The following is a 224431-nucleotide window of genomic DNA, read 5'->3' as shown; positions in this document are numbered from 1 at the left end:
GCTCGACGGCACGACGGCCTCGCAGCGCTGGCCCGGCTGGCGGCTCGACGACACGATGAGTGTGGCGTTCGAGCGCGAGGCGGGGGTGCTACGGGTCGAGCGGATTCTGGCGTGCTGGCGCGAGCGGGTGGCGCAGAGCGCTAACGTCACGCTCACTACTGATGCGCCGGTGGTCACGCTCGAGCCGCAACCCGGTGGCGGCTATGTGGCGCGCTGCGCCGACGGCCGCCGCTTCGGCGCCGAGCGGGTGCTGCTCGCCGCCGGCCAGCACGTGGCGCCGTTGATGGCCGGGCTGGGAATCGAGCTGCCGCTGACGCGGGTACGCAAGACGTTTGCCTGGTTCGAGGCGGATGCCCGCTACACCAGCGCCGATTTCGCTGGTTTCAGCCTCACCGACGACGAACTGGGCGTCTATTACGGCTTCCCCGATATCGACGGCGCCGGCTTCAAGATCGGCCGCCACGATGCCGGTCAGCCGCTGCAGCCAGGGGAGCCGATGGCCGCTTTCGGCGAGCATCCCGATGACATCCCGGAACTCCAAAGGGTGATCGACCGCTATCTGCCTGGCGTCGGCGCAATGAAGCATGGCGCGGTGTGCCAGTACATCCGCACGTCGGACGAGCACTTCCTGATCGACGAGCCGCGACCGGGTCTGATCGTCGCCGGCGGCTTTTCGGGTCACGGCTTCAAGTTCGCCAGCGCGATGGGTGAGTCGCTGGGTCAGTGGCTCGAATCGGGGCGGGCCTCGCCCGCGCTCGGCGCCTTCGGTCTCGCGCGCTTTGGCTAGCGGCACGATGTTCGTGCCGCCACTCCTGTCATGAGGTAACTGCGATGAGCGATCCATGCTCCATGATCGATGCCGACGAGAAACGCCATCTCGAGCGCGCGATCGCGCTGGCCGAGGCGGCGCTCGAGGCCGGCGACGAGCCCTTCGGCAGCGTGCTGGTCGGTGCCGACGGCCGTGTGCTCGCCGAGGCGCGCAACCGCATCAACACCGCCGAGGCGACCCGCCACCCGGAGTTCGCGCTCGCCCGCTGGGCCGCCGACAACTTCGACCCGGCAACGAGAGCGTCGGCGACGGTCTACACCTCCGGCGAACACTGCCCGATGTGCGCCGCCGCCCACGGCTGGGCCGGACTCGGGCGCATCGTCTATGCCAGTTCGGCGGCGCAGCTCACCCGGTGGCTCGCCGAGTTCGGCGTCGATCCGGCGCCGGTCGCGATGCTCTCGATTCGTGACGTCATGCCGGGGGCCGAGGTGACGGGACCGATCGAGGGATTCGATGCGCGGGTGTACGCATTGCACCGCCGCTGCCACCTGGGCCGATGACGACGCTGGCGATGACGAATCAGCGATGACGGCGAACGCCGGACGATGACGAACCGTCACGAACCGCTCCCTTTCCAGCGCCTGCTGCACGCGGATTGGAGTGTGTCACCGGGTAAGCGCTGGGCGGTGCAGGCGCGTCGCGACGGCGGGCGCTGGGTGGTTTCTCCCGCCTGGCAGCTCGACGATTCGGCGGCCTGGCTGGCGACGCTGTTCGACCCCGGCGAGGCGACGCTGGCCGGGTTCGATTTCTGTCTGGGCGTCCCCGAGGCGTGGGCGAATCGGGCGGGCGTCGAACACTTCACGACGTGGCTCGACCGGCTGGGGCAGGGCGCCTGGCCCGAGTTCTTCGACGTCGCGGAGACGGCGGCGGAGATTTCGCTGCGCCGTCCTTTCTATCCCCGAGTGTCGCGCAAGGGCGTGACCCGGGATGCACTGGTCGCCGCGCTCGGCGTTGCCGACTTCGACGCCCTGCGGCGCGAGGGCGAGCGTCGCGTGCCGGGGCGGCTTCCCTCACCGCTGTTCTGGACTCTCGGCGCGAATCAGGTCGGTAAGGCGACGCTCGCCGGCTGGCGCGACGTGATCCTGCCGGCGCGGCGCCGCGGGGCCAGGCTGTGGCCCTTCGACGGTGAACTCGCCGCGCTTGCCCGCTCGGGCATGCCGGTGCTCTGCGAGACCTGGCCGACTCTCGCCGCGGATCGTCTGGGCGTGGCCTTGCGCCACGCTCAGAGCAAGCGCCGGCAGGCAGATCGCCAGTCTCGCGCCCAGCGGCTACTGACCTGTCACGCAGAGCGCGGAATCGACGTGCACTTCACGCCGGCGGCGCGGGCGCAGATTGGTCGAGGTTTCGGCACTACCGCCGCAGGGGAGGACGCCTTCGACGCCATGCTCGGCCTGCTCGCCATGATCGATCAGGTCGAGGCGTTCGCGGTCCCTAACCTGGGCGTGGCGCAGCGAGAGCGGGAGGGCTGGACTCTGGGCCTGTGAGCTCTCGAGTGGGGCTGTCGTCAAACTGTCACCGTCGTCGCGTTAGCGTTTCCTGGTCTCGAGGTAGGGCGTTCGAAGAACGCTTTCAGGGAATGTGTTCAGCAAAAACAAGGCGACGAACAGCTCATGAAACTGACGACTCCGCTTCTCGCAGGTTTGCTCGGCGCGGCCTTCGCGCTACCCGCCACGGCCGATTTCCAGCTCAGCGACCGTTACACTGATGACGACGGCGATCTGGTCGCCGATGTTCCCATCGACGAGTCCGAATGGCTCGACCCGGACACGCTGATCTTCTCCTACACCCCGGTGGAGGACCCGGCAGTCTACGCCGACGTCTGGTCGGAATTTCTCGACCACATGGCCGAGGTGACCGGTAAAGAGGTGCAGTTCTTCCCGGTGCAGTCCAACGCCGCCCAGATCGAGGCGATGCGTGCCGGACGCCTGCACGTCGCCGGCTTCAACACCGGCTCCAACCCGCTGGCCGTCGCCTGTGCGGGCTTTCGCCCCTTCGCCATGATGGCTGCCGACGACGGCTCCTTCGGCTACGAGATGGAGATCATCACCTACCCGGATTCGGGTATCGAGTCGGTCGAGGATCTCGAAGGCAAGGAACTCGCGTTCACCTCCGAGACCTCCAACTCCGGCTTCAAGGCGCCGTCGGCGATCCTCAAGTCCGACTTCGGCATGGAAGCGGGAACCGATTTCGAGCCGGTCTTCTCCGGCGCTCACGACACCTCGATTCTCGGCGTGGCCAACCACGACTACCCGGCGGCTGCCATCGCCAACTCGGTCCTCTCACGCATGCTCGACCGCGATGTGATCAGCGAGGATCAGATCGAGTCGATCTACGAGTCTCAGACTTTTCCCACCACCGGCTATGGCACCGTTTACAACCTCAAGCCGGAACTCCAGGAGAAGATTCGCCAGGCGTTCTTCGACTTCGACTGGAGCGGTACCGGCCTCGAGGAGGAGTTCGCCAATTCCGGCGAGAGCCAGTTCATCGAGATCGACTTCCAGGACGACTGGGAGGTCATCCGCAAGATCGATCAGGCCAACGGCGTCAGCTACAGCTGTAACTGATCGGACCGTCGGTGCGGCGCGCGGTCGGATGCCGGGCGCCGCGACTCGCTGACAGACGGAAGCGGAACAGGCATCGAGCGGACGGCAGCGCGCCGTCCGCTCGACGTCTGCGTTGCGCGTCCGAGGAAACCTCATGCTTCAGATAGACGCCCTTTCCAAGACTTACCGCGCCGGCGATCGGGCGCTGAGCGATATATCGCTGAGCGTGCCTCAGGGACAGATCGTTGGACTCGTCGGCCCGTCGGGTGCGGGGAAATCGACGCTGATTCGCTGTATCAACCGGCTGGTGGAGCCGAGCACCGGACGCATCCTGCTGGGGGATATCGACCTGGCCGGACTCGGCAAGAGCGACCTGCGCCGTCAGCGTCGGCGTATCGGGATGATCTTCCAGGAGTACGCACTGGTCGAGCGGCTCACGGTGATGGAGAACGTACTCTCCGGCCGGCTCGGCTACGTGCCGTTCTGGCGCAGCTGCCTGCGGCGTTTCGAGCCGCATGACGTTCGCCGCGCCTATGCGCTGCTCGACCGCGTGGGGCTGCTGGCCCACGCCGACAAGCGCGCCGATGCGCTCTCCGGCGGCCAGCGTCAGCGCGTGGGGATCGCCCGTGCCCTGGCGCAGGAGCCGGAGCTCTTGCTGGTGGACGAGCCGACGGCGAGCCTCGATCCCAAGACCAGCCGGCAGATCATGCGCCTGCTCACCGAGATCTGCGCCGAACGGGCGCTGCCCGCCATCGTCAATATTCACGACGTGCCGCTGGCGTGTCAGTTCGTGCATCGCGTGGTCGGGCTGAGCGGCGGCAAAATGGTGTTCGACGGCGACCCCGCGACGCTCGACGAGGCGGCGCTCTCCACCATCTACGGCGCCGACGACTGGCAGGCCATGCGCCAGGAGAGCCAAGACGATGAAGTGATTGAGAGCGATGCCCGGCCGATGAGGGTGGGGGCATGAGCGAGGCGACCTACGCCGACACCTGGCGCCGGCCGCCGCAGATCGTCAAGCGTCGCGCCTGGCGCTGGGCGCTGGCGATCGGCACGGTGATCTATCTCGCGCTGGCTCTCAGCACCATCGAGGTCGACTGGCAGCGGGTCGTCGTCGGCCTCGAACGCGGCCAGCGTTTCGCCGCCGGTTTTCTGCAGCCGGACTTCCTCAGTCGCTGGGACGACATTGCTCGCGGCCTGGTCGAGAGTCTCACCATGACGCTCACCTCGACCGTGGTGGGGATTCTGATATCCGTGCCCATCGGCATCGGCGCGGCGCGCAACCTGACGCCGGCGCCGGTCTATCTGGTCTGTCGCGCCGTCATTGCGGTGAGCCGCTCGCTGCAGGAGATCATCATCGCGATCTTTCTGGTGGCGATGTTCGGCTTCGGCCCCTTTGCCGGCTTTCTGACCCTGTCGTTCGCCACCATCGGCTTTCTCGCCAAGCTGCTCGCTGACGACATCGAGGAGATCGACGAGCGCCAGGCGGAAGCGATTCGCGCCACCGGGGCCTCCTGGTGGCAGCTGATCGACTACGCGATCCAGCCGCAGGTGATGCCGCGGCTGATCGGGCTGTCGCTCTACCGGCTCGACATCAATTTCCGCGAGAGTTCGGTCATCGGCATCGTGGGCGCCGGCGGGATCGGCGCGACGCTCAACACCGCAATCGATCGCTACGAGTACGACAGCGCCGGGGCGATCCTGCTGCTGATCATCGTCATCGTGATGCTCTCGGAGTACGCCTCCGGCTACGTGAGGAAGTTCCTGCAATGAGCGAGATCACTCACTACCGCGAGGTCTGGGCGCCGCGACCACCGCGGACGCGTCTGCTGATCTGGTTCGCCTGGCTGCTGCTGGTGGCGCTGTTCGTCTACTGCTGGCAGGTGATGACCGAGAACACCATCTGGGCATTCGTCAGCGACGCACCTCGCCAGGCGATGGATATAGGCAGTCGCATGGTCCCGCCGCGCTGGAGCTATCTGCCGGAGCTGCTCGAGCCGCTGTGGGACACCCTCAACATCGCCACGCTGGGAACGCTCGGCGGTATCGTCATGGCGGTGCCGGTGGCGTTTCTCGCCGCGCGCAATACCACGCCCTCGACACGCTTTCTTCGCCCGGTGGCGCTGTTCGTGATCGTCGCCTCGCGCTCGATCAACTCGCTGATCTGGGCACTGTTGCTGGTGGCGATCATCGGCCCGGGGCTGCTCGCCGGTATCGTCGCCATCGCCCTGCGCTCCATCGGCTTCGTCGGCAAGCTGCTCTACGAGGCGATCGAGGAGATCGATACCCGGCAGGTCGAGGCGGTCTCCGCCACCGGCGCAAGCGCGATGCAGGTGCTCAACTACGCCATCGTGCCGCAGGTCGTGCCGACCTTCATCGCCATCGGCGTCTTTCGCTGGGACATCAACATTCGCGAGAGCACGATCCTGGGGCTCGTCGGCGCCGGCGGTATCGGCTTGAAGCTGCAGGCCTCGATCAACGTGCTCGCCTGGCCGCAGGTGACGATGATCCTGCTGCTGATTCTGGGCACGGTGGTGGTCAGCGAGTGGGTGTCGGCGAAGCTGCGTCGCGCAGTGATCTAGCCAAGGGCGCCCGCCAAAGGTAAGCGCCGGGCGTCATCGCGGATAGGCGACGGGAAAGCGCGCTGGCGTCTGCCTAGACGCCAGCGGGTCGCGTAGACTGAGCGGCTTTGCCCGTCCGCGAGAATGCCATGCGTCTGACCCCCTTCGATGCGCTCCTCTGCCCCCTCGATGCGCTGCCGCTTCGCCGTGAAGGCAGCGCCTGGCGCTGCGACGCCGGTCACGGCTTCGATATCGCAAGCCAGGGGCACGTCCACCTGCTGCCGGTACAGCACAAGCGCTCCCGCGACCCCGGCGACAGCAAGGCGATGGTCGCCGCCCGCGAGCGATTCCTGAATGCCGGACACTACCGGGCACTGGCCGATGCCATCGCCGAGACCGTGCTGGCGGACGCACCATCCGCGCGCCCGCTGGCGTGTCTCGATGCCGGCTGCGGGGAGGGCTACTACCTGCGGCGTCTCGCTGCCAGAGCCGACGAACGGGGCGTGGCGCTGTCGCTGATGGGGCTGGACATCTCCAAGTGGGCGGTCCAGCGGGCGGCTCGTCAGGAGAGCGTCTGGCTGCGTGATTCGGTAGCTGAAAACGACAGTGCCCATGGCGGTAGCACCTGGGTGGTGGCGAGCAACGCCAAGCTGCCGGTCGCCGATGCCACCCTCGATCGCGTGCTCTGCCTGTTCGGCTTTCCCGTCGATGCTGAATTCGCCCGCGTCCTCGAGCCCGGCGGGCGACTGCTGCTGGCGGAGGTGGGGCCGGATCACCTGCGCGAGCTGCGCGAGATCATCTACCCGAGTGTGAAAGCGCCGAGCGAGCGGGGGCCGGAGCGCCATCCCGCTTTCCGCGAGGAAGCGCAAACGGCGGTGCGGCATACGCTCACCCTCGACAGCGCCGAGGCGATCGCCGACCTGCTGACCATGACCCCGCATCTCTACCGCGCCAGCGCCGAAGGGCGGGCCCGCGCCGAAGCGCTGACGACGCTGTCGGTGACCGTCGACGTGCGCCTGACGACGCTCGTCCGCACGTGAGACGGGCGTTCGCCCATGACAACGCCGAGGGGCCGATGACGCCGCCCGTTCACGTCCGGCTCACGGCACCATCGACGGCATCATGCGGTAGTAGAGGTTGAACAGAATCCAGATCGTGCCGCCGACCATGATCGCAAGGATGAGCACGGTGAAGAGGATCAGCTGCAGATCCTCGCGGGTGTTGCGCGACAGCGTGATGTGCAGGAAGAAGCGAAAGTGCACCACGATCTGGATCAGAGCGCAGACGCCGATGACCCAGTAGAGCGTCGCGGTCGCGATGGGCGTGAACACGGCCAAGCCGAACGGGATCAGCGTCAGTACCGCCGCCAGCCCGAAGCCCCATAAGTAGGTCTTGAGTTCCTGAGCCTTTTCTCGGGCTTCCTCGTCGCTGAGCTGTCGATGACTCATGCGGTTCCCCCCAGATAGACCAGCGAGAAGATGCCGACCCAGACCACGTCGAGAAAGTGCCACAGGATTGCCAGGCGCATGAGACCGGTCTTGGTCGGGGTGTCGAGCCCGTGAACGGCGATCTGGCCGAGCAGGGCGATCAGCCAGATCGACGCGCCGGTCACGTGGAGCCCGTGGAGCGGTACCAGCGCGAAGAATGCCGAGAGAAAGCCGCTGCGGCTCGGCACGCCGCCTTCGCTGAACATCTTGTGAAAGTCGTAGAGCTCGTGGGCGAGAAAGGCGAGGCCCAGCAGCAGGGTAATGATTAGCCAGGCGACCAGTACCTTGCGGTCGGTCCGGTACTTGAGCGCGAGCGACGCCATGCCGAAGGTGAAACTGCTCACCAGCAGCAGTGTGGTTTCGATGAACGCACTCTTGAGCTCGAACAGCTCACTCGGCCCGGGCCCGCCGGCGGTGCCGCCGAGCATGGTCACGTAGGTCGCGAAGAGCAGGCCGAAGAGGATCAGGTCGCTCATCATGAAGACCCAGAAGCCGAAGACCAGCTCTTCGCTCGCCTCGTGGGCTTCGCCGTGAGCATGCCCGAGGTTCAGACCCGGGTGTTTGACGGTGGTCGAACTCATTGAACGGCTCCCTCGATGGGCGAGGCGGGCAGGCCGCGATTGGCCCGGGTCTGCTCATCGGCGCGGGTGATCGGCGTGAGCGAGTCGAGCGTCGCGATCCACGCTTCATGCTCGCGGCGAACCTCGGCGGCGGGGATCACCCGGGTGGCGTTGCGCACGAAGCCGCGGGCGATCAGCGCGACGAGCGAGACAGCACCCGCAGCGACGACGAGCCACCACTGATACCAGGTCAGGCCGAACGCCATCAGGAAGCCGGCGATGCCGATGATCGGGCCCATCGCGCTGCTCGCGGGCATCTCGATATCGCCGTACGCGTCGGGGCGGGGGTGCGCGCCGCCACCCGTCTCTTTCTGTCGCATGTAGGCGTCCCGGCTGTGCACCTCGGGAATGACCGGGAAGTTGTACGCCGGCGGCGGCGAGGCGATCGACCACTCGAGGCTCCGGCCGTCCCATGGGTCGCCACCGGGCACGCGGTTGGCGTGGCGGTCGCGCACGCTCACCCAGAGCTGGATCAGCAGGAACAGCATGGCGAAGAGAATCACCACGGCGCCCACCATCGCTGCCATCGTCCACGGCAGATAGGCAGGCTCGAAGAACGCCGCCGAGCGCCGCGGCATGCCGAGAATCCCCAGCGCGTAGAGCGGGAAGAAGGCGAGCATGAAACCCACGATCCAACCGATCGCCGCGCGTCGGCCCCAGCGCTCTTCCAGCCGAAAGCCGAACGCCTTGGGAAACCAGAGGTTGGTGCCGGCGAGCATGCCGAACAGCAGCCCCGGGATCAGCATGTTGTGAAAGTGCGCGACCAGAAACAGCGTGTTGTGGATCTGATAGTCGACGCTCGGCACGGCCAGGATGATGCCGGTCAACCCGCCGAGCACGAACAGCAAAATGAAGCCCACGGCGTAGATCATGGGGACCGAGAAACGGATGCGTCCGCGGAACATCGTCAGCATCCAGTCGTAGATCTTCACCCCGGTGGGGATGCCGATCAGCATCGTGGCGATGCCGAAGATGGCGTTGACGTGGGCGCTCTGGCCCATGGTGAAGAAGTGGTGCAGCCACACCGTGAACGAGAGTACCGCGATCGCCATCGTCGCGATCACCAGCGCCCCGTAGCCGTAGAGCTTCTTGCCGGAGAAGGTCGAGAAGACCTCCGAGAAGATGCCGAACGCCGGCAGGATCAGGATGTAGACCTCGGGGTGGCCGAACGCCCAGAACAGGTTGATGTAGTTCATCATGTTGCCGCCGAGATCCACGGTGAAGAAGTGGAAGTCGAGATAGCGGTCGAGCGCGAGCAGGGCGGTCGCGACCGTCAGCGGCGGCATGCCGAAAATCATCAGAATCGAGGTGCAAAGCGCCGTCCAGGTGAACAGCGGCAGCCGGAACCATTGCATGCCGGGCGCCCGGCGCTTGTAGATGGTCACCGCGAAGTTGATTCCGGTCAGCGTCGAGGAGAGAGTCGATAGCGTGACCGCCCAGATCCAGTAGTCGACGCCGGCGCCGGGGTTGGTCGCGCTTTCGGTGAACGAGGGGTAGCCGCTCCAGCCGCCGGTGGAGAAGGGTGCCAGGATCAGCGAGACCATGACGATCGCCGCGCCGGCGGCGGTGAGCCCGAGACTGATCGAGTTCATCACCGGGAACGACAGGTCGCGCGCGCCGATCTGCAGCGGCATGACGTAGTTGATGATGCCGGTCAGAAACGGCATCGCCATGAAGAACACCATGATGGTGCCGTGGGTGGTGAACAGCTGCCCGAAGTGCTCGGCGGTGAGAAAGCCGCCGTCCAGCCCCACGGCCTGCTGGAGCCGCATGAATACGGCTTCGATGACGGCGCGGGCGAGCATCACCAGCGCGATCATGATGAACATGATGCCGATCTTCTTGTGATCGGGGCTGGTCAGCCACTCTCGCCACAGCCAGCGCCAGCGTTTCGTCCAGGTCAAGAATACGACGGCCGCGAGAGCGCCGAGCAGCACCATGGCTCCCGCCCCCGAGGCGATGACGGCGTTGACGACGTTCGGAGTGGTGGGATGCTGGAGTGCGTCCCAGAAGGGCAGGGCGCTGGCGTCGAGGCGCCCAAGCAGCCAGGAGGTCTCTTCGCTCATGATTGGCGGCTCCCCGTGGTGGCGGCCTGGGTGTTGCGGCGCTCGTGCCGCCGCTCGTCGCGATTCGTTGGCTCGTCTTGATCGGTGCCCGTCTCGGGCGGGCCGTCTTCACCGTCGCGCGCGTTCCAGTTCGGCGACTCGTGGGCGACGACGGCGTCGAAGAAGCCGGCAGGCAACGCCGAGAAGGCGAGCGTGGCGATCTCGCCGCGCTCGGCCACGGCCGTCTCGGGGGCCAGCCGTTGGCGCAGTCTGGCGGCGGTACCGCGTTCGTCGAGCGCGCGGTAGGCATCGGCATCCAGCGGCACGCCGTCCTGGCGGGTGCGATCGACGAAGCGCTGGAAAGCCGCCGGTGCCACGGCCTGCGTCACGAATCGCTGCTGGTGAAAGCCCGTGCCGTTGTACTGCATGTTCTTGCCGATGAAAGTGCCCGTCTCATCCGCCTGCAGATGCAGCTTCGTCGTCATGCGGTTCATGACGTCGATCTGGCTACCCAGCGCGGGAATGAAAAAACCCTGCATGACGCTGGCGGAGGTCAGTTCGAACGACACGGGCCGTCCCGCCGGGATGACGAGCCGATTGACGCTGGCGATGCCCTGTTCCGGATAGACGAACAGCCACTTCCAGTCGAAGCCGATCACCTGCACCTCGAGCGGCGGCGTGTCGCTTGTCAGCGGTTTGTAGGGATCGAGCGCCAGCGTGCTGCGCCAGGCCGTGATCGCCAGCACGATGACGACCAAGACCGGTACGCCCCAGATGACGAGATCCGCGAGTTTCGAAAAGCCCCATTGGGGGCGGTAGGCGGCCTGGCGGCCATAGCGGTAGCGAACGAGAATCCAGGGGGTCAGCACCAGAACCGGCAGTACCACGGTCGAGGTAACCGCGATGACGAGCCAGAACTGGTGACGCTGCGCCGCCGCGACGGGCCCCTGAGGATCGAGAAAGGTGAGATGGGCGTCGCTACAGCCGGCGAGCGCGAACACGGCCAGGAGCCCAAAGGCGCGAACGCCGACGCTAGCCGTCGAATGAAGGGATGACGTGGACAAGATGACCTCTGTGAAACGTCCCGGTTTCCGCATGCAAGAAGGCAAACCGGCGCGACGCGCGTCGCTCGGATCGACTGAGGGTGTGCGGTCAGGGCAGTTACTATAGAACGCTCTGACGAAGTTGCCAGCGGGTCGACAAGGCATGGCAATGCGCCTTGGAAATGGCGTCCGAGCGATGAAATCTCGCCATTGTTTCCATGGTTAGAAACTATCAGAAGCTGCGCCTTGAAAGTCGGAGGCTATCTGTTTCCCGCGTCTTCAGCGGCGTGCAGCGCGGTCGCCCCGTTCGATCCCCATACGTGCGTCTAGGCCAATGCGTCGCGGGCGGCCCAAGTGGCATTAGCCATGGTAGACAGTGACCCCTGTTTCTATCTATACCTTGTGCTGCCCTGTCGTTGATCACCGGCCGAGAAACGTTGTGTGTAGGCAGGATATGGCGATCATGCTGCGAACCTGACAGCCGGCCCGGCTTTTCGCGGCACCGTTTACGGGATGGCCATGGAGTTACCCATGTGATGCGCCATGCATCACATCGATGAACAGGGAGAGATCACCGTGAGCAGCGATAACCAAAAGCCGACAACGACGGACGCCGGGGTTCCGGTTTCCAGTCAGGAATATTCCCTCTCGGTCGGTCCGGACGGCCCGATCGTCCTGCACGACCACTACCTGATGGAGCAGATGGCGGCTTTCAATCGGGAAATGATCCCCGACCGCCAGCCGCACGCCAAGGGCAGCGGCGCTTTCGGTCACTTCGAGGTGACTCACGACGTCAGCCAGTTCACGAAGGCGGACTTCCTCCAGCCGGGCAAGAAGACCGAGATGGTCGCGCGCTTTTCGACCGTCGCCGGCGAGTCCGGTAGCCCGGACACCTGGCGCGACCCGCGTGGCTTCTCGCTGAAGTTCTACACCGAGGAAGGCAACTTCGACATGGTGGGTAACAACACCCCCGTGTTCTTCGTGCGCGACCCGATGAAGTTCCAGCACTTCATCCATTCGCAGAAGCGTCGTGCCGATAACGGCCTGCGCGACCATGACATGCAGTGGGATTTCTGGACGCTGTCGCCGGAGTCGGCGCACCAGGTGACCTGGCTGATGGGTGATCGTGGCGTGCCTGCCACCTGGCGCCACATGAACGGCTACTCGAGCCATACCTACATGTGGGTCAACGCCCAAGGCGAGCGTTTCTGGGTCAAGTATCACTTCAAGACCGACCAGGGCATCAAGTGCATGACTCAGGAGCAGGCGGATCAGATGGCGGGGTCGGATGCCGATTACCACCGTCGCGACCTGTTCAACGCCATCCAGCGCGGCGACTACCCGACCTGGACGCTCCACGTCCAGATCATGCCGTTCGAAGATGCCAAGACGTATCGCATCAACCCGTTCGACCTGACCAAGATCTGGCCACACAGCGACTATCCGCTGCACGAAGTCGGCAAGATGACGCTGGACCGTAACCCCACCGATTTCCATACCGAGATCGAGCAGGCGGCATTCGAGCCCAACAACTCCGTGCCGGGTACCGGCTTCTCGCCGGACAAGATGCTGCTGGCGCGAACCATCTCCTACGCCGATGCCCACCGGGCGCGTCTGGGGATCAACTACAAGCACATCCCGGTCAATTCGCCGAAGAGCCCGGTCCACAGCTACAGCAAGGGCGGCCGGATGCGGATTCACAATTCGACCGACCCGGTCTACGCGCCCAACAGCAAGGGCGGGGCGACACCGGATTCCGCGCGCTATCCGGAAGACGCGACCTGGCAGGCCGATGGCGAATTCGTCCGCGCCGCCTACACGCTGCGTCCGGACGACGGCGACTTCAATCAGGCCAACGATCTGGTCAACAAGGTGATGGACGATGCCGCTCGCGATCGCCTCGTCAACAACATCGTCGGCCACGTCGCTGGTGGCGTCGAAGAGCCGGTACTGTCGCGCGTCTTCGAGTACTGGAAGAACGTCGACGAGACCATCGGTCGTCGCGTCGAAGAGGGCGTCAAGGCCAAGCGTAACGAGCAGTGATCAGCGGCCAGTACCGCGATATCTGATGCAGTAACGCAAAACGGCTCGCTGAAAAGCGAGCCGTTTTTTTGGCGAGTCTGGCGGCGGCCCCGACACAGCGGGTAGCGCGCGAGCGGAGGATTAGAACTCGCTCCACTCTTCAGCGTCGGCCGTCTCCCGCTTGGCGGGCGTGCGCGGCGTGGGGACGCTCGTCATCGGTGCGGGTGCGGGTGCGGGTGCGGGTGCGAGCGCGGATCGACTCGACGCCGTCGCGTTCGCCCTGGTGGGTGTCGAAGTCTCGAAGTTTCTGAAGAAACCGATCTCGCGAGCCAGGCTCTCGGCCTGGGTCTGCAGATGGCTCGTCACGGTCGTGGACTCCTCGACCAGGCTCGCGTTCTGCTGCGTCACGCTGTCCATCTCGCCCACGGCAAGATTGATCTGCTGAATGCCGGCGGACTGCTCACGGCTGGCGGTCGCGATCTCCGAAACCAGCGAGGTGACTTTCTCGACGCTGGAGACGATTTCGGTCAGCGTCTCGCCGGAGCGCTGGACCAGCTCGGAGCCTTTGCGCACCCGCTCGGCGCTTTCCGAGACCAGCTGCTTGATCTCGCCGGCGGCATTGGCGCTGCGGCTGGCGAGCTGACGCACTTCCTGGGCGACGACGGCGAAACCGCGGCCCTGCTCGCCGGCGCGCGCCGCTTCGACTGACGCATTGAGGGCGAGCAGATTGGTCTGAAAGGCGATCTCGTCGATCATGCCGATGATGTTGGAAATCCGCTTGCTGGAGCTGTCGATCTCCTGCATGGCGGTGATCGCCTCGCCGACCACGGCACCGCCTTCCTGAGCGCTGCTGCTGACCGCTCCCGCCAACTGGTCCGCTTCACTGGCGTTATCCGCATTCTGCTTGACCGTATTGGTGATCTCCTCGAGGGCCGAGGCCGTCTGCTGCAGGCTCGCCGCCTGCTCCTGAGTGCGCTGGCTGAGGTTTTCGTTGCTGGCGGCCAGCTCGTTGGAGACCGACTCGACGCTCTTGGCGTTGCGTGCGACTTCGCCGATCACGCCGGTGAGGCGGTCGCGCATGGCGATCATGGCACCGAGCAGCGTACCGAATTCGTCGCGGTAGACGTTGGAGACGCGGGAACCGAGATCCCCCGCAGCGAGCGACTGCGAGAACGCCGTCGCTTCGCTCAGCGGCCGCAGGATGCCGCGTGCCAGCCATACGCCGATGGCGATGGCGAGCAGAATGCCGATGAGGAGAACGGCCGTCGTCAGGTTGCGAGTCAGTTCGTAGGCCGTGACGCTGGATTCGTAGGCGTCGTGGACCGAATCGCGGGCACCGCGATAAAGCGTCGTCACCAGCTCATAGATCTGCGTATAAGCTGCGTTGATCTGCTCTTCACTTGCCCGGCCCGAGTCCAATAGCGCGCGCAGATCGTTCAAGCTCGCCAGATACGCCCCGGCGGTCTCACGCTCCGAGTCACTATCGACCATCGCCGGGTAGTAACGGTTCCACGCTTCGTCGGTGCGTGCCCGATTGGCCTCCACTTCGGCGCGCTGTTCAGGCGTGAGCGGTTCGTCGCCAGCGGCGGCCAGAATGGTGCGGTTGTCGCCGATGGTCGCACGCACCGTCGAAAGATCGATCATCGTCGCCAGCTCACGCTCGACGATCTGCTCCATCGCGCCTTGCGTCGCGCGGTTGCTCATGATGCCTTCGAGGCCGATACCGGCCATCAGCAGGATCATGAAGCCCAGACTCAGGAAGAGCTTGGTTTTGACACTGCGTCCGCGACGCCCCTCAACGCACAATCTCATCGATGCCATCCCCATTTCCCCAGCCAGTCATGGCTCGTTATCGCCTCCGAGACTCGAAAGACGTTCTGATCTGGGTTATCGGCATGACAAAAGTCGGCTTGACAAACGGCCTTGAAAACTAATTAAAATTTATCCCGGATGCGATGTGCTACCGACGGTTGCCGTCGGCAGTCATTTCCGTCGTCAGGTCGTACCATTGCCGCGCGACTTGATCTGCTCCTTCAAAGGGCCCGGCACCTGCTTGATGATCAGCCGGTCGTGGGTATCGTCGTACTCGATGCTGTTGCCCAGTAGATGAGAGTCGAAGCTGATCGACACGCCGCTGGCACGTCCGGTGAAGCGCTTGAACTGCTGCAGCGTTCGCTTGTCCGGCGGAATCTCTTCGGCGAGGCCGTAGTCCTGATTGCGGATGTAGTCGTAGAACGCCTTGGGCTGGGTCTCGTCGACCAGCTCCGACAGCTCGTCCAGAGTGATGGCCTCGCCGTTCTTGGCCTGGGCGTTGGCGTAGTCGACCAGCGTATCGGTCTTCTTGCGGCTGGCTTCCTCGGAAAGGTCCTCCTGCTCGACGTAGTCGCTGAACGCCTTGAGCAGAGTGCGCGTCTCGGCGCTGGCATCGACGCCCTCGCGACACCCCAGCGTTTCGGCAAAGGCGGTGCTCGCTTTCTTGCCGCCCCGATCCTGGACGTGGGCGATGTACTGTCGCGACTGACCGTGCTGCCACTGGGTGAGGTCGATCCGCGCGGCGAGCATCAGCTGGCCCAGGTTGAGCTGCGGCGCGGCGACCACGTTCAGCGCAGCGTCGATGGCATAGCCCTCGCGCTGGTGGAGCAGCGCCAGCGTCAGAAACTCCGCCTCGCCCTGGCGCGAATGGACGAACCACCAGTGGCCGCCGGTGGAGAGATGATCATCGATCACCGGCAGCAGCGCGTTGGCCGCCCAGGCGGTGAAATCGGTGAAGTCGAGCTCGCCCTGGCGATAGCGTTCGAGCTCGAGTGCAAAGCGCGAGCCGGCCGAGGGCGTCTCGACCGCCGAATCGATCTCGGCGTCCTCGGTATCGGACGAGGCGTCGGCGCCCTCGTCGGCGTCGGCGCTGGCGAAATGCCCCCATGCCTTGGGTTTCTGATGAAAGCTGGCGTTGAAGCTTGCGAGCAGCGCGGCGGCGGCATCGGTGTCACCGCTGGCGTGACCGAGGGCCAGCGCGGCGGGCTGATCGTTACCGGCTTTGTCGACGCGATGGGCGCAGGCGTTGAGGATCGGCATGGAGCGACTCCGCGGACGAAAGAAACGACGACGCGCCCGGCTGGCCGAACGCGTCGAAAGAGAAGGGCGTGGCGTGGGTGACTAGGGGCGCAGACGGTAGCCGGTACGAAAGATCCAGCTCACGACCGCCAGGCTCACGGCGAGGAAGACGCCGACCATCGCCACGCTGGCGACGATGTTGACGTCGCTGATGCCGTAGAAGCTCCAGCGAAAGCCGCTCACCAGATACACCACCGGGTTGGCCAGGGTCACGGTCTGCCAGAAGGGCGGCAGCATGTCGATGGCGTAGAAGCTGCCGCCGAGAAAGGTCAGCGGCGTGATGATCAGAAGCGGCACGAGCTGGAGCTTCTCGAAGCTGTCCGCCCAGATGCCGATGATGAAGCCGAGCAGGCTGAAGGTCACCGCCGTCAGCAGCAGAAACAGCAGCATCATGAACGGATGCAGGATGTGCAGGTCGACGAAGAAGGTCGCGGTCGCCAGGATCAGCAGGCCGAGCACGGCGGATTTCGTCGCCGCCGCCCCGACGTAACCCAGCACGATCTCGAAGTACGATATCGGCGCCGACAGCACCTCGTAGATGGTGCCGGTGAACTTGGGAAAGAAGATGCCGAAGGAGGCGTTCGAGACGCTCTGCGTCAGCAGCATCAGCATGATCAGCCCCGGCACGATGAAAGCGCCGTAGCTGACCCCTTCGACCTCCTGGATGCGCGAGCCGATGGCAGCGCCGAAGACGACGAAATAGAGCGACGTGGAGATGACCGGCGACACCAGACTCTGGAGCAGGGTGCGACCGGCGCGGGCCATCTCGAAGCAGTAGATGGCACGAACGGCTTGCAGGTTCATTAGCGCTCCTTGACCAGGTCGACGAAGATCTCTTCCAGCGAACTCTGCTTGGTCTGCAGGTCCTTGAAGCGAATCCCGGTGGCTTCGATATCGTTGAGTAGCGTGCTGATCGAGACGCGGGGCTCGCTCGATTCGCTCGGACCGTCCATCTCGCTCGGACCGCCCATCTCGCTCGGACCGCCCATCTCGCTCGGACCGCCCATCTCGCTGGCGTCGTAGGTGTACACGAGCACGTTGCCGTCCTCGGCAAGCGTCAGCGGGTAGTGCGCAAGTGCCGGCGGCACGCTCGCCAGCGGTTTCTGCAGCTGCAGGGTCAGCTGCTTGCTGCCGAGCTGGCGCATCAGGGCGGCTTTCTCCCGGACCAGCACGATCTCGCCGCGGTTGATCACCCCGATGCGATCGGCCATCTCCTCGGCTTCCTCGATGTAGTGCGTGGTGAGGATGATCGTCACCCCGCGCTCTCTGAGCTTGCGCACGACCTCCCACATGTCGCGGCGCAGTTCGACGTCGACGCCGGCAGTGGGCTCGTCGAGAAACAGGATCTCCGGCTCGTGGGCCAGCGCCTTGGCGATGAGTACGCGGCGCTTCATGCCCCCGGAAAGCGTGATCAGCTTGTTCTTGCGCTTGTCCCACAGCGAGAGCGACTTGAGCACGTCCTCGATGTGCGAGCGCTTGGCCTTGTGGCCGAACAGCCCGCGACTGAAACTCACCGTGTTCCAGACGGTCTCGAAGGCGTCGCTGGTCAGCTCCTGCGGCACCAGGCCGATCTTGGCGCGAGCCGCGCGATAGTCGGTGACGTTGTCGTGGCCGTCGATCAGCACGCGGCCTTCGGTGGCGTTGACCAGTCCGCAGATGATGCTGATCAACGTGGTCTTGCCGGCCCCGTTGGGACCGAGCAGGGCGAAGATCTCTCCGCGCTGGATTTCGAGATCGACGCGCTTGAGCGCCTCGAAACCGGAGTCGTAGCGCTTGGCCAGACCCTGGATTTCGATGACGGAAGAAGCGGACGACGTCTCGACGCGAGGCTGTGACTCGCTGGCATTTGGCGTCTGATGACTCATGAAAGCCCTGCTTCGTGACGACTTGAGGGCGCTCATTGTAGGCGAAAACGCAAGCTGACTGTGACCGCCGGTCGCTTAGTCGCGAATCCGGGCGCAAGCCATCCGGTTGAGCTATAGGGATAGAGAGGGCGATCGGGTTGGAGAGGAGGATCGGGATAGAGAAAACGATTCCAACGATACGGGCGCGCCGGGCGCGCCATACCAGGAGACCGACACATGACTTCGATCACTGCATGGCGACGCTTCGCGCTCGGGCTGGCCGTCGCCACTCTGACCGTCGGCGGGTTGACCGCCTGTACCACGACATCGACCGGGGACCGCCAGAGTAACGTCGAGCAGCGCCAGCAGCTCGACCAGGACATCCAGCAGACGCTGTCGCGCCTTTACCGCTCGGTGCCGCAAGCGCGTTCGATGGCCAACGAGGCGCAAGGCATTCTGGTGTTCCCGGGCGTACTCGGCGCCAGCTTCATCGTCGGGGCGAGTCACGGCGATGGCGGGCTTCTGATGGACGGCACCAAGGCGGGCTATTACACCACCACCAGTGGCTCGATCGGCTTCCAGGCCGGTGCGCAGTCCCAGGCGATCGTCTATCTACTGATGACCGAGCGCGCCCTCAATCGCGTGCGTAGCGACAACGGCTGGTCGGTCGGGGCCAGCGCCGGCGTCGCGGTCGCGGACATCGGTGCCAACGGCCAGATCACCAACGACACCGCCAACCAGGAGGTCGTCGCCTTCGTGATGAACAATCAGGGCATCCAGGGTGGTGTCTCGCTCAACGGCGCCAAGATCACCAAGGTCCGGCCGTGATCGACGGCTGACATCCGGCCGGGTGAGGGGCGAGACGCAAGAACCCACCGCCAGGGTGGGTTCTTGCCTTGGGGCCGCAAAACGACTCGCGTACCGTCCGGTGCCGCGGGGCGACCGACTGGCGCTCAAGCCTCTTCGGGCAGTTCCGCGTTGTGGTAGACGTTCTGCACGTCATCGACATCGTTGAGCATGCCGATGAACTTCTGGAACTGCGCCACGTCATCGCCTTCGATGGCCGTGGTCGTCTGCGGTAGAAACTGGATCTCGTCGGCCTCGAAGTCCAGCTCGCCGAAGGTGTCGATCAGTGCCTGCTTCGCCTTGGCGTATTCGGTGTGCGGGGCGAAGACGGTGATCCGGCCCGCTTCGTTCTCGATGTCGGTGACGTCGACGTCGGCTTCCATCAGCGCCTCCAGCACGGCCTCCTCGTCCTCACCGGCGAAAGCGAAGATGGCGCAGTGGTCGAACATGTGGCTGACGGTGCCCTGGGTGCCGATCTTCGCCTTGTTCTTGGTGAAACAGCCGCGAACGTCGCCGTAGGTACGATTCGGGTTGTCGGTCAGGCACTCGACGATGACCATGCAGTTGCCCGGGCCGAAGCCTTCGTAACGGGCGGGGGAGAAGTCCTCGCCGCCGGCGCCACGCGCCTTGTCCAATGCCTTGTCGATGACGTGAGAAGGCACCTGATCCTTCTTGGCCTTCTCGATCAGCCCGCGCAGCGTGAGGTTGCCGGAAGGATCGGTACCGCCCGACTTGGCGCAGACGTAGATCTCGCGCCCGTACTTGCTGTAGACCTTGGTCTTGGCGTCGGCCGTCTTGGCCATCGATTCCTTGCGGTTCTGAAAAGCCCTACCCATTGTCACACCCTGTTCGGTTGTCAACGACGGCGGCGATTTTACGCAACTTTGCAGCGGTGTTGCAGGTTAATTTGTCCGATGGGACAGCACCTTCGTCCAATGCGCCCCGGCCGATGATCGCCACCGGCGTCGATCCAACCCCGCGCCGGCACGCAAGCTTTGTTATCCTGCCGGCCGATGACGCCCCCGGGCGCCAACCCGTCAGCGACCGCCACGGCGGCGCGCTTCGACCCTTCGGGAGTTTTTGTGTGAATGACCGTTCGTCCCCCGCCGAGCCGGAACCTGCCATGAATCGCGAGGGCTTCGACACCCTGGCTCTGCCCGCCGAACTGCTGGAGGGGCTTTCGCTGCTCGAGTACACGGCGATGACGCCGATCCAGGCGGCGACGCTACCGGCCATGCTCGACGGTCGCGACGTGCTCGGTCAGGGCCAGACCGGCTCCGGCAAGACCGCCGCCTTTGGCCTGGGGCTGCTCGCGGCGCTCGACGTGGGCTGCTTCGACGTGCAGGCGCTGGTGCTCTGTCCGACGCGGGAGCTCGCCGATCAGGTCGCCGAGGAGCTCCGCCGTCTGGCGCGACGGCTGGCCAATCTCAAGGTGCTCACGCTCTGCGGCGGGGCGCCGATCGGGCCGCAATCGAATTCGCTGGCCCACGGTGCCCATGTCATCGTGGGGACGCCCGGGCGCATCGAGGAGCACGTGCGCAAGGGCACGCTGTCGCTCGAGGCGCTGAAGGTGCTGGTGCTCGACGAGGCGGACCGGATGCTCGACATGGGCTTTCAGGCCGCGCTGGAAGCCATCGTCGCGGCGACGCCGCGGGATCGCCAGACGCTGATGTTCAGCGCCACCTACGGCGACAACGTGCGTCCCGTGGCCGAGCGCCTGCTGACGAACCCGTTAGCGGTCGAGATCGCATCGACCCACGATGACAGCAGCATTCGCCAGCACTTTCACGAAGTCGCCGACGAGCCCGCGCGGCTCAAGGCGTTGCGTCAGCTGCTGCTCTATCACCGCCCGGCGACCAGCGTGGTGTTCTGCAACACGCGCCGCGAGACCCAGGAGGTCGCCGAGGCGCTATCCGATATGGGCTTCAGCGCCGCGGCGATTCACGGCGATCTCGAGCAGCGCGAGCGGGATCGCACACTGATTCGTTTCGCCAACCAGAGTCTCTCGGTGCTCGTCGCCACCGACGTCGCCGCCCGCGGTCTCGACATCGACGCGTTGGACGCCGTGTTCAACTACCAGATCGCCCGCGAGCTGGAGGTCCACGTGCACCGTATCGGCCGCACCGGGCGAGCGGGCGGCAGCGGCGTGGCGTGTACGCTGGTCACGGCCGCCGAGCGTTATCGCCTCGAGCGGCTCGAGGCCTTTCTCGAGCAGACCCTCGAGCTCGAGCCGCTGCCGGCGAGCCCCAAAGGGGCAGCGCCGTTCATCGCGCCTCGGGTCACGCTGGAGCTCGACGCCGGCAAGAAGCAGAAGGTGCGCCCCGGTGACATCCTGGGCGCGCTGACCACGGGCGACGACGCCCGCGCGCTCAACGGCGACCAGGTGGGCAAGATCAAGGTCATGGCGCGCAACGCCTTCGTCGCCGTCGACCGCGACGTCGCCAAGCAGGCGCTCGCCACGCTCAACGCCGGCACGCTCAAGGGCCGGCGCTGTCGTGCGCGCCGCGTCGACGAATCCGTATGACAGCGCGAACCGGGAAACGCGAGGAGACGCCAAGCGCATGAAAGTGCCCAGACGACTGCAGCCGCTGATGGACGATGGACTGATCGATGAAGTGGTCGGCCAGTTGATGAGCGGCAAGGAAGCTCAGGTGTTCGTGGTTCGCTGCGCCGAGGAGCTGCGCTGCGCCAAGGTCTTCAAGGAGGCCAAGAGCCGCAGCTTCAAGCAGGCGGCGACCTACCAGGAGGGGCGCAAGGTACGCAACAGCCGCCGCGCCCGCGCCATGTCGAAGAAGACCCGCTACGGCCAGCGCGAGCAGGAGTCCGCCTGGCTCAACGCCGAGGTGGACGCGCTCTACCGGCTGGCCGAGGCGGGCGTGCGCGTCCCCATCCCCCACGGCTTCGTCGACGGCGTGCTACTGATGGAGCGCATCAGCGACGCCGACGGTGACGTCGCGCCGCGTCTCGACGACATCGAACTCGATGCCGCTACCGCCGTCGACTACCACCAGCGGTTGATCAATGAAGTCGTGCGCATGCTTTGCGCCGGGCTGATCCACGGCGACCTTTCCGAGTTCAACATCCTCGTCGGTGCCGACGGCCCGGTGGTGATCGACCTGCCTCAGGCGGTCGATGCCGCCGGCAACAACAACGCGCCCTGGATGCTGGTGCGCGACGTCGACCGCCTGCGAGCCTTCTTCGGGCGGATCGCCCCGGAGATCCTCGGAACCGACTACGGCAAGGAGATCTGGGCGCTGTACGAGGCGGGCCAGCTGCATCCCGACGTGGCGCTGACGGGGCGCTATACGGCCGATAGCACGCTCGTCGACGTCGATGACGTGATGCGCTCGATCGACGACGCCCGCGAAGAGGCCGCCGAGCGTGATGCCAGGCAGCAGGACGACGAAGAGGATTGGTAGCCGGCGGTGCATCGCGTCAATGAGGTGGCCGGTCAGCACGGCCGCGCCGGTCGATAGTGGAATTGGGCGAAAAAATCGGGTGAGCGAAGACGGGTTGGACGACGGGTGTGAGCGTCTACACTGGTAGCCCTGTAAGCCCAGCGGGGGCGCGCCGGTCATTCGTGCGCCTCCCGACACCGTCAAGGAGTCTCTTCATGCAAGTCGTCAATCTTCGATCGTCCGGTGGCCTGGATCAGCTCACGCTCAATCAGGTCGATGAGCCCGGCGAGCCCGGCCCGGGCGAGATCCGCGTGCGCGTTCACGCCAGCTCCCTCAACTTCCACGACTACCTGGTGGCCAGCGGCACATCGCCTACCGAAGAGAACCGTATCCCGATGTCCGACGGCGCCGGCGTCGTCGAAGCCGTGGGGCAGGGGGTTCAAGAGTTCGCCGTGGGGGATTCGGTCGTCTCGACGTTCTTCCCGCACTGGCTCGACGGCCCGGCGCGCGTGGCCGACTTCAAGACCGTGCCGGGTGACGGCGTCGACGGCTACGCCCGCGAGCAGGTGGTACGGCCGGTCGAGTGGTTCACCCATGCGCCCAAGGGCTATACCCACGCCGAAGCGGCGACGCTCACCACCGCCGGGCTGACGGCCTGGCGCGCGCTGATCGTCGATGGCGGCCTCAAGGCCGGCGATACCGTGCTGACGCTCGGCACCGGCGGCGTCTCGATCTTCGCGGTGCAGATCGCCAAGGCGATGGGCGCCCGCGTCATCGCGACCTCCTCGTCCAACGACAAGCTCGCCCGGCTGCGCGAGCTCGGCGCCGACGAGACCATCAACTATCGCGAAGAGCCTGAGTGGGGCAAACGGGTCAAGGCATTGACCAACGGCGAAGGGGCGGATCACGTCATCGAAGTCGGTGGGCCGGGCACGCTGCCGCAGTCCATCGAGGCGGTGGCGATCGCCGGGCACATCTCGCTGATCGGCGTGCTCACCGGTACCGCCGGGGACGTGCCGACCGCCAAGCTGATGGCCAAACAGGCAAGGCTCCAGGGCCTGATCGTCGGCAGCCGTCGCGACCAGATCGAGATGATCCGCGCGCTCGAGGTGACCGGTCTCAAGCCGATTCTCGATCGTTCCTTTGGATTGGCCGAGATCGCGGATGCCTTCCGCCATCAGGAGTCGGGTCAGCACTTCGGCAAGATCTGCCTCGAGTTCTAAGGTGCACTCGACCCGTGATCGGGCAGTTGTCCGGTCACGGGTGCAAGCCAGATAGTCAAAAACGCCGCCGGGNNCCCGGCGGCGTTTTTCGTTGGCCTGCGACAGACGACGGCTCAGCGACGCGAGGCGGGCCGCAGGTCGTAGTCGAAGTACTCTTGCATGAGCGTCTCGAAGGTGCCGTCGGCGTAGACCGCGTCGAGGGCGCGATCGAACGACTGCGCCAGTTCCTTGTTTCGCGGATGCACGGCGATCGCGTTGCCGCGGCCGAAAATCGACTCCGGCTGATCGATGCGCGGGCCGACCTGCTCGTACTCGCTATCCGAGGCGCCGAGTGCCAGCGCGTCGAGCGCCACCGGGTAGTTGAGAAAGGCCAGGTCGAGTCGCTGAGATTCGAGATCCAGCGCCACGTCCGCCGCCGTGGCGTAGCGGCGAACTTCCAGGGTGTCGGCGTAGCGCTCGGTGATGAAGGCGTCCTGTGTCGTACCGCGCTGCACACCGACCGAACGACCTTCGAGGGATGCCGAATCGTCGAGGTCGATCTCGCTACCCTTGCGCGCTACCCAGACCTTGGGCGACATCGCGTAGGGCTTGGTAAAGCGCACCTGACGCTCGCGAGCCGGCGTGATTCGCATCGACGACAGGATCGCATCGTACTTGTGCGCGAGCAGCCCTGGAATGATGCCGTCCCATCCCTGCACGACCCACTCGCACTCGAGTTCGGCACGCTGGCAGAGTTCTTCGCCCAGATCGATCTCGAAACCCTCGAGATCCCCGGCGGCGTTGCGGTATTCGAAGGGCGGGTAGGGCACGTCGACGGCGATGCGCACGTGGCGCGTGTCGTCAGCGTGAGCCGTAGAGAATGCGGTGCCACCCACGGCGGCAAGGGAGAGCGCGAGCGCCGTGGCGGAAAGAGAGCGTGGTTTCAACACGGTTGTCCTTGGTCTTGTGTTTCGAATCTCCAGCGACATCGGCACCGGAGCGGCTCCAGCATGGCGCGGATCACGGTAGGAGGGAAGTGGCTCGCGAGCCGCCCTCGGCGAGTGACGAAGCGACGGCCGTCGCCAGGGCATGTAGACTGGGAGCCGCCCGGCTGGCGCGACGCCGGCCCGACAATCGCGGGATCTTCAAGCTCCGACCGTTCGAGACATTTGCCCCATGCCAACGCACTCCGATCGACGTTTCTCCACGCCCCCGGCTCCAACGAGCGCCCGTGCGCCCTGGCAGCGCTGCCAGTGGCTCGCCCTGGTCTGTCTCTGCCTCGTGCTCTCGGGCTGCGGTATCAACGATATTCCGACCCTCGACGAGAAGGTGAAGTCCGCCTGGTCGCAGGTGGAGAACCAGTACCAGCGCCGGGCCGACCTGATCCCCAACCTGGTCGAGACGGTAAAAGGCTATGCAAGCCAAGAGCGCGAGACGCTGACGGCAGTGACGGAAGCCCGCGCCAAGGCGACCTCGATCCAGGTCGACGCGGACACGCTCAACGATCCCCAGCAGATGCAGCGGTTCGAACAGGCGCAGCGCCAGCTCACCGGTGCACTTAGCCGCTTGATGGCAGTCTCCGAGCGCTATCCGGATCTCAAGTCGAATCAGAACTTCCTCGCCCTGCAGTCGCAGCTCGAAGGCACCGAGAATCGCATCTCTGTGGCGCGACGCGACTTCATCAACGCCGTCGAGGCCTACAACACCGAGATTCGTACCTTCCCCGGCAAGATCTGGCACAGCCTGATGTATAGCGATCTGCCGATCCGAGAAAACTTCGAGGCCACGGCAGCAAATGCCGATCAGGCCCCGCAGGTCGAATTCTGATGCGATTCACGGCTTTTCAACGTCGCCACGTCGCGCTCCTCGTCGGTCTGTGGCTTGCGCTGTTCACCGTCGTCGCGCAGGCCGCGCCGACGTTTCCGGAACTGACCGGGCGCGTGGTGGACGACGCAGAGCTGCTCGATGCCGCAACCGAATCCCGTCTCACCGACACGCTCACCGCCCATGAACAGGCGACCGGTGAGCAGGTCGTGGTGGTGACGCTGCCGGACCTGCAGGGCGAGCCCATCGAGGATTACGGCTATCAGCTCGGGCGTGCCTGGGGCATCGGTCAGGAGGGCGAGGACAACGGCGCGCTGCTGATCGTCGCCGTCGACGAGCGAGCCGTGCGGATCGAGGTCGGTTACGGTCTCGAGGGTCGCCTCACCGACGCGCAGTCCTCGCTCATCATCAATCAGATCATCACGCCGGCCTTTCGCGAGGGAGACTTCGCCGAGGGCATCGTCGACGGCACCGACGCGATCGTCCAGGTGCTTGGCGGCGATCCGCTGGCCCAGCCCGAGCGCCAGCCCGAGACGGCGAGAGAGGGGTCGAACCTCGGCGGTGCCGGCATCTGGTTCTCGATCCTGTTCTTCATCGTCATGATCATCGTTCGCAGCGGCGGCGGCGGCGGCGGCGGTAAAGGCGGTCGTCGCCGACGCGGACGCGGCATGCTCGGCGGCGCGATGATGGGCGGTGCGCTCGGCGGCGGTTTCGGCGGATCGGGCGGCGGCCTCGGTGGCGGTGGTTTCAGCGGCGGCGGCGGCGGCTTCGGCGGTGGCGGCGCTTCCGGCGGGTGGTAACGGCGGTGACTCAACAAGGACGAAGCGGCATGGCATTACTCAAAGAGAGCGAGCGGCGCGAAGTGGGCGACGCGATCGCCCGCGTGGAGCGCGATACGGACGCCGAGATCGTGACGGTGCTCGCCGCGCGAGCGGACGACTACGCCTACATTCCGCTGCTCTGGGCGGGGCTGGTGGCGCTGATCGTGCCGGGCGCGGTGGCCGTGGTCGCCAGCTGGATCGACCCGGCGACGGCGCAGTGGGTCGGCGGCTGGATGCTGCTGCTGTGGCAGTGGCTCACCTTCGTGATACTTGGCATCGTCTTCCGGCTGCCTGCGGTCACGCAGCGGCTGATCCCGCGCCACGTGCGGTTCTGGCGCGCCTCCAACCTGGCCCGACGCCAGTTCCTCGAGCAGAACCTGCATCACACCGAGGCGGAGACCGGCGTACTGATCTTCGTCTCGGAAGCGGAGCGCTACGTGGAGATTCTGGTCGACCGGGGTATCTCCAGCCGGCTGGAGAATGACGTCTGGGAACGCATCGTCGCCGATTTCACCCAGAAGGTTCGCGAGGGCCGTACCCAGCAGGGCTTTCTCGACTGCGTGGCGGCGTGCGGCGAACTGCTCAAGACCCACGTGCCTGTTACCCATGAGCGAAACGAGCTGCCCAACCGCCTCGTCGTACTGGAGTGACGGCGGCATGACCTGCCGGGGCGCGGTCTAGACGGGTCGCCGGGCCGGCATACAGATATCGGCCCGACAAACGACAGCGCCACCCTTTTCGAGGGTGGCGCTGTGGTATTCGGGCCGGGCGACAAAAGCGCCCTCGGCTCAGGCGTTACCGCTGGCGGCACCGCCGTTGCCGCTGCGACCTCGGCCACCGCGAGAGCGGCGCCGGCGCGGTGCGCCGCTTTCGTCACGACGATTGCCCTCGTTGCCGGGGGCACGGTTGCCGCGGTTGTCGTCGTCACGGTTCGACGCCGAGCTGCTCCCGCCACCGTTGCCACGGCCGCCGCCATTGCCACGGCCGCCACCGTTACCGCCGTTACCACCGCCGCCGCGGCGCTGACCGCTACCGCCGCCACCTCGGCGCTGGGCGGGACGCGGGGCACGGCCCTCGTTCTCGTCGACTTTGGGGCCCCCACCGGGAGTTGGCTCGAAGCCTTCGATGATCTGGCTCTCGAGACGCTGGCTGATCAGCCGCTCGATCCCGGCCAGCTCCTTCTTCTCGTCGACGCTCACCAGCGAGACGGCCTGACCGCTGGCGCCGGCACGGCCGGTACGGCCAATACGGTGGACATAGTCTTCGGCGACGTTGGGCAGCTCGAAGTTGACCACCTGCGGCAGCTGGTCGATATCCAGACCGCGGGCGGCGATGTCGGTCGCCACCAGGGCGCGAACATCACCGCTCTTGAACTCCGCCAGCGCCTTGGTGCGCGCGTTCTGGCTCTTGTTGCCGTGAATCGCCGCGGCCTCGATGCCCTGGCCTTCGAGATACTTGGTCAGCCGATTGGCGCCGTGCTTGGTGCGAGTGAAGACCAGCACCTGCTGCCACTGATGCGTCTGGATCAGATGCGAGAGCAGGGCGGGCTTGCGGCTCTTGTCGACCGGATGCACCCACTGGGTGACCGTGGTCGCGGCGGTGTTTCGCGGGGTGACCGAGACCTCCACCGGATCGTTGACCAGGCCGCGGGCGAGGCTTCGGATCTCGTTGGAGAAGGTCGCCGAAAAGAGCAGGTTCTGACGCTGCTTGGGCAGCACCGCCAGAATCTTTCGGATGTCGTGGATGAAGCCCATGTCGAGCATGCGGTCGGCTTCGTCGAGCACCAGCACTTCAAGCTGATCGAAGCGCACGGCCTTCTGCTGGTAGAGGTCCATCAGACGACCGGGCGTTGCCACCAGAATGTCGACGCCGCTCTTGAGCTTGGCGATCTGCGGGTTGATCTTGACGCCCCCGAAGACCACGGCGCTGTTGAGCGGCAGATGCTGGCCGTAGGTCTCCACGCTCTCGGCGACCTGGGCGGCGAGTTCGCGCGTGGGGGTCAGGATCAGTGCCCGAACGGGACGTGCGCCGCGGGGCGTCTCGCCCTGGGATAGACGGTGCAGAATGGGCAGGGTGAAACCTGCGGTCTTGCCGGTGCCGGTTTGGGCGGCGGCCATCACGTCGCGACCTTCGAGCACGGCGGGAATCGCCTGCTCCTGGATCGGGGACGGCGTGTCGTAGCCCTGTTCGGCCACGGCTTTCAATAACGGGGCGCTAAGGCCCAGCGAGTCAAAACGCATTCGGAATTCTCTAGGTCGCGGCAGAGGCGAAGCGAAGCGGCTACGCGCTGCCGGAAGTTGCCAAGGCTGGCGGGTGCGCCGAAGTGGCGCCGAGTCGGAGGGTCGTCATCTCTATGCGCTTCGCGTGACGACGGCCAGACGGGTAAAAACAGTGGGCGGCAGCTTAACGCATGTGCTTCGTCACGGCTATCTTGCTGATGGGCCGCTCTCTATTCGCGTCGCCGTCGCGACATCGAACAGCCCAATCCCGCTTTCAGGACCCCCCCAGGAGAGACATCATGCATCGAAGCCGTCTGGCCGCCCTCGTCATCGATAGCCAGGTCAACGATACCCAAACCGCCGTCGACTTTTGGGCGGCGGCGCTCGGCTGGCCCTGTCGAGAGCGCGACGGCGAGTACGGCCACCTCGATACCCCGGCCGACCAGCCCGACGTGCTGGTGCAGCGGGTCGCGCATGAAAGCCGCGTGCATCTGGACATCGAGACCGACGACATCGACGCCGAAGTCGCAAGGCTCGCCGCCATCGGCGCGACGGTGGTCGAGCGCTTTCCGCGCTGGGTGGTGATGCAGGCGCCTACCGGGCATCGCTTCTGTGTCGTGCATCCGCAGCGCCGTGATTTCGAGACGGCATCCGATATCAACCGCTGGCCGTAATGCGTATCGTGCCTGCCGGGGCGCCGTCTTGATTGACGCGCTCAGCTTTCGATGACTCCGGTCTTCGATTCGCCTGGCTCGCGACGTGAAAGAGACGCGATGCGCTTAACCTAGGAGCGATAACGGTGTGTGAACTACTCGGCATGAGCGCGAACGCCCCGGTGGATTTGCGCTTCAGCTGGCGCGGCTTTCGCCGTCGCGGCGGAGGCAACGGCCCGCATCGCGACGGCTTCGGCATCGGCGTCTATCGGGACGACGGCTATCACGACTTCCACGACCTCGCTTCGGCGGTCGATTCGCCCTTGGCGGATTTCCTGGCGACGACGCCCGTGCCCGCAACGACGCTGCTGGGGCATATCCGCCAGGCCAACGAGGGCAGCGTCGAGATGCAGAACACCTACCCGTTCACCCGAGAAATGAATGGCCGTCTCTGGGGCTACGTGATGCAGGGGCAGCTCGAGAACTTCGAAGCGCTCTCGCTCTCGGGGCGCTTCACGCCCCAGGGCAGCACCGACGGCGAGCACGCCTTCTGCTGGCTGCTCGACCGGCTCGCCGAGGTCGACATCGACGACCCGGCGACGGTGAACGCCGAGCTCGATATCTGCGGCAAGCGACTGGCCGAGATGGGCGTTTTCAACGTGCTGCTCAGCGACGGTGTGATGCTATACGCCTACGCCAGCAAGCCGATGCACTGGCTCACTCGGCGTGCGCCGTTTGGCGTCGCCGTCTCCGTCGACAGCGGCGAGCGCCTGGATCTCGCCGAGCACTGCGCCGCTACCACCGTGCAGACGCTGATCGCGACGCAGCCGCTGACCCACGAGCCGGGCTGGCAGCCGATGCCGGCCAACCGGGCGATGGCGTTTCGCGGTGGTGAGCGTCTGACGTTCGAGGCGCTCGACCCTCTCATCCCTGCCTGAAAGAGCCGCCGAGAGACTCGATTCGCCTGCCCGCGTCCAGCCCGGCGAGGATTGAACGCCGGCTGTCATCTGGCTACCGTCTTTTCGTCATGGGCCGTGAAGCACACTGCGTACCGACGGCGAGACGCGCCATGCGACCGGCAGACCGGCGCCGTTCGGCTCTCGTCGTACGCCCCCGCTGGACCACTCCTGGAGGAGATCATCATGGTGTCGAATCGTTCCTGCCTTACCCTCGCTCAAGAAGCGACCCGTACGTCATCGCGGCTCGTGCTGGCCGCTGCCATCGGCCTGGGCGGGTCGGTCGCGAGCGCCTGGGCTCAGGACGTGGCAGAACAACCCAGGGGCTCGACGCTCTGTACCAAGCTGCCGGTTCCGTGTGATGCGGTGATCGCCCATCGCGGCGCCTCTTTCGAGGCGCCGGAGTCCACGATGCCGGCCTATCTGCTCGCGCGTGAGCTGGGCGCCGACTATCTCGAGCTCGATCTCCAGCGGACGAAAGACGGCGAACTCATCGCCTTTCACGACGATACGCTCGGGCGCAACACCGACGTCGCCGAGGTCTTCCCCGAGCGGGCCAAGGCGCCGGTGTCGGCCTTCACGCTGGCTGAGCTCAAACGCCTCGACGCCGGTAGCTGGTTCAACGAGGCCTACCCCGCACGCGCTCGGGACAGCTACGCCGGGCTTGAGATTCTCACGCTCGACGAGGTCATCGATATCGCCGAGGGTGGCGACAATCGGCCCGGGCTCTACATCGAGACCAAGGTGCCGGAGCAGTTCCCGGGTATCGAAGCGGATCTTCGTGCCGCGCTCGAGGCGCGCGGCTGGGCGGGTGAGTCGACGACGTCACGCGAAGGGGCCACCGACGGTGCCGTCGCCGTTGCCGACGGGCCGGGGCGAGTGATCATGCAGACCTTCTCGCGTCAGAGCCTGCAGGCGCTGGAGACGACGCTTCCGAGCGTGCCTCGCGTGCTGCTGCTATGGCTCGGCGAAGGAGGGATCGATGCCGCCGCCGCCGATCCCCAGGCCGACACCGAGAGTACGGCCGACTACTACGCGCGCCAGCAGGTCGCCTCGAGCGAGGCCTATGCCGAGTGGATCGACTTCGCTAAGGCGCACGGTGCCATCGGCGTCGGCCCCTCGACGGTGCAGCAGGAACACGACGGCGCCTTCAGCAGCCAGTTCAGCTACGCCGATCTCGCCGAGCCGTGGATGATCGGCATGGCCCATGACGAAGGGCTGCTGGTCCACCCCTACACCGTCGACGAGCCGGTGGATTTCGCGCGCTATCGTGAGCGCGGTGTCGACGGTTTCTTCACCAATCGGCCGGCGGCGCTGCTCGAGTTCTACGATCGTCCCGCGGGCGATCCGGCGGACATGCTCGAGCGGCTGGGCTACTAAGTCGGCCTCCTTGGGCGAGCCTTCAGCCAACAGAACAGCCCGTTGCCTCCGACGACCCTTTTTTCGATATCCTTTTCGCTCGCCCCCAGGGCGAGCGTTTTCATTGAGCTGGAGATTCACCGTGACCGAACGTCCACAAGCGACGCCCAACGTGCAGGTAGACAACGACCGCGTTCGCGTGACCGAATGGCGCTTTGCCCCCGGCGCCGAAAGCGGCTGGCACGAGCAAGAGAACGACTACGTGGTGGTCCCCCAGACCACCGGTAAACTGGAGCTCGAGACCCTCGACGGGCATACCTTCTCGACGCTGGAGGCCGGCGTCTCCTACTACCGGGACAAGGGCGCGGAGCACAACGTGGTCAACGCCAACGATTTCGAGTTCGTCTTCGTCGAGATCGAGATGAAGTAGCGCTGGTCGGGCTCGACGACCCAGATGCCGGCCGTCGGCTTCGATGACTGGCAATCGGATCACAACAACAAGGAGTGAGAACGTTCGATGTCGGACGAGAGAATGCAGGGCGTCTGCCGATGGCTCGCCGACCAGCAGGCGGCGATGGTCGCCTGTCTGGAAACGCTGGTGAATATCGATTCCAACAGCCACGACAAGGCCGGTAACGATGCGGTGGCGGACGCGATCGTCGGCTGGCTGGCGGCGGACGGTATCGAGGTGCGGCGAACGTCGCGGCCGGACTCGGGAGACATTCTCGAAGCGCGCCTCGAGGGTGACGGCAGCGACGCCGCCGGCGGGCACGTGCTGATGATGGGGCACCGCGACACGGTCTTTCCCACCGGTACGGTGGGGAAGCGCGGCTATAGCCAGCAGGGCGATACCGCCTTCGGCCCCGGCGTCGCCGACATGAAGGGGGGGCTGGTGCTGAATCTCTTCGTGCTGCGCGCGTTGAAAAGATTCGAGCCGCTGCCGTTTCCGGTACGCGTGCTGTTCACCGCCGACGAGGAGATCGGCTCGCGTGACGGTACGGCGTTCATTCGCGAGGCGGCGACAGGCGCGAGAGCCGTGCTCAACGCCGAGCCGGGTCGAGTCAGCGGCAATGTGGTGACGGGACGCAAGGGCGGCGCAGCGTTTCTGATCGAAGTCGAGGGACGCGCTGCCCACGCCGGCGTCAGCCACGCCGACGGCGCCAGTGCCATCGAGGCGCTGGCGCGCAAGATCGTCAAGCTGCATGCGCTGACGGACTACGAGGTGGGCGTGACCACCAACGTTGGCGTGATCGAGGGTGGCGTATCGCGCAACACGATCGCCCCATCGGCGAGCGCGCAGCTCGATACCCGCTTCGTCACCAATGTCCAGCGCGAGGCGCTCCTGTCGGCGATCGAGGCGATCGTCGCCGAGGAGGAGGTGCCCGGCACGCGGGCGACGCTGACACAGGTCTCCGGTTTTCTCCCCATGGAGCCGGCCATGAGCGAGGCGCTCTTTGCGCGATATCAGGCGCAGGCAAACGCGCTCGGTTTCGAGATCGGCGGCGAGTTCACCGGCGGCTGTTCGGATGCCGGGACCACCGCGAGCCTGGGTATTCCGACCCTGTGCGGTACCGGTCCGGTGGGCGCCAAAATGCACACCGAAGCGGAGTATTGCCGTCTCGATACCTTCGTGCCGCGGGCGCAGGCGGTCGCGCTGACCATTCTGGATCTGGCCGACGCGCACTGAGACGCAAGCACTGGCGTTGCCGAACGCTACGTGGCTCCCCCCGCGTTCGGCGGGCGCACCCTGGGGCTAATCGCGTGTGGCGAAGCGGTCGGTGGCGCGGACGAGGGCGCGCTGGATATCGGGTTCGCTGAAGGCGTGCCCCGCGCCCTCGATGATCTCGAGTTCCGCCTCTGGCCATGCCTGCTTGAGGTCCCAGGCGTTGCGCAGCGGACAGACCATGTCGTAGCGACCGTGGATGATGACGCCGGGAATGCCGGAGAGTCGTGATGCCTGGCGCAGCAGCTGATCGTCGGACTCGAGAAACCCCTTGTGGGTGAAGTAGTGGTTCTCGATGCGGGCAAAGGCCAGCGCAAAGCGAGCGTCGGCATGCGAGGCGGATGCATCCACCGGCGTCAGCCGCGAGGTCTCGCCCTCCCAGACGCTCCAGTGGCGTGCCGCCTCCAGTTGACGGTCGGGGTCGTCGCCGTTGAGTCGCTCGTGGAAGGCGGTGATGACATCGTCATGACGCGCGGATGGCAGTATCTCCACCAGCCTCGCCCATTTCTCCGGGAAGACGTTGCGCGCCCCGTCCTTGTAGAACCAGTCGAGCTCCCGCTGACGCATGGTGAAGATGCCGCGCAGCACGAGTTCGCTGACGCGTTCGGGGTGGGTTTCGGCGTAGGCGAGCGCCAGCGTGGAGCCCCAAGAGCCGCCAAAGACCTGCCACCGGTCCGCACCGATCATCTCGCGCAGCCTCTCCATGTCGGCGATCAGATCCCAGGTGGTGTTGTTCTCCAGGCTCGCGTGCGGCGTGGATCGACCGCAGCCGCGCTGGTCGAACAGCAGCACGTCGTAGCGCTCGGGGTCGAACAGCCGACGATGAACGGGACCACAGCCGCCGCCGGGGCCGCCGTGAAGGAATACCACCGGTTTACCCGTCGGGTTGCCGCAGCGCTCCCAATAGATGCGGTGACCCTCCGGTGTCTGGAGATGGCCGGACTCCCGCGGCTCGATCGGTGGATAGAGCGGTGAGTCGTCGGCGGTGGATGTGTCGACTGACATGATTGGCCTTATGCAGTGAATGAAAGGGCGAAACGCAGTGAATGAAGTGCCGGACGTAACGGCGATGATGTCGTCACACGGCTCTGCTACCATCTCGACACTTTGACCCAAAGGCGCGGCGTGACTCCAGCGCGATCTGCCGCCGGGTCCTCCGATCCGAACGAGAGCGGTCGCCGACGGCCGCGACAGGACGTCATGAAAACTCGCGATACCGGCTTTCGCCACCTGTTCTACTCCACCGGCTATTCATTGAAGGGGCTGGTCGCCGCGTTCCGCAACGAAACCGCGTTTCGACAGGAACTTGCGGTTTGCGCCGTGCTCGTCCCCTTTGCCTGGTGGATCGGCAAGAACCCCGTCGAATGGCTGGTACTGGTGGGCAGCTGCGTGTTCGTGCTGATCGTCGAGCTGCTCAACAGTGCCGTCGAGACGGTGGTCGACCGCATCGGGCCGGAGCATCACGAGCTCTCCGGGCGCGCCAAGGACATCGGCTCGGCGGCGGTCATGCTGGCGCTGGGGATGGCGGCGACCACCTGGGGGCTTCTCGCCTGGGACAAGTTCTTCGGCTGAGTGAGTCGCTCGCCCCTCATTGCCGGTCTCGACGCCTGCGCTCACCGACCGCGAGGCGTTTCAGCCGAGATCTTCCGGCCGGTCGACGTCGCGCCGAATGCTCGGCGTGTCGACCGGCACCCAGTGACACGCTGCGCGATGACGCGTCACGATCTCGCGGGCGCCTTCACCCTCGGTGAGCGTTGCCAGTTCTGCCCAGAACCCGCGGCCGAACAGTACCGGATGCCCGCCGCCGCTGCCGTGATGCGGCATGACGATCCGTTCGGAACGGGCCGCCGCGTTCAGCCGTCGGCACAGGTTGGCCTCCAGCCACGGCATGTCGGCGAGCACGACCGACGCGGCGATCGCCGGCTCGTCGCGCTCGCACAGGTGTCGAAAGGCATCGCCCAGCGTGCCCCCCAGCCCCCGCGCCGCACTCGGCGCTTCGAGGCATTCGACCGGCGCCTTGTCGTTGACGATGTGTTCGATCTCGAGCGACGCCAGCGTCTCCCCCGGGCGTACCAGTACGTAGATCTTGCGATAGGCCGGCGCGATGGCGGCCAGCGTCGTCTCGAGCAGCGTGCGCCCGTCCCCCAGGCGATGGCGACGCTTGTCGGCGCCGAAGCGCTCCCCGCGGCCGGCGGCCATCACCAGCGCGATGGCGTCATGCGAAACGTCAGAGAGCATGGCGCGACTTGCCCCGGCGTACGCGAAGCACGTCGGCAACCACGGCCAGTGCGATCTCCGCCGGCGTCTTGCTGTCCAGGTCCAGCCCGATCGGCATGTGAATGCGTTCGATGGCCGCCGCCTCCAGGCCACCCGAGCGTGCCAGACGTTCGGCACGCTTGGCGGAGGTCCGCTTGGAACCCATCACACCGACGTAGAAGGCCGGCGTGCGCACGGCTTCGATCACCGCCAGATCGTCGATGCGCGGATCGTGGGTCAGTGCCACGACGGCGGTCGCCGCGTGACAGGCGCCGGAGGCGATGAACAGCGACGGCAGCGCGGACTGGACTTCGACCCCTTCGACGTGGAAGTCGCGTCGCATGTCATCACGTGGGTCGCAGACGATCACCTCGAAGCCGAGCGCGCGGGCGAACTCGGCGCAGAAGTGCGATACCGGCGAGATGCCGGCGATGATCAGGCGCAGGGCGGGGCCGACCCGCAGTTTGACGATGTCGCCGTCGCGCTCGACCCGGGGGCCGTTTTCGCCGGCCTCGACGAAGCGTTTGCGCTGGCGCTCCAGGTCGATGTGACGCAGCAGTGAGCGCTGACCGAGCAGCGTGGCATGGAGCACTTCCAGGTGGGTCAGCGTCTCGGCGCTGGGTTCGAGACGTTCGACCAGTACATCGAGAATACCGCCGCAGGGTAGCGATACCTGCGGCGATTCGTCGGCGCCGTCGCCGTAGCGGATGACGTCGAACGCCTGCGTGAAGTGCCCCTTGGCGACTCGTTCGAGAAAATCTTCCTCGATGCAGCCGCCCGACAGCGAGCCGACGCAAGTGCCATCGGCCTTGGCGACGAGCATCGAGCCGGGTTCGCGAGGCGAGGAGCCGAAGGTGGCGAGAACGCTGCACAGCCAGACGGTCTCGCCGTCGTTGGCCCACGCCAGTGCGGCGTCGAGAACCTGTAGATCCAGATGCTGCATGAAGACTCGTTCCTTGAGTGAAAAGATCGTAAGCCGAAAGGCTGGTTTTTAACGTCGGGCATCTAACAACGTTCGATTGCCTGAGTATAATTCGGGAGATGTCGCCGATCTCTTACAAAAAATCGGGTGGCGTCGTGAGTTTGGCTGACAGCTCCTCTCCCGCAAACGCTCTATGCTCAGTAATACATCGGCGAGATTAGCGTGAGAGTGGCCGGCTGTGGTGTCGCGACCTGATCGGCATTCAACCGGTTTTCCGGTTGTCGCATACTGAAGGGGCGGTGCGAAATACCGCTTGATACGGTGTCGCCTGAGGTAGGTCACGAGCTTTCGTCATCGCCGTCGCGCGTTACCCAAACGGAGCTTTCACGCAATGTCTTATCGATATCCAGTCGCCGAGCGTTCCGTCGATCCGAGCTCGTTCTACGGGCGACTCGAGGATGTCGCGTTCAGTGACGGTGTTCCCTTCACCGATCAGGTCGGGCATCTGCTGCGTCGGGCCTACCAGCGTCATACGGCGCTTTTCCAGCAGCAGAGCTCGGACTCGCAGCTCACGCCGATCCAGTTCGTCGCGTTGAGTGCCTTGGAGGAGCGCGGCGCAAGCTCTCTCACCGAACTGGTCAAGGCAACCTCGATCGACCCGGCGACGATTCGCGGCGTCATCAAACGCATGCAGACCCGCGGCTGGATCGAGACGACCTCCGATCCCTGCGATCAGCGCAAGGTGATCGTCGGGTTGACCGCGGCGGGGCGTGCGCTGCTCCAGAAGATGGTGCCGCGCGCCCAGCGGGTCACGGCGATGACGATGAAAGGGCTTAACGTTGCCGAGCGCGTCGCGCTGATCCATCTGCTCGAGAAGATGACGGAGGCCGACGACGAGACGTATGAGGGAAAGCCCGCGCCGCGCATCGCGCACCTCGATGATGTGAGTCGCTACTAACGCCGATCACGCGACGATTCTCCCATCGTTGCGAAGCTGGCGTGTCGAACGGCACGCCAATCCCACTCCTGCAGGTGACATTTCCTTCTCGGCCCGGCACTCTCTTGCGGCGGCGTGAGCTTCTCGCCGACATCCCGATCTTTGGAGCACGAGAGGAACGTCGATGAACGCACGCCATTACCAATGGGCCGTCTGGGCGGTGGTAGGACTCTGCTACGTCGTCCCCTATGGACCCCTGACGGGCATTGCCCACTGGTACGGCAGCTTCCTCTTCTGGGGGGTGGCCGGGGTGGCGATCATCGCCCTCAACGTGCTGATGACTGCCGATTTCGACGACCGATTCGAGGAGTGACCGATGTCGCTGAGTCTCATCTGGGCGGCGGTCGGTGTCTATCTCCTGCTCGGCCTCGCCATCGCTTTTCTGTCGCGCTCGGACAGCACCAACGGCGCGCGGGTGGACATGTCGGGATTCTTCCTCGGCAACCGCCAGATGAACGGCTTCGTCTCCGCGCTGAGCTACAGCGCCACCACCTATAGTGCCTTCATGATGGTCGGCCTGGCCGGGTTGACCTACGCCGGTGGCGTCGGCGCGTTCGGTTTCGAGATCGTCTATTTCGCCGGCGTCTCGTTGGTGGCGATCTTCGGCCCCAAATTCTGGGCCGTGGGCAAGCGGTTCGGCTATGTCACGCCCAGCGAGATGCTGGGCCACCGCTATGCCGATCGCCGGGTCGCCATCGCCACCGCGCTGGCGAGCTGTCTATTCTTGATCCCGTATGCCGCGGTGCAGCTGGCCGGCGTCGGCTACCTGCTCGCCGGGATGAGCGGCGGGGCGATCACGTTCACCACGGGGGTGGTGGTCGCCGCGATCCTGGCGATCCTGTTTTCGTTCATTGCCGGGATTCGCTCGGTGATGTGGACCGATTCGCTGCAGGCGCTGTTCATGATCGTGGCGTCCACGCTGGTCGCGCTGCTGGTGGTGGAGTCGCTCGGCGGGTTCGCTGCGCTCTTCGATACGCTGGCCACCGAGCACCCGGAGGCGCTGACCGTGCCCGGCTCGGGACTTTTCAGCCTGACCACCTTTCTCGGCCTCACTCTTCCCTGGTTCTTCTTCAGCCTCTCCAACCCGCAGGTCAGCCAACGGCTGTTCATGCCGGCCTCGCTCAGATCGATGCGCCAGATGCTGATCGGCTTTCTGGTCTTCGGCTTCGTCTACACCCTGGTGTCGGTGCTGTGGGGGTTCTCGGCGCTGGTGGCGTTTCCGGGGCTTGTGCAGTCGGATCTGGCGACGCCCACGCTGCTGGCCTCCGAGCATGTGCCGCCGATACTCGGCGTGATCGTGATGGTGGGTATCCTCGCCGCCGCCGTCTCGACCATCGACTCGATCATGCTCACGCTCTCCTCGATGGTCTCGCGGGACGTCTACGCCAACCTCTCGCCGACGGCGAGCGAGGCGCGCCAGCTCCGGGTGGGCAAGTGGGTGCTGCCGGTGATCGCCCTGCTCGCGCTGATGTTCGCCGAACTCCAGCTCGACCTGATCGCGGTGCTCTCCGTTGCCGCCTCCACCGGGCTCGTCGTGGTCGTCCCGCCGATCATCGGGGCGTTCTACTGGCGTCGGGGAACGGCCGTCGGCGCGCTGGCGAGCATCATTGGCGGCGGTGCAGCGGTGATCGCGCTCTACGCGACCGGCATCAAGCCGCTGGGCCTGCCGCCGGGCATCTGGGCGCTACCGGTGGCGCTGGTGCTGTACGTCGCCGCGAGCCTCGTCACGAGAGCGCCCGAGACGCGTACCCGCGAGTTCCTGGCCGCAGCGGGACGCTAGGCGCCGGGCTAGCGGAGACGAGACGCCTTGGCCGATGGTGCCTGGGTGGGCGACGATCGGGCGTGGCGAAGGGCCAGCGCGAGCAGCACGAGTACCGGCAGTGCCAGCAGCAGGTTGACGACCTGCCAGCCCAGCCACGACTGGAGCGGCCCGGCCATCAGCGCCGCAATCGCGGCCAGCGAGAAGACGCTGAAGTCATTGATCGCCTGCAGTCGCGGCGCCTCGATGGCGCCGTGCAGCGTCGTCAGCCAGGCGCTCGCCGCCAGAAACGTGAAGTTCCAACCCAGCCCCAGCAGAACGAGCCCGGCGATAAACCCGACGAGTGCCGGCGCGAGCAGCGAACAACCCAGGCTCATCAGCAGGCAGAGCGCGCCTGCGGCGATCATCCGCGGATGACCGAGGCGTCGAATCAAGCGTCCGGTGACGAAGGAGGGCGCGAACATCGCCAGCATGTGCCACTGAATGACATCGGCGACGTGTCCGAAGTCGTGGCGTGCCGCCGTCATCGCCAGCGGCGTCGCCGTCATTGCCAGGTTCATGACGCTGTAACCCAGCGCGGCGCAGAGCACGGCGGCGACCAGTGCCGGCCGGCGCCGAACCGCGCCCGGCGGGCGTGAAGGTTGGGTAGCGGTCAGGCCGCGGGTAACACTGCCCGGCAGCCGTAGACGCAGCAGAATCAAAAGCGCCAGTCCGTAAAGCGCTGCGAGACCGGCGAAAGCGCCCAGAAACTCGGTGGCGAACAGATCGCGAAGGTGGCGAGCCAGCCAGGGGCCGGCGAAGGCGGCGATGACGCCGCCGGCCATGACCCAGCTCAGCGCGCTATCGCGCTGCTCCGGCCCCACCACGTCCACCGCCGCGAAGCGATAGAGCATGCCGGTAGCGATGCTCGCCCCGATCCCCAGCGTGCCGATGACGAAGCCGATGAAAGACGCCTCGAGCAGGGCCAGTCCGCACAGGCCCACCCCCGCCAGACCGATTAGATTGCCGATGACGAAGGCTCGCTTGCGCCCCCATCTCGCCGTCAAATAGCCGGCAGGTAGTGTCGCGGCGGTCAAACCGGCCAGCTGTGTCGCGACGGGCAGGGTGGAGAGAATGGGTGACGGCGCAAGCCAGGCGCCGACCAGTGGGCTCACCGCGATCAGCAGCACGCTACCGGTGGTCAGCAGCGCCTGACACAGCGCCAGCCCCCAGACCGTGGGAGGAAGCGAGGTCCTGGACTTCGCTGTCACGAGACGTCCCCATGCGCCACGTCGCCGTGACCGAAGCGGGCGCGATAGACGCTGGGCGGCAGCCCGTAGCGTGCTGGCTTGCCCTCGCGATCGGCCGTGGCAAAGACCTGCCAGGGGCCGCTGGCATCGAGCAGCTGGCAGCCGGGATAGATGAATAGATCCACGGTGTGGGGCATGGCGCGATCCTCTGTGGCGTTCGCCGAGTCTGGCGCCCGCTGGCGGTGTCGGCAATGTCCCTGACCCCACCGAAAGCGACCTGGGTGACGCTTGCACGATCGTCCGCTACTCGACTCAATCTTTCGTCTAATAAATGCCGATTCAGGCGGTTTTACGTTTCACACCGCGCGACCCGGTCTTTATCATTCCTCTGACCGATAACAGGCTAATTAAAGTTTAGACAGGAAGTCATATGCGTAATGTGGGGCAGGGATGCGGGAACGAGAGTGGCCGGGAATGGCCGAAACGTCGGGTCGCGCCGTGGCTGATGCTGGGCGTCGTTGCGGTTACCGGTAGCGCTCATGCCGAGGAGCCGTTCTCCGCCGATGGCAAATATCTTTTCGGTAACTGGAACGGCACGCGGCCGGCACTCCACGACGCGGGTATCGATTTCGACTTCAACTACGTCGGCGAGTCGGCGACGCTACTCGACGGCGGCTATCACGACAGCCATGTCACCAAGTACGCCGATCAGTTCACCGCCGGCGCGCAGTTCGATCTCGACCGCCTCGCCGACATTCCGGATGCGGTCTTCCAGGTCACGCTGACCAATCGCAACGGACACACGACCAATGATCGCATGAGCGACCCCGATGCCATCGTCGGCGGCTCCAACGTGCAGGAAGTGCAGGGCCGCGGTCCGGTGACACGCATCACCCAACTCTGGTACCAGCAGCGGTTTTTCGATGAACGTCTGGCGGTCAAGCTCGGCCGCATTCCCTTCGGCGACGACTTCGCGGTCTTCGACAACCACTTCCAGAACCTCGCGCTCGGCAGCAATCAGCCCGGCAACTGGGGCAACAACATCTACAACTGGCCGATCTCGCAGTGGGCGGCGGTGGTTCGTGCCGATTTCGCGCCCGACTGGTACGCCCAGGTCGGCGCCTTCGACATCAACGACAGCAATCTGGAGAACGATGGCTTCGACCTGCGCACCAGCGGTAGCGAAGGCACACTCTATCCGATGGAGCTCGGCTTCACGCCCAAGCTGAACGGCCTGCCGGGCGCCTACAAGCTCGGCTACTACTACAACAACGTCGAGAATCGCGCCTACGGCCCCCGCGACGCCGACAGCACCAACGACACCAGCAGCGGCCTCTTCTACGTGGTGGAGCAGCAGGTGACACGGCGTGGCGGCGATGCCGAACGCGGCCTGACACTGTTCAGCATGGGCAATGTCAACCACGGCGATACGGCAGGAATCGATCGTTACTTCGCCGTCGGCGCGATGTACGAAGGCCCGTTCGACGCCCGCCCGCAGGACGATCTCGGTGTTGGCCTTGCCTATCTGCACGTCAATGACGACGTTAACGACTATGTCGACTACTACAACGCCACGCCCGCCGGTTCGCTGACGCCGCTGCCGAATCAGGGCCACGAGTACGATGCGGAGTTCTACTACAGCGTCAACCTGACGCCCTATCTCACCGTGCGCCCCAACCTGCAGTACGTCGTCGATCCTTCCGCGGTGGACGACGTCGACGACGCCTGGGTGGCGGGGACGACGCTACAGGTCTTCTTCTAGCCGAACCGCCTGAATTGCCGAACGCTCACGACACCCCCCGACCGCGATGCGGCCAGGGGGTGTCGGCGTTCGGGACGTCACCCAACGATGAGCGGGGTTATGCAGGGGTAGGCCCGAGGCCGTGATCCTTGGGCTTGCGGATCACCATGAAGTAGAAGAACACCAGCGTCAGCGCGATGAAGAAGAGACTGTCGGGACTGGTCAAGAAGATCAGCGGGTTGCCGTCGTTGATCGAGAGCGAGCGGCGACAGTACTCCTCCAGGCTCGGGCCGAGCACGAAGCCCAGCAGCAGGCAGACGATGGGATACTTCTGGCGGCGCAGAAAGTAGGCGAGCACGCCGAAGACCAGCGCCAGCGCCATCTGGAAAGTCGAGTAGGTCGCCACGTAGCTGCCCACCAGGGCGACGATCGCGATGCTCGAGTAGAGCACGTCGCGGCGGATCGACACGATCTTGAGAAAGTAGGGGCCGAGCAGGTAGAGCGTCAGCGGAATCAGTATCAGGGCGCTGACGAACAGCGAGGCGAACATCGGCGCGATCAGATCGAGCTGCTGCGTCATGAACTGCGGCCCGGGCTGGAGCCCATTGATGACCAGGACGCCGAGGACGATGGCGGTGGTCGGGTCGCCCGGAATGCCGAAGGTCAGCATGGGAACGAAGGCGCCCCCGCACATCGAGTTGTTGGCACACTCGGCGGCGGCGATGCCCTCCGGATTGCCCTTGCCGTAGCGCTCGGGATGTTTCGACGAACGCATCGACTCGGCGTAGGAGACGAAGGCGGCCATCGAGCCGCCGGCGCCCGGCAGGATACCCACCGCGTAACCGATCACCGCGCTTTTCAGGTAGCGCACGAACCCGATTTCGCGGATCTCGGCGAGCGGCGGGACGAAGTCGCGGCGGCGCACCGGGGCGGCCTTGATCATGCCCGGGTCGACGGTGCGCGTGCTGCGGCTGTCCGCCTGGATCAGAAGCTCGCTGATGGCGAAGGTGCCGATGATCAGCGGCATCATGTCGATGCCCTGGACCAGCGTGCTGGTGCCGAAGGTGAAGCGCGCCAGCGGCTGGACCACATCGATACCGATGGTGGCGATCATCACGCCCAGGAGCGTAGCGATCATGCCCTTGGTGACCGAGCCGCGCTGGGAAATGATGATCACGATCAGGGCGAAGGCGATCAGCGAGAACTTGCCCGGGGTGCGGATGAGCAGGGCGACGTCCGCCGCCAGCGGTGCCACCACCATCAGCAGCAGCGCCCCCACCGAGCCACCGATCATCGAGCCGAGTGCCGCGTGACCCAGCGCCTTGGCGCCTTCGCCGCGCTGCTGCATCGGATAGCCCTCCAGCGCCGTCATCATCGATGAAGGGGCGCCGGGAATGTTGATCGTGGTGGCGGTGATGCTGCCGCTGCACATGCCGGCCATGAAGATACTGGCGCAGGCGACCAGCGCCGTGGTGACGTCGAGGCTGTAGGTCAGCGGCAGCAGCAGCGCGATCGCGAGTACCGAAGTAAGCCCCGGCACGGCGCCGAAGAAGGTGCCGATGAGAAAGCCCCCGATCATGTAGAGCAGGGTTTCGGGGTTGGCGAGGGCGGCGAAGCCGCCCATCAGGCCGGAAAGGGTATCCATGATCACTGGCTCCAGAGCGTAGGCAGTCGAACCTGGAAGACGACCTCGAACAGCAGGTAGCCGGCGAGCGTGATGGCCACCGTGGCGACCAGCTTCGACACCCACTGCTGTCGCAGGCCGCCGCTGAAGAGCCCGGTCAGCAGCAGTACGTAGACGAAAGTGGCGACGAAATAGCCGATCAGATCGAATGCCAGCAGATAGCCCGCCGTCAGCACGATGACCCCGATCGCCCCCGGCGTGAGGCCAACGTAGCGCCTGGCGACCGGCGCATCGTCCCGGCCTTCTTCCCCGGCCTGCGTCGAAGCGGCAGCGGCGGGTTCGGGGGCTTCGGGTCTGGCGCGCAGCGCGCTGACCATGGCGACGACGAGGGCGATCAGCACCACGATCGCCGTGGCGATGGGAAAGAACGAGGCCGTCATGTTGCCGCCACGCATGGGCGGGCCGAGCTCGAGAGCGGAGATCAGATAGATCAGGGTGACGACCGCGAGGATCGCCGGCAGCACGAACTCGCCGTCGAGCAGGCGGGATCGGAGAGCGTGTCTCGAGGGCATGGTGGCGTATCTCCGAAGCGCGCCCCGGGCCGAGCGGATGGCCGGCACGAGGCGATGGTGGAATCTCGGGGGAGCCGAGGGGTTGGGCGCGGCGACCCCGGCGCGGGGATCGCCGCTGGCACGACGGTTACTTCTCGAGCACGCCCTGTTCGACCAGATCGTCCATGGTGGTGAAGAGCTGCTGCTGGGTCTCGTTCGCCCACTCGGTCACGTCGCCGGCGCCGAGCCAGGCCGGCGTGACGCCGATCTGCTCCAGCCACTGCTGGAACTCGTCGCTTTCATAAGCCTCGTGATAGGTGCTTTCGAGGGTCTCGACGACGTCGTCCGGCGTGCGCGCCGGCGCGACCAGCACGATGAAGCTACCCATTTCGAGATCGATGCCGGTGTCGGTTTCGGTGACCGGCGGCACGTCGGGGAAGCCCTCGTTCTGCGTGTCGGTGAATTCCACCAGACCGCGGGCCTGGCCGGATTCGATCAGCGGCGCGAGGTCGCCGAGACTCGTCACCACGGCGTCGACCTCGCCGTTGAGCAGCGCCTCTTTCTGCGTCGCCGCGCTGTTGTCGTAGGAGACGATCTTGAACTCGGTGCCGGTGAGTTCCTGGAGCTGCAGCATGGTGAGGTGGGTTCGCGCACCCATGTTCTGCACGCCGACGCGGATGCTGCCGGGATTCTCCTTGGCGGCGGCGATCAGCTCCTCGAACGTCTCGAAGGGCGCACTCTCGGAGACCGTGATCGCGTCCGCTTCGCTGGTAATACGCGCGATCATGCGCATCTTGTCCATGGTGAAACCGGGCAGCATGTTCTTCCACGGGATGGTGATGATGCTGTCGTAGGTGATCGCCGCGATGGTCTGGCCGTCCGGACGCGCCTTCATCAGCTGCAGCAGACCCGTCGCCGTCATCCCGCCCTCGACGTTCTCGACGTACATCGAGACCGGCAGCGACTCCTCGGCGATGTTGGAGATCTTGCGCACGATGGCGTCCGTGCCGCCCCCGGCGGCGGCGGGCACGATCACCCTGACGTCGCGTTCCGGGTAGTCGGCCTGAACGGCGCCGGCGGAGAGAGCGGTCAGTGCGGTGAGTCCGAGACAGAGCGTCTTGAGTGTCATGAGGCGTTCCCCGTGGCTGGATTGCGGTCGTGGTTCGTGGTTCGTGATTCGGCTCGACGCCTCAAAGCGGCGAGAAGGAGACGGAGCGCAGCAGCTTGTTCTCCTGGTACTGCACGTTGCCGGCCTCCGCGCTCTTGCGGCGATAGGCGATCCAGTCGGGGTCTTTCTCCATGTCGCCGCGCTTTTGCTCGCGCTCGGCGGCGCTGGCGTAGCCCCAGAGATGCACCACCTGATTCTGCGGTCCGGTCTCGACGGTGAAGTAGCCGATCGGCTCGCCGAGATGGCGTCGCTGGATCGGCAGGCCTTCGCGTTCGTAGAGTTCGAGAAAGGCGTTCAGCCTTCCGGGCACCATGGTGTAAGTGCGCTGGTCAACGATCATGCGGCGTCTCCAGGTTGTGAGTCGGCGAAGGATTCGACCATCGGCGCCGCCGTCGGGATTAACGACGGCGTGATTCGCGAGCGTGTGACGCAGGTATACCCGGTCATTTTGTAGGATGTAATACAACCTTGGTGGCAAGCCGGCGTTTCGCCGCGACTTCGCGGCATTTCGCCTCGATTTCCTGCATTGGCCCGATTTGGCGCATTCGCTATGCTGGCCCACCGAACCCTGTCATTCCCGCTTTCGCCATGGAGTTCCCGATGCCGCCACCCGAGTCGCACGATCTCGACGCTGAATGGTTCGCCGAGCCGGCGTTTCCCGACGAGCTGGGCGAGGCGCGCGAGGCGGCCGAGCGGCGCCTGCGAGAGGCGATCGCCTCCTGCGAAGAGGAAGCCACCGTCGCCGCCTGGCGTGAGCTGGGTGACGACAGGCGCCAGGCCCTGCTACGAACGGTGGTGCTGTCGGATTTCGCCCTCGAGACGCTGACCCACGACCCGACGCGACTGCTCGCGCTGCGCGACAGCGGCGAGCTGGATGCCGCGCCGAGCCGGGAGGCACTCGAAGCCGCCCTCGCCGAGTCGCTCGACGGCGAGGAAGACGAGGCGGGGCTTCACGCGGCGCTGCGCCGATTCCGTCAGACGCGGATGCTGGGCATCGTCTGGCGCGACCTTGACGGCGGCGGCATGTGGCAGACGGCGGCGGCGGTGTCGGCACTCGCGGAGGTGTGCGTCGAAGGCGCGCTGGTCTGGCTCGAGCGCCATTTCGCCAAGCGTTGGGGGACGCCGCAGCCGCGGGAGAGCGGCGAGGCGCAGCGGCTGGTGGTGCTCGGCATGGGCAAGCTCGGCGCCGGCGAGCTCAACCTCTCCTCGGATATCGATCTGATCTTCGCCTTCCCCGAGAAGGGCACGAGCCAGGGCGGCGAGCGTCAGTACGACCACCAGCAGTACTTCACCAAGCTGGGCCAGAAGCTGATCGCCGCGCTGGATGCGATCACCGCCGACGGCTTCGTGTTCCGGGTCGACATGCGCCTGCGCCCGCTCGGCGACGGCGGCCCGCTGGTGGGCAGCTTCAATACGCTGACGGCCTACTATCAGGATCAGGGCCGGGAGTGGGAGCGCTACGCCATGCTCAAGGCGCGGCCCATCGCCGGTGACACGGCAGCGGGCGAGGCGCTGCTCGACGCGCTCAAGCCGTTCATCTACCGCCGGTATCTGGATTTCGGCGCGATCGCGTCCCTGCGTGAGATGAAGTCGCTGATCCATCGTGAGGTCAAACGCCTCGGGCGCGACGACAACATCAAGCTCGGCCGCGGCGGTATTCGCGAGGTGGAGTTCGTGGTCCAGGCGTTCCAGCTCATTCGCGGCGGACGCGACACCGAGCTGCAGGTCAGCTCGCTGGAGCGCGCCATGCGCTGTCTGGTCGAACTTGAGCTGCTGCCCCAAGCGGTCGTGACCGAACTCCACGACGACTACGTCTTTCTGCGCGATCTCGAGCATGCACTGCAGGCGCAGCACGACCGACAGACGCAGAAGCTGCCGGAAAGCGAGACCGACCGCGCCCGGCTGGCGATGGCGCTCGACTTTCCCGACTGGGAAGCGCTTCTTGCCGCGCTCGAGGCCGCGCGGGGGCGGGTACGCCACCATTTCGATGCGGTCGTCGCCGATCCCGAGGAGAGCGATACGGACGACGACCGCGCCGAGAATCAGGACGAGACGACGGGGTCCGGCGGCACCGACGCGCGGGATCGCGCCCTCACGCTCTGGGGGCAGCTCTGGCGCGGCGAGCTCGACGAGTCCACGAGCGAAGAACTGTTGGCAAAGGCCGGCTTCTCGCTGCCCGAGACGCAGCGCCGGCTGGCCGCCTTTCGCGACGCCCGTGGCGTGCGCGCCATGCAGCGCATCGGCTTCGAGCGGCTCGAAACGGTGATGCCGCTACTGCTGCAGGCCGCCGCCGAGAGCGACTCGCCGAGTCTGGCATTCGAGCGGGTCCTGCCGCTGATCGAGGCGGTGCTGCGGCGTACCGCTTATCTCTCGCTGCTGCGCGAGAACCCGCAGGTGCTGCCGGCGCTGCTCAAGCTCTGCAGCGCCAGCCCGTGGATCGCCGAGCAGCTGGCACGCCATCCGATCCTGCTCGACGAACTGCTCACGCCGGCGACGCTCTACTCCCCGGCGGACAAGGCGCGGCTGGCTGACGAGCTGCGTCAGGCACTGGCGCGGGTGCCGGAAGACGACGACGAAGGCCAGTTGGAGGTGCTGCGAGTGTTCAAGCAGACCCAGGTGCTGCGCGTCGCCGCCTCCGACGTCGCCGGTGGCCGGGTGCTGATGAAGGTCAGCGACTATCTGACCGCCATCGCCGAGGTGATACTGGAGAGCGTGCTGCAGATGGCGTGGCGCTCGCTCACCGCGCGCTACGGCCGTCCCGCCCCCCGCGACGGTGAGCGCGAAGCGGCGTTTTCGATCGTCGGCTACGGCAAGCTCGGCGGCATCGAGCTCGGCTACGGCTCGGATCTCGACGTCGTCTTTCTCTACGACGCCGCGCCGCGGGGCGTCACCGACGGCGCCAAGTCGATCGACAACGTGGTCTTCTTCACCCGGCTGGGCCAGCGCATCATCCACCTGCTGACGGTCACCACCCCGAGCGGCACGCTCTACGAAGTCGACCTGCGCCTGCGCCCCTCGGGCAGCGCCGGCCTGCTGGTCTCCTCGATGGAGGCGTTCGCCGAGTATCAGCGCCGGGAGGCGTGGACCTGGGAGCACCAGGCACTGGTGAGGGCGCGCCCGGTAGCGGGCAGCGTCGCGCTCGGCGAGCGGTTCGCCAGCGTGCGCGCGGAGATTCTGGGCCAGAAGCGCGATGACGAGGCGCTGCGTCAGGCGGTGATCGAGATGCGTGCCAAGATGCGCGATCACCTGGGCAGCGGCGGCGAGGCGCGAGCGGCGGGGCGCTTTCATCTCAAGCAGGACGACGGCGGCCTGGTGGATATCGAGTTCATGAACCAGTACGCGGTGCTGGCGCTGTCCCACGAGACACCGGCGCTGCTGGAGGTCACCGACAACATGCGCATTCTGGATGCGCTGGCGGAGCGTGCGCGGCTGCCCGAAGACGAGGCGCGCGATCTGCAGGCGGCCTATCTCGCCTACCGCGACGCGACACACCGCGCGGCGCTGGCCAAATCCGGCAGTCTCGTCGACGAGAGCGCTTTCGTCACGCATCGTCAGCGAGTGTGCGAGCTGTGGCAGAAGTGGATGCGGCCGGCGTGACGCCGTCGAAAGCCTTGGCGTGGCATGAAACCCGGGGATTATCACGCTATCCTCTGGCGTCATACCGATTTCATGCGGCTGTCATCGTCGCGTCACATCGAGGTTTGCATGCTCTCTCTTTCGTCGGCGACGGAGCTCGCCCACGGCAACGACCGGGCGGTCTATCGCCATCCGGATCATCCCGACCGCTGTATCAAGGTGGCGCGCTTTCCCGAGCGGGGCAGCGAGCAGAATGCCCGCGAAAAGGCTTACTTCGAGCGCCTCGCACGCCGCGGCATGACGGACTGGCAGCGCGTGCCGGCCTACTACGGCACGCTCGAGACGGATCGCGGGGAAGGGCTGGTCTTCGCGCTGATACGGGATGCCGACGGCGAACTCTCTCAGACGATTCGCCAGTGGCGCGACCGCGGTGACACCGGCTGGTTCGAGACTGCCGCCTTTCGCGCCGAGCTCGAGCGGCTCTACCGCTACCTCCGTGCGCAGTGGATCGTTCCCTCCGACATCAACGACCGCAACATCGTCTGTCAGCGACGCGGCGATGACAGCCTTCGGCTGTGGCTGATCGACGGTGTCTCCAATCCTGACTTTCTGCCGCTGGCGAACGTCTGGCCGTGGTTTGCCCGTAAAAAGATCGATCGGCGCATGGCGCGCTTCTTCGCCAAGCTCACCGGCTACGGCCTGCTTCCCGCCGCGAGCCGCGAGTCGATTCTCGCAAGCGTACGCTGACGCCCCGTCGCCCGATGAGACGTCGCGTGTCGCCCGGCGTCTCAGGTCCTGTCGTCGAGCGGCCTGCGCGGATCGCGGCCGATGGGGTGCGGCTCGTTGCGCGCCTTGGCAAGCTCGATCTGGCGCTGACGCTCGCGGGCCCCGGCACGGGTCTTTTCCGATAGCGAATCCCAGCAGTGGGGGCAGCTCACGCCCGGCGAGTACTTGTCCGAGGCCTTATCCTCCGCCGAGATCGGCCGACGACAGGCGTGACACTGGTCGTATTCGCCCTCGGTGAGGTCGTGACGCACCGTCACCCGGTTATCGAAGACGAAGCAGTCTCCGCGCCAGCGGGTCTCGGCCTCCGGCACTTTCTCCAGATAGTTGAGAATCCCGCCCTTGAGGTGAAAGACCTCCTCGAACCCCTCGTTGAGCATGAAGCTCGATGCCTTTTCGCAGCGGATACCCCCGGTGCAGAACATCGCCACCTTCTTGTGCCGGGCGGGATCGTAGTGCTCGCGAACGTACTCGGGGAATTCGCGGAACGAGCGGGTCTCCGGGTCGATCGCCCCCTCGAAGCTGCCGATGGCGACCTCGTAGTCGTTGCGGGTGTCGATCACCAGCACTTCCGGGTCGTCGATCAGCGCGTTCCACGCCTGGGGTTCGACGTAGGTGCCGACGCGGTGATTGGGGTCGACCTCGTCGACACCCATGGTGACGATCTCGCGCTTCAATTTCACCTTGGTGCGATAGAACGGGTGCGCCTCGGCGTAGGACTCCTTGTGGTCCAGCCCGGCGAGGCGCTCGTCGCGTCTGAGCCAGTCGAGCAGGGCGTCGATGGCGTCACGCGTGCCGGAGACGGTGCCGTTGATGCCTTCGGCGGCGAGCAGCAGCGTGCCTTTGACGTCGAGGCGTTTCATCTCCTCGAGCAGCGGCTCGCGCAGGGATTCGTAGTCATCGAGGGTCACGAAGCGGTACAACGCCGCGACCACGATCGGTCGATCGGTTGGGGACATGCGATGGCTCCAGGCAGTCGCCCGCGTAAAGGGCGGACCGGGTGGGGTACCGAGGGGTACGGAAACGAACGCGACATATTTTACGCCGCTGGCGGGCGAGGTCCAGCGACGGGGTGTCGCGCAGCGCCGCGTAGTCGCCAAGCCTCAAACGCCGCTGAGGCAGCGGGCGTCGTCTTCGCTATGGCCCTGCGCGCGCAGTCCGCGACGGATCGCTTGGCGTTCGGCAAGCGGCTTGTGCTGGCTCGCCTTGCGCTTGCCCTCGATCCGCGTGATGACGAGTTCGACGCCGACGATGGCGCCACACAGCTTGGCGACGAAGTCGCTCGGGGCGTCGGTGACCGACCAGGGTGACGGCTGCGCGCGCTCGAAGCGCTCGGTCAGGCTTTTGACATGGGCGTCGAGCCAGTCGGCATCGTCGATACGCTTCACGACGCCGTGAACGTGCACCACCTGATAGTTCCAGGTGGGGACGACGCGCCCGTGTTCGCGTTTGGCCGGATACCAGGTGGGGGTGATATACGCCTGCGGGCCGTGGAATATCGCCATCGCCTCGATGGCTCCCGCCTCATTCAGCCGCTCGGCCAGCGGGTTGGCGAGAGCGACGTGGCCCAGAAGGCGCTCGCCGGCGGCGGCCATTGCACTGGCGTCGCGCAGCAGCGGCAGATGATCGGCGTCGATGCCGCCATCCCTACCCGAGGTGATCAGCGTGGCGAAGGGGGCGTCGTCGATGGCCTGGGCGAGAGCACTGGGATCGCCGATTCGGAACTGGCGGGGTTGATGCATGGCTCAGCCCCCTGACTCGTGAAAGCTGGCGGCGATCGTCGACAGCGATTGCCGCTGATGGCCGTAGTCATCGACGTTCTCCGGGGCGAGCCAGGCCCGTTGAATCGCCCGGAGCTCGGGCCACTCGGCATCGACGATGGAGAACCAGGCCGTGTCGCGATTGCGCCCGTTCACTACGCGGTGTTGGCGAAACACGCCTTCGAAGCGAAAGCCCAGCCGCTCGGCGGCGCGTCGTGAGGCGGCGTTCAGCGCATCGCACTTCCACTCCACCCGGCGATAGCCGAGCGCGAAGGCGTGGGCGATCAGTTGCATCAGGGACTCGCTGGCCAGCGCCGTGCGCGCAAGTTCGGGGGAGAAGTTGAGATGCCCGATCTCCAGGCTGGCATTGGTCGTATCGATTCGCAGATAGGCCGCCATGCCGAGCGCGTGGCCATCGGCGTCGACGATGGCAAAGGCGAGCGGGTCGCTTTCGGCGCTCATCGACGCGAGCCAGGCGAGACAGCCCGCCTCGTCGTCGAAGGGGCGACCGCCGAGATAGGTCCAGCGAGCGCCGGCGTCATCGTCTGCCGCGATCGCCGGATCGCTCTGCTGCCAGGCCCGCCAGAGGGCGGGGCCGTGGCGCACGGCGTCGAGCGGTTCGAGGGCGCCGAAGCGTCCGCTCAGCCTGACCGCGGCCGGCGCCGGTGGCGCTTGCCAGCCGATGATGGCGGTTCCCACCGGCTGGCCGTAGCGGTTCGTCGTCTCGCTCATGTTGTCGCTCCACAACCGCAGTTCGCGATCTCGTCCGGCCGCAGCGAGCCAGGGTCGATTCCGGTCGCGACCGGGTGGCCGTCGCGCCGCCAGAAGTCCAGACCGCCCAGCAGTTCCTTGACTCGAAACCCGGCGCTCGCGAGCTTGAACGCGCCGCGGGTCGAGCCGTTGCAGCCGATGCCGTCGCAGTAGCAGACATAGACGCGATCGGTCGCGAGCTTGGCCAGCCGCTCGGCCGTCATGTCGACGTGGGGCAGGCTGATCGCCCCGGGAATATGGCCGGCGGCGTAGTGCGACGGCGAACGGGTGTCGATGACGACCAGTGTCTCGACTTCGGCGGCGAGATCCACCGCCAGATCCCAGGCGTCGGTGTGCAGCGCGAGCTTTTTCGCCATGGCCGCGGGCATGACGTCAGGGTAGGCGGGCGGGGTATCGAGAACGCGGGAGGCAGGGGTCATGGCAAGCTCCAGGGTGGAAATGAGAACCCGAGTGGTAGCGGGAAGAAGCGATTCGAATCGATAGGGGGCGAGCGAGCCGAGATCGAATCTACGGCCGCACGGTCAGCACATAGGTATCGAACGCGTCGTCGCGCTGCCAGCCGAGCGCCTCGTAGCGCGATTTGGCGGCGACGTTGCCGACCTGGGTGCGCAGCATCAGTTTGGGCACGCCGCGGCTCGCGGCGTGCTCGTGGGCGGCCTCCAGCAGTGTCGTACCCACGCCGCGCCGGCGGGCCTCGGGCTTCACAAAGAGGTCGTTGAGGATCCAGCGCGGGGCGAGATCGGCGGTGGAAGGTAGCGGGAAGAGTTGCGCGAAGCCTACGGCACGCGCGTCTCCGGCGGCGTTATCGGAGGCCAGCAGGATCTCGGCGTCGCCATTGGCCAGGCGCGAGCGCATGAAGTCCCGCGTGCCGTCGAAATTCGTGGCTTGGTCGTAGAAACGGCGATAGGCGTCGACCAGCGGGACGAGGCTGTCGAGATCGTCTCGAGCGGCAGGGCGGGTCGCGATCATGGGGCACTCCATCGGTGGGGCGGTGAACGGTCGGCCATGCGAGCGCTCGTCGAGTGGCAGCGCTGGCATTGCGTCGAGAGTGCCGCGATAGTGGTTCTGTGGTAAGAGCCAATTGCAGCCGAATGGGAGGAACCGGTGAGACAGGCCAACGACACCCGACTCTGGATCATCGAGGCGCTGGGCATGCGGTTTGCCGAGCCTTCCCACGAGACGCTGTCGCAGCGGCTCTACGTCGCGCTTCGCGAGCTGATCCAGCAGGGGCGGCTGGCGCCGGGCTGCGCGCTGCCGTCGTCGCGACGGCTCGCCGCTGCCCTGGGGCTCGGCCGCAATACCGTGCTGACGGCCATCGACCGGTTGATCGCGGAGGGATTCCTGCTCGCCCGATCGGGGGCGGGCGTGTTCGTCGCGGACTGGCAGCCGACGCGCGACGTTCCGGATTCGAGCGAGACGCCTTCGGCGCGGCTCTCGCAGCGCGGCGCGCGCATCCTCGACTTCAGCGCCACGCTCGGCGAGCGACACGCCGCTTTCGCTCCCGGCGTGCCGGCGCTCGATTGCCTGCCGAGAGAGCGCTGGCAGCGGCTGCTGCGTCGCCACCAGCAGCGCGCCCCCGCGGCCTGGTTCGACTACCCGACCGAGGGCGGTCTGCCGGCGCTGCGAGAGGCGCTCTGCGACTATCTGCGGCTGTCGCGTTCGGTGCGGTGCGAGGCGGGACGCATCCTGATCACCCAGGGGGCGCAGCAGGGCTTCGAGCTGATCGCGCGACTGCTGGCGGACCCCGGCGACAGCGTCTGGATGGAGGAGCCCGGCTACGGCGGGGCACAGGCGTGCTTTCACTCGGCGGGACTCGCGATGACGCCGGTGCCGGTGGACGAGGCGGGCATGAACGTGGCGTCGCTGCCCGCGAACGCGCCCGAGCCCAGGCTGATCTACGTCACCCCGTCGCACCAGTATCCCAGTGGCGTCACGCTCTCACTGCCCCGGCGTGCGGCACTGCTCGAACGGGCAAAGCGCCACGACGCCTGGATCATCGAGGACGACTACGACAGCGAGTTTCGCTACGCCAGCGCGCCCATCGCGGCGATGCAGGGGCTGCGCGAGGATGCGCGGGTGATCTATGTCGGCACTTTCAGCAAGGTGCTCTATCCGGGCATGCGGCTGGGCTATCTGGTGCTGCCGCCGGCACTGGTCGAACCCTTCCGGCGCGCCAATGCGCGGCTGCATCGCGAGGGGCAGTACGTGATCCAGGCGGCGCTCGCTGACTTCATGGCCGAGGGCCACTTCGGACGCCACGTCGCACGCATGCGCGAGCGCTATCGCGGTCGTCAGGCCCGATTACGAGCGGCGTTGGCGCCGGCGGTAGAGAAAGGACTCTCGCTTTCCGATGGGCAGGCGGGCATGCATCTGGTGGCGGGGGTCGACTCGCTCGAGCTGGAAGAAGCGCTGGTCGCTCGCGGGCGAAAGGCGGGCATTCAGCTCTCGCCGCTGTCGCGTTTCTACCTCGAAACCCCGGGTCGACCGGGGCTGGTGCTCGGCTACGCCGCGGCGAGCGAGGAGGCGATCGACACGGCCGGCGCCTGGCTCGCCACGGCATGGCTCGAGCTGACAGGACGAGGCTGAATGCTCAGAGGGTCAGGCGTCGGCGTCCTGGTCGTCCTCGGTAGGGCCGCGACGAGGTGCCTTCTGGGAGCGATCGCGCCGCTGCGTGGCGCGGTCGTTGGCGTCTCGCCGATCCTCCTGACCCTGGCGGTCGTCTTGGCGGTCATCGCGGTCATCCGACTGACGTGTAGCGTCGGCGCGCTCGCCATTCGCCGCGTCCCGATCGTCACTGTCGTCGCGTGATCCCGAGCGCTCGAAGCCCTCGGGGAAATAGAGCCGCGACGCCGGGATCGCCGGCTGGGCGTCGTGGTCGTAGATGATGTCGCGAATCTTGAGCAGGACGTCCTGCTTGATCTCGTGAAAGCGCTGCCAGTCGGTCTCGTGGGTGAAGGCGTAGATCATGATGTCCAGCGAGTACTGGCCGAAAGTCACGAAGTTGACCGTGATCAGTTCGTCCTGATCGATCTCCTCGTGACTGAGCAGCGCGCCGCGGATGTTCTGGACGACGCCCTCGATCTTGTCGGCATCCTCGTAGCGAATCCCTACGGTCTCCCAGAGGCGCCGGCTCACCATGCGCGTCGGCGTCTCCACCGAGATCTGGCTGAACCAGGCGTTGGGGATATAGAGCGGCGGGCCGGCGAAGGTCCGCACCGTGGTCAGGCGCCAGCCGATGTCTTCGACGATGCCCTCGATCTGCCGCTCGGGCGAGCGAACCCAGTCGCCGACGACGAAGGGTTTGTCCAGATGGACGACCATGCCGCCGAAGAAGTTGGCCATGACGTCGCGGGCGGCAAAGCCGATGACCAGTCCGCCGAAGCCGCCCATGGCGAGAATGCTCGACATCGACACGCCGAGCACCTGCAGCCCGATCAGCGTCAGGGTGACCAGCAGCACGGCGCCGACGATCTTGGTCAGCGCCGAGGCCGAGGTCTTGTCGACCGGTTGGGCGTGACAGTGCGCCGGGGGAAACGTCAGACGCTGCTCGAGTCGGCGAAAGAGGCGCAGCCCGCCCCAGGCGACGAGCAAGAGTGTCGTCAACGCGCCGATCTTGTAGAGGGCGGCCGTGAGCTGACCGATGCCGAAATGGGCGCCCAGGGTGCCGATGGCGACGAACAGCGCGGTCAGCCAGACCCACCAGCGCAGCGGCAGGCGCAGCCCATGGATGATCGGATCGTCCCAGCGCCGGGGCGAGCGCTGCAGGCGGCGGTCGAGTCGGCCGAGAGTGAAGTACAGGACGAGATCGAGAATGGCCGCGAAGATCAGCACCGATAGCGGCAGCAGAATCCAGCCTGGCACGTCGAGCCATTCGCCGAAACGCGCCTGGAGAGAGGTAAAGAACTGAGTCGCGCTGTCGGGCGTTTCCATGGATCTGACCGAATGATGAAGAGGATGACCGTAACCGAGCCGGTTTCGAGAACGCCGTCAGCCTAGCCCGCGCACGCGGCGCCTGCCACTTCGCCGCCGGGATCGTCGTGGTGCCGGCATCCGGGCGTGCGATACCGCGGCTTGTCGGAGCGGGGTTCAGTGACCGGCGTTACGCATGACAGCAGCGCTTGGCCTTCTTGCCGCTACCGCAGGGGCAGGGCGCGTTACGCGCGACCGCGGCAGCCGGTGGATCGATGACGCCGTCGAGATAGCGCCAGACACCGGCGCGACGCCGAAAGCGAGAGCGCTCGTGAAGAACGTCGAGCGGCGCTCCGGGGGCGAGGCGCGGGCGATGATAGGCCTTGAACTCGACCACCCCGCGGGTCGCTTCGGTTTGGGTGGCGATGATCTCGAGGCCCTCCCAGCGACAGTCGGTATCGTCCAGCGCCCGTGCGCTCAGCGCCGGGCGGCTCTCCCGCTCCCACGTATCGAGGAGATAGTGACCGAGCCCACCGAGGGCGAAGGCACTGTAGCGCGAGCGCATCAGGCGCTCGGGGGAGTCGGCAGCCGCTTCGCCACGATGAAGCGGTCGGCAGCATCGGGCATAGGGTTGTCCCGTACCGCAGGGGCATGGGTCGCTCGGGGAACGCGCGGCAGGCGAGGAAATATCGGCAGGGTCGGTCACTGTCATTTGTCTCGAAATGTTACGGCAACGCTGAACTCGACAGCGGCTTGTGATACAAAGCGCCTCTTGGGTTCCCGTATCAGCCACGCGACGTGTCGATCGACTATCTATGTTTCTGGACGAGTTTCATTCTACCGATGCGGATCGGGTTTGCATCACGGCCGAGCAGGCCAGTCGCTTCGCGCGGGAAATCGCGGGAGATTTCAACCCGATCCACGATCCCTGCGCGCGGCGCTTCTGCGTGCCCGGCGATCTCCTGTTCGCGTTGGTGCTCGCGCGCTACGGCCTCTCCCAGCGCATGACGTTTCATTTCTGCGGCATGGTCGGTGACAGCGTCACGCTGTGCTTCGTCGAGGATGGCGAGGGCACGGTGGACGTGGTCGATGAGGCCGGCAAGCGCTATCTGAGCGTGCGCCGCGAGGGCTGGACCATCCGCGACCCGGCAACCGTCGAGACCTTCACGCGACGCTACGTGGCCTTTTCGGGACGCAATTTTCCCCACTACCTCAAGCCGCTGCTGGAAGAGAAAGGCGTCATGTTCAATCCGCAGCGCCCCTTGGTGATCTACGACAGCATGGGCTTCAGCCTCGAAGATCACGATCCCTGCGATCTGGATCTCGCCTTCGCCGGCGCCACGCTCGGGGTGAAGGGCAAACGCGGCGAGGCGCATCTGGAGTTCGAGATGCGCTGTCACGGCAAGGCCGTGGGTATCGGCTCCAAGAAACTGGTCATCAGCGGCCTGCAGGAATACGACGCCGAAAAGATGGACACGTTCGTCACCGACTTCGTCAAGCTCCAGTCCACCAGCCCCTGCTCGGCGTGAGTGATTCACGAAAGGGGCGCCGCCGTCTCTTTCGCGAGTGGGTCGCCAGGGATTCCCATCCAGCGGATCGCCCATGAACGCATCGCGGATGAAAGAGTCGGTCACGCCGTTTCAGTTCTTCGTCCTCGCGCTCTCCTTCTACGTCCTCGGGGCGCTGGTCGCCGATACGTTCTTCTCGCTCCCGCAAGAAATCACCCGCCTGCTCGGCTACATGGACTATGTGGTCTGCGCCGTCTTCTTCGTCGATTTCTGCCAACGCTTCTACCGCGCGCCGAACAAGTGGCGCTACATGCGCTGGGGCTGGCTCGACCTGCTCGCCTGCATTCCCGCCGGCTGGTTCCAGGCCGCGCGGCTGGCTCGCGTGGTTCAGGTGCTGCGGGTACTGCGGGCGCTGCGCTCGCTCGAGCTGATCTGGCAGCTCTTGTTTCGCAATCGCGCGGAGGGCGTTCTCGCCTCGGCGGCGACGGCGACCGTCCTGTTGGTGATCTTCGGTGCGCTGACCGTGCTGATGGTCGAGACGCCCAACCCCGATAGCCCGATCAATACGGCGGAAGAAGCGCTCTGGTGGGCGATCGTCACGGTCACGACGGTGGGCTACGGCGACTACTACCCGATCACCACGCTCGGTCGGGTGGTCGCCGTGCTGCTGATGGTCTGCGGCGTCGGTCTTTTCGGTAGCTTCGCGGCCTACGTCGGTTCGCTGTTCGTCGAGGATCAAAGCGAATCCGACTCGCGCCAGCACAAGGCCAATCGGCGAATGATGCGGCACATGATCGAGCAGGTCAGCGAGCTCCAGCAGGAGATCGAAGCGCTGCGCGAGGAGCTGAGAACCTATCGGGAAGAGCGACATCGCGACACGGGAGAATCCACCGACGACGATCGACCCTGACCATCGCGGCGATTGCGAAATCGCATTGCGGAGAAAATATAAGGAGACTAATATAATTGCATCGCGTGGCGGTCGCCGCCGCGCCGGTTGAAACTCGAGTCGTCATCGATTCTCAGCCGTTGTTCGTATCGTTGATGCATCTCCTAGGTAACACCCCGCCTCGCCCGCGCATCCCCCCTCTTGCGCGGGCTTTTTTTGTCTGCTCGTCGGGTTGGCGCTCGGGCGTCGCGTTTTCGACTTTCAGTTCCCGATCACGACATCACTCGCACCTCGTCGACATCGGCGTACACCACGACCGGCGTCTTCGTCGCCATCAGAAAGCGCGCGCCGCGATTCAGGGTATCGACGTTCATGCTCAGCCCGTCGCAATCGACGCGGTAGCGGACGATGCTGCCCAGTAGCTGCCGAGCGACGATCCTGCCGGGGCAGCCCGGGCCGGGGTTCGGCGGCAGCGATGACGAGGGCTCGTCGGCGACGAGATAGAGCGCTTCGGGGCGTACCGCGAAGCGCCGGCCTTGCGTGTCGTGGCCGAGCAGCCGAGTGGCCTGTTCGGCGTCGAACGTGTTGTAGGCGCCGACGAAGCTCGCCACGGCTTCGCTGGCGGGGCGGGTATAGAGCGATTCGGCGTCGCCGTGCTGCAGGATCCGACCCTCACCCATCAGAAAGATGCGATCGGACAGCATCATCGCCTCCTCCTGATCGTGGGTGACGAACAGTGTCGTCAGCGACAGTGTCTGCTGGATGGATCGCAGCTGCTCGCGTAGATGCTGGCGTATCTTGGCATCGAGCGCTGAGAGAGGTTCGTCCATCAGCAGAATGCGCGGCCGGGTGATCAGCGCCCGTGCCAGCGCCACGCGCTGACGCTGCCCGCCGGAGAGCTGGTGCGGGAAGCGGCGGGCGTGCGCTTGCAGATCCACCAGCGTGAGCGCCTGATCGATGCGTTCACGTCGCTCGGCCTGGTTGACGCGTCGCATGCGTAGCCCGAAGCCGACGTTGTCGGCCACGCTCATATTGGGAAAGAGCGCGTAGTGCTGGAACACCATGCCGATATCCCGTCGCTGCGGCGGCAGGTGTGTGATCGTCTCTCCCGCGACCGCGATGTCCCCCGCATCCAGCGAGCTGAGCCCGGCGATCGTGCGCAGTAGCGTCGACTTGCCACAGCCCGATGGGCCGAGCAGCGTGACGAACTCGCCGCGGTCGATATCGGCGTCGATGGCCTGGAGCACCGGCGTCTCGCCGAAGGACTTCTGCACGCCGCGCAGTCGCAGATAGGCGGCGCTAGCCGTTGCCGCGGCGCGCCCCGTTTCTGCAGCGCGCCCCGTTTTGGCGGCGGGGGCGGCCGTGGCCGACGAAGATCTCATGATGCGCGCTCCTCAGGGGCGACGATCTCGCTCTTGCCGTTGCCCAGCCAGGTGAGAATCAGGATGAAAGTGAACAGGGTGATGACCAGTGCGCTGGTGAAATGCCCGCTCTCGCGGCGGACGTTGAAGAGATAGATCTGCAGCGTCTCGAAGCGCGTACCCACCAGCAGGTTGGCGAAGACGAATTCGCCGATCAGAAACGACAGCGACAGAAAGATCGCGATACGGATTCCCAGCCGGAGGTTGGGCAAGATCACGCGCAGGAACGCGACCAGGGGACTGGCGCCGAGGAGCTGCGCGGCTTCCATCAGTTCGGCGGCGTCGATGCCGCGCAGGCTGTTGATCAGCGAGCGGTAGACGAAGGGCAGCGCGATCGAGACGTAGGTGAAGATCAGGATCCATGGCGTGCCCACCAGCGGCAGCGGGCCGCCGGCGTAGAGCTGGAGCAGTCCCACCGAGGTCACCACCGGCGGTACCGCGAACGGTGTCAGTACCAGTACGTTCATCCAGCGCGCCAACCCGGTGAAGCGAGTATGGGCGAGAAACGCCACCGGCAGGATCAGCACCAGCGACAGGGCCAGCGACGCGACGACGACGACGAGCGAGCGGCCGAACGCCGCGAGAAAACGCGGCGTCTGCCAGAGCCGCTGCAGCCACTCGAGGGTGAGACCGTCAGGCAGCAGCGTGGCGCCCCAGCGGGTGGAAACCGCATAGAGAAGGGTCGCCGCCAACGGCAGCGCCAGCGACACGAAAACCGGTACGAGAATCCACCAGTGCAGCGCCAGCCCGTCGCGCCGTCGACGTTCGATGTCTACCCGCATGTCGACCTCCCGCGCGTCAGTCGCTGCTGGGTGAGCGTCATCAGCGTCAGCAGAGCGACGGTGACCAGTGACAGCGCGCTGGCCAGCTGCGGCTGCAGGAAGAGGTCTCCGGAGACCAGGTTGGCGATGCGGATCGTCAGCAGGTTGTAGTTGTTGCCGACCAGCGCGAAGACCGTCGCGTAGGTGCCGATGGCATTGGCGAGCAGGATCGTCAGCGTGCCCATCAGGCTCGGCCAGAGCACCGGCAGGCCGATATGGCGCCAGTAGTCGAGACGTCCGGCCCCCAGCAGGCTCGCCGCCTCGCGCCACTCCCGACGCAGCCCGGCGAAGGCGGGTAGCAGCAGCAGAATGCCGAGGGGCACCTGGAACCAGGTGTAGATGATCATCAGCCCGCCACGCGAGTATAGGTTGAAGGTATCGACCAGCCCCAGGCGTTCGAGCGCCAGTGTCAGGGTGCCGTTGGCGCCGAGCAGAATGATGAAGGCGAACGCCAGCGGCACGCCGGCGAAATTGCTCGTCATGTTGGTGAAGGCGATCAGCACGCGGCGGATACGGCCGCCGGCGCGGGTAAGGCCGTAGCAGGCGAGGGTGGCGACGATCAGGCCGGCCGCGCTCGATACCAGGGCGATCTCGAGGCTGCGTCCGATCGCCTGGCGGTAGAAGGGCGAGGTGGCGATTTCGCGAAAGTGGTCGAGTCCCCAGCCATCGTCGACGCGAAACGCCCCCAGCGCCACATAGCCGAGCGGGGCGAGCTGGAAGCCCCCGAAGATCAGCGCGAAGGGGAGCAGCCAGGCGAGCGCCAGCGGCGGTCGTGAACGCCACATCACGTGGCAGCGCCCGCCGCGAGGAGCGCATGTGCCACCGGTTTGGTGTGCTCGAGCCCCATCAGCGTTGCCAGCGTGCCGCAGATTTCGGTCTGCTCGATACCGGTCACGCTCTGCTCGACGAAGGCGCTGCCCAGCGTCCAGAGCGGTACGCGGCGCTCCTCGACGAGCTTGCCCGAATGCGAGCGGTCGTCGTTCATGCCGTGATCGGCGGTCACCAGAATCTGGTAACCCGCGGCCATCCAGAGCGGCAGATAGTCGGCGAGGGCGATATCGGCCTGGCGGGCAGCGTTGCGATAGCCTGCGGAGTCCGCGCCATAGCGATGGCCGGCGTCATCGATGTTCATGCTATGGACGAGCATGAAGTCCGGCTCGTGAAGCTGGCGCAGCGCTTCGGCGTCGCTGAAGAGATGATCGTCCGGGTAGTGGTCGCGCCAGTAGAAAAGCCCCGCCTGAATGGCGGCGTCGCGATCCTGTCGCAGACGGTGCCTGACGCGGTCGAAGGGCGCCTCGACGTAGAGTTCGCTCACCCAGTGGTAGGCGGCGGCAGCCGTGCGGCGGCCCTGGGCCACGGCCAGGTCGAACAGGCTGGTTCCGGTGGAGCGGCGTACCACGTCGTTATTGACCACGCCGGAGTCCACCGGGCGGTCACCGGTGAGCAGGCATTCGTAGAGCGGTCGCGACATCGCCGGCAGTTCGCACTCCAGCGTGTGATAGGTGGCGCGGTCGGCCTCGCAGAGGGCGTGAAGATAGCCCATGGCGTGCTGGGCAACGGCGTGATTGAGGCCGTCGAGAACGACCAGGATGGTCCTTTCGGACATGAGAGTGACTCCTGCCGCCCCGGCTGGGGCGGCGTGGGCGATAAAACGGTGTGCCGAAACGGGCCGAGAAGTGCCGATTTCGGCGGCCAAGCGGCTCAGCGCTGATGCATCAGCACTTCGGACTGCCAGAGCTGCGGCAGCCGGTGGGCACTCGCTTCCCAAGCGTCGAAGTCCTCGATGGGACGAGCGTTGGCGTATTCGCTGTCCGGCAGCAGCTTGGCGGCGATGCTGTCGTCGAACGTCAGGTACTCGGCGCGAATGGGGCGCGCATACCCCTTGGCGAGATTCGCCTGCCCTTCGTCGGAGAGAATGTACTCACGCGCCAGCTTGGCGGCGTTGGGGTGTTGGGCGTGCTTGTTGATGATCGTCGAGTAGCCGGAGATCACCGAGGCGTCCGACGGTATGACCACCTCGAAGCGCTCGGGGTCGATCTGATCGCGGTAGTTCAGCGCGTTGAAGTCCCATAGCAGCCCGACCTCGACCTCGCCCTTCTCGAAGGCCGCGATGTTGGGGTCGGCCAGGGAGAGGCGTCCCTGTTTGGCCAACTCCGCGAATAGCTCGAGGCCCGGCTGGAGGTCGCTCTCGTTACCGCCGCGGGCGTAAGCGGCGGCGAGTACGGCGCTGTTGTTCTGCGCGCCTTGGCCGACAGGACCTACCGCCACGTTGTAGTCGCCCTCGAGCAGGTCGGAGAAGGCGTGCGGGCGCGCCTCCTCGGCCACGAGATCCGTGTTGATCATCATCGCGATGGTGCCGGTATAGGCGAGCATCCAGTGGCCGTCGGCGTCCTTGGCCCAGTCGGGAATCTGGTCCCAGGTGGTCGGCTTGTAGGGCTGGGTGACGCCCTGCTGAACAGCGATCGGCCCGAACGCGATACCGACATCGCCGATGTCCGCGCTGGCGTTCTCGCCCTCCGCCTTGAACTTGGCGATCTCCTCGGCCGAGCTCATGTCGGTGTCGCTGTGTTCCAGGCCGTAGCCTTGCTGCAGATCCGCCCAGGTATCTTTCCAGTTGGCCCAGCTGTCGGGCATGCCGACGCTGTCGACGCGCCCTTCCTGCTGCGCGGCGTCGATGAGCGACTGCTGATCGGAGGTGTCGGCCGCGACCGGGCCGGCGGCGAGGCAGAGGCCGAGCAGAGCGGCCGACGAGAGCGAGGCGAGAGGATGGCGGGGCGATGGCACGGCGGGCACTCCTGATACGGTAAGTGGCAAACCACGGGCACCGGCTGGTCTAGTCCAGCAGGGTGGGGACGAGGTTAGGCTCACCGTATGACGCGCCGGTGTCACTTGCGTGGCTAATCGGTGAACGTGGCGGACCCGAGTTGACTCGAGCGGCTGGCTTGGCAGTGCGTGTCATGCGCGCGACATACTCGCCGGCTAGCGTGGTTCGCTGATTCTGATCTAGACCAAAGGGCGTCGCGTATGGACCCGACCGGCAGCACCGAAGCCATGAGCGCGCCGCCGTCGCGGGTCTCTCAGCTACGCCAGGCGCTGGTCGAGCGCATCGAGAGGCTGCGCGCCGGCGGCGTGGCGAAGCTGCCCGCCGAGCGCCAACTGATGCAGGCGCTCGTCACCACGCGCATTACGCTGCGCGAAGCGCTGGGCCAGCTGGAGAGCGAGGGGCTGGTCTACCGCGAGAGCCGCCGGGGGTGGTTCATCGCGCCACCTCGGCTGCGCTATGACCTGCTGGCGGGGCTCTCGTTTCACGAAATGGTGGAGTCACAGCAGCGCCGCGCCACCACCGAGCTTCGTTTCGCCGACCGCATCGTTGCGCCGACCGTGATCGCGCGCCGACTGGGGCTCGAGGACGGCGCGCCGGTGTTTCGTCTCGTTCGGGTCCGCGCGATCGACGGACGTCGAGTGCTCTACGTCGAGCATCATCTGCGCCCCGATCGTTTCCCCGACGTTCTCAGCCATGATCTCGAAGCGCACTCGCTCACCGCGCTCTACCGGCGTGAATACGCCATGCGGATTGCCGAGGTGGCGTTCGAGATCGGCTCCACGGTCTTCGGCGGCCCGGCCGGGGAGGCGCTGAATGCCGCCCCGGGGACGCCGGCGCAACGCATCGTTCGGATCAATCGCGATCAGAACGGGCGCGTCGTCGACTGCGACGAGGAGTACTGGCGCCACGACGCCATCGAGCTGACGCTGAACGCCGTGCCCAAGGGGCGTTGAAGCGTCGGCGTGTCGTGGGTGGCAGACGCGTTGCGCGCCGAAATGTCACTGGGCCGTGGATGCCGGGCCGGTTAGACTGCGCGGCTTTCCCTACGTCAGGACGAACGCATGAGCCAGCTTCCTCCCTGCCCGCAGTGTGGCGGTGAATTCACCTATCAGGACATGAGTCTCTTCGTCTGCCCGGAGTGCGCCCACGAGTGGTCGTCCGAGGCGGTGTCTCCCGTCGAGGAGGAGGCCAACACCGTCACCGACGCCAACGGCACGCCGCTCGTCGACGGCGACAGCGTCACGGTGATCAAGGATCTCAAGATCAAGGGCACGTCTCAGGTGGTGAAGGTCGGCACCAAGGTGAAGAGCATTCGATTGGTCGAGGGGGATCACGACATCGACTGCAAGATCGACGGCGTCGGTCCGATGAAACTCAAGTCCGAGTTCGTCAAGAAGGCCTGAACCCTTGGCCGATGGCTTCCGGACTCTGTCGCCGGCCCAGGTGTAAGTGCAATATCGGCAAGGGGCGCCCCTGGCCGTCGGTCTCGGAGCGACTCACGCACTCGAAACCCAGGCGGCGATAGAATTCGACGGCACGTGTGTTCTGCTCGTTGACGTCGACCCGCTCGATGCCGTGGGTGGCGATGGCGTGGCCGACCAGCGCGCGGCCGATGCCCAGCCCCTGGCAGCGCGGTGCGATGAACAGCATCTCGAGCCGGGTGCCCTCGACACCGTAAAAGCCGGTGGCAGCGCCCGCGTCATCGAGGTGGACGACCAGCGCGAGTGTCGGCAGGTAGGCGCTGGCGATCAGTGGCTTCAGCACCGCGATGTCGTAGGTTTCCAGAAAGTGATGCGACGAGCGCGTCGCGGCCTCCCAGATCTGGGTGAGCCGGGGGTAGTCCGATCGATCGGCGCGACGAAATGCCATGCGAAGCTCTGCAGTGATAAGAGGAGAGGCCGGGCCCGTTCGAGAACGAATGACTTACCGCGCTCGTCTCTTCGTCAGGGTAACAGCCACCTCCAGGGAAGCCGCCACATGTCGGAGTGGACCTTATCGCGGCTAACGCCGGATTCGTCTCATCTCGAGACGCTTGCCGGTTTGACGCACGCCGAATGGGGCTATCTCTATCCCGAAGAGAGCCTGACGCAGTGGACCGACCACATGCGGGCCAGCTGCGGCAGCGGCGGTGTCCCTTCGGTCTTCGTCGCGACCGTACGGGATGCGGGAGGCGAGCGGGTGGTGGGGACGGCGAGCCTGCTGTCGGCGGATCTGCCGACTCGCCCGGCACTGTCGCCGTGGCTGGCATCGGTCCTGGTACTACCGGGCTGGCGGGGGCGGGGTATCGCCTCGGCGTTGATCGACCGCGTCCATCGGGAGGCCGAGGCGCACGCCGTCACGCGATGCTATCTGTATACGCCGGATCAGCAGGCGCTTTATGCCCGGCTGGGCTGGCGGTCGCAGGAGACGCTCACCTATCGCAACGCGGTCGTCACCGTGATGACCCGCGATATGAGCGCCCCGGGTTTCGACGCAACGACGCTCATTTGAGTCAGCGCTTTTCGCGGACCTCGTATTCGCCGTCGAGTACGCGCTGCGAGTGGGGCGCTTCGTGCGTGTCGGCGCTGCCGCCGGCATAGCTCGCCTGCGAAGCGCGCATCTGCTCGGCCCGCTTTTTCATCCGATGGCGCAGGAAGGGCAGCATCGCCCAGCCCACCACCAGGAAGAACAGTCCCAGCAGCGTGCCGAGGATCAGCACGGCCCCGAACAGCAGCCAGGTGAAGACGAGGCGGAGTCCGCTCATCTGGCGGTGGGGACGCGTCTGGTTGACCCGTTCTCGCCATCGCTCGGCGGCTTGCCAGGCGGCATTGTGGTGACGGTTGTCGGTCATGACTTCTCTCCCTGACGGTAGCGTCGTCGATGCCGAGGCTGGCTCGGCGTCGTCGGTACGCGGACATTCAGCTTAGACCGCACGGCAGGTCACTGTCGCGCGGGACGTCTGGCGGTGAAAGGGGGATGGCTGCTCGATTCAGTGGTTGGTGAGCGCATCGCGATGAATGTCGACGTTCAGCTCGTCGCCGGCGGCATCGTAACCCTCGATCTCGACGTGACCGTCGCTATCGACCTCGAGTTCGTCGAGATGTTCGAGCCCGCGGCTGCGGGCGGTGTCGAGGGCGGCCGTGAGCTCGTCGCCGGTCAGGCTCCAGTCCGGGAGCGTCGACTTGCGCTGGCTTTCGCGCATCAGCGTACCGTCTTCGAGCGTCATGCTCACGTCGAGTTTCCAGCCGTCTTCTCGCCAGCCCTCGACCTCGAGTTCGCCGTCGTCGGCATCGACCTCGAGCTTCTCGTAGCGGGTGAAACCGTATTCCGACGACTGGCTGAGCAGCGAGGCCAGATCTTGGGCGGAAAGCGTAATGTCGTTGGCCATGGCGCCGGCGCTCAGGCCGCTGCCGAGCGCGACGGCGGGTAGCATCCAGAGACGGTATTTCATGGGGTGACTCCTGACCGATGAACAACACGAGTGCCGCCCGTTATACTCGCGACGACCTTGCCTGGAACTGACAGCACGCTTCATGTGAGGTTCATGTCGGCCCGAGTCGGCATGTCGGTCCCCGCTGGGGTAGCGGCGCCGGGCTATTCATTCACGGTTAATGGCGTTTGCGCCAGACTCGCGACATGAAACGCTCTCGATTTCTTCCTCCCGCTCTGGTGGCGCTCGGCCTGACGCTATCGTGTGTCAACGCCACGACGACGGCGAGCGCCGACGGGACGCACTGGCGCGACCTGCACCACGAGGTCAAGTCGGGCAATCTCGTGGGGCTCAACGAGATCATGGACTGGCTCGAGGCGCGCTACGCAGGCCAGATCCTCGAGGTCGAGCTGGAGCAGGACGCTGGCGACGGCCGCATCGAGTACGAAGTCGAGATGATCGGTCCCCAGGGCCAGGTGGTGGCGTTCGAGTTCGACGCGAGGACCGGCGAGCTATTGAGTATCGAGGGTGTGAACATTCAGTCGATGCGCAAACCCGCACCCAGCGCCGACTAGCGCCGTCGGGGCGGCTCGTCTCGCTTCTCTCACTCTCGTAGCGTGCGAGTGCGAGGCCGTGCTGCGTGGAAGCCGGGCGGTGCGAAGCCGGGCAGTCAAAAAGGAAGAGGTCGATGAAAATCCTGCTGATCGAGGACGACGCGGCACTCGCCCAGGCGCTGATGGAGGCGCTCAAGGAGGCGGGGTTGCTGGTGGAAGCGACCGCGACCGGCGGCGAAGCGGACTTTCTGGTACGTACCGAGCGCTACGACGCGGTGATTCTCGATCTGGGGCTGCCCGATGGCGACGGCACGCGCTGGCTTTCGCAGTGGCGTGAGGATGGGATCGACCTGCCGGTACTGGTGCTGACCGCCCGCGAGCGTTGGTCCGACAAGGCCGCGGGCTTCTCCGCCGGCGCCGATGACTACGTGGTCAAACCCTTCGAGACCGCCGAGATCCTGTTCCGGCTGAAAGCGCTGGTACGCCGTAGCCACGGGCACGCCCATCCGGTGATTCGGGTCGGCGAACTCAGCCTCGACACCCACGCGGGCAGCGTCACCCTCGCCGGGCGGCCGATCACGCTGACCGCGCAGGAGTCGCGTCTACTCTCCTACTTGATGCACGCCTCACCGCGCATCGTCGGTCGCGCCGAACTGGCCGAACACGTCTACAACCGCGACCACGAACCGGACTCCAACGTCATCGACGTCCAGATCAGCCGGCTGCGACGCAAGTTCGGCCGCGCACGCATCGAGACACTGCGCGGGCTCGGCTATCGGCTCGTCGATCTCGAGGCCCAGTCTTGAGTCGGGCCCGTCTATCGAACCGTCTGAAGACCCGCCTCACGCTCGCCCCGCTCGGCGTTCGGCTGCTGCTGGCGGCGCTGATGCTCGTCATCATTCTGCTGCCGCTGGCCGGTGCCGGGCTCACCTGGACCTTTCGTCAATCGGCGACCGCTTCCTTCGATAGCCGGCTGGAGTCACAGCTCAACGCGCTGCTGGCGGGAATCCAGATCGATCATGCCGCGCAGCAGCTCAAGCTCAACCGTTCACTGGGCGACGCCCGCTTCGAACGCGCCTACTCCGGCTGGTACTGGCAGGTCTCCGACGGCGATGCTCTCACGCTGACCTCGCGCTCGCTCTGGGACCAGCGTCTGCCGCTCGTTTCGGGCGACGACGGTATCAACGTCTATGCCGTCGAGGGACCGCGCGATCAGTCGCTGCGGATGATCGAGCGCGATATCCGGTTGCCCAATCTGTCGCACGTCATTCGGGTGTCGCTGGCGGGTTCCACCCGGGAGCTCGATCGCGAGATCGCCCGCTTCGAACGGCTGCTGGTGCTCTCGCTCGCTTCCTTTGCCGTGCTGCTGCTGGCCGGTATGGCGCTGCAGATGCGCTGGGGGCTGGCGCCGCTGCGACGCATGTCGGCGAATCTGCAGGCGGTCGAGGAGGGCGAGGCCGAGCGTCTCGAGACCGAACTGCCCGTCGAACTCAAGGAGCTGGCGCTGGCGATGAACAGCGTGCTCGAGCGCGACCGGCGGCTGATCGAGCGCGGCCGCGCGGCGGCCGGTAACCTCGCCCACGCGTTGAAGACGCCGGTGAGTGTTCTCAAGACCCAGGCGGAGCGCTTTCCACCGGCACAGCGCGAGCCCGTCAACGTCGAACTCACGCGAATCGACGCCGCCGTGCGACATCATCTGGCGCGCGCCTCGGCGGCCGGCGGCGTGGCCTTCTCGGGGCGGGTCGCCATCGACCGAGCGATCGCCCCGGTGGTTCAGGGGCTGACGCGACTCGCCGAGCGTCGTGGTCTGCGCTTTACCGCCGAGATCGATCCGCGAGCGACGGCTCGGGTCGATCCGCAGGATCTCCAGGAGCTGACCGGCAATCTGCTCGAGAATGCCCTGCGCTGGGCAAAAGGGCGCGTCACGCTGGGGGTTCACCGCGTCGAGGGAGGGGTACGGCTGCGCATCGAGGACGATGGGCCGGGAATGACACCGGCGCAAAGCGAGGCGGCATTGGCCCGCGGGGCGCGACTGGACGCCGGCGGCGCGGGTTCGGGGCTCGGGCTCGCCATCGTCGAGGATCTGATGGCGCTTTACGGGGGCCGGCTCGCCCTCGAGCAGGCCAGTATCGGCGGGCTGGCGGCGGACGTCTGGCTGCCGGCGTCACCGGTCTCCCCTCAGGGACCCGGCTAGCCTGCTAGCCGGCGCGAAGCTCGCCGCGAACGACGGTGCGAAAGCCGCGCCGGGCCGGGGAGTCGATCGCCGACAGCGCCAGCTGCAGCACCTGCTGCGCGATCTCCATCAGGTCGTGGCGGATGCAGGGGATATTCAGGCCGAACACTTCGCTGTATTCGATATCGTCGACGCTGAAGATCTCCACGTTGCGCTGCGGTGTCACGCCGTGCTCATGGCAGAGCTTGAGAATCGCCAGCGTGATCTGATTGTTGGCACCGACGATGCCCTGGGGCCAGTCGTGCGACTCCAGATGAGCCCGCAGTGCGCGATAGGCCGGTTCGAAGCTGAAGTCGCTGTAGACGACGTCCAGAGTCACATCGTGGCTGCCGAGTGCCTCTCGCAGACCCGACATGCGGCCGATGGAGACCATCGAGTCGGCGGGGCCCGAGACCGCCAGCAGCCGCTTGATACCGCGCTCGAGCATGTAGCGTCCGGCCCGGTAGCCGCAGTCCAGATTGTCGATATAGACCCCACCGCTGTGCGGCGCCTTGAGCTCGCGGTCGACCAGCACCACGGGAATGCCCGCCTGCGCGAGCCGATCCAGATACGCCGGGTGATAGTCGATGTCCGAAGAGATCACCGACAGGATCACGGCATCCACCGAGAACTCGATCAGTTTCTCGATCGCCTCTGCTTCCAGCGTCTCCGACTCGTAGGAGTCGAACGCCAGTACCGAATAGCCGTGTGCGCGTGCCGCCAGCGTGATCTCTCGCGTCAGCCGGCCGAAGAACGGATTGCCCATGTTGGGATTGACCAGACCCAGCGTGCGAGTCGCAGCGGGCCGTGAGAGCTGCGAAGCTGGGGCGTAATGGAGCTCACGGGCGACGCGCAGAACCTGCTCTCGGGTGTCCGCGCGCACCTTCTCCGGGGCGCTGAACGTTCGCGATACCGTAATCTTACTAACACCGGCTTGCCTGGCGATGTCTTCGAGCGTGGTGCGAGCCATTCACGCCGTCTCCTTGGTGACCGACCGGGGATTCTGAACGACTGCTGGCCGAACGCAATGTCTCGGCGAGCGAGCGATTTGATGCGAAGCTAATGATCGCCCCTTTTCATTATCTATCATTTGATGTCATTGGAAAGTCCTGAAAAACGCGTACTTGCGTCATACCTAAGTCTAAAAAGCGTCTTTATACCTTGGTATTAAAACCTTTAAGTGTCTGTTTTGTAATAAAAAAACGTAATAAAACAAACTTGATAACGGCGTTGTTATCTTTATGATCTATCAGTGACGTCGGTCGGCGGCGATGTACCACCATGCGCTTTGCCTCATGGCGCTTTTGGGGTGTCGAGACATCGGGCGAGCGACGTATTCGGAACGGGTTCGGACGCTATGTAGGCTGGGCGGGCATCGCGCCGCGACGTCACGATGCCGCGGCGGTCGCCGCCCGCCGCATCGATACGCGGTCTCGGCAAGACGCTCGAGCGAACGCCTTGGCGCAACGTTTCAGCCCGGCAGCGTCTCAGCACAGCAACGTCTCAGCACAACAACGGATGCCACGAGAGGAACGCCACAATGAGAACAGCCCTACTGGTCGCGGGACTCGGTGCTTGCTCCGCCGCGATGGCGCAGAGCACCGAGATTACCGTCGCCACCGTCAACAATCCGGACATGGCGACCATGCAGAGCATGATGTCGGCGTTCAACGAAGCGCATCCCGATATCCAGGTGAACTGGGTGACGCTGCCGGAGAACGAGCTGCGTCAGAAAGTGACCACCGATATCGCCAGTGGCGCGGGTCAGTACGACGTGGTGACGGTCAGCAACTACGAAACGCCGATCTGGGCGCAGAACGACTGGCTTGCGCCGCTCACCGAGCTGCCCGACGACTACGACGTCGACGATCTGCTGGCACCGGTGAGAGAAGGGCTCAGCGTTGACGGCGAGCTCTACGCGTTGCCGTTCTACGCGGAATCCTCGGTGACCTACTACCGCAAGGATCTGTTCGAAAAAGCGAACATCGAAATGGCGGAGAAGCCGACCTGGGATCAGGTGCGCGACTACGCCGAGGCGATTCATGCGCCTGGCGACGGCGTCTACGGTATCTGCCTGCGCGGATTGCCTGGCTGGGGCCAGAACATGGCGCTGTTCGGCACCATGGTCAACAGCTTCGGCGGGCGCTGGTTCGACATGGACTGGAACCCGCAGCTCGACAGCGAAGAGTGGAAGAACGCGGCCAACGCCTACGTCGAACTGCTCAACGAGTACGGTCCTCCGGGCGTGACGTCCAACGGTTTCACCGAGTCCGAGACGCTGTTCGCCAACGGTCAGTGCGGCATGTGGGTCGACTCGACCGTGGCCGCGAGCTACGTGAGCGATTCGGCAACCTCGAAAGTCGCCGATAGCGTTGGCTTCGCCCAGGCGCCCTACCAGACCACCGAGAAAGGCTCCAACTGGCTGTTCACCTGGGCGCTTGGCGTGCCGCAGTCTTCGCAGCATCAGGAAGCCGCCACGACCTTCATCGAGTGGGCGACGTCGCAGGACTACATCGAAGCGGTGGCCGACGAAAAGGGCTGGCTCTCGGTGCCCCCGGGCACGCGTCAGTCGACCTATGACAATGACGCCTACGTCGAGGCCGCGCCGTTCGCCCCGCTGGTCGAAGAGGCGATCAGCAGCGCCAGTCCCAACGACCCCAGCGCGCAGGAAGTGCCTTACACCGGCGTGCAGTTCGTCACCATCCCGCAGTTCCAGGCGATCGGTACCCGCATGGGTCAGCTGATGGCGGCGATGCTCTCCGGGCAGCAAAGCGTCGACGACGCGCTGAGCCAGGGCCAGGCGTTCACCGAGCGTCTCATGCAGCAGACCGGTAAGCCGGAGTAAAACGGCGATAGGCGCCCCTAGCCGGGGCGCCCATCCGCAACCGACGCCCGCACGCCATCGACCGGTCCTGCCGGTCGGTGGCGTCGCGGTGCGGTGAGACTCCCTGGCTGCACTCCTTGATCGACAGGAGCAGCCGACATTCGCGGAAACCGCCCATGAAAGCCACTTCCCCCACTGCATCGGCGGCGAGTGCCGAGGTATCCGGGGCGCGCTCGTTCGCGCGCACCACGCGTCTTCTGATGGCGCCAGCGGTGATCTTCCTGCTGATCTGGATGCTCGTGCCGCTGCTGATGACCATCTACTACTCGTTTCAGCAGTACAACCTGATGATGCCGATGTACAACGGCTTCGCGGGTTTCGGTAACTACGCCATTCTGTTCGGCGACCCCGTCTTCTGGCACTCGCTCGGCAATACGCTGATCATCGTGCTGGCGAGTCTCGCCATCACCGTCTCGCTCGGCATGCTGCTGGCGCTGCTCTTCAATCGCACCTTCGCCGGTCGCGGCATCGCCCGCACGCTCGCGGTGGCGCCATTTTTCGTCATGCCGGTGGTCACCGGCCTGATCTGGAAGAACATGCTGTTCCATCCGGTTTTCGGACTTTTCGCCTGGATCGCCCGTCAGCTGGGTTTCGAGCCGATCGTCTGGCTCGATCAGTACCCCATGATCTCGGTCATCATCACCATCACCTGGGAGTGGACGCCGTTCGCCCTGCTGGTACTGCTCACCGGACTGCAGTCGCTGCCGGAAGATCAGCTGGAAGCGGCGCGACTCGACGGCGCCGGCGCCTTGCAGGAATTTCGCCATATCGTGATTCCGCATCTGGGGCAGGTGCTCTACGTCGTGGTCATGCTCGAGAGCATCTTCTTTCTGACCTCGTTCGCCGAGATCTACACCACCACGAGCGGGGGGCCGGGCACGGCGACGACCAATCTGCCGTACTACATCTTCCAGACCGTCTTCCAGCAGTACGACATCGGTATTGCCTCCGCCGCAGCCATCGGTGCCGTCGTGCTCGCGAACATCTTCGCCATCATGCTGATCCGGTTCATCGCCGGAAACCTGAACGCGGGAGCCGCACGATGAACTCGAGCCGATTCTCCAATGTCGCCTTCGGCGTACTCGCCTGGGTCGTGGCGCTACTGATCTTCTTTCCCATCCTCTGGCTGCTGCTGACGGCGTTCAAGACCGAGCAGCAGGCGTTCAGCGTCAACCCGACGTTCTGGTTCACGCCGACGCTCGAGAGCTTCAAGACCGCGCTCGCCCAGGGCAGCGGCTACTGGCACTACGCCTGGAACTCGGCGCTGACCGCGGTGGCTTCGACGCTCGTCGGGCTGGCGCTGGCGGTGCCGGCGGCCTACGCGATGGCGTTCTACCCCAACAAACGCACCGATTTTCTGCTCGTGTGGATGGTGTCGACCAAGTTCATCCCCGCGGTGGGCGTGCTGATTCCGATGTTTCTGGTCTACAAGACGGTGGGCCTGCTGGATCACCCACTCGGGCTGACGCTGCTGTTCACCGCCATGAACCTGCCGATCATCATCTGGATGGTCTACTCGTACTTTCGCGACATTCCCAAGGACATCGTCGAGGCCGCCGACATCGACGGCGCCAGCATTCTGCAGACGCTGTTCAAGGTGGTGCTGCCGCTGGCGCTTCCCGGTCTCGCCTCTACCGGACTGCTGGCACTGATCCTGGCGTGGAACGAGTCGTTCTGGAGCATCACCATGAGCGATCACCGGGCGGCGACGCTCGCCGTCTACATCGCCTCTTTCAAGAGTGCCGAGGGGCTGTTCTGGGCCAAGATGTCCGCCGCCTCCGTGCTGGCGATCGCACCGATCATCGTGCTCGGCTGGTTCACCCAGCGTCAGATGGTTCGCGGGCTGACCTTCGGCGCCGTCAAGTGACCGGCGGCTGCGCGGGTCGAGAATTTCTTTCAGAGGGCTTTTGAGATGGCCATCGTCGAACTCAAGAACGTTGCCAAGCGCTACGGCAGCAGCGGTAACAACGCAGTCGACAACTTCAACCTGACTACCCGCGACGGCGAGTTCGTCGTCCTGGTCGGGCCGTCCGGCTGTGGCAAGTCCACCACCATGCGCATGATCGCCGGGCTCGAGCGCAACACCGGCGGCGAGATCCTCATCGGCGAGCGCGATGTGAGCGAGGTACCGCCGAAAGAGCGCGATATCGCCATGGTGTTCCAGAGCTACGCGCTCTACCCGCACATGAGCGTGGCCGAGAACATGGCCTTCAGCCTGAAGCTCAAGAAACGCCCGGCGGCGGAGATCAAGGCGAAGGTCGACGAGGCCGCGCAGACGCTGGGAATCGAGAAGCTGCTCGATCGCAAGCCCCGCGAACTCTCAGGCGGCCAGCGCCAGCGCGTGGCGCTCGGCCGGGCGATCGTACGCAGTCCCCAGGTCTTTCTGATGGACGAGCCGCTCTCGAATCTCGACGCCAAGCTGCGCGTCGATATGCGTGCCGAGATCGTCAAGCTGCACAAGCGGCTCAAGGTGACCACTTTCTATGTCACCCACGATCAGGTGGAAGCCATGACCATGGGCGAGCGCATCGTGGTGATGAAAGACGGCGAGATTCAGCAGACCGACACCCCGATCAACCTCTACGAACATCCCGCCAACCGCTTCGTCGCCGGCTTCATCGGCAATCCGTCGATGAACTTTCTGCGGGCACGTCATGCGAGCGGCTTACTCGAAGGCGAGGGCTTCCGACTGGCGCTCGACGAGCCGCACGCCAGGACGATGGCGTCTCGCGGCGGCGATGTCTGGGTCGGGGTGCGCCCGGAACACCTGACGGATGCCGCCGACGAGCGCTGTCACGTCACAGGCGAGGTCGAGGTGGTCGAGACACTGGGCGCGGTAACGGTGGTGCAGCTTCGCGTGGGCGAAAGCATCGTTACCGCGCAGCTCGCCGGTCATCGTCAGATCGCGGTGGGCGAGCGCCTGACCCTGGGCTGTCCCAGCGACAAGCTGCACCTGTTCGACGTCGAGACCGACGACGTCATCGCTCGTGGCAGCGTCTCCGCCATGGATGCCGTCACGACCTGAGCGTCGGCATCTCGCTACCCTGAATCGTGTGACCGAACCTCCATGTTTTCGTCCGCCGGCCCAACAGGAGCTGAACCATGCAGACTTTGAACGCCGCCGCGCTCGACGCCCTCGACGTGACCGTCGCCAAGCCCGAGTACGACCGCCGGCGCGTCACCCCCGGTATCGCGCATTTCGGCGTCGGCGGTTTTCATCGCGCCCATCAGGCGATGGTTCTCGACACCCTGATGAACGAGGGCGAAGCGCTGGATTGGGGCATCGTGGGCATCGGCGTGATGCCGGGAGACCGGCGCATGCAGGAGGCGCTCGCCGCTCAGGACCATCTCTATACGCTGGTCGTGAAGTATCCCGACGGCGACTATCAGGCGCGGGTGATCGGCTCGATCGTCGACTATCTGTTCGCCCCGGATGACGTCGAAAAGGTACTGGCGACGCTGGTCGACCCGCAGATTCGCATCGTCTCGCTGACGGTGACCGAGGGCGGCTACAACTTTCACCACGTCACCGGCGAGTTCGACCTCGACAACCCCGACGTGGCGCGGGATCTCGCCTCGCCGACGGCCCCGACGACCAGCTTCGGCATCGTCGTCGAGGCGCTGGCGCGGCGCCGGGCCGCGGGGATCGCGCCGTTCACCGTGATGTCCTGCGACAACATCCAAGGCAACGGCGAGGTCGCGCACAGGATGTTCGTCGCCTATGCCCGGGCCCGCGACGCCGAGCTCGGCGCCTGGATCGACGCCGAGGTCCCATTCCCCAACTCGATGGTCGATCGGATTACTCCGGTGACGACCGAGGAGGACATCGAGGAGGTTCGCCGTCGCTTCGAGCTGGATGATCGCTGGCCGGTGGTGTGCGAGCCGTTCACCCAGTGGGTGCTGGAGGATCACTTCAACGCCGGACGCCCGCCGTTCGAACGCGCGGGCGTGCAGGTCGTCGACGACGTGATGCCCTACGAGCTGATGAAGCTGCGCCTGCTCAATGCCAGCCATCAGGCGCTGACCTACTTCGGCTACCTGGCCGGCTATCGCTACGCCCACGAAGTCTGCCAGGACCCACTGTTCGTGCAGTTTCTGCTGGACTACATGAACGAGGAGGCGACGCCGACGCTCTCGCCGGTACCGGGTGTCGACCTCGACGACTACAAGCACACGCTGATCGAACGCTTCGCCAACCCCGAGATCCGGGACACCCTGGCGCGACTCTGCGCCGAGAGTTCCGATCGCATTCCCAAGTGGCTGCTGCCGGTGGTGCGCGAGCAGCTCGACAGCGGTGGCGACATCCAGCGCAGTGCCGCCGTGGTGGCGAGCTGGGCGCGCTATGCCGAGGGCCGCGATGAGCAGGGCGAGCCGATCACGATCGTCGACCGGTTGAAAGACGAGCTCACTGCCATCGCCCAGCGCAACCGTACCGAGCCGACGGCGTTCATCGAGAACCGCCAGCTGTTTGGCGACCTGGCCGACGATGCGCGCTTTCGAGAGGCGTATCTCGACGCGCTCGAACGGTTACACCGCGATGGCGCTCGCGCCTGCGTCGAGTGGCTCGTCGCCCGCTGAGAACCGCCTGACAGCGGGGGAACGTCCTTATCAGCAACACAGGGGAGCGAGACGATGTATATCGGCGTGGATTGCGGTACGCAGAGCACCAAGGTCGTCGTGGTCGACCCTGACGGCGGTCGTATCCTGGGCGAAGCCTCTCGTCCTCATCGGCTCGAGCAGGGAGACAACGGCCGCCGGGAGCAGGCCGTCGGGGAGTGGACCGGTGCCTTTCGCGAGGCGCTGCAGGAAGCGCTCTCCTATGCCGGCGTCGAGGGGAGTGCCGTACGCGGTATCGGCGTCTCCGGTCAGCAGCACGGTATGGTGGCGCTGGATGCCGAAGGCGAGCCAGTGCACCCTGCCAAGCTCTGGAACGACACCGAGACCGCCGACCACAACGCTCGGCTGATCGAACGCCTGGGCGGCGAGGCCGGCTGCATCGACAAACTGGGGCTGGTACTGCAGACCGGCTACACCGCCTCCAAGATCGCCTGGCTGCGCGAGACGCACCCCGACGCCTACGCACGCATCGCCACGCTGCTGCTGCCTCACGACTATCTCAACTTCTGGCTGACCGGGGAGCGGGTGGCGGAGGCGGGCGACGCCTCGGGTACCGGCTATTTCGATACGCGCACCCGAACCTGGCGCCGCGACGTGTTCGAATGCATCGCGCCCGAGTTGGATGCGGATGCGGTACTGCCGCGGCTGATCGACTCTCGCGACGCGGCAGGTCGCGTGCGTCCCGAACTCGCGCGTGAACTCGGCCTGTGTGACGACGTACTCGTCGCCAGCGGCGGCGGGGACAACATGATGGGCGCCATCGGTACCGGCAACATCGAGTCCGGGATGATGACCATCAGTCTAGGCACCTCGGGTACCATCGCCGTGCATTCGCCGGACCCGGTGGTGCCCGACAGCGCCATGGTCGCCAACTTCTGCGCCAGCCACGCCGGCTGGCTGCCGCTCATCTGCACCATGAACGTCACCTCGGCGACCACGACAATGCGTGAGCTCCTCGGCCTGGATCTCGAGGGATTCAACCGCGCCGTCGCCAGTGCCGAGCCGGGCGCTGGGGGCGTCACGCTGCTGCCGTTCTTCAGCGGCGAGCGGGTCCCGGCGCTGCCTCAGGCGCAGGCGAGTCTGAGCGGCATGACGAGTTTCAACACCACGCCGGCCAATCTCTGCCGCGCGGCGGTGGAGAGTGCGACCTTCGGACTGCGCTACGGGCTCGAGCTGCTGGGGCCGCTTGCCGATAACGCCACGCAGGTGCGGCTCGTGGGGGGCGGGGCGAAGAGTCCGGTCTGGCGCCAGATCGTCGCGGATATCCTGGATGCCGACGTGGTCTGCCCGGTGGTTACTGAGGCCGCGGCCTTCGGCGGTGCGATTCAGGCGCGCTGGTGCGACGACCGCGATGGCGCCGTGGATCTCGACGTGCTCTGCCGTGACTGGGTCAAGCTCGACGAGACCACGCTCACCCGCCCCCAGCCGGAGATCGTCACGCGCTATGACGAGGTCTACGCCCGCTATCGACAGGCCCTCGCGACACAATACGGCATAGCGTGAAGATCCCCGCGAGCGAACGCCCGAGCCGCAGCCGACCGGTTGCCGAACGCCGCGGCGAGTTACCGGCAACGGTGTTATGCTTTGGGGATCGATATCGCGACCGCACGACGGACCGATACCACCGCGTGCCGCGATAGTCCGCCGCGATTCCTATCAGACGACGATGGAGCGATTCATGACCCAAAAACTCGACTCTCTCAAGCAGGTTTCCATGGTGGTCGCCGACACCGGCGATCTCGACGCCATTCGTCGCTACGAGCCGCACGATGCCACGACCAACCCTTCGCTGATTCTCAAGGCGTTCGATCTCGAGGGTTATCAATCGCTGATCGACGAGACGCTTGCGCAGGTGAAGGCCGAGGTATCCGACGAGGCGACTCGCGTCGAGGAAGCGGTCGACCGGCTCTGCGTGGCGATCGGCACCGAGATCACCAAGCTCATTCCGGGGCGCGTCTCTACGGAAGTCGCCGCCAAGCTCTCCTTCGACGAACAGGCGAGCTACGAGAAAGCGCACCATCTGATCAAGCTCTATGAAAAGCAGGGTGTTACCCGCGATCGCGTGCTGATCAAGCTCGCCTCCACCTGGGAAGGCATTCGCGCCGCGGAGCGACTCGAAAAAGAGGGCATCAGCTGCAACCTGACGCTGCTCTTTTCCGACGCGCAGGCCCGCGCCTGCTTCGAAGCGGGCGTCTATCTGATCTCGCCGTTCGTCGGCCGCGTCACCGACTGGTACAAGAAGTCCACCGGCACCGAATCCTATGCGCCGGACGAAGATCCGGGCGTGAAATTCGTGCGCGGCGTCTGCGACTACGCCAGCCGCTACGGCTACGAGACGGTGGTCATGGGCGCGAGCTTCCGAAACACCGACCAGATTCTGGCCCTTGCGGGCTGCAACCGTCTGACCATCTCGCCGGACCTGCTCGAGGAGCTCGCATCCAGCGACGGCGAGGTGACCCAGAAAGTCACCGACGAAAGTGGCCGCGAGGAGCTTCCGGGCAAGATCGGCGAGGCGCAGTTCCGCTGGGAGCACAACGAAGACGCCATGGCGACCGAGAAGCTCGCCGAGGGCATTCGCAAGTTCGCCGCGGATCAGGGCAAGCTGGAAGGGCTGCTGGCAAAGCGTTTGGGCTGAATGCCGCGCTTCGTCCTCCACGACAACACCCGGCCATGTGCCGGGTGTTCTTTTATGCGTCCTCGCGCAGGCGCGGGTGACGTTTGCTCGTCGCGCTTACGCCGCCTTCCACACCTCGGCGAGAATCTCGTAGGAGCGCACGCGCTCGGCGTGATCGTAGCAGTCGGTATTGACCATGATCTCGTCGGCGCCGGTGGCCTCGAGCAGCTCGTCGAGCTGCTGGCGAAGGCTCTCGGGCCCCCCGACCACGGCAGCCCCCAGGTTCTGCCTCACCATCGCCTGCTCCTGCGGCGACCAGTCCAGGCGCTCGGTCGGCGGCAGGGTACGCGTGCTCTTGCCGCGAATCAGGTTGAGAAATTTCTGCTGCTGCGTGGTGGCGAGGAAGTCCGCGTGGGCGTCGCTGTCGGCGGCGACGAGCGGAACCCCGATCATCGCATGCGGCTTGTCGAGTACGCCCGGCTGGAAGCCTTCACGGTAGAGGTGCAGCGCCTCGACCATATAGCCCGGCGCGAACTGACCGGCGAAGGCGAACGGCAGGCCGAGTTTCGCCGCGAGCTGGGCGCTGTAGCCGCTGGAGCCGAGCAGCCAGATCGGCACATGCGTGCTTTCGCCCGGAATCGCCCGGACACGCTGGCCGGGGACACTGTCACCCAGATAGCGGCGAAGCTCGTCGAGGCGATCGGGGAAGTCGTTGATGCCGGCGCGCGGATCACGCCGCATCGCCTGCATGGTGACGCCGTCGGAACCCGGTGCCCGCCCCAGCCCGAGATCGATGCGATCGGGATAGAGCGTGGCCAGGGTGCCGAACTGCTCGGCGATCGCCAGTGGCGGGTGGTTCGGCAGCATGATCCCGCCGCTGCCGATGCGAAGCGTCGAGGTGGCGCCGGCGAGATGGCCGATCAGCACGCTGGTGGCGGCGCTGGCGATACCGTCGATATTGTGGTGCTCGGCCAGCCAGTAACGGTTGTAGCCCAGCCGCTCGGTCTGCTGTGCCAGATCCACGCTATGGCGAAAGGTTTCGGCAGCGGTCCCGTCCCGCGTGATGGGGGCGAGATCCAGTACGGAAAGGGGAATATCGGCGAGTCGTGACATGGTCTTCCTCGGTCCGGGGAGTGATGGCGCGCAACGCGATCTCCGTTAGCGCCCTCATTGTTTCGTATCGTTGGCTCCATGATGAGGGCGGAAAAGACGAATGCAACCGTCCCATGAACGTGGCCGTCGCGTACACGGGTCGCCCCCCGTCGCGGTTGTATGTCTTCGGCGGTCAGCGCAAGGTAGACGATCGATGCGAAAGGCCGCCGGGTCGCAACGCGGGGTCTGACGTCTACACTCAAGCGGCACGCCGTGCGCGGCGCGCGGGTCGGATGATCCGTCGAGCGTCGATTCGCGCGATTCGACGCAGCGTTCATTCGATCCTCAGGGACTGGTTTTCAGGAGCTGATCGCTAGAAACAAGGACGGGCATCTCCAGGACATACCGACAATAGAAAAGGGGAGAACATGGGTAGATTCGTTAATCAGACTGTCTTCATCGCCTCGGCGCTGGTGATCGTCATCATCGTCGCCGTCGGGGCGATCTTTCCGCAGGGATTCGGCGACATCGCCGGTCGCTTGCTGAATGCGACGACATACTATTTTGGCTGGTTCTATCTCATCTCCGTCTTCGGGTTCGTGATCTTTCTGTTCACGTTGGCGTTCAGCAAGTACGGCAAGATTCGCCTGGGGCCTCAGGACAGCCGGCCGACGTACAGTTTCTTCTCCTGGGTCAGCATGCTACTGGCGGCCGGTTTCGGCGTGGGGCTGGTGTTCTACGGCATGGCCGAGCCCATGAGCCACTACATTCAGCCGCCTTACGGCGACTTCGAGGGTGCCACGCCGGAAGCCGCGCGCTACGCCATTCAGTACAGCTTCTTCAACTGGGGTATCCATCAGTGGGCGGCGTTTTCCGTCGTGGGGCTGATCATTGCCTACTACCAGTTCCGCAAGGGTCAGGCCGGAATGGTCTCCAACGTGCTCTCCTCGGTGACCGCCAAACGGCCCAAGATCCGAAAGCTTGGTCCCGTGCTGGATATCTTCGCCGTGGTGGCGACGGTGATGGGGGTGGCGACCTCGATCGGTCTGGCCGTGTTGCAGATCAACGGCGGACTCAATGCCGTGTTTGGCGTTTCAGAAAGCGTGATGTGGCAGTTCATCATCATGGGGGCGATGTTTGTCTGCTACATGATCTCGACGACCACCGGCCTCGACAAGGGCATCAAGTATCTCTCCAACCTGAACCTGGCGCTCTGCTTCGCGCTGATGTTCTACGTGCTGTTCACCGGCCCGACGGTGGCGATTCTCGAGACCATCACGCTGGGCATCGGGGACTATCTGCAGAACTTCATCGGCATGAGCCTGCGCATGTCGCCGTTCGAGGATAGCGAGTGGGCGAGTACCTGGACGATCTTCTACTGGGCCTGGGTCATCGCCTGGTCGCCGTTCGTCGGCACCTTCGTCGCACGAATCTCCCGCGGCCGCACGATCAAGGAGTACGTCTTCGGGGTGCTGATCGTGCCGCCGCTGCTGGCGTGTCTCTGGATCGGGGTGTTCGGCGGTGCGGCGATTCAGATGGAGCTGACCGGCGATGCCGGGCTGGCCCAGGCGACCCAGGACAACCTGACCTCGGCGCTGTTCCAGATGTTCGATCTGATGCCGTTCTCCAACGTGCTGTCAGTGGTGGCGCTCTTCTTGATCTTCATCTTCCTGGTGACTTCCGCCGACTCCGCGACCTATATCGTTTCCCAGATGACCGACAACGGTTCACTCAACCCGCCGCTGGTGAAGCGCATCATCTGGGGCGTGCTGATCGCCGCGATCTGTCTGACGCTGCTGTCGGCGGGCGGCGAGAACGGACTGAAGGGGCTGCAGTCGGCCGCGGTGCTCTCGGCGCTGCCGTTCACCTTCATTCTCTACGGCATGATCCTGGTGATGATCCGGGAGCTGCGTGCCGACCGCAAAGCGATGCTGACGGCGCTCTACCGTCGTCACAGCGAAACGCCGGTAGGCGCCGATGCCTTCGAGGCGGAGACGCTGGCCGACGAGGATCGCTATCGCCGCGCGCCGGACGTCAAGAATCGGCGCATCAACCCGCGCTGATGCCGCAGCGGGCAGCCGAGTGCGCATCGTGACTGAACCCCATCGCCAAGCGATGGGGTTTTTTCATTTCTGTGCCGGGGCGTGCGTTGAACGGCGGCTTGGCAGTGGAGAAAATCGTGAAAACAGCTTAGTTTTAGAGCGCCGCTCGACGCGGCACCCTCGATTTCCTTTCCAGTGGCCCGGAGCCTTCATTCATGCAACCGGCGGTGAGACCCAGGCAGCCTCGACGCCACGGTGCGACGCGACGTGATGCGCGGTCGTCCGCCGCGCCGTCACGCGTGGATCTGTGGCTGAATCGACTGGTGAGCGTCGCCGTCGTGACCGCGACGCTGGTCGGCGGGCTGGCGGTGCTGGTGACGCTGTTCTTCGATTGATCCTTCCCTGACGGCCGCCGGCGAGACAGTCATTCCGGCCGGGTCTCTCTGAGCTGAGGCATCGTCGCCATCAGGTCGTTGAAACGATTGCCTTGAAGCTGAACGTGATGCTGGATCGCCTGACGTGCCGCGTCCGCATCGCGACGTTCGATGGCGCCGAGAATGGCTTCGTGCTCGGCAAAGCTCTCCTGCAGACGGTGATAGGCGTGAAGTTGTAGCCGGCGGTAGGGCTTGAGAATCGCGTGCAGCCGGGTCGCTTCCTGCGTCAGAAAGGCATTGTGGCTGGCGGCGTAGATCAAGTGATGGAACGTGCCGTTGGCGTGGTAGTAATGGTCGGCGTCGCTGCCATCAAGACAGTCGCGGCAGGCCTCGTGTGCGCGCCTGAGAGCCGACAGCTCCTCTGACGTGATGCGTCGCGCCGCCAGTCGCGCGCACATGCCCTCGAGCTCTGCCATGACATCGAAACGCTCGACCAGATCGGCAACCCCGAGCTGCGTCACGAACGTGCCCCGTTTGGGGTAGACCCGCACCATGCCCGAGGCCTCGAGCTGCTGTAGCGCTTCACGAATCGGGGTTCGCGAGCAATCGTAGTCGCGGGCCAGCGCCACCGGGTCGAGCCGGTCGCCCGGCGCGAAGTGGCCGTCGACGATGGCGTTTTCCAGATGCTCGCGAAGCCACTGCGCCCGCGACGGACGCGTCTTCGTCGGATGTTTGTCTTTCATGTCACGAGCGTCCTTCACGTCACGAGAGCCCGTCGCCCTCGCGGCAGGCCGGCCGCCGGCCGCCGGCCGGCGTCTCGGCTGCTTCTGACTGGCGCGTCGTCGGTGTCTCGCAGGGCGGTTGGTCGGCCACCTTAGACTTTCTCCTATATTGACACCCTCTGCCCCATGCCCAACTGTTGTATACATCAGGGCTGGAGCATGTATGCCTGCCTCGCGTCGCGCTCAGCGTCTCGCGATGTAGCGACTCTTGCAACGGCTTTTGACCGAGCGAATCGATCGCTTGTCGTCGACGAGCGTCCAGTCATCGACCCGAGAGGGCCGGCATGAACGTCAATATGAACTTCCTCCAGGAGCTTCTGTCGAGCATCGGTCGACGCACTCGTCAGGCACCGCAAGCCGACAAGAAGGGGTCACCGAACGGGCTTTCGCGTCTGAGTACGCTGTGCGAAACGCTGATGCATCCCGTGGGGGAGGCCTCGCAGATTCTGACCGCTCAAGAGGCGCTGGAACGCTACGCCACCCTGGACGAAGCCGGGCGGCTCGCTTTCTTCGAGCTTCTCGCCGAGCACTATGCGGCCGTCCCCGAAGAGATCCACACCGCCTACGCCCGGTATCGCGAAAGCGAGGACAACGCCAGTCTGGAGACGCTGTTTGCGGCCTGCGAACCGCGGCGCCAGCACCTGCTGCGGCGGCTCAATCTCTGCCCCGGCGGTACCTACGAGCTGGTCAAGATGCGTGCCGATCTGCTCGCCTTCCTCAAGACCCACCCGCACCTCAAACCGCTGGATGCGGATTTCGCGCACCTCTTCGCCTCCTGGTTCAACCGCGGGTTTCTGGTGCTCGAGAGCATCGACTGGAACACGCCGGCGGCGGTGCTGGAGAAGATCATCCGTTACGAAGCGGTCCACGCAATCAACGACTGGCCCGATCTGCGCCGGCGTCTCGATCCCGACGATCGTCGCTGCTATGCCTTCTTTCACCCGGCCACCGGTGACGAGCCGCTGATCTTCGTCGAAGTGGCACTGTGTCGCGGCATTCCCAGCAACATCCAGGACATTCTGGCCGGCGGCGATGACGTGAGTCTCGAAGAGGCCGACACGGCAGCGTTCTACAGCATCAGTAACTGTCAGAGCGGCCTCAAGGGCATCTCCTTCGGCAATTTCCTGATCAAGCAGGTGGTTCAGGAACTCAAGCGCGAACTGCCCAATCTGGAGAAGTTCGTCACGCTCTCGCCGGTGCCCGGCTTCGCTCAGTGGCTGGAGAACGAGCGCAGCGCCCAGCCGGGCGGTGCGGGTGACGAGATCGCCACGATGCTGGAATCCGGCCCCTGGCTCGCCGATGCCAAGGCGCGCGAGAAGCTGCAGCCGGCCGTGCGCGGTCTGGCAGCGCACTATCTGGTCGACGCCAAACACACAAGCGGGCTGCCACTCGATCCCGTCGCCCGATTCCATCTCGGCAACGGTGCCACGCTGCACCGTCTCAACTGGCCGGGAGACACCTCCGACAAGGGACTCAAGCAATCCCATGGTCTGATGGTCAATTACCTCTACGAGCTGGATCGTATCGAACAGAACCACGAAGCGTTCAGCCGTGAAGGCACGGTGGCCTGCGCCGGCGAGGTCCGGCGCGATGCCAAGCAGGGCCGTTCACGCCTGCGGAGCAGCACGTCGAAGGCCGACGCCTGATATGAGATCGCAAGCCACACAGGTGGCGGCAAAGCGGGAGATTCGCATGAACCACAACCTCTATCTGCAGTTTCAGGACCATTTCGCGCGTCAGCCGGACAAGGTGCTGATCGACACGCCGGAAGGCGACCGCTATCGCTACAGCGACGTGCTCTCGCTGTCTCGTCGCATGGCGAAGGTGCTGCGCGAAAGCGGCGTCGAACCCGGAGACCGGGTGGTCGTCCAGGTCGACAAGAGCCCGCAGGCGATCATGCTCTATCTGGCTTGCCTGCAGGTCGGCGGCGTCTATCTACCGCTCAATACGGCGTATACCGATGCAGAGATCGAGTATTTCCTCGGCGACGCCGAGCCCAAGCTCTACGTCTGTCGCCCGCAGGCCGAAGAGGCGGCGCGTCGACTCGCGGCTGCCTGTGGCGTCGACGGCGTGGAAACGCTCGGTATCGATGGTGGCGGCTCGCTGATGGCGCGGGTCGCCCGTGCCTCGGAGGACGAGCGTATCGCCGAGATCGGAGCCGACGATCTGGCCTCGATCCTGTATACCTCGGGGACGACCGGACGCTCCAAGGGGGCGATGCTGACGCACAGCAATCTCGCCGCCAATAGCCAGGCGCTGGCGCAGACCTGGCGCTTCACCGGCGAGGATCATCTGCTGCACGCGCTGCCGATCTTTCATACCCACGGGCTCTTCGTCGCCTGCAACATCGTGCTCACCGTGGGCGCCTCGATGACGTTTTTGCCCAAGCTCGACCCGGAGCAGCTGATCACGCTGATGCCGCGGGCGACCGTGCTGATGGGCGTGCCCACGTTCTATACGCGTCTGCTCGCGAGCCCGCGCCTCGATCGTGAAACCACCGCCAACATGCGCCTGTTCGTCTCGGGATCGGCGCCGCTACTTGCCGAAACCCATCGCGAATTCAGCGATCGCACGGGCCATGCCATTCTCGAGCGCTATGGCATGACCGAGACCAACATGAACACCTCCAATCCGTACGACGGCGAGCGTCGCCCGGGCACTGTGGGCTTCGCGCTGCCGGGCAGCGAGGTGCGTATCACCGACCGCGAGAGTGGCGAGACGCTGTCGCCGGGCGAGACGGGCGCGGTGGAAGTCCGCGGTTCGAACGTCTTCAAGGGTTACTGGCGAATGCCGGAAAAGACCGCCTCGGAGTTCCGTGACGACGGGTTCTTCATCACCGGGGATCTGGGGGTGATCGACGCCGACGGCTATCTCTCGATCGTGGGTCGCGACAAGGACCTGGTGATCTCCGGCGGCTACAACGTCTATCCCAAGGAGATCGAGCAGTGGATCGACGAGCTGCCGGGTGTCGTCGAATCCGCGATCGTCGGGGTTCCTCATCCCGATCTTGGCGAAGGCGTCACCGCAGCGGTGGTGCTCAAGCCCGATGCGAGCCTCGACGAAGCGGCCGTGCTCGCCGCGCTCGGCGAGAAGGTCGCGCGCTACAAGCAGCCCAAGCGGGTCTTCTTCGTCGATTGCCTGCCGCGAAACGTGATGGGCAAGGTTCAGAAGAACGTGCTGCGCGAGCGCTACGCCGATCTCTATCAGACGTCCGGCGCTTCGAGCGCCTGAGCCGTCGGACCTTTCGGTCACGCCTTCCGCCATCCCCCTTTCCCCAGGAGATCCGTTTCACGTCAGACCTCGAGTCGCTCGTTGGCAGCGACTCGGGCACGCCACTCTCGTCCGACTGGACACCCAAAACAACGCCCGGCGTCGATCGACGCCTAGAGAGGTGAACAACGATGGTGATCTACGGTGTCGCACTGCTCGCCGGCTGCATGCTGGCCGGCCTAATCATCGGCGACGTACTCGGCCAGCTGCTGGGTATCGATGCCAACCTTGGCGGCGTGGGTATCGCCATGCTGCTGCTCATCTTCCTCACCGGTTATCTCAAGGACCGCGGCAAGCTGCCCGAGGCGACCGAAAGCGGTATCAATTTCTGGAACGCGATGTACATCCCCATCGTGGTCGCGATGGCCGCGAGCCAGAACGTCGCCGCGGCCTTCAGCGGCGGGCTGGTCGCGATCCTTGCCGGCACGCTTGCCGTGGTGCTCGGCCTCGCGCTGGTGCCGGTGCTCACCGGCAAGAAGGTCGACGATGCCGCGCCGCTGGATGCGCGTCCCCAGTCACAACCGCCTACCGGTCGATAAGAGGAGCGCCTCATGAACGATTCCATCGTATCGCTGGTCGACAAGTATCATCTGATCGCGGCGTTCGCTGTCATCGGCCTGGCGATGTACGTCGCCTACTGGATGAGCCGCAACCTGACCGGGGGCCGCCTGCACGGCAGCGCCATCGCCATCATCATCGGGCTGGCGCTCGCCTACGTCGGGGGGATCACCACCGGCGGCAGTCACGGCCTCGCCGACGTCACGCTCTTCTCGGGGCTGGCGCTGATGGGCGGCGGCATGCTGCGAGACCTGGCGATCATCGCGACGGCCTACGGCGTGCGTCTTCAGGAGGTCAAAAAGGCCGGCTTTCGCGGCGTGATCGCGCTGTTTCTCGGCGTGCTGGTCTCGTTCGTCGCCGGCGCCGTGGTCGCCGTGGGCTTCGGCTACAGCGATCCCGTGGACATCACCACCATCGCCGCCGGGGCGGTGACCTACATCGTTGGGCCGGTGACCGGGGCGACTCTCGGTGCCAGCTCCGAAGTGATCGCGCTGTCGATCGCCGCGGGCCTGGTCAAATCCATTCTGACCATGATCGCGACCCCGCTGACCGCCAAGTGGATCGGTCTGGACAACCCTCGCTCGGCGATGATCTTCGGCGGGATGATCGGCACCACCAGCGGCGTTGCCGCCGGTCTCGCCGCCACCGATGCGCGGCTGGTGCCCTACGGTGCGATGACCGCGACCTTCTACACCGGACTCGGCATTCTGCTCGCCCCGACGCTGCTGTTCCTGGGCGTGCGCGCGATTTTCTAGGGCAATGGCGTCGTCGCGACGACGCTTCGTGAGGGCGAAGACACGCGATGGATGGGCGCTAAGGCCGAGGCGGGCGGGGCATCAGTGCGACCCGGCCGCCGCCGGCTCGCTTGGCCTGATAGAGCGCGTCATCGATGGCCCGGAGTAACGCTTCGAGCGTCTCGTCCGCGGGTTGCCCTACGCCCGCGGAGAACCCGAGTGGCGTCTTGGACGGTCCGAGTCGCGCCGTCGCCAGCGTTTTCATGACGCGGGTGATCGCGGCCCCTGCCGATACGTCGTCGAGCCCCGGAAGCAGCAGCAGAAATTCGTCGCCGCCCCAGCGGATGAGCGTATCGGTGGACCTGACCGTGCGCTCGACCAGTCGGCTGAAGGCGACCAGCACCTCGTCACCCACGGCATGCCCATACGTATCGTTGATCGCCTTGAAGTGATCGAGATCGAGCATCGCCAGGGCCATCGGTTGGGTGTAGTGGCGGTGATGGATCAGCGTCCGCTTCGCCATCGCCAGACCCTGACGCCGATTGGGCAGGGCGGTCAGTTCGTCACGCCCCGCGAGCTGTTCGAGCCGCTGGTTTTGCCAGGTCAGGTAGCGTTCGAGCTTCAGGTGCGAGGTGACGTCGAACAGAAAAGCGATATGTAGCGGGTCACCGTGGTCGTCTCGACAGACGGTATCCTCGAAAAGAACGCTACGCCGCACCCCCTTGCGCGTCATGACATCGGTGATTCGTCGGCGCGCACCGAGATGGGGAAAGTGCGAAGCGTGACGGGCGCGGGCCAGTTCGCGGATCTCCATTGGCAGCAGCTGCTCGAAGGGGGCATCGACCAGCTCGCTTTCGTGATAGCCGAAGAATTCGCAAAACGGGGGATTCACCGCCCGCAGCCTGCCTCGGCGGTCGAGCGCGCAGGCCCCCATGGGCAGGTCGTCGAGCAGTCGATAGAGCGGCGGGGCGGTGTCGGTTCGGCGGGTAGCGGGGACGGGCGTGAGAGACGCGAAGTCAATCTCGCCGATGACGATCAGCGCATAGTCGTCGAAGCGCTCGCTCGTTCGACACTGAAAGCGCGTGCTCTTGACCTGGACCGACGCCAGCGTCGCGTCAGCCAGGCGAAGATGGCAGCGGTGCCAGGCGCTGGCGACTCCGCTCGACGTCAGTGCCGGATGGCTCGGCGGCGCTAGCGAGCGACCGGCGGCATCGGTCCAGTCCCAGGCGTCTTCGTGGCGGGTGTCTTCCCCCTTCATCGAGAGGCGGGCGCGGGCACAGGCGTTGGCCTCGATCAGCATCGGCGCGTGTGCGTCGAGCCGATAGAGCAGTGCGGCGATGTCGACTCTGTTTAGGCTTTCGAGGGTCGGGGGCGCCACCTCGACGCCCGCATCGGGAAGTGCTCGATCGGTCATGGTCAGGTGTACCACGGTGACTTGTGTTACCCGACTTGGCGGCCCGCGCGAACGGTCGATCGATGGCGTGAAGTCTCAATGCTCTCCACGAACCAGAGCGAATCTCCCGTCCGGACAGCAGGGCAGCTGTTCGGTAATGGGTCTGGCGTACCAGTAACCCTGCTGCCGCGTGATGCCGCGCCGATAGAGCCAGCGCGCTTCTTCCAGGGTTTCGACGCCCTCGGCGACCAGCTTGATCTCGAGCCGCTCGGCGAGTGAGATGATCTGATCGACGATGATCTGCTGACGCGGCGACTGCGGAATGCCGCTGATCAACTGCCGGTCGAGTTTGAGCACATCGGGCGAGATATCGATGAGCAGGTCGAGGTTGGCATGGCCGGTTCCGAAGTCGTCGAGCGCCACCTGGAGTCCCATGGCGCGATAGCTCTCGACGATGTTCTTCAGGTGCCGACGGTCGCGAACGCTTTCGGTCTCGGTAATCTCGAAACAGAGGCGATCGGTCGGCCAGCCGACCCGCTCGGCGGTTTCGAGCGTGGCCTGAATGCACGCCTGCGGCTCGTAAACGGCGTTGGGAAGAAAATTGATCGACAGCAGGGCGTTGGCACCCAGGCCATCGGCCATCTCGATGGCCCGGACGCGACAGGCCTGATCGAAGCGGTAGAGCGTCGTCTCGTCGACCCGCGACAGCACCGAGAATGCCGATTCGCCGGCCGTGCCGCGAACCAGTGCCTCGTAGCCATAGATGCGATCCGAAGCGACATCGACCAGCGGTTGAAAAGCCATGGTGAAATCGAAATCGAGCGGCTTGTCGCAGCGGCCGCAAACGTTATCGTGTCTTGCGCATCCCGACATTCTAGTCCTCCTTGACGACAGGCTGAGCCCAGGCGGCTCGTGATCTCTGCTTGATCGGCAGCGGGGGAGAAATTATTAATCATTATTTGGAGCGAACACGCGGCACCGACCTCAGCTTATAAGCGAACGCTCAATGCAAGTAACGTTATTGGTAGGAAAAATGTGAAGCCGCGTTGACATAGCGACGCATGGCGATCGTCGTCGACGGCCCTCAGGATGAGCCAGCGGCGCTTCGGTCTCCCCGTGCCCGATGCCCATTACTCAGCGTCCCGGACGCAGGCCATCTTCTTTCGACCCCAAGAGGTGTCATGAAATTATCCCCCGCCACGATGTTCTGCCTTCTGCTGATCGCCATTGGCGTCGCGTTCGACAAGGGCATCTGGCAGGTGCCGCGGGAGTGGAACCCGCTGGCGCCGCTCGCGGTCGACGATCCCGTGACACCGATGACGTCGCTCAAGCTCAAGCGTCTGCAGGGTGACCGGGACGAATGCCTGGCGGCGCTCGATACGGCGCCGGAGGTGAGCTATACGCCGCTCGACGACTACACGCCGGCCGCGGGCTGCCCGCTGGAAAACGTCGTGCGGCTGTCGCGTACGAGCGTGACCTTCAATGCAAGCTTCGTCGCGACCTGCCCCATGGCACTGGCCTGGACGATGTTCGAACGCCACGAACTGCAGCCGCTCGCCGAGCGTACCTTCGGTCAGCGTGTGACCTCGGTCCAGCACTACGGATCGTTCGCCTGTCGCAACATCTACCACCGGAAGAACGCCCGGCGTAGCGAACACGCCAGCGCCTCGGCGCTGGACGTGGCGGCGTTTCGGCTAGCGAACGGTGAGCGGATCAGCCTGCTCGAAGACTGGAACGGCGACGATGACGCCTCACGCTTTCTTCAGGAGGCGCAGACGGGCGCGTGTCACTATTTCGGCACGGTACTGGGGCCGGACTACAACGCCGCGCACGCCAATCACTTTCATCTCGGCATGCGCGGCATGTCGTTCTGCCGCTGACGCTGGAGCAGGGTTCGGCCGCGATGGCGTTCAGTCGTCCAGGTCCAGATCGTCCTCGTCGGTCGCCGCTCCGGTGGCCGCGCCCACGCCGCCGCCGATGACGGCGCCCTGGGTCACGCTGCCACCGATCGCTGCTGCCGTACCGGCGCCCACTGCCGCGCCCACGCCCGCGCCGCTGGCGGTGCGTTCACCGGTACCGGTACCACAGGCGCTCAGCAGCAGGGCGGCGGCCAGCATCAAGGGGAACATGCGCAACATGGAGTGTCTCCTGTGACTATGGGGAAATGAGAGAACCGCAATCGGTCAGGCCGACGGCAGGGCAAACCGCGTCGTTGTGGCGCTGGCTGCGTGCCGCGACCGGTGCAAAGCGTAGCCGTTCACGGGCGCAACGCAATCGCGGGTCGCGCCTCCTGCAACCTCCTGGCGTCGAGTCGCGCCGAAGCCCGGCACTCAAGCCCGGCGCTCCCGAGTGAGCGATAGACGGCGCCATTCCTATTGGATCGCCCTACGCCGAAAGTCGCGTTGGATGCCTGTCGTATGTATGACAGCTTCGCCTGTCGGTCGCGACGCCAACGCCGACGCTGACGGTGACCGCGGCCCAGGCCCGAGTTGTCGGATCGCCGGATCGCCGGATCGCCGGACCGCCGGACCGCCGGAGCGTGCGAATCACAGGAGTGACCGAATGCCTGAACCGACAGTGAACGTGTCCGAGCGCGGGACCCGTGCGTCCGAGCGCCGTGACGCGTCATCCCCCCGCGAGCGAGCGTCGATGCCGATCACCGCGCTCGAGCGCTGGTGGTTCGCCCGCCGGCTCCGGCGCATTCTCTGCCTGGCGGATTTCGAGCCGGTGGCGAAACGCCTGCTACCCAAACCCATCTTCGGCTACGTGGCGGGCGCGGCGGAGACCAACGCCTCGTACGACGACAACTTCCGCACCTTCGCGGAGTACGGTTTCGTGCATCGGTCGCTGGTCGATGTCAGCCGACGCTCCACCGCCGCGCGACTCATGGGACGAGAGTACGCTCAGCCCTTCGGCATCGCGCCGATGGGGGTGAGCGCGCTGACCGGCTATCGTGGCGATCTCCGGCTGGCGAATGCCGCCGGGCGTGCCGGCATTCCCATGGTGATCAGCGCTTCCGGGCTGATCGCCATGGAGACGATCGCTGCCGCCAACCCCGATGTCTGGTACCAGGCCTATATGCCGCCGGACGCGGCGGGCATTCGGGCACTCGTGGATCGTGTCGCCCGTGCCGGCATCCAGACGCTGGTGGTCACGGTCGACTCCGCGGTCGTGCCGAGCCGGGAGAACAACGTCCGTACCGGCTACAGGACGCCGATTCGTCCCGATCTCAAGCTCGCCTGGCAGGGCGTCACCCATCCGGAGTGGGCACTACTGACTTTTCTACGAACGATCCGCCGCCACGGCATGCCGCACTTCGAACACGTCGGCGCCGAGCGCGGCGTGGCGCTGGTGGCCAAGAACGTCGAGCGAGATTTCTCCGGGCGCGAGCATCTTAGCTGGGCGGACATCGCGCGCATCCGCGAGCAGTGGGCCGGCAAGCTGGTGCTCAAGGGCATTCTGGCGGTGGAGGATGCGGTGCGCGCCGAGTCTCTTGGCGTCGACGGCGTGATTCTCTCGAACCACGGCGGTCGTCAGCTCGACGGCGACGTCTCCCCGCTGCGTGTGCTACCGGCCGTGGTCGCGGCGGTGTCGATCGATGTCATGATCGACAGTGGCTTTCGCCGAGGGTCGGACGTGCTCAAGGCGCTCGCGCTGGGGGCCAAGTTCGTCTTCGTCGGCCGGCCGTTCAACTACGCCGCCGCGGTGGCGGGCGAGGCGGGCGTGGATCACGCCATCGCCATTCTCGAAAGCGAAGTGCGCCGCAACATGGGGATGCTGGGTATCAACGCGCTGACCGAGATGACGCCGGCGCGACTGCTGCCGCTCCCGTCCGGCACGCGCTGAGGTCAGACGCGCGGCTGCTGCTGGGTGATGCAGTGGATGTTGCCGCCGCCGAGCAGGATCTCGCGGGCCGGTACGCCGACGACGCGCCGCTCGGGGAAGAGCGCCTGCAGTCGCGCACGGGCGATCTCATCGAAAGCGGGGTCGAGCAGCGGCATCGCCACCACCCGGTTGCCGATATAGAAATTGACGTAGGAGCCGGCGAGGCGATCGCCGGCGCGCCGCGGTCGCGAGCTCGAGAGCCGGTCCACGCCGTTGGCGTCCTCTTCGGCGAGATAGAGCGGCCCCGGCTGGGGTAGCTTGTGCACCGTCAGGCGCCGGCCGCGGGCGTCGCGGGCGGCTTCCAGCACCTCGAGCGCGCGGCGCGAGATCGCATGCTGCGGGTCATCGACGTCGTCGCACCAGGTCAGCGCGACGACGCCGGGGGCGACGAAGCAGCAGAGATTGTCGACGTGGCCGTCGGTCTCGTCCTGATAGCAGCCGGCGGGCAGCCAGATCACCTTGTCGATGCCCAGATAGTCCGCGAGCAGCACTTCCTGTTCTTCCCGGTCGAGGCTGGGGTTGCGATTGGGATTGAGCAGGCACTCTTCGGTGGTGATCAGCGTGCCCTCACCGTCGACGTGGATCGCGCCGCCCTCGAGCACCATCGGGGCAGAAAAGCAGGGAACGCCGAGCATGCCGGCGATCTTGCGTCGAATCCGCCGGTCCTTGTCCCACGGAAAGTAGAGCCCGCCCTTGAGCCCGCCCCAGGCGTTGAAATCCCAGTCGATGACGGCGAGACGGCCGTCGGGATGGGTGACGAACGTCGGGCCGACGTCGCGCATCCAGGCATCGTTGCTGGAGAGTTCGACCACGCGCACGTGAGGCGGAAGCTGATCGCGGGCGTTTTCGTACTGCTCGTCGCTCGCGCCGACGATCACCGTTTCACTCTGGGCGATGACGCGAGCGACCTCGGCGAAGGCACGCTGCGCCGGCTTGGCGCCGAGGCGCCAGTTGTCCGGCCGCTGCGGCCAGAGCATCCAGCAGGCCTCGTGGGGGGCGAACTCCGCCGGCATGCGAAAGCCCAGACGGGCGGGGGAGTCCGACGGTAAAACCAGATCGCTCATGACAAACGCCCTTGGGAACCTTAAGGTTATCGGTAACTCGTGGCGCCGACTGTAGCACTGCGCAGAGGGCTTGAGATAAGCGCTTTGGTGAGCGCGCTCTGCCAGGCATCTCGACGGGCGCGCTCGCCGCTCGGTCGGCGCCGACAGCACGCAAGGAGAGAGTGATGAAATTCAACGTCAAGGGCGTCGAGGAAGGCCAGCCCGTTCCCGCCCAGTATGCGTTCGCCGTGCCGGACCCCGAGCAGCACATGCGCTTCGGCGACAACCGCAACCCGGAGCTTCGCTGGCTCGATGCGCCGGAGGCGACGCAAAGTTTCGTGGTGCTGGTGTGCGACCCGGACGTTCCCGGCATCGCCGACGACGTCAATCAGGAAGGCAAAACGCTACCGCCGGACATGCCGCGCGTCGACTTCTATCACTGGGTACTGATCGACATTCCCAGCGACGTCACGCTGATCGAAGAGGGCGAAGCGGCCGATGGTGTGGTGCCGCGCGGCAAGACGTCCGGCAAGACCTCGAAGGGCGTCGCCGGCATCAACGGTTACACCGGTTTCATGGCCGGCGACCCGGATCTCGCCGGCACTTACGGCGGCTACGACGGCCCCTGCCCGCCGTGGAACGATGAGATGATCCATCGCTACACCTTCAGCGTGTTCGCGCTCGATGTCGAAACGCTGGGTCTCGAGGGCGAGTTCACCGGCGACCAGGTGCGTGAAGCGATGCAGGGTCACGTGCTGGCGGAGTCGAGCGTCACCGGCACCTATACCCTCAATCCCGATCTGACCTGAGGCAATGCAGACGCCGCCATGAGCCAGGATACGTCGTCCGAGAGCCTGCCAGAGCGTTTGCGTCAGGCGCTTTTGACACTCGCCGAGGCGCGTGGCGTGGAAAAGACGTTCTGTCCCTCCGAGGCCGCGCGACGGGTTGCGCCGGATGACTGGCGCGCGCAGATGCCGGCAACGCGGGATGCGGCGCGTATCCTGGCGCAGCGCGGCCAGTTGATCGTCAGCCAGCGTGGTCGAACGCTACCCTCGGATGGGCCCTGGCACGGGCCGATCCGGCTGCGGCTACCGGTGGCATCCGAAAGCAGCGGGCGCCAGGGGGTCACCGGGACGTCGGACCCTGACGATGCGTGACGCCGGCGGGCGCGGCGCCGGCCTCGTCATGATGCTGCTCTGCTGGCTGACGATCATCGCGCTCGCGCTGTGGTGGTTTCGCGGCTTCGAAGCGCGCCGTGAAAATCCCAACGCCGCGCTCGTCGAGCAGGTCCAGTCCGATGGGCCGGTAACGCTTGAACGCAATGCGTCCGGGCATTTCGTGGCGCCCGGCGAGATCGACGGCCAGGCGGTCACCTTCCTCGTCGATACCGGCGCGACCTATGTCTCGCTGTCACGCTCGCTGGCCGACACGCTCGGCCTCCAGCGGGGGCGGGAGGCAACGTTCACGACGGCCAACGGGCGTGTCATCGGCCATCTCACCACGCTGGATCGCGTTCGACTCGGGGGCCTCGTGGCGAGCGATGTCGAGGGTTCCATCCATGCCGGCATCGGTGACGACGTGGTGCTGCTCGGCATGAGTTTTCTGGGACGGTTCGATATCTCCATCCGCGGGGATTCGATGCGTCTTGCCGCCGCCTCTCGCTGATCTCTCCGCTTCGACCGAAGGCCCTCGTGGCTCGGTTCACCGTCGGCGCGTGCGGTCACTCCTCACTCGACACAAGGCATCGCTTCGTCCCTCGACCGGCGCGTCGTATGATACGGCGCTTTACGTAGGGCCCGGCGTACGCCCGTCTGAGGCGCAGCGACGGGGCCGGCAACGCTCAGAGGAGAGAGGCGCGATGAAGGCAGCACGGCGGCGTAGCTTGAGAACAGCGGGATCGATGGCGCTGGCACTGATGGTGCTGGCGGGTTGCGAGAGCCTGTCGACAGGGTCGCTATCCTTGCCTGACGTCTTCGACGACCAGGGCGAGGACGAGGCGATAGTGGTGGAGCGTCGGATCGCGTTCCCCGCCGAGGAGTACGCCAGGCTCGACAAGCACGGCAGCGCCGCCGTCCAGGGACGGCTCACCTACACCACCGCGAGCGGCGAGACGCTCGTCGGTGCCAACGAGACGGTCTCCGTTGCGCCGGCGACCCGCTATGCCGCCGAGGCTGCCGATGTCGCGCTCTCCGGGCGCCGGATAGAGCCCGCCGATCCGCGGGCGCGGGCGTACACCCACACCGCCCGAACCAACGCCGATGGCTACTTCGTGGTGCGTGGCATTCCCTCGGGGCCGTTCTACGTGGCAGGAAGCGTGCTGCTACCCGGCGGCGACGCGCGAAGCCCGCTCATCATCCGCCAGGTCGAACTCACCGCCGGTCAGACGCGGGATGTCGACCTCAGCCGCTGAGCGAGGCGGCGCTAGGGCGTGCCAAACGGCGCGAGTCGCTCGGCGACGATAGGCAGGACCGTCTCCCGGGTCAGCGCCGCCAGCGTCAGGGTCTCGGCCTCGGCGAGGGTGACCCAGCGTAGCGCCTCGATTTCGGCCGCGGCCCTCGCGACGCCTGCGAGCGTTACCCAGTAAAGGTGGGCGTCGACCCGATAGCCCGCCTCGTTGGCAGCCGTGGCGCTCGCCTGACCCAGCGCTTCGCACTCAGCGATGGGCACGCCCAGCTCCTCGAAGACCTCACGCGCGAGTGCGGCCTCCGCGGCCTCGCCGGGCTCGATCTTGCCACCGGCCTGCATGAAGTGTCGGCTCCCGCGCTTTCTCACCAGCAGCAAACGACCACCGTCGACGACGATGGCAGCGGCAATGGTCAGTACGCGAGACGCAGAAGCATCGTCGAGGGCGTCGCGCCGGGCGTGGAGGAAGTCGGTTTGCATATCGTAATCAGATGAAAGACGTGTTTACGTAGGAATCTATCAGCGGAACAATTCGGGTATCATGCGTTCTATTCTGCGTTGCAGAGCCGACGCACGCCAGATTCGACAGATGGGGCACGGCACCAGGGTGTGCCGAGAATGGTCGAGGTGCGACGCGAATCCAGCGGTGGCACGAACCGCCGCGACATAATAACGAATCGACGGTATGCAGGGTTTCGAGGCCAACTATAGGGATGGAAGACAGCTTGGACAGCACTGCACATCAAGATCGCGTACTGATCATCGAAGACGATGAACGTCTGGCCCATCTCACGCGGGAGTATCTGGAGGCCAACGGCTTCCAGGTCGGGCTCGAACACGATGGCGCCAACGGGGTGGAAAGAATCATCGAGGAGCAGCCGGACATGGTGATCCTCGATCTCATGCTGCCGGGCGAGGACGGCCTGTCGATCTGCCGCCGCGCGCGGCCGCACTACGCCGGTCCGATCCTCATGCTGACCGCGCGTACCGATGACATGGATCAGGTGCTCGGGCTCGAGATGGGGGCCGACGATTACGTGCCCAAGCCCGTGCAGCCCCGGGTGCTGCTGGCGCGCATGCGGGCGCTGATGCGCCGCGCCGACAGTCTCGTTTCCGCCAGCGGGGCAACGCGCCTGACCTTCGACAATCTAATCGTCGACAGCGCGACCCGGGAAGCCTGGCTCGAAGACGAGCGTATCGATCTCACCAGCGCCGAGTTCGATCTGCTCTGGCTGCTGGCGGACAACGCCGGGCGGGTACTCACCCGGGAGGAGATATTCTCCCAGCTGCGCGGCATCAAGTACGACGGCCAGGACCGCTCGATCGACGTGCGTGTCTCGCGCATTCGTCCCAAGATCGGCGACGATCCCAACCATCCTCACCGCATCAAGACCGTACGCAGCAAGGGCTACCTGTTCGTGCGCGACAGCTGAGCGCCGGCGGCGACCCGCGTCGCCGCCGCATTCGACGCGGTTCGACCCAGCGAGCGAGTCCGGGCACGATAGCGCCTTCGCGACCCCCCAAGGCGAGAGTAGTCATGCGGCGAACGTTCACCGACAGCACTTTCCTGCGCTTTTATCTCGCGCTGCTCGCAGCGCTGGTCATTACCTTCGGTCTGGCCCTGCTCGGGTTTCTCATGGTCGACAAGGTACGCCAGGAGCAGTATCGCGAGAGTCTGGTGAGTGGCCCGCTGGCGCTGCTATCCGATCTCGTCTCGCGTCAACCTCTGGAGAAGCGCGACGACTGGCTGGCCTCGATGGCCTCGACGCTGGGGATGCCGCTTGGGCTTTTCGAACTCGACGAGCTGTCGCTGGGGTACTTCGAGCGCGCGCGGCTCGCCGACGCCCGGCCGGTGATCGAGTCCGCCGATGACGGCTGGCGTTCGCTCTACCAACTGCCCCATTCGGACTGGGTGCTGGCGGCGAAGATCAACTCGCTCAACGAGATGCAGCTGCGCGGCATTACCGAGGTGCTGCGCAGCTGGCTCAGCGGCGAGTCGGCCCAGGTTCAGCGTCAGCGCCTGAAGCGGGTACAGCGTCAGTTCCACGTGCCGGTAACGCTCTCGGACATGGCGCCTGGGGATGTCGACCCGATCCAGTCCACGCGGCTGGCGGCGGGCGAGGTGGTGGTACGGCTCGATCCCAGTCTGAGCACGCTGCACATCCACGCTCGGGTAGGGACGGATCGCTGGCTGCACATCGGGCCGCTGCCGAGTTTCGAGTCGATGCCGCTGTCGCTGGCCCTGGCGCTGCTGATTACCGTACTGGTGACGCTGGCGGGCGCGATCTATCTCATCGTCTGGAGCATCGAGGGGCGTGTCGCCCGGCTCGAGCGAGCGGCGACGCGCATCGCTGGCGGTCAGCTCAACGCTCGCGTGCGGGTGGACGGCAGCGACTTTCTGGGCCGGCTGGGCATGGCGTTGAACGGAATGGCGGTGCAGGTGCAGTCGCTGCTGCGAAGCCAGCAGGAGATGATTCGCGCCGTGTCGCACGAACTTCGCACGCCGGTGGCGCGGATTCGCTTCGCGGTGCAGATGCTCGAGGACCTGAGCCGCGACGACAGTGCCCGGCGTCAGCTCGAGGGCATCGACGAGGATATCGCCGAACTCGATCGACTGATCGACGAGATTCTCACCTACGCCAAGCTCGACAGCGAAAACGCCCAGGGCATGAGCCTCAAGACCGAGAGTCTCGAGTGTCGTGCCGTCGCCCAGCGCGTGGTGGAGACGCTCAGTCCGCTGCACCCTCATCTGACACTGGCGGTCGCCGAAGGGCCGGAGCTCGAGGTCGAGGCGGAACCGCGCTATCTACAGCGGGCGGTGCAGAACCTGGTCGCCAACGCCTGCCGGCACGCCGAACAGCGCGTGACGCTGACCGTCCATCGCGAACCGCGGGCGATCCGTATCGACGTGGAGGACGATGGCCCCGGCGTGCCGGAACAGGAGCGTCTGACCATCTTCAAGCCCTTCGCACGGCTCGATGACAGTCGGACGCGGCGCTCCGGCGGCTACGGGCTGGGTCTCTCCATCGTGCAGAAGATCATGGCGTGGCACGGCGGCAACGTCGTCGTCGACCGCAGCGAGCGGCTCGGCGGGGCGCGGTTCAGTCTGCTGCTGCCGCTACACGGTCGCGAATCGATCTGCCCGCTCACCGACGAGACCTGAAACGGCTTGCGCCTCGCCGCGGCTTCGCTCAGGTCTCGCTCGCCGGCTTGATCCCGCTGAGCACGGCGAACGACGTCTCCCGAGCGGTCCGTACGAAGTCCTGCATCCACGGCAGATCCCGGCTCTCCTCACGGATCGCCGCGTAGAGCGTGCTCCACACGCCCTCGCGGCCGAGGGACAGTCCCTTGACGTAGTCCCGTTCCAGGTACTCCGTCAGTGCCCAGTTGGGCAGGGCACACACGCCGCGCCCGCTAGCGACCAGCTGCATCATCATCACCGTCAGCTCCGCGCTTCGAATCTCGCGGGGCTGCTGGCTCGCCGGATCGAGAAACTGGGTGAAGATATCCAGGCGCGAGTGATCCACCGGATAGACGATCAGCGTCTCCTCGATGAGCTCATGGGGCTCGACCCAAGCCTTGTTTGCCAGCGTGTGGTGATTGGAGACCGCGAGCAGGCCCTCGTAGCGAAAGAGCGGGGCATAGTGCACCCCGGGCAGGGGCTGCGGATTGTCGGTGATCACCAGATCCAGCGCTTCCCGGGTGAGGCCGGGGAGCAGATCGAAGTTCTGCCCGCTGGGAATGTCGACCTCCACCTCCGGCCAGTGGTCGCGAAAGTGATCCACCGTCGGCATCAGCCACTGAAAGCAGCTATGGCACTCGATCGCCATGTGCAGGCGTCCCTGCTCGTGGCCGGCGAGTCTGGCCAGGTCGCGCTCGGCGAGCCGCAGCTGAGGCAGGATCTGCTCCGCGAGCGACAGCAGTCGTTCGCCGGCGCGGGTGAAAACGACCGGGCGCGTCTTGCGGGTGAACAGCGGCATCCCGAGCCGGGACTCGAGATCCTTGATCTGGTGCGACAGTGCCGACTGCGTCAGGTGCACCCGTTCCGCCGCCTCGACGAGCGAGCCAGTGTCGCGCAGCGCGATCAGCGTACGCAGATGACGAAGTTCGAGCATGCTATGAATTGGGTTCACTTGGGTCGGTAAACGCGTCGGGTTCGAGGATTGGCGACGGCGGGACAGGCCTGCCGAGCGGACGAGACCGCGATTCTACCCGTTAACCTACGCAGACCCCACTCTTGACGATAGGGGGCGCACGCAGGACCCGCTAAGCCGAACGGTTACCGAGCGGTGTCGTGAGCGTGCGAGTCGCGCCGAACGCTGCGTGATAGGCTTTGCCACGCGCCGCGATCGATGTCGCGGTGCGCTTTTTTGTCTGCGCGCTCGGCGAGCGCGGCCGCCGCGCAGGCGGGATCGAATCCGCTCGGGAACCCAATGCATGTCGAACAAGACGCACACCGTCGATACGACGCCCATCGTCGGCGTCCCTTTCTCCTTCACTGCCTCCCCGGTCAGTGCTTCCTCATTCAGGACTTCCCCTTTCAGGGCTTTCCTGTTCAGGGCTTTTCCTGGCGTCGCTGAGGGGACGCGGACAACGCGGCGACGCGTCCCGCTGCTGGCGACCGCGGCCGTGGCGCTGGCCGCCCTGCTGACGGGCTGCTCGGGTAGCGCGACGCGCGACGTCGACGCCACCGCGCCGCTGGCGGTCGCCGATGACGCCCCGAAGTCGCCGCTGCTGCCGAGTCTCTTCTTCGCCGACGGCGGTGACACCTTCTCGGCCTGGCGCTGCACGCCCTCGCGCGATCTGGTCACCACCTCGCCGGACGCTCGGCGCCTGCGGCTCTGGACCGGGCAGGGCGGGACCCAGCTCCCCCTGGCGGCGGTCGACGGTGCCTCCCCGCGCTACGCCAAAGGCGGGCTCTCGTTCACCCGCATGGGTCGCGATGCGCTGGTCGAGAGCGACAGCGCACGCCTCGTCTGCACGCTCGCCGGCGAGCGCACGACCCTCACCCGCGAAGATCGACCCGAAAGCATTTTCTACGCCAGTGGCAGCGAGCCGGGGTGGAGCGTCTCGCTGGACCGCCGTACGACCACCCTGACGCTGGTCTCTGACTACGGCCAGGCCAAGGACACCTTCGACTACCGCGTCGCGTCGGTGAAGAACGGTGCCGATGCCGAAATGGTGCTGGTCAGCGATAGCGGGCGTCGTCCGCTCGAAATGCACCTCACCGCCAAGGCGTGCTTCGACAGCATGAGCGGCAAGCCCTGGCCGGCCACGGTGACGCTGCGCTACGGCCGTCAGTCGTGGAAGGGGTGCGGTCAGGGCGTGGAAGCCGCGCAATAAGACGAAAAAATCGAACGATGCCGGCTAAAAAACACCGTTTTATTCTCGTTACGTGCAATGAATAATGCCGGCATTCCCACTCACCCTCCCAAGGGGATCGACATGTCAAAACGTATCCTGCTGATCACCAGTTCGCTGTTCGGCGAAAACGGCCAGTCCAGCGGCCTCGCCGCGCGCTTCAAGGCCGCGCTCGACGGTCGCGACGTCGAGCTCATCGAGCGCGACGTGGTGGCCGAGCCGCTGCCCCATCTCGACGCCGAGGAAATACAGAGCTGGATGACCGACCCGGCAGAGCGCAGCGCGGCGCAGCGCACGCTGGCCGAGCGCTCCGAGGTGGTTCTCGCCGAGGTCGAGCAGAGCGATCTGATCGTGATCGCCGTGCCGCTCTACAACCTGGGTATTCCCAGCCAGCTGAAAGCGTGGTTCGACCGCGTGCTGCGCGCCGGTCGCACCTTCCGCTATACCGAGAACGGCCCGGTGGGGCTGCTCGAGGGCAAATCCGGACTGATCCTCGCCGCTCGCGGTGGCCAGTACGCCGGCTCCGAGATGGATTCCCAGACGCCGCATCTGCGCCACATGCTCAAGCTGATCGGTATCGGCGACGTCGAGGCGATCTACGCCGAGGGCCTCAACATGGGCGACGCGCAGAAGGCACAGGCGCTCGAAGCCGCCGAGCGTGACATCGCGGGCTTCATCGACGGTCACCTCTGAGCTCTGGCTCCCCACTCGGAAACCTCCGCCATGCTTCGAAGACTGCACAATGACGACCTGGGCAAACTGATTCTGCGCCTCGCGGTGGGCATCACCATGCTGCTTCACGGCATCAACAAGGTGCTCAACCCGGGCAGCTTCGACTGGCTCGGCAGTACGCTCGCGGAGGTCGGCCTGCCGACGTCTCTCGCCTACGCCGTGCTGCTGGGGGAGATCGTCGGACCGCTGATGGCGATTCTTGGCGTGTGCTCGCGCATCGGCGGTCTGCTGATGGCCGGCAACATGGTCGTCGCCGTGGTGCTCGTGCATCTGGGCGATCTCTGGACGCTCAACGACCAGGGCGGCTGGACGCTGGAACTGCAGGCGATGTTCTTCGCGGCCGGCCTCGCCGTGATGCTGCTCGGCAGTGGCCGGTTCGCGATCCAACCGGACTGATGTCGCAAGCGTCGAATAGCGTGTCAGGTAGTGCCGCCCACGACCGCCCGGTATCGCAATGGTGCCGGGCGGTTTTCGTTGGATTCGCAGAACCGGCGCAGGAGAGCCGCGAGCCGTCGCGACGCGTCGACGCCGGAACCCGGTCGACGACGGCGCCGGCCCGCCATCAGCGCAACGCGTCGGTCGCCGTCTCGCCGCCGATCTCAGGGGCCGGGGGAGGCGGCACCGGGACGACGTCGGGGTCGAAGATTCGCGCGAACAATCGGCGCAGCACGTCGAGGTCGGGGCGACCTTCGCTGTCGCGCTCGCTCGGGATCGCGCGCCACTCGCCGCCGTTTTCGCGCTCGGCGAGGGCGAACACGAACGGGTGCGTACCGGGCAGGCCGAGGCGGATGTCGGTGGCTTCCAGCCGCTCGGCGTTCGGCCCGGCGTCGCTGACGCGATAGCGCAGGTAGGGCGCGGCAAACCAGGCCAGGCGGCGGCCGTTGGCGGTCGCTTGGGCGGCCCCGCGCCAGCGCTCGCCCAGCGGCCAGGGCGTCAGCGCGATGGGGGCGTCGCCGTCGAAGACGCTCGCCCAGCCCTCCAGGGCGACGCCGTCGGCGACCGCGGTCACCCGCCACAGCAGGGCCGTCAACGGGGCGGACTGAACCAGGACATCGACGGGCTCGATGCCACGTTCGGCGAGTTCACGTGCGATCCGGGATTCGACGCTTGCTTGCGCCCACAGGCTGAAGGCGATGTAGAGACACGACGCGCCGAGACACGCGACCAGCGTGCGGTGATAGCGCGGACGAATCATGAAGGCGACGATGCCCACTAGCAGTGTCAGCGTGTAGAGCGGGTCGATGATGAACAGGCTGCTCCAGCTGATGGGGCGCATGGGAATCGGCCAGAGCAGCTGCGTGCCGTAGGTGGTAAAGGCGTCGAGCAGCGGGTGCGTCACCAGGCAGAGCGTGAAAAGACACCACCAGTGACCGAAAGTGGCGAGCGCGCGGGTTCGTCCCCACAGTCGTGTCCCGCCGGCCAGCAGGGTGGCCAGACCGGTGAGCACGAACAGCGAGTGGCTGAAGCTGCGATGCAGGGTGTAGTCGGCGACCGCGTCACCGTAGTCGATCACCACGTCGAGATCCGGAAGGGTGCCGAGCGCGGCGCCCAGTAGCAGTCCGCGGCGGCCGAGGCGGGGCATGACGACACCGGCGACGGCGGCGCCGAGACAGGCTTGGGTGAGTGAGTCCATTCGGCATTCCTTGAACTGGCAGGTGGGCGCGCTATGTGGCGCCGACTCGCTCTGAGTTTGGTGAAGCCGGCCTGCGACGTCGAGTCGCCATTCATCAACGCCGTGCCGTGAGCTACCCTGAATGTCTCCAACCCACTGACCCAAGGGAAAATCGGCATGGAATACCTACACACGATGGTGCGCGTCAGCGACCTGGACGCCTCGCTGAATTTCTACTGCGATCTGCTCGGCCTCGAAGAGGTGAGCCGCAAGGAGAGCGAGAAGGGGCGCTTCACGCTGGTCTTTCTCGCCACGCCGAAAGACCGACCGCGGGCCGAGGCCGAGCAGTCGCCGATGGTCGAGCTGACCTACAACTGGGACCCGGAGACCTACACCGGCGGGCGCAATTTCGGCCATCTGGCCTATCGCGTCGATGACATCTATGCACTCTGCGATAAGCTCCAGACCGCCGGCGTGACCATCAATCGTCCGCCCCGCGATGGGCACATGGCGTTCGTTCGCTCTCCGGACGGCATCTCCATCGAGCTTTTGCAGAAGGGCGACGCCCGCGAACCGCAGGAGCCGTGGGCCTCGATGCCCAACACCGGCGAGTGGTAAGTCGATGAGCCGCTCTCTCGCCGTTTTTCTCGGCTGGCTGCTGCTGGTGGCGATCGCCGCCAGCAGCGGCATTCTCACGCCGCCCGGTGAGTGGTACGCCGCGCTCGACAAGCCGGCGTTGACGCCGCCGAACTGGTTGTTCCCCACTGCCTGGTCGCTGCTCTATCTGCTGATGGCCGTGGCTGCCTGGCGGGTCACGCGGGTCACGCCCGCCGGCGAGCGTCGCCGCGCGTTGACGCCATTCGTCGCCCAGCTCGTCGCCAACGCACTCTGGTCGGTCCTCTTCTTCGGCCTGAACTGGATGGTGCTCGGCCTGCTCGATCTGCTCGCGCTCTGGATGCTGATCGTGTGGACGCTGATGACGTTCCGGCGCGACTCCCCGTTGGCTTTCTGGCTGATGGTGCCGTACCTCGTCTGGGTGAGCTTTGCCGTCTATCTCAACGCCTCGCTGCTGATTCTCAACTTCCCCGCCTGATCGAGAGGTCATCTTGTCTACCGCTGCCGCCCACGCCGGTCATTCATTGCCTGCCGGCATCGAGCGTGAGCTGCGCCGTGAAGCCGCCGATCTCGAGCGCCTGGATCGCGCCGTCTATCGCCAGTTCGACCGCGATCCCGGCGAGCCCATCGTCGGTCTCGGCCCACGAGACGCCGGCTTTGCGATCTTCGGACGCGACCCGGGGCGCAAGGAGGTCGAGATCGGTCAGCCGTTCGTCGGCGCTGGCGGGCAGAAGGTGAGAGAGGCACTCCATCGCCATCGACACGGCGGGCCACTGCCCGATTTCGAGACGTCGCTTTCGGTTGGCGACGAGTGCTTCTGGATCAATACCGTGCCGTACAAGCCCGAGGGCAACAAGGCGTGGTCGATGGCGGTCAAGAAGCGCTTCCAACCGCTGGTGGCGAGACTGCTGACCGAGTGCTGGCGGGGCGATCAGGTCGTCACGCTCGGACGGGAGGCGTTTTTCTGGTTCGGCATCGGTCAGTCGCGAGAGGTGCGTGCCGATCTCGAACGCTTCTGGACGGACGAGGCGAAATTCGAATCGACGCATCGCACCACGCTGACCCTGCCTGACGGCAAGACCCGCGATTTCACGCTGGCGCCGCTGCCGCATCCATCACCCCTCAATCAGCGCTGGTTCAAGCGCTTCCCCGAACTCCTGGATCGTCGTCTCGAGCAGCTCGGGGCCTGATCACGACCCGAACTGTCAGTGGCCCCTGGCGCCGCCAGGGGCGTGTCCACGGCGTTTCAGTCCGGTCGAAGGGCGATTCGACCGCTGCCCAGTGCCACGATCGTCATCGCCACGGCGAACAGGATCGCCGGCAGTTCCAGCGCCCATCCTCCCTCCGGCGTCAGGTCGAGAGCGCGTGGCAGATAGGCCAGCGCCACGGCGAATCCTATGTCGATGGCGACCACTATTCCGCCCAGTCTGGCCCGCCAGCCCAGCAGGATCATCAGCGAACCACCGATCTCCGCGATCAGCGTGGCGTAGGCGAGCACAGTGGGGAGCCCGACGTCCTGCAGCAGGCCGGCGACCGCGATCAGCTGCGCCGGGAGGATCAATTTGGTCAGGCCGTGGATCAATAGCGCAAGGCCAAGGCTCAGGCGAAGCAGCAGCCGGCCGATATCGGGGGAGTCCAGTCGCAACGAGGGCACGAAATTCTCTTAGTCAGTGAGGCGAGGAAACGACGGCGTCGCGAGGCGGCGTACGTCGGCGACAGCCTACCAAAGCTCTCGCTGACGGGCCCGTCGCGTGCCGTGGCCGCCTTCGATCCAGGTTCTCGGAAGAGAGGACGACAAGCGTGTCGTTTATGGCTGACAGTGAAACTGGAAATTGTCTTATGTTACCCGATGGTAAAAACGGTAATAATTGGGGGTAAGTCAAAATAGCGCCTTCCCGAGAGTTCGTCCCCCGGCTCGACGTGAGTTCGCCGGTCAGTCCTTGGCGCGAGGACGATAACAACGCAAAGAGCCGCTTAGCATGTGGAGACCGCTCCTGAGTGTCTGGCAGCGCCTGGCAACGCCACCGGACACGCTCGCCGTCGAGCACCGTCGCAGTTTCGAAATCATGGCCGAGATCTATCTGCTGGCACTGGTGCTACAGATGTTCGTCGCGCCCGTGCTGTACTTCACGGGCAAACCGCTCGTCGGCCATCTCAATCTGCTCTGCGTCGTGGCCTACGCGCTGGCGCTGATGTTGCATCGTCGGCTGCATTTCGCGACGGCACTGATGCTCAAGCTGGGCAGCTTTCTGATCTTCATCGTCTATGCCAGCCTCGCCAACAAGGGGGACGACTCGCTCGTCTACTATCTGCTGTTTGCCGAAATCGAGCTGATGCTATCGGGGCTGCGCCAGCGGACCAAATTGATGGGGACAGCGGGATTGGTCGCCATCACGCTGACGATGGTTCATTACCAGCGCGGGTTTTCACCCCCGCCGGAGCTTCCGCTACTCGATCTGATCGTGTCGGAGGTGGGCCTGGCGATGGTGTTTTTCATGATCTGCGTGGTGATCCTACGCATGCTGGCGATCACCGACCGTCACGAGTACCGCCATCGGCGTGACGCCATGCACGACTCGCTCACGCTGGTGCTCAATCGTCGGGCGATCTTCGAGCGGGTCTCGCTTCTCTGGCGCCAGGAGTTGCCATTCTCGCTGGTACTCGTCGATGCCGACCGCTTCAAGGAGGTCAACGATGCCTACGGCCATACCGCGGGCGACGCCGTACTGCGTCATCTTGCGAGTGCACTACGGGAGTCGCTGCGTCATGACGACGCCATCGGGCGGGTAGGGGGTGAAGAGTTCCTCGCGCTGCTGCCTGGCGCGTCGCGCGCCCAGGCCCTGGAAGCGACGGCACGAATCCGCGAACGCCTGGCGCAAGAGCCGTGTCGCTTCGACGGCCAGACGCTGAGAGTGACGCTCTCCATGGGGGTGGCTCAGTCCGTGGAGGCCAAGAGTCTTCACGCGATGATCGAACTGGCGGACCGGCGGCTCTATGCGGCCAAATCCGCCGGGCGCGATCGCATCATCGCCGACGGCGAGTTCGACAGTGCCGCCTCGCGCAACGCGGCGCGACTCTCCAGCGGCGTGAAGTCCGCGCTCTCGGATAGCGCGGAAAAGGCCGATGACGCCGGGGGCGATACCGCACCGTTCGGGCGAACGTGAGGCGATGCGACATCCCCGGCCCGACATTCGGCGCCCCGATTCCCCCACTCATGGCTCGAGGTAATCAGTGCGACGGCCTCGGCGCGATGCCAGCGGCGTCGAATCCTAGGTGAGCAGGGGGCGTCAGTGCCAGCGCAGGAGTCGCGAAATCCCGTACTGCACCGCCGCCGCCGTGCGGCTCGCGAGGGGCGTACACAGCACCCAGGGCAGGGCGAGCAGCGCGATACTCAGGGCGCCCATGTAGACGTCGCTGAACCAGTGCGCTCCCACCATGATTCTCGGCGCGCTGAGTAGCACGACGAAGGCGACGCTCCATGCCGCGACCTGGCGGTCGGCGAAGCGCAGCATGAAGCCGGCGAACACCATCAGCATGAGACCGTGATCCCCCGGAAAGCTGTTCGAGGCGGAGTCCTTGGTCGGAATCGATACCACGTCCGTCAGCCGCATGGCGTGCTCGAAGATCCGCGTCGGACTCGGGTGTCCGTAGGCGATGCCCTTGGTCGTGAAAAGCGCCAGTACGCCCGCCGTCAGCAGCATGGTCACGCCAATTCCCGACCAGCGTGCAAGCCGCTGCGGCTGCGGGTCGCGATGAATCGCCAAGGCGAACAGGGCTCCCAGGATGGCCAGCGCGACCATGTCGAAGCCGCGATGGTTCAGCAGCGCCAGCACGTCGTCCCAGGTATTGGGCTCCGGCGTGATCAACGTGTTGAAGAACCAGAAGATACGGTCGTCCAGGTCGTTCCACAGCACGCCATGCGGCCAGGCCCAGCTCAGCAGCAGCAGCAGACCGGTGGTGTTCAAGGCAACGATACGTTTGAGGTGGAATCGCGTTGGGCGCATATCGAATGTCTCAGAAGGCATGGGGGCGGCAGCGTTGATAGATCCGGTCGAAGGCCTGGGCCATGGCATCGATCAGGCGCTGAATCTGCGAGTTGCAAAGCACCCACGGCAGCACGACCAGCGCGATGGCCAGCGCACCGAAATAGACGTCGCTCACCCAGTGGGCGCCGACCATGATGCGCGGCAGCGTGACCAGTACCGTGAGAGCCACTGACAGCGACGCGATCAGCCGATCGGCAAAGCGCAGCATGAAACTCGCAAAGACCATCGCCATGACGCCGTGATCGCTGGGGAAGCTGTTCGACGCCGTGGTCTTGGCATTCAGCGCCGTATAGTCACTGAGCAGGTTGACCTGGCCATGCCAGAGCGTCGGGCTGGGGCGCGTCATCAGAAAGTGCGTGTGCAGCAGCTCGTTGAGCAGCGCGCCGACGACCGACATGACCAGCCCGGTCGCCAGCCATTTCTGCCAGCCGCCGCTGCGGTCGCGCACCATCGCCACGTAGAGCATCACCACCAGCACGCCGAACATGACCTTGTCGAAGGCGCGCGTGTTGAGAACCGCCAGCGTCTCCGTCCAGTTGGGATAGACGGGACTGATGAACTGATTGAAGAAAAAGAAGACATCGTCGTCGAGCTTGGTCCAGAACAGAACGGTCGGCAGCCACCAGCTGAGGATCAGGACGAGCGCAAGCGCGTTGTAGAGGAGGATTCGGCGGACTTGCATGGCACATCTCAAAACGGTTTGCGCCAGTATAATTTAAGTTTTTCATAAGGAACAGTGTTTCTAAACTGGCGGCGAGGCGTTGGGTCTCTGAGAATGGCGGGTATCGGCCAGGCGTGACGCTGCAGAAACCCCATAACGAGCGACGCCGGCTTTAAAAGCCGGCGTCGACGGGGTTGTCGCCTGCAGCGCTGCAGGGGCGTGCGCACGGCGCCGCGGGATGGCGCGATACGAGAGCAGCGGTTCAGGTTGTCGGGTGGACGCTCAGCTTTCCAGCGCCGCGATCTTGTCGCGCTGGTCGACCAGTAGCTGGCGGGCGGCGAGAAGGTCCTTGAGTTTGCCGCGCTCCTTTTCCACCACGGCCTCCGGCGCCTTGGCGGTGAAGCTTTCGTTGGACAGCTTCTTCTCGATGCCGACGATCAGCTTGTCCTGCTTGTCGATCTCCTTGGCGAGGCGCGCGAGTTCGGCGTCCTTGTCGATGAGATCGGCCATCGGCACCAGCACTTCCATGTCGCCGACCAGTTGCGTGGCGGCGAGCGGTGCGCTCGTCGGGTCGTCGAGCCAGGTCACGCTGGCCAGCTTGGCGAGCTTCGACAGAAAGCGACGATTGGCTTCCAGGCGCTCGCGATCCTCGGCGTCGCCCTTGGTCAACAGCGCGTCGAGCGGCTTGCCCGGGGCGATGTTCATCTCGGCGCGAATGTTGCGCACGGCGACGATCACGCCCTTGAGCCACTCGATGTCACGAATCGACTGCGCGTCGATCTGCGCGTCGTCCGCCTGCGGCCACGGCTGCGTCATCAGGCTCTCGCCATCGACCGTGGCGACGGTAGCCGCCAGCGGTGCGACGCGCTGCCAGATCTCCTCGGAGACGAACGGCATCATCGGGTGGGCGAGACGCAGAATGGTCTCGAGTACGCGCACCAGCGTCTGCCGGGTACCGCGCTTGGCCTCGAGCGTCGCGTTCTCGTCCCACAGCACCGGCTTGGAGAGCTCCAGGTACCAGTCGCAGTACTCGTTCCAGACGAATTCGTAGAGCGCTTGGGAAGCGAGATCGAAGCGGTACTCCTCGAGCGCCTGGGTGACCTGCGTCGTGGTCTGCTGCAGCCGGGAGACGATCCAGCGGTCCGCCAGCGATAGTTCGACGCTCTCGGCGTTAAGGCCGACGTCTTCGCCCTCGGCGTTCATCAGCACGTAGCGCGAGGCGTTCCAGAGCTTGTTGCAGAAGTTGCGATAGCCGTCGAGGCGGCCCATGTCGAACTTGACGTCGCGCCCGGTGGTGGCGAGCGACAGGAAGGTATAGCGCAGCGCATCGGTGCCGTGGGCTTCGATCCCGTCGGGAAACTCGGCGCGGGTCGCCTTCTCGATGGCGCGGGCCTTCTGCGGCTGCATCATGTTGCCGGTCCGCTTGGCGACCAGCGTCTCCAGGTCGATGCCGTCGATCAGGTCGATGGGGTCGAGCACGTTGCCCTTCGACTTGGACATCTTCTGGCCCTGGCTATCGCGCACCAGACCGTGGACGTAGACCTGCTTGAAGGGCACCTCGTCGGTGAACTTCAGCGTCATCATGATCATCCGGGCGACCCAGAAGAAGATGATGTCGAAGCCGGTGACCAGGACGCTCGAGGGATGGAACGTCTCGAGTTCAGGCGTCTTCTCCGGCCAGCCGAGAGTGCCGAAGGTCCAGAGTCCGGAGCTGAACCAGGTGTCCAGTACGTCCTCGTCCTGGGTCAGCACAACGTCGTCGGCCAGCCCGTGCCTGTCGCGGACTTCCGCTTCGGTGCGGGCGACAAAGACATTGCCGTCGGCGTCGTACCAGGCCGGAATGCGATGTCCCCACCAGAGCTGACGCGAGATGCACCAGTCCTGCAGCTCGCGCATCCAGGCGAAGTACATGTTCTCGTAGTTCTTGGGCACGAACTCGATGTCGCCGTTCTCGACCGCGGCGATTGCCGGCTTGGCCAGCTCTTCGACGGCGACGAACCACTGATCGGTCAGCAGCGGCTCGATCACGTCACCCGAGCGGTCGCCATACGGCAGGGTATTGCTGATGGTCTCGACCTGCTCGAGCAGGCCCGCGGCATCCATCTCGGCGACGATACGCTCGCGCGCCTCGAATCGGCCGAGCCCCGAGTAGGCGGCGGGCAGCGTGACGTCGACATCAGTGAGGGCGCGACCCTGCAGGTCGAACGCCTCGGCGCGTTCGAGAATCGTCGCGTCCTTAGAGAAGACGTTGATCAGCGCGTGGTCATGGCGTTTGCCGACCTCGTAGTCGTTGAAGTCGTGCGCCGGGGTGATCTTCACGCAGCCCGAGCCCTTCTCCATGTCGGCGTGCTCGTCGGCGATGATCGGGATGCGCCGGCCCACCAGCGGCAGCTCGATGAACTGGCCGATCAGGGAGGCGTAGCGCGGGTCTTCCGGGTTGACCGCCACGCCGGTATCGCCCAGCAGCGTCTCCGGTCGGGTAGTGGCGACGACCAGATGATCCTTGCCGTCGGTGGTCGTCGCGCCGTCGGCCAGCGGATAGCGGAAATGCCAGAACTGACCCTGCTGTTCGCGATTCTCGACCTCGAGATCGGAAATCGCGGTGTGCAGCGTCGGGTCCCAGTTGACCAGCCGCTTGCCGCGGTAGATCAGGCCCTCTTCATGCAAGCGAACGAAGACCTCCTGCACCGACCGGTAGAAGCCGTCGTCCATGGTGAAGCGTTCGCGGCTCCAGTCGGCGCTGGCGCCCATGCGCCGCAGCTGCCGCGTGATATGACCGCCGGACTCTTCCTTCCATTCCCAGATCTTGTCGGTGAACGCCTCGCGACCGAGGTCATGACGCGTCTCGCCGGTCTCCGCCGCCAGCTTGCGCTCCACCAGCATCTGGGTGGCGATACCGGCGTGGTCGGTGCCGACCTGCCACAGCGTGTTATTGCCGCGCATCCGTTTCCAGCGCACCAGCGTGTCCATGATCGTGTCCTGGAAGGCGTGGCCCATGTGCAGGCTGCCGGTCACGTTGGGCGGCGGAATCATGATCGAGAAGGGCGCGCCCGTGCCGGACGGCGCGAAGCGTTCGTCCGCCTCCCAGCGCTCGTACCAGCGGGTTTCGATCTGATCGGGTTGGTAGGTCTTTTCCATGGAGCGACTCGATTGGGCAACGGTGACGACGACGTGCGACGCACCTCTGGCGCGGGTGCGGCATCGTAAAAATGACGGGAATTATAACCGCTGGGTGGGTGTGGCGTCAGGGTGGGGTGTGAGACGGCGCCACAAGCGAGCTAGAGCGATGACTTTGCTGCGTCTGTGAGTAGGTAATCGATGAGAAAGGCGTTTAACGCCGACTGGAAGCGCTCGGGCGCTTCGAGGTGTGGCCAGTGTCCTACCCGCGCCAAGCTCAAGAGTGTAATGGGCTTGGCAAAGGCCTCCTGGGATCGCATGAAAAGACGCTGTCTGACAGCGGGTTCGTCGTCTCCGTAAACTATCAGGGCGGGAACATTCAAGGGGACGAATAGCTGCCTTCGCTCGGCGTCTGACAGGCCGTACCGATAGTAATCGACAGTTGCCCTAGCGACCTCGGGAGGAGCAAGCGCTCTCTTAACCTCTGCAATATGCGCGTGAGGGGGCAACCAATTGGGGCTCCATAGTTCGTAAAGTGTATCCACTTCGCGCATTCCATCCGCGAGCAGCAAGGAAGCAGACTCCGCCCCTCGCGCAAGATAGTCGTTGTGGGGTCGTACTCGGCGTTCCTCGTTAGAGGAATCGAACAGAGACAAAGGAGGAACGGCGAGCGTGATCAGTGCATGGCAGCGTTCCGGCGCGATAGACGCCAAGGCATAGGCTATTGAAGCCCCCCAGTCGTGGCCAAGAATGAAAGCGCGATCGACTTCTAGGTTATCGAGAAGGGACAGAACATCCGCTGCTAACGTCGGTATCGAATAGTCGCCATCAGTCGCGACACTCGAGGGGGGGTAGCCACGTAAACTGACATTGAGCGTTCGATATCCGTGGGCATTGAGAGCCTGTTCACATGTGGTCCACGTCTGCAATGTGTCGGGAAACCCATGCAGCAAGACGACGTTGGGGCCATCACCCGACTGTCGATAGACCAGTCGGACGCTTTGCAAATCCAGAAATCCATAAGACGACATTGTCGTTCCCCATCGTTCATGGACGATTGCTGCCTATTGGTTCACAGCTTGTGCGCTTCGACTTTGTAGCCGCGATCCTTGTAGGTCTTCCAGCAGGCGCGCTTGGTGCGCAACACGTCCTGATGCTGGTTGATGATCTCGGCGACGCGTTCGACGCGGGAGAACCACTCGGGGATCTCGTCGTGAAGGTTCAGCATCGCCTGCACGCCAGGCTCGGGCACGCTCTCCCAGCCGATGGTTACCGGCGGCGCAGGCTCCATCTCGTCACCGGCGACGACGTGAGGCACGTAGCTCTCGTCGCGAAACGTCCAGAGGCGCTCGTCGACCTGGCGCGCCATCACCTCGTCCTGAGTGTGGATGTGCAGCTTGTAACCCTTGCGATAGATCGTCTCCGCCAGCCGGCAGGCGAAGTCGAGCCGCGCGTCGAGGGTGGTGTCCTGGAGGATGTAGAAATCGACTTGGGTCATGGGATTCCGTTGATGACGAGCTACGAGCTACGAGCTACGAGCTACGAGCTACGAGCTACGAGCCAGGGTTGCGAGTGACCAATGTTACCTGAGTCGGCGCCGCGCTAGCCCGAGGCAAAGCGATTCCGGCCGAGCGAGATGAGTGGCTAGGCGCCCGACGCGCAAGGAGCGAGATATCACGCGGGGTTAGGCGAGGCCCGCGCGGGTCGGGCAACGATGCCAATCGCCCGCGCAGGCCCGATCTCAACTAGACGCCGCCGTCGACGTCCACCAGCGCGCCCGTCGTGAACCCGGCTTCGGCCAGCCATAGAATCGCGTTGGCGATCTCCTGGGGTTCGCCGATGCGGCCCATGGGGATGACGTCGCCCGCGACATCGGGTTTGTCCGGGTTGCCGCCGCTGGCGTGGATGGTGGTGCGCACGACGCCGGGGCGCACGGTGTTGACCGTGATGCCTTCGCCGGCGACCTCCTTGGAGAGACCCTCGGTCATGCTGTCGATCGCGCCCTTGGAAGCGGCGTAGTCGACGTATTCGCTGGCACCGCCGAGGTGAGAGGCAGCGGAGCCGACGTTGACGATGGCGCCGCCCTTGCCGCCATGTGTGGTCGACATGCGCTTGATCGCCTCGCGGGCGCAGACGAAGGGCGCGACGACGTTGATCTTCATCATGCGGTCGACGCGCGAAAAGCTCATCTCGTCGACGCGGCTGATCTGATCGACGATGCCGGCGTTGTTGACCAGCACGTCGACGCGGCCGAGCTCGCGATCCACGGTCTCGAACAGCGAGACGATCTCGGATTCGTTGGCGATATCGGCCTGAACGGCGAGCGCCTGGCCGCCGTCGGCTTCGATTTCGGCGACCACCGCGTCGGCGGAAGCCTTGTCGCTACGGTAGTTGACCGCCACGGCGTAGCCTTTCTGCGCGGCCATCACGGCAGTCGCGGCGCCGATGCCGCGGCCGGCACCGGTAATGATCATCACGGGTTTCATGCGGCTCTTCTCCTGGACAGTGTCGTTGTCGTCGTGAGCGATCGGTGAAGTCCGACTCACTCGGCGGGCTCGATACGGTGAATGGCGCAGAGCTTGTGGCCGTCCGGGTCACGAACGTAGGCGAGGAACATCTCACCCATGGCGGCGTGACGAACGCCCGGCGCGTCCTCGGCAGTCGTACCGCCATTGGCGACGGCGACATCGTGAAAGCGCTGTGCCTGCTCGGAAGAGGTACAGCGAAAGGCGAACGTGCTGCCGTTGCCCACGGTGGCTGGCTGACCGTCGATCGGCTCGGTGACGGCGAAGGCATCGCCGTCGTGACGGTAGAAGACCCGCTGAACGCCCTTGCGTTCGCCGAGCTGGCCCGCCTCGACGCCGAGCGTCCCCAGCACGGCGTCGTAGAAACGCTTGGCGCGGGCGATATCGTTGGTACCGATCATGACGTGGCTGAACATGTGTCTCTCCATGGTGAAACGGTAGCAACAAGCGTGACACGGCGACCACAAGCACGATGACCGCCCTGCAGGCGGTCATCGTCGCTCGAGTCGGCGCTCGGGCATTCAGCGTAGGTCGGAATCAGGCCAGCTGCATCAGCCAGCCGCGGGTGTCTTCGCTGCGACCGTACTGGATGTCCAGCAGCCGCTTGCGCAGTCGAGTGCTGATCGCATCCGCTCCCACCTCAGGCGTGACCACGCGATCCGCTTCGGTCACCAGCTGGCCGATCTGGGTGATCACCGCCGCCGTGCCACAGGCGAACACCTCGACGATCTCGCCGCTGGCGATGCCGTCGCGCCACTCATCGATGCTGATGGCGCGCTCTTCCGGCGTCAGGCCTTCGTCGCGGGCGAGTTCGAGGATGGAGTCCCGCGTCACGCCCTCGAGGATGGTGCCGGTCAGCGCCGGCGTGACCAGCCGGCCGTCCCGGTAGACGAAGAACAGGTTCATGCCGCCGAGCTCTTCGATCCAGCGGTTCTCGGCGGCATCCAGAAAGGCGACCTGGTCGCAGCCGTGGGCTTCCGCTTCGGCCTGGGCCAGCAGCGAGGCGGCGTAGTTGCCGCCGCATTTGGCTGCCCCCGTACCGCCGGGGGCAGCGCGGTTGTAGTGCTGGGAGAGCCAGATCGAGACCGGCTTGCCGCCGCCCTTGAAGTAGGCCGCCGCCGGCGAAGCGATCAGGTAGTAGTCGACTTCGGCGGCGGGTTTCACGCCCAGCGACTTGCCGTTGCCGATCATGAACGGGCGCAGGTAGAGGCTGCACTCTTCGCTATCGTTCTGCGGCGTCGGCACCCAGGCGGCGTCATGCGCCAGCAGCGCCTTGAGCGAGCCGAGGAAAGTCTCGTCGTCGAGTTCCGGCAGGGCGAGGCGGCGCGCCGAGGCGCGAAAGCGCGCGGCGTTCTTCTCCGGGCGGAAGGTCCAGACCGAGCCGTCGGCGTGACGGTAGGCCTTGATGCCCTCGAAGATCTCCTGGCCGTAGTGCAGCACCGGCGAGGCCGGATCGATCTGCAGCGGACCGTAAGGGCGGACTTCCCCGCGCTGCCAGCCGGTCGGCTTGCTCCAGCGCACGTGGACCATGTGATCGGTGAAGTAACGCCCGAAACCCGGGTTGGCGAGAATGCCGGCGCGAAGACTCGCGTCGAGCGGCGTGGACGAGGGGCGGGCTTCGAAACCTTGAGTGGACACTGCGGCTCTCCTGCGGCGGTGACGCCGACGTATCGATGGGCGGCGTCACGCGAGTCGTTCGATGAGGTGTTGAGGGGACTGCGGTCGATGACGATGGCATCCGCCGACGCGCGGCGGAGATTCAAATTAGCATGCAAACGGTTGGGTGCGAAGAGGGGCGCCGAGCCCCTCTACGACCGTCGTCCGCCCGCCATCGTCCGCGGGCCGCTATCAGGTTTCGTCGGTGACGACGTGCTCGTTCTCGCGATCGAGCAGATAGCGAGTCAGCAGCCCCACCGGACGACCGCTGGCGCCTTTCTGCTTGCCACCGGTCCAGCCGGTGCCGGCGATGTCGAGGTGTGCCCACGGGTACTTGTCGGCGAAGCGTGACAGGAAGCAGGCGGCGGTGATCGCCCCGGCCGGACGTCCGCCAATGTTCGCCAGATCCGCGAAGTTGGAGTCGAGCTGCTGCTGGTAGTCCTCCCACAGCGGCATGTGCCAAGCGCGATCCCAGGACGCTTCGCCGGCGTCGAGCAGGTCGAGGGCGAGATCGTCGTCGTTCGAGAAGAGCCCGCTTGCGTGGTCGCCCAGCGCAATCATGCAGGCGCCGGTGAGGGTGGCGATGTCGACGACGCTGGCCGGGTTGAAGCGTTCGGCGTAGGTGAGCGCGTCGCACAGCACGAGTCGGCCTTCGGCGTCGGTGTTGAGAATCTCGACGGTAAGGCCCTTGAGCGTGGTGACGATGTCGCCCGGCTTGATCGCCCGACCGTCCGGCATGTTCTCGGCACTGGCGACGATGGCGATCACGTTGATCTTCGGCTTGAGGGCGAGAACGCTCTTCATCGTGCCGAACACGCTCGCCGCGCCGCACATGTCGAACTTCATCTCGTCCATGCCGGCGCCGCCCTTGATCGAGATGCCGCCGCTGTCGAAGGTGATGCCCTTGCCGACCAGCACGTGAGGCGCCTCGTCGGTGTCTTCCGCGCCTTGGTACGTCATCACGATCAGCTTGGAGGGCTCTTCGCTGCCGCGACCTACCGAGAGCAGGGAGTGCGCGCCGAGGGTCTCGAGCTGCGCTTCGTCGAGAATCTCCACCGACAGGTTGCCGCCGGAGCCGGCACCCATCTCTTCGGCCTGCGCGGCGAGATAGCTCGGCGTGCAGATGTTGCCCGGCAGGTTGCCCAGCGTGCGGGCGTAATTGACGCCGTCGCCGAGGGCGGCGCCGATACGTGCCCCGGCTTCGGCGGCCTCACTGTGCTTGGCGTCGTCGATGATCAGCTCCACCCGCGAGAGGGCGGCCGCCGGGATCGGCGTCGATTTGCACTGATCGAAGCGATAGACCGCGCGGATCGCCGCTTCCAGCGTCATCTGGGCGCTCCAGGCAATGTCGCGATCGTCGAGCGTGGCATCGGTGAAGGCGACGGCGGCGCTTGCGACCGGCAGCTTGGCAAGGCTTGCGAACGCCGCGTCTAGCGCCTTGCGCAGGCTGCCTTCATTGAAGCGCTCGCGCTTGCCGAGCCCCACCAGCATCAAACGCTCGCCGCTGAGCCCCGGGGCGAACGGCACCAGCTGGACGTTGGCGAGTTCCGGGGCGAAGTCGCCGCGTTCGAGCAGTTGGGCGATCAACCGTTCGCTGGCGTCATCCAGCCTGGCGGCGGCAGAGAGCAGGTCGCCGTCCTCGAACAGCGGTACCACGAGGCAGTCGGTCTCGACCTTGGCCGGATTGACGGTGATTACGGAAAATTCCATGTCGTCTCCAATGAACGATTGCGCTGGCTTTGCGTCACAGGTCTCGGCGGCGAGACAAGTGCTTAATGATTCCGGATAATGGCGCCGGTCGAAGATGACGACGAGGCTGAAAGCCGCGAGAGAAATAAAGTCGCGAGAGAAAAAGCCACGCATCGCGCCATCCGACCGCTTGCGCGAGCGTCGCGCTTGCCACGTGAAGGACGAACTCGAACCGGTCTTCGCGCCAGTTTACGCAATGCGCGCCGAGGTTGCACAAGCACGCCGGCGCCCTTAGGCCGCTACCCGCGAGGCGCGTCTCGAATCTTTCGGAAGGGCTTCTCGTCGATGCCGCGCGACGCTCGATAGGAAGTCAGACCAGGGGTGGATGTTGCCAGGAGTCTAGATTGATCGTATTCCGCTATTTGACACGCGAGATCCTGCTGACGATGTCGGCGGTCGCCGGCATTCTGCTGATGGTCATCATGGGTAGCCGCTTCATCCGCTACTTCACCGATGCCGCGCAGGGGGAGCTGCCGCTGGGCGCCCTCGGTACGCTGATGCTCTTTCACATGCCCAGCTTTCTCGAGCTGGTGCTGCCGCTGTCGTTCTTTCTCGCCATTCTGCTCGCCTACGGCCAGCTCTATCTCAACAGCGAGATCACCGTGCTCGTCGCCTGCGGCATGAGCCCCAACCGACTGCTGCGGGTCACGCTGCTGCCGGCGGCCATGATCGCCGCGCTGGTGGGTGCCTGCAGTCTGTGGGCGACGCCCTACGGGGCGGCGCACAACGAACGCCTGATCGACGAGCAGGAGAGTCAGCTCGACTTCTCGCTGCTTTCGCCGGGCCGTTTTCAGGATTTCGGCAACTGGCGCACCGCTTACACCGAGCGTCTGAGCGAAGACAATTCGCGCATGGAAGGGGTGTTCATCAGCGAGCGGGAGACGCGGCCCGACGGCACCGAGGCGCAGGTCCTCACCCGGGCCGAGACCGGCTATCAGACCGTCGACGCCGAGACCGGCAGCCGTTTTCTGGTGCTCTCCAACGGCTCTCGCTACAGCGTCGACCCCGGCAGCGCGGCGGGGCAGCGTCTCGAATTCGGCAGCTACGCGGTGCGGCTCTCCGTCGACGAGACCCAGGAGCGCAACGACGATCGCGAACTCATGAGTACGCCGGCGCTGATCGCCGACGGCGGCGAGGAGGCGATGGCGCAGCTGCAGTGGCGGCTGTCGATGCCGCTGATGATCCCGATTCTCACGCTGCTGGCGCTACCGCTGGCCCGGGTCAATCCACGCCAGGGACGCTTCGCCAAGCTGCTGCCGGCCATCTTCCTCCACGTGAGCTATCTGAGTCTGCTGCTCGCCGCCCAGGATGCGATAGCCCGCGGGAGCCTGCCGGCGAGCATCGGCATGTGGCCGATCCACGCGGTCTATGCGCTGCTCGGGCTGATACTGACCCGCCGCGACCAGAAACGGGGAGGCCGCTGATGTTCGACCGTCTCGATCGCTACATCGCCCGCAACGTGCTGGGGGCGATGCTCGTCGTGCAGATCATGGTGCTGGGGCTCGATCTGGTGATCTCCTACATCAACGACCTCGGCGATGTCGGGGGCAACTACTCCGCCTTCGACGTGCTGCTCTATCTTCTCATGCGCCTGCCGTGGCGTTTCTACGAGTACGCCCCGGTGGGCGTGCTGATCGGCTCGCTGATCGGACTGGGGACGATGGCCTCCAGCAACGAGCTGACGGTAATGCGGGCCGCGGGGCGTTCGCTGGGCCGCATTCTGCTCGGCGTGCTCAAACCGCTGGTGCTGGTGATTCTGATCACCATGGCGATCGGCGAATACGTGAGCCCCGTCACCGAACAGCACGCCGCGGCCTGGCGGCTGGAGCAGTCGGAAGGGGCCGATGCGGTGCTCTCCCGCGGCGGCGGCTGGCAGCGAGAGGGGGATGATTTCTATCGCTTCGGGACCATTCGCGCCGACGACACCGTCATCAACGTGCGCCGCTACGTCTTCGACGACCAGGAGCTGACGCAGGCCTCGGAAGCGGAGCGCGCGGTCTGGGAGGGTGATGCCTGGCGGCTGGAGAACGTCGCGACGACCTTTTTCGACGACGACGGCACCCGGGTCGAAAGACGCGAGAGCGAGACCTGGGAGACCGCGCTGACGCCCGCCCAGCTCAACCGGCTGCTGCGCCCGCTGGATAGCCAGCCGGTCACGAGTCTGTGGAAGTACGCCAGCTACCTGCGCACTCAGGGTCAGGAGGCGACCCAGCCGCTGCTCTACTTCTGGCAGAAGATTCTGCTGCCGGTGACCCTGGCAGGGCTGGTGCTGCTGGCGGCGTCGTTCGTCTTCGGCCCGCTGCGTACCGTCGCCGCCGGCACGCGGATCTTCTATGGCGTGATCGTCGGACTGACCTTCAAGTACCTGCAGGACCTGCTGGCGCCGGCCTCGGTTCTCTTCGGTTTCTCCCCCGCGCTGGCGGTGATCGTGCCCACGGCGACCTGCTATCTACTGGGGTTCTGGCTGCTGCGACGCACCGGCTGAATCCGCCGGCTCCTCGTCATTCTCGTAAGACGCACGCCGCGCCCTCCGGGCGCGGCGTTTTTGCGTGACGGCGACCCGGGGTGGCGTTGCGGCACCCGAGAGCCGCAACTCGACGAAAGTCGGCCGTATTCGCACACGATTCCTAGTTGAAAGTGCCTATGCGAATCATTTACATTCACGACAGAGCCGATCAAGGGGTTTGCCGTGTACGTCTGTCTTTGCGTGGGTGTCACCGATCGAGATATCGAAAGTGCCGTCAGCGACGGCGCGAGAAGCTGGCGTGCGGTGCGCGAAGCGACCGGCTGCGCCGGCCAGTGCGGCAAGTGCGCCTGCACCGGCAAGCAGGTCATGCGCGAGGCGATCAGCCGAGAGTTCGAGATGTCGCCGGATCTCGCCTATGCCGTGTAGCGCCGTTGTCTCGCGGCATCCGCGCCTGCGGTACGGCTCGCTCGTTCTCCAACCGCTTCTGCTCATTGATGCTTCCACTGGGGGCGGCGTGTCGTCATCCCTTGACCGACACCTCGCGGTTCCTTGATCGATACTTCACGGCCGATGGGCGATCCCGAACCCCTCCCCGCGCAACATCAGCCGTTTCCCGCCTCCATGACATCTCCTTGATCACGCTCGATAATTTCGACGCAAGCCGCCGATCGAGCGGACATCGCGGCGCGAGTCGTTATCACCCGCGTTCTCACCTGCCAATCGATAGCAGATGAGAGGGTTTCGTAAGTAACTGTTATGCTTGAGTTTTTAGCCTCCGGGGTGGATACTTGCCGCACAGCGGGCGAGCCGATAGCATCGGTTCGGCTGGACGGGAGGGCGCTTTTCGGTGTCTCCCCTTATTTCATTCGAGGAGATCACGATCATGAAAGGCGACCCCCAGGTCATCGCACATCTGAACACCGTACTCGGCAACGAACTCGTCGCCATCAACCAGTACTTCCTGCACGCCAAGATGTACAAGAACTGGGGTCTGAGCGTTCTGGCCAAGTGGGAGTACGACGAGTCGATCGAAGAGATGCAGCACGCCGACCGTCTGACCGACCGCATCCTGCACCTCGAAGGCATGCCCAACCTGCAGGATCTGGGCAAGCTGCAGATCGGTGAGAACGCCAAGGAGATGCTCGAGTGCGATCTGCGCATCGAGCAGAAAGCCTGTGCCGATCTCAAGGCCGCCATCGACCACTGCGAAACGGTCAACGACTATGTCACCTGCGACATGCTCATCAAGATCCTCGAAGACGAGGAAGGGCATATCAACAAGCTCGAGGCAGAACTGAAGCTGATCGATCAGGTCGGTATCCAGAACTACCTGCAGAAGCACATGTTCGCGACCGACAAAGAGTAAGACCCGCAAAGAGTAAGTCCGGCCGGTCGGGCTCTCGCCGTTCGCGTGAGCCTGCCGACAGCGGCGCCGATTCGTCGCGCGCCCACGCAAAAGCCCCGATGTCATCGACATCGGGGCTTTGTTTTTTGGTCCGCGTGCTGTGCGTGGCGCAACGGGCCCGCCAGCGCTGGGGCGGCTCAGCCCAGGTCGTTGACCAGCAGCGCTTCCACCGCCGCCACGCGCTCGGCAAGCGTTCTGTCGTCGACGGCGAGCACCGTGACATGGCCGATCTTGCGGCCGGGGCGGGGCGCCTTGCCGTAGTCGTGCCAGCGGGCGCCGGGCAAGGCGAGAACGGCGTCGCGATTCGGGAAGGCGCCGATCACGTTGAGCATCGCGCACGGTACCAGCCGGGTGGTGTCGCCCAGCGGCAGCCCGGCGACGGCGCGCACGTGGTTCTCGAACTGGCTGGTGGCGGCGCCCTCGATGCTCCAGTGACCGGAGTTGTGCACTCGGGGGGCAATCTCGTTGGCAAGCAGACCTTCACCGGTGACGAAGAACTCGAACGCCAGCGTGCCGACGTAGTCGAGCTTCTCCATGACCCGGCCGATCGCTTCCTCGGCCTGGCGCTGCAGCGGATGGCCCGGCTGCGGCTCGGAGCGGTGGAGGATGCCCTGGCGGTGTTCGTTGCGCGCGACCGGCCAGTGGCGGATCTCGCCGTCGCGTCCGCGTACGGCGATCGCCGAGATCTCGTGATCGAAATCGATGAACCCTTCGAGAATCAGCGGCATCTCGCCGAGTTCGGCGAAGGTACCCGCCACGTCTTCGGCTTCCCGCAGGACCTTCTGTCCCTTGCCGTCGTACCCCATGGTGCGGGTCTTGACCACCGCCGGCAGACCGATCTCGGCAACCGCAGCGTCGAGATCCGCCTGCTCGTCGATCCTGGCGATCGGCGGCACCGCAATGCCGAGCTCGCGGAAGAGCGACTTCTCGACCCAGCGATCCCGCGCCGTTGCCAGCGCCTGGGCCGGCGGAAAGGCCGGCCGGTGCTCGGCGAGGCGCTCGACTGCCGCGGTGGGAACGTTCTCGAACTCGAAGGTGATGGCATCGCACTGCTCGGCGAGACGCGACAGTGCCGTCTCGTCCTGCCAGTCGGCGCGCAGATGCTCGCCGTGCGCGCTGGCGCAGGGTGCCTCGGAGGGGTCGAGAAAGGTGAAGCGGATATCCAGCGGCGCGCCGGCCTGGGCGAGCATGCGCCCCAGCTGGCCGCCGCCGACGATGCCGAGTCTCATGGCGTCACCTCGCTGTCGTCTTCCTGAGTGGGACGGGGATCGGGGGCGTCGAGCACTTTCTGTGTCTGAGCGGCGCGATAGGCCTCCAGCGCTTCACGCACCGGCTCATCGTGATTGGCGAGCATGGCGGCGGCGAGCAGGGCGGCGTTGACCGCCCCGGCGCGGCCGATGGCGAGCGTGGCGGTGGGAATGCCCGCCGGCATCTGCACGATGGAGAGCAAGGAGTCGACGCCGGAGAGCGTGCTCGACTTTACCGGCACGCCGAGTACCGGCAGGCGCGTCTTGGCGGCGCACATGCCCGGCAGGTGCGCGGCACCGCCGGCACCGGCGATGATCACCTCGAGGCCGCGTTCGGCGGCGGTCTCGGCGTACTCGAACAGCAGATCCGGGGTGCGGTGCGCGGAGACCACCCGGGTCTCGTGCTCGATCCCCAGCTGCTCGAGGGTCTCCACCGTATGGCGGAGCGTCGACCAGTCCGACTTCGACCCCATGATCACGCCAACGCGTACGCTCATGCTTGCTTCCTCTTGTGCTTTCACCCCTGAGAACGACCCCGACGGCACTCGCTGAGCGCTCGCCGTTCGGAAAGCAGCGCATTGTACGGGAAATCCAAAACTGACGGGAAACCGCGAACCGCCGAAAACCCTAAAATCACGCCGGGGACGGCATCCGTTCGTGCGCGGCGACGCCCATCGGGCCCGGCGTCAGTGAAACGCCTTCTCCAGCGCGAAGCGCGCCACCGGCTCGCCGTCGATCTCGACCTCCTCGCAGAACATGCCGAGGGGCCGTACCCAGAGGCCGTAGTCACCGTAGAGCGCGCGGTAGACCACCAAGGATTCCTCGGTCTCGCTGTGGCGGGCGACGTCGAGCACTTCGTAGAGGGCGCCCTTGTAGTGGCGGTAGATACCGGGGACGGGGCGTGAACGCTCACTCATCGGGTTGGGCTCCTGTGGGTGTCTGGGAAGATTCGCTGGCGGTGGCGTCTCGCCGCGCCTTCTCGGCCAGCCGGGTCAGCACGCGGCTGGCCGCCGTGAAGCCGAAGTTGCCGGTGACCACGCTCACCGCGCCGAAGCCGGAGGCGCAGTCGAGCCGGGTCGATTCGCCCGGCGCGGGTTTCTGCAGGCAGACCTCGCCATCCGCACCGGGGTAGACCAGCTGCTCGTCGGAGTAGACACACTCGACGCTGAAGCGCCGCTTGGGGTTACGCGAAAAGCCGTGATCGCGCCGCAGCTTCGAGCGCACCTTGGCGAGCAGCGGGTCGTGCTGAGTGCGGGTGAGATCCGCCACCCGGATGCGCGTGGGATCGGTCTGGCCGCCGGCGCCGCCGGTCACGGTGATCGGCAGCTTGCGCCGCTGGCAGTAGTGGATCAGCGCGGCCTTCGCCCCCACGTGATCGATGGCGTCGATGACGTGGTCGGCGTCTGCCGGGATGCGCTCGGCCAGATTGGTCGGCGTGACGAAGGCGGCGTCGGCGATCACCTCGATCCCCGGCCAGATCGCTCGACAGCGCTCCGCCAGTACCTCGACCTTGGGCCGGCCGATCTGGCCGTCCAGGGCGTGGAGCTGGCGATTGACGTTGGAGACGCAGACGTCATCGAGATCGATCAGCGTCAGCCTGCCGATGCCGGAGCGCGCCAGCGCCTCGGCGCTCCAGCTACCCACGCCGCCGACGCCCACGACGACGACGTGGGCGCCGCGGAAGGCGTCGGCGGCGCGCCGGCCGTAGAGGCGTCGAATGCCGCCGAAGCGGAATTCGTAGTCGTCGTCCGGTGCGGGCGCCGCCCGTGTCTCTTGCACTTCGCCCGCGGCGGGCGCCTTGGCGGCGGGGGTAGCATCTCGGAGGGCGTCGTCTCTGGCGTGATCGTCGGTCGTCATGGCGTGGTGTCGCAAGGGTGAGTGAAGTCGGCAGCGGCGGTGATGGCGGTATCGGCCTGATCCGTCCAGCGCCAGCCGCTGACCGGCGCATGGGTCTGCCAGCCGAAGCGGGCCAGCAGGCCGGCAAAGTGCGGATCGCAGGCGGCGCTCAGCGATAGCGAGCGGCCACTCACCGGATGCGGCAGAGTCAACTCGACCGCGGCGAGCAGCAGATGCGGGCAGTCGAAATAATCGCGGAAGTAGCGATTGTGAATGCCCTTGCCGTGCTTGGCGTCACCGATGATCGGGTGCGCCGCGCCGGCCAGGTGGCGACGAATTTGATGGCGCCGCCCGGTCTCCGGCGTCGCTTCCATCAACGAGTAGCGCGAGCGGGGGTAGCGATCGACGGCGGCGTCGATCTCCACCGTCGCCAGCCGCTTCAGGTGCGTCACCGCCGGCTGCGCCGGCATCTCGGCCTTGGGCCGGGTGCCGTCCTCCTCGCGCAGCGGTGCATCCACCGTCAGCGCTTCCGGGCCCCAGCCGCGCACCACCGCCAGGTAGCGTTTCGTCGTGCGCTGTCGGGTAAAGGTCTCGGTCAGCGCCGCGGCGGTCTCCGAGTCGAGCGCGAACAGCAGCACGCCGCCGGTGGGGCGGTCGAGCCGATGCACCGGGTAGACGTGGCGGCCGAGCTGGTCGCGCAGCGTCTGCAGCACGAACCGCGTCTCGCCGCGGGAGAGCGCCGTGCGGTGCACCAGCATCGCCGGCGGCTTCACCACCGCGACCAGATGCGCGTCCTGGAAGAGCACCTCGAGAGGCGAGTCGTTGAAGAGACAGTCACTCATGGAACGGCGAACGCAGTGTTGAACGGGCCGCTATTGTCGAGGCGGTGCGCATCGACCACAAGCGCTACTTAGTCGGCGTGGTGACCGTAATAGGAACGCGGCAGGCGCTTTCTCGATGAGGCTGAAGACACGTTGTATCGGTCGAGAGCGCGTTGTCGAACAGCGGCTCACGACCAATTTCGATATCTTGATGGCCATCGACGAAGTCGTATCGAGACTGGCCGATACGATCGCCCCCTTTACCGGCAAGGTTGTCACCGATGCTATTTCAGTTCACGTGGTGGGAATCACTCTTATTGATGGTGATTTACGCCTGGCCGCTTAGCCTCTTGGTGCTGTTCATATCGGTTGCCGTTGGCATCGCCCACTGGCGGCGCTGGTGGGGGCTATGTATCGCATTGCCTGCCTTTGCGCTCATGATCGCCGTGGCGTGGATTCCAGCGAAGGAAGCCTGGTCGAGTTACCAGAGCCATCAGCGACACAAGCACCAGGGGTTGGCAATCGCCGAGGGAATGCGAGCCGACAAGGCTCAGGCGTATGCCGACTGCCTGCTGCGCTGCGATGATTACTATATTGGCCGGTGGGTCGAGAAGGGGACTGACAGTAGCGTTGACGCACTCAGACAACGAGCGGCCCAGGGGGTCTTGCGTAAAGAGAGTATCGACGACATGCCGGCGCAGGCGGTTCGTGCCGTGACGATGATCGCGCATGTCACTTTGGCAGAGGAGGGGCAGCCGACACAGCAGCTGGCTCACTTGCACAAAGCCATGTCTCTCGCCGAATCCTCGTCGCTGTGGGCGTGGCTCGAGACGCAAAAAACCCTACCCGGCAATCGTTACGCCTTCGAAAATCGAGTCGACAATATTCCCTATGACATCCTCGTTGCAGAATATTCCCTCAGGAAAAGCACCGACGCCAACGCGGAGTTCGCGTGCGACCCGGCGCGTTTCGAAATGTTCTACGCCCGGATCAACTCTATTCTTCGTTCGGACCCGTGTCGGACGCTACGCCAGCATTGGCAGTACGAGCAACACGGGCGCGGCTTGGGGGCATGATGTGTCATGTACCACGCTCGGATCAGTGATCGTTTTCCAGAATCATCGACCTAGAGGAGGCGCCACATGCCTGAATCTCCAACACGTCATCTCGTCGTACTCACCGGCGCGGGTATCAGCGCCGAGAGCGGCTTGAAGACGTTTCGCGACGGCGACGGCCTGTGGGAGAACCATCGGGTGGAGGATGTCGCCACGCCGGAGGCCTGGGCGCGGGACCCGGAGACCGTGTTGCGCTTCTACGACGAGCGCCGGCGTCAGGCGCGGCTGGCCGAGCCCAACCCGGCTCACAGGGCGCTGGCCGAGCTGGAAGCCGCAGGTTTTCGGGTCAGCGTCATCACCCAGAACATCGATGACCTGCACGAGCGGGCCGGCTCCCGCGATGTACTGCATCTGCACGGCGAGATTCGGCTTGCGCGTTCGTCGGCGGATGCCGAGCTCCGCTACCCGGCGGGGGAGCGCATCCGTCTCGGCGATCTCTGCGACCACGGCAGTCAGCTCCGCCCGGACGTGGTCTGGTTCGGTGAATCCGTGCCGCGCTACGCCGAGGCCTGCGATGTCGTCGCCGAGGCCGATGCGCTGCTGGTCGTGGGAACGTCACTGGCGGTAATGCCGGCGGCACTGCTGCTCGAGCAGGCGCCCATCGGCGCGCCGTGCTGGCTGGTCGACCCCCACGCCCGGGATCTCGCCCCTGCCGGCGTCAGCGCCATCGCCGAGCCCGCGAGCCGGGGCGTGCCCGAACTCACCGCGCGATTCATTCACGACGGCGGGTTCGGAGGCTGATGGCGATCAAGCCTCGAGCGCCGATGCGTGATTGTCCGTTGTGATGGACGCGATGAGCGCGCGCTAGCGGTATCAGCCCAGCCAGTGCGAATTTAGACTTCGGGGCTATATCAGCGGTCTGTGCGCGTGCGGCACAATTGCCGGCCCTGTCGGGTGACCGAGAGTCGCCCCGGGGGACCACGCCTCGTCTCATCGCCGCCGGCCCGCCGCCAATCCGCGTTAGCCGTACCGGCGAAACCTTGGGTCGCCAATACCAGGATTCACACCATGTTCGAACGCATCAACCGGCTCTTTCCCGTGTGGGCCGTGCTGCTCGCGGCGATCGCCGCCTTCCAACCCCAGCTCTTCGTCGGCTTGAAGGGGGACATCCAGACCCTGCTGATCGTGATCATGTTCGCCATGGGGCTGACGCTCACGCGAGACGATTTCGCCCGCGTGATCAAGGCGCCCAAGCCGATCGCGGTGGGGGTGATCCTGCAGTTCCTGCTGATGCCGCTGGCGGCGCTGCTGGTCTCCCGCGTGCTCGATCTCGGCCCGGAGCTGACCACCGGCATGGTGCTGGTAGGGGCGACGGCCGGCGGCACCTCGTCGAACGTGATGGCGTGGCTCGCCGGTGGGCACGTGGCGCTGTCGGTGACCATGACCATGGTCTCGACGCTCATCTCGGTGGCGGCGACGCCGTTTCTGACCTGGCTGATCGTCGGTCAGACCATCGATGTGCCGGTGTTGGGGATGCTGCTGAGCATCGCCAAACTGGTCATCGCGCCGATCGCGCTCGGCGTGATCGTTCATCACCTGCTGGGCCGGCACATCCGTCGCATCGAGCCGGCGCTGGCGACGCTCGCCATGGCCGCCATCGTCGTGATCATCGCCATCGTGGTGGCGCTCAACGCCGGCAACCTCGCCACGCTCGGGCCGATCGTCGCGCTGGCGGTCATCGCTCACAACGGCATCGGGCTTGCCGGCGGCTACTGGGCGAGCCGGGCACTCGGCTTCGACGTGCGCACCGCACGCACCATCGCTTTCGAGGTCGGTCTGCAGAACTCCGGGCTGGCGGTCACGCTCGCCAACCAGTTCTTCACCGCCGGGGCCGCGCTGCCCGGGGCGCTCTTCTCGGTCTGGCACAACGTCTCCGGCTCGCTGCTGGCGGGCTACTGGAAGCGTCGCGGGGTCGCTGGAGCGCCGCAGGAGAAGACACCGAGCGCCGACGAGAAGCGCACTTCATGACGCGGAATTGATACAGATCTTTCCATAGTTCACCGTTTAGACGACGGAGCGCAGTGATAGAATGCGCTCCGTTTTTTCATTGAAGAGCCGAGCCTCCATGCGCGATGACGCCGACACCCGAATCGATGCCTGCGCGGGATTCGACGCGCCGCAAGAGACGGTGACACCGATCGACGACCGACCCCCGCGGCGCGAGTTCAAGGCCCGTGGCAGCTTCGTCGAGCGCTGCGACGGCTGCCGACTGCCGGTACTGAACTGCCTGTGTCCGTTTCGCGTGACCGCCACCAGCGACGCGCAGGTCTGGCTGCTCACCCATCCGCTGGAGCACAACAAGCCGACCAATACCGGCCGGCTCATCGCCGACGTGCTGTCGACCACCGAGACCTTCAGCTGGCAACGCACGGCGCCGGACGAGCGGCTGCTCGCCAAGCTGGCGGATCGCCGCTACGTGCCGTTCGTGGTCTTCCCCGACGATCAGCCGGACTATCAGCATCGCGTCGTCGACGAGCGGGCCGTGACCATCGCCAAGCAGGACGGCTTCATCCCCGTTTTCATCCTGATCGACGGCACCTGGCGTCAGGCGCGACGGATCTTTCGCCGCAGTCCCTACCTCGACGGTCTTCCGGTACTCCCGCTGCACAGTGAACGGCTGACCCGTTACCGCCTGCGCAAGCCGGCGTCCGCCGCGCATCTATGCACCGCCGAAGTCGCCGCCGAACTCCTGCGCAAGTCCGGCGATACGCTGGCCGGCGACGTGCTCGACGACTACTTCGATGCCTTCAACGACAGCTACGCCGCCAGCCGGCGTCACGGCAAGCTGGAAACGCCAACCCCCGCCATGCAGCGGCTGCTGGCACGCCGCGCCAACGGCACGCGCTGAGTCGCGAAGCCGCGATCAAGAGTCGTTCGTCAGCGCTCGCTACCCGTCGCGAGCGCTTGTCTCGATTGCTTTAATGTTACGTTATAACGTATATTTCGATGGTCGGGCGTGATGGCGTCAGTGCCTACGCTCGGCACTCATTGGGAAAAGCCTTCGAGAACGCACTTGAGACAGGGAACCGAATCATGAAAATGACTACCGCCCGCCGTGCCGGCGTCGTTGCCGCTGGCCTGCTGACGATGGCCAGCTATTCGGCCGTCATGGCCGAGGACGATCATGATCACAGTCACGGGGATCACGATCACGCCCATGAAGCGTCGCACGAGCATGGCGATCACGATGATCACGCCGACGAACATAGCCACGGCGGCCACGGTCACGATCATGACGACGACATTTACAACGGGCACTTCGAGGACAGTCAGGTCGAAGCGCGGGAGCTGAGCGACTGGGAGGGCGACTGGCAGTCCGTCTATCCCTACCTGCAGGACGGCACCCTCGACGAGGTGTTCGCGCACAAGGCGGAGGAGGGCGACAAGACCGCCGAAGAGTACAAGTCCTACTACGAGACCGGCTATCGCACCGACGTCGAGCGCATCACCATCGATGATGGCGACGTCACCTTCTACCGCGGCGACGACAGCTATGGCGGCGAGTACGTCTCCGACGGCCACGAGATTCTGACCTACGAGGCCGGCAACCGCGGCGTTCGCTATATCTTCGAGCGAGAGTCCGGCGACGACGAAGCCCCCGAGTACATCCAGTTTAGCGATCACGCCATCGCCCCGAACGATGCCGATCACTACCATATCTACATGGGTGACGATCGCGCCGCGCTGCTCGAAGAAGTGACCAACTGGCCGACCTACTATCCCGCCGATCTCGACGGAGAAGAAGTCGCCGAGGAGATGATGGCGCACTGATATCCCGTTGTTCGCGCCGGCGCATCGGTGGAAAGGTGAATCGGAACAGCGATTTCCCGGACCATCGATGCGCGTTTCGACGCGATTTGCCCTCGCGCCGAAGCCCTCAACGATGTTATCGTTTGCGCCGTGCGCCCGAGTGGCTCAACTGGATAGAGCAACGGCCTTCGAAGCCGTGGGTTGCAGGTTCGAGTCCTGCCTCGGGCGCCATTCCTTTCCTACGGTCGTTTCCGACCTCGCGCACGCTCCCTTCTGATCACTGCGCTGTCTCGACTCACTCGCCCAAGTTTTTCACGATACCCTCGGCCATCATCGGCACGAGCGATTCCGTGCGTCTCGAATTCGCCCGTCAGGTGCGGCTGCCGATCTCGGTGTCCCGTTAGACCGCCTCTTTCGTCGTCTCGTGGGCTTGTCTCACCTCGATCGGCCTATCTCGCTACCTGGCGAGCGGCGAAATCATCACCGGTGTGACGCGGCAAGCGCCCCACCGGCGGCCACGAACAGCCCGCCGGTGGTGCGGTTGAAGAGGCGCACGCGGCGCGAGGTGCCGAACCAGCGGCTCACCGTCGAGCCGAGCGAGGCGTAGGTGGTCATCGTCGCCAGATCCACCGCGAGCCACGTCAGCGCCAGTATCGCGAACTGCGACCACTGCGGCTGGCTCAGGTCGATGAAGTTGGGAAAGAGGGCGCCGAAGAACAGCAGATCCTTGGGGTTGCTGATCCCCACGGTGAAGCCCTTGGCGAACAGTCGCCGGGTGGCGCGAAGGTCTGTCGAGGTCTCTTCTGCCGTGCCGGGCGCAGCCATCGGCTCGGCGGGTGCCCGCCACGCCTGCACGCCAAGGTAGATCAGATAGGCTGCGCCCACCGCCTTCAGCACGACGAAGGCGGTTTCCGAGGTGGCAAGAATCGCCCCCAGCCCCAGTGACGACAGCGCCATCAGCGCCAGTGATGCCAGCGCGCCGCCCACCACCGTCGCCAGCGCCCGGCGGCGACCGTGGCGCAGCCCGTGACTCATGCAGAGCAGGGCCACCGGCCCGGGAAACAGAATCAGCGCGGTGATGACGCCGAGATAGGTGAGCCAGACAGCGAGGTCCATCGGGGATTCCTGTTATTCAAAGGCGTTCAGTGGGATTCGGGGTGGGCCACCCAGGTGGCCGCTCAGGCGGATTGCGTCGATTCGGCTACCGCTGTACTTCGCGCAGGCCGGAGCACACCAGACTCGCCCCCATGACGCCGAACGACGCCGCGAAGACGCCCTCGAACCAGCGCCCGGCGCGGGCGTAGCCGCGTACCGCCACGCCGGTCGAGAAGAGCCAGGCGTAGCCGCCGTAGATGGCAAGGCCCGAGAGCGCCCCCAGCGGGCCGAAGGCGAAGACCTGAAGCCCGCTCAACCCCTTGCCGAACAGGAAGGCGGCCACCGCCGTCCACATCAGCGCCGCCTTGGGATTGGTGAGCAGCACCCAGAAGCCGCGACGCCAGGCCTCGCCGTCGCTGAAGATCCGAGCCTCCGGCATGAAGGCCGAGCTGGCGCCGGCACGCAGCGTCGCCCGCGCCGCCTTGATCGCGAGATAGAGCAGATACCCGCCGCCGAGCAGCTTCAGCAGCAGAAGCGACGACGGAAACGCCTGAATGAGCGCGCCAAGGCCCAGCGCCGTGGCGAGCGACCACACCAGCATGCCGGAGGCGACGCCCGTCACCACGAAGAGCGCCGGCCGCCGCCCCTGGGCCAACCCCACGGAAGCGACGGCGGCGAGGTTCGGCCCGGGCGCTGCCTGCGCCGCCATCACACCGAGCCAGGTCAAGATGTAGATCGAAACCACGATAGCCTCCTTGGAAAGCGTGCCTGGGCAACGAAGTGCCCATGGCGATGACAGCACACCCGGCGACGTTCAGCCGGGCGACGTTCGTCCCGGCGTGCGGTGGTTCAAACGGCCGCGGCGAGCCGGCCGATCTCCGCGACCACCTCGTCACGCTGCGTCTTGCTGGCCTCCGGCAGGTAGGTGTAGGCCACGGCGATCACCGCCCCGCGATCCCCCGGCCAGGCGATGCCGATATCGTTGGCGTTGCCCGCGCTGCTGGTGCCGGTCTTCTCGCCGATCAGCCAGCCAGCCGGCATGCCCGCCCGCAGGCGAGCGTCACCGGTCTTGCCCGCGATCATCCAGGCGGCGAGCTGATGGCGCGAGGCCGGCGAGAGCGCCTCCCCCAGCAGCAGCGTGTTGAGCGTCTGCATCATCGCCAGCGGCGTGGTGGTGTCGCGCTCGTCACCTTCATGATCATGCGCGTTGAGTTCGGGTTCCCAGCGGTCGAGCCGCGTGGTGTCGTCGCCGACACTACGCAGGTAAGCGGTGATGGGCTCCGGACCGCCGACGCTCTCGATCAGTTTGTTGGCGGCGGTGTTGTCACTCCAGGCCATCGCCGCCTGGCACAGCGCGGCCACCGTCATGCCCGGGCTGCCGATATGCTGCTCGGTGATGGGCGCCCACTCGCCGATATCCGACGCTTCGATCTCGATACGCCGATCCAGCGACTCCTCGCCGCTGTCGACCCGCGCCAGCACCGCCGCCACCATGAAAACCTTGCCCGTGCTGTTGAACAGAAAGCGCTCGTCGCCGCGGTGGCTCGCGACCGCGCCGGTGGCGACATTCATCAGCGCTACTCCCACGCGACCGCCGTGGCGTCGCTCCAGCGCTGCCAGCTCGCGCTCGAGGTCGCCGCTGCTCGTGGCACTCGTCGGGTTGGCGAAGGCGGGTCGTAGGGTCAGCGCCAGCGGGAGCAGCGCGGTCGCGGTCAACAGTTTACGGCGGTCGATCAGTGGCATGAGAGGCTCGAGGCTTCCAAGGGAAACCCCGAAACTAGCCCGAAATGACGGGGAAGGGTAGACGCCGAGGCAGAGACCGGCGTTCGGCATCGCAGGCAGGTTTGCTCTCGGCCTGGCGAGTGCTCGGCTGGGTAAGCGTTCGGCTGGGGGCGTTCTCGGCTGACGCCAGGGGCGTCGGGCGATCAGAGGTGGCGCTTCATGAGGTAGTCGTTATCCACCACGTCACCCATGCGGAATTCATGAACGCCGTCGATCACGAAACCAAGCTTTTGGTAGAACGCGATTGCGGCGAAGTTGTTCTCCCACACCCCCAGCCAGACGAGGTCGACCTCGCGGCGCTCGGCGATGGCCAGCGCCTTGTCGTAAAGCGTTCTGCCGTAGCCTTGCCCCTGCAGCGACGCGAGCAGGTAGATGCGCTCGATCTCCAGCGCGTTCGCGCCCTGACGCTCGGTTTGCGCCTCGCCCCAGTTGACCTTGAGATAGCCGCCGCAAGTGCCGTCGACTTCCAGCAGCCAGAATTCGGACTGGCTCGCCGCGAGTTCACGCGCCAGCGCCGCCGTATCGAAAGCGGATTCGAGGTACTGCGCCATCGTCTGCGCCGAGTAGTGCGCGGCAAACGTCTCGGTGTAGGTGGTTCGACTCAGGGCGGCCAGAGCGTCGATGTCGTGTTCTGTCGCCTGTCTGACAGTCGCGGGCATAAATCCTCGGGGTCAGTACAAAGGATGGCTATTGAGGGAGAGACGACAGGACACTAACACGCTCACAGCCAGTGCTGCGGATACCGCCGGTGCCGCGCCAGATTGTTGATCAGCACCGCCACCACCAGCATGAGCAGGCAGCCGGCGCCGACCGGGAAGAACGCATAGGCCCAGCCGAGTTCGTGCAGCTCGCCCGAGCCGATGACCGCGATCAGCGCCGTGGCGCCGCCCGGCGGATGGAGCGTGTGGGTCAACTGCATGATCAGAATAGAGGTGGAGACCGCCACCGCCGCCGCGATCCAGGTATCCCCCAGCAGCGACCAGGTGGCGAAGCCACAGAGCGCCGACAGCACGTTACCACCGAGCACGTTGCGCGGCTGCGCCAGCGGGCTCTCCGGCGCCGCGTAGAGCAGCACCGACGTCGCCCCGAACGACCCCACCATCAGCAGCGGATGCGCCTCGATCGACTGCGAGCTGATCCAGCCGACCCCCGCCATACCCAGAAACGCCCCGATCCACGACCAGAGCGCATCGCGCCAGCACGGCGTGCCCCGGGAGACCGGCGCGCCCTTCATCTTGCCCAGATAATTTCTCAAGACGCCTCCGCGATGGTCGATCAAAAGGATCGCGGATAGTGCCACCGGCCAGCGCCGCGCTGAAATAACGGATGGCTATGGACTTAGGTGGCGCGGCGGACGGGGCCGAGTTGGCGACGGCGACCTCTTGAGCTACTCGCGTGAGATACCCGCCGAAGGCCAGTTGCCCCTCGCTCGAACATTGCATCCCTGCATAAGTCGGTTTTGATGTCGCGCTGCAGAGGGTTTTGAGCCGCGTCAGTGCTAGGCGGTGGCGCGATTTTCGAGCTCAGATTGCGATGCTAGATGGTGCGTTTTGAAGCGGACTCGACGAAAGACGTGGGATGTTGGATGGAGTGGCGAAACGGAATGTGGCAGATTGATACGAAACGTATTTCAGATAGGGTTCGAGAGGTCTGCCGGGTGCCGCACATCGGGGGCTCACAGACACAAGCTGCAGGCTCATTTAGCAGTGGTATGTCGCACCTTGGGCCGGGATTTGCTTTGGAGTCAGTGGGTTAAGGTTGCAGTATAAGAATGTTAAACGCGCACGCTCGTTCAAGTGAGAAAACGCGCCTGCAATCTAATACCTGTTATACGTAATCAGAGCAAGGATTCATGAATGGACGGCTACATACAAACCGCTCTAGGGATAATCGTGTCCCTTGTGCTTTTTGTAATTGGTTATAGGCAAACCATTGGAGCGAAGAAAGAGCGTTCAAAAAATGCCAACAGCTCAATAATGAGAACAATAATGAGGCGAATGGTTCTAGAGGATTATTCGCCCATTTACAAGGATATTACTCGGCTGGTCGAGGGCAAAGCGAGAGAGTTTCAAGTATCGCCAAATGATCTCTTATCTGAAGAGCAAATTCTAAACAGTCTCTATACGGAAGTTTTTGATAGCGATTTGATATCTCCTTCTCAAAGGATAGAAATTGAGAGTAGGATCAATGCTGATTTCGAAGTGGTTGAAAGGGAGCCTATCAAGCCTAGTTTTTCCGAATTTCAGCAGCTGAGGCAGGAAAAGGAACGAAGAAAAGAAAGTCTCACTGCCATGGTTCTCTCAGCCTCGCTGCTGGGGGCACTTTCGTCCACAATGTACTCGTTTTATGAATCTAAGTCATTTCAGTTGGATTCTCTACTTCCCTCTCTAGGCGTATTAGTGGGAAGCATTGCGATGCTAACTGTCTTAACGATGTATAGAAGAAGCAAGGAAGTTGAAAGTTTACCTTCAAGAGTTACATCCAGCATTCTGGCGTCTGAGTTTGAATCAGATATCGCCAATATACTCGTTAAAAATCGCTTTAAGTTCGTAATCGAGCCTAATTTAGGCGGTGTCCGCCCAGATTTTCTAGTCAGCACAAACGGTAAAAAAATAGCGATAGAAGCGAAGTCGTGGCAAGGACAAGTTCCGCTTCACCATCTAAGAAGGGCCATAGATTACCTTCACCGCTTGGTTTCTAACAGCGAAGTGGATAGAGCTATTTTGGTAACAAGAAAAAAAGATGGCATTCCAACCGGAAGCATCGAAGATGAGAACGTCTCCGTCGTTTCAATAAATGAGCTAGTGAGCAAATTAAAAGAGGCAGCCTAGATGTATAACAAGCGCAGGCTGTCGGAACGCCTTTCCGCTCCTTCGTCGCTACAAGTCGTCCGCAGCTGCGGGCGTTATGTGTCGGCAGTGCGGATAGCTTAAGTTTTTTCATAGGCATTAAATAATTAAAAATTGAGAATGGGTTACACATGAATCAGCATAGAGCGCTGGAACTATTAAGAAAGGGGGTTGGAATCCCAACAGCTAGCTTTCATGAGCATCAGTGGGAGTCTGTTGATGCCATTGTAAATCAACGCTGCCGATTGATCTGTGTCCAACGTACTGGTTGGGGTAAGAGCTCGGTTTACTTCATCTCCACTAAGATGTTGCGCGAACAAGGCTATGGTCCAACAATTATTATTTCCCCTTTATTGGCCTTAATGCGCAACCAAATTGAATCTGCCGCCAAATATGGAGTAGCGCTCGGAACAGTAAATTCTTCTCAAAGTCAAGACCAAAATAATGTTAATAAAGCTCGATTTTTAGCAGGCAATTTAGATGCATTAATTATCGCGCCTGAACAACTGGCTAACCAAGAGTTTATTGATAATGTATTAATACCATCTAACCCTGGATTTTTTGTTATAGATGAAGCGCATTGTATTTCAGACTGGGGGCATGATTTTAGGCCTGACTACCGACGTATCTCAAGAGTATTTGGGAACATTGCTGATACACCAGTATTAGCAACAACCGCAACAGCTACAAAGCGAGTTGTTGAAGATGTTGTAGAACAACTACATGTTGAAGGTCAACAGGTGTATTTGTTGCGTGGGCAACTAACACGAGAATCAATTCATCTTCAAAATATACATCTAGATAAACGTTCGAAGCGTCTGGCTTGGCTTGCCCATACAATTCCACAAATTGATGGTACGGGTATTGTTTACGCTACAACTATTAATGACGCTTTCCTTGTTGCAGCATGGCTTCGAAGTTGCGATATAGCCGCAGAAGGTTATGCAGGCTCAATTCCGGGGCTTACTAAAGAAGAGAATACGTTAAAACGTGAGCAATTAGAGCAACAGTTATTAAATGACGAAATAAAAGTTTTAGTTAGTACGTCAGCTCTGGGGATGGGCTTTGATAAAGGTAATTTGACCTTCGTCATTCACTATCAAAGTGCGGGGTCAGTTGTTAGCTATTACCAACAAGTAGGCCGTGCTGGCCGAAGTATTAATAATGCTTATGGTGTACTGCTTTCCGGTGATGAAGACGAAGAAATCCAAAACTATTTTATTAGGGAAGCGTTTCCTAAAGAAGAGTTAGTTCGTGATTTACTCGCTCTACTAGAAGAAGACAGTTGTGACGGGCTTAAAAAAGCTGATCTGGAAGCACAGCTCAACTTTGCACCTATGAAAATAGAGGCTGCGCTCAAGTTTCTACTAGCTGAATACCCAACACCAATAGTTAAGGAAGGCTCTTTATACAAGCGTACGATTAATCGCTACTCTTTGCCGACAGAAATGATTCAGCGATTATCTAATAGGAAAACTGGAGAGTGGGAAGAAATTCAATCGTACCTAAGAAGTGAACAGTGTCTTATGCAAGTGTTAGCCACCGCACTTGATGATTCTCTTACAGCACCTTGTGGAAAATGTGCTAACTGCGATCCTGATAGTGCATTTGATGTGAAATACCCAAAAGAACTAGGCCAGCAAGCAGTTGATTTCTTGGGCAATACCATGATTGATATACAGCCCAAAAAACAAGTTGGTAATGGCCGCGCACAAGCTCAGGCCAGATTCCCAGTATATGATTTTCCATTTCGTCTTGGTGACTTAGCCCATGAGCCAGGTGCTGCATTATGTCATTGGGGAGAAGCTGGCTGGGGGGAAATAGCTGTTGCTGGCAAACGAGCACATGCTTTTGATCCTAGACTAGCGGATGCCTGTGTTGCAATGATAAACAATCGTTGGCAGCCGGTTCCTATGCCGACATGGGTGGCTTATGTGCCATCACAAAACTATCCTAAGTTAGTCAAAGACTTTGCTAAGTTAATAGCAAAAAAGCTTGGCTTGGAATGCGTTGAAGCAGTATTAAAAGTAGAAGAAACAGCACCGCAAAAACGGATGGAAAATAGTGATTTTCGTTGTAAAAACCTTGATGGGGCTTTTGCAGTACAAAATGTACGTGAAGGCGAGCCGGTATTACTGATTGATGATGCGTCAGATTCAGGTTGGACATTTGCGGTAATTGCGGCATTGTTGAGACGTGAAGCATGTGGCCCAGTATTTCCTATGGCCGCTATGTCAACGAAATCAAATTAAAGAGTGATGAATTGAATACTCAAAACAACCTATATAACGAAGATGCACAAGCGGTTTTACTGCTATCAACCTTTTTTAGTAAACCTAAAAAAGGTGAGGCTCGGCCATTAACGGCAATTGAGTATGGCCGGTTTGCACGCTGGCTACATGAATTTAATTACACGCCTAGTTCGTTGTTTCATCAATTTGATGAGGTGCTGTCTAAATGGAAAGATCCTAAAGGTAAAATCACGGCTGATCGCCTATCGGAGATATTAGGTCGTAAAGCTGCTATGGGGTTAGCTCTAGAAAAATGGCAACGTGCAGGTGTTTGGGTCATTACCAGACAAGACAGCGAGTACCCACAGCTACTTAAAAAGCAGCTTCGGCATATTTCACCGCCGGTATTCTTTGGTGTAGGTAATAAAGGATTACTTCAGCAAGGTGGCTTAGCCATTATCGGCTCGCGCGGTATTGATGAGATTGACGAAGAGTTTACTAAAAACATCGCAATACAAGCAGCGAAAGAGAATATCAATATCGTATCCGGTGCAGCACAAGGTGTAGATGAAACGGCCATGCTGGCCTCACTTAATGCGGGTGGCACAGCTATTGGTATTATGGCAGATAGCCTTTTAAAGGCGGCCACAGCAAGTAAATGGCGCAATTACCTTCAAAGTGAAAAGCTGGTTCTAATTTCAAGTTTTTATCCTGAAGCAGGCTTCAGTGTCGGTAATGCAATGGCTCGTAATAAGTACATTTATACTACTGCAAGCTCTGCCCTAGTCGTCAGGGCAGATGAAGGTAAAGGCGGTACTTGGGCTGGCGCTAAAGAAAACAATGAAAATAACTGGGTTCCATTGTTTGTAAATCGCCGATCTAACGCTAGTGGTAACATTGCACTATTAGCTCATGGAGCTCATTCGCTTGAGTTACAGAAAACATCAGAGGCATGGCTAGCTGAAGTACTCAGTAAAGTGCCAGCGCCTAAGTCAAATAATTCTCCATCCAATAGCTTAAATTTATTTGAATAATTAAGATGCAACCAGCTTAGAGATGCGTAGATTCTCACATAACAAAGCAATTAAAAATCGCCCACGAAAAGCTGTGGGCTGGACTCGCTAACGCTCGCCTTTTATTGTGGCGTTAACTCTCTTTAGGCAATGGAGTTATTCGGGTGTGTCAAGAATATAAAGGTCTTGCGATAAAGTGAAAAAATCGTTCCTGATAATAACGTTGATTGCTATAGCTATGGCGCCGTTGGTTCTTTATTTTTTTAATTTTCAGTATCGGTTGTCCAATGACGCTTCGGATTGGGCAGCATTTGGCTCTTATGTTGGTGGTATATATGGTGCCCTAGCCTTTTTCGCTGTCGCATTTTCTATATATGTAACTCGAAGCCAGTTTGTGACGCAGAGCGAAGATGATGTTTTCTACAGGTCTGTCGAAAGTTTAAATTCAAAATCACCTATGAGGACAGGAGGATTTGATAACGATTTTGAAGGTAAATCCTTCGCAAAAAGTTTTGTTTTCGCGATCCAAGAGGAGCTAGAAAGGCAGTCAACTCACATGGCGAGGAAGGTTTTGTGCAATAACCAAGCCTAATATCACAAACAAATATGTGGAAAATTGTTCACTCGATAAACTCAAGAATAAAAATAGCTGAAAGTCAGATTGAAGAATATGAATTCTTGGAGGAGGTGGATAAAAGGCAGGGGTTTGAGAGTAAGTGGGAATACCTGAAGTGCGTTCTCGGTGGAATAGATAATGAGTATCCTGAAGTAAAAGATTCCTTGATGGATGCAGGCAGTGTTTCTTTCTATCGCACCGATTTCGATCATAGGAAATATTACTATGATCTCGCGTGGCAGGATGCCGCGCATAAATACAGTGAAGAAATAAATGTATATCTGAGAAAATTCGACTTCATCTTGTGTCACGTCGTGGGATCTAAAAGAAAGCTGAAATATAAAAAATTTCTGCTTTCACAGATATCAAAATACGATATTGTTTTATTGTATTTCTACGCGCTCATTATTTACGATCCTGATTTCCTGAGTCTAGTGCTTAAAGTTGGACTGCTGGATGAAGTTCAGAGAGATGAATGTAGGTTTATTTTATTTGATTGTCCGTCTAGTGAGCAGGTTGCTGCTGAGATTAGTAGTATAAGCAACAGAGTTAACAAATCGCTCAAATCGGACGTCGCAAGCGCCGCCGTTTAGCGAGGCGTTAGCTCTGGAGTGAGCGCTTCAGACATCCATTGATGGTCCTAACCGCCTTCGAGGTGCGCTAACGTAAAGCGAGAGGACGAGAGCCTCTAATTTCACTCCTGACATGCCGAATGGCATCAATAGAGTTTTCCATAGTGCCTTAACGCTCTGAGTCCGTAGGCTCAGGTTTTTTCAGTCCTGCCTCGCACCTCTTCCACCAAGACCTCAACATCCTCCCGCGTCCGCAACCGCACGAACCGAATGTGCGCGTAGCGGGGGTCCTGCATCACCTGCTCGTAGCGGCGGCGATGACTTCGCCATGTCTTCAGCGTCCAGAGCAGCACCGACTCGCGGCTGAAAAAGGTACGCCGCACGCTCTCGCGGTTGCCGGTGCCGGGCCAGAGCTCTTCCCCGGTGCGAATGCGCTGGATGGCGCGGCCCAGCGCCTGACGTAGGGTGCGCCAGAAGCCGGTATCGACCCACACGATCATGTCGACGTCGCGCCATTTGATCTCGCGGGTGCGGTGGTCGTTGCCGTCGAGAATCCAGCCCGGCGTGGCCGCCAGCGCCGCGCGCAGGTCGGCGAAGAATTCGTCATTGGGGGCGATCTGCCAGTTCGGTCGGAACTGCAGCCGGTCCATCGAAATCACCGGGAGGTCGAGCCCCTCGGCAAGGCGGTAGGCGACGGTCGTCTTGCCGGTGCCGCTGGTACCGACCACGTTGATCTTCATGGGCGCTGGCTCCCGGCGCGTTGAGAGGGCGGGGCAGGATACGCCCCCACCGCGCACCGCTGAAGCTGGTGGGGTCGACGCTATCGCGCGCAGGCACTTTGCGGGCAGCGCCTAACGCGCGGGGGCCTCTTGCGCCGTCGTCTGCTCGATATCCTCCAGCGGTTCGCCGTCCTCGTTCTGAAGCTGGCTGTCGTAGGCCGCTTGCAGGCCGGGTTCGTTCTCGGCCTCGTCATCTGCCTCCTGATGAATATGGCCGGGGAAGAAGGGCGAGAGAATCGCCACCAGAATGCCGAGCGCGGCCATGATCGAGAAGGCATCGGCGTAGTCGACGGCGTCGATCAGGGCGCCCATCACCGGGGAGCCGGTGGCCTGGCCGAGCGACACCGCCATGAAAGGCAGTACCGGCCCCACGGCGAGACGCCCCGGCAACAGCCGAATGCCCGTCATCAGGTAGAGCCCCGTCAGGCTCATGTAGGCAAGGCCGAACAGCAGTGCGGAGAATGTCGCCAGCAGCGGCTGGGCGGGGCTGGCCGCCAATAGCGCCAGACTGGCGGCGAGCATCATCAGCATCAGCGCCTGGGTGATAGGCGGGTTGTTGCGATCGGCCAGGTCCGCGGCGGCGGCACCGCCCAGCCCGGCGAGCCCCACGGCGAACCACAGCCACCCGGTCATCTCGGGGGAGAGACCGCCCAGCGTGATCGCCAGATCCGGCGCGAAGATCCAGTAGGCGGAGGAGACGAAGCCCATCAGAAAGGCAAACAGCGTCAGTCGGGTCAGCCGCGACCAGGGCAGCTCGCGCAGGGGCGGCGGGGCGGCAGCGTTGGCGGGCGTGAAGGGCGTGATGGAGGGCAGAAACACCCAGGTGGCGGCCACCCCGACCACCGCGAGGACGGCGAACGAGAGATAGGCCACCCGCCAGGCATCGGCCATGAACAGCACCGTGGGCACGGCCACCATGATCCCGACACTGGTCCCGGCGTTCATGACCGAGCTGACGCGGGCGTGCAGCGCGCGTTTGACCATCGCCTGCATGCCGGTGGTGAGCGCTGGCATCATCAGGCCGGTGCAGATGCCGCAGGCGAAGACGCCCGTTCCCAGCATCAGGGCACTGGTGGCCTGGCTGATGAGCGCCAGACCGGCGACGCCGAACGCCCCCGAGAGCACCGCCGCGTAGCGCGCGCCGAGACGGTTGGCGACCGTGGGTGCGGCCAGGGTGGCGAGTAGAAAACTGATGAGCGGCAGTGCGCCGATGATCCCGATCAGAGAGGGCGAGAGCGCGAGGGCATCGCGAATCTGCGGAACGAAAAGCCCGAAGGCGAATCGCGCAAGCCCGTAGCTGATGGCCACGAGTCCTGCGCCGAAGGCGGCGAATGCCGTGCTCGAGATCGCGCGCATGGACGCTCCTGAAAACGAGAGATGGGTAAGCACTTGAACGAGGAGCTGTCTTCGACCAACGCGCTGCGCAGTCTCCCCAGCCTAGCCCAAAACGCCGGGTGGCGAACGGGGCCGAAGGTAGGGTGAGGTCGATAGAAAGCGGGGCGGGAAGCGAGTCGGCAGGCGAAACGAGACGAGGGCCAGCCGCCGGGGCGGCGGCTGGCCGAGATGGCGCGCTATTCTGCCGAAAGGCCCATGGCGTCGCGCAGGGTAAAGAAGAGATCGGTCTGGTCGGTCAGGCCGGTCACGTTGGCCGCCTGCGGGCCAAAAGCCGCGATGCGCAGCTGCGTGCCGGTGTGGCCCTGGGAGTCAAGTTCCGAGTTGCCGTAGCTAACGGCCATGACGGCGTCATCCGCGGTGGTCAGCGCCTGGGTCAGGCCGGGGGCTTCGGCATCCGGGTAAACGATCTGGCTGGAGTGGGCGTGGTCGGCGGTAACGACCACCAGCGTATTGCCGTCTTCGCGCGCAAAGGCGAGGGCTGCCTGTACGGCTTCGTCGAGATCCACGGTTTCGCCGATCTGGCCGCAGGGGTTGGCGGCGTGGTCCTGCTTGTCGATCGAGGCGCCTTCCACCTGCAGGAAGAAGCCCTGATCGTTCGCCTTGAGCAGGTCGATGGCCGTGGCGGTCATCTCCTCGAGGGTGGGGATGGTGTCATCCCGCTCGGCGTTGACCTCGCAGCTCACAGCGGGCTCGTCGAGGTTGCCGTGGTAGCTGGCCTGCGGGCCGTTCCAGCGCACGGGCATGTTGCCCGGGGCGAAAAGGCCCAGCAGCGGCGTCTCCTGATTGGCGGCAGTGACCGCACTCAGCTCGTCGCCGTCGCTGACCATCTGGTAGCCGCGGGCCTCGGCCTGTTGGCGCAGGGTCTGGCCCTGCCACTCGCCGGCGCTGGCCACTTCATCGAAGGTCTCGGCGCCGCCGCCGAGGGTTACGTCGGGGCGGGTATCGAGCAGCTGCTCGGTGATCGAACCGGCGCCGCCGTTGTCCAGTGCGCTGCTCGGGCACTCCTTCAGCGTGCGTACGGGGCCGTAGCATTTGCGCGCGGTGACGTGGGAGTAGAGCACGGCGGGAGTGGCGTCCTGAATCTCGGCGGTCGATACGTCGCCGGTAGCCTTGCCGGCGCGCTTGGCCAGTTCCAGCAGCGTGGTCTGGGGGTTGCCGTCGATATCCACGCTGATCGCGCCGTTATAGGTCTTGGTGCCGGTAGCCCAGGCACTGCCGGATGCCGCCGAGTCGGTCACGTAGTCGGGCTTGCCGCTCTCTTGATCCAGTGAGTAGTGGGTGTACTGGCCGTTGAGCGGCAGGGCATCGATGCCCTTGAAGAAACCGCCGGCACCGAGGGCGTAATTGCGCGCGATGGTGATCTCGGAGTCTCCCATGCCATCGCCGATCAGCAGGATCACGTTTTTGGCGGTGCCGCCGCTGATAGCGTCGCGCAGTGACTCGGTGAGATTGCCGTTCAGGCGGCGGGCGCCGCCGTGCTGGCTCAGCTCACCCTGCGCCTGACGGTTCAGCAGGGTGGAATCGCTCTCGCTGTTGCCGGTATCGGCCGGGGCATCGGCGAGGGCCGCGCCGGCGAGCATCAATGTGGCGGTAGCGACGGCGAGGCGTAGAGAAACGGATGACATGGTCTAGCACTCCGTGAGGGGGATTTTCGACAGACGACGCCCTGAGGGTGCGCTGTCGAGATGACTACTCTATGAAGTGTGGCTATCCAGCACGCCCGGGAAGCACGTCGACTCAGTCCATGCACGAGATTCGCTGAGTACGTCCGTGAAGTCGCTCCATGAAGCACGTCCGTGAAGTGCGGGCTCGCCGCTGGAACGTAACCCCCGGCGACGGGTCACACGATGAGCCGGCGGATGTGCCGCCGGCGCGGATTCACTCGAGAGGTGATGACGATGGCGATGAACGACGAAGAGAAGCGCCTGATCGATGGGCTGTTCGACCGGCTGGAGCAGGCCGAGCAGGAGACCGGCGAGCGCGACCCGCAGGCCAGCGAGGAGATCGAGCGGCGCGTGGCGGCGCAGCCGCATTCGCCGTACTACATGGCGCAGACGATCATCATTCAGGAAGAGGCGCTCAAGCGGCTCAATGCGCGGGTCGAGGAGCTGGAGCGTAACCCCCAGCCGCAGTCCAGCGGCGGTTTTCTCGCGGGGCTATTTGGCGGCGGCAATCAGAGTCGCGGTGGCGTCGATGAGCGCGCCCGCCGCACGCCGCCCGATAACTCGGGTTTCGGCAACGCCATGCGCGCCGGTCGCGGCGGCGGATTTCTCGGCGGGGCGCTGCAGACGGCCGCGGGCGTGGCCGGCGGCGTACTGCTCGGCAACATGCTGATGGACATGTTCAGCGGCGGCGAGCCGGGCATGGAAGAGGACATGGCGGCGCAGGACACCGACTTCCAATCCGATGAGCAACAGGGCTTCGACGCCGGAGCCGATGGCGGTCTCGACGACTTCGGCGACGACGACTTCCTCTGAGTTTTCCGCCGGCGGCGCCTGCCGCCGGCGGCTCCGTAGCGTTCGGATTGTCGTCATGTCGGTTCGCGACCCGCGACGCCTCTAGCGTGCCTACCGCCTGCCGTGATCCATTTCGCGCACTTCGCGCCTCATCCCTGAGACAGTAGCGCCCGCCACCGCGAGGGCGTGACGCCGAACGCCTGCTTGAAGGCGCGGGTCAGATGGCTCTGGTCGGCGAAGCCCGCCGTCAGCGCGGCCTCGCTCAGGCCGCTACCGCCGGTGATCAGGCGGCGGGCGAAGTCCAGCCGGCGCAGGGTCAGGTAGCGATAGGGGCTGGTGCCGAACAGGGCGCGAAAGTCTCGCGTCAGAGTCCAGCGCGGCTGGCCGGCCAGGCGTTCGAGATCCTCGAGCGTCACCGGGTGGCGATAGTGGTGTTCCAGATAGTCTCGGACTCGCGCCGCGGCCAGACGGTCGGGAGTGACGCGGGATCGCTCGCGCCGGGCGTCGCCGCTCGCGTCCAGCGCGGCGGCAAGATCGATGAGGCCGTTCTCCTCCTCGAGCGGGGTGAGCGGCGCATCGAGCGAGCAGAGTAGCCCGCAGACGGCGCGGCGCAGCGCGTCGTTCTGGCTCAGCCCGCCGCTCACGTAGGGCAGCGGGCGGCCGTCGAGGGCGGTCTGGATCAGCGCCGGCGACACGTAGAGCATGCGGTACTGAAAACCGGTGTCGCCGCCGGCGTGGCCGTCGTGGAGTTCGTCCGGGTGGATCACGATCACCGTACCCGGCAGGCTGCTGCGGTGGCCGTGGCGATAGTGAAAGCTCTGCACCCCGGAGAGCGTGATGCCGATGGCGAAGGTGTCGTGGCGGTGCGGGCTGTAGGCGTGGCCGTGAAAGCGCGCCTCGAGCCGGTCGATGCGGGTGGCGGGAGCGACGACACACCAGTCGGTAGCGGAAGTCATGTCACCTTGCCTGCAGGAGAGGGAGTCCGTAGTCGTAGAGCAGCAGTCCGGCGACCACGACCAGCAGCAGTGCCATCGACCGGTTGGCGTTGCGCAAGTATCTAGGCTGCGTGATGCGCTTGCCAAGCGCCTTGCCCGCCAGGAAGTACGTCGCCGGCGCGCCGCCACCGCCCGCGGCAATCAGCGCGGAGACGGCGACGATCGCAAGGCCGGTGTAGCCGCGCCCGGGAAACATCACCGTGGTGATGGGAATCACCAGCAGCGAGTTCTTGGGGTTGAGCAGCTGCATGAGAAAACCGTCGCGAAAACCCAGCGCCGTGGCGGCGCCGTCGTTGGCGGCATCGGCGACATCGATCTCCGGCGTGGCGCGGTAGACCTTGAATGCCAGATAGAGAATGTAGAGGCTGCCGGCCAGCGCGATAGACGGAATCAGCCGCTCGACGACGAAGAGCTGCCCGGCGAACCCCACCACCACGAACCAGCAGAAGATCGCCAGCGCCACGCCAGCGAAGAAGCCCCAGGTGCTGGCAAGCGGCGCGCGCAGTCCGGCGTTCATTCCCAGCAGGTTCACCGGGCCTGGGGTGTACATCACGGTGAAAGCGTAGAGCAGGATGTCCATGGCGGGTCTCGTCGGTATGGCTTGATTGATCGATTGACTGATCGATCGGGCGAGCAGATTAGCGCCGGCCGACGAGGGCGGTCTTGAACGATCCTGCAGCGCGGCTGAAGCCCGCCCGACCGGTGGCCGCGACGTGCCAACGGGGGCTTGCGTGCTATGCTCGCGGCAACTTCGCCGACGGCGCTGAACGCCGTCGGCCCGCCCAATCGATGCCATGGAGTGTGTCATGTCTACCTCTGCTCGCCGCGGCAGTTTCGCGGCGCTAGCGGTCATCGCCGTGCTGGCGCTGGCACTGTATTTCGCCGGTCCCTGGGTACTGCGTCACTGGGCGCAGAACCACTTCTCTCAGACGCTGGGGCAGCCCGTTCGGTTGAGTCACTTGAGCTTCAACCCGTTTACGAAGACGGCGCACTTTTCCAACCTGCGCGTGGGGGAGGCAAAGACGCCGATGATCTCGGTGGGCCACGGTGAGGCGGTATTCGAGTGGTCGACGCTGTGGCAGAGCGGCGTCCATCTCGCCCGCGTCGAGCTGGATTCGCCGCGGCTGCATCTGGTGTCGCCGGCGGAGGGCGACCTGAACGTCACTCGTCTCGGGGCCGACGACTCGGCGCAGGATGACGCCACGCAATCGTCGGGCGACGATGCCGCTCAGTCGTCGAGCGATGACGCGTCAGAATCGTCGAGCGAGACATCGTCGCTCACCGTGGCGCAGCTCGAAGCCAGCGACGGTCGCCTCGATTGGATCGACCGGCGCGGCGAGACGGAGGCCTCGGTATCGGCGTTCGGTATCGATCTGTCGCTGGAAAACTACGCCCGGGGTAGCGACACGCCGATGCAGGGCGAGATGCGCGGCGAGCTCGGCGACGGCACGTTCACGCTGACTGGCCGCTTCGGGATTTCGCCGTTCACCGGCGATCTCGATCTCGAGGCGGACGGCGTCGCCCTCGCCATCGTCCAGCCCTGGCTCGATCAGGCCGCGGCGCTGCGTGTCGAGAAGGGCCGTATCGGCGGCACGGGGCACGTGAACTTCGGCGAGGCGGGAACGCTTGGCTATCAGGGTGGGCTCGAGCTGAACGCCGTCGCGCTCCAGGACGCTGAGGGCGCGGCGCTGTTCTCGCTCGATCACGGCGGTTTCGAAGGCGTCGACTGGCAGCTCGGCGATCATCTGAGCGTCGATGACGCGACATTGCGCGCGCCGGATCTGACCGCGCAGGTGAGCCCGCAGGGGGCTCTCAATCTCACCGCGGCGCTTGGCGACGAGGCGCAGGCGTCCGGCGGGGAGTCGTCCGGCGAGGCGTCGTCCGATGGGGCGAGCGCGAACGGCGACACCGGCATGCCGCTGGCGCTGGGTCAGTTGATGATCGAGCAGGGGCGATTCCAGTTCGAGGATCGCCGCATGGACCCGGTCGTCGCGCTCGACGTCACCGACATCGAAGGCGAGATCGACGCTTTCGCCACGCGCAGCGACGAGCCGGCACGGTTTCGATTCGAGGGGGCAGAGAGCGATGGCACGCCGGTCACGCTCAAGGGGCGTATCGGCTTCAACGATCCGCTCAAGGCCCATCTGCGGTTACTCAGCCGTCAGCTGACACTGCAGCAGTTCGCGCCCTATCTGCGAAAGCTCGCCGGCTATCGCATCGAGTCCGGCATCGCCGATCTGGATCTCGACTATCACCTCGACGGCGAGCGTCTGAGTGCGCGCAACCATATCGTGCTGCACCGGCTGGATCTCGGCGAAGAGGTCGACGCCAGCGAAACCTCGCTGCCGCTCAAGAATCTGGTGGCGCTGCTGCAGGGAGAGTCCGGCAAGATCGATCTGGATATCCCCATCGATACCACCATCGACGGCAGCCGCGTGGATGTCAGCGTCGTCGTCTGGCAGGCGGTGACCGAGTCGCTGGAGAACCTGCTCACCTCGCCCGTCGATACGCTGCAGGCGGTGATCAACAGTGGCGAGTGACGCTCAGGCGGGCATCGAGGCGCCGACGCTGCAGTGCCGGTGCGACTGCGGCAACGTGGTCATCGCGGCCCGCGTTCCCGAGAGCGTCACGATCTGTGACTGCGGAATCTGTCGGCGCTATATGGCGCTCTGGGCCTACTATTCGCCCGACGAGGTCTCGGTCGGCATCGGGCAGGCGGGCGTCGATCTTTGGCAGCGCAGCGACCGCGTGGTCGATTTCGTGCGCTGTGCCCGCTGCGGCTGCGTCACTCACTACTGCACGCGGCCAGGAGACCCGGACCCCGTGGTCGCCATCAACTGCCGGCTGGCGGAGCCGGCGTGCTGCGATATCCCGGTACGCTACGTCGCCAACGCCTAGCGTCGATCGATGGCCGCCGGTCGAACGATATCGCTCGGTCAATGTCGCTAAAGTCATGGCGCTCGATCCCACCATGGGCTTCGATCCAAACCAGGGCGCTCGATCGACGGTCGCCCGAAACGCGCGCGCCGCGAATGGCTATGCTATCTGAAGAAAACTTTGGAGATTATCGTCAAGACGCCGATAGCAGACGGTAGTGCCGGTGATGGACCGCTACCCGGCAACGGCGGGTAGACAGGGATGTGAGGACCGAAATGACGGATCATGCAGAACAGGACGCCAGCGGGACGCGTGTGGCATGCGCGACGGGGAAGGAGCTCGAGAGCGTGGCCTGCGCCCGGCTCGAGCAGGCCGTGCGCCACGGCTCGCTTGCCGTGGCGCTGATCGATCGCGAAGGCGCGATTCTCGATGCCAATCTCGCTTTCCAGGCACTCCTGCCCGATCAGGCGCTCGAGGGGGCATCGCTGCGGCTGCAGTCGCTCTTCTCGCCGGACGACCCGCGTCTCGCGACCCGCCTGGGTAGCGACGCCGCCGGAACGATCCGGCTGGAGCACGAGCGCGGCGTGCTGGCGCTTAGCGTGGGGGCACGTCAACCCGAAGGGCGCATCGTCACGCTCACCCCCTTTCTGGATCCGCCCCGGGGGGAAGAGGCGGCGCGTGATCCGCTGACGGGGCTCGGCAACCGCGTCGCGCTCCAGCGCATTCTCACGCAGTGGCAGGGGCAGGCCGAGACGGACGCGGCGCGAGTCGTGCTGATGATCGATCTCGACCGTTTCAAGCAGGTCAACGACACGCTCGGCCATCCCATCGGCGACGATCTGCTCGTCCATGTGGCGCGGCGCCTGGAGCGAACGGTCGGGCAACCCGGCACGGTACTGCGTCTCGGCGGCGACGAGATGATGGTGGTCTATCGCGACGACGACTATCCGGTACACACCGAGCAGCTGGCCAAGCGTATCGTCACGCGCCTGGCGCGCACCTTCCTGATCGGCGGTCATCAGATCGACATCTCGGCGAGCGTCGGCATCTCCCGTTTCGATTCCAGCGAGGGCGACACGTCGCGGCTGCTCATGCATGCGGATCTGGCGCTCTACGCTGCCAAGTCCGCCGGGCGGGATCAGTATCGCTTCTTCGAGTCGCACCTCGAGGAGGCGGCGCGGGCACGGCGCGAGATGGAGGTGCGACTGCGCCGGGCGCTGGTCCGCGATGAGTTTCGGCTCGTCTACCAGCCGCAGGTGAGCCTCGAGGATGGTTCGGTCTCCGGGTTCGAAGCGTTGATTCGCTGGGAGACCGAGGATCGGGGGGTCATCATGCCCGCCGAGTTCATCGAGCTGGCCGAAGAGATCGGCGAGATCCACGCGATCGGCGAGTGGGTGATTCGAACGGCCTGCCGGGAAGCGGCTGGCTGGGAGGAGGGCTACAGTGTGGCAGTCAACGTCTCGCCGCTGCAGTTCGAGAGCGGGCGGCTGATCGAGATCGTGCGCTCGGCGCTGTCGCAGAGCGGGCTGGCCCCGCAGCGCCTGGAGCTCGAGGTCACCGAAAGCGCGCTGATCGACAAGACCCGCCAGATTCTCACCCAGCTTTGGACGCTGCGCGAGATGGGCGTCTGCATCGCGATGGACGATTTCGGCACCGGCTACTCGTCGCTTGGCTACCTGCGAAGCTTTCCCTTCTCCCGCCTGAAGATCGACCAGTCGTTCGTCGGCGGTACGCCGGACGACCAGTCTCGGGCGCTCGTCGACGCCATCCTGCTTCTCGCCCACGAGCTGGGCATGACCACGATCGCCGAAGGCGTGGAGACCGAAGAGCAGCACGCGATACTGACCCAAAGCGGCTGCGCCCGGGCGCAGGGGTATCTCTTTGCGCCGCCGATGCCGCCGGAAGCGATCGTCAGCTACTGCGCCGGCGTCGCCAGGCAGCTCGCCATCCGCGAGATCGATGACTGACCGAGTGGCCATGGCAGCGCCGCGAGTCGGTCATGGAAGCGCCGCGAGTCGGTCATGGAAGAACCGGGGGTCGCCTCTCGCCGATGCCCGCGGAGATTTAGACAGAAAGAGGTTGGAGAGCCAGTCATGCCTGAGCGCCTACGCAAGCTCGTCTATTTGAGCCATGCGACGATCGAAGACGATGTCCATACGCTGACGCCCACGATCGAGGAGATTCTCGCGACCTCGAGACGCAACAATGCCAGAGCGGAAATCACCGGCGCGCTGATGTTCAATCACGGCTATTTCGCGCAGGTGCTGGAGGGGACGCAGCGCGCCCTGGAGGCGACCTTCGAGCGCATTCAGATGGACGAGCGGCACAATCGTGTCGCGATACTCGCCTACGACGAAGTCTCCCACCGCGTGTTCGAAAGCTGGTCGATGGGCTGGGTCGGCGACGTGGAGACCGAAAGCGCGAACGCCTTCGCCACGCTCTCCGAGAAAGCCGATCAGCAGACCCGGGAGATCGCCGGTGAGCGAATCTACGCCTTGCTGCACCGGCGGCTGCGCGAAGGCGGGATGTGACCCCGTCCACGAGCCAGAGCGCCGAGTCTCGCTCGGCGCGCTGACGTCACTTGCGGCGGGCGGCGGCGACGCTGCCGAAGCGGCGCTGGAACTGCGCGGCGCGGCCTTCGGTGCCGACTTCGCGCTGCTTGCCGGTATAGAAAGGGTGAGACGCCGAGGAGATATCCAGATTGACCAGCGGATAGGTGTTGCCGTCCTTCCACTCGATGGTCTCGCTCGAACTCATGGTCGAGCCGATCTTGAAATACGCGTCGACGCTGCTGTCGTAGAAGATGACCTGGCGGTAATCGGGATGAATGCCGTCTTTCATGCTGCCTCCTGAATCCATGATGTAGGCGTCGGGCGCCTCGATTTTTGTGATGTTATCACATATCTAAAATAGCGCACGTGTGGCGATGCAAAGCGCCGATTCGTTCGCAACCGGGCGGCGTCGAACGCCAAGAGGATGAGACGTCCGCTTTCGCCAGAACGAGCGCGACCCAGCCCCGCGAGGGGGGCCGACCCGAAGAGGCCGACCGTCGTATGTCGGCTGCCGTGCAGGGCTGACGGGCCATGAAGAGGGGATGTCGGCCAGCGAATGCGCCGACCGATATCGATCCGGTATCATGCCGCCCTCATCTCGCACGAGCAGCCCGCATGCACAACGTCTACGTCCCTGTCATTGCCATCGTCGTCGCCTTCGCGGCCATCTTCGGGTTCCAGGCCTTCAACGAGAGTCATCTCGACGACGATATCGCCCACCGTATCGCGGCGTCTCTGGATACCGGCGCCAGCGTCGGCATCGAGGCCATGGAGTCGGTGCAGAAGGGTTACGGTTTCTGCGGGACTTATATCGTCGAAGGGCGCGATGCGGCCCCCGCCCCGTTCTACTACAGCAAGGTCGACGAGCGCGTGGTCATCGACACCGACGCCCGCGAGTTCCAGAACCACTGCATGGACTGAGCGCTGCGGGCGTCCGCCATCACGACGTGCGTAGTCGCAGGCAGTGATAGCTCAGCGGGGCGACCTTGCCCTGGAGCGAGTTCGTATCGACCTCGAGGCCGCTTCCCGGGACCGGCTGGATGCGCTCGGGGTGGCCGGCCTCATTCACGGCCTTGAGATCGTCGCCACGCAGAGTTTGGTGCTCGACGAGCGCCAGACGCTCGAAGCCGAGTATCTCGGTGTCGAGAGCGAGGGCCTCGTCGGGATGGCGGTTGACGATGAAGAGCGTCACCCAGCCGCCCGATTCGTCGTGAACTGCGCTGATGTCGAGATAGGGCACTTCGCCCACGTCGCTCGCTTCGTAGGTGGGGCTGTCGACCGCGAGCCGCAGCGCATTGCCCTGGCCGTAGCGCGAGGCAAAGTAGAGCGGATAGAAGATGCTCTGCTTCCAGGCAGCGCCCCCTTTTTCGGTCATGATCGGGGCGATGACGTTCACCAGCTGCGCCATGCAGGCGATCTTGACCCGATCGGAGCGGCGAATGAAGGTGTTGAGCACGCAGCCGATCAGCAGGGCATCCTCCAGGTTGTAGATGTCCTCGAGGATCGGCGGGGCGAAGGGCCAGTCGTCTCCCTCCAGCACCTGACGGTCCCGCTCCTTGCTGTGATACCAGACGTTCCACTCGTCGAAGCAGATATAGACCGACTTCCGGGAGCGCTTCTTGGCCTTGATGTAGTCGATCACGCCGCCGATGGAGACGATGTACTGATCGACCTGCTCGCTCAGCGCGAGATAGTCGCCGAGGTGATCGCTGTAGTTGGTGAAGTACATGTGCAGCGAGATGTAGTCGACGGTCTCGTAGCACTCGTCGAGCACGCTCGCCTCCCAGCTCGGGTAGCTCTCCATGTAGGGATTGGAGGAGCCGCACGCCACCAGCTCGATCGATCGGTCGAACGCCTTCATCGCCTTGCCGGTCTCGTGCGCGAGATGCCCGTACTCCGCCGCGCTCTTCTGGCCGATCTGCCAGGGGCCGTCCATTTCGTTGCCCAGACACCAGAGCTTCACATTCCAGGGCTCGCTCCGACCGTTGGCAATACGTTGATCGCTCCAGGCGCTCCCGCCGGGGTGATTGACGTACTCGAGAAAATTGCGCGCGGCGTCGATCCCGCGCGAGCCGAGATTGACCGCGAGCATCATCTGGGTGCCGGCCTTGGTGGCCCAATCGGCGAATTCGTGGATGCCGATCTGATTCGACTCCCGGCTATGCCAGGCCAGATCCAGGCGCACCGGCCGCTGATCGCGCGGGCCGATGCCATCCTCCCAGTTGTAGGCGGAAACGAAGTTGCCGCCCGGGTAGCGCACCATCGGCGGCGCGAGCTCCTTGACCAGCGTCAGCACGTCCTGACGAAAGCCGTCCTCGTCGGCGGTGGGGTGCTCGGGCTCGTAGATACCGCTGTAGATCGCCCGGCCCATGTGCTCGAGAAAACCGCCGTAGAGGCGCGGGTCGATAGGGCTGATGACGTAGTCGCGGTGCAGTGTGACACGGGCTTGCATGGTTGCCTCCTGGGGATCGAGAAGTCGCTGCTCGATGGCGAGCGGTCAGGCTCGAAAGAAAGGTTGGGGGGGAAACTCGAGAGCAAGGCCGGGCGGGACGGCGCCGCCGCCCGGCGAGACAAGGGGTAACGCCACTTCGCTCAGACGGGTTGGCCTTCGGGCGGGACCTCCCCGTTTTCTCGGCGGCTGTCGAGATCGCGGCGAATGTCGTCCATCTGGCGGTCGTCGAGCCCGAACCAGGCGATCAGGGCCATCAGTATCGCGATGATGCCGGCGGGAATCAGCGTCAGCATCAACGAGATGGCAAGAATCGCGCTCTCCGTTTGCTGCTCGACGCCCGCCTGATAGCCGCCCAGCGACAGCAGCAAACCGACGAGTCCGCCCGCGACCGCAAGCCCCACTTTGAGGAAGAACAGGTTGCCGGAGAAGGAGAGAGCGGTGTTGCGCTCGCGGGTTTTCCACTCGCCGTAGTCCTCGGCGTCCGCCATCAGCGACCAGGAGATCGGCGTGCCGATTCCGTGGATGAAGTTGATCACGGCGAAGAAGAGCGTCGTCACCAGCGCCCAGTCGTGGGGAACGAAGAAGAGAGCGACCGACCCCAGCGCCATGACCCCCGAGGCCGTCATGTAAACGCGGCGCTTGCTGAACCGATTGGTGAACCAGGGCGATATCAGCGAGCCGAGCATCTTGCCGACGATGGCCGCTGTAATGAAAAACGAGATGGCGCCGGCATCGAGCATCAGGACATAGGTCGCGAAGTAGATTGCCGCACCCTGGCGTAGAAAGAACTGAAGTGCCTGCAGGAAGGTGATGCCGAGAATGATGAGCCAGCGCTCGTTGCGCACCAGCGCCTTGAGCGACGCCCAGAGCGGTTTTCGAGTCTCGTCGATGGGCACCACTCGCTCGCGGGTCGTCGCGAAGCAGAAGCCGAACATGCCGAGCGCGATCACGCTCATCAGGCCCATGGTCAGTTGAAAGCCTCGCGCCTCGTCGCCGCCGCCGAGCAGTTCCACCAGCGGCAGGAGCGAGGCGGTCAGAATCAGATACGCCACGCCGGCAAAGAAGAAACGGTAGGACTGGAACGAGACCCGCTCCTTGTGATCCGACGTCACCACACCGCCGAGCGAACAGTAAGGAATGCTGACCGCGGTATACAGCAGCGACATCAAGAAATAGGTCGCGAAGGCATAAACGATCTTGGCGGTCTGGCCCCAATCCGGCGTGGTGAACAGCAGGAAAATCGAGATCGCCAGCGGTATTGGCACGAGCAACAGATAGGGGCGGTACTTGCCCCAGCGGGTGCGCGTGCGGTCGGCGACGTATCCCATCAGCGGGTCGGTCACCGCGTCGACGATACGCATGGTGATGAAAATGACCCCGACGATCGCCGGCGAGATGCCGTAGATGTCGGTGTAGAAGTAGGAGAGGTACATGACCACGGCGGCGAAACTCATGTTGCAGCCGGCATCGCCCATGCCAAAACCGATTTTTTCCTTCAGGCCGATCGAGGGCCGTGTGGCGCCTGCGCTGTCGTCCCCGCCGTGTGGCGCGCCGGTTCCTGCGGTCGATGAACGACCATCCGCGCTACGCCCGCTGCCTTCCCATTCGAGTGTTTTCTGAGCCATGACGACCTCCGCTAGAGAGCGGCGCAGCGACCCGGGGAGACATCGCTCCTCTACTTCGTCGGCCGGTCGCGCCATGACATCGACGCTATAGAGCGTCTTTAGCCGCCACTAATAGCCTATCGTCGGCGGGTGATATGCATTTGGTTATTACCGAGCCTGAGTAGCCGTCAGGGTGAAGGTCGTGAGTGGATTGACGGTTTTCGAGCTAACTAAAGTCGAGTCGAATTAAGACCAATGTCGGCCCGGGTTCGTCACTGACGCGCGTGAGAGAGTGGATTGGGCGCAAGGCCCGGCAAAGAAGGAACGGAGAAGAGCGCAGGTCCAGGAGCCACGACAGAAATGGGCCACGAAGAAGAGCAAGGCAAAGGGTAGGGGATAGGCGCTCGACGATTGAAGAAGCCGGCGGTGGATTGCCGCCGGTTCAGCGATCGTGATGGTGTCGAAGAGAGGCCTCTCAGATCAGCACTGCTGGAAGCGTTCGATCCGCATTCGCACGACATCTTCGGGGCCGATCAGCTCGTTGAGGTCGTTCTCCGTGAGTCCCAGATGGGTATGGCCCCTCGCGATGGAGGTATAGGTTTCGCCTTCGCGAAGCGCCTGCTCCACGAGTAGCGATAGCTCCTTGCGGTCGTGCAGCGAGGCCGGGTCGAAGCTCTGCCGCGAGCGCTGTAGCTGATTGGCTTTCTCCTTGCGGCAGCGTCTGAGCAACTCTTCGGTGATGAAACTCGAACTCTTCATGTTGCCGATCTCCTCCAAAGGGGCCATTCGAGGCTAAGCCGAAGCGCCGAAGAGCGGCTATCAATCTTTGGGCGTAGATCGCATATCGGGGCCTGGAAAAAGCGGACGGGGACGTCGCTTATCGACGACACGCGGCTCGCCGGCCCCCATCGAGCGTGCGTGAATCGGCCGCGGAAGGCCGTCGCGAGATCGGCTAAGTGGCTATCCTCAAACGCGAAACGCCCGGCCGGCTCGCGGTATCGGCTCAGGCCTCGCCGTCGCTGTCTGTCTGACCCTCGCATGTCGCGCCTTCGGCCCGGGTAAGACTTATTGACGAAGCCGAGCGGGCGTCGTTCGTGCCGTCCCTTCCGCTATCCGCCAGGGCCTGGCGCTTTTTCACGTCGCGGCGAGGGCGTCGAAAACGGCCGTCCGATGGCAGTTCCATTTGCCGAGACGCGCATGTCGCGGTAGGGTGGCGCGCTTCATGCCTCAAGAACCCCCCTCAATATGACCTCCGATACCAATGCGCCATCTCATACGGGTGGCCGTTTTGGCGATCCCGTCGTGCTGATCCTGACCATCGGTTTCATCCTGCTGTTTCTGGGTGGATCAGCGATTGCACCGGACACCGTTGCCGATCTGATCGACGTAGCCTTCACCTGGTCCGCCAAGACCTTCGGCTCTCTGTTTCAGATATTGATGCTGCTGACGTTCTTCATCGCCCTGGGCGTTGCGTTTTCGCCGGCGGGGCGGGCGCGGATCGGCTCGCTCGACCGGCCGGACATGAGCACTTTCCGCTGGGTCTCGATCATTCTCTGCACGCTGCTGGCGGGCGGTGGTGTCTTCTTCGCCGCCGGCGAGCCGATCTATCACTTCGTGGTCACGCCGCCGGCCTTCGATACCCAGCCCGGGACCGCCGAGGCGATTCCCAACGCGCTGGCGCAGGCGTTCTTCCACTGGGGGTTCACCGGCTGGGCGATTCTCGGCACGCTGCCGGCGACGATTCTCTCGTACCAGCACTACCACCGCGGCATGCCGCTGCAGCCGCGCACGCTGCTGGCACCGCTGCTGGGTGACCGGCTCGTCCGCGGACCGCTCGGCGGCGTGGTCGATGCGATCTGTGCCGTTGCCGTCACCGCGGGAACGGTCGGACCGCTCGGCTTTCTCGCCACGCAGGTGAGCTTCGGTCTGCACGACCTGTTCGGTTTCCCGCGCGGCTACAATATTCAGCTGATGATCCTGATGGGCCTCGGCGCCATCTACGTCACTTCCGCGGTGACCGGGATCGACAAGGGCATCCAGATACTCAGCCGTTTCAACGTCGGGCTGGCGATCGCCATCGGCGGGGTCATTCTGCTCTTCGGCCCGACCCAGTTCCTGGTCGATAGCTGGTTCCAGGGCTTCGGCAGCTATCTCGATAATTTCTTCGCGCTCTCCGCGATGACCACGGTCACCGCCTCGCCGGACTGGATGAAGTGGTGGACCGTGTTCTTCTTCGCCTGGTTCGTGGGTTTCGCGCCGCCGATGGCGATCTTCGTCACGCGCATCTCGCGCGGCCGTACGGTGCGCGAGATGATCGTCGCTACCGCCATTCTGGCACCGGTCGTCACCACGGTGTGGTTCACGCTGCTCGGCGGCTCGGGCATCTTCTACGAGCTCAACGGCGTGATCGAACTCACCGAACCGCTGAAGAACTTCCAGTTCGACATCGCCACGCTCACGGTAGCCCAGGCGCTGCCGGGCGGCGTGTGGATGGCGCTGGCGATTCTGGTGCTCACGACCATCTTCGTCGCCACGACCGGTGACTCGATGAGCTACGCGGTCGCCGTCGTCTGCGCCGGCAACGACAGCCCCGGCTCGCTGCTGCGCGCCTTCTGGGGCATCACCTTCGCGGCGATGGCGGCGATTCTGCTCTACATGGGCGCAGGCCAGGTGAGCGTGCTGCAGCAATTCGTGGTGATTCCTGCCGTGCCCGTGGCGATCGTGCTGGTGCCGACGCTCTGGCTGGGGCCGAAAGCCGCCTACGCCATGGCGCGGGAGCAGGGTGTACTGCCGGAGAAGGTCTCGAGCGCGGCTACCTGAACCGCCCGCCCGATGGCGCTCGAACGTCGTGCGCTAGTCGAAACGACAACGCCCCGGTGGAGCGATCCACCGGGGCGTTGTCGTTCTCGCGGGTTTGGCGAGCGTCGTGTCAGCCAAACAGCTGCCCGGCGATGCGCAGCCCGGCGACCCAGGTGGCGACGGCAGAGCCCAGCGTCGAGAGCAGAAACACCAGCAGCGTGCGAGCGACGCGGTTGCGCCACCAGCCGCGCCAGTGGCCGACGTCACGGCGTAGCTTGGAGAAATCGCCCACCGTGGGCCGGCGCAGGTAGAGCTCGGCGCCAGCGGTGACGAAGCCGACGCCGATAGTCGGGTTGAGAGAAGTGAGCGGGGCGGCGACGAAGGCCGCGAGTATCGTCAGCGGATGGGCGAGGGCGACCGCCGCCCCCAGCGCCGATAGCGTGCCGTTGATCAAGACCCATTCGGCCACCAGCGACCAGCCGAAGCCTGCGTCGCGGCTGAAGCCGATGGCGAAGCCGGTGAGCACCAGCGCGACGATGACCCACGGCAGCGCCTTCCACCAGCGGGACTTGGGCGCCGTGGTCTCCAGCGCCTGGCGCTCCTGACGCGCGGTATCCGGCGCGATCGGGGCGGTGTCGAGTTCGCGCAAATGCTCGGTCATGCCCTTGAGATGGCCGGCGCCGACGACGACCAGCACCCGCTGGCTGCCGCCGTCCGGTAGCGTCTCTACCAGCTTGAGCGCCATGTAGCGGTCGCGTTCGGCGATCAAGGGTTCATACAGCGACTGCGACTGCTCGGCGAACTCGGCGAAGGTCGACTCCAGCACGTCGCCCTCCTTGAGCTTCTCGATCTCCTCGCTGGAAACCTTCTGGCGCGACAGCACGCTACCGAGCAGTCCCGAGATCAGGCCGGCGCGCTTGTACCAGGGCACGTTCTGGTAGATTCGCTTGAGCGTGGTGCCGATCTCGCGGTCGATCAGATAGAGCGGGACGCCGGCGCGCTCGGCGCCCTTGACCGCCGCACGCATCTCGGCACCGGGCTCGACGCCGGACTGCTCGGCGACGCGCTGCTGAAAGGCGCCGAGTGCCAGGCTCGCCGCGACCATGCCAGCCTTGCCCTGCTTGAGCACCTGGAAGAGATCCATCTTGGCCATCGCGTTGGGCGATACCAGGCTCTGATGGCGCGAGGCGCAGAGCTCGATGGCGACGGCATCGTACTCGCCGGAGCGGATCATCTCCGTCACTTCATTGGCGCTGGCTTCCGAGACGTGGGCGGTGCCCAGCAGGGTCAGGCGATGGGCGGCGAGCTCGGCGGTTTCACGCGGGCCCTGAGTGGGGTCGGTCATGGTGTCTCGCTGTCAGAGGGGCCGACGACGCGAGTGGCGTCGAGACGAGGGTGGGCGGATTATCGCGAAAGCGCCGGCGACGGACAAATCCGCCGTCGATGCGACGGTCAAAGGGCGCGCAGCCCGACGGGAGATATCGATGCTCTATCGCGTGACGGCAGATGCGGTGCTGATCCTGCACCTCGCCTTCATTCTCTGGGTCCTGATCGGCGCCCTGGCGGTGTGGCGCCGGCCGTGGCTTGCGCTGCTGCACTTGCCGGCCTGCGTCTGGGGCACGCTGGTCGAACTCAACGCCTGGCTCTGCCCGCTGACGCCGCTGGAGAACCGGCTGCGCCAGCTCGGCGGCGAAGCGGGTATCGGCGAGAGTTTCATCGCCCACTATCTACTGCCGATCCTCTACCCGACGGGACTGACGCCGGCCATCCAGTGGTGGCTCGGCGTCATCGTGGTAGGCCTCAACGGGACACTCTACGCCGCAATGCTCTATCGCCAGTGGCGGCGGCACACGGGACGGCGGCGCCAAGGCTAGCCCTGGGCGGGCTCGGCGTGCGTATCGGCCCCGGCGTCGTCGCCCAGACGTCGCTTGGCCCCCGGCGAGCGGCACGCCGCGGCGGTGAACAGCACGTCGGTCGAGGAGTTGAGGGCAGTCTCCGTGGAGTCCTGCAGCACGCTGATGACGAAGCCGACGGCGACGATCTGCATCGCGACGTCGGCGGAGATGCCGAACAGGCTCGCCGCCATCGGGATCAGCAGCAGCGAGCCGCCGGCCACGCCGGAGACGCCGCAGGCCGCCAGTGCCGAGACCACGCAGAGCAGGAATGCGGTGAGGAAGTCGACGCCGAGACCGAGCGTGTTGGTCGCGGCGAGCGTCATCACGGTGATGGTGATCGCCGCCCCGGACATGTTGATCGTCGCGCCCAGCGGAATCGACACCGAATAGGTATCGCGGTGCAGGTCGAGGCGTTCGCAGAGTGCCATGTTGACCGGGATGTTGGCCGCGCTGCTGCGTGTGAAGAACGCGGTGATGGCGCTGCCGCGCAGGCAGGCGAAGACCAGCGGATAGGGGTTCTTGCGAGTGTAGGCGAACACGATCAGCGGGTTGGTCACCAGCGCCACGAACGCCATGCAGCCCAGCAGCACGCCGAGCAGATGGGCGTAGTTGGCGAGCTCACTCAGGCCCGTATCGGCGAGCGTATTGGCGACCAGGCCGAAGATGCCCAGCGGCGCGAAACGGATGATGAAGCGCACCAGCCCCGACACCGCGTCCGACAGATCGCCCAGCGCGTTGCGGGTGGTGTCGCCCGCCTTGCGCAGCAGCAGCCCCAGACCCACCGCCCAGGCGAGGATACCGATGAAGTTGGCCTCCACCAGCGCATTGATCGGATTGTCGACGGCGCTCAAGGCGAGATTGCGCAGCACCTCGAGGATGTCCGAGGGCGGCGCGCCGTCGGCGGGTGGAGCGTCGATCGCCAGCGTCGTCGGGAAGGCGAAGCTTGCCACCACCGCCACCAGCGCGGCGACCAGGGTGCCGACCAGGTAGAGTCCGAGCACGCCGTGAACCTGCGTGGGGCGACCGCGCTGATGAGCGGCGATGGCCGCCATCACCAGTACGAAGACCAGAATCGGGGCGATCGCCTTCAACGCATTGATGAACAGGTCGCCGAGAATGGCGAAGGACTGGGCGATGCTCGGTGCCCACACTGCCAGCAGCGTACCGGCGACGATGCCGATGAGAATCTGCGGAATCAGCCCCAGGCGGGGCAGGGATGAACGACGATCGGAACGGGCGGACATGGCGCTCTCTTGTAGGCCGAGACGTGGAAGGCACGGGCGTAACCGCGGGCGCCGAGACAGTGTCGGCGAGCGTCCGCGAAGCGCGCATTCTAGCACTGCCGTGCATGCCTTGGGTTCTGCCTGATGGGGCGACCCGCACCGGCGCTTCTCGGTGAGTGCCTAGCGTCGCCAGAATGCCGGCGTGAACAGCACCAGCACGGTGAAGATTTCTAGCCGGCCCAGCATCATCGCCAGCACGAGGATCCACTTGGCGGCGTCCGGGATGCTGCCGTAGTCGGTGGAGACCTCACCCAGGCCAGGGCCCAGGTTGTTGAGCGCCGAGCCCACCGCCGACCAGGCCGTCACCTGATCCAGCCCGGTGGCGAGAAGCGCCAGCAGCATCAGCACGAAGAGCATCAGATAGACCGAAAAGAAGCCCCACACTGCTTCGGCGACGCCCTCGGAGATGCGCATCTTGCCCACCTTGACCGCGAAGACCGCGTTGGGGTGGATCAGGCGATGAATTTCGCGAATGCCCTGTTTGACGATCAGCAGAATGCGGATCACCTTCATGCCGCCGCCGGCGGAGCCCGAGCAGGCACCGACGAAGGCCGCCATGAACAGCAGGATCGGCAGCACCCCGGGCCAGAGCGTGAAATCGGCAACGCTGAACCCGGAGGTGGTCGCTACCGACACCGCCTCGAACAGGCCGTGGCGGATGCCGGTGGCGTCGTGATAGGTGCCGGTCGCGAAGAGCGTCACGATGGTGACCACGACCAGCAGCAGGAGAAAGACGGCGAAGAAGCGAAATTCCGGGTCACGAATGTACTGCAGCAGGCGTTTCTCCCGCCACACGGCGAAATGCAGGCCGAAGCTCACCGACGACACGATCATGAACAACACGCAGATCAGCTCGATGGTGGCGCTGTCGAAGTGCGAGATGCTGGCGTCGTAGGTGGAGAAGCCGCCCACCGCGACCGTGGCGAAGCTGTGGCCGATGGCATCGAAGGCGTTCATGCCGGCAAGCCAGTACGCCAGCGCGCAGACGATGGTCAGGATCAGGTAGATGTACCAGAGCGCCTTGGCCGTCTCGGTGATTCTGGGGGTGAGCTTGGAGTCCTTGAGCGGGCCGGGGATCTCGGTGCGATAGAGCTGCATGCCGCCGATCCCCAGCGTCGGGAGGATCGCCACCGCCAGTACGACGATCCCCATGCCGCCGAGCCACTGAAGCTGCTGGCGATAGAAGCGGATCGAGGCGGGCAGGTGCTCGATACCGCTGAGTACCGTGGCCCCGGTCGTGGTGAGCCCGGAGAAGGATTCGAAGACGGCATCGGTGAACGACATCGACGGCGCCGCCGACACCATGAACGGGATCGTCCCGAACAGCCCCAGCACGCCCCAGAACAGCACCGTGATGATGAAGCCGTCACGGGTACGCAGCTCGCGCCGGGCGCGGCGATTGGGCCAGTAGAGCATCGCGCCGGTGAGTACCGAGATCGCCATGCCGCTGGCAAAGGCGTACCAGTTGCCGTCGTGATAGAGCCGCGCGATCACCATCGGCGGCACCATGGTCAGGCTGAACAGCATCAGCAGCAGCCCGACGATGCGGAGAATGACGAAGAGGTTCACGGCGCCGGACTTCCTGTCGAGCGAGACGAACCGACGCGGCGCGATGGCCGGTCGGTGCGAGAAATGAAAGAACGCCTGGCCCGGGCGCGAGGCCGCGAGGCGTGGTGCAGGCCGGGTCGCATCAGAAGAATGTCAGGCCGACCTGGAACAGCCGCTCGACGTCGCGAATGCGGCGCTTGTCGACGACGAACAGGATCAGGTGATCGCCGGTCTCGATGACGACGTCGTCGTGGGCGATGAGCACCTCCTTGCCGCGCACGATGGCGCCGATACTGGTGCCGCTCGGCAGATCCACCTCGCCGATGGCGCGGCCGATCAGCTTCGACGAACGCTTGTCGCCGTGAGCGATCGCCTCGATCGCTTCGGCGGCCCCGCGGCGCAGCGAGTGTACGTTGACGATGTCGCCGCGGCGCACGTGGGTCAGCAGGCTGCCGATCGTCGCCTGCTGAGGCGAGATGGCGATATCGATCTCGCCGCCCTGGACCAGATCGACGTAGGCGGCGTTGTTGATCAGCGTCAGCACCTTCTTCGCGCCGAGCCGCTTGGCGAGCATCGACGACATGATATTGACCTCGTCGTCGTTGGTCAGCGCGCAGTAGATGTCGCAGTCCTCGATGTTCTCCTCGAGCATCAGCCGCTTGCTGGTGGCGCTGCCGTGAAGCACCACGGTGCGGTCGAGCTTCTCGGAGAGGGCGCCGCAGCGAGCGAGGTCGTGCTCGATGATCTTGACCTGGTGCTTGTGCTCGAGCGTCTCGGCCAGGCGTTCGCCGATGTTGCCGCCGCCGGCGATCAGCACGCGGCGAAAATCGCGATCGACCTTGCGCAGCTCGCCCATGACGGTACGGATGTCGCGCCGCGCGGCGATGAAGAAGACCTCGTCGTCCGCCTCGATCACCGTGTCGCCGGTCGGGATGATCGGCCGGTCGCGGCGGTAGATCGCCGCCACGCGCGTGTCGATGTCGGGCATGTGCCGGCGCAAAAACCCGAGCTCCTGGCCCACCAGCGGTCCGCCGTAGTACGCCTTGACCGCCACCAGCTGGGCGAGCCCGCCGGCGAAGTCGAGCACCTGCAGGGCGCCGGGATACTCGATCAGTCGGCGAATGTGATCGGTGACCACCTGCTCGGGGCTGATCAGCACGTCCACCGGCATGGCGTCGTTGGAGAAGAGGCTCTTGCGAGTCAGATACGCGGTCGAGCGCACGCGGCCGATTTTGGTCGGCGTGCGAAAGAGCGTGTGTGCCACCTGACAGGCGACCATGTTGATCTCGTCGGAGCTGGTCACCGCGATCAGCATGTCGGCGTCTTCGCCCCCCGCCTGACGCAGGATATTGGGGTACGAGGCCGTACCGATCACCGTGCGGATATCGAGCCGGTTCTGCAGCTCGCGCAGGCGCTCTTCATCGATGTCGACGACGGTGATGTCGTTCTCTTCGTGTGCCAGATGCTCGGCCAGCGTGCCGCCGACCTGGCCGGCGCCAAGAATGATGATTTTCATGCCAAACCGTATAGGAAGAGAGACGAAAGTGGGCGTGGTTCCAGGAGACGAGGCAGTGCGCCGACGTCAGCGCCTAGGATAAACACCCGGTGGCGGGAATGACACCGCGCCGAAGACGACACGGTCCTGAAAACGACATGACGATGAAAGACGCCGCGCCCGGGGAGAGGCGCGGCTAAGAGATCAGTCGAGCGTGACGCCGACCTTGACGGTGACCTGCCAGTGGCCGATGCGGTTGTCTTCCAGGTGGCCGCGGGTCTCGGTGACCTCGAACCAGCGCATACCGTGGAGCGATTCGCTCGCCTTGGTGATGGCGTTCTGAACCGCGTCTTCGATGCTTGTCGGCGACGAACCGGTGATCTCGATCTGCTTGTAGACGTGATCGCTCATGGGACTCTCCTTGGGTGGGGGTGAAAAGATGAAAAGGCTGAAGACCGTTGCTGCGCCTCAGTCCCGTCGGCACGCTTCAGTCGTCGACGACGATGACCTCCAGCGCTTCCAGCCGCCTGCGCGTGTCGGCATCGGTCTCGAAGGTGACCGGCCGCGTCAGCGACCACAGAAAGTGGGTGCGAAAGCCAGCGGCGACGGCATCCTCGGCGGTCCATAGCACGCAGACATCGCGGGCCAGTCCGCAAAGATAGACGTCGGTGACGCCCCGGTCACGCAGCCACCCGGCCAGACCCGTCGCCGGGCGCTGCCCGTCGGGGCCGACGTTGTTGCGAAACGCGCTGTAGGAGTCGATCTGCGGATGCGTGCCCTTGCGGATGATGACATCGCAGGCTGACCAGTCGATGGCGGGATGGAGGGCGGCGCCTTCGCTCTTCTGAATGCAGTGATCCGGCCACAGCGTCTGGCTGTGACCGAAGTGCTCGATCGCCTCGAACGGCTGATGCGGCGGGTGGCGCGAGGCGAACGAGACGTGCTCGGCCGGGTGCCAGTCCTGCGTTGCGACCACGTGGCCGAAGGCATGCTGGGCAAGCAGCCACTCGATACCCGGCAGAATGGCATCGCCCTCGGTGCAGGCGAGCGCCCCGCCGGGCATGAAGTCCGGCTGGACGTCGACCACGATCAGCGCGCTTTCGGCAACGCTACCCTCGAGCGAGAGCGTCGAGGGTCGGGTCTGCGGTTCGGGGCTTTCATCGATGACTTCGTCGTGCATCTGGCAGAACTCCCGCTGGCGCGTCGGTCGCGTGTCGGCTCAGTATCGGAGCCCTTTACATCCGGTGCAAGTCAGGCCGGGCGCAACTCAGGTCGTTCGGGCGGTCTTGACGAGCCGCGCGTAGAAGAAGCCGTCATGGCCGTTCTGCGCCGCCAGAAGCTGGCGACCCGCACCGGCGGTAACGCCCCATTCGACGTCCGTCGGCGTGTCGCCGGTGGCATCCGGCGTGCGCTCCAGAAACGCGGCGACCTGTTCGGCGTTCTCCGCCGGCAGTACCGAGCAGGTGGCGTAGAGCAGGGTGCCGCCGGGGGCGAGACGCTGCCACAGCGCGTCCAGCAGGCGTGACTGCAGCGCCGCGAGTTCGACGATGTCGCTTTCGCGTCGGGCCAGCTTGATATCCGGGTGGCGCCGAATCACGCCGGTGCCGGAGCAGGGCGCGTCGAGCAGGATGGCATCGAACGGCGCTGTCGTCTCATCGGTGCTTGCGCTGGCATCGGCCGCCTCGAGCCCGGCGGAGAGGCCGAGCCGCTCGAGCGTCGCCTCGACCCGCGACAGCCGTTCGGCGTCGACGTCGGCGGCGGTGAGTTCGATGTCGAAGCGCTCCAGCAGATGCGCGCTCTTGCCGCCCGGCGCGCTGCAGGCGTCGAGCACCCTGGCATTGGAGGCATCGGTCAGCGCCGGGGCGAGCAGATCGGCAGAGAGCTGGGCCGCTTCGTCCTGCACGCTGACGTCGCCGTCGGCAAAGCCGGGTAGCTGCTCGACGTCGAACGGCGTCGCAAGCGTGACGCCGGCCTCGGCGTGCGTGCACGCCACCGCCTCGATCCCCGCGGCGGCGAGGCGTTCGAGATACGCCTCGCGAGTGGCGTGCCGACGGTTGACCCGCAGCGTCATCGGGCCGGCTTCGTTGTTGGCGAGACAGAGTTCGCGCCAGGTGTCCGGCCACGCCGTCCGCAGCGCCTCGACCAGCCAGGCCGGGTGCATCACCGCCACGGCCTCGTCACGGTCGACCTTCGCTTCGAGCGTGGCGGCTTCACGCTGGAAGCGGCGCAGGCAGCCGTTGAGCACCCGTGTCGCCCACGTCTTGCCCAGCGCCTTGGCGGCGCCAGCGCTCTCGCTGACAGCGGCGTGGGCGGGCACGCGCATGTACAGCAGCTGGTAGAGACCCAGCAGCAGCAGGGCCTGGACGTCGGCATCGCGCTGCTTGAACGGCTGACGCAGCAGTTCATTGGCGAGCGCGTCGAGTCGGGGAAAGGTACGGCAGACACCGAAGCAGAGCGCCTTGACGAAGCCGCGGTCGCGCTCGCTGACCGCCATGCCGGAGAGACGCTGGTCGAGCGTGGCGAGCGAGCCCTGGCCGTTGAGCACCGGCGAGAGCAGGCTGGCGGCGGCGGCGCGAGCGTCGCTGATACGGTTCTTGCCTCGGCGGGAGTGAGGTTGATTCAAGTCGGTGTCTCCTGAGCGGGGTGGCCGAAGCGCTGGCCCGGTGCGAGCCGTGGATGATTGGCGTTGAGTAGATCCCGGGCGGGCAGCGGCTTACCGCCCGGCAGCTGCAGTCGTGTGACACGCAGGACGTCGCTTCCCGTCTCGCCGCAGGCGACGCGCAGCGCATCGCCCGCCGGTGCGAGCAGCGTGCCCGGTTCACTCGGCTGAGAGGTGACGACGCTCGCTTCGGGCTCGGCGAGCCACACCCGCAGCGTCTCGCCATCCAGTCGCGTCCAGGCGACCGGCCAGGGGTTGAAGGCGCGCACGCGGCTGGCGAGTTCGGCGGCAGGTCGGCTGAAGTCGAGCTCGGCCTCGGCCTTGGAGAGCTTGGCGGCGTAGGTGACGCCGGCATCCGGCTGCGGCGTTGGCGTGAGCCGTCCTTCGCTCAGCGCATCCAGGCCGTCGACCAGCGTCCTGCCGCCGAGGGCGGCCAGCGTGTCGTGAAGCGAGCCGCCGGTGGTGTCGGCCTCGATCGGCGTGCGAGCGGTGACGAGGCTCGCCCCGGTGTCGAGGCCGGCGTCCATCTGCATCAAGGTGATGCCGGTTTCGGTGTCGCCCACCTCGATGGCGCGCTGGATGGGCGCCGCACCGCGCCAGCGCGGCAGCAGCGAGGCGTGGACGTTGAGACAGCCGAGCCGCGGAATCTCCAGCACCGCCTGCGGCAGCAGCAGGCCGTAGGCCACCACGACCATTACATCGGCCTCGAACGCGGCGAGGCGGGCGCGGGCGTCTTCGTCCTTGAGCGTCTCGGGCTGCTCGACCGGCAGGCCGTGCTCGAGGGCGAGGCGTTTGACCGGGCTCGGCGTCAGCTTGCGTCCGCGACCGGCGGGGCGGTCGGGCTGGGTGTAGACGCCGACCACGCGATGGCGCGAGGCGAGCAGCGCGGCCAGACTCTCGGCGGCGAAGTCGGGGGTGCCGGCGAAGACGATACGCAGGGCGTCGGAGCGGTCGCTCATGCGGCGGGGTTCCTGTGTCGGAATGGGGGGGCGCGCAGGCTACGGGCCTGGACCGGATTCGGTGCGGGATCGCGAGAAACGCACGCGGGCCGGCATCGCAGCGATGACCGGCCCGGTACGCGTTTCAGACGGCGTCGACGACGAGCGTCGCGCGTCAGGCGTTCTGATCCTGACGCTGGCGTTTCTGCATCTTCTTGAGCACGCGGTCGCGCTTGAGCGGCGAGAGGTAGTCGACGAACAGCACGCCCTCGAGATGGTCGCACTCGTGCTGGATGCAGTGCGCCAGCAGGCCGTCGGCGTCGAGCTCGTAATCCTTGCCGTCGCGGTCGGTGGCGTTGAGCCGCACGCGAAGGGCGCGGGGCACCTCGGCGTAGTAGTCGGGAATCGACAGGCAGCCTTCCTGCAGCGGCTGGCGTTCGTCGTCGAGCGGCTCGTAGCGCGGGTTGATCAGCACCAGCGGCGAGCTGCGATCGTCGCTGACGTCCATCACGATCACCCGCTGGTGCACGTCGACCTGGGTGGCCGCCAGCCCGATGCCCGAGGCGTCGTACATGGTCTCGATCATGTCGTCGACCAGGGCACGAATCGCGTCGTCGACCTGCTCGACCGGCGCGGCCTGGGTCCGCAGACGTGGATCGGGATATTCGAGGATGGTTCTGATGGCCATAGCGTGGACGCCCGTCGGCAGGTAGTGAAGTAGCCCGCCATTGTAAGCCGGGTGCCGCGGTTCTCAAACCTTGCGTGTCTCGAAGCCGAGCGTGCTCGGTGTGGGCCACTCGACCGTTCAAGTCTTTGGCCGGAGCGCCGATCTACTGGGCAATGCGCTATCGAGACCCGCTCATGCACTCACGTTTCCCCGTCGTCCCTGGCGGTCGGCGCCGGTTTCGCGCCGCTGCGCTGCTGTTTCTGCTGATGGCATCCGGTGTGATGACGCCGGGTGTCCAGGCGCTGACGCTCAAGCCCGATGCCCCGGCGCAGTACACGGTGCGCAAGGGCGATACTCTCTGGGGCATCGCCGCGCGCTTTCTCGAGCAACCCTGGCGCTGGCGGGAGCTGATGGCGACCAATCCGGCCATCGCCTCGCCGGATCGGCTCTTCGCCGGTGACGTCATCGTGCTCGACGGCAACGCGTCGCGACCGCGGATCTCTCTCGATCGCGGTCGCGGCGAGACGGTGACGCTCTCGCCCGGTGTGCGCCGGGCGCCGGCGCGCGACGCGGTACCGGGGCTGCCGCTCGAGCACGTGCGGGTATTTCTGTCGGCCTATCAGGTGGTCGATCCCGGTGTTCTCGACGGCGCGCCCACCGTGGTCGCGGGCGATTCACAGCGCCTTCTCAGCGGTCCGGGGGACAGGCTCTATGCCAACGGCGGGCTGCCGGCGGAGGGCAGCGTGCTGGGTATCTATCGCCCTGGGGCACGCTATCACGATGCCAGCAGCGGCGAATTTCTCGGGCTCGAGCTGCACCGGCTCGGCCGGGCACGAGTGCGCCGCAACCTCGAAAGCGTCGGCGAACTGGCGGTGCTCGACGCGGTCCAGGAGATTCGCGGCGGCGACTTCCTGCTCGCGCTCGACGAGGGGGGCATCGCCACGCAGTTCGCGCCGCGGGCGCCGAGCGCTCCAGTCGTCGCCACGCTGATCGACGCCCCGGGAGGAGTGCGCTACGTGGGGCGATTGGACGTCATTACGCTGGATCGTGGCCGTCGCGACGGTCTCGAGGTCGGGCACGTGCTGCAGGCGATGCGCCAGGGGGAGCGGGTTCGCGACGATCATCGGGAGAGCGTCGTCACATTGCCGGATATCGAAGCCGGGGCGGTGATGGTCTTTCGCGTCTTCGAGCGGGTGAGCTATGCGCTGGTGATGCGCGCGTCTCAGCCGCTGTCGGTGGGGGATCGGCTGGTCGTGCCGCGGGATCTGCGCACGACGCTCGCGGGCGAGGTGGCACCGTGAGCCTGCGACCGGCGGACTGGCTGGCGCTTCGCGCGATACCCGGGCTGGGGCCGGGCCGGCTCGCCCCGCTGATCGCTCGCTGGCGCGAGACCGGCGAACCCGGCTGGCCCCACGGCTGGCTGGCGGCACTGCCGGCGTCACTGGCGCAGTCGCTGCGGCTCTGGCTCGATCACCCCGACAAGAGTTCGCTCGCCGAAGAGATCGACACGGCGCTGGCCTGGGAGGCGGCGAGCTCGGATCACCATCTGCTGTACCCCGGCCACCCGGCTTGGCCCGCGCTGCTCGATCAGCTTCCCGACCCGCCCGTCGTACTCTGGGCCAAGGGGGATCTCGCGGCACTCGCGCCGCCGTCGCTTGCCATGGTGGGGACGCGCCGGCCCACACGGGAGGGTCGGGACAACGCCGCGAGCTTCGCCCGCGAGCTGGTGACCCGCGGCTTCGGCGTGGTCAGCGGCATGGCGCTGGGGGTCGATGGCATCGCCCAGCACGCGGCGCTTCAAGCGGGCGGGCGAACGGTGGGCGTGCTCGGCTGCGGCGTGGAGGTGATCTATCCGCCGCGACATGCCGGGCTCTATCGGGCGCTGGTGGAACAGGGCGGGCTGCTGCTCTCCGAGCATCCGGCCGAAACCCGGGCGCATGCTCGGTTCTTTCCTCGACGTAATCGTCTCGTCACCGGGCTATCGCTGGGCGTGCTGGTAGTGGAGGCGGCCGAGAAGAGCGGCTCGCTGATCAGTGCCCGGCTGGGACTCGAGCAGGGCCGTGAGGTCTTCGCGATTCCCGGCTCGATCCATAATCCTCAGGCCAGCGGCTGCCTACGCCTGATTCAGCGCGGCGAGGCGGCGCTGGTGCGAGAGATCGAGGACATTCTGGCTGAACTCGGGCACTGGGCGGCAAGCCCGGTACCGAATGACAGGGCCGATGGCATGACCGGCGACGGCGTTGCTGCGGCCGAGACGTCCTCTGTCGACGAGTCGGCACGCTCGCCGCTGCTGGCCCATCTCAGCGACGCCCCAACGCCGGTGGATCTGCTGGTCGATGCCACCGGTCAGGGCGTGGGGGAGCTCCAGCTCGCCCTGCTGGAACTGGAGCTCGAGGGCCGCGTGGCCCAGACCAGCGGCGGCTGGGTGCGGCGCCGAGGCTGAATCGACGCTCGACCGCTCGACCGCTCGACCGCTCGACCGCTCGACCGCTCGACTGCTCGACTGCTCGACCGCACGGACGCTCGGCCTTTGTGGTCAGGGCGTGGTCGGCCCACCCCAGGCTTCAAGATGGTTGCGCCGTGCTCGGGCCTTTTCGTCGTCGTCGAGGCTGAAGTCGTTGCCGTAGATCGCGCCCTCCCAGGCGCCGTAGGCCGGGTTCGGCAGCACGATATAGCGCGCGCCGAAGGCATTGGCCTGGGCATCGACCGCCGCACGGCGCGCCTCAGCGCTTTCGCGATCGAATCCCGCCGAGAAATCGCCTAGGTTGTCCCCCATCAGGAGCACGATCCAGTGGGACTGCGCTACCCGCTGTCGGCGTGCGGTCTTGTCGCTGGAATCGGTGCGCGGCAGGAAGTGCTCGGCGTTGGCGTCGGGGAAGCCGGCCCGCTGCAGGTTGGCGAGCGTCGCTTCGGTCTCGCTGTCGCGGCGGTTGGTGACGTAGAAGATCTCCACGTCGCGAGTCGCTGCATAGTCCAGGAATTCACTCGCCCCGGGCATCGGTTGGGCGCTCGCCCGCTCGACCCACTGATGCCAGGTGTCGCTCTGGTAGTTCTCGCCGCTGGCGATCAGCCACGCCTGATAGGGGGAGTTGTCGAGCACCGTCTCGTCGACATCGACGATGATCGCCGGTCGACGCGTCCCGTCATCCGCCGCCAGTGCACGATCGAGATTCATGCGCGCCAGATTGAAGGCCTGATGGCTGAGCGCGGCGTACTCGCCGGCGGTCTGCATCCAGGCCGTTGCCATGACCAGTTCATCGGAAAGCGCAGGCGCTGGTGCCGGCGGCTGGGCCGGCGGCTGCGCACAGGCGGTGAGCGCGCCGGCGCAGATCAGACCGGCCAGCGAGCGGACCCATGTCGACTGCGACGTCATTCGGTGGGGTAGGGAAGGGCGGGGCATCGATCACTCCTCGTTCGCGATGTCGGGTGACTTCGACGTCTCACTATGGTCATCGACGGCGCCGCTCGCCAGTCTTACAGCGTGGAGCAGGTGTGACGCGATCCGCTGTGCAGGTGCGACGCGATCCGCTGGGCAGGTGCGACGCTTGGGCACGCCCAAGCGTCGCCGTCACGCATGTTAAGATCCCGCCAACGAGGCGGCGCGGGCGTGCTCCACGAGGCGCGGGCTTCACGAGGCGCGTCGTGACGCGTTCGTAACGATGATCGATTCGACGGGATTGGGGTATGCGCGAGAGTTCAGACGGCGAATCCATGGCGGCGGCGGTGGCCGCGCTCGAGCAGGGCGGGGTGATCGCCTATCCCACCGAAGGGGTGTGGGGGCTTGGCTGTGATCCTGACGATGCCACGGCGCTGTCGCGACTGATCTCGCTGAAGGGGCGCGCCAGCGACAAGGGGCTGATTCTCATCGCCGGCGAAATCGCCCAGCTCGAGCCCTGGCTCGCCGGTATCGACGCCGAGGCTCGCGGGCGGCTCGAGGCGAGCTGGCCCGGCCCCAATACCTGGCTGATTCCCGATAACGGCCACGCCCAGACGCTGCTGCGCGGCAGGCATCCCACGCTTGCCGTGCGCGTTAGCGATCATCCGCTGGTACGCAGACTTTGTGCGGCCTGGGGCGGGGCGCTGGTCTCGACCTCGGCCAACCGCGCCGGTGAACCGCCGGCGATGAGCCGCGACGCCGTCCGCGCGCTCTTCGGCGACGCGGTGGATGTCGTGGTCGAGGGGGCCCTTGGCGGCCGCGATCGCCCCAGCACCATCCGCGATCTCGCAAGCGATCGAACGCTTCGCGAGTGACGCTATCGCCGGCCGATTCGCGCAGGTGCGCGTAGCGGTCGACCCATGCAACCGACCGAACCCTTCGACCGACCCAGGAGAGTGACCGTGGCTCATCCCCATTTCGAACGCGTCAAGACCTACCTGCAGGATCTGCAGGATCGCCTCTGCGACGACCTCGCAGCGCTGGACGGCGCGCAGACGTTCCGCGAAGAGAGTTGGGAGCGCGAAGCGGGCGGCGGCGGTCGCTCGCGAGTGATCGAGGAGGGGGCGCTGTTCGAGAAGGGCGGGGTGAATTTCTCCCATGTCTTCGGCGCCGAGCTACCGGCCTCGGCAAGCGCGGCGCGCCCGGAGCTCGCCGGGCGCAGCTTTCACGCCGTCGGCGTCTCCTGGGTGCTGCATCCCACCAACCCTCACGTCCCGACGGTGCACGGCAACGTGCGCTTCTTCATCGCCGACAAGGAAGGGGAGGACCCGGTGTGGTGGTTCGGTGGCGGTTTCGATCTCACGCCGTACTACCCCTATCTCGAGGACGTCGAGCACTGGCACGCGGTGGCGAAGGCCGCCTGCGACCCTTTCGGTGAGTCGGTCTATCCGCGCTTCAAGCGCTGGTGCGACGAGTACTTCTATCTCAAGCATCGAGATGAAACGCGCGGCGTCGGCGGACTCTTCTTCGACGACCTCAACGAGTGGGCCTTCGACGACTGCTTCGCCTTTCAGCGCGCCGTCGGTGACAGCTTCATCGAGGCTTTCCGGCCGATTGCCGAACGCCGCCGACAGACGCCGTTCGGCGAGCGCGAGCGCGAGTTCCAGTCCTATCGGCGCGGGCGCTACGTCGAGTTCAACCTGGTGTGGGACCGTGGCACTTTGTTCGGTCTGCAGAGTGGCGGGCGTACCGAATCCATTCTGATGTCGATGCCGCCGATGGCGCGCTGGCAGTACCAGTGGGCGCCCCAGGCGGACAGCGACGAGGCCGAGCTCGATGCCTTCCTCGTGCCGCGAGACTGGCTGGGTATCGACGCCGGGTCTGAAATCCCCGACCGCCAAGCCGTTCGACAGGAGTGATGTTTCGATGACAGACCGCTACGCCGTCTTCGGCAACCCGATCGGCCACTCCCGCTCGCCGACTATCCACGCCGCCTTCGCCGAGCAGACCGGTGAGGCGATGCGCTACGCGGCGATCGAGGCACCGAAAGCGGATTTCGCCGGTGCCTGGCGACGCTTCGTCGCCGAGGGCGGCTCTGGTGCCAACGTCACCGTACCGTTCAAGGAGGCGGCGTTCGAACTGGCGGATACGCTCACCGCCAGGGCGCGACTCGCCGGCGCCGTCAATACGCTCAGCGTCGACGCCGACGGCGCCACCCACGGCGATACCACCGATGGCGTCGGGCTGGTACGCGATCTCGCGTTTCACGCGGCACCGCTCGACGGCGCGCGCGTGCTGCTGCTGGGGGCGGGGGGCGCCTCGCGGGGCGTGATCGAGCCGCTGCTGGCGGCGAACGTCACCTCCTTGACGATCGCCAACCGCACGGTGGCAAAGGCGCGCGCGCTCGCCGAACTCTTCGCCGAGTGCGGTGAAATCGACGGATGCGGCTTCGAAGACGTCACGGGGCCGTTCGACGTGGTGATCAACGCGACCAGCGCGAGCCTCGCCGGCGACCTGCCGCCGCTGCCCGACGACCTCTTCCTCGACGGGGGTGTCGCTTACGACATGATGTATGCCGCCGAACCGACGGTGTTTCTGCGCTGGGCTGGCGATCGCGGCGCACGAACCCTCGACGGACTCGGCATGCTGATCGAGCAGGCCGCGGCGTCGTTCGCGCTGTGGCGGGGTGTCACGCCGGAGACACGGGCACTGCGTGAGCAGCTTCGCCGGGCACTGTAGGCCGCGCTCACCGTCATTGGTCTCTCACGAAGAAACCGCTGNNCAGCGGTTTCTTCGTTTCAGCGGGGCGGCGCGTCCTTTGTCACCAGGCGCGTATCGACCTGCGGCTGTCGCCATGAGCGCCTATCGTCATGAGCTTCTATCGCCCTGAGCTCGGATGATCACGTCAGAGACGACAGTTGGGACGCTTGCCGTCGGCTTTCGCCTGCTGGTAGCGCGGGGTCGCCTCGGGCAGACGGTTGCGCAGGTCCTCCATGCGCTGGGTGTTGCTCGGGTGGGTCGACATCCAGGCCGGCGGCTCGCCCTGACTGTTGGCGGCCATGTTCTGCCACAGCGCGAGACTCGCGGAGGGATCGAAGCCGGCGTCTGCCATCAGGTCGAGCCCGATCAGATCCGCCTCGGATTCATGCTTGCGCGAGAACGGCAGCACCACGCCGTACTGCGCGCCGGCACCGAGCAGTCCCATCACCTGTTCGCCGCTCTGACCCTGCAGACCCACTGCGCTCTGCAGCACCGACAGACCACCCTGCGTCACCGCCTGTGTGGAAGCGCGCTCGTTGGCGTGATGGGCGAGGACGTGGCCCACTTCGTGGCCGATGACGGCGGCGAGCTGATCCTGGTTGGTGGCGACGTCGAGTAACCCGGTATTGACGCCGATATAGCCGCCCGGCAGGGCAAAGGCGTTGGCGCTGTCGTCCTTGAAGACCTTGACCTGCCAGCTGGCGATGCCTTCGCTGGCGGGCACTTCGGCGGTGATCGCGTTCGCCACGCACTGGACGTACTGGGCCTGGGCGCCGCCGACGGTGGGCAGTTCCTGCTGGTACTGGGCGAAGCTCTGCTGGCCCATTTCGGCCAGATCGCCGTCGGAGTAGAAGGCGAGCTGGTTGCGACCGAGCGGCGAGGTGCTGCAGGCGCTGACCAGAGCGGCCACGGCGAGCGCGCCGATGGCGAGGCGGGCGGGTCTTGCTGGCATGGAGGTCTCCGAATACGGGGCTATCGTTATCGTGGTTGTCAGTAATGATCGACGCACTGGGGCGGGCCGGCGAGGCCGGCCATCGATCCGCTCAAGATACCCCGCCCGCCGGGGCGGTCAACCTCCAAGCGCACCTCGGCAGTCCGTGCGCTCGTTGGGCGTCATCTTCGGCGCCGCTGCTCGTCGTTACACCCGGGTGAGCTCACGGCGCTAGACGTCGTCGGGTTGGCGACGGAGGTTCAGGGCCCTGTCGTCATCCGGGGCGTCGCTGTCATGCAAGTCCTCAGCGTCACTCGGGGCGTCACTGTCCGTTGGGACGTCACTGCCATTCGCACTGCTGCGCTCGCCGACATCGAAATGCAGCGTGGGTGCGCTGACGAGGCGTGCGATCTCCGCGGGCAGCCTCGGGGTGAACGCGAGCCGACTGCCGGCGGGCAGGGCAGCGTCGCCGCTGAGTTGTCGCGCCAGCGCCAGTAGCGCCGAGACCCGCGTCTCCCGGGCGCCGGTGACCTCGGGCGTGAGCGAGACGGGTAGTGTGACCGTGGCGGTGTCGCCACCGGCCAGCGCGATCGGCTCGGTGATCTCGCCCTGCGTGGGCTCGGCACCGGGGACCTCGAGCGACCAGCTGAAACCCTGGAGTTGAATGGCCGGCGCACTCGTCGGCAGCGCCAGGGCCAGCGGCAGATCGAAGTTGACCGGCAATCCCGCCAGGGCGAGGCCCGAACTCAACAGCGTCAGCTCGTCGATCTGCTCGAGGCCGGGATCGAAGTGATAGTTACCGATACGCACGTCCTCCACGCCCATCGACGTCAGTGCGATTCGTCCCAGCATGAAGCCGACCTGGGGCAGTGCCAGGCAGCCACCCAGCGAGAGGAGCAGCAGCAGAATGACGGGGCGAAGGTGAGAGACGAGCATCATCGGCAGGGCTCCGGTCGCCGGTGATATCGGCGAAGCTGAGGGCAGGGGTCGGCGCGGGTGGACCCCGGCGCGCTTGGCGGACAAGATACGCCGAACGCCGACGGTCACCGCCCACGGTCGACGTCGAGCGTTCTCGCACGAAACGTCGCGCCGGGCAAGCCCAGGGCGTCGCCGACAGCGTACTATCGGCGCGCGTCGGCATCTATTCAGCAGAGGATGTTCGAAGATGGATCAGGAGTTGAGTCAGCGGCTGAGCCGCCTTCTGGATCGGGTAGAGGCATGGTTGCCCGAGCCGCCCGTTGTGGTCGACTGGGAGCGCGATATCGCCGCCCTCTGGCAGGCGCATCCGCTCGGCGGTCAGCTGGTGCCGGTCGCGCCGCGGGACGCCGTGCGCCTGGACGACCTGATCGGCGTGGAGCGCCAGAAGCGGGCGCTGGTCGAGAACACGCAGGCGTTTCTGCAAGGCTATCCCGCCAACCACGCGCTGCTCTGGGGCGCACGCGGCAGCGGCAAGTCGTCGATGGTCCGCGCGCTGCTCAACACGCTCGCCGACGATGGGCTGCGTCTGATCCAGGTGGATCGTCACGACCTGATTGCCCTGCCGGTGCTGGTTCAGCGGCTGCGAGATCGACCCGAGCGTTTCGTCGTCTACTGCGACGACCTCTCCTTCGAGGGCAGCGACGACGCCTACAAGGCGCTCAAGAGCGTACTCGACGGCACGCTGACCGGGCCACCGGACAACGTGCTGCTGTATGCCACCTCCAATCGGCGTCACCTGCTGCCGGAATCGATGGCCGACAATCAGCAGACCCAGCTCGTGGACGGCGAACTGCATCACGGTGATGCGGTGGAGGAGAAGATCTCGCTATCGGATCGCTTCGGACTCTGGCTCGCCTTCCACCCCTTCGACCAGCAGGCCTATCTCGAGGCCTGTCGCCACTGGGTGATCCATCTTGGCGGCGAGAGCGCCTGGGGCGAGACGGCGCGAGAAGAGGCGGTGCGCTTCGCCACGCTTCGTGGCGTTCGTAGCGGTCGCGCGGCCTGGCAATTCGCCTGTCAGCGTGTGGGTTCGCACGCTGTTCTCGATTCCAAAAGCCGATGAATGCGTTAGGCTCATGAAAAAGACTGAATGAACACGTTCGGTCTTTCATCCATCGTGTGCTGCATACGATCGAGGAGCCGGCGTGAAACGCTTTCGTCTACCCCTTCAGTTGAGCCTTCTGGGCAGCGCCCTCTTGACCCTGTTCTTCAGCTGGATGCTGATCGAGGCGCTCGATAACGATCGCGAGGCGTTCCAGCGCGATATCGCGTTTCAGTCGCGGGAGCAGGGCATCACCGTTACCGCCGCCAAGGCGGGGCTCGAACGTCGCGTGCAGGTGCTGGCGTCGACCCTGGCACTCGACCCGAGGCTTCGCGGGCTGGTGGCGCGCGCGGCCGCCCTCGAGTCGCCTGCCGAGCGGGCACCGCTGCGCGAAACGTTGCGCCAGGAACTCGCCCCCTACTGGCAGGCGCTGGAAGCGGGAGGCGCCCTCGAGCTCAACGTGTTTCTCGACGGGGAGCGTCCGCTGAATCTCTTGAGCATGGGCACGCTGGGCGATGTGCAGACCTCTCGGCGGCAGGGGCACTCGCCAAGCGAGCGCTATCTGCTGGAGCAGAGCCGGCAGCGGCGCGAGGCGGTCTACGGCACTGAATTCGACGGGGAGCGCGCGACGACGGTGGGTATCGCACCGATTCGCGCGCCTGACGATGCCGAAGACGATCGCCCCCTGGCCGGTCTGCTCGAGGTGGCATTCAATATCGCCCCGGGGGCCGACTATCTCGATGCGCGCCTGGGCAGCGGGGCCGCGCTGCTCACCGCGACGTCGCGCAGCAGCGAGCGAGTCGTGAACTGGCGCGTCGACGAGAGTTCGCGACCGGAGATCACGCGCTGGCGTGACGACGGGCAACTTCCCGTCGTCACCCACGGCGAGCGTCACTCAGTGATCGCCGGTCCGGACGGACGCAGCTATCTGCTGGCACTCGTGCCTTTCGATGAGAGCGGCGACACGGATGGGCCAGTGGCGGCGGTGGCGGTGTGGAGCGACATCACCTCGCAGGTCGAGCATCGCGATGCGCTGGTCGTCTCTACCTGGCTGCGCTGGGGCGTGGCCTGGCTGATCGCCGAGGCGTGTCTGCTGGCGCTGCTGTGGGCGGCGCGTCGGGTCACGCGGCGGGCCATGATCGAGCACCAGCAGCGGCTCGAATCTCAGAAGGCCACGCTCGAGGCGTTGAATCAGCGTCTGGAGTCGCAGAAGGAGGCGTTTCGCGCGCTCAACGATATCGCCGCGATTCAGGAGGTATCGTTTCAAGCCCTGCTCGAACGGGCACTGCAGGAGGGGGCCGAATACCTGGAGCTGCCTTTCGCGGTTGCCAACCGTATTCGTGGCGACAGCTACCTCATTCAGGCGGCGTACTCCCCGGACCAGCGCTTCACGGCGGGGGACGAGTTCGCCACGCGTGAAACGTTCTGCGAACTGACGCTGTCCGGCGACGAGGTCGTCGCCTTCGCCGATGCCGATCGTGAGGGCATGCTGGATCATCCGTGTCGCCAGCGCTACGCCCTCAAGAGCTATATCGGCACGCCCATCTGGGTGCACGGCCAGCGCTACGGCGCGCTTGCCTTCAGCAGTGACGAGCCCCGTTCGCGAGAGTTCAACGAGATCGACCGCGAGTTCGTCAGCCTGCTCGCGCGCTGGGTCGGCGCCACGCTGATGCGCTGGGGCGAGGTCCGGGCGCGTGAAGAGATGACTCAGCGGCTGACCAAGATCGCCTCGCAGACACCGGGCCTGATCTTCCAGTACCGGATCGGCGTCGACGGCAAATCCACCTTCCCTTACGCCAGCGATGCGATCAATGCGTACTACGGCATTTCGCCGGCGGAGGCGGCGGCGGATGCTTCCAGGGTCATCGAGATGATCGTCGAAGAGGACCGGGAGAAGATCATCTCATCGATTCAGGAGTCGCAGACGCATCTCACCCCCTGGCACTCGGAATACCGGGTCCGTCACCCCGACGGACACGTCATCTGGCTGGCGGGACAGTCGATCCCCGAACGGGAGGCCGACGGCAGCACGCTCTGGCACGGCTTCGTTCACGACGTCACCGAGCGCAAGCGCGGCGAGCGTCTGAAAGGCGAGTTCATCTCCACTGTGAGTCACGAACTGCGTACGCCGTTGACTTCGATCTCCGGCTCGCTGGGGCTGATCCAGGGCGGGGCACTCGGCACGCCGCCCGAGTCGATGCGCTCGATGCTGGCCGTGGCCCACAGTAACGCGCAGCGGCTGATTCTACTGATCAACGATCTGCTCGACATGGAGAAGCTCGTCGCCGGCAAGATGGCCTTCGAAATGCGCGAGCAGGCATTGATGCCGCTGATCGATCAGGCGGTCGAGTCCAATCAGGCCTATGCCGATCAGTATCGCGTCCACTACGTCGTCAGCCAGCGGCTGGACGGGGTGACGGTCAGCGTCGATGCCATGCGACTTCAGCAGGTGCTGAGCAACCTGCTCTCCAACGCGGCCAAGTTTTCGCCACCGGACATGCAGGTCGAAGTGCGGGTCGAGCCGGTCGGGGACCGAGTGCGGGTGAGCGTGATCGACCACGGTCCCGGCATTCCCGAGACTTTTCATGAACGCATCTTTCAGAAGTTCTCTCAGGCCGACGCCTCGACCACACGCAAGCAGGGCGGCACCGGTCTCGGTCTGGCCATTACGCGAGAGCTCATCGAGCGCATGCGCGGGGCGATCGACTTCTTCTCCGAGGAGGGACAGGGGGCCTGTTTCTTCTTCGAGTTACCTAGGCTCGAGCGTCCCGCTGCCGAGTCGTTCGACACGGTTTCACCGGATGAGCTGGCGGCGGGGGCTCGTGTGTTGATCGTCGAAGACGATCCGGACACGGCGCTGCTGCTGGCGATTCTGGTACGCCAGTGGGGTTATCGCGCGGAGACCGCACACACCCTGGAAGGGGCGACCCACTGGCTGGAGCGGCGCAGTTTCGATGCGATCACCCTCGATCTCATGCTGCCCGACGGCAGTGGGCTGACGCTGCTGCGCAAGCTGCGCGAGCAGCCGAGAACGCGCGATCTTCCGGTGCTGGTGATCTCGGCCGTGGCCGAAGAGGGGCGTCTGGAAATCGGCGGGGAGCTCAACGCGGTGGATTGGCTGGGCAAGCCGTTCGACGAAGCGCGTCTGGCGGCGGCGCTTCAGGGATCGACCCACGCAGCGACGACGCATCAGCGCACGCTTCACGTCGAGAGTGACAGCGACTTGACCCAGCGTATCGCCGGCTATCTCGCCCCCACGGTCACTCTGGACGTCGCCCGCTCGCTCCAGGAGGCGCGCTACCTGATGGGCAGCAACGACTACGACCTGATCTCGCTGGATCTGACCGACGCCCACAGCACGGCCTGGGAGATGATTCCGCTATTGAGTCAGCTCGCCCAGCAGCCGGCGGTGATCCTCTTCTCCGAGCAGGCACTGGCGCCGACGCTGCTCGGGCGCGTCGAGACTGCCATCGCTTCTCCGGGCCTCTCGCCCGAGGCGCTCAAGGAAGCGTTCGATCGTCAGTTGACGGCGCGCGGCCGAGATTCCACCCCCACGGGAAAGGTTTGATATGACGATCCTGCAACGAATACTGCACGTCGAGGACGATCCCTCGATCCAGGAAGTGGCGCGCGTGGCGCTGGAAATCGTCGGGGGCTTCGAGGTGCAGAGCTGCGATGACGGCTACTCGGCGCTCGAACGGGCGAGCGAGTGGCAGCCGGACCTCATCCTGCTGGACGTGATGATGCCCGGGATCGACGGCCCGACCACGCTGGCACGGCTGCGCGAGCAGGCGGAGACCCGCGACATTCCGGTGGTCTTCATGACCGCCAAGGTGCAGACCGGCGAGATCGAGCACTATCGCGCCATCGGCGCCCTCGATGTGGTGGTCAAGCCCTTCGACCCGATGACACTCGCGGCACAGCTGCGAACGATCTGGGAGCGGGCCCATGCAGGATGACGACGTCCAGGCGAAACTCGCCGCGCTTCGCGAACAGTACCGCCTTCGCCTGACCCACGATCTGCAGACGCTGCTGGCTCAGACGCGTGAGTTGAGCACCCACGAACAGGGTATCGACCCGGAGTCGCTGCAGACGCTGCGACAGGGCCTTCACCGCAACGCCGGTTCGGCGGGGACGTTCGGCTACGCCAAGCTCGGCAGCGAGATGCGCGAGCTCGAACTCTGGCTGCAGACGGCGATGGAGAGCGCCATCGCCCCCTCGCCGCCCATGCTCACCGCCATGCATCATCGCCTCGAGGAGATTCTGCGCGAACTGCTGGAGACGCCGGACGATGCCGTTGGCGAGTCGCGCGAGAGCCAAGAGCTCGCCAGCGGCGAGCGTGAGGTACAGATCGCAGTGATGGCGGGGGAGCTGAGCGATCATCTGGTCCAGTCGCTGCAGGGCTTCGGTTATGCTTGCCGCAAGCTCGCGTCCTGCCACGAGCAAGCGCCCGAGTCGGCATCGGCGCAAGCGCCCGAGTCGATGGCCGTCGACGCGTTGATCGTCGACGCGGCTCGCATCGACGAGTCGCAGTGGAAGGCGACACTGGAAAAGATGCCCAGCGCGATGCTCATTCTGCTGAGCGACGAGGGCGGATTCGACGCGCGCCTGCACGCCGTCCGCCACGGCGCTCAGGGCTTCTTCAACCACCCCGTGGATCTGCCCTCGCTGGAACGTCGGCTGCGACACCTGATCAATCTGCCCCAGCAGGAGCCTTATCGGGCACTGATCGTCGATGACGACGTCGAACTCGCCGAGCACTTCCGGCTGACGCTCAAGAGCGCGGGTATCGAATCCCGCGTCATTACCGAGCCTCAAGCCGTACTGCAGGGATTGCGGGACTTCGTTCCCGATCTCGTGCTGATCGATATCAACATGCCGGGCTGCTCGGGGCCCGAGCTGGCTCGCATCATCCGTTTCGATGACGACTGGTTGAAGATTCCGCTGATCTATCTCTCCGCGGAGTCCAATGCCAAGCGCCAGGCCCAGGCGCTGGCCCAGGCCGGCGACGATTTTCTGGTCAAGCCGATTACCGATGTTGCGCTCATTGCCGCGGTGACGGCGCGGGCGCAGCGCTCGCGTCAGCTCAGTCTGGCGCTGGCGAGGGACGGCTTGACCGGACTGATCAAGCACCCGGCGATCAAGGAGCTCATCGAGATCGAGATGGCGCGTAGCCAGCGTGCCGACACCAGTGCCTGTGTGGTGATGATCGACATCGACTGCTTCAAATCGATCAATGATACCTACGGTCATGCCACCGGCGACTACGTCATCCGGCTACTGGCCAATCTGCTGCGTCAGCGTCTGCGCCGGGTCGATCACGTCGGTCGCTACGGCGGCGAGGAGTTCGTGGCGATCCTGCCATCCTGCACGCTCGTTCAGGCACGGGACGCGATCGAGCGGATTCGACAGAGCTTCGCGGGGCTCGAGTGCGTCGCCGGCACGCAGACGTTTCGTGCGAGTTTCAGCGCCGGGATCAGCTGTACCCGGGACTGGACAGATGCCGATGCGTTGCTGGAAGCCGCGGACCGTGCCATGTATCAGGCGAAACAGCGCGGGCGCGACCGAGTGTGTCTGGCACTCGCCGAGGCCGAGTCGCCGCGCGGCCCCGACGTGTGAACGCGAGCGGCGTGGCGCGGGGATGGCGCATACCGCGTTCGACTTCTATAGATGAAGGCAGCCGACGAGGACGACCGCACGCCACGGTCTCGGCCCTCGCGGTTCGATTCATTCTGACAAGGAGACGTCATGCCAACGCTACGCGTGGACAATGCCACTTCGGAAGCGGTCGATATCCACTATCTCGATGCGGGTGAGCGTAACGCTCGCCCGGTCGTGCTGATCCACGGCTGGCCACTGAGTCACAGGATGTGGGAGCACCAGATCGCGGCACTCACCGAGGCGGGGTATCGGGTCATCGCCTACGATCGCCGCGGTTTCGGCGCCTCGAGCCAGCCCTGGACGGGGTACGACTACGATACCCTGGCCGACGATCTCGACGGCCTGATGACCGGACTCGCGCTCAGGGACGCAGTGCTCTTGGGCTTCTCCATGGGTGGTGGCGAAGTGGCGCGCTATCTCGGGCGTCACGGCAGCGACCGCGTCGCGGCGGCACTGTTCGTCGCCGCGGTGCCGCCGTATCTGCTCAAGGGGGAGGACAATCCCGACGGCGTCGACGCGTCGGTCTTCGAGGAGATGAAGTCGGGCGTCAAGCAGGATCGGGTGGGGTTCCTGACGGATTTCGGCCGTCAGTTCGTCAATCACGGCGACGATGCCCCGACGGTCAGCCAGGCAGTGCTGAGCTACTGCCACACGATCGCCAGTTTCGCTTCGCCCAAGGGGACCCTGGACTGCATCACGGCGTTCGCCGAAACCGACTTTCGCGGGGATCTCGACCGCATCGACGTGCCGACGCTGGTCATCCACGGTGACGCCGACGGCATCGTCCCGCTGGAAGTGAGCGGGCAGCGCACTCACGACCGCGTGGAGGGCAGCCGCCTGGAAGTGGTCAGCGGTGCACCGCACGGGCTCAACTTCACCCACCCCGACGAGCTCAATCGCCTCATGCTCGAGTTCATCGGCAGCCTCTGACGCGGCGAGGGGAGTCGCGCCGAGTAGACGGCCACGCCGCACAGTCTCGGTCGTGGCGACTGCCAGCGGCGGAGCTAGCCACGCGCTGAAACGACGATGCCTCGGGTCGCATAGCGGCCCGGGGCATCGTCGTTGTCGTCATCGCCGTAGAAGCGGCGATCGCAGTGGCCGGCCCGGCGCCCGCGCGGCTCGAAGGGTACCGATGCGAGGCTTGGGCTGCCCTCAACGCCGGTTCTTGCGCGCTTCCTTGGTCCGGCTCAGCTGGCGTGCGCGCGCCTTCTCACGGTCGCTGGCATCGGCGTGGTCGTCGTACGGATTGTCGCCGGAGCGGAACTCGAAGCGAATCGGCGTGCCGCGGACCTTCAACACCTTGCGGAAGGTGTTGGTGAGATAGCGCTTGTAGGCTTCCGGCAGCGAGGCGGTCTGATTGCCGTGGACGACGATGATCGGCGGGTTGGTGCCACCCTGGTGTGCCATCCGCAGCTTGATGCGCCGGCCGTGGATCATCGGCGGCTGATGCTCGCTGACGGCGTCCTGGAGAAGCGTCGTCAGACGGTTGGTCGACCAGTGGGTGTTGGCGCTGTCGAACGCCTTGTCGACCGATTTGTAGAGATCGCCGACGCCGGTGCCGTGAAGCGCGGAGATGAAATGCAGCTCGGCGTAGTCGGCGAAACCCAGACGGCGCTTGATCTCGGTGCGCATCTTGTCCCGCGCCTCCTGTTCGAGGCCGTCCCACTTGTTGACCGCGAGCACCAGCGCCCGACCGCTGGAGAGCACGAAGTCGAGCAGATGCATGTCCTGCTCGACCAGACCGGTGCGCGCGTCGAGTACCATGATCGCCACATGGCACTCCTTGATCGCCTCCAGCGTCTTGACGATGGAGAACTTCTCCGCGGTCAGGCTGACGTTCTTGCGTCGGCGTACCCCGGCGGTATCCACCAGCACATAGGGTTTGCCGCGGCGCTCGAAGGGAATCTCGATCGCGTCTCGCGTGGTACCCGCTTCATCGAACACCACCACCCGATCTTCGCCGAGCATCCGGTTGACCAGCGTCGACTTGCCCACGTTCGGCCGGCCGACGATGCCGATATGAATGCCCTTGTGATCGCCCTGCGGGCCGGCGCTCGGATCGCGCTCGGGGAAGGGGGCGAGCACTTCGTCGATCAGCAGGGTGACGTTGCGCCCGTGGGAGGCGGCAATGGGCCGCGGATCACCGAGACCCAGACCCCAGAAGTCGGCCATGCCGATCTGCTCGTCGAGGCCGTCGGTCTTGTTGACCACCAGCCAGGTCTTTTTCTGATTCACCCGTAAGTGATTGGCGATCGCCTCGTCCGCGGGCATCAGACCGGCCCGCGCATCGACCAGGAACAGCACGATGTCCGCCTCGTCGATCGCCGTGAGCGACTGCTCGGCCATGGCAGCGTCGATACCCTGCTCGTCGCCGCTGATGCCGCCGGTGTCGATCACCGTGTAGGCCTTGTCGCCGAGCTGGCCGCTGCCGTATTTGCGGTCGCGGGTGAGGCCGGGATAGTCGGCCACCAGCGCATCGCGGCTGCGGGTGAGGCGGTTGAATAGCGTCGATTTGCCGACGTTGGGTCGGCCGACCAGGGCGATAACGGGGATCATGGCGATTCGCAAAGAGGCGGGTGGCAAGAGAAACGACGGTCGCGGCGATATCGCAGGCGCGGGTTCGGCGACGTCAGGCCGGCATTCTAGCATAGCCACGTGGCACCGGCGTTAGCGGCGGATGCGCCGAGGCGCGGGCCCTCGAACGCATCGGCCCCGCTGAAGCGGGGCCGATGATGCAGAGCCGGTGAGGGCTCCCGGCGGGATCAGGCCGAAGCCATTCGCCGAGTCACTGCGACTCGACGTTCTCCAGGTCGTAGGCGACCAGGCGTCCGTCGTTGGCGAACGCGTAGAGGCGCCGGTCGCCGGTGAGAAGCGGCAGACTCAGGCCGCTACCGTCGACGTGGGTGCGTCCGCGCATCTCGCCGCTGGTGGCGTCGAGCAGATGCACGTAGCCCTCGGCGTCACCTATCGCGATATTGCCATCGACGAAGGCGGGCGCGGTCAGCTCGCGACCCTCGAGGGTATCCGAATCCCACATGACGCGGCCGGTATCCGCCTCGACGGCGATGACATGGCTCGCTTCATTGACCGTGAACAGGTAGTTGCCGACGACCAGCGGCGTCAGGTAGCTGGACTCCTCGTGCTCCCAGATCACTTCGCCGGAGGTCGCTTCCAGCGCCAGCAGACGGCCGTTGTAGCTGGTGACGTAGAGACGACCGTCCTGCGTGAGGACCGGCTGGCCGTCGACGTCGACGAGTTGATCAACTTCGGTACGCCCTTGGGGGACGGCGACACGCATGTCCCACAGGGTCTGTCCGCTGCGGTTGTCGATCGTGACCAGACGACCGTTGGCGAAGCCGGCGAACGAGACCGGCTCGATGACCCTGGGGGCACCGGTACCGCGCAGCGTGAGCGCCGGCTGGGAACTGGTATAGACCCACTGCTCGCCGCCGTTGAGGCGATTCAGCGCGGTCACTGCACCGTCGACGCTCTGCACGACGACCAGCGAGCTGTTGACCTGAGGCGGCGCGAGCACTTCGCTCGAGACGCGCGAACGCCAGTCGACGCTACCGTCTTCCCGATCGATCGCGAGGACTTCGCCGTTGCGCGTGCCGATGTAGAGTCGGCCGCCGTCGGCGCCGATGCCGCTGGAGATGGCAGTCCCCAGCTCGACTTCCCATTCGGTCTCACCGCTGTCGGCGTCCAGCGCGCGAAGCGCACCCGTCTGATCGACCGCGTAAAGCGTGCCGCCGTCGACCAGCGGGGTGAGCGGATAGCGGGCGCGGCCGAGACCTTCACCGACGCCTTCGCTCCAGCGTGCATCGAGGTCGACCTGCTTGTCGAAGTCGGTCAGGTCCTTGGGCGGGTACTGCGGTTCGACGCTGCCCGCGCAGCCCGCCAGCAGCGTGGCCGTCAAGCCGAGTGGCAGCAGTAGGCGATAGAGTTTCATTGGGCGGCATCCTCTGCACCGAGATCGTCTAGCTTGAGCTCGAGACCGTAAAGCGTCTGGTCGGTGTCTTGAGCTTGTGTTTGCGCTTGCTGGTAGGCTTCACGTGCCTCGTCGGGGCGATCGAGCGTCACCAGAGCGTCGCCGCGCACTTCCAGTCGCTGGGCGTCGAGCGACTGCGGGACGGTGGTGTCGAGCGTCTCGAGCGCGGCATCGGCATCGCCGTCGGCAAGCTGGAGCCGGGCGAGGTCGATGCGGGCGAGCCCTTGCATGTAGGGACGCTCGGACTGGGCGATGACGTCATCGAGCGTGTCGCGGGCGCGATCGTAATCCTCGGCATCGACGGCGATCTTGGCTTCGAGCAGCCCGGCGAGGTCGCCGTAGAGCGAGCCGCCATGGTCGCTCTGAAGCTGGTCGGCCAGTGTGAAGGCCTGCTCGCGGGCGTTGTCGTCGAGCTGGTCGCTGCCGGCGATCGCCATCAACTGCTGGTAGGCGATCGAGGCGTTAGCGGATTCATTCGCCTGATGCCGCTGCCAGGCATTCCAGGCGAGCACGGCCACGAGGGCAACGACGATACCCACGATCAGTGACTTGCCGTTGGCTTTCCACCACTGCTTGATCGCGTCCAGCTGCTCTTCTTCGGTTCTCAGCTCCGCCACGGGCGGTCTCCTTACACTGTTGCTTTCGAGCTTCAAGCTTCGATAACGCGGTCAGTCGCGCGTGTCGGCGTCGATGGCGCTGCGTAGTCGGGTGACGGTCGTATCGATGTCCAGCGTCTCCTGCTCGCCGTCGCCACGCAGTGGCTTGAGCGTCAGCGTGCCGTCACGAATCTCATCCTCGCCGAGAATCAGTGCAAGCGCTGCACCGCTGCGATCGGCACGACGCATCTGGCTCTTGAAGCTGCCGCCGCCGCAGTGTACCTGAAGTCGCAGGTCGGGTAGCGCATCGCGCAGACGCTCGCCGACCATCAGCGCCTGACGTTCGGCATCGTCGCCCATCGCCAGCAGGTAGGCATCGGCGCCGCCCTTGGCCTGCTCGGGAATGAGTTCCAGCGTTTCGAGCAGCAGCATCAGCCGCTCCAGACCGATGGCGAAGCCGACCGCGGGCACCGGCTTGCCGCCGAGCTGTTCGACGAGACCATCGTAGCGTCCCCCGCCACAGACGGTCCCCTGGCTGCCGAGCGCCGTGGTAGTCCACTCGAAGACGGTGCGCGAATAGTAGTCGAGCCCCCGAACCAGACGCGGGTTGATGCGGTAGCCGATCCCGGCGGCGTCGAGAGTCGCCTTGAGGCGTTCGAAGTGATCGCGGGATTCGTCGTCAAGGTGATCCATGAGCCGCGGCGCGGCGTCGAGCATCTCTGCCATCGCCGGGTTCTTGGAGTCGAGAATCCGCAGCGGGTTGCTGGCCAGGCGGCGTTCGGAATCCTCGTCGAGGACGTCACGGTGGGTCTCGAAATAGTCGACCAGGGCCTGACGATAGTCGGCGCGAGCCTGGGGCGTGCCCAGCGAATTGAGCTCGAGCGTGACGTGCTCGGCCATGCCCAGCTGCCGCCAGAGCCTTGCCGAGAGCAGAATGATCTCGGCGTCGATGTCTGGCCCGGTCATGCCGTAGGCTTCGATGCCGATCTGGTGGAACTGGCGGTAACGGCCTTTCTGGGGGCGCTCGTAGCGAAACATCGGGCCCATATACCAGAGCCGCTGAGTCTGATTGTGCAGCAGGCCGTGTTCGAGTGCGGCCCGCACGACCGAGGCCGTGTTTTCCGGGCGCAGGGTCAGGCTCTCGCCGTTGCGGTCGTCGAAGGTGTACATCTCCTTTTCGACCACGTCCGTCGCCTCGCCGATGGAGCGGGCGAAAAGACCGGTCTGCTCGACGATGGGGGTGCGAATTTCACGGTAATCGTAGCGATCCACCAGTGAGCGCAGCTGACGTTCGAGGTACTGCCAGGCCGGCGAGTGATCCGGCAGCAGATCGTTCATGCCACGAATGCCCTGAAGTTTACCGTTGGAAGACTTTTTGCCGGATGACCCGCTGCCGGATGACTGATTGCTCAACTCACACTCCTGCCCAAAGCGAAGCGCCTCGGGTAGGGAGCCCGGGCGCTGAAAGATTCTGAATTGTCCGTCGCCCGCCGCGACGGACGATGACGTCACGTGGTCTCGCTGATCGCCTTACACCTCGCGGGTGATGACGGCGGCGTCGCGGGCCTCTTTTTCTCTGGCACGCTCGCGGATCAGCGCTTCCAGGTCGTCGACGAGATGCTCGTTGCGCAGCTTGTGCGCCGGCTTGCCGTCGATGTAGACCAGGTTCGCCGGGCTACCGCCGGTCAGGCCGACGTCGGTCTCCTTGGCTTCGCCGGGACCGTTGACGACGCAGCCGATCACCGAGACGTCGAGCGGGGTCATGATGTCGTCGAGGCGCTCCTCGAGCACGTTCATGGTGCCGATGACGTCGAAGTTCTGGCGCGAACAGCTCGGACAGGCGATGAAGTTGATCCCTTTGGCGCGCAGCCGCAGGCTTTTGAGCATGTCGTAGCCGACCTTGATCTCTTCGACCGGGTCGGCGGCCAGGGACACGCGAATGGTGTCGCCGATGCCGTCCATCAGCAGCATGCCCAGGCCGATCGAGGACTTGACCGTCCCCGAACGCAGCCCGCCGGCCTCGGTAATCCCCAGGTGCAATGGCTGCTCGATCTGCTCGGCGAGCAGGCGGTAGGCGGAGACCGCCATGAAGACGTCGCTGGCCTTGACGCTCACCTTGAAGTCCGGGAAGTCGAGCCGGTCGAGATGATCGATGTGGCGCATGGCGGATTCGACCAGCGCCTCCGGCGTCGGTTCGCCGTACTTCTTCTGCAGATCCTTCTCCAGCGAGCCGGCGTTGACGCCGATGCGGATCGGAATGCCGTGGTGGCGCGCGGCATCGACGACGGCGCGAACGCGGTCCTCGCGACCGATGTTGCCCGGGTTGATCCGCAGGCAATCGACGCCGAGTTCGGCGACGCGCAGGGCGATCTTGTAGTCGAAATGGATGTCGGCGACCAGCGGCACGTCGACGCGACGCTTGATCTTGCCGAAGGCCTCGGCGGCATCCATGTCGGGGACCGACACGCGGACGATGTCGGCGCCGGCCTGCTCGAGTCGCTGAATCTGGCCGACGGTCGCATCGACGTCCAACGTGTCGGTGTTGGTCATGCTCTGGACGGCGATCGGAGCGCCGCCGCCGACGGGCACTTTGCCGACGTGGATCTGGCGCGAGTGCCGGCGGACGATTGGAGATTGCGAATGCATGGCGCTTGTCAGTCTCCCAGGGTAAATCGAGCGACGTTGCCGCTCGTGTATTGATCGAGGTCGATCTCTTCGCCGCGATACCGCAACGTGACACCGGCGGATTCACCGATGGTCATACGAAAGGGCGGCTCGCCGGTGACGGTCGCTTCGCTACCGGCCGGCTGGAGTGAGCTGAATACCGTACTGCCGGTCGCATCGACGACCTGTGTCCAGGACTCGCCATCGAAGGTGAGCGACAGGGTGTTGCCGTCCGTCTCGGCGGACGTGCCTGCCGCCTCGGCGCTCTCGTTACCGGCGCTCTCGCTATCGGGGCTATCGCTACCGATCGACCCGGTGGCGGGCGTGACCGCGGCATCCGCGATCCGCTCGGCCTGTCGCGTATCGAGATCGGGTGTGCGGGTCTCGGCGTCGGCGGCGACGCCATTGCTGTTGATCGCCGAGGAGGCGGTCTCGTCGCCTGCCGGCGTGTCCTGTTCGGTCGGGACCGGCGGTAGCGCGGTGTCGGTATTCGCCTCGAAGCTCTGGGTGGCGTTCACCCCATCGCGGCCGTCGACGGAGATGGGGTCGTCACCCCCGCCGAGCGCGTCGTTGCCTTCTCGGCTCTGCCACCAGAGCAGCGTCAACGAGATCAAACCGACGATCACCAGCAGCGTGAAGAGGCGAAATACCCAGGCACCGGCACGCGACGGCCGTTGCGTGGTATTGACCGTAGCGAGTTTGCGATCGATGTCGGCACGCCCATGCATGGCATCGAAGGCGCGGACGACGGCGGCGTCGTCCATCCCCAGCAGGCGGGCGTAGGCGCGGACGTAGCCGCGCCGATAGGCCGCAATGGGAACCTGGTCGAAGCGCTCCTCTTCGAGCCCTTCCACCACCACCGGGCGCAGGTTCAACTGCAGGGCGACATCGTCGAGACTCAATCCCTGGCGCTCGCGCTCGCGGCGAAGCATGACGCCAGCGGGTTCCTGTGCGGTACCGGCGGCGTCCTGGGGGTTGCGTTGCTGTTCGTCCATTTCGCTCATGGGCGAAAATCCTTGTCGATTCTAGGGTCGGTTTGCCTGGGCGCCGTCGAGCTGCTGACGATAAAAGGCGGCACGAGAGGTGTCTCCCTGGGCGCTGGCGATGTCGCTCGCCAGACGCAGGCTATCGTCGCTGGTGCCGGCCACGGTGAAATAGCGCTGAAGGCGCTCCCAGGCCTGTTCGTTATTACCCTGCGTATGATCGATGTTCGCCAGGGCCAGCAGACTGCGCGCGCTGCGCGGGTCGATGTCCAGAGCCCGCTGATAGTGGCGCTCGGCAGCGACCGTGTCGCCCCTGGCGATCTCGCATTGGCCCAGATTCGCGAAGAGCTGGGCTCGGTTGGTATAGGTGATGTCCTGACTGGCGCGCTCGAGCTGCTGACACGCGAGCGTGAACTGCTGGCGTTGGAAGAGTAGCGCGGCGTAGTTGTTGCGGATGCGTGTGGCATCGGGTTCGGCACGCAGCGCGCGCTCGAAGAACGTCTCGGCGAGATCCAGCTCCCCTTGACCCTGGTAGAGCAGCGCCAGCCCCTCCAGCGCCTCGCTCTCCCCGGCGTCGATCCTCAGCGCGTGTTCCAGCGCCTGCTGCGCCCGCAGCGGATTGTTCTCTGCCAGATACGCCTTGCCCAGTCGGGTATAGGCCGCGGCGGCTTCCTGCGGAGAGTCGCTCACCGGGCCGGAGGAGGCGACCGGGGTCGCGCAGCCGTGGAGCAGAAACGCCAGTCCGATGACGATACCGGTCGTACGTATCGACGTTGGACGCAGTTGGCGGTTCATGGACGGCTCTCCCCTGAATCGGGATCGAACGGCACGATGTGTCTGAACGGCGCGGCGTGGTTCATCGAATCCCGAGCGGCTGAAGACGAGGCGGATTTGGGGTTCCCATCAAAGCGCCGCGCCGAGTCGAAGTCAAGGCGACGCCCGGGTCGGATGGGTCGCGCACCGTTGCCACGCTCAATCGGCGTCGAGCTGGATCGACTGGATGTAGCGCTCGTGGCGCTTGGTGCGATCCTTGACGCGACCGACGAGCTGTCCGCAGGCGGCGTCGATGTCGTCGCCGCGGGTGGTACGTACCATGGCGGTGTGTCCGAGCTCGTAGAGCCAGGTCTGGAAGCGCATGACCTGATTGCGCGACGGCTTCTCGTAGCCGGAGTGCGGGAAGGGATTGAACGGGATCAGGTTGATCTTGCACGGCAGCTCTTCGAGCAGGGCGATGAGCTCTTCGGCATGCTGCTGCTGATCGTTGACGTCCTTGATCAGCGTGTACTCGATGGTCACGTGGCGGGCGCTGTCGGATTTCGCCAGGTAGCGCTTGCAGGCGTCGAGCAGTTTGGCGATGTCGTACTTGCGGTTGAGCGGCACCAGCTCGTTGCGCAGCTCGTCGTTGGCCGCGTGCAGCGAGATGGCGAGGCTCACGTCGATCTCGTCGCCGAGCTTGTCGATCATCGGCACGACGCCGGAGGTCGAGAGCGTCACGCGTCGCTTGGACATGCCGTAGGCGTTGTCGTCGAGCATCAGCTTCATCGACGGCACGACGTTGTCGTAGTTCAGCAGCGGCTCGCCCATGCCCATCATCACCACGTTGGTGATGGCACGGCGACCGTCGGCGGCGCTCATGCGGCCGCCGGCACGCTGCTGCGCCACCCAGACCTGGCCGATGATCTCGGCGCTGGTCAGGTTGCGCTGGAATCCCTGCTTGCCGGTCGAGCAGAAGCTGCAGTCGAGCGAGCAGCCGACCTGCGACGAGACGCAGAGCGTGCGCCGCGTGCCGTTGTCGGCGGGAATCAGTACCGTTTCGACGTAGCTGCCGTCTTCCACCTCCAGCACCCATTTGCGCGTGCCGTCGCTCGAGGTGCCCTCGTAGACGACGCCGGGGCCGCGAATTTCGGCGTGCTCGGCCAGCCGCGTACGCAGTGACTTGGAGAGGTTGGTCATCGACTCGAAGTCGTCGCAACCCTCCTGGTGGATCCACTTCATGACCTGGGCGGCGCGAAACTTCTTCTCGCCCAGCGAGACGAAGAACGTCTCCATCTGCTCGCGGGAGAGACCCAGGAGATTGGTGCGGGGAGTGGCGGTGACTGCGCTCATGGCAAAGGGACCGGCTGGGAGAGTGAGTGGGAGACAGCAACGAACGACCGGTCGGCCGGGCGGCCGACCGGTCGGCGGCATTAGCCGCGCGGGCAGATCTCGTCGTCGCTGAAGAAGTAGCTGATTTCGCGAGCGGCGGATTCCGGCGCGTCGGAGCCGTGAACGGCGTTGGCGTCGATGGAGGTCGCGAAGTCGGCGCGGATGGTGCCGGCTTCCGCTTCTTTCGGGTTGGTCGCACCCATCAGCTCGCGGTTCTTGGCGATGGCGCCGTCACCTTCGAGCGCCTGGACCATGACCGGGCCGGAGGTCATGAAGGCAACGAGGTCCTTGAAGAAACCGCGCTCGGCGTGCTCGGCGTAGAAGCCTTCGGCCTGCTCCTGGGAGAGGTGCAGCATCTTGGCGGCGACGATCTGCAGACCGGCGTTCTCGAAGCGGCTGTAGATGTCACCGATGGCGTTCTTGGCGACGGCATCGGGCTTGATGATGGAGAGCGTGCGTTCGGTTGCCATGATGAATGACTCCTGATTGAGGATGAGGTCGCGGACGACCGGGTAATGAAAGCGCGACGCGCCACTATGAAGAATGTGGCGCGTCGGTCGAGTTCGTTGCTGTCGGGTGCGTCTCGCATCTCGGATTCCGAGGCGGCGCACCGGCCGGCCGATGGCGTGAAAACGCCGTCGACCCGACCGAAAGCGCGCCATTGTAGCTCAAGGCCCGAGGCCACGCACGCCGGGGCGGCGGGGCGCTAGACGTTGAAGCTCTCGCCGCAGCCGCACTCGTCGGTGACGTTGGGGTTATTGAAGCGGAAGAAGCGATTGAGCCCTTCGCTGACGTAGTCCACTTCGGTGCCGTCTAGGATCTGCAGGGCCTCCTTGTCGACCAGCACCTTGACGCCGCGCTCTTCAAACGTGATCTCGTCGGCGCGCGGCTCGTCGGCGATGTCGAGCACGTAGCTGTAGCCGGAGCAGCCGCTCGGCTTGACCGCCACGCGAAGGCCGAGACCGCTGCCGCGCTCGGCGAGCACGTTGCGGATCTGATTGGCGGCGGACTCGCTGATGGTGATGTTGTGCATCATGACTCTCCCTGACGTCGATGGAAGCGCTTATGAGAATGGTGGCGCTGAGGCCGGCTCACGGTCAGTGTGAATTCGAGACCTGGATAGCACTCGCTCGCAGGCTGCTCAAGGCTCGGCGAATTTCCTCGATGGCGGTATCGATCTCCTCGCGCGTGGTGAAGCGCCCGAAGCTGAAACGGATCGATGCCAGCGCCTGTAGATGAGGCACGCCTACGCCCTTGAGCACGTAGGAGGGCTCGACGCTTGCCGAGTTGCACGCCGAGCCCGTCGACAGTGCCAGCCCCCGCAGCGCCATCAGCAGGGATTCCCCATCGACGTCATCGAAGGCGAGATTGACGATGTTGGGAATCGAGCTCTCTCGAGGCACGTGATGATGTATGCCGTCGAGTTCGGAAAGCCCTGTCAGGAAGCGTTCGCGCAGGGCGTGAACGTGGGCGCCATCGCGTTCGCGCTCATCCAGACCGATGGCGAAGGCTTCGCCCATACCGACGATCTGGTGCGTGGGCAGGGTGCCGGAGCGCATGCCGCGCTCGTGCCCGCCGCCATGGATCAACGCCTCGAGGCGAAGCGCCGGATCGCGCTTCACGTAGAGCGCGCCGATGCCCTTGGGGCCGTAAACCTTGTGGGCGGAGAGCGACATCATGTCGACGCCCATCGCCTCGACGTCGAGCGCCAGCCGGCCGGCAGCCTGGGCGGCGTCGGTATGGAAATGCGCGCCGCCTTCGTGGGTGATCGCTGCGAGCGCGGCGATATCGTTGACGCTGCCGAGCTCGTTGTTCACCGCCATCAACGACACCAGCACGGTGTCGTTGCGCATCGCGGCGCTCAAGCACGCCGGTGAGATGGTGCCGTCCCGCTCGGGCGTGAGCCAGGTGACATCGAAACCCTCGGTTTCGAGGGCACGGGCGGTATCGACGATCGCCTTGTGCTCGATGATCGAGGTGATCAGATGGCGTCCGCGGCTGCGGTTCGCCCGCATGTAGCCGGTGAGCGCCAGGTTGTCCGCCTCGGTCGCCCCGGAGGTCCAGACGATCTCCCGCGGGTCGGCATTGATCAGGTCGGCGACCTGACGCCGCGCGCCCTCGACCGCCTGCTCGGCGAGCCAGCCGGGCATGTGGCTGCGCGAAGCGGGGTTAGCGTAGACGCCGTCCATGCTCAGATGACGCATCATCGGCTCGACCACTCGCGGGTCGGCAGGCGTCGTGGCCGCGTAATCCAGATAAAGAGGAGCGCTCATGGGGCGACGTGTCTCCGGTCGAACGTGATGCCGGCGCCGGTGAGCTCCATTCCGGGAGCACGCTTGGCGGCGGATGATGCCAGGATCTCGCGCATCGCGATGCAGAGACGAACGCGACAGCGCCGGCCGATCCTGTAGGCCCTGCCCGCTACTGCGACAGGGCGATGGTCGCCGGGTCGTCAGCGAGCGCTGAGTCGCTGCCGACCGGGTGCGCTTCGGCGGTGCGCACCTGCTCGCGGCGGACCAGCTCCTCGAGGCTGATATCGCTCAAGAAGCGCTGGATCTCGTCGGATAGGTCACACCACAGATGATGCGTGATGCACTTGCTACCCTGACGGCAGTCCGCCTGGCCCTGACAGCGAGTGGCGTCGACGGATTCATTGACCGCGTCGATGACGCCGGCAACCGAAATCTCACTCGGCGCACGCTGCAGACGATAGCCGCCACCGGGGCCGCGTACGCTGGTGACGAGCCCTGCCCGGCGTAGCCGCGCGAAGAGCTGCTCGAGATACGAAAGCGAAATACTCTGCCGCTTGGAAATGTCTGCCAGACAGACCGGCCCCTGATCGGCATTCAAGGCCAGATCGAGCATGGCGGTCACGGCGTAGCGGCCCTTGGTGGTCAAGCGCATCGGCGGGAGTCAATGGTCGCGGCGAAAGTGGCGGTATTATGGAAAACCCGAGTGAAACGGTCAACCTTTCCGCCGTCCCCTCCGTCCGGCCCCGGAGACACCGATCAGCGCTCGTCTGACGGGTTGCCACCGGCTCGCCGGGTGGGCGTCGTCGCGACCAGGCGCTTGTCCATGCTGGTGAGGATGCCGCGCAGGATGTTCATCTCCATGCTGTCGAGCTGCGCCCGGAGGAACAGTCGCCGCAGTCGCGCCATCAGCTGTCGCGGATTGTCCGGATCGTGGAATTCGAGCGTGATCAGCGTCTTTTCGAGATGCGCGAAGAAGCGCTCCATATCGGCGTGGCTCGTCGGCGGATTGTCCCACTCCACACCGAAGGGCTGATTCGTCTCGTCGGCGGGCGTTGCGTCCCGTGCCAGCTGAGCCTGCCGGCACTCGTAGGCGAGTACCTGGACCGCGGCGGCGAGATTGAGTGAGCTGAAATCCGGGTTGGTCGGGATATGCACATGACGGTGGCAGCGCTGTAGCTCGGCGTTGGTCAGCCCGGTGTCCTCGCGGCCGAAGACCAGTGCCGCCTGGGCGTTGGCGGGCGCCAGTGCGTCGGGCAGGCTCTCCGCCAGCGCGCGCGGCCCGACCATCGGCCAGGGGAGGTGGCGCGAACGGGCGCTGGCGCCGACCACCAGGGTGCAATCGGCGACCGCCGCTTCGAGGGTGTCGAAGACGCGCGCGCCGTCGACCAGCTCGAGGGCGCCGGAAGCGCGCGAGTAGGCGTCACGATCCTTGGGATCGCAGCGCGGAGCGACCAGCGCCAGATCGGCAAGGCCCATGTTGCGCATGGCGCGGGCGGCACCGCCGATGTTGCCAGGGTGGCTGGTGCCGATGAGAACGATACGGATACGGTCGAGCATGAGGTCAGCGATCGGGCTTGAGCAGGAAAACGCATAGTCTAGCATGAGTGCCATCTGCTAGAATTCGCCGCGTTCTTTAACAGCCCCCGACACCTCAAGGCCAGATCCATGCATCCTATGGTTCAGTATGCGCTGCGCGCTGCACGTAGCGCCGCGGAGCAGTTCGTCCGTATTCGCGACCGACTCGAGGTCAGCCACGACGAACAAGCGACCAAGAATCTGCTTCAGGATACCGCGCGCAACGCCGAAACCCTGATCGTTCACCAGCTCTCACGTGGCTACCCCCAGCACGGCGTCAGCGGACGTTTCACGCCACACCGCGACGGCAAGGGCGATGACCACGACACCGTCTGGCACATCGAGCCGTTCCACGGTGAGTCCAATCTCGGCGTGGGCGGTCGTCAGTTCGCACTCTCCATGGTCTGCCTGGTCAAGGGGCGTCCGGAGCATGCCGTCATCGTCTGCCCGTTCAGCGACGACGAGTTCCTCATCAGCCGCGGTCGCGGCGCTCAGGGCAACGGCAAGCGCCTGCGCGTCTCCAAGGCCGGCGGTGTCAACGGCGCGCGCATCGCGCTCTCCTGGCCCAGTGTCGATCAGCGCGAGCGCTGGCTTCCCCAGTATCTCACTGTCGTCGAGCGCCTCGGGCCGCAGATCGAAACGCTGATCGGCAGCGGCTGCCCGATTCTCGACCTCATCGAGTTTGCCAGCGGCCGTGCCGATGGCGCCTTTGTGCTGGGCCTCGAAGAGCAGGATCGCTGGATCGGGTCGCTGCTGCTCAAGGAAGCCGGCGCGCTCTCTGGGGGTATCGACGGCTCGCCGAGTCTCGAGGTCGACGGGAGCCTGATGGCCGCTGGCCCGAAGCTCTACAAGGCGCTGGCCCAGCAGCTTCGCGTCCCTGTCTGAGCCGAGACGCGACGCAAGACAAACGCCCTGCCGGGTTCCTCCCGGCGGGGCGTTTTCGTTTTCGACGCCGGTGACGGCGGACTCGCCAGAGGCGTTTTCCGAGATTCGGATAGAGCATACCGGTACGGGCTGGGGCGGGATCGGCACTCGCGCCGATCGGCGTATCGACATCCCACAGCGAGGGGCGAACACCCACAGCGAGGGGCGAACACCCACAGCGAGTTGCGAACGCCCATATCGAGTTCGACCTGGCCGCGGTCGCAATCGAGCTTTGGCGCTCGATAGCGCCCGAGTCGAGGCAGGCGCTTCAGCCTGGCTTCGACGCGGTCGCTCTCACCGAATTCGTGGCTGTAGGTAGGCTCGAGCTCACGGTTGAGCGCCGGTCCGCTGCGGCGAATCTGCCAGCGCAGTCGCCCCACCAGCGAATTCACCGTCTGATCGAGGTAGCTGAGCGAAGTCGAGGTGTCTTCGCTCTCGTCGTGGCGGTCGAGAAAGGCAGGCTGAGTCGAGGAATCGAACGCCAGCAGCGGCCCGATGGCGTCGACTCGGTGTGTCCTATCCACAAAAAAGGCCTCCCGCTGGGGAGGCCTTTGCCGTCTAGCCTGGTACCCAGGCGCTAGGGCAGCTCTTCTTCGACGTTCTCTTTCTTCACCGGGATCAGATCCTGGCGCTCGAGCTTGAACACGATGAGCAGGGCGGCGGCCACGTAGACCGAGGAGAAGGTCCCCGCGACGATGCCCAGAATCAACGAGATCGAGAAGTTGTGGATCATGTCCCCGCCGAGGAAGAACAGCGCGAACAGAACCAGCAAGGTCGTACCGGAGGTCGCCAACGTTCGCGCCAGCGTCTGGTTGATCGCGCCGTTGAAGATCTCCGCCATGTCGTTGCTCTGGGAAAGCCTGATGTTTTCCCGAATCCGGTCGTAGACGATGATCGTGTCGTTCAGCGAGTAGCCGATCACCGCCATGATGCCCGCCAATACGGTGAGGTCGAACTCCCACTGAAACAGCGCGAACAGGCCGACGACGATGAGTACGTCGTGACCCAGCGAGATCAGCGCGCAGATGGCGAACTTGTACTGGAAGCGGAAGGCAACGTAGATCGCCACGCCCGCCAGCGCGACGATCATGCCGAGACCGCTCTGGTCGCGCAGCTGGTCGCCGACCTGGGCGCCGACGAACTCGGCACGAACCAGATCGATCGAGGCGCCGCCGCTGTTGAGCGCCGAGACGACCTGATTGCCGACATCGTTGCTGAACGTCTCCTGCAGGCGGACCAGAATTTCATTGGCGGCGCCGAAGGTCTGCACCGATACGTTCTCGAAGCCCTGATTCGCGAGCAGGGCGCGGACATCGTCGAGCGACGGGGCAGTGGCGTAGTGCAGCTCGACGACCGTGCCGCCGGTAAAGTCGAGACCGAGATTCAGATTGAAAAGCGCAAGGGCCGCGATCGACACGATCGTGAGAACGATCGAGACGATGAAAGCGAGGCGACGCTTGCCCATGAAGTCGAGTTGGCGCATTGCTCGCGTCTCCTAGATCCAGAGTTTCTTCACCGGCTTGCCGCCGATGAAGAGATTGACGAGGGCACGCGACACCAGAATGCCGGTGAACATCGACGTCAGAATGCCGAGTGACAGTGTCACCGCGAAGCCCTTGACCGGGCCGGTGCCAATGGAGAACAGCACGACGGCGACCAGCAGGGTAGTGAGGTTGGCGTCGACGATGGAGGTGAAGGCGCGCCCGTAGCCGGCGTGAATCGCCTGTTGCGCCGGCGTTCGGGCCCGGATCTCCTCGCGGATACGTTCGTAGATCAGCACGTTGGCATCCACTGCCATGCCGAGCGTCAGCACGATCCCCGCGATACCCGGCAGCGTCAGCGTGGCGCCGAGCAGCGACATCGCGGCGATCAGCAGGATCAGGTTGACGCCGAGAGCGACGTTGGCGACCACGCCGAATGCCTTGTAGCGCGCCAGCATGAACACGATGACCAGCAGGCCGCCGACCAGTACCGAAAAGATGCCGCGTTCGATGTTCTGCGCGCCGAGGCTCGGCCCGATGGTGCTCTCCTGGACGAAGTAGATCGGTGCCGCCAGCGAGCCCGAACGCAGCAGCAGCGCCAGCTCGCTCGCTTCGGTGGGGGAGTCGAGCCCCGTGATGCGAAAGCGATTGCTCAGCGCGCTCTGGATGGTGGCCAGGCTGATGATGCCGCGCTCGGTGCTCGGAATGCGCTCCTGGACCTGCTCACCGTCGCGCATGACGGTGCGGGTCTCGGTATTGTGCTCGATGTAGACCACCGCCATGCTGCGCCCGATGTTGGTGCGGGTGGCCTGATTCATCAGCGAGCCGCCGGTGCCATCGAGGTTGATGCTGACCTGCGGGCGTCCGTTCTCGTCGAAGCTCTGACTGGCGCTGGACACGCGATCACCGGTGATGATTACGTCGCGAGACAGCTCAGCGGTCCGCGAGGCGGTGCTGCGAAAGGCGAGCGTCTCGGTTTCGGTGTCCGGCGTATCGGGGCGCGCTTCGAGGCGGAACTCGAGGTTGGCGGTGGCGCCGACGATGCGCTTGGCTTCGGCCGTATCCTGCACGCCCGGCAGTTCGACGACGATCCGGTTGGGGCCCTGGCGCTGGACGAGCGGCTCGGAGACACCGAGTTCGTTGACGCGATTACGGATCGTGGTCAGGTTCTGTTGAACGGCGTAGTCCTGGATGTCCTGGACCGCCTGTTCCGTCAGGGTCATGTCGAGAAAGGCGCGACGCCCCTGCTCGCGGCTGTCGATTTGGAACTCACCGAAGCTTTGGCGAATCTGGCTGCGTGCGGCATCGCGATCGTCGGCGTTGGCGAACTCCAAGTGCAGCGAGTCGTCGTCGACCGCAGTGTCGCGATAGCGGATGCGCTCGTCGCGCAGGTCGGCACGGATCGCGCTGGCGGTTGCTTCCAGGCGCTGCTCGACGGCGGCGTCCATGTCGACTTCGAGGAGAAAGTGCACCCCGCCGCGCAGGTCGAGACCGAGTTTCATCGGCGCCGCGCCAAGGCTTTCGAGCCAGCCGGGGGTGGAGTCGGCCAGGTTGAGAGCGACCGTGTAGTCGTTGCTCAGCGTCCCGTCGACGATGTCGCGAGCGGGAAGCTGCTGCTCGGCGTCGTTCAGCCGGATCAGGCCGGTACTGTCACTGACCATGCTGGCGGATTTGACGTCGATGCCTTCGTTCTCGAGCGCCTGGGAGACGCGCTCGATCTGCTCGCTGTCGAGGCTACCACCGGTGGAGCTGATCTGAACGGCGGGGTCCTGCGGATAAAGGTTGGGAAGCGCGTAAATGACGCCCACAACGATGACGACGAGTATCAGCAGATACTTCCACAGGGGGTAACGATTGAGCATGGAAGCCCTGTCCTTTCAATCAGTGACGATCGCGTGATGATCGTCGTGCGAAGAGTGTCGCGGAAAAGGAAGCCGCCGGCGGGGGGAATAGCCGGCGGCGGGGAGAGTCAGATCGACTTCAGCGTTCCCTTGGGCAAAACGGAAGCGACGGCGTTCTTCTGGACGTTGACGACCGTGCCCTCGGCGATCTCCATGCTGAGGAAATCGTCGGTGACGTTGGTGATACGACCCATGATGCCACCGCCAATGACGACTTCGTCACCCTTGGACAGATTCGAGATCAGGTTCTTGTGCTGCTTGGCTCGCTTGGACTGCGGGCGCCAGAGCAGGAAGTAGAAGATCAGCACAAAGCCGACCAGCATGATGATCTGCGCGATACCACCGCCGGCGGCACCGCCTGCATCCTGGGCGTGTGCCGCAGGAATGAAAAAGTCCAGCATGGATCTATCTCCGAGCGTTGTAGTGAACTGGCTAGTGAACGAATTCAGGAAGCGGTATGAAGCCCGCCTGACGTGATTCGGTTACAGACCGCAACCCGCGATCGCGGCGCTGATCGACCCTGGTTCCACGACCGTCGAATCGACGGTTTACTCGACCATTGGCGGCACGGAAAGCCCGCGCTGCCGGTAAAAGTGTGCTACGAAGTCGGCCAATGTACCCGCTTCGATAGCCCCGCGCAAACCCGCCATCAGGCGCTGGTAGTAGCGCAGATTGTGGATCGTATTGAGCATCGAACCGAGCATTTCGCCACATCGATCGAGGTGGTGGAGATAGCCTCGGGAGAAGTGCTGGCAGGTATAGCAGTCGCACGTCGATTCGAGTGGGGCGGTGTCGTGACGATGGGTGGCGTTACGTATCTTCACCGTACCTTCGGCGGTGAAGAGATGGCCGTTGCGGGCGTTGCGCGTCGGCATCACGCAGTCGAACATGTCGACCCCGCGGCGCACGCCCTCGACCAGATCCTCGGGCTTGCCTACCCCCATCAGGTAGCGCGGCTTCTCTTCCGGCATCCACTGTGGCAGGTAGTCGAGGACGCGGATCATCTCCTCTTTGGGCTCGCCCACGGAAAGCCCGCCGATCGCCAAACCGTCGAAGCCGATCTCGAGCAGCCCCTCGAGCGAGCGCTTGCGCAGCTCGGGGTACATGCCGCCCTGGACGATACCGAAGAGTGCCGACGGCGAGTCGCCGTGGGCCGTGCGAGAGCGGGCCGCCCAGCGCAGCGATAGCTCCATCGACTTATGCGCTTCGGCTTCGGTGGCCGGGTAGGGCGTGCATTCATCGAAGATCATGACCACATCGGAGCCCAGCGAGCGCTGCACCGCCATCGACTCCTCCGGGCCCATGAAGACCTTGGCGCCGTCCACCGGCGAGCGAAAATGCACGCCCTGCTCGGTGATCTTGCGCATCGCACCGAGCGAGAAGACCTGGAAGCCGCCGGAGTCGGTGAGGATCGGCTTGTGCCACTGGGAGAAGTCGTGCAAATCGCCGTGGCCTTCGATGACCTCGGTGCCCGGGCGTAGCCACAGGTGAAAGGTGTTGCCGAGAATGATCTCCGCGCCAATCGCCTCGACATCTCGCGGCGTCATCCCCTTGACCGTGCCGTAGGTGCCCACCGGCATGAAAGCGGGAGTCTCGACCGTACCGCGCGGGAACGTCAGGCGACCGCGGCGGGCGCGACCGTCTTTGGCCAGACGCTCGAAGTTCATGAAGCAATCGTTTCGCATACTTGTCTCTCGAACTGTCGGGGCTCGGGCCAGCGGCGCGGGCCCGGCGAAAAATCATCGACCGAAGCGGTCGGCGGCGCGGATGAGGATCAGTCGGCGCGGCGGCGCTGGAGGAACATGGCATCGCCGTAACTGAAGAAGCGATAGCCCGTCGCGACGGCCTCCTGATAGGCGCGCATCACGGTGTCGTAGCCGGCAAAGGCCGAAACCAGCATCAACAGAGTCGACTCCGGCAGGTGGAAGTTGGTCACCAGCGCATCGACGCAGCGCCAGCGATAGCCGGGGTAGATGAAGATGTCGGTCTCGCCGCGATAGGGCGTGAGCTGACCGTCCTCCTGACTGGCGGATTCCAGGCAGCGCACGCTGGTAGTGCCGACGGCGATGACCCGGTTGCCGCTCGCTCGCGCCGCGTTGACCCGATCGCAGACGGTCTCGTCGACTTCGAGCCACTCGCTGTGCATGTGATGTTCGCGAATGTCGTCGACCCGAACCGGCTGAAAGGTGCCGGCACCCACGTGCAGCGTGACGAAGGCGGTCTCGACGCCGCGCGCGCGCAGCGCCTCCATCATCGCCTCGTCGAAGTGCAGGCCCGCGGTGGGGGCGGCGACCGCGCCCTCGCGGCGCGCGTAGACCGTCTGGTAACGCTCCCGGTCTTCGAGCTCGTCTTCGCGGGTGATGTAGGGCGGCAGCGGCATGTGGCCGTGGCGCTCGAGCAGCTCGATCATCGGGGTGTCGCCGAGAAAACGCAGCTCGAACAGCGCATCCTGCCTGCCCTCGACGACGGCGTGGATATCGCCTTCGAAGATCAGCTCGGTGCCCGGTTTGGGAGATTTGCTGGCACGCAGATGCGCCAGACCCCGGTGGGCATCGAGCGGGCGCTCGAGGAGCATTTCGACGCGGCCACCGCTGGCTTTCTGTCCGAAGAGGCGAGCGGGGATGACCCTTGTGTCGTTGAACACGACCACGTCGCCGCGCTCGAGCCGGTCGAGCAGGGCAGGGAAGCGCGCGTGTTCGAGCTTGCCGCTGTCACCCTCGACGCAGAGCAGGCGGCAGTCGGTGCGCTGTTCGGCGGGGTAGCGAGCGATCAACTCGTCGGGCAGATCGAAATGGAAGTCGGCGCGCTGCATGGTCACCACGGATCGGCTGAAAACGAAGACCCCGGGCGCCGCTGGCCCCGGCGGGCGAAGAGCGCGCATGATAAAGCACGTCGCCGATTAAGTCAGCGTGGCAATTGACGCTGATCGAAGCGTCCGTATAATGCGTCTCCGCTGCCGGCGTGGCGGAATTGGTAGACGCAGCGGATTCAAAATCCGCCGCTGGAAACAGTGTGTCGGTTCGAGTCCGACCGCCGGCACCACAGCTTTCGACCCTCCCTGTGATTCGCGCTTTGCTCCCCCGCGTGATTTCCTGTGTCCCTTCCGTGATTACATAACGCTTCTCGTCAGCGCTACAGTCGAAGCGTCAACAGAGGAGGACACGTTATGTCTCAACAGACTTGTGCTTGCCCCAACTGCGATTGCAGCGTCGACGATCAGGCCTTCGAAAAGGCGGGTCAGCGGTTTTGCTGCGAAGCCTGCGCGACCGGGCATGCCGACGGCTCCAAGGACTGCGGTCACGGCTGCAGCTGCGGCTAACTCGACACGGCGAGTCACTCGCCAGATCGAACGATAGGCACGATCAACGATAGCGACCGGTCAAGGTCGAACGAAAGGAGGGCTACGGCTCTCCTTTTCTCGTTGGGTCGATCGTATTCGCCCAGCGCGAGCGCGTCGGGTCTGTGATGTCGTTGTCAGAACGTCAACGCCTCAACCTCGAGAGTTGGACCCGCTACTTTCTCGCCGAGGACGCCCCTGTGGACCGATCGGTTTTTTCAGGGCCTGTTCGATGGCTTCCTCTCTGGTGAGGCCGGTCTGGATAAGCGATTTCATCCGCGTCTTGAGCGTGCTCGTCGGCATGCCTGCCTTCTCAGCCAAACTGGCGAGACTTTCCGGATCCCGACGCCGTCGCTTGGGGGCCTCGAACTTGGCTCGATCCTGACGGGTTAGATGCATGCGGGTGCCTACCTGTTGAGCGGTACGTCGTGAGGGTCGACTCGTAATGCGTTCTTCGGCGGCAATACACAAAACTTTACATTTTATTGGGACCGCGAGCGTTGTCGATGGCCCGTCCGCAACCGACTCGGTCTGTCGTCCGATGAAAGAGAATCAGGTAGGTGGCTGCGGAGGTCGACAGGACGCAACGCCCCGCACGTATGCTTGCGAACCCGGGTAACGGGCCCGACGCTTATATAATCGAAGTTATAGAAGTCGGTTCACTAACATGCTGTCATCGCTCGATATTTCGAGCAGACGGCATGGCGATGGAAACAGGCAAAGACTGCATCGTTCGACACTTCAGCCGGTACGGCAGTCTATCCGAAATCGAGCGGAAGCGACTTTCGGCATTGGAGGAAAGTCGAATCCCAACCGAGAAGGGCGAACCGCTCTGGCTCGAGGGGGACGAGGCGCGGCATTTCTGCACGCTGAGTGCGGGCTGGGCCTATGCCTATCGCCACTTCGCGGATGGCACGCGTCACATTCTCGAGCTGTTCTTGCCCGGCGACGTCATCGGCCTGCAGGAATTCCCCTTTCAACGACGGCTCTCCAGCGTCGCGATGCTCGAAGCGGGGGAGGTGCGTCCTTTCTCTCACCATCATCTGCTGGATTTCTTTCGCGACTCCTCACGCCTGACCGCATTGAGCTTCGCGGCCGCGTCCTATCGCCAAGCGCTGCTAGGGGCGCGGGTCGTGCACCTGTCGCGCCGAAGCGCGCGCCAGCGAATTGCCTACCTGCTGTTCGAACTCTTCTCACGGTTGAAGCGGACCGGGGAGGCGCTCGATGATCGTTTCAGAGTGCCGCTCTCCCAGCAGCATTTCGCCGACACGCTGGGGCTGTCGTCGGTGCATGTCAGCCGTACGCTGACCGTCTTTCGAGAAGAGCGGGTGCTGGAGCGCTCGCGAGACTGGATTCACATTCTCGACCCGAGCGCGCTAGCCCGGGAAGCCGGCGTGAGCGAATCCCTCCACGAGGGGCTGGTGGACAGCCACTAGTCGCTCTCGGAGAGGGGCGGCGCCCGTTAGCGCTGCGTTTGCCGTGGGCTGGAACGGCAACGCTGACGCCAGTTGCTGTTTCGGTCGCAGACTGAGTGCCCGCTCGCCAAGGTTGCAGGCGCCGGATGGCCGTCAGGCGCGGTTTGGCGAATCCGTTTCGCTGCGCGTCATGACCGTGACGTTTGCAGCGGCCAGCCGTCGGGCGGCCATCACGTCCACCTTGCCAGAGTCGAGCCGGGGAAGGTGCTCGACGGTCAGCCAGGCGCTCGGCAGCGTTGGCGTGCAGAGACCGGTTTCACGCAGGCGTCGAGTGATCGCCGGCCCGTCCAGTGATGTTTCCGAGAGTACGACGATTCGCTCTTCCCAATTCGAATCCGGCAGGTTCACTGCCACGAGTTCGATGTCATCGTCGTCGAGCGTGCGCGTTATCGCGCGTTCGATCTCGCCAAGGCTGATCATCTCCTCGCCGATCCTCACGCATCGCGAGGCGCGATCGATCAGCGTGAGAAAGCCGTCGCTGTCCAGAGCGCCTCTGTCGCCGGTCACGTACCAGCGTTGCCCGGCCAGCTCGACGATCACCTCGGCGGTCTGCACGTCGTCGAGATAGCCCTGCATCACCTGCGGCCCGCTCACCAGGACTCTGCCGGCCGCGTCGACCGGTAGCTCCTCCAGCGTCGTCGGGTCGACGACACGAATGCTGGTCCCGGGTAGCGGCATGCCTACCGTGCCGACCTTGCCGCCGCGCTGCACCTGAGCGTAGTGAACGTCGAGGGCGTCGGGCAGATTGACAGCGGCGACCGGCGCGGTCTCGGTCGCCCCGTAACCCTCGAAGAGCGGCTTGTGGAACCGGGTCTCGAACGCCTGTCGCGCTCGCGGGTCGAGCCGCTCACCGCCCGCAATGACGATTCTCAGGCTCTCGAGCATCGACGCATGCGCCTCCGGCTCACGGGCGATCGCGTCCAGCGAGGTCGGGGTGCCGCAGAGAATCGTCGCCCGATGCCTGGCGATCGAACGCGCGATGCCGGCGGCGTCGGTCATCTCTGGGTGGCATATCAGCGGCAATCCCTCGATCAGCGGCAAAAATTGCGTCACCGTGAGTCCGAAGGCGTGAAAAATCGGCAGTGAACCCAGCACGACATCGCCATGCTGGGTGTTGAGTACGTCGGAAGTCTGCTGAACGTTCGCCAGGATGTTGCGATGGCTGAGCTTCACCCCTTTGGGTTCGCCCTCGCTACCGCTGGAAAACAGGATTGCCGCCGTCTTCTCGGAACTCGTCGCCCGGCAGGCACGGGCGGCGAGCGTCGTTGCCGGCAGCCACGTTACCGCAAGCCGAGTCAGCAGGCGTGGCAGTCGGCCCGGTTGCGCCGCGAGGTCCTCGACGTACAGCCGCTTGCGCTCGTCGAGCGAACCGGTCACGTCCAGCCCCTGTCGCGCGAGTCCGTCGAGGAAGGCGCGCGACGTCACGATCGTGGTGAGTTCGGCGCGATCAATCATCGCCGCGAGCGTGGAAGCCGAAGCGGTATAGTTCAGATTGACGACGATGCCCCCCGCCAGCAGCGTTGCCATGTTGGCGATGGCACTGGCGCTGTCGCGGGGCAGTAGCAGGCCGATACGCCAGTCGCTCTCGTCATTGTTTCTCGAGCGTTGGCGTAACTGACCCGCCATCAGCAGACTGGCGATCAGCGCGCCGCGAGCGTCGAAGCGGTGGTCGTCGGCATCGGTAAGTGCCAGCGCTCGCGGCGCGCGCTTGACGCTGCGAATCCAGGCTTGCGGCAGTGTGGGCAGCCCCGCCATTGCCCGCTGCCAGGAGTGGGTGGCCTGTTCGACGATACGCCGCTTGATGACCGCCGCCGACGTGGTACGCGGCATGGGCGCACCAAAGGCGACCACCACCGCGCGATGTAGCGGCGCGTCACGTAGCGCCTTGAGCTTGCTCGATGAGCGCGAGAACTGGCTGCCCCACAGGCCGCGAAGATAGAAGGGTACGATGATGACGCTATCGTCGGCGCGCTGGCAGGCGCGCTCGAAGCCACGCCGAAATTCCCCTAGCTGGCCGGTGCGGCTGATCGCGCCCTCCGGGAAGAGGCAGACGACTTCGCCGGCGTTCAGGCACTCGGCAACGGTGTCGAGGGCGCGTTCGGCACCGGCGCCACGCTCGATGGGAATGCATCCGAGCGCTTTCAGCATGCCCTTCAGGTAGCGCCGTTCGTAGACGCTCTTGAGTAGCACGAACCGAATCGGGCGCGGGCTTGCGATCTGTACGATGGCCCAGTCGATCCAGCTTATATGGTTGCCGAGTAGCAGCACGCCACCTTGAGCGGGCAGGTTCTCGAGGCCCTGGACGCTGACGCGATAATGTCGTGTGAGTAGAAAGGCCAGCACGAAACGAACCAGGCTCTGTGGCAGTTTCACGACGGTGTAGAGCCCGCCGAGAATCGCCATGACGGCGACCAACGCCAGCAGGTAGGGGCTGTCGACGCCACCCAGTGCCGCGCCGGCGGTGAAGACCAGAAAGCCGAGCATCGCCAGATTCTGAATCCAGTTGTTGGCCGCAAGCACGCTACCCAGCTCGCCTTCGCGCGCATGGAACTGGATCAGCGCATTGAGCGGTGTGATGAACAGTCCGCCCATCAGGCCGATGAACGCAAAGTTCACCGCCTGCGATCCGGCGCTGTCGAGCAGAGGCAGCCAGGCGAGTCCGCAGGCGACACCCAGAGCGCCGACGGGAATCAGCCCCGTCTCGATCCGGTTGGGGGAGAGGCGGCTCGCCAGCGCCGAGCCCAGAGCGACCCCGACGCCGCTGGCGGCGAGTATTCCTTGAAGCACCAGCACGCTGTCGATGCCGACGTGCGCCTTGGCGTAGGCGGGGAAGGTCGCCAGCATGACCTGACCCACCGACCAGAACGTCGCCAGGCCGATGATGGAGAGACGCAGCACCGGTTGGCGAATGACCGCGCCGAGTTGCGCGCGCGCGATACGCCCGCTGAGATGATCCCACCAGGGAGAGGGCGAGCGACGCGCGTTGACTTCGTCGGCGGGCAGGCGATGAAGCATCAGCGCCTCGACGAGGCTGTTGAGCACCAGTAGCCAGCCGAGCGGCACGAGTTGGGTCAGCGTTGCGCCGGGCGCTTCGGACGAGGTCACGCGAAGTGCGAAAACTAGTGTGAAGGTGATAGTGCCGGCGAGAACGGCAGCGATGGTGATCGCCTGGACCATACCGTTGGCCTCGGCCAGCCGAGATTTCCCGAAGAGCGATTTGACCAGACCGTACTTGGCCGGGGAGTAGAAGGCCGACTGGATCGACAGCAGCAGGGTCAAAACGAAGGCCGCCCAGAACCAGCCGGCATGATAGGCGCCGGTAAGGGCCATGCAGATGGCCACCGCCGCCCAGGCGGATAGACGCATGATCCGCACCTTGGCGTAGCGATCCGCTATCTGGCCGGCGGGCGTGAAGAAGATGACGAAAGGTAGCAGTATCAAGGCGTTGATCAACGCCGTGAGGACGACCTGCGTATCGCCGCTGTAGGTTTGAAAGACCGTGTTCTGGATCACGATCTTGTGGCCGAGATCGACGAAGGCGTTCAGAAATATCGCGATCGAGTAGGGCCAGGCGCCCGGCAGGCGGTAGAGCTTTTCCATCGTCAGAGCCTTACGCGAGGCTAAAGGTCGTCAAGAGGGCCCTTGTCATGTTCGTTCGTCAACTGCCGTGGCCGTACGCTCATCGACAGCCGGGGACGCACGCTCGGCCACTATTCCAGTCGGTCGGGCATAAAAAACGTGGCGCTCGAAAGAATCGAGCGCCACGTTCGTTGCCTGGGCGATCTGAGCCGGGCGGCGGGCCGACCGGATTTTGGCGCTTTTCAGCCCGTGGCGCGGCGAGACGCCCGGCTCAGAGCGCTGGTCATTTCGATGGCCATCGTCAGATCCGCCAGCTCGCGAGGCGAGAACGCCGTCAAAGCGAGCTTGCGCGTGGCCGGATTGGCCGGACGGAAGTGAGTGAAAGATTCGCACCATGCCAGGGCGGCTTTTTCACGCTCGTCGAACGCGTCGGACTCCGACCATGCCGCGAGTGCGGCAAGTTTGTCGGCCGAGATGCCGAGCGCTTCGGCCTGCTCGCGGCGAAAGTGAGTGCAGGACAGACAGCCGTTGATCTGAGAGGCGCGGAGTTCTGCCAGGCAGCGAATGGAGGGATCGAGCGAGCAGGCGTGCAGCGCGCGCGCTGACTTGTCGATGTTCTCGACGTCGATGGTTTGCCACTTGTCAGTACTCATCTCGCGCTCCCTCAGGCTGGTTTTGATCATTAAACGCCGATCGATCACTGCATTCTACAGCTGCGATTGAGAAGTTTTATCACGGTTAAGCTTTGAAACGTAGGTTGGGTCGAGTATCGGCAAGTCTTCGAGAACAGCGGACGGCATCGGCGTCTCTCTTCCGAGCAAGGCACTCGGACAGTAGTGCCTCGCGTGACCGCCTGACACTCAACGCATACGCCCCGCAGCAGCGGGGCGTCGATCGATCGATTCACTCGCTCGGCCTGGCGTTCAGCGACGGCTGACGAGAAAGCCGACGAGGGCCCCTGCGAGTGCGGCAACGCCGATGCCTGACCAGGCGTGATCCTGAACGTAACGGTCGGCCTCGTTCATCGAGCGCTGCGTGGACTGACGCATGTTCTGCCGCCGGCGGCGCGCTTCCTTGGCCATCCGTGCATACTGCGCTTCGCTGCGCGCGCGAGCTTCCTCGATGGCATCTTCGCTGTCGTAACGTAGACCGCGGCCCAGCTCGCGCCCCTGATCGCCGATATCGCGAAAATCTTCCTGAATCCGATCGGCACGTGCGCGACGATCTTCACGTTGAAAAAGGCTCATGGTCACCTCCCTGATATTGATAAGCCATACAGCATTGATAGCGTAGTCGCTGCGCCGAGTCTGTGCGACTCGCCGCTGAGACGGGGGATGGGCGCCGGTCAGACGAGGCTGCGACGCGATTGCAGGAACTCGAGAAGGAGAAAGCGGTGTCGTGGGAACTTTGGCTGTCGCTGCTACTGGTCTGCACGCTAGGGGCGATGTCGCCCGGGCCAAGTCTCGCCGTCGTCATGCGCCACACGGTGGGGGGCGGGCGGAGAAACGGGGTGATCGTGGCCCTCGCGCACGCCCTGGGCGTAGCGTTCTATGCTGGCTTGACCGTACTGGGGCTGGCCGCGGTGGTCGTGCACCAGCCCTGGCTCTATCGTCTCGTCACCTGGGCGGGAGCGGCCTATCTGGCCTGGCTGGGGCTTCGTGCGTTGCAGAGCGGTCAAGGCGAAGCTTTCGACGTTCGGTCCGTTGCGGTTTCCGGCATTCGCGCTGCCCGCGACGGGTTTGCCATCGCCCTGGGCAATCCCAAGCTGATCGTCTTTTTCATCGCATTGTTGAGCCAGTTCGTCACCCCCGACATGGGCGCCGGTGCCGGCTGGCTGGTGGTTACGACGGCCGGCGGAGTGGATGGCACCTGGTACGTGCTGGTGGCACTGGCGCTTTCGCACTCCCGCGTACTGCCCTGGCTGCAGCGGCATGCCGTGGGCATTCAGCGCGTCACCGGGGTCGTGTTGCTGCTGCTGGCGGCCCGGCTCGTCCTGGGTTGACGGATGTTGTCCACCCGTTTTTCGCGTGGGGCCGCGTGAGGAAGAGCGCAACGCTCTCGATCCGCTTACCGAGCCTGCGCCTATCAACGAACACAAGGGGTCGTCATGACCGATGTCGTCATCGCCGACGAGCAGGTCCAGCTCGTCGATTCGCGCAACCGTCCGCGAGGTAGTGCGGCGCGTCGGACCATGCGCCGTCTCGCCTGCTGGCACCGGGCCACCTACGTGATCGTACGCAATGCCACGGGGCACATCTGCGTGCAGCAGCGCACGCTGCACAAAGAGACCTATCCCGGCGCTTTCGATCTCGCTGCCGGCGGCGTCGTCGGTGCGGGGGAGGCATCGCTTCCAGCGGCGCGGCGAGAGCTTGCCGAAGAGCTGGGCATCAGCGGCGTACGCCTGGACGGCGGCCATACCTTCCGCTTCGCCGAGGACGGCCTCCACGCGTTCGGCAGCGTCTACTGGGTCCACTACGACGGCGCGCTGCAGCTTCAGGCGTCCGAAGTGGCCGCGGTGCGTTGGCTTTCGCTCGGGCAGGCGCTGGCGCTCGAGGCAGCGACGCCCGACACCCGTGTCGCGCTTGCGCTCGCGGCCCGCGAGAATGGTTGGTGATGTCGCAGGCGCCGTGGCACTCTTCGCTTTCGTTTCACCGAGGCCCTATGGCAGCGATCGGGCCGACTGCTGATCGAGCGCCGCCGGCCGTTCATCGGATTCATCTATCGGTTCATCATGTCGATCTATACCCAAGACTGTCGGACACGGGCCGGCGAGGCTTTCAATCTACGGGCGCTGCGCGGTCAGGTACTGCTGGTGGTCAACGTTGCCAGCCGCTGTGGCTTCACGCCTCAGCTCGAAGGGCTGGAAAGACTCTATCGGGAATACCGCGATCAGGGATTCACCGTACTGGCCTTTCCCTGCAACCAGTTCGGCCGCCAGTCGCCGGAGTCGGCAGGGCACTTCGGGGCCTTCTGCGAACAGCGCTATGCGGTGACGTTTCCGCTGATGGAGAAAGTCAGCGTCAACGGGCGCCACGCCCATCCGCTGTTCGTGCATCTGCGACGCCAGGCGCCGGGCATGCTGGGGAGTACGCCGATCAAGTGGAATTTCACCAAGTTCCTGGTAGGCCGGGACGGCCAGGTGATCCGACGCTTTGGTCCTCGTGCGGTGCCGCGCTCGCTGAGAACCGCCATCGAGGATGCGCTGGACACGCCGTTCTCGGCGTGATGGCGCCAGCGGCGCTCAGGTCGGCGGGCGCTCACCCCGGGCGACCATGACGCGGACGACCAGCTCGTTGAAGCGGTAGCGACTCATCATGGTCGTGAGCCCCGAGAACAGCGACCAGCTGGTGCGGCGCCAGCCATTCAGGCGACGGTAGTGGCGCACCAGGCGCGTCAGCAACATGTTCTCGTCGAATTCACGCCACTGACCCGCCATCGAAAACTGATAGCGCGCCATCACCGGTGACATCTCGAGTCGGTAAACTCGCTCCAGTGCCTGTAGTGACAGTCCCATCGCATCGATCTCGCGGACCATCGCGGCGTAGTCCGATTCTCGCGGTTCGCGTTCGAGCCAGAGCGACGAGAGCGCAAGCCACAGCGCGCCGCGCTCGATGACGAGCGCTTCGATCTCCTGTTCGTCCATGGTACCTCGGCGCTTGTCGGCAGTCGGGCCAGCATCATCGATCAGCGTCTGCCCAGACTCAAGTCCATCGATGCCTGTGTTTCGTTCGCCATCGCTTGGATGTCGGCAAGTTAGCCCGGCCTTTCACCACCCTGTTAGAATGCGCTCCATGTCACGTTCCGACGGCTTCGTTGGAGCGTTTTGTTTCGGCTTTTGCTACGAGGTTCAACGTGATCATCAAGCCCAAGGTTCGCGGTTTCATCTGCACAACGACGCATCCCCGAGGCTGCGAGCGCAACGTCCTCGAACAGATCGAAACCACGCGCGCCAATCTCGCCGGCGTCGAAGGCGGGCCGCGCAACGTGCTGGTCATCGGCGCCTCGAGCGGCTATGGCCTGGCGGCCCGTATCACAGCGGCGTTCGGCTACGGCGCGGATACGCTGGGCGTGTTCTTCGAAAAGCCGGGCACCGAGAAGAAGCCGGGCACGGCCGGCTGGTACAACTCGGCGGCCTTCGACAAGTTCGCCAAGGCGGAAGGGCTCTACAGCAAGTCGATCAACGGCGATGCTTTCTCCAACGAGGTGCGTGAAGCCGCCATCGAGCGCATTCGCGAGGACATGGGCCAGATCGACCTGGTGGTCTACTCGCTGGCCTCGCCGGTGCGCAAGATGCCGGAAAGCGGGGAGCTCAAGCGCTCCGCCCTCAAGCCGATCGGCGAGACCTACACCGCTACCGCCATCGACACCAACAAGGACGCCATCACCGAAGCCTCCGTCGAGCCTGCCACCGAGCAGGAGATCGCCGATACCATCGACGTGATGGGCGGTCAGGACTGGGAGCTCTGGATCGATGCGCTCGATCAGGCGGGCGTGCTGGCACCGGGCGCACGCTCCGTCGCGTTTAGCTACATCGGTACCGACATCACCTGGCCGATCTACTGGCACGGGGCGCTTGGCAAGGCGAAGGAAGACCTCGACCGCGCCGCGAACGAGATCGACGAACGCCTGGGCCAGAGTGGCGGCAGCGCCAATGTGGCGGTGCTCAAGTCCGTGGTCACGCAGGCGAGCGCGGCGATTCCCGTCATGCCGCTCTACATCTCCATGGTCTACAAGGTGATGAAGGAGCAGGGCGTCCACGAAGGCACCATCGACCAGCTCAACCGGCTCTTCGGCGATCGGCTCTACGCCGAGAACGATGCCCCGGTAGACGAGGCAGGCCGGCTTCGCCTGGACGATTGGGAGCTGCGCGACGACATCCAGCAGGCGTGCAAGGCGCTCTGGCCCCAGGTGACCACGGAGAATCTCTTCGAGCTCACCGACTACGCAGGCTACAAGCACGAGTTCCTCAAGCTCTTCGGCTTCGAGCGCGACGACGTCGACTACGACGCCGATGTCGACACTGCCGTCGACTTCGATGTCGTCCAGGTCTGATCGACTGCTCGTGGTCGGCGCCGGCTCGTGAATCGCGAGGCGCCGCGCCAGGTTGGCTTCGTTCTGCTCCCGGGCTTCTCGCTACTGGCACAGGCCTGTGCGATCGAGCCGCTCATCGTTGCCAACCGGCTGGCCGGGCGTAGGCTTTACGCGACGACCACCTTCGCTCTCGATGCCGATCCGGTCACGAGCGTCACTGAACTGGCGCTCGTGCCGGATGCCCTGACCGGTGACGAACGCCATCTCGATGTGGTCATCGTCTGCGCGCCGCTCGCCGATCCGGCGAGCGAGTTGCCCCTTGCGCCAGTGAAGGTCGAAGCGCTGGAAGCCTGGCTCTCCCGGCTGGCACAGCGTGGCGTGGTGCTCGGCGGCGTCGCGGGCGGCACGCGATGGCTGGCGCGCGCCGGCGCGCTCGAGGGGTATCGTGCCTCCATCCCCTACGTTGGCGGCGAGACGTTTTCTCGCGCGTATCCGGCGATCCGCGTCAGTCATCAGCTGTTCGAAATCGATCGCGATCGTTTCACCTGCGGGGGCGGGACGGCGGCAATGGATATGATGATGACGCTGATCGGCCAGCATCACGGTGAGGGATTGGCGCGACGCGTCTCCGAGCACTTCGTTTGCGAACGCATCCGCATGGCGGACGAGCCGCAGCAGGTGCCGCTCCGTTCGGGGTTGGGGAACGCGCCGGCAGGCCTGGTGGACGCCGTGGCGCTGATGGAAGCGAACATCGAGGAGCCCCTGACCACCCATGAGCTTTCGGCGCACCTGGGCATGTCGCGGCGCCAGCTGGAGCGGCTCTTCAAAAAACATCTCCAGGCGGTGCCTAGCCGTTTCTATCTCAACCTGCGACTGCAGCGGGCGCGGCGCGCCCTTCGTGAGACCGACGCCGCCGTGGGAGAGATCGCACTCGCTCACGGTTTTTCTTCCGGGGCGCACTTTTCGACGGCCTACCGGCATCGCTTCGGGATCAGTCCCCGCGACGAGCGTCTCGGCGGATCGGTGCTCGCCTTTCTGAAGCGAGAACGCTCGATAGAGAAGAAGCGTGGGGCATGACACCTGGATCGACGGGGAGACAAGCGAGTCATGGAGATCGACGCACACTGGCTGCAGACCGCACGTCGGATGGATTCACCCAACGCCAACGACCGCCCCGAGGGCGAGGTGTCTGCGGTCGTTCTGCACGGTATCAGCCTGCCGCCGGGCGAGTTCGGTGGCGATGCCATCGAGCGGCTTTTCACCAATACCCTGGATCCCGACGTCCACCCGGCCTTCGCCGCCATCGCGTCGCTGCGGGTTTCGGCACATCTGCTGATTCGACGTGACGGGGAGTGCGTCCAGTTCGTGCCGTTCGATCGCCGCGCCTGGCACGCCGGGCGATCTCGCTGGCAGGACGGCGATCGTCTGCGCTGCGGTCTCAACGACTTCGCGGTAGGCATCGAGTTGGAGGGTACCGACGAGCGACCGTATCGCGAAGCCCAATACCACGCACTGGCGAAGGTGCTGCAGGCGTTGATGGATCGCTACCCCGACATCACCGAGTCGCGTCTGACAGGCCATGCCTGGATTGCCCCGGGGCGTAAATCCGACCCGGGGCCGGCATTCGACTGGGCCTATCTGCGACACCGCCTCGCCCGAGGCTGAGGGCCGCAGGCGATGACTTCCGAACGGGCCCAGGCCATGACATTCGGGCTCGGACTGCTATCGTTAGTGTCGAACGCGAACGTCTCGTGCCTGCCCGTTTTCGGTGGGCCTCGAAATGATCGACGCGCTGAAACGCAAGCCTCTGAAAAGTTTGGTTTTAAACGAGCGTTTCACTGCGTGCGAGTCGGCGGCGAATTGGCAGTTGTGGTGGATTGCGGTATCTTTCTCGCCTGATTTTTCGCGTCACGCACGCCCGCCGTCACGTCGCGACGGCTCAGAAATCTCGAAAAGCGGTCCCAAAAGAGCCGCATCCGCACCGAAGAGCGCATATTCCAAGCCCTGCTGCGGCTACCCGCCATGGCCGGGCGAATGGCAAACCCTTTCCCATTCGGAGAGTTGTCTATGAGTCTGGAGACACGAGAAGATCTCGATCCGGTCGAAACCACGGAGTGGCTGGATTCCCTGGCCTCGGTCGTGGAGCATGAGGGCGAAGAGCGCGCTCGCTACATTCTGAGTCGGTTGGCGGATCGGCTGCGCCGGGACGGCTCGTCACCGCCGTTTTCCGGGACCACGCCGCACCGCAATACCATTCCGGTGCATCGTGAGGCGAAGATTCCCGGCGACATGTTCATCGAGCGCAAGATCCGCTCGGCGATCCGCTGGAACGCGATGGTGCAGGTGCTGCGGACCAACAAGAAGCACAAGGGCCTGGGTGGCCACATCGCCAGCTATCAGTCCAGTGCCACGCTCTACGAAGTCGGTTTCAACCACTTCTTCCGCGCCGACAACGGCGATCACAAGGGTGATCTGCTCTACATCCAGGGCCACGTCACGCCCGGCATCTACGCGCGCTCTTTCCTGGAAGGCCGTCTGAGCGAAGAGCAGATGGACACCTTCCGCCAGGAAGTCGATGGTGAAGGCCTGCCGTCCTATCCGCACCCCTATCTGATGCCGGATTACTGGCAGTTCCCCACCGTCTCCATGGGGCTGGGTCCGATCCAGGCGATCTACCAGGCTCACGTGATGAAGTATCTGAACTCGCGTGAACTCGAGGACATGAAGGACCGTAAGGTCTGGGCGTTCCTCGGCGACGGCGAGTGCGACGAGCCGGAATCGCTCGGCGCGCTGCATCTGGCCAGCCGCGAGAAGCTCGACAACCTGATCTTCGTGATCAACTGCAACCTGCAGCGTCTCGACGGCCCGGTGCGCGGCAACTCCCGCGTCATCGACGAGCTCGAGGGCGTCTTCCGCGGTGCCGGCTGGAACGTCATCAAGGTGGTCTGGGGCGGTCTGTGGGACCCGCTATTCGAGAAAGACTCCAAAGGCATGCTGCAAAAGCGCATGGACGAGGCGGTCGACGGCGAGTACCAGAACTACAAGGCTCAGGGTGGCAAGTACACCCGCGACGAATTCTTCGGCAAGTACGAAGAGACCGCGGAGATGGTCAAGGACTACTCCGACGAGGAGGTCTTCCGGCTCAACCGTGGTGGCCACGACCCGCAGAAGGTCTACGCGGCGTACCATGAGGCGGTTAACAACGCCAACGGGCGTCCGACCGTGGTGCTGGCGCATACCGTCAAAGGCTACGGCATGGGCGGCGGCAGCGGTGAAGCCGACATGGAAGCGCACCAGATCAAGTCCATGGAGACCGACGCGCTCAAGGCCTTCCGCGACCGTTTCGGCATCCCGGTGTCCGACAAGCAGATCGAAAGCGGCGACATTCCGTACTACAAGCCGGAAGACGACAGCCCGGAGATGAAGTACCTGCATCTCCAGCGCGACAAGCTCGGTGGTTTCCTGCCGGCGCGCAAGAACGACTTCGAAGCGATCGAGATTCCGACGCTCGAGGACAAGATGTTCGCGACCCAGCTCAAGGGCTCCGGCGACCGCGAAGTCTCGACCACGATGTCGTTCGTGCGGGTGCTCAACGGTCTGGTCAAGAACAAGCAGTTCGGTCAGCGGGTCGTGCCGATCATTCCCGACGAGGCACGCACCTTCGGCATGGAGGGCATGTTCCGCCAGCTCGGTATCTACGCCGCCGAAGGCCAGAAGTACGAGCCGATGGATGCCGGCCAGATCATGTACTACCGCGAGGATAAGAAGGGTCAGATCCTCGAGGAAGGCATCACCGAAGCCGGCTCGATGTCGGCGTGGATCGCCGCGGCAACCGCTTATGCCAACCACCATCTGCCGCTGCTGCCGTTCTACATCTACTACTCGATGTTCGGTTATCAGCGTATCGGTGATCTGGTCTGGGCCGCCGGTGACCTCCAGGCTCGCGGCTTCATGGTCGGCGGTACTGCCGGGCGTACCACCATCAATGGTGAAGGCCTGCAGCACCAGGATGGCCACAGCCATATCCTGATGTCCACGGTGCCGACCTGCCGCTCCTACGATCCGTGCTACGGCCACGAGCTGGCGGTGATCGTCCAGGACGGTCTCAAGCGGATGTTCCAGGACAAGGAAAACTGCTTCTACTACCTGACCGTGATGAACGAGAACTACCCGCACCCGGAAATGCCGGAAGGCAGCGAGGAGGGCATCGTTCGCGGCATGTACCGGCTCAAGCAGGGCGAGACGGGCGAAGGTGGCAAGCAGCCGCGGGTTCAGCTCATGGGTAGCGGCACCATCCTGCGCGAAGTCGAAGCCGCCGCTACGATGCTCGCCGAAGAGCACGGCGTCATCGCCGACGTCTGGAGCGTGACCAGCTTCAACGAACTGCGTCGCGAAGCGCTGGAGTACGACCGGGCGCAGTTCCTCGACTTCGACGACAAGCGTGAGAAGCCCTGGGTGACTCAGCAGCTCGAATCGATCGAAGGGCCGGTCATTGCCTCGACCGACTACATGAAGCTCTATGCCGATCAGATCCGCGCCTGGGTACCCACGGACTTCCACGTGCTCGGCACCGACGGGTTTGGTCGCTCTGACACTCGCGAACAGCTGCGTCACTTCTTCGAGGTCGATCGCTACTACGTCACCGTTCAGGCGCTGCGCGCGCTGGCGATGCGCGGCGAGGTCGACGGCAAGGTGGTCAACGATGCCATGAAGAAGTATGGCCTCGATCCCGCCAAGCCCAGCCCGCTGACCGTTTGATCGGCGACTCTCCGAAGGGCCGTCGTCACGCGTGGCGACGGCCACGGCCAGACGAACCGGTTCGCCCGCGCGGCGAACCGGTGGATGATAAAGGAGCGCGACCTTGAGTAGCGAAATCATCAAAGTTCCCGACATCGGCGGTAGCGACGGTGTCGAAATCATCGAGATCGCGGTGAGCGAAGGCGACGTCATCTCCGCTGAAGACACCATGATCACGCTGGAGTCCGACAAGGCCAGCATGGACGTCCCTGCGCCCAAGGGTGGCAAGGTCGTGAAGCTGCTGGTGAAAGAGGGTGATACCGTTTCCGAAGGCGACGACATTCTGGAGCTCGAAGCCGAAGGTGAAGGCGACGACGATCAGGACGACGACGCCGAGAGCGATCAGGAATCGGCCGAAAAGGCCTCTCCGGGCAAGAGCGAAGAGAGCGCCGAGTCGGACGAAGACGCCGAAGACGAGAAACCCGCGCCGAAGTCGTCGAAATCCGCCTCGGGTTCCGGCAAGCGCACCGTCGAGGTCAAGGTGCCGGACATCGGCAGTGATGACCCGGTCGAGATCATCGACGTCGCGGTAGGCGAGGGCGACGAGGTCAGCGAGGAGGACACGCTGATCACGCTGGAGTCCGACAAGGCATCGATGGACGTTCCCAGTCCCTACAGCGGCAAGCTCGTGTCGCTCTCCATCAAGGAAGGCGACAAGGTCACCGAAGGTGACGTGATCGGTACCATGGAGATTGCCGGCGAAGGCGACGATGCCGGTGACGACGCGTCGTCCGACGCCAGCAGCGACGATGGCGACGCGTCGGAAAGCGACGACGCCTCCGATGATGACGAATCCGGCGACGACCAGTCCGATGACGACGAATCCGGCGATGAAGAAGGCGGCGGTCGTCAGGAGCTTCGCGTACCCGATATCGGCAGCGATAACGTCGAAGTCATCGAGGTCGCGATCGGTGAAGGCGACGAGGTCAGCAAGGAAGACACGCTGATCACGCTGGAGTCCGACAAGGCATCGATGGACGTCCCTAGCCCCTTTGAGGGCAAGATCGTCGAAGTGTCGGTCAAGGAGGGCGACAGCGTCTCCGAAGGCGACCTGATCGGCTACATCGAGACCGCGGGCGGCAAGAAATCCGCGGGCTCGGGCAAGAAATCCGGCTCGAGCGACAAGGCGGACGCGAAGGGCAAGAAGTCCGACGATGCCAAGAAGTCCGACGACGCCAAGAAAACGGGCGGTGGCGAGAAGTCCGAGAGCAAGAAATCCGACGCCAAGTCGGGTGGCAAGGCCGCCGGAGGCGAGCCGAGTCCGGAAGCGCGTCACAAGCACGGCGACGACAAGACGGCTGGCGCTCAGGTTCACGCCGGACCGGCGGTGCGCAAGCTCGGCCGTGAGCTCGGGGTCGACCTGAGCGAAGTCGAAGGGTCCGGGCCGAAGGGTCGCATCGTGAAGGACGACGTCGACGGCTTCGTCAAGAAGGTCATGCAGGCGCGCAAGAGCGGCGATACGGGCAAGGCACAGGCGTCCGCTGCCAGCGGTGGCGCAGGCATCCCGCCGATCCCGGCGGTCGATTTCAGCCAGTTCGGCGAGATCGAAGAGAAGCCGATGGGCCGGCTGATGAAGGCGGGGGCGACCAATCTGCATCGCAGCTGGCTCAACGTGCCCCACGTTACGCAGTTCGACGAAGCGGACATCACCGAACTCGAGAACTTCCGCAAGGCGATGAAGGACGAGGCTGCCCAGCAGGGGGCCAAGCTCACGCCGCTGCCGTTCATGATCAAGGCGGCCGCCAAGGCGCTCGAGATGTACCCGCAGTTCAACGTCTCGCTGCACCCGGACGGCGACAAGCTGATCCAGAAGAAGTACGTCCACATCGGCGTGGCGGTGGATACGCCCAACGGGCTGATGGTGCCGGTGATCCGCAACGTGGATCAGAAAGGCATCATCGAGCTCGCCAAGGAAGTGATCGACCTCGCCGGGCGGGCTCAGGAAGGCAAGCTCAAGCGCGACGAGATGCAGGGCGGCTGCTTCACCATCTCGAGTCTCGGCTCGATCGGTGGCACGGCCTTCACGCCGATCGTCAACGCGCCGGAAGTCGCGATTCTCGGTGTCTCCAAGTCGCAGACGAAACCGGTCTGGAACGGTGCCGAGTTCAAGCCGCGGCTGATGTGCCCGCTGTCGCTCTCGTATGACCATCGGGCGGTCAACGGGGCGGATGCAGCGCGCTTCACCGCTTACCTGGCTCAGGTGCTGA

At 64.9% G+C, this 224431-nt stretch carries 216 protein-coding genes and 2 tRNA genes (2 of these 218 only partly in view); 110 read left to right on the top strand and 108 right to left on the bottom strand.

Annotation, left to right across the window (positions count from 1 at the left end; all coding sequences use genetic code 11):
- The 8 genes from solA to DOM33_RS05925 all read left to right on the top strand — a co-directional run.
- A protein-coding gene (gene solA, locus DOM33_RS05960) for an N-methyl-L-tryptophan oxidase (RefSeq protein ID WP_162617908.1) crosses the window boundary here: on the top strand, positions 1–787 show its 3' portion. It extends 359 nt beyond the left edge of the window; the window shows 787 of its 1146 coding nt (coding positions 360–1146); its start codon lies off the left edge, out of view; it ends in the stop codon at positions 785–787.
- A gap of 44 nt (positions 788–831) precedes the next feature.
- Entirely contained in the window at positions 832–1329 is a 498-nt protein-coding gene (locus DOM33_RS05955; RefSeq protein WP_239495273.1) for a nucleoside deaminase, read from the top strand.
- Positions 1330–1374: 45 nt separating this feature from the next.
- On the top strand, positions 1375–2313 hold the full coding sequence (locus tag DOM33_RS05950) for a DUF429 domain-containing protein (RefSeq protein WP_110666695.1): 939 nt from the start codon (positions 1375–1377) through the stop codon (positions 2311–2313).
- Positions 2314–2439: 126 nt separating this feature from the next.
- Positions 2440–3393, top strand: coding sequence for a phosphate/phosphite/phosphonate ABC transporter substrate-binding protein (phnD, locus tag DOM33_RS05945; RefSeq protein WP_110666694.1), 954 nt, complete (start codon positions 2440–2442; stop codon positions 3391–3393).
- Between the two features lie 133 nt (positions 3394–3526).
- A complete protein-coding gene (gene phnC, locus DOM33_RS05940; RefSeq protein ID WP_110666692.1) occupies positions 3527–4342 on the top strand; it encodes a phosphonate ABC transporter ATP-binding protein in 816 nt (271 codons plus the stop codon).
- Positions 4339–5145 (top strand): phosphonate ABC transporter, permease protein PhnE, encoded by an 807-nt coding sequence (gene phnE / locus DOM33_RS05935; RefSeq protein WP_110666691.1) that lies wholly within the window; start codon positions 4339–4341, stop codon positions 5143–5145. Before phnC ends, phnE (DOM33_RS05935) begins: the two co-directional genes overlap by 4 nt.
- Positions 5142–5954, top strand: a complete 813-nt coding sequence (gene phnE, locus DOM33_RS05930) for a phosphonate ABC transporter, permease protein PhnE (RefSeq protein ID WP_110666689.1) — start codon at positions 5142–5144, stop codon at positions 5952–5954. Before phnE (DOM33_RS05935) ends, phnE (DOM33_RS05930) begins: the two co-directional genes overlap by 4 nt.
- A 128-nt stretch (positions 5955–6082) precedes the next feature.
- Positions 6083–6973, top strand: a complete 891-nt coding sequence (locus DOM33_RS05925; RefSeq protein WP_110666687.1) for a putative RNA methyltransferase — start codon at positions 6083–6085, stop codon at positions 6971–6973.
- Between the two features lie 60 nt (positions 6974–7033).
- On the opposite strand, the gene cyoD is transcribed toward DOM33_RS05925, so the two are convergent.
- The 4 genes from cyoD to DOM33_RS05905 are packed head-to-tail and all read right to left on the bottom strand — an operon-like array spanning position 7034 to position 11149.
- On the bottom strand, positions 7034–7381 hold the full coding sequence (gene cyoD / locus DOM33_RS05920; RefSeq protein WP_110666685.1) for a cytochrome o ubiquinol oxidase subunit IV: 348 nt from the start codon (positions 7379–7381) through the stop codon (positions 7034–7036).
- Positions 7378–8001 carry a cytochrome c oxidase subunit 3 gene (locus DOM33_RS05915; protein WP_110666683.1) on the bottom strand — a complete coding sequence of 208 codons (624 nt, stop codon included), beginning with the start codon at positions 7999–8001 and terminating at the stop codon, positions 7378–7380. Before DOM33_RS05915 ends, cyoD begins: the two co-directional genes overlap by 4 nt.
- Complete coding sequence (locus DOM33_RS05910; protein ID WP_110666681.1) at positions 7998–10106, bottom strand: cbb3-type cytochrome c oxidase subunit I; 2109 nt, start codon at positions 10104–10106, stop codon at positions 7998–8000. Before DOM33_RS05910 ends, DOM33_RS05915 begins: the two co-directional genes overlap by 4 nt.
- Positions 10103–11149, bottom strand: a complete 1047-nt coding sequence (locus DOM33_RS05905) for a cytochrome c oxidase subunit II (RefSeq protein WP_162617907.1) — start codon at positions 11147–11149, stop codon at positions 10103–10105. Before DOM33_RS05905 ends, DOM33_RS05910 begins: the two co-directional genes overlap by 4 nt.
- A gap of 555 nt (positions 11150–11704) precedes the next feature.
- On the opposite strand from DOM33_RS05905, the gene DOM33_RS05900 reads away from it, so the two are divergent.
- Positions 11705–13171: a catalase gene (locus DOM33_RS05900; RefSeq protein ID WP_110667578.1), complete on the top strand. Its 1467-nt coding sequence runs from the start codon at positions 11705–11707 to the stop codon at positions 13169–13171.
- A gap of 120 nt (positions 13172–13291) precedes the next feature.
- Here the strand turns inward: DOM33_RS05900 and DOM33_RS05895 are convergent, their stop codons facing one another.
- From DOM33_RS05895 to DOM33_RS05880, 4 genes are all read right to left on the bottom strand, one after another.
- Complete coding sequence (locus DOM33_RS05895; protein WP_162617906.1) at positions 13292–14962, bottom strand: methyl-accepting chemotaxis protein; 1671 nt, start codon at positions 14960–14962, stop codon at positions 13292–13294.
- A 183-nt stretch (positions 14963–15145) separates the two neighbouring features.
- Positions 15146–16222, bottom strand: coding sequence for a nucleoid-associated protein (locus DOM33_RS05890; RefSeq protein ID WP_110666676.1), 1077 nt, complete (start codon positions 16220–16222; stop codon positions 15146–15148).
- A gap of 81 nt (positions 16223–16303) precedes the next feature.
- On the bottom strand, positions 16304–17065 hold the full coding sequence (locus DOM33_RS05885) for an ABC transporter permease (protein WP_110666674.1): 762 nt from the start codon (positions 17063–17065) through the stop codon (positions 16304–16306).
- The gene (locus DOM33_RS05880; protein WP_110666672.1) at positions 17065–18126 is read right to left on the bottom strand and encodes an ABC transporter ATP-binding protein; all 1062 of its coding nucleotides are present in this window, start codon (positions 18124–18126) and stop codon (positions 17065–17067) included. Before DOM33_RS05880 ends, DOM33_RS05885 begins: the two co-directional genes overlap by 1 nt.
- A 216-nt stretch (positions 18127–18342) precedes the next feature.
- Between DOM33_RS05880 and DOM33_RS05875 the strand changes: the two genes are divergently transcribed.
- Complete coding sequence (locus DOM33_RS05875; protein WP_110666670.1) at positions 18343–18933, top strand: BPSL1445 family SYLF domain-containing lipoprotein; 591 nt, start codon at positions 18343–18345, stop codon at positions 18931–18933.
- A gap of 125 nt (positions 18934–19058) precedes the next feature.
- Here DOM33_RS05875 and DOM33_RS05870 read toward each other — a convergent pair whose 3' ends face one another.
- The gene (locus DOM33_RS05870; RefSeq protein WP_110666669.1) at positions 19059–19787 is read right to left on the bottom strand and encodes a YebC/PmpR family DNA-binding transcriptional regulator; all 729 of its coding nucleotides are present in this window, start codon (positions 19785–19787) and stop codon (positions 19059–19061) included.
- Between the two features lie 287 nt (positions 19788–20074).
- On the opposite strand from DOM33_RS05870, the gene dbpA reads away from it, so the two are divergent.
- The 3 genes from dbpA (at position 20075) to DOM33_RS05855 (ending at position 23572) form a co-directional block, all read left to right on the top strand.
- Positions 20075–21475, top strand: coding sequence for an ATP-dependent RNA helicase DbpA (gene dbpA / locus DOM33_RS05865; protein ID WP_110666667.1), 1401 nt, complete (start codon positions 20075–20077; stop codon positions 21473–21475).
- Positions 21476–21512: 37 nt separating this feature from the next.
- On the top strand, positions 21513–22370 hold the full coding sequence (locus DOM33_RS05860) for a PA4780 family RIO1-like protein kinase (protein WP_110666665.1): 858 nt from the start codon (positions 21513–21515) through the stop codon (positions 22368–22370).
- A 194-nt stretch (positions 22371–22564) separates the two neighbouring features.
- Positions 22565–23572, top strand: coding sequence for a zinc-dependent alcohol dehydrogenase family protein (locus tag DOM33_RS05855; RefSeq protein ID WP_110666663.1), 1008 nt, complete (start codon positions 22565–22567; stop codon positions 23570–23572).
- Positions 23573–23685: 113 nt separating this feature from the next.
- On the opposite strand, the gene DOM33_RS05850 is transcribed toward DOM33_RS05855, so the two are convergent.
- Positions 23686–24501: a transporter substrate-binding domain-containing protein gene (locus DOM33_RS05850; protein WP_420820181.1), complete on the bottom strand. Its 816-nt coding sequence runs from the start codon at positions 24499–24501 to the stop codon at positions 23686–23688.
- A gap of 226 nt (positions 24502–24727) precedes the next feature.
- Between DOM33_RS05850 and DOM33_RS05845 the strand changes: the two genes are divergently transcribed.
- Genes DOM33_RS05845 through DOM33_RS05835 form a run of 3 tightly spaced genes read left to right on the top strand, consistent with a single transcriptional unit; the run spans position 24728 to position 26846 of the window.
- Positions 24728–25378: a LemA family protein gene (locus DOM33_RS05845; RefSeq protein ID WP_110666659.1), complete on the top strand. Its 651-nt coding sequence runs from the start codon at positions 24728–24730 to the stop codon at positions 25376–25378.
- Positions 25378–26175, top strand: a complete 798-nt coding sequence (locus DOM33_RS05840; protein ID WP_110666657.1) for a TPM domain-containing protein — start codon at positions 25378–25380, stop codon at positions 26173–26175. The genes DOM33_RS05845 and DOM33_RS05840 overlap by 1 nt, the downstream gene beginning before the upstream one ends.
- A 29-nt stretch (positions 26176–26204) precedes the next feature.
- Positions 26205–26846, top strand: a complete 642-nt coding sequence (locus tag DOM33_RS05835; RefSeq protein WP_110666656.1) for a TPM domain-containing protein — start codon at positions 26205–26207, stop codon at positions 26844–26846.
- A 138-nt stretch (positions 26847–26984) separates the two neighbouring features.
- Here the strand turns inward: DOM33_RS05835 and DOM33_RS05830 are convergent, their stop codons facing one another.
- Entirely contained in the window at positions 26985–28436 is a 1452-nt protein-coding gene (locus DOM33_RS05830) for a DEAD/DEAH box helicase (RefSeq protein WP_110666654.1), read from the bottom strand.
- 278 nt (positions 28437–28714) lie between these two features.
- Between DOM33_RS05830 and DOM33_RS05825 the strand changes: the two genes are divergently transcribed.
- The 5 genes from DOM33_RS05825 to DOM33_RS05805 all read left to right on the top strand — a co-directional run bounded on the left by DOM33_RS05825 (position 28715) and on the right by DOM33_RS05805 (position 33070).
- Positions 28715–29089, top strand: a complete 375-nt coding sequence (locus DOM33_RS05825) for a VOC family protein (protein WP_110666653.1) — start codon at positions 28715–28717, stop codon at positions 29087–29089.
- 125 nt (positions 29090–29214) lie between these two features.
- The gene (locus tag DOM33_RS05820; protein ID WP_162617905.1) at positions 29215–30006 is read left to right on the top strand and encodes a class II glutamine amidotransferase; all 792 of its coding nucleotides are present in this window, start codon (positions 29215–29217) and stop codon (positions 30004–30006) included.
- A gap of 204 nt (positions 30007–30210) precedes the next feature.
- A complete protein-coding gene (locus DOM33_RS05815; protein ID WP_110666649.1) occupies positions 30211–31404 on the top strand; it encodes a glycerophosphodiester phosphodiesterase in 1194 nt (397 codons plus the stop codon).
- 121 nt (positions 31405–31525) lie between these two features.
- Positions 31526–31813, top strand: coding sequence for a cupin domain-containing protein (locus DOM33_RS05810; protein WP_204352613.1), 288 nt, complete (start codon positions 31526–31528; stop codon positions 31811–31813).
- 87 nt (positions 31814–31900) lie between these two features.
- Positions 31901–33070: a M20 family metallopeptidase gene (locus tag DOM33_RS05805; protein WP_110666645.1), complete on the top strand. Its 1170-nt coding sequence runs from the start codon at positions 31901–31903 to the stop codon at positions 33068–33070.
- Between the two features lie 66 nt (positions 33071–33136).
- Here DOM33_RS05805 and pip read toward each other — a convergent pair whose 3' ends face one another.
- Positions 33137–34111, bottom strand: a complete 975-nt coding sequence (gene pip / locus DOM33_RS05800) for a prolyl aminopeptidase (RefSeq protein WP_110666643.1) — start codon at positions 34109–34111, stop codon at positions 33137–33139.
- A 195-nt stretch (positions 34112–34306) separates the two neighbouring features.
- Here pip and DOM33_RS05795 point away from each other — a divergent pair, with 195 nt between their 5' ends.
- Entirely contained in the window at positions 34307–34678 is a 372-nt protein-coding gene (locus DOM33_RS05795) for a diacylglycerol kinase (protein ID WP_110666642.1), read from the top strand.
- A 60-nt stretch (positions 34679–34738) separates the two neighbouring features.
- Here DOM33_RS05795 and DOM33_RS05790 read toward each other — a convergent pair whose 3' ends face one another.
- Positions 34739–35344 carry a nucleotidyltransferase family protein gene (locus DOM33_RS05790; RefSeq protein WP_110666640.1) on the bottom strand — a complete coding sequence of 202 codons (606 nt, stop codon included), beginning with the start codon at positions 35342–35344 and terminating at the stop codon, positions 34739–34741.
- Complete coding sequence (locus tag DOM33_RS05785) at positions 35334–36305, bottom strand: XdhC family protein (protein ID WP_110666638.1); 972 nt, start codon at positions 36303–36305, stop codon at positions 35334–35336. Before DOM33_RS05785 ends, DOM33_RS05790 begins: the two co-directional genes overlap by 11 nt.
- Positions 36306–36675: 370 nt before the next feature.
- Here DOM33_RS05785 and DOM33_RS05780 point away from each other — a divergent pair, with 370 nt between their 5' ends.
- The 3 genes from DOM33_RS05780 to DOM33_RS05770 all read left to right on the top strand — a co-directional run bounded on the left by DOM33_RS05780 (position 36676) and on the right by DOM33_RS05770 (position 39061).
- Positions 36676–37242 carry a MarR family winged helix-turn-helix transcriptional regulator gene (locus DOM33_RS05780; protein ID WP_110666636.1) on the top strand — a complete coding sequence of 189 codons (567 nt, stop codon included), beginning with the start codon at positions 36676–36678 and terminating at the stop codon, positions 37240–37242.
- Between the two features lie 163 nt (positions 37243–37405).
- Entirely contained in the window at positions 37406–37594 is a 189-nt protein-coding gene (locus DOM33_RS05775; protein WP_110666634.1) for a hypothetical protein, read from the top strand.
- Between the two features lie 3 nt (positions 37595–37597).
- Positions 37598–39061 carry a sodium:solute symporter family protein gene (locus DOM33_RS05770; protein WP_110666632.1) on the top strand — a complete coding sequence of 488 codons (1464 nt, stop codon included), beginning with the start codon at positions 37598–37600 and terminating at the stop codon, positions 39059–39061.
- An 8-nt stretch (positions 39062–39069) separates the two neighbouring features.
- Here the strand turns inward: DOM33_RS05770 and DOM33_RS05765 are convergent, their stop codons facing one another.
- Both DOM33_RS05765 and DOM33_RS05760 read right to left on the bottom strand, forming a co-directional pair.
- Positions 39070–40290, bottom strand: coding sequence for an MFS transporter (locus DOM33_RS05765; protein ID WP_110666630.1), 1221 nt, complete (start codon positions 40288–40290; stop codon positions 39070–39072).
- Positions 40287–40466 carry a hypothetical protein gene (locus tag DOM33_RS05760; RefSeq protein WP_110666628.1) on the bottom strand — a complete coding sequence of 60 codons (180 nt, stop codon included), beginning with the start codon at positions 40464–40466 and terminating at the stop codon, positions 40287–40289. The genes DOM33_RS05765 and DOM33_RS05760 overlap by 4 nt, the downstream gene beginning before the upstream one ends.
- 233 nt (positions 40467–40699) lie before the next feature.
- Here DOM33_RS05760 and DOM33_RS05755 point away from each other — a divergent pair, with 233 nt between their 5' ends.
- Positions 40700–42031, top strand: coding sequence for a carbohydrate porin (locus DOM33_RS05755; RefSeq protein WP_204352612.1), 1332 nt, complete (start codon positions 40700–40702; stop codon positions 42029–42031).
- Between the two features lie 97 nt (positions 42032–42128).
- Here the strand turns inward: DOM33_RS05755 and DOM33_RS05750 are convergent, their stop codons facing one another.
- From DOM33_RS05750 to DOM33_RS05735, 4 genes are all read right to left on the bottom strand, one after another.
- A complete protein-coding gene (locus DOM33_RS05750) occupies positions 42129–43655 on the bottom strand; it encodes a tripartite tricarboxylate transporter permease (protein WP_110666624.1) in 1527 nt (508 codons plus the stop codon).
- Positions 43656–43657: 2 nt separating this feature from the next.
- Entirely contained in the window at positions 43658–44206 is a 549-nt protein-coding gene (locus tag DOM33_RS05745; RefSeq protein ID WP_110666623.1) for a tripartite tricarboxylate transporter TctB family protein, read from the bottom strand.
- Between the two features lie 127 nt (positions 44207–44333).
- A complete protein-coding gene (locus DOM33_RS05740; protein WP_110666621.1) occupies positions 44334–45314 on the bottom strand; it encodes a Bug family tripartite tricarboxylate transporter substrate binding protein in 981 nt (326 codons plus the stop codon).
- Between the two features lie 61 nt (positions 45315–45375).
- On the bottom strand, positions 45376–45693 hold the full coding sequence (locus DOM33_RS05735) for an NIPSNAP family protein (RefSeq protein ID WP_110666619.1): 318 nt from the start codon (positions 45691–45693) through the stop codon (positions 45376–45378).
- Between the two features lie 260 nt (positions 45694–45953).
- On the opposite strand from DOM33_RS05735, the gene glnE reads away from it, so the two are divergent.
- Together glnE and DOM33_RS05725 are read left to right on the top strand one after the other, a co-directional pair.
- Positions 45954–48950: a bifunctional [glutamate--ammonia ligase]-adenylyl-L-tyrosine phosphorylase/[glutamate--ammonia-ligase] adenylyltransferase gene (gene glnE, locus DOM33_RS05730; RefSeq protein ID WP_110666617.1), complete on the top strand. Its 2997-nt coding sequence runs from the start codon at positions 45954–45956 to the stop codon at positions 48948–48950.
- A 108-nt stretch (positions 48951–49058) separates the two neighbouring features.
- Positions 49059–49676: a YrbL family protein gene (locus DOM33_RS05725; RefSeq protein ID WP_162617904.1), complete on the top strand. Its 618-nt coding sequence runs from the start codon at positions 49059–49061 to the stop codon at positions 49674–49676.
- A gap of 41 nt (positions 49677–49717) precedes the next feature.
- Here the strand turns inward: DOM33_RS05725 and trhO are convergent, their stop codons facing one another.
- From trhO to DOM33_RS05700, 5 genes are all read right to left on the bottom strand, one after another.
- Positions 49718–50671 carry an oxygen-dependent tRNA uridine(34) hydroxylase TrhO gene (gene trhO, locus DOM33_RS05720; RefSeq protein ID WP_110666614.1) on the bottom strand — a complete coding sequence of 318 codons (954 nt, stop codon included), beginning with the start codon at positions 50669–50671 and terminating at the stop codon, positions 49718–49720.
- A 144-nt stretch (positions 50672–50815) separates the two neighbouring features.
- On the bottom strand, positions 50816–51454 hold the full coding sequence (locus tag DOM33_RS05715; protein ID WP_110666612.1) for an FMN-binding negative transcriptional regulator: 639 nt from the start codon (positions 51452–51454) through the stop codon (positions 50816–50818).
- Between the two features lie 3 nt (positions 51455–51457).
- On the bottom strand, positions 51458–52204 hold the full coding sequence (locus DOM33_RS05710) for a GNAT family N-acetyltransferase (RefSeq protein WP_110666610.1): 747 nt from the start codon (positions 52202–52204) through the stop codon (positions 51458–51460).
- A complete protein-coding gene (locus tag DOM33_RS05705) occupies positions 52201–52662 on the bottom strand; it encodes a rhodanese-like domain-containing protein (protein WP_110666608.1) in 462 nt (153 codons plus the stop codon). The genes DOM33_RS05710 and DOM33_RS05705 overlap by 4 nt, the downstream gene beginning before the upstream one ends.
- An 88-nt stretch (positions 52663–52750) precedes the next feature.
- Positions 52751–53212, bottom strand: coding sequence for a GNAT family N-acetyltransferase (locus tag DOM33_RS05700; protein ID WP_110666606.1), 462 nt, complete (start codon positions 53210–53212; stop codon positions 52751–52753).
- Positions 53213–53395: 183 nt separating this feature from the next.
- On the opposite strand from DOM33_RS05700, the gene pdxR reads away from it, so the two are divergent.
- Positions 53396–54829: a MocR-like pyridoxine biosynthesis transcription factor PdxR gene (gene pdxR / locus DOM33_RS05695; protein WP_110667577.1), complete on the top strand. Its 1434-nt coding sequence runs from the start codon at positions 53396–53398 to the stop codon at positions 54827–54829.
- Between the two features lie 12 nt (positions 54830–54841).
- On the opposite strand, the gene DOM33_RS05690 is transcribed toward pdxR, so the two are convergent.
- Positions 54842–56173: a mechanosensitive ion channel domain-containing protein gene (locus DOM33_RS05690; protein ID WP_110666604.1), complete on the bottom strand. Its 1332-nt coding sequence runs from the start codon at positions 56171–56173 to the stop codon at positions 54842–54844.
- A gap of 169 nt (positions 56174–56342) precedes the next feature.
- Positions 56343–56864, bottom strand: coding sequence for a YchJ family protein (locus tag DOM33_RS05685; protein ID WP_110666602.1), 522 nt, complete (start codon positions 56862–56864; stop codon positions 56343–56345).
- 103 nt (positions 56865–56967) lie between these two features.
- Between DOM33_RS05685 and DOM33_RS05680 the strand changes: the two genes are divergently transcribed.
- Both DOM33_RS05680 and DOM33_RS05675 read left to right on the top strand, forming a co-directional pair.
- Positions 56968–57681 (top strand): DUF3581 family protein, encoded by a 714-nt coding sequence (locus tag DOM33_RS05680; protein WP_110666600.1) that lies wholly within the window; start codon positions 56968–56970, stop codon positions 57679–57681.
- A gap of 73 nt (positions 57682–57754) precedes the next feature.
- Positions 57755–58570: an ion transporter gene (locus DOM33_RS05675; protein ID WP_275425792.1), complete on the top strand. Its 816-nt coding sequence runs from the start codon at positions 57755–57757 to the stop codon at positions 58568–58570.
- Between the two features lie 251 nt (positions 58571–58821).
- On the opposite strand, the gene DOM33_RS05670 is transcribed toward DOM33_RS05675, so the two are convergent.
- The 5 genes from DOM33_RS05670 to DOM33_RS05650 form a co-directional block, all read right to left on the bottom strand.
- Positions 58822–59931: an ABC transporter ATP-binding protein gene (locus DOM33_RS05670; protein WP_110666598.1), complete on the bottom strand. Its 1110-nt coding sequence runs from the start codon at positions 59929–59931 to the stop codon at positions 58822–58824.
- Entirely contained in the window at positions 59928–60752 is an 825-nt protein-coding gene (locus DOM33_RS05665; RefSeq protein ID WP_110666595.1) for an ABC transporter permease, read from the bottom strand. Before DOM33_RS05665 ends, DOM33_RS05670 begins: the two co-directional genes overlap by 4 nt.
- Entirely contained in the window at positions 60743–61576 is an 834-nt protein-coding gene (locus tag DOM33_RS05660; protein WP_110666593.1) for an ABC transporter permease, read from the bottom strand. Before DOM33_RS05660 ends, DOM33_RS05665 begins: the two co-directional genes overlap by 10 nt.
- Complete coding sequence (locus tag DOM33_RS05655) at positions 61576–62397, bottom strand: alkaline phosphatase family protein (RefSeq protein WP_110666591.1); 822 nt, start codon at positions 62395–62397, stop codon at positions 61576–61578. The genes DOM33_RS05660 and DOM33_RS05655 overlap by 1 nt, the downstream gene beginning before the upstream one ends.
- Positions 62398–62492: 95 nt before the next feature.
- The gene (locus DOM33_RS05650; protein WP_110666589.1) at positions 62493–63575 is read right to left on the bottom strand and encodes an ABC transporter substrate-binding protein; all 1083 of its coding nucleotides are present in this window, start codon (positions 63573–63575) and stop codon (positions 62493–62495) included.
- Positions 63576–63815: 240 nt separating this feature from the next.
- Here DOM33_RS05650 and DOM33_RS05645 point away from each other — a divergent pair, with 240 nt between their 5' ends.
- Both DOM33_RS05645 and DOM33_RS05640 read left to right on the top strand, forming a co-directional pair.
- The gene (locus DOM33_RS05645) at positions 63816–64568 is read left to right on the top strand and encodes a UTRA domain-containing protein (protein WP_204352611.1); all 753 of its coding nucleotides are present in this window, start codon (positions 63816–63818) and stop codon (positions 64566–64568) included.
- A 108-nt stretch (positions 64569–64676) separates the two neighbouring features.
- A complete protein-coding gene (locus tag DOM33_RS05640) occupies positions 64677–65018 on the top strand; it encodes a zinc ribbon domain-containing protein YjdM (protein ID WP_110666587.1) in 342 nt (113 codons plus the stop codon).
- Here the strand turns inward: DOM33_RS05640 and DOM33_RS05635 are convergent.
- Positions 65005–65484, bottom strand: coding sequence for a GNAT family N-acetyltransferase (locus DOM33_RS05635; RefSeq protein WP_110666585.1), 480 nt, complete (start codon positions 65482–65484; stop codon positions 65005–65007). The genes DOM33_RS05640 and DOM33_RS05635 overlap by 14 nt on opposite strands.
- A gap of 108 nt (positions 65485–65592) precedes the next feature.
- Between DOM33_RS05635 and DOM33_RS05630 the strand changes: the two genes are divergently transcribed.
- Positions 65593–66105 carry a GNAT family N-acetyltransferase gene (locus DOM33_RS05630; protein WP_110666583.1) on the top strand — a complete coding sequence of 171 codons (513 nt, stop codon included), beginning with the start codon at positions 65593–65595 and terminating at the stop codon, positions 66103–66105.
- A gap of 1 nt (position 66106) precedes the next feature.
- Here the strand turns inward: DOM33_RS05630 and DOM33_RS05625 are convergent, their stop codons facing one another.
- Together DOM33_RS05625 and DOM33_RS05620 are read right to left on the bottom strand one after the other, a co-directional pair.
- Positions 66107–66445, bottom strand: coding sequence for a hypothetical protein (locus tag DOM33_RS05625; RefSeq protein WP_110666581.1), 339 nt, complete (start codon positions 66443–66445; stop codon positions 66107–66109).
- Positions 66446–66583: 138 nt separating this feature from the next.
- Positions 66584–67045, bottom strand: coding sequence for a hypothetical protein (locus DOM33_RS05620; protein WP_110666580.1), 462 nt, complete (start codon positions 67043–67045; stop codon positions 66584–66586).
- A 185-nt stretch (positions 67046–67230) separates the two neighbouring features.
- Between DOM33_RS05620 and DOM33_RS05615 the strand changes: the two genes are divergently transcribed.
- The 3 genes from DOM33_RS05615 to DOM33_RS05605 all read left to right on the top strand — a co-directional run bounded on the left by DOM33_RS05615 (position 67231) and on the right by DOM33_RS05605 (position 69772).
- A complete protein-coding gene (locus DOM33_RS05615; RefSeq protein WP_110666578.1) occupies positions 67231–67599 on the top strand; it encodes a PepSY domain-containing protein in 369 nt (122 codons plus the stop codon).
- 113 nt (positions 67600–67712) lie between these two features.
- Positions 67713–68384, top strand: coding sequence for a response regulator (locus DOM33_RS05610; protein WP_110666576.1), 672 nt, complete (start codon positions 67713–67715; stop codon positions 68382–68384).
- Positions 68381–69772: an ATP-binding protein gene (locus tag DOM33_RS05605; RefSeq protein WP_239495271.1), complete on the top strand. Its 1392-nt coding sequence runs from the start codon at positions 68381–68383 to the stop codon at positions 69770–69772. The genes DOM33_RS05610 and DOM33_RS05605 overlap by 4 nt, the downstream gene beginning before the upstream one ends.
- 4 nt (positions 69773–69776) lie before the next feature.
- Here DOM33_RS05605 and DOM33_RS05600 read toward each other — a convergent pair whose 3' ends face one another.
- On the bottom strand, positions 69777–70760 hold the full coding sequence (locus tag DOM33_RS05600; RefSeq protein ID WP_110666575.1) for a LacI family DNA-binding transcriptional regulator: 984 nt from the start codon (positions 70758–70760) through the stop codon (positions 69777–69779).
- A 570-nt stretch (positions 70761–71330) separates the two neighbouring features.
- Here DOM33_RS05600 and DOM33_RS05595 point away from each other — a divergent pair.
- The 7 genes from DOM33_RS05595 to tal all read left to right on the top strand — a co-directional run bounded on the left by DOM33_RS05595 (position 71331) and on the right by tal (position 79926).
- Entirely contained in the window at positions 71331–72635 is a 1305-nt protein-coding gene (locus DOM33_RS05595; RefSeq protein ID WP_110666573.1) for an ABC transporter substrate-binding protein, read from the top strand.
- 155 nt (positions 72636–72790) lie between these two features.
- On the top strand, positions 72791–73720 hold the full coding sequence (locus tag DOM33_RS05590; protein ID WP_204352610.1) for a carbohydrate ABC transporter permease: 930 nt from the start codon (positions 72791–72793) through the stop codon (positions 73718–73720).
- Positions 73717–74541 (top strand): carbohydrate ABC transporter permease, encoded by an 825-nt coding sequence (locus DOM33_RS05585; protein ID WP_110666571.1) that lies wholly within the window; start codon positions 73717–73719, stop codon positions 74539–74541. Before DOM33_RS05590 ends, DOM33_RS05585 begins: the two co-directional genes overlap by 4 nt.
- Positions 74542–74586: 45 nt before the next feature.
- Complete coding sequence (locus tag DOM33_RS05580) at positions 74587–75699, top strand: ABC transporter ATP-binding protein (RefSeq protein WP_110666569.1); 1113 nt, start codon at positions 74587–74589, stop codon at positions 75697–75699.
- Between the two features lie 77 nt (positions 75700–75776).
- Positions 75777–77252, top strand: a complete 1476-nt coding sequence (locus DOM33_RS05575) for a mannitol dehydrogenase family protein (protein WP_110666567.1) — start codon at positions 75777–75779, stop codon at positions 77250–77252.
- Positions 77253–77306: 54 nt separating this feature from the next.
- Positions 77307–78794 carry a xylulokinase gene (xylB, locus tag DOM33_RS05570; RefSeq protein WP_110666565.1) on the top strand — a complete coding sequence of 496 codons (1488 nt, stop codon included), beginning with the start codon at positions 77307–77309 and terminating at the stop codon, positions 78792–78794.
- A gap of 175 nt (positions 78795–78969) precedes the next feature.
- The gene (gene tal / locus DOM33_RS05565) at positions 78970–79926 is read left to right on the top strand and encodes a transaldolase (protein ID WP_110666563.1); all 957 of its coding nucleotides are present in this window, start codon (positions 78970–78972) and stop codon (positions 79924–79926) included.
- Between the two features lie 96 nt (positions 79927–80022).
- On the opposite strand, the gene DOM33_RS05560 is transcribed toward tal, so the two are convergent.
- Positions 80023–81018, bottom strand: a complete 996-nt coding sequence (locus DOM33_RS05560) for an LLM class flavin-dependent oxidoreductase (RefSeq protein ID WP_110666561.1) — start codon at positions 81016–81018, stop codon at positions 80023–80025.
- A 407-nt stretch (positions 81019–81425) separates the two neighbouring features.
- Here DOM33_RS05560 and DOM33_RS05555 point away from each other — a divergent pair, with 407 nt between their 5' ends.
- Complete coding sequence (locus DOM33_RS05555) at positions 81426–83060, top strand: BCCT family transporter (RefSeq protein WP_110666559.1); 1635 nt, start codon at positions 81426–81428, stop codon at positions 83058–83060.
- A 403-nt stretch (positions 83061–83463) separates the two neighbouring features.
- Here DOM33_RS05555 and DOM33_RS05550 read toward each other — a convergent pair whose 3' ends face one another.
- Entirely contained in the window at positions 83464–84156 is a 693-nt protein-coding gene (locus DOM33_RS05550; RefSeq protein ID WP_110666557.1) for a GntR family transcriptional regulator, read from the bottom strand.
- Positions 84157–84479: 323 nt separating this feature from the next.
- Here DOM33_RS05550 and DOM33_RS05545 point away from each other — a divergent pair, with 323 nt between their 5' ends.
- From DOM33_RS05545 to madM, 4 genes are all read left to right on the top strand, one after another.
- Positions 84480–85841, top strand: coding sequence for a malonyl-CoA decarboxylase (locus DOM33_RS05545; protein WP_239495270.1), 1362 nt, complete (start codon positions 84480–84482; stop codon positions 85839–85841).
- A gap of 46 nt (positions 85842–85887) precedes the next feature.
- A complete protein-coding gene (locus DOM33_RS05540) occupies positions 85888–87426 on the top strand; it encodes a malonate--CoA ligase (RefSeq protein ID WP_110666555.1) in 1539 nt (512 codons plus the stop codon).
- 170 nt (positions 87427–87596) lie between these two features.
- Positions 87597–88004 (top strand): malonate transporter subunit MadL, encoded by a 408-nt coding sequence (gene madL, locus DOM33_RS05535; protein WP_110666553.1) that lies wholly within the window; start codon positions 87597–87599, stop codon positions 88002–88004.
- 12 nt (positions 88005–88016) lie between these two features.
- Positions 88017–88778, top strand: a complete 762-nt coding sequence (gene madM / locus DOM33_RS05530; protein WP_110666551.1) for a malonate transporter subunit MadM — start codon at positions 88017–88019, stop codon at positions 88776–88778.
- Between the two features lie 58 nt (positions 88779–88836).
- Here the strand turns inward: madM and DOM33_RS05525 are convergent, their stop codons facing one another.
- The gene (locus DOM33_RS05525; protein WP_110666549.1) at positions 88837–90171 is read right to left on the bottom strand and encodes a GGDEF domain-containing protein; all 1335 of its coding nucleotides are present in this window, start codon (positions 90169–90171) and stop codon (positions 88837–88839) included.
- A 75-nt stretch (positions 90172–90246) separates the two neighbouring features.
- Complete coding sequence (locus DOM33_RS05520) at positions 90247–90954, bottom strand: EAL domain-containing protein (protein WP_476707499.1); 708 nt, start codon at positions 90952–90954, stop codon at positions 90247–90249.
- 377 nt (positions 90955–91331) lie between these two features.
- Here DOM33_RS05520 and DOM33_RS05515 point away from each other — a divergent pair, with 377 nt between their 5' ends.
- A complete protein-coding gene (locus DOM33_RS05515) occupies positions 91332–92030 on the top strand; it encodes an extensin-like domain-containing protein (protein WP_110666545.1) in 699 nt (232 codons plus the stop codon).
- Between the two features lie 30 nt (positions 92031–92060).
- On the opposite strand, the gene DOM33_RS05510 is transcribed toward DOM33_RS05515, so the two are convergent.
- Positions 92061–92288: a hypothetical protein gene (locus DOM33_RS05510; RefSeq protein ID WP_110666543.1), complete on the bottom strand. Its 228-nt coding sequence runs from the start codon at positions 92286–92288 to the stop codon at positions 92061–92063.
- 424 nt (positions 92289–92712) lie between these two features.
- On the opposite strand from DOM33_RS05510, the gene DOM33_RS05505 reads away from it, so the two are divergent.
- Positions 92713–93996: an alpha-hydroxy acid oxidase gene (locus tag DOM33_RS05505; RefSeq protein WP_162617903.1), complete on the top strand. Its 1284-nt coding sequence runs from the start codon at positions 92713–92715 to the stop codon at positions 93994–93996.
- A 2-nt stretch (positions 93997–93998) separates the two neighbouring features.
- Here the strand turns inward: DOM33_RS05505 and aguA are convergent, their stop codons facing one another.
- Positions 93999–95099, bottom strand: coding sequence for an agmatine deiminase (gene aguA, locus DOM33_RS05500; protein ID WP_110666540.1), 1101 nt, complete (start codon positions 95097–95099; stop codon positions 93999–94001).
- 164 nt (positions 95100–95263) lie between these two features.
- Here aguA and DOM33_RS05495 point away from each other — a divergent pair, with 164 nt between their 5' ends.
- The 4 genes from DOM33_RS05495 to DOM33_RS05480 all read left to right on the top strand — a co-directional run bounded on the left by DOM33_RS05495 (position 95264) and on the right by DOM33_RS05480 (position 97488).
- Complete coding sequence (locus DOM33_RS05495; RefSeq protein WP_110666538.1) at positions 95264–95887, top strand: YbhB/YbcL family Raf kinase inhibitor-like protein; 624 nt, start codon at positions 95264–95266, stop codon at positions 95885–95887.
- Positions 95888–95905: 18 nt separating this feature from the next.
- Entirely contained in the window at positions 95906–96235 is a 330-nt protein-coding gene (locus tag DOM33_RS05490; RefSeq protein ID WP_204352609.1) for a DUF3253 domain-containing protein, read from the top strand.
- Positions 96228–96743, top strand: coding sequence for a retropepsin-like aspartic protease family protein (locus DOM33_RS05485; protein WP_110666537.1), 516 nt, complete (start codon positions 96228–96230; stop codon positions 96741–96743). The genes DOM33_RS05490 and DOM33_RS05485 overlap by 8 nt, the downstream gene beginning before the upstream one ends.
- 193 nt (positions 96744–96936) lie before the next feature.
- Positions 96937–97488, top strand: a complete 552-nt coding sequence (locus DOM33_RS05480) for a carboxypeptidase-like regulatory domain-containing protein (protein ID WP_110666535.1) — start codon at positions 96937–96939, stop codon at positions 97486–97488.
- A gap of 11 nt (positions 97489–97499) precedes the next feature.
- On the opposite strand, the gene DOM33_RS05475 is transcribed toward DOM33_RS05480, so the two are convergent.
- Positions 97500–97961, bottom strand: a complete 462-nt coding sequence (locus DOM33_RS05475; RefSeq protein ID WP_110666533.1) for an NUDIX hydrolase — start codon at positions 97959–97961, stop codon at positions 97500–97502.
- Positions 97962–98194: 233 nt separating this feature from the next.
- Here DOM33_RS05475 and DOM33_RS05470 point away from each other — a divergent pair, with 233 nt between their 5' ends.
- Positions 98195–98914, top strand: coding sequence for a winged helix-turn-helix domain-containing protein (locus tag DOM33_RS05470; RefSeq protein ID WP_110666531.1), 720 nt, complete (start codon positions 98195–98197; stop codon positions 98912–98914).
- A 104-nt stretch (positions 98915–99018) separates the two neighbouring features.
- Positions 99019–100644, top strand: a complete 1626-nt coding sequence (locus DOM33_RS05465; RefSeq protein ID WP_110666530.1) for an ATP-binding protein — start codon at positions 99019–99021, stop codon at positions 100642–100644.
- A 28-nt stretch (positions 100645–100672) separates the two neighbouring features.
- Here the strand turns inward: DOM33_RS05465 and DOM33_RS05460 are convergent, their stop codons facing one another.
- Positions 100673–101596, bottom strand: a complete 924-nt coding sequence (locus DOM33_RS05460) for a LysR family transcriptional regulator (protein WP_110666528.1) — start codon at positions 101594–101596, stop codon at positions 100673–100675.
- 514 nt (positions 101597–102110) lie between these two features.
- On the opposite strand from DOM33_RS05460, the gene DOM33_RS05455 reads away from it, so the two are divergent.
- From DOM33_RS05455 to DOM33_RS05445, 3 genes are all read left to right on the top strand, one after another.
- The gene (locus DOM33_RS05455; protein ID WP_110666526.1) at positions 102111–102824 is read left to right on the top strand and encodes a C-type lysozyme, inhibitor; all 714 of its coding nucleotides are present in this window, start codon (positions 102111–102113) and stop codon (positions 102822–102824) included.
- Positions 102825–102926: 102 nt separating this feature from the next.
- Positions 102927–103535, top strand: coding sequence for an FMN-dependent NADH-azoreductase (locus tag DOM33_RS05450; RefSeq protein WP_110666524.1), 609 nt, complete (start codon positions 102927–102929; stop codon positions 103533–103535).
- A 30-nt stretch (positions 103536–103565) separates the two neighbouring features.
- Entirely contained in the window at positions 103566–103970 is a 405-nt protein-coding gene (locus DOM33_RS05445) for a DoxX family protein (protein WP_110666522.1), read from the top strand.
- A gap of 166 nt (positions 103971–104136) precedes the next feature.
- Here the strand turns inward: DOM33_RS05445 and DOM33_RS05440 are convergent, their stop codons facing one another.
- Positions 104137–105207, bottom strand: coding sequence for a metal-dependent hydrolase (locus DOM33_RS05440; protein ID WP_110666520.1), 1071 nt, complete (start codon positions 105205–105207; stop codon positions 104137–104139).
- A 156-nt stretch (positions 105208–105363) separates the two neighbouring features.
- Here DOM33_RS05440 and DOM33_RS05435 point away from each other — a divergent pair, with 156 nt between their 5' ends.
- From DOM33_RS05435 to DOM33_RS05425, 3 genes are read left to right on the top strand one after another with little or no spacing between them, the layout of a single operon-like run.
- Positions 105364–105804, top strand: coding sequence for a VOC family protein (locus tag DOM33_RS05435; RefSeq protein ID WP_110666518.1), 441 nt, complete (start codon positions 105364–105366; stop codon positions 105802–105804).
- Between the two features lie 4 nt (positions 105805–105808).
- Complete coding sequence (locus DOM33_RS05430) at positions 105809–106279, top strand: TspO/MBR family protein (protein ID WP_110666516.1); 471 nt, start codon at positions 105809–105811, stop codon at positions 106277–106279.
- A gap of 13 nt (positions 106280–106292) precedes the next feature.
- A complete protein-coding gene (locus tag DOM33_RS05425) occupies positions 106293–106991 on the top strand; it encodes a uracil-DNA glycosylase family protein (protein ID WP_239495269.1) in 699 nt (232 codons plus the stop codon).
- A 56-nt stretch (positions 106992–107047) separates the two neighbouring features.
- On the opposite strand, the gene DOM33_RS05420 is transcribed toward DOM33_RS05425, so the two are convergent.
- Positions 107048–107455, bottom strand: coding sequence for a DoxX family protein (locus DOM33_RS05420; protein ID WP_110666514.1), 408 nt, complete (start codon positions 107453–107455; stop codon positions 107048–107050).
- A gap of 325 nt (positions 107456–107780) precedes the next feature.
- Here DOM33_RS05420 and DOM33_RS05415 point away from each other — a divergent pair, with 325 nt between their 5' ends.
- Complete coding sequence (locus DOM33_RS05415; protein ID WP_110666512.1) at positions 107781–108965, top strand: GGDEF domain-containing protein; 1185 nt, start codon at positions 107781–107783, stop codon at positions 108963–108965.
- A gap of 123 nt (positions 108966–109088) precedes the next feature.
- Here DOM33_RS05415 and DOM33_RS05410 read toward each other — a convergent pair whose 3' ends face one another.
- From DOM33_RS05410 to DOM33_RS05370, 9 genes are all read right to left on the bottom strand, one after another.
- On the bottom strand, positions 109089–109805 hold the full coding sequence (locus DOM33_RS05410; protein WP_110666510.1) for a phosphatase PAP2 family protein: 717 nt from the start codon (positions 109803–109805) through the stop codon (positions 109089–109091).
- Between the two features lie 10 nt (positions 109806–109815).
- Positions 109816–110529: a phosphatase PAP2 family protein gene (locus DOM33_RS05405; protein WP_110666508.1), complete on the bottom strand. Its 714-nt coding sequence runs from the start codon at positions 110527–110529 to the stop codon at positions 109816–109818.
- A gap of 261 nt (positions 110530–110790) precedes the next feature.
- Positions 110791–113646: a valine--tRNA ligase gene (locus DOM33_RS05400; RefSeq protein WP_110666506.1), complete on the bottom strand. Its 2856-nt coding sequence runs from the start codon at positions 113644–113646 to the stop codon at positions 110791–110793.
- A 140-nt stretch (positions 113647–113786) separates the two neighbouring features.
- Positions 113787–114656 carry an alpha/beta fold hydrolase gene (locus DOM33_RS16455; protein ID WP_110666504.1) on the bottom strand — a complete coding sequence of 290 codons (870 nt, stop codon included), beginning with the start codon at positions 114654–114656 and terminating at the stop codon, positions 113787–113789.
- A gap of 41 nt (positions 114657–114697) precedes the next feature.
- Positions 114698–115123, bottom strand: coding sequence for a DNA polymerase III subunit chi (locus DOM33_RS05390; protein WP_110666502.1), 426 nt, complete (start codon positions 115121–115123; stop codon positions 114698–114700).
- A 247-nt stretch (positions 115124–115370) separates the two neighbouring features.
- Entirely contained in the window at positions 115371–116111 is a 741-nt protein-coding gene (locus tag DOM33_RS05385) for an SDR family oxidoreductase (protein ID WP_110666500.1), read from the bottom strand.
- A gap of 56 nt (positions 116112–116167) precedes the next feature.
- Positions 116168–116566 carry a VOC family protein gene (locus tag DOM33_RS05380; protein WP_110666498.1) on the bottom strand — a complete coding sequence of 133 codons (399 nt, stop codon included), beginning with the start codon at positions 116564–116566 and terminating at the stop codon, positions 116168–116170.
- A gap of 121 nt (positions 116567–116687) precedes the next feature.
- Positions 116688–117788, bottom strand: a complete 1101-nt coding sequence (locus tag DOM33_RS05375) for a branched-chain amino acid aminotransferase (protein WP_110666496.1) — start codon at positions 117786–117788, stop codon at positions 116688–116690.
- Positions 117789–117998: 210 nt separating this feature from the next.
- The gene (locus tag DOM33_RS05370; RefSeq protein ID WP_110666495.1) at positions 117999–119516 is read right to left on the bottom strand and encodes a leucyl aminopeptidase; all 1518 of its coding nucleotides are present in this window, start codon (positions 119514–119516) and stop codon (positions 117999–118001) included.
- A 383-nt stretch (positions 119517–119899) separates the two neighbouring features.
- On the opposite strand from DOM33_RS05370, the gene lptF reads away from it, so the two are divergent.
- The 4 genes from lptF (at position 119900) to bfr (ending at position 123388) form a co-directional block, all read left to right on the top strand.
- Positions 119900–120979, top strand: coding sequence for an LPS export ABC transporter permease LptF (gene lptF, locus DOM33_RS05365; protein WP_110666493.1), 1080 nt, complete (start codon positions 119900–119902; stop codon positions 120977–120979).
- Positions 120976–122040: an LPS export ABC transporter permease LptG gene (gene lptG / locus DOM33_RS05360; RefSeq protein WP_110667561.1), complete on the top strand. Its 1065-nt coding sequence runs from the start codon at positions 120976–120978 to the stop codon at positions 122038–122040. The genes lptF and lptG overlap by 4 nt, the downstream gene beginning before the upstream one ends.
- Before the next feature lie 204 nt (positions 122041–122244).
- Entirely contained in the window at positions 122245–122448 is a 204-nt protein-coding gene (locus DOM33_RS05355) for a (2Fe-2S)-binding protein (RefSeq protein WP_110666491.1), read from the top strand.
- A 457-nt stretch (positions 122449–122905) separates the two neighbouring features.
- Positions 122906–123388, top strand: a complete 483-nt coding sequence (bfr, locus tag DOM33_RS05350) for a bacterioferritin (RefSeq protein WP_110666488.1) — start codon at positions 122906–122908, stop codon at positions 123386–123388.
- A 176-nt stretch (positions 123389–123564) separates the two neighbouring features.
- Here the strand turns inward: bfr and DOM33_RS05345 are convergent, their stop codons facing one another.
- From DOM33_RS05345 to DOM33_RS05325, 5 genes are all read right to left on the bottom strand, one after another.
- Positions 123565–124656: a 5-(carboxyamino)imidazole ribonucleotide synthase gene (locus DOM33_RS05345; RefSeq protein ID WP_110666486.1), complete on the bottom strand. Its 1092-nt coding sequence runs from the start codon at positions 124654–124656 to the stop codon at positions 123565–123567.
- A complete protein-coding gene (purE, locus tag DOM33_RS05340; RefSeq protein WP_110666484.1) occupies positions 124653–125171 on the bottom strand; it encodes a 5-(carboxyamino)imidazole ribonucleotide mutase in 519 nt (172 codons plus the stop codon). Before purE ends, DOM33_RS05345 begins: the two co-directional genes overlap by 4 nt.
- Before the next feature lie 189 nt (positions 125172–125360).
- Complete coding sequence (locus DOM33_RS05335; protein WP_110666482.1) at positions 125361–125591, bottom strand: DUF1653 domain-containing protein; 231 nt, start codon at positions 125589–125591, stop codon at positions 125361–125363.
- On the bottom strand, positions 125584–126531 hold the full coding sequence (tcdA, locus tag DOM33_RS05330) for a tRNA cyclic N6-threonylcarbamoyladenosine(37) synthase TcdA (RefSeq protein WP_110666480.1): 948 nt from the start codon (positions 126529–126531) through the stop codon (positions 125584–125586). Before tcdA ends, DOM33_RS05335 begins: the two co-directional genes overlap by 8 nt.
- Positions 126528–127352 (bottom strand): pseudouridine synthase, encoded by an 825-nt coding sequence (locus tag DOM33_RS05325; RefSeq protein WP_110666477.1) that lies wholly within the window; start codon positions 127350–127352, stop codon positions 126528–126530. The genes tcdA and DOM33_RS05325 overlap by 4 nt, the downstream gene beginning before the upstream one ends.
- 115 nt (positions 127353–127467) lie before the next feature.
- Here DOM33_RS05325 and DOM33_RS16145 point away from each other — a divergent pair, with 115 nt between their 5' ends.
- The 7 genes from DOM33_RS16145 (at position 127468) to DOM33_RS05295 (ending at position 132427) form a co-directional block, all read left to right on the top strand.
- Positions 127468–127677, top strand: coding sequence for a hypothetical protein (locus DOM33_RS16145; protein WP_162617902.1), 210 nt, complete (start codon positions 127468–127470; stop codon positions 127675–127677).
- Positions 127652–128407, top strand: a complete 756-nt coding sequence (locus DOM33_RS05320) for a hypothetical protein (protein WP_162617901.1) — start codon at positions 127652–127654, stop codon at positions 128405–128407. The genes DOM33_RS16145 and DOM33_RS05320 overlap by 26 nt, the downstream gene beginning before the upstream one ends.
- A gap of 66 nt (positions 128408–128473) precedes the next feature.
- Positions 128474–129187, top strand: a complete 714-nt coding sequence (locus tag DOM33_RS05315; RefSeq protein WP_110666473.1) for an SIR2 family NAD-dependent protein deacylase — start codon at positions 128474–128476, stop codon at positions 129185–129187.
- Positions 129188–129454: 267 nt separating this feature from the next.
- Positions 129455–130414, top strand: a complete 960-nt coding sequence (locus DOM33_RS05310) for a bile acid:sodium symporter family protein (protein ID WP_110666471.1) — start codon at positions 129455–129457, stop codon at positions 130412–130414.
- A gap of 97 nt (positions 130415–130511) precedes the next feature.
- A complete protein-coding gene (locus tag DOM33_RS05305; RefSeq protein WP_110666469.1) occupies positions 130512–131294 on the top strand; it encodes a tRNA-uridine aminocarboxypropyltransferase in 783 nt (260 codons plus the stop codon).
- A 185-nt stretch (positions 131295–131479) separates the two neighbouring features.
- Positions 131480–132217, top strand: coding sequence for a metal-binding protein ZinT (locus DOM33_RS05300; RefSeq protein WP_110666467.1), 738 nt, complete (start codon positions 131480–131482; stop codon positions 132215–132217).
- A 133-nt stretch (positions 132218–132350) separates the two neighbouring features.
- Positions 132351–132427 (top strand) — tRNA-Arg (locus DOM33_RS05295).
- A gap of 249 nt (positions 132428–132676) precedes the next feature.
- On the opposite strand, the gene DOM33_RS05290 is transcribed toward DOM33_RS05295, so the two are convergent.
- The 5 genes from DOM33_RS05290 to DOM33_RS05270 form a co-directional block, all read right to left on the bottom strand.
- Positions 132677–133312 carry a LysE family translocator gene (locus tag DOM33_RS05290; RefSeq protein ID WP_110666465.1) on the bottom strand — a complete coding sequence of 212 codons (636 nt, stop codon included), beginning with the start codon at positions 133310–133312 and terminating at the stop codon, positions 132677–132679.
- 85 nt (positions 133313–133397) lie between these two features.
- Positions 133398–134036 (bottom strand): LysE family translocator, encoded by a 639-nt coding sequence (locus tag DOM33_RS05285; protein WP_110666463.1) that lies wholly within the window; start codon positions 134034–134036, stop codon positions 133398–133400.
- A gap of 104 nt (positions 134037–134140) precedes the next feature.
- Positions 134141–135034, bottom strand: a complete 894-nt coding sequence (gene bla / locus DOM33_RS05280) for a class A beta-lactamase (RefSeq protein ID WP_110666461.1) — start codon at positions 135032–135034, stop codon at positions 134141–134143.
- A gap of 182 nt (positions 135035–135216) precedes the next feature.
- Positions 135217–135732, bottom strand: coding sequence for a GNAT family N-acetyltransferase (locus tag DOM33_RS05275; RefSeq protein ID WP_110666459.1), 516 nt, complete (start codon positions 135730–135732; stop codon positions 135217–135219).
- A gap of 62 nt (positions 135733–135794) precedes the next feature.
- The gene (locus DOM33_RS05270) at positions 135795–136328 is read right to left on the bottom strand and encodes an HPP family protein (protein ID WP_162617900.1); all 534 of its coding nucleotides are present in this window, start codon (positions 136326–136328) and stop codon (positions 135795–135797) included.
- A gap of 601 nt (positions 136329–136929) precedes the next feature.
- On the opposite strand from DOM33_RS05270, the gene DOM33_RS16140 reads away from it, so the two are divergent.
- The 5 genes from DOM33_RS16140 to DOM33_RS16130 all read left to right on the top strand — a co-directional run bounded on the left by DOM33_RS16140 (position 136930) and on the right by DOM33_RS16130 (position 142375).
- On the top strand, positions 136930–137904 hold the full coding sequence (locus tag DOM33_RS16140; RefSeq protein WP_162617899.1) for a restriction endonuclease: 975 nt from the start codon (positions 136930–136932) through the stop codon (positions 137902–137904).
- 149 nt (positions 137905–138053) lie between these two features.
- Positions 138054–140174, top strand: coding sequence for a RecQ family ATP-dependent DNA helicase (locus DOM33_RS05265; protein WP_110667557.1), 2121 nt, complete (start codon positions 138054–138056; stop codon positions 140172–140174).
- Positions 140126–141187, top strand: coding sequence for a DNA-processing protein DprA (locus DOM33_RS05260; protein WP_110666457.1), 1062 nt, complete (start codon positions 140126–140128; stop codon positions 141185–141187). The genes DOM33_RS05265 and DOM33_RS05260 overlap by 49 nt, the downstream gene beginning before the upstream one ends.
- A 175-nt stretch (positions 141188–141362) precedes the next feature.
- On the top strand, positions 141363–141758 hold the full coding sequence (locus DOM33_RS16135; RefSeq protein ID WP_162617898.1) for a hypothetical protein: 396 nt from the start codon (positions 141363–141365) through the stop codon (positions 141756–141758).
- A gap of 14 nt (positions 141759–141772) precedes the next feature.
- The gene (locus DOM33_RS16130) at positions 141773–142375 is read left to right on the top strand and encodes a hypothetical protein (protein ID WP_162617897.1); all 603 of its coding nucleotides are present in this window, start codon (positions 141773–141775) and stop codon (positions 142373–142375) included.
- A gap of 170 nt (positions 142376–142545) precedes the next feature.
- Here the strand turns inward: DOM33_RS16130 and DOM33_RS05250 are convergent, their stop codons facing one another.
- The 3 genes from DOM33_RS05250 to phoA form a co-directional block, all read right to left on the bottom strand.
- Positions 142546–143094, bottom strand: a complete 549-nt coding sequence (locus DOM33_RS05250; protein ID WP_110666453.1) for an AAA family ATPase — start codon at positions 143092–143094, stop codon at positions 142546–142548.
- Between the two features lie 111 nt (positions 143095–143205).
- Positions 143206–144489 carry an MFS transporter gene (locus DOM33_RS05245; protein WP_110666451.1) on the bottom strand — a complete coding sequence of 428 codons (1284 nt, stop codon included), beginning with the start codon at positions 144487–144489 and terminating at the stop codon, positions 143206–143208.
- A 215-nt stretch (positions 144490–144704) separates the two neighbouring features.
- The gene (phoA, locus tag DOM33_RS05240; protein WP_110666449.1) at positions 144705–146153 is read right to left on the bottom strand and encodes an alkaline phosphatase; all 1449 of its coding nucleotides are present in this window, start codon (positions 146151–146153) and stop codon (positions 144705–144707) included.
- Positions 146154–146426: 273 nt separating this feature from the next.
- On the opposite strand from phoA, the gene DOM33_RS05235 reads away from it, so the two are divergent.
- Entirely contained in the window at positions 146427–147005 is a 579-nt protein-coding gene (locus DOM33_RS05235) for a DUF2076 domain-containing protein (protein WP_204352608.1), read from the top strand.
- A 128-nt stretch (positions 147006–147133) separates the two neighbouring features.
- Here DOM33_RS05235 and DOM33_RS05230 read toward each other — a convergent pair whose 3' ends face one another.
- Positions 147134–147940 (bottom strand): AraC family transcriptional regulator, encoded by an 807-nt coding sequence (locus DOM33_RS05230; RefSeq protein WP_110666447.1) that lies wholly within the window; start codon positions 147938–147940, stop codon positions 147134–147136.
- A gap of 1 nt (position 147941) precedes the next feature.
- A complete protein-coding gene (locus DOM33_RS05225) occupies positions 147942–148559 on the bottom strand; it encodes a LysE family translocator (RefSeq protein ID WP_162617896.1) in 618 nt (205 codons plus the stop codon).
- A gap of 226 nt (positions 148560–148785) precedes the next feature.
- Here DOM33_RS05225 and DOM33_RS05220 point away from each other — a divergent pair, with 226 nt between their 5' ends.
- The 4 genes from DOM33_RS05220 (at position 148786) to DOM33_RS05205 (ending at position 153387) form a co-directional block, all read left to right on the top strand.
- A complete protein-coding gene (locus tag DOM33_RS05220) occupies positions 148786–150519 on the top strand; it encodes a DUF748 domain-containing protein (RefSeq protein WP_162617895.1) in 1734 nt (577 codons plus the stop codon).
- Positions 150509–150877: a GFA family protein gene (locus tag DOM33_RS05215; RefSeq protein ID WP_110666443.1), complete on the top strand. Its 369-nt coding sequence runs from the start codon at positions 150509–150511 to the stop codon at positions 150875–150877. Before DOM33_RS05220 ends, DOM33_RS05215 begins: the two co-directional genes overlap by 11 nt.
- Positions 150878–151131: 254 nt before the next feature.
- Entirely contained in the window at positions 151132–152823 is a 1692-nt protein-coding gene (locus DOM33_RS05210) for a putative bifunctional diguanylate cyclase/phosphodiesterase (protein WP_110666441.1), read from the top strand.
- Between the two features lie 126 nt (positions 152824–152949).
- On the top strand, positions 152950–153387 hold the full coding sequence (locus DOM33_RS05205) for a BLUF domain-containing protein (RefSeq protein WP_110666439.1): 438 nt from the start codon (positions 152950–152952) through the stop codon (positions 153385–153387).
- A 46-nt stretch (positions 153388–153433) separates the two neighbouring features.
- Here the strand turns inward: DOM33_RS05205 and DOM33_RS05200 are convergent, their stop codons facing one another.
- Complete coding sequence (locus tag DOM33_RS05200) at positions 153434–153697, bottom strand: type B 50S ribosomal protein L31 (RefSeq protein WP_110666437.1); 264 nt, start codon at positions 153695–153697, stop codon at positions 153434–153436.
- 326 nt (positions 153698–154023) lie between these two features.
- On the opposite strand from DOM33_RS05200, the gene DOM33_RS05195 reads away from it, so the two are divergent.
- A complete protein-coding gene (locus DOM33_RS05195; protein ID WP_110666435.1) occupies positions 154024–154329 on the top strand; it encodes a hypothetical protein in 306 nt (101 codons plus the stop codon).
- Between the two features lie 19 nt (positions 154330–154348).
- Here DOM33_RS05195 and arfA read toward each other — a convergent pair whose 3' ends face one another.
- The 3 genes from arfA to DOM33_RS05180 all read right to left on the bottom strand — a co-directional run bounded on the left by arfA (position 154349) and on the right by DOM33_RS05180 (position 158223).
- A complete protein-coding gene (arfA, locus tag DOM33_RS05190) occupies positions 154349–155860 on the bottom strand; it encodes an arabinosylfuranosidase ArfA (RefSeq protein ID WP_110666433.1) in 1512 nt (503 codons plus the stop codon).
- 140 nt (positions 155861–156000) lie between these two features.
- Positions 156001–157485 (bottom strand): MFS transporter, encoded by a 1485-nt coding sequence (locus DOM33_RS05185; protein WP_162617894.1) that lies wholly within the window; start codon positions 157483–157485, stop codon positions 156001–156003.
- Positions 157486–157944: 459 nt separating this feature from the next.
- Positions 157945–158223 (bottom strand): hypothetical protein, encoded by a 279-nt coding sequence (locus DOM33_RS05180; RefSeq protein ID WP_162617893.1) that lies wholly within the window; start codon positions 158221–158223, stop codon positions 157945–157947.
- 486 nt (positions 158224–158709) lie between these two features.
- Here DOM33_RS05180 and DOM33_RS05175 point away from each other — a divergent pair, with 486 nt between their 5' ends.
- On the top strand, positions 158710–160284 hold the full coding sequence (locus DOM33_RS05175) for a BCCT family transporter (protein ID WP_110666428.1): 1575 nt from the start codon (positions 158710–158712) through the stop codon (positions 160282–160284).
- Between the two features lie 109 nt (positions 160285–160393).
- On the opposite strand, the gene DOM33_RS05170 is transcribed toward DOM33_RS05175, so the two are convergent.
- On the bottom strand, positions 160394–161608 hold the full coding sequence (locus tag DOM33_RS05170) for a TraB/GumN family protein (protein WP_110666426.1): 1215 nt from the start codon (positions 161606–161608) through the stop codon (positions 160394–160396).
- 139 nt (positions 161609–161747) lie between these two features.
- On the opposite strand from DOM33_RS05170, the gene DOM33_RS05165 reads away from it, so the two are divergent.
- Positions 161748–162137, top strand: coding sequence for a DUF2784 domain-containing protein (locus tag DOM33_RS05165; protein WP_110666425.1), 390 nt, complete (start codon positions 161748–161750; stop codon positions 162135–162137).
- On the opposite strand, the gene sstT is transcribed toward DOM33_RS05165, so the two are convergent.
- The 8 genes from sstT to def all read right to left on the bottom strand — a co-directional run bounded on the left by sstT (position 162134) and on the right by def (position 170769).
- Positions 162134–163402, bottom strand: coding sequence for a serine/threonine transporter SstT (gene sstT / locus DOM33_RS05160; RefSeq protein WP_110666423.1), 1269 nt, complete (start codon positions 163400–163402; stop codon positions 162134–162136). The genes DOM33_RS05165 and sstT overlap by 4 nt on opposite strands.
- A gap of 159 nt (positions 163403–163561) precedes the next feature.
- Positions 163562–165010, bottom strand: coding sequence for a TrkH family potassium uptake protein (locus DOM33_RS05155; protein ID WP_110666421.1), 1449 nt, complete (start codon positions 165008–165010; stop codon positions 163562–163564).
- Positions 165011–165131: 121 nt separating this feature from the next.
- Complete coding sequence (trkA, locus tag DOM33_RS05150; RefSeq protein ID WP_110666419.1) at positions 165132–166505, bottom strand: Trk system potassium transporter TrkA; 1374 nt, start codon at positions 166503–166505, stop codon at positions 165132–165134.
- A 183-nt stretch (positions 166506–166688) separates the two neighbouring features.
- Positions 166689–166895 (bottom strand): dodecin, encoded by a 207-nt coding sequence (locus DOM33_RS05145; RefSeq protein ID WP_110666417.1) that lies wholly within the window; start codon positions 166893–166895, stop codon positions 166689–166691.
- A gap of 76 nt (positions 166896–166971) precedes the next feature.
- A complete protein-coding gene (locus DOM33_RS05140) occupies positions 166972–167664 on the bottom strand; it encodes a nicotinamidase (protein WP_110666415.1) in 693 nt (230 codons plus the stop codon).
- An 87-nt stretch (positions 167665–167751) separates the two neighbouring features.
- The gene (rsmB, locus tag DOM33_RS05135; protein WP_110666413.1) at positions 167752–169107 is read right to left on the bottom strand and encodes a 16S rRNA (cytosine(967)-C(5))-methyltransferase RsmB; all 1356 of its coding nucleotides are present in this window, start codon (positions 169105–169107) and stop codon (positions 167752–167754) included.
- The gene (fmt, locus tag DOM33_RS05130) at positions 169104–170102 is read right to left on the bottom strand and encodes a methionyl-tRNA formyltransferase (protein WP_110666412.1); all 999 of its coding nucleotides are present in this window, start codon (positions 170100–170102) and stop codon (positions 169104–169106) included. Before fmt ends, rsmB begins: the two co-directional genes overlap by 4 nt.
- Before the next feature lie 154 nt (positions 170103–170256).
- Complete coding sequence (gene def / locus DOM33_RS05125) at positions 170257–170769, bottom strand: peptide deformylase (protein WP_110666410.1); 513 nt, start codon at positions 170767–170769, stop codon at positions 170257–170259.
- Between the two features lie 173 nt (positions 170770–170942).
- On the opposite strand from def, the gene DOM33_RS05120 reads away from it, so the two are divergent.
- Both DOM33_RS05120 and dprA read left to right on the top strand, forming a co-directional pair.
- Positions 170943–172049 (top strand): LysM peptidoglycan-binding domain-containing protein, encoded by a 1107-nt coding sequence (locus tag DOM33_RS05120; protein ID WP_162617892.1) that lies wholly within the window; start codon positions 170943–170945, stop codon positions 172047–172049.
- Between the two features lie 2 nt (positions 172050–172051).
- Complete coding sequence (gene dprA, locus DOM33_RS05115) at positions 172052–173191, top strand: DNA-processing protein DprA (protein WP_110667551.1); 1140 nt, start codon at positions 172052–172054, stop codon at positions 173189–173191.
- Positions 173192–173284: 93 nt separating this feature from the next.
- Here dprA and DOM33_RS05110 read toward each other — a convergent pair whose 3' ends face one another.
- Entirely contained in the window at positions 173285–174148 is an 864-nt protein-coding gene (locus DOM33_RS05110) for a 5'-nucleotidase, lipoprotein e(P4) family (RefSeq protein WP_110666406.1), read from the bottom strand.
- A 284-nt stretch (positions 174149–174432) separates the two neighbouring features.
- On the opposite strand from DOM33_RS05110, the gene tsaC reads away from it, so the two are divergent.
- The 3 genes from tsaC to aroE all read left to right on the top strand — a co-directional run bounded on the left by tsaC (position 174433) and on the right by aroE (position 176863).
- Positions 174433–174999, top strand: coding sequence for an L-threonylcarbamoyladenylate synthase type 1 TsaC (tsaC, locus tag DOM33_RS05105; RefSeq protein ID WP_110666404.1), 567 nt, complete (start codon positions 174433–174435; stop codon positions 174997–174999).
- 87 nt (positions 175000–175086) lie between these two features.
- A complete protein-coding gene (gene hemF, locus DOM33_RS05100; RefSeq protein WP_110666403.1) occupies positions 175087–176043 on the top strand; it encodes an oxygen-dependent coproporphyrinogen oxidase in 957 nt (318 codons plus the stop codon).
- A 7-nt stretch (positions 176044–176050) separates the two neighbouring features.
- Positions 176051–176863, top strand: coding sequence for a shikimate dehydrogenase (gene aroE, locus DOM33_RS05095; RefSeq protein WP_110666401.1), 813 nt, complete (start codon positions 176051–176053; stop codon positions 176861–176863).
- A gap of 166 nt (positions 176864–177029) precedes the next feature.
- Here aroE and DOM33_RS05090 read toward each other — a convergent pair whose 3' ends face one another.
- Positions 177030–177836 (bottom strand): M48 family metallopeptidase, encoded by an 807-nt coding sequence (locus DOM33_RS05090; protein ID WP_110666399.1) that lies wholly within the window; start codon positions 177834–177836, stop codon positions 177030–177032.
- 210 nt (positions 177837–178046) lie between these two features.
- Entirely contained in the window at positions 178047–178754 is a 708-nt protein-coding gene (locus DOM33_RS05085; RefSeq protein WP_110666397.1) for an LEA type 2 family protein, read from the bottom strand.
- A 226-nt stretch (positions 178755–178980) separates the two neighbouring features.
- Between DOM33_RS05085 and DOM33_RS05080 the strand changes: the two genes are divergently transcribed.
- The 5 genes from DOM33_RS05080 to DOM33_RS05060 all read left to right on the top strand — a co-directional run bounded on the left by DOM33_RS05080 (position 178981) and on the right by DOM33_RS05060 (position 186426).
- Entirely contained in the window at positions 178981–179856 is an 876-nt protein-coding gene (locus DOM33_RS05080; protein WP_110666395.1) for an ATP-binding protein, read from the top strand.
- A gap of 82 nt (positions 179857–179938) precedes the next feature.
- Positions 179939–183403: an ATP-binding protein gene (locus DOM33_RS05075; RefSeq protein ID WP_110666393.1), complete on the top strand. Its 3465-nt coding sequence runs from the start codon at positions 179939–179941 to the stop codon at positions 183401–183403.
- Position 183404: 1 nt separating this feature from the next.
- Complete coding sequence (locus DOM33_RS05070; protein WP_110666391.1) at positions 183405–183794, top strand: response regulator; 390 nt, start codon at positions 183405–183407, stop codon at positions 183792–183794.
- Positions 183784–185454, top strand: coding sequence for a GGDEF domain-containing response regulator (locus DOM33_RS05065; protein WP_110666389.1), 1671 nt, complete (start codon positions 183784–183786; stop codon positions 185452–185454). The genes DOM33_RS05070 and DOM33_RS05065 overlap by 11 nt, the downstream gene beginning before the upstream one ends.
- A 129-nt stretch (positions 185455–185583) precedes the next feature.
- Positions 185584–186426, top strand: coding sequence for an alpha/beta fold hydrolase (locus tag DOM33_RS05060; protein ID WP_110666387.1), 843 nt, complete (start codon positions 185584–185586; stop codon positions 186424–186426).
- A gap of 222 nt (positions 186427–186648) precedes the next feature.
- Here DOM33_RS05060 and der read toward each other — a convergent pair whose 3' ends face one another.
- The 13 genes from der to DOM33_RS04995 all read right to left on the bottom strand — a co-directional run bounded on the left by der (position 186649) and on the right by DOM33_RS04995 (position 199681).
- Positions 186649–188052, bottom strand: a complete 1404-nt coding sequence (gene der, locus DOM33_RS05055; protein ID WP_110666385.1) for a ribosome biogenesis GTPase Der — start codon at positions 188050–188052, stop codon at positions 186649–186651.
- Positions 188053–188281: 229 nt separating this feature from the next.
- The gene (bamB, locus tag DOM33_RS05050) at positions 188282–189445 is read right to left on the bottom strand and encodes an outer membrane protein assembly factor BamB (RefSeq protein ID WP_110666384.1); all 1164 of its coding nucleotides are present in this window, start codon (positions 189443–189445) and stop codon (positions 188282–188284) included.
- Entirely contained in the window at positions 189442–190101 is a 660-nt protein-coding gene (locus tag DOM33_RS05045) for a YfgM family protein (protein ID WP_110666382.1), read from the bottom strand. Before DOM33_RS05045 ends, bamB begins: the two co-directional genes overlap by 4 nt.
- A 51-nt stretch (positions 190102–190152) precedes the next feature.
- Positions 190153–191418: a histidine--tRNA ligase gene (gene hisS / locus DOM33_RS05040; RefSeq protein ID WP_110667549.1), complete on the bottom strand. Its 1266-nt coding sequence runs from the start codon at positions 191416–191418 to the stop codon at positions 190153–190155.
- A 192-nt stretch (positions 191419–191610) separates the two neighbouring features.
- The gene (gene ispG / locus DOM33_RS05035; RefSeq protein ID WP_110666380.1) at positions 191611–192726 is read right to left on the bottom strand and encodes a flavodoxin-dependent (E)-4-hydroxy-3-methylbut-2-enyl-diphosphate synthase; all 1116 of its coding nucleotides are present in this window, start codon (positions 192724–192726) and stop codon (positions 191611–191613) included.
- Positions 192727–192734: 8 nt separating this feature from the next.
- Complete coding sequence (locus DOM33_RS05030) at positions 192735–193748, bottom strand: RodZ domain-containing protein (RefSeq protein WP_110666378.1); 1014 nt, start codon at positions 193746–193748, stop codon at positions 192735–192737.
- Between the two features lie 21 nt (positions 193749–193769).
- The gene (gene pilW / locus DOM33_RS05025) at positions 193770–194522 is read right to left on the bottom strand and encodes a type IV pilus biogenesis/stability protein PilW (protein WP_110666376.1); all 753 of its coding nucleotides are present in this window, start codon (positions 194520–194522) and stop codon (positions 193770–193772) included.
- 177 nt (positions 194523–194699) lie between these two features.
- Positions 194700–195833, bottom strand: coding sequence for a dual-specificity RNA methyltransferase RlmN (gene rlmN, locus DOM33_RS05020; protein ID WP_110666374.1), 1134 nt, complete (start codon positions 195831–195833; stop codon positions 194700–194702).
- 80 nt (positions 195834–195913) lie between these two features.
- Entirely contained in the window at positions 195914–196342 is a 429-nt protein-coding gene (gene ndk / locus DOM33_RS05015) for a nucleoside-diphosphate kinase (RefSeq protein WP_110667547.1), read from the bottom strand.
- Positions 196343–196578: 236 nt separating this feature from the next.
- Positions 196579–196905 (bottom strand): HesB/IscA family protein, encoded by a 327-nt coding sequence (locus DOM33_RS05010; RefSeq protein WP_110667546.1) that lies wholly within the window; start codon positions 196903–196905, stop codon positions 196579–196581.
- A gap of 64 nt (positions 196906–196969) precedes the next feature.
- Positions 196970–198145, bottom strand: a complete 1176-nt coding sequence (locus DOM33_RS05005; protein WP_110666373.1) for an aminotransferase class V-fold PLP-dependent enzyme — start codon at positions 198143–198145, stop codon at positions 196970–196972.
- Between the two features lie 148 nt (positions 198146–198293).
- Complete coding sequence (iscR, locus tag DOM33_RS05000; RefSeq protein WP_110666371.1) at positions 198294–198776, bottom strand: Fe-S cluster assembly transcriptional regulator IscR; 483 nt, start codon at positions 198774–198776, stop codon at positions 198294–198296.
- 104 nt (positions 198777–198880) lie between these two features.
- Positions 198881–199681 (bottom strand): RNA methyltransferase, encoded by an 801-nt coding sequence (locus DOM33_RS04995; RefSeq protein ID WP_110667544.1) that lies wholly within the window; start codon positions 199679–199681, stop codon positions 198881–198883.
- A gap of 108 nt (positions 199682–199789) precedes the next feature.
- On the opposite strand from DOM33_RS04995, the gene DOM33_RS04990 reads away from it, so the two are divergent.
- A complete protein-coding gene (locus DOM33_RS04990; protein WP_110666369.1) occupies positions 199790–200584 on the top strand; it encodes an inositol monophosphatase family protein in 795 nt (264 codons plus the stop codon).
- A gap of 616 nt (positions 200585–201200) precedes the next feature.
- Here DOM33_RS04990 and secF read toward each other — a convergent pair.
- From secF to queA, 5 genes are all read right to left on the bottom strand, one after another.
- Entirely contained in the window at positions 201201–202106 is a 906-nt protein-coding gene (gene secF / locus DOM33_RS04985; RefSeq protein ID WP_110666367.1) for a protein translocase subunit SecF, read from the bottom strand.
- Between the two features lie 12 nt (positions 202107–202118).
- Positions 202119–203966 carry a protein translocase subunit SecD gene (gene secD, locus DOM33_RS04980; protein WP_110666365.1) on the bottom strand — a complete coding sequence of 616 codons (1848 nt, stop codon included), beginning with the start codon at positions 203964–203966 and terminating at the stop codon, positions 202119–202121.
- A gap of 107 nt (positions 203967–204073) precedes the next feature.
- A complete protein-coding gene (gene yajC / locus DOM33_RS04975) occupies positions 204074–204406 on the bottom strand; it encodes a preprotein translocase subunit YajC (protein WP_110666362.1) in 333 nt (110 codons plus the stop codon).
- Between the two features lie 147 nt (positions 204407–204553).
- Positions 204554–205672: a tRNA guanosine(34) transglycosylase Tgt gene (tgt, locus tag DOM33_RS04970; protein WP_110666360.1), complete on the bottom strand. Its 1119-nt coding sequence runs from the start codon at positions 205670–205672 to the stop codon at positions 204554–204556.
- Positions 205673–205779: 107 nt separating this feature from the next.
- A complete protein-coding gene (gene queA / locus DOM33_RS04965; protein ID WP_110666358.1) occupies positions 205780–206817 on the bottom strand; it encodes a tRNA preQ1(34) S-adenosylmethionine ribosyltransferase-isomerase QueA in 1038 nt (345 codons plus the stop codon).
- Positions 206818–206960: 143 nt separating this feature from the next.
- On the opposite strand from queA, the gene DOM33_RS04960 reads away from it, so the two are divergent.
- The 3 genes from DOM33_RS04960 (at position 206961) to DOM33_RS04950 (ending at position 208778) form a co-directional block, all read left to right on the top strand.
- Positions 206961–207047, top strand: a tRNA-Leu gene (locus DOM33_RS04960).
- Between the two features lie 124 nt (positions 207048–207171).
- Positions 207172–207324 carry a metallothionein gene (locus tag DOM33_RS04955; protein WP_110666356.1) on the top strand — a complete coding sequence of 51 codons (153 nt, stop codon included), beginning with the start codon at positions 207172–207174 and terminating at the stop codon, positions 207322–207324.
- An 809-nt stretch (positions 207325–208133) separates the two neighbouring features.
- The gene (locus tag DOM33_RS04950; RefSeq protein ID WP_239495268.1) at positions 208134–208778 is read left to right on the top strand and encodes a Crp/Fnr family transcriptional regulator; all 645 of its coding nucleotides are present in this window, start codon (positions 208134–208136) and stop codon (positions 208776–208778) included.
- Positions 208779–208910: 132 nt separating this feature from the next.
- On the opposite strand, the gene DOM33_RS04945 is transcribed toward DOM33_RS04950, so the two are convergent.
- From DOM33_RS04945 to DOM33_RS04935, 3 genes are all read right to left on the bottom strand, one after another.
- Entirely contained in the window at positions 208911–212417 is a 3507-nt protein-coding gene (locus DOM33_RS04945) for an acyl-[ACP]--phospholipid O-acyltransferase (protein ID WP_110666353.1), read from the bottom strand.
- Between the two features lie 221 nt (positions 212418–212638).
- The gene (locus tag DOM33_RS04940) at positions 212639–213097 is read right to left on the bottom strand and encodes a carboxymuconolactone decarboxylase family protein (protein WP_162617891.1); all 459 of its coding nucleotides are present in this window, start codon (positions 213095–213097) and stop codon (positions 212639–212641) included.
- Between the two features lie 222 nt (positions 213098–213319).
- Positions 213320–213643, bottom strand: coding sequence for an ElaB/YgaM/YqjD family protein (locus DOM33_RS04935; RefSeq protein ID WP_110666349.1), 324 nt, complete (start codon positions 213641–213643; stop codon positions 213320–213322).
- A gap of 146 nt (positions 213644–213789) precedes the next feature.
- Between DOM33_RS04935 and DOM33_RS04930 the strand changes: the two genes are divergently transcribed.
- From DOM33_RS04930 to DOM33_RS04920, 3 genes are all read left to right on the top strand, one after another.
- Complete coding sequence (locus tag DOM33_RS04930) at positions 213790–214398, top strand: LysE family translocator (protein ID WP_110667540.1); 609 nt, start codon at positions 213790–213792, stop codon at positions 214396–214398.
- Between the two features lie 105 nt (positions 214399–214503).
- Positions 214504–215010 (top strand): NUDIX hydrolase, encoded by a 507-nt coding sequence (locus DOM33_RS04925; protein ID WP_110666346.1) that lies wholly within the window; start codon positions 214504–214506, stop codon positions 215008–215010.
- A gap of 117 nt (positions 215011–215127) precedes the next feature.
- Positions 215128–215622: a glutathione peroxidase gene (locus DOM33_RS04920; RefSeq protein WP_110666344.1), complete on the top strand. Its 495-nt coding sequence runs from the start codon at positions 215128–215130 to the stop codon at positions 215620–215622.
- Positions 215623–215637: 15 nt separating this feature from the next.
- On the opposite strand, the gene DOM33_RS04915 is transcribed toward DOM33_RS04920, so the two are convergent.
- Complete coding sequence (locus DOM33_RS04915; protein WP_110666342.1) at positions 215638–216039, bottom strand: DUF7079 family protein; 402 nt, start codon at positions 216037–216039, stop codon at positions 215638–215640.
- A gap of 209 nt (positions 216040–216248) precedes the next feature.
- Between DOM33_RS04915 and fabV the strand changes: the two genes are divergently transcribed.
- The 5 genes from fabV to aceF all read left to right on the top strand — a co-directional run.
- Positions 216249–217448, top strand: coding sequence for an enoyl-ACP reductase FabV (gene fabV, locus DOM33_RS04910; protein WP_110666340.1), 1200 nt, complete (start codon positions 216249–216251; stop codon positions 217446–217448).
- A 27-nt stretch (positions 217449–217475) separates the two neighbouring features.
- Entirely contained in the window at positions 217476–218504 is a 1029-nt protein-coding gene (locus tag DOM33_RS04905; RefSeq protein WP_110666338.1) for a GlxA family transcriptional regulator, read from the top strand.
- Positions 218505–218534: 30 nt separating this feature from the next.
- A complete protein-coding gene (gene ampD / locus DOM33_RS04900; protein WP_110666336.1) occupies positions 218535–219092 on the top strand; it encodes a 1,6-anhydro-N-acetylmuramyl-L-alanine amidase AmpD in 558 nt (185 codons plus the stop codon).
- A 402-nt stretch (positions 219093–219494) separates the two neighbouring features.
- Positions 219495–222185, top strand: coding sequence for a pyruvate dehydrogenase (acetyl-transferring), homodimeric type (gene aceE / locus DOM33_RS04895; RefSeq protein WP_110666334.1), 2691 nt, complete (start codon positions 219495–219497; stop codon positions 222183–222185).
- Between the two features lie 103 nt (positions 222186–222288).
- On the top strand, positions 222289–224431 hold the 5' portion of the coding sequence (gene aceF, locus DOM33_RS04890) for a dihydrolipoyllysine-residue acetyltransferase (protein WP_110666333.1). Its footprint extends 26 nt past the window's final position; only the first 2143 of its 2169 coding nucleotides appear in the window; it begins with the start codon at positions 222289–222291; its stop codon lies off the right edge, out of view.

The sequence above is a fragment of the Salinicola halophilus genome (assembly GCF_003206155.1).
GTDB lineage: Bacteria > Pseudomonadota > Gammaproteobacteria > Pseudomonadales > Halomonadaceae > Salinicola > Salinicola halophilus.
Note: the sequence above shows the minus strand (reverse complement) of the source record. Positions and strands in the feature narration are given on the sequence as shown.

Excerpts from the sequence above, each read along its gene's own strand:
- DOM33_RS05750 (WP_110666624.1), bottom strand. The coding sequence starts at position 43,655 with ATGGATACCCTTTCCGGCCTGATGGGCGGCTTCGCCGCCCTCGCCAAC.
- DOM33_RS05210 (WP_110666441.1), top strand. The coding sequence starts at position 151,132 with ATGACGGATCATGCAGAACAGGACGCCAGCGGGACGCGTGTGGCATGC.
- DOM33_RS05555 (WP_110666559.1), top strand. The coding sequence starts at position 81,426 with ATGGGTAGATTCGTTAATCAGACTGTCTTCATCGCCTCGGCGCTGGTG.
- madL (WP_110666553.1), top strand. The coding sequence starts at position 87,597 with ATGGTGATCTACGGTGTCGCACTGCTCGCCGGCTGCATGCTGGCCGGC.
- der (WP_110666385.1), bottom strand. The coding sequence starts at position 188,052 with ATGATCCCCGTTATCGCCCTGGTCGGCCGACCCAACGTCGGCAAATCG.
- DOM33_RS05580 (WP_110666569.1), top strand. The coding sequence starts at position 74,587 with ATGGCCATCGTCGAACTCAAGAACGTTGCCAAGCGCTACGGCAGCAGC.
- DOM33_RS05685 (WP_110666602.1), bottom strand. The coding sequence starts at position 56,864 with ATGACAGTGACCGACCCTGCCGATATTTCCTCGCCTGCCGCGCGTTCC.
- DOM33_RS05315 (WP_110666473.1), top strand. The coding sequence starts at position 128,474 with ATGCCTGAATCTCCAACACGTCATCTCGTCGTACTCACCGGCGCGGGT.
- DOM33_RS05250 (WP_110666453.1), bottom strand. The coding sequence starts at position 143,094 with ATGAAGATCAACGTGGTCGGTACCAGCGGCACCGGCAAGACGACCGTC.
- sstT (WP_110666423.1), bottom strand. The coding sequence starts at position 163,402 with ATGTCCGCCCGTTCCGATCGTCGTTCATCCCTGCCCCGCCTGGGGCTG.
- DOM33_RS05690 (WP_110666604.1), bottom strand. The coding sequence starts at position 56,173 with ATGGAAACGCCCGACAGCGCGACTCAGTTCTTTACCTCTCTCCAGGCG.
- DOM33_RS05725 (WP_162617904.1), top strand. The coding sequence starts at position 49,059 with ATGCTCTCTCTTTCGTCGGCGACGGAGCTCGCCCACGGCAACGACCGG.
- DOM33_RS05180 (WP_162617893.1), bottom strand. The coding sequence starts at position 158,223 with ATGAAGAGTTCGAGTTTCATCACCGAAGAGTTGCTCAGACGCTGCCGC.
- DOM33_RS05275 (WP_110666459.1), bottom strand. The coding sequence starts at position 135,732 with ATGCCCGCGACTGTCAGACAGGCGACAGAACACGACATCGACGCTCTG.
- DOM33_RS05620 (WP_110666580.1), bottom strand. The coding sequence starts at position 67,045 with ATGAAATACCGTCTCTGGATGCTACCCGCCGTCGCGCTCGGCAGCGGC.
- DOM33_RS05890 (WP_110666676.1), bottom strand. The coding sequence starts at position 16,222 with ATGCCGATCCTCAACGCCTGCGCCCATCGCGTCGACAAAGCCGGTAAC.
- DOM33_RS05490 (WP_204352609.1), top strand. The coding sequence starts at position 95,906 with ATGAGCCAGGATACGTCGTCCGAGAGCCTGCCAGAGCGTTTGCGTCAG.
- DOM33_RS05230 (WP_110666447.1), bottom strand. The coding sequence starts at position 147,940 with ATGACTTCCGCTACCGACTGGTGTGTCGTCGCTCCCGCCACCCGCATC.
- DOM33_RS05220 (WP_162617895.1), top strand. The coding sequence starts at position 148,786 with ATGTCTACCTCTGCTCGCCGCGGCAGTTTCGCGGCGCTAGCGGTCATC.
- DOM33_RS05825 (WP_110666653.1), top strand. The coding sequence starts at position 28,715 with ATGCATCGAAGCCGTCTGGCCGCCCTCGTCATCGATAGCCAGGTCAAC.
- DOM33_RS05290 (WP_110666465.1), bottom strand. The coding sequence starts at position 133,312 with ATGGACCTCGCTGTCTGGCTCACCTATCTCGGCGTCATCACCGCGCTG.
- DOM33_RS05760 (WP_110666628.1), bottom strand. The coding sequence starts at position 40,466 with ATGCCCCACACCGTGGATCTATTCATCTATCCCGGCTGCCAGCTGCTC.
- DOM33_RS05410 (WP_110666510.1), bottom strand. The coding sequence starts at position 109,805 with ATGCGCCCAACGCGATTCCACCTCAAACGTATCGTTGCCTTGAACACC.
- DOM33_RS05925 (WP_110666687.1), top strand. The coding sequence starts at position 6,083 with ATGCGTCTGACCCCCTTCGATGCGCTCCTCTGCCCCCTCGATGCGCTG.
- ndk (WP_110667547.1), bottom strand. The coding sequence starts at position 196,342 with ATGGCAACCGAACGCACGCTCTCCATCATCAAGCCCGATGCCGTCGCC.
- DOM33_RS04995 (WP_110667544.1), bottom strand. The coding sequence starts at position 199,681 with ATGCTCGACCGTATCCGTATCGTTCTCATCGGCACCAGCCACCCTGGC.
- DOM33_RS05515 (WP_110666545.1), top strand. The coding sequence starts at position 91,332 with ATGAAATTATCCCCCGCCACGATGTTCTGCCTTCTGCTGATCGCCATT.
- DOM33_RS05470 (WP_110666531.1), top strand. The coding sequence starts at position 98,195 with ATGGAAGACAGCTTGGACAGCACTGCACATCAAGATCGCGTACTGATC.
- DOM33_RS05165 (WP_110666425.1), top strand. The coding sequence starts at position 161,748 with ATGCTCTATCGCGTGACGGCAGATGCGGTGCTGATCCTGCACCTCGCC.
- DOM33_RS05320 (WP_162617901.1), top strand. The coding sequence starts at position 127,652 with ATGGTGATTTACGCCTGGCCGCTTAGCCTCTTGGTGCTGTTCATATCG.
- phnD (WP_110666694.1), top strand. The coding sequence starts at position 2,440 with ATGAAACTGACGACTCCGCTTCTCGCAGGTTTGCTCGGCGCGGCCTTC.
- DOM33_RS05670 (WP_110666598.1), bottom strand. The coding sequence starts at position 59,931 with ATGAGATCTTCGTCGGCCACGGCCGCCCCCGCCGCCAAAACGGGGCGC.
- bla (WP_110666461.1), bottom strand. The coding sequence starts at position 135,034 with ATGCCACTGATCGACCGCCGTAAACTGTTGACCGCGACCGCGCTGCTC.
- DOM33_RS05590 (WP_204352610.1), top strand. The coding sequence starts at position 72,791 with ATGAAAGCCACTTCCCCCACTGCATCGGCGGCGAGTGCCGAGGTATCC.
- DOM33_RS05655 (WP_110666591.1), bottom strand. The coding sequence starts at position 62,397 with ATGTCCGAAAGGACCATCCTGGTCGTTCTCGACGGCCTCAATCACGCC.
- DOM33_RS05400 (WP_110666506.1), bottom strand. The coding sequence starts at position 113,646 with ATGGAAAAGACCTACCAACCCGATCAGATCGAAACCCGCTGGTACGAG.
- DOM33_RS05610 (WP_110666576.1), top strand. The coding sequence starts at position 67,713 with ATGAAAATCCTGCTGATCGAGGACGACGCGGCACTCGCCCAGGCGCTG.
- cyoD (WP_110666685.1), bottom strand. The coding sequence starts at position 7,381 with ATGAGTCATCGACAGCTCAGCGACGAGGAAGCCCGAGAAAAGGCTCAG.
- DOM33_RS05770 (WP_110666632.1), top strand. The coding sequence starts at position 37,598 with ATGTCGCTGAGTCTCATCTGGGCGGCGGTCGGTGTCTATCTCCTGCTC.
- DOM33_RS05780 (WP_110666636.1), top strand. The coding sequence starts at position 36,676 with ATGTCTTATCGATATCCAGTCGCCGAGCGTTCCGTCGATCCGAGCTCG.
- DOM33_RS05540 (WP_110666555.1), top strand. The coding sequence starts at position 85,888 with ATGAACCACAACCTCTATCTGCAGTTTCAGGACCATTTCGCGCGTCAG.
- DOM33_RS05505 (WP_162617903.1), top strand. The coding sequence starts at position 92,713 with ATGCCTGAACCGACAGTGAACGTGTCCGAGCGCGGGACCCGTGCGTCC.
- DOM33_RS05625 (WP_110666581.1), bottom strand. The coding sequence starts at position 66,445 with ATGACCGACAACCGTCACCACAATGCCGCCTGGCAAGCCGCCGAGCGA.
- DOM33_RS05870 (WP_110666669.1), bottom strand. The coding sequence starts at position 19,787 with ATGGGTAGGGCTTTTCAGAACCGCAAGGAATCGATGGCCAAGACGGCC.
- DOM33_RS05235 (WP_204352608.1), top strand. The coding sequence starts at position 146,427 with ATGGCGATGAACGACGAAGAGAAGCGCCTGATCGATGGGCTGTTCGAC.
- DOM33_RS05745 (WP_110666623.1), bottom strand. The coding sequence starts at position 44,206 with ATGCCCTCGAGACACGCTCTCCGATCCCGCCTGCTCGACGGCGAGTTC.
- pip (WP_110666643.1), bottom strand. The coding sequence starts at position 34,111 with ATGTCAGTCGACACATCCACCGCCGACGACTCACCGCTCTATCCACCG.
- DOM33_RS05370 (WP_110666495.1), bottom strand. The coding sequence starts at position 119,516 with ATGGAATTTTCCGTAATCACCGTCAATCCGGCCAAGGTCGAGACCGAC.
- DOM33_RS05525 (WP_110666549.1), bottom strand. The coding sequence starts at position 90,171 with ATGACCGATCGAGCACTTCCCGATGCGGGCGTCGAGGTGGCGCCCCCG.
- DOM33_RS05495 (WP_110666538.1), top strand. The coding sequence starts at position 95,264 with ATGAAATTCAACGTCAAGGGCGTCGAGGAAGGCCAGCCCGTTCCCGCC.
- DOM33_RS05205 (WP_110666439.1), top strand. The coding sequence starts at position 152,950 with ATGCCTGAGCGCCTACGCAAGCTCGTCTATTTGAGCCATGCGACGATC.
- DOM33_RS05300 (WP_110666467.1), top strand. The coding sequence starts at position 131,480 with ATGAAAATGACTACCGCCCGCCGTGCCGGCGTCGTTGCCGCTGGCCTG.
- DOM33_RS05200 (WP_110666437.1), bottom strand. The coding sequence starts at position 153,697 with ATGAAAGACGGCATTCATCCCGATTACCGCCAGGTCATCTTCTACGAC.
- DOM33_RS05680 (WP_110666600.1), top strand. The coding sequence starts at position 56,968 with ATGTTTCTGGACGAGTTTCATTCTACCGATGCGGATCGGGTTTGCATC.
- DOM33_RS05185 (WP_162617894.1), bottom strand. The coding sequence starts at position 157,485 with ATGGCTCAGAAAACACTCGAATGGGAAGGCAGCGGGCGTAGCGCGGAT.
- pilW (WP_110666376.1), bottom strand. The coding sequence starts at position 194,522 with ATGAACCGCCAACTGCGTCCAACGTCGATACGTACGACCGGTATCGTC.
- phnC (WP_110666692.1), top strand. The coding sequence starts at position 3,527 with ATGCTTCAGATAGACGCCCTTTCCAAGACTTACCGCGCCGGCGATCGG.
- DOM33_RS05345 (WP_110666486.1), bottom strand. The coding sequence starts at position 124,656 with ATGAGACTCGGCATCGTCGGCGGCGGCCAGCTGGGGCGCATGCTCGCC.
- DOM33_RS05460 (WP_110666528.1), bottom strand. The coding sequence starts at position 101,596 with ATGCTCGAACTTCGTCATCTGCGTACGCTGATCGCGCTGCGCGACACT.
- DOM33_RS05145 (WP_110666417.1), bottom strand. The coding sequence starts at position 166,895 with ATGAGCGATCACGTCTACAAGCAGATCGAGATCACCGGTTCGTCGCCG.
- phnE (WP_110666691.1), top strand. The coding sequence starts at position 4,339 with ATGAGCGAGGCGACCTACGCCGACACCTGGCGCCGGCCGCCGCAGATC.
- DOM33_RS05450 (WP_110666524.1), top strand. The coding sequence starts at position 102,927 with ATGTCAAAACGTATCCTGCTGATCACCAGTTCGCTGTTCGGCGAAAAC.
- DOM33_RS05790 (WP_110666640.1), bottom strand. The coding sequence starts at position 35,344 with ATGCTCTCTGACGTTTCGCATGACGCCATCGCGCTGGTGATGGCCGCC.
- DOM33_RS05010 (WP_110667546.1), bottom strand. The coding sequence starts at position 196,905 with ATGCACAACATCACCATCAGCGAGTCCGCCGCCAATCAGATCCGCAAC.
- DOM33_RS05675 (WP_275425792.1), top strand. The coding sequence starts at position 57,755 with ATGAACGCATCGCGGATGAAAGAGTCGGTCACGCCGTTTCAGTTCTTC.
- DOM33_RS05225 (WP_162617896.1), bottom strand. The coding sequence starts at position 148,559 with ATGGACATCCTGCTCTACGCTTTCACCGTGATGTACACCCCAGGCCCG.
- DOM33_RS05475 (WP_110666533.1), bottom strand. The coding sequence starts at position 97,961 with ATGCAAACCGACTTCCTCCACGCCCGGCGCGACGCCCTCGACGATGCT.
- DOM33_RS04990 (WP_110666369.1), top strand. The coding sequence starts at position 199,790 with ATGCATCCTATGGTTCAGTATGCGCTGCGCGCTGCACGTAGCGCCGCG.
- DOM33_RS05070 (WP_110666391.1), top strand. The coding sequence starts at position 183,405 with ATGACGATCCTGCAACGAATACTGCACGTCGAGGACGATCCCTCGATC.
- DOM33_RS05840 (WP_110666657.1), top strand. The coding sequence starts at position 25,378 with ATGCGATTCACGGCTTTTCAACGTCGCCACGTCGCGCTCCTCGTCGGT.
- DOM33_RS16455 (WP_110666504.1), bottom strand. The coding sequence starts at position 114,656 with ATGTCGTCTTATGGATTTCTGGATTTGCAAAGCGTCCGACTGGTCTAT.
- DOM33_RS05755 (WP_204352612.1), top strand. The coding sequence starts at position 40,700 with ATGCGTAATGTGGGGCAGGGATGCGGGAACGAGAGTGGCCGGGAATGG.
- dbpA (WP_110666667.1), top strand. The coding sequence starts at position 20,075 with ATGAATCGCGAGGGCTTCGACACCCTGGCTCTGCCCGCCGAACTGCTG.
- DOM33_RS05415 (WP_110666512.1), top strand. The coding sequence starts at position 107,781 with ATGTGGAGACCGCTCCTGAGTGTCTGGCAGCGCCTGGCAACGCCACCG.
- DOM33_RS05435 (WP_110666518.1), top strand. The coding sequence starts at position 105,364 with ATGGAATACCTACACACGATGGTGCGCGTCAGCGACCTGGACGCCTCG.
- DOM33_RS05545 (WP_239495270.1), top strand. The coding sequence starts at position 84,480 with ATGAACGTCAATATGAACTTCCTCCAGGAGCTTCTGTCGAGCATCGGT.
- DOM33_RS05310 (WP_110666471.1), top strand. The coding sequence starts at position 129,455 with ATGTTCGAACGCATCAACCGGCTCTTTCCCGTGTGGGCCGTGCTGCTC.
- DOM33_RS05405 (WP_110666508.1), bottom strand. The coding sequence starts at position 110,529 with ATGCAAGTCCGCCGAATCCTCCTCTACAACGCGCTTGCGCTCGTCCTG.
- tgt (WP_110666360.1), bottom strand. The coding sequence starts at position 205,672 with ATGAACTTCGAGCGTCTGGCCAAAGACGGTCGCGCCCGCCGCGGTCGC.
- DOM33_RS05705 (WP_110666608.1), bottom strand. The coding sequence starts at position 52,662 with ATGACCCCTGCCTCCCGCGTTCTCGATACCCCGCCCGCCTACCCTGAC.
- DOM33_RS05440 (WP_110666520.1), bottom strand. The coding sequence starts at position 105,207 with ATGGACTCACTCACCCAAGCCTGTCTCGGCGCCGCCGTCGCCGGTGTC.
- DOM33_RS05560 (WP_110666561.1), bottom strand. The coding sequence starts at position 81,018 with ATGTCACGACTCGCCGATATTCCCCTTTCCGTACTGGATCTCGCCCCC.
- trhO (WP_110666614.1), bottom strand. The coding sequence starts at position 50,671 with ATGTCCCCAACCGATCGACCGATCGTGGTCGCGGCGTTGTACCGCTTC.
- DOM33_RS05710 (WP_110666610.1), bottom strand. The coding sequence starts at position 52,204 with ATGAGCGAGACGACGAACCGCTACGGCCAGCCGGTGGGAACCGCCATC.
- DOM33_RS05550 (WP_110666557.1), bottom strand. The coding sequence starts at position 84,156 with ATGAAAGACAAACATCCGACGAAGACGCGTCCGTCGCGGGCGCAGTGG.
- DOM33_RS05885 (WP_110666674.1), bottom strand. The coding sequence starts at position 17,065 with ATGAACCTGCAAGCCGTTCGTGCCATCTACTGCTTCGAGATGGCCCGC.
- DOM33_RS05910 (WP_110666681.1), bottom strand. The coding sequence starts at position 10,106 with ATGAGCGAAGAGACCTCCTGGCTGCTTGGGCGCCTCGACGCCAGCGCC.
- DOM33_RS05465 (WP_110666530.1), top strand. The coding sequence starts at position 99,019 with ATGCGGCGAACGTTCACCGACAGCACTTTCCTGCGCTTTTATCTCGCG.
- DOM33_RS05445 (WP_110666522.1), top strand. The coding sequence starts at position 103,566 with ATGCTTCGAAGACTGCACAATGACGACCTGGGCAAACTGATTCTGCGC.
- DOM33_RS05060 (WP_110666387.1), top strand. The coding sequence starts at position 185,584 with ATGCCAACGCTACGCGTGGACAATGCCACTTCGGAAGCGGTCGATATC.
- DOM33_RS05775 (WP_110666634.1), top strand. The coding sequence starts at position 37,406 with ATGAACGCACGCCATTACCAATGGGCCGTCTGGGCGGTGGTAGGACTC.
- DOM33_RS04920 (WP_110666344.1), top strand. The coding sequence starts at position 215,128 with ATGTCGATCTATACCCAAGACTGTCGGACACGGGCCGGCGAGGCTTTC.
- DOM33_RS05005 (WP_110666373.1), bottom strand. The coding sequence starts at position 198,145 with ATGAGCGCTCCTCTTTATCTGGATTACGCGGCCACGACGCCTGCCGAC.
- DOM33_RS05175 (WP_110666428.1), top strand. The coding sequence starts at position 158,710 with ATGACCTCCGATACCAATGCGCCATCTCATACGGGTGGCCGTTTTGGC.
- DOM33_RS05520 (WP_476707499.1), bottom strand. The coding sequence starts at position 90,954 with ATGGCTTTTCAACCGCTGGTCGATGTCGCTTCGGATCGCATCTATGGC.
- DOM33_RS05140 (WP_110666415.1), bottom strand. The coding sequence starts at position 167,664 with ATGCACGACGAAGTCATCGATGAAAGCCCCGAACCGCAGACCCGACCC.
- DOM33_RS05265 (WP_110667557.1), top strand. The coding sequence starts at position 138,054 with ATGAATCAGCATAGAGCGCTGGAACTATTAAGAAAGGGGGTTGGAATC.
- DOM33_RS05645 (WP_204352611.1), top strand. The coding sequence starts at position 63,816 with ATGGACCCGACCGGCAGCACCGAAGCCATGAGCGCGCCGCCGTCGCGG.
- DOM33_RS05260 (WP_110666457.1), top strand. The coding sequence starts at position 140,126 with ATGTGGCCCAGTATTTCCTATGGCCGCTATGTCAACGAAATCAAATTA.
- iscR (WP_110666371.1), bottom strand. The coding sequence starts at position 198,776 with ATGCGCTTGACCACCAAGGGCCGCTACGCCGTGACCGCCATGCTCGAT.
- DOM33_RS05845 (WP_110666659.1), top strand. The coding sequence starts at position 24,728 with ATGCCAACGCACTCCGATCGACGTTTCTCCACGCCCCCGGCTCCAACG.
- DOM33_RS05895 (WP_162617906.1), bottom strand. The coding sequence starts at position 14,962 with ATGAGATTGTGCGTTGAGGGGCGTCGCGGACGCAGTGTCAAAACCAAG.
- DOM33_RS05635 (WP_110666585.1), bottom strand. The coding sequence starts at position 65,484 with ATGGCATTTCGTCGCGCCGATCGATCGGACTACCCCCGGCTCACCCAG.
- DOM33_RS05120 (WP_162617892.1), top strand. The coding sequence starts at position 170,943 with ATGCACTCACGTTTCCCCGTCGTCCCTGGCGGTCGGCGCCGGTTTCGC.
- DOM33_RS05880 (WP_110666672.1), bottom strand. The coding sequence starts at position 18,126 with ATGAGTCATCAGACGCCAAATGCCAGCGAGTCACAGCCTCGCGTCGAG.
- DOM33_RS05860 (WP_110666665.1), top strand. The coding sequence starts at position 21,513 with ATGAAAGTGCCCAGACGACTGCAGCCGCTGATGGACGATGGACTGATC.
- DOM33_RS05380 (WP_110666498.1), bottom strand. The coding sequence starts at position 116,566 with ATGTTCAGCCACGTCATGATCGGTACCAACGATATCGCCCGCGCCAAG.
- DOM33_RS04935 (WP_110666349.1), bottom strand. The coding sequence starts at position 213,643 with ATGAGCCTTTTTCAACGTGAAGATCGTCGCGCACGTGCCGATCGGATT.
- phnE (WP_110666689.1), top strand. The coding sequence starts at position 5,142 with ATGAGCGAGATCACTCACTACCGCGAGGTCTGGGCGCCGCGACCACCG.
- ispG (WP_110666380.1), bottom strand. The coding sequence starts at position 192,726 with ATGCATTCGCAATCTCCAATCGTCCGCCGGCACTCGCGCCAGATCCAC.
- aguA (WP_110666540.1), bottom strand. The coding sequence starts at position 95,099 with ATGAGCGATCTGGTTTTACCGTCGGACTCCCCCGCCCGTCTGGGCTTT.
- DOM33_RS05815 (WP_110666649.1), top strand. The coding sequence starts at position 30,211 with ATGGTGTCGAATCGTTCCTGCCTTACCCTCGCTCAAGAAGCGACCCGT.
- DOM33_RS05245 (WP_110666451.1), bottom strand. The coding sequence starts at position 144,489 with ATGCGCGCGATCTCGAGCACGGCATTCGCCGCCTTCGGCGCAGGACTC.
- DOM33_RS05510 (WP_110666543.1), bottom strand. The coding sequence starts at position 92,288 with ATGTTGCGCATGTTCCCCTTGATGCTGGCCGCCGCCCTGCTGCTGAGC.
- DOM33_RS05700 (WP_110666606.1), bottom strand. The coding sequence starts at position 53,212 with ATGATCGCGACCCGCCCTGCCGCTCGAGACGATCTCGACAGCCTCGTC.
- DOM33_RS05595 (WP_110666573.1), top strand. The coding sequence starts at position 71,331 with ATGAGAACAGCCCTACTGGTCGCGGGACTCGGTGCTTGCTCCGCCGCG.
- DOM33_RS16130 (WP_162617897.1), top strand. The coding sequence starts at position 141,773 with ATGTGGAAAATTGTTCACTCGATAAACTCAAGAATAAAAATAGCTGAA.
- secD (WP_110666365.1), bottom strand. The coding sequence starts at position 203,966 with ATGCTCAATCGTTACCCCCTGTGGAAGTATCTGCTGATACTCGTCGTC.
- DOM33_RS05325 (WP_110666477.1), bottom strand. The coding sequence starts at position 127,352 with ATGAGTGACTGTCTCTTCAACGACTCGCCTCTCGAGGTGCTCTTCCAG.
- DOM33_RS05785 (WP_110666638.1), bottom strand. The coding sequence starts at position 36,305 with ATGCAGCATCTGGATCTACAGGTTCTCGACGCCGCACTGGCGTGGGCC.
- DOM33_RS16140 (WP_162617899.1), top strand. The coding sequence starts at position 136,930 with ATGGACGGCTACATACAAACCGCTCTAGGGATAATCGTGTCCCTTGTG.
- queA (WP_110666358.1), bottom strand. The coding sequence starts at position 206,817 with ATGCAGCGCGCCGACTTCCATTTCGATCTGCCCGACGAGTTGATCGCT.
- phoA (WP_110666449.1), bottom strand. The coding sequence starts at position 146,153 with ATGTCATCCGTTTCTCTACGCCTCGCCGTCGCTACCGCCACATTGATG.
- DOM33_RS05585 (WP_110666571.1), top strand. The coding sequence starts at position 73,717 with ATGAACTCGAGCCGATTCTCCAATGTCGCCTTCGGCGTACTCGCCTGG.
- DOM33_RS05615 (WP_110666578.1), top strand. The coding sequence starts at position 67,231 with ATGAAACGCTCTCGATTTCTTCCTCCCGCTCTGGTGGCGCTCGGCCTG.
- DOM33_RS04955 (WP_110666356.1), top strand. The coding sequence starts at position 207,172 with ATGTCTCAACAGACTTGTGCTTGCCCCAACTGCGATTGCAGCGTCGAC.
- yajC (WP_110666362.1), bottom strand. The coding sequence starts at position 204,406 with ATGCTGGACTTTTTCATTCCTGCGGCACACGCCCAGGATGCAGGCGGT.
- DOM33_RS05830 (WP_110666654.1), bottom strand. The coding sequence starts at position 28,436 with ATGCGTTTTGACTCGCTGGGCCTTAGCGCCCCGTTATTGAAAGCCGTG.
- DOM33_RS05430 (WP_110666516.1), top strand. The coding sequence starts at position 105,809 with ATGAGCCGCTCTCTCGCCGTTTTTCTCGGCTGGCTGCTGCTGGTGGCG.
- DOM33_RS04945 (WP_110666353.1), bottom strand. The coding sequence starts at position 212,417 with ATGGAAAAGCTCTACCGCCTGCCGGGCGCCTGGCCCTACTCGATCGCG.
- tal (WP_110666563.1), top strand. The coding sequence starts at position 78,970 with ATGACCCAAAAACTCGACTCTCTCAAGCAGGTTTCCATGGTGGTCGCC.
- arfA (WP_110666433.1), bottom strand. The coding sequence starts at position 155,860 with ATGCAAGCCCGTGTCACACTGCACCGCGACTACGTCATCAGCCCTATC.
- aceE (WP_110666334.1), top strand. The coding sequence starts at position 219,495 with ATGAGTCTGGAGACACGAGAAGATCTCGATCCGGTCGAAACCACGGAG.
- DOM33_RS05660 (WP_110666593.1), bottom strand. The coding sequence starts at position 61,576 with ATGTGGCGTTCACGACCGCCGCTGGCGCTCGCCTGGCTGCTCCCCTTC.
- DOM33_RS05875 (WP_110666670.1), top strand. The coding sequence starts at position 18,343 with ATGACTTCGATCACTGCATGGCGACGCTTCGCGCTCGGGCTGGCCGTC.
- DOM33_RS05600 (WP_110666575.1), bottom strand. The coding sequence starts at position 70,760 with ATGGCTCGCACCACGCTCGAAGACATCGCCAGGCAAGCCGGTGTTAGT.
- DOM33_RS05805 (WP_110666645.1), top strand. The coding sequence starts at position 31,901 with ATGTCGGACGAGAGAATGCAGGGCGTCTGCCGATGGCTCGCCGACCAG.
- DOM33_RS05640 (WP_110666587.1), top strand. The coding sequence starts at position 64,677 with ATGAGCCAGCTTCCTCCCTGCCCGCAGTGTGGCGGTGAATTCACCTAT.
- DOM33_RS05480 (WP_110666535.1), top strand. The coding sequence starts at position 96,937 with ATGAAGGCAGCACGGCGGCGTAGCTTGAGAACAGCGGGATCGATGGCG.
- DOM33_RS05335 (WP_110666482.1), bottom strand. The coding sequence starts at position 125,591 with ATGAGTGAGCGTTCACGCCCCGTCCCCGGTATCTACCGCCACTACAAG.
- DOM33_RS04915 (WP_110666342.1), bottom strand. The coding sequence starts at position 216,039 with ATGGACGAACAGGAGATCGAAGCGCTCGTCATCGAGCGCGGCGCGCTG.
- DOM33_RS05065 (WP_110666389.1), top strand. The coding sequence starts at position 183,784 with ATGCAGGATGACGACGTCCAGGCGAAACTCGCCGCGCTTCGCGAACAG.
- DOM33_RS05665 (WP_110666595.1), bottom strand. The coding sequence starts at position 60,752 with ATGCGGGTAGACATCGAACGTCGACGGCGCGACGGGCTGGCGCTGCAC.
- DOM33_RS05835 (WP_110666656.1), top strand. The coding sequence starts at position 26,205 with ATGGCATTACTCAAAGAGAGCGAGCGGCGCGAAGTGGGCGACGCGATC.
- tcdA (WP_110666480.1), bottom strand. The coding sequence starts at position 126,531 with ATGACGACCGACGATCACGCCAGAGACGACGCCCTCCGAGATGCTACC.
- rlmN (WP_110666374.1), bottom strand. The coding sequence starts at position 195,833 with ATGAGCGCAGTCACCGCCACTCCCCGCACCAATCTCCTGGGTCTCTCC.
- DOM33_RS05795 (WP_110666642.1), top strand. The coding sequence starts at position 34,307 with ATGAAAACTCGCGATACCGGCTTTCGCCACCTGTTCTACTCCACCGGC.
- purE (WP_110666484.1), bottom strand. The coding sequence starts at position 125,171 with ATGAGCGTACGCGTTGGCGTGATCATGGGGTCGAAGTCGGACTGGTCG.
- trkA (WP_110666419.1), bottom strand. The coding sequence starts at position 166,505 with ATGAAAATCATCATTCTTGGCGCCGGCCAGGTCGGCGGCACGCTGGCC.
- bamB (WP_110666384.1), bottom strand. The coding sequence starts at position 189,445 with ATGAAACTCTATCGCCTACTGCTGCCACTCGGCTTGACGGCCACGCTG.
- DOM33_RS05305 (WP_110666469.1), top strand. The coding sequence starts at position 130,512 with ATGCGCGATGACGCCGACACCCGAATCGATGCCTGCGCGGGATTCGAC.
- aroE (WP_110666401.1), top strand. The coding sequence starts at position 176,051 with ATGACAGACCGCTACGCCGTCTTCGGCAACCCGATCGGCCACTCCCGC.
- xylB (WP_110666565.1), top strand. The coding sequence starts at position 77,307 with ATGTATATCGGCGTGGATTGCGGTACGCAGAGCACCAAGGTCGTCGTG.
- DOM33_RS05855 (WP_110666663.1), top strand. The coding sequence starts at position 22,565 with ATGCAAGTCGTCAATCTTCGATCGTCCGGTGGCCTGGATCAGCTCACG.
- DOM33_RS16145 (WP_162617902.1), top strand. The coding sequence starts at position 127,468 with ATGAGGCTGAAGACACGTTGTATCGGTCGAGAGCGCGTTGTCGAACAG.
- ampD (WP_110666336.1), top strand. The coding sequence starts at position 218,535 with ATGGAGATCGACGCACACTGGCTGCAGACCGCACGTCGGATGGATTCA.
- DOM33_RS05735 (WP_110666619.1), bottom strand. The coding sequence starts at position 45,693 with ATGATCGTTGACCAGCGCACTTACACCATGGTGCCCGGAAGGCTGAAC.
- def (WP_110666410.1), bottom strand. The coding sequence starts at position 170,769 with ATGGCCATCAGAACCATCCTCGAATATCCCGATCCACGTCTGCGGACC.
- DOM33_RS05740 (WP_110666621.1), bottom strand. The coding sequence starts at position 45,314 with ATGACACTCAAGACGCTCTGTCTCGGACTCACCGCACTGACCGCTCTC.
- bfr (WP_110666488.1), top strand. The coding sequence starts at position 122,906 with ATGAAAGGCGACCCCCAGGTCATCGCACATCTGAACACCGTACTCGGC.
- hisS (WP_110667549.1), bottom strand. The coding sequence starts at position 191,418 with ATGAACGATCTGCTGCCGGATCACTCGCCGGCCTGGCAGTACCTCGAA.
- DOM33_RS05385 (WP_110666500.1), bottom strand. The coding sequence starts at position 116,111 with ATGAAACCCGTGATGATCATTACCGGTGCCGGCCGCGGCATCGGCGCC.
- DOM33_RS05030 (WP_110666378.1), bottom strand. The coding sequence starts at position 193,748 with ATGAGCGAAATGGACGAACAGCAACGCAACCCCCAGGACGCCGCCGGT.
- DOM33_RS05090 (WP_110666399.1), bottom strand. The coding sequence starts at position 177,836 with ATGCCAGCAAGACCCGCCCGCCTCGCCATCGGCGCGCTCGCCGTGGCC.
- DOM33_RS04925 (WP_110666346.1), top strand. The coding sequence starts at position 214,504 with ATGACCGATGTCGTCATCGCCGACGAGCAGGTCCAGCTCGTCGATTCG.
- DOM33_RS05080 (WP_110666395.1), top strand. The coding sequence starts at position 178,981 with ATGGATCAGGAGTTGAGTCAGCGGCTGAGCCGCCTTCTGGATCGGGTA.
- DOM33_RS05170 (WP_110666426.1), bottom strand. The coding sequence starts at position 161,608 with ATGACCGACCCCACTCAGGGCCCGCGTGAAACCGCCGAGCTCGCCGCC.
- DOM33_RS05575 (WP_110666567.1), top strand. The coding sequence starts at position 75,777 with ATGCAGACTTTGAACGCCGCCGCGCTCGACGCCCTCGACGTGACCGTC.
- DOM33_RS05630 (WP_110666583.1), top strand. The coding sequence starts at position 65,593 with ATGTCGGAGTGGACCTTATCGCGGCTAACGCCGGATTCGTCTCATCTC.
- DOM33_RS05955 (WP_239495273.1), top strand. The coding sequence starts at position 832 with ATGAGCGATCCATGCTCCATGATCGATGCCGACGAGAAACGCCATCTC.
- madM (WP_110666551.1), top strand. The coding sequence starts at position 88,017 with ATGAACGATTCCATCGTATCGCTGGTCGACAAGTATCATCTGATCGCG.
- DOM33_RS05085 (WP_110666397.1), bottom strand. The coding sequence starts at position 178,754 with ATGATGCTCGTCTCTCACCTTCGCCCCGTCATTCTGCTGCTGCTCCTC.
- DOM33_RS05485 (WP_110666537.1), top strand. The coding sequence starts at position 96,228 with ATGCGTGACGCCGGCGGGCGCGGCGCCGGCCTCGTCATGATGCTGCTC.
- pdxR (WP_110667577.1), top strand. The coding sequence starts at position 53,396 with ATGCGGTTTGCCGAGCCTTCCCACGAGACGCTGTCGCAGCGGCTCTAC.
- DOM33_RS05950 (WP_110666695.1), top strand. The coding sequence starts at position 1,375 with ATGACGAACCGTCACGAACCGCTCCCTTTCCAGCGCCTGCTGCACGCG.
- DOM33_RS05110 (WP_110666406.1), bottom strand. The coding sequence starts at position 174,148 with ATGCCCCGCCCTTCCCTACCCCACCGAATGACGTCGCAGTCGACATGG.
- DOM33_RS05915 (WP_110666683.1), bottom strand. The coding sequence starts at position 8,001 with ATGAGTTCGACCACCGTCAAACACCCGGGTCTGAACCTCGGGCATGCT.
- fmt (WP_110666412.1), bottom strand. The coding sequence starts at position 170,102 with ATGAGCGACCGCTCCGACGCCCTGCGTATCGTCTTCGCCGGCACCCCC.
- DOM33_RS05390 (WP_110666502.1), bottom strand. The coding sequence starts at position 115,123 with ATGACCCAAGTCGATTTCTACATCCTCCAGGACACCACCCTCGACGCG.
- secF (WP_110666367.1), bottom strand. The coding sequence starts at position 202,106 with ATGCGCCAACTCGACTTCATGGGCAAGCGTCGCCTCGCTTTCATCGTC.
- DOM33_RS05715 (WP_110666612.1), bottom strand. The coding sequence starts at position 51,454 with ATGCATCAACCCCGCCAGTTCCGAATCGGCGATCCCAGTGCTCTCGCC.
- tsaC (WP_110666404.1), top strand. The coding sequence starts at position 174,433 with ATGCGCGAGAGTTCAGACGGCGAATCCATGGCGGCGGCGGTGGCCGCG.
- DOM33_RS05195 (WP_110666435.1), top strand. The coding sequence starts at position 154,024 with ATGCACAACGTCTACGTCCCTGTCATTGCCATCGTCGTCGCCTTCGCG.
- glnE (WP_110666617.1), top strand. The coding sequence starts at position 45,954 with ATGCCGCCACCCGAGTCGCACGATCTCGACGCTGAATGGTTCGCCGAG.